The following is a 221,458-nucleotide window of genomic DNA, read 5'->3' as shown; positions in this document are numbered from 1 at the left end:
TTCCTCCTCCGAGAAAGGCTCGCCTTCCGCCGTGCCCTGGATTTCGCAAATTCCGCCCGAGCCGGTGATGACGAAGTTCGCATCCGTGTCGGCATCGGAATCTTCCGCGTAATCGAGATCGGATACGGGTGTGCCCTTGTAGATACCGCAGGAGATTGCCGCGACGTGATCCTTGATGACGGGAGCGGAAATCATCGAGCGAGCGCGCATCCATTCGATGCACTGGTGAAGCGCGATCCATGCGCCGGTGATCGAGGCCGTGCGCGTGCCGCCATCGGCCTGGAGCACGTCGCAGTCGACGCTGATCTGGCGCTCGCCCAGCGCGCGCAGATCGACGATGGCACGCAGCGAACGGCCAACGAGACGCTGGATTTCCTGTGTGCGGCCGGACTGCTTGCCTTGCGAGGCTTCGCGGCGCATGCGGTCATGCGTGGAGCGCGGCAGCATGCCGTATTCGGCCGTCACCCAGCCCTGCCCGCCGCCCTTGAGCCACGGCGGCACCCGCTCTTCAAGGCTTGCCGTGCAAAGCACATGGGTATCGCCGAAACGGACGAGGCAGGAGCCTTCCGCGTGCTTGGCGATGCCGGGTTCGAAGCTGACGGCCCGCATTTCGTGCGGCTGACGTCCGGAAGGGCGCATATTCGGGTATCCAGTGCTGTCTGGTCTTTGAATCTGGGCGATCACTTGTGCCGGGGCCTTGTTACATGGGGGCTGGCCTTCCGTAAAGGCGCGGCCTGCCCCTGCCCGCTCGCCGGCCCGCCATTGATGCCCGTGTGCGCCGCGCCTCTCCCGGTATCCGCTCGAATTTTGCCGATAAAGGTTTCCCGCCGCGAGAAAGCGATCTAGATTATTTCTCAATATCAGAGACTTACGAGGAGGCGGGTTGCGGATATGGTTGGCGTGATGGATCTCAATGAGCGCTCGCGCGAGATCCTGCGCCGCGTGGTCGAGACCTATCTCGAAACCGGCGAGCCTGTCGGTTCGCGCTTCCTGTCGCGCCAGCTCCCTCTTTCGCTTTCCGCCGCTTCGATCCGCAATGTGATGTCGGATCTGGAGTCGCTGGGTCTCATTTTCGCTCCTCATACCAGCGCAGGCCGCATGCCGACGGAAGCGGGGCTGCGCATGTTCGTGGACGGGCTTCTCGAAATCGGCGACCTGACAGACGAGGAGCGCGTTTCGATCGAGCGGCAGGTCTCGGGCTCGCACAGAAGCGTGGAGGACGTTCTGGACGAGGCATCGAAGCTTCTCTCCGGCCTCAGCCACGGCGCAGGCTTCGTCGTCGCGCCGACCTATGACGCGGCGCTGAAACATGTCGAGTTCGTGCCTATCGACGCGGATCGCGCCCTTGTCGTGATCGTGACGGAAGGCGGCGCGGTCGAAAACCGCGTCATCGAAGTGCCGAAAGGGCTGACGCCCTCCGCCCTTGCCGAAGCGACGAACTATCTCAACGCACAGTTGCGCGGACGCACGCTCGACGAAGCGAAAGCCTATCTCGCGCGTGAACTCGAAACGCAGAAGGCCGAACTCAACGAACTGACAGCGAAGGTGATCGAGGCGGGGCTTGCGACCTGGTCAGGCTCGAATGCGCCCAACGATCCGCTGGAAAAATCACTGATCGTGCGTGGCCGTTCGCGGCTTCTCGAAGACGTGCATGCGGTCGAAGACCTCGAACGCATAAGGCTTCTTTTCGACGAACTCGAAAACAAGCGCGACCTCGTGCAGTTGCTCGGCCTCGCGGAGGAAGCGGACGGGGTTCGCATCTTCATCGGCTCCGAAAACAAGCTTTTCTCTCTTTCGGGCTCGTCTCTGATCGTGAGCCCCTATATGGATACACAGCAGCGCGTGGTCGGCGTACTCGGCGTGATCGGGCCGACGCGGCTCAACTATGCCCGCGTGATCCCGATGGTCGACTACACGGCAAAGCTGCTCGGCCGCCTCATTAACTAACCGCCCTCTCCAAGCTCCCCGCGACGGGCTGCCCGGTTGACATATGACCGCCCGGCGCGCACATCGGAGCTGATGTGGGCCAGCACTACCGGATTGAGAAATGACCGACGAAAAGAACAAACCTGAAGCCGAAACATCCGCGGAACCTGCGGAAACCCTCGCGGAGGAGCTTTCCGAGGAACCCGCGGCGCAGGGCGAAGCGCAGGACCCGGCCCAGAATTCCGCCATGAGCGGGCCCGATATCGCGGCCATCCAGGCCGAGAATGCCGATCTGCGGGACCGGCTGCTGCGGGCGGCCGCCGAAATGGAAAACACGCGCAAGCGCGCCGAGCGTGAAAAGCAGGACGCCGCGCGCTACGCCAATGCCGGTTTCGCGCGCGACATGCTGGAGGTTTCCGACAATCTGCGCCGCGCGCTCGCAACGCTGAAGGCAGACGAGCGCGAAGCCGCCGATGACAGCGTCAAGGCGATGGCCGAAGGCGTCGAAATGACGGAACGGCAGCTTGCCGCCGTTCTGGAGCGCCACGGCATCAAGGAAATCACGCCCAAGCCCGGCGAGCGCTTCGACCCGAACCATCACGAGGCGATGTTCGAGGTGCCGGGCACCGAGCACCCGACGGGCAGCGTCGTCCATGTGCTGGAGGCGGGCTACAAGATCGGCGACCGGCTGCTGCGCGCAGCGCGTGTCGGCGTCGCCAAGAACGAGGATGGCGCGCAAAACGGCGGCAAGGTCGACACCACGGCCTGACCGCACGCCCGGCCCCCGGATTTTCACGCTACTATTCCCTTGCATCGCGGCTTTATCCGCCCCATCTGGCCATAACATTGTTATAGTCCGGGGCCGGAGAGGCACGGATACATATGGAAGGAGGGCGGATCATGGTTCAGCTATGGGCGGCAGCGGCGTTTTTTCTGGGCATTCATCTGATTGTGGCAGGATCGGGCCTGCGGGCGAAGATCGTCGGCGTTCTCGGTGAACGGGCCTGGCTCGCCAGTTTCTCGGTCCTTTCCATTGGCGGCATTTCCTGGCTTGCCTTCAGCTTCAATCAGGCGGTGCTGGGGCCCAACCATCTTTATTGGGCGGTGCCTGAGTGGGCCTATCACCTCGCACCGCTCGTGGTGCTTGTCGCGACGCTCTTTGCCGTGATCGGCGTCACGACACCGAACCCGACAGCGGTCGGCGCCGAGGCGCTGGCCGAGAAACCCGAAACGGTGAAGGGCATGCTCCGCATCACGCGGCATCCCTTTCTCTGGGGCGTCGCGATCTGGGCGCTCTGGCACATTCTGGTCAATGGCGACAAGGCGTCGATCATCTTCTTTGGCACTTTTGCGCTGCTGGCAATTCTCGGCACCTTCTCCATCGACGACAAGAAGCGCAAACGTCTCGGCGAGGCGTGGAACGGCTTTGCGGCGAAGACCTCCAACCTGCCTTTCGCGGCGATCTTCGCCGGGCGCAATCGGTTGAAGCTCGGCGAACTCGGCTGGTGGCGAATCCTGCTCGCGCTTGTCGTGTTCGGCGGGCTTTTCTATGCCCATCTCTGGCTTTTCGGCGTGTCGCCGGTGCCGGGCTGGCAGCCTTATTGAGCAGGTTGCGCTGGCTTCGTCACCCTTCGCAACGTCAGGTTGATCCTGCCGCCGCCGGGAACGAGCTGAGATGAGCCGGGGGTCACGCGGTCGACGCCGTGATAGCGCAGCCGCGAGGGCCCGCCGATCACCAGCACGTCGCCGCTGGCGAGTCTGAAGCTCTTCGATTTGTCGCTGCGCGCGAATCCGCCGACGCGGAAGGTGCATGTATCGCCGAGCGAGATCGACACCACGGGCGCATCGAGCGCTTCCTCATCCTCGTCGCGGTGGAGGCCCATGCGCGATCCGGGCGCGTCGTAGAGGTTGACCAGACAGCATTCGGGCGGGGCAGGGCAGGCGGCGATTTCACCCCAAATAGCGAGTAGGGCCGCCGGTATGGCCGGCCAGGGGGCGTTAACCGTTTCATTTAACGCAGAATATCCGTAGCCGCCGGGACGCGAGACCCAGCCGAGTTCACCGAAATTCGTCTGATGGATCGACCAGGGCTTCCCGGTGCGCGGCATATGCGGGCGATAGGGCGGGGCGGTCTCGAAACCTGCCAGCACCTCTGCAACGAGCGCCTTTTGCGCGGGCGCGTCCAGATAGCCCGGATAGAGCGCAATCCCCTCGAAGCCCGTATCGACCGGTCTTTTTTGCAGGCCTTTTTCGGGCTCTGTTTTTGGCATAGCCTGTGTCATATTAAATACGGGTCACACGGGTGGCGCGGGGATGGCTCCGCGCGAAAACAGGGGGTGAAACATGAAAAGAATAGTCGCGCTCGGTCTTGCGGCAATGATGCTTTCGGGCTGTGCCGCAGCGGCAATCCAGGGCGCCACGCGGGCCAGCGACAATGCCAGAATCCTTGCGAATGAAGACGCGGCGGCAGCGGGCGATGCCGAGGCGCAGATGAAGATGGGCGATGCGCATTGCTGCACCATCGCCGGAAGCGCGGGCGTCTTCAACAACCAGAAGGCCACCGAGTGGTACTGCAAGGCGGCACGGCAAAACGAGCCGCGTGCCTTTTACGAGCTCGGCCGCATCTATTCCGGCGACCTCGTGCGCGGCATCAACGGGCCCGCAAAAATCGGCGCAATGCTGACGGAACAGCGCGAAAACAAGCCTCTGGCGCTGATGTGGTTCAACCTTGCCGCGGCGGCAGGCCAGGACGACGCGGCGGATGAGGCGGAAGACCTGCGCGAAGACATGAGCGCGCCGGAAATTCTGCAATCGAGCCTCCGCCAGAAGAACTGGCAGGGACAGGCCTGCGAGTGGAACGAGGTCTATCCCGATAACCAGCTCTAGGGGGCAGCTCCAGGGGGGCAGCTCTAGGGGGGCAGCTCTAAGGGGGCAGCTCTGAAGCGGGGATATCCGCGCCGCCTTCTCACCGCAACGTCACCGTAACGTCACCGGAACGTCACAAAGCCGGATGAGAGGGTCCCGAAAGGGAACCCGGGGGCGGGGAAATCCGCCTCCGTTTCCGGTCTTTTGCCCCGCGGGACACGGTGAGTCCCAAAAGTCCCGCTCTGTGGCCATATTGCCGCATCAACGCTTGCGGGCCGTAGAACCCAAACCTATATACAGCGCAACGTTTCAACCCCTTAGCCGGGCCGAAATGCCCGGAGAGGATCCCCTTTGGGGGCCGGTTGGGCCGGACGCAGCGATGCGCCGGTTCCAGCGGGTGCCACGAGGCCCGCCCGGCCAGCCGCAAGTAAAAAAGAGGACCAGCACAACATGGCTAAAGTCATCGGTATCGACCTCGGCACGACGAATTCGTGTGTCGCGGTCATGGAAGGCAACACTTCCAAAGTCATCGAAAATTCCGAAGGCATGCGCACCACGCCCTCGATGGTGGCCTTCACACAGGACGGCGAGCGCCTTGTCGGCCAGTCCGCCAAACGCCAGGCCGTCACCAATCCCACGAATACGCTCTTCGCGATCAAGCGCCTGATCGGCCGCTCGTTCGAAGACCCGACCACCAAAAAAGACAAGGACATGGTGCCCTACAGCATCGTCCGCGCCGACAATGGCGATGCGTGGGTCGAAGCGCATGGCGAGAAATATTCGCCGTCGCAGGTTTCCGCCTTCATCCTTCAGAAGATGAAGGAAACCGCCGAAAGCTATCTTGGCGAAAAGGTCGAGAAGGCCGTCATCACGGTTCCGGCCTATTTCAACGACGCGCAGCGCCAGGCGACCAAGGACGCCGGCAAGATCGCGGGTCTTGAAGTTCTCCGCATCATCAACGAGCCGACAGCGGCAGCCCTTGCCTATGGTCTCGACAAGAAAGAAGGCGAGCTGATCGCGGTCTATGACCTTGGCGGCGGCACCTTCGACGTATCGATCCTCGAAATCGGCGACGGCGTCTTCGAAGTGAAGTCGACGAATGGCGACACGTTCCTCGGCGGCGAGGACTTCGACATGCGGCTCGTCAATTATCTCGCCGACGAATTCAAGAAAGAGAACGGCATCGACCTGCGCGGCGACAAGCTCGCGCTGCAGCGTCTGAAGGAAGCCGCTGAAAAGGCGAAGATCGAACTTTCGACCGCCAGCCAGACGGAAGTGAACCTTCCCTTCATCACGGCGGATGCATCCGGTCCGAAGCATCTCACCATGAAGATCACGCGCTCGAAGCTCGAAGCGCTGGTTGCAGATCTCATTCAGCGGACGATCGATCCCTGCAAGGCGGCACTGAAGGATGCAGGCGTGACGGCCGGCCAGATCAACGAGATCGTTCTCGTCGGCGGCCAGTCGCGCATGCCGAAAATCCGCGAAGCGGTGAAGCAGTTCTTCGGCAAAGAGCCGAACATGAGCGTGAACCCGGACGAAGTGGTTGCCATGGGCGCAGCCATTCAGGCGGGTGTGCTTCAGGGCGACGTGAAGGACGTGCTGCTGCTCGACGTGACGCCGCTCTCGCTCGGCATCGAAACGCTGGGCGGTGTGTTCACGCGCCTGATCGACCGCAACACCACGATCCCGACAAAGAAGAGCCAGACTTTCTCCACGGCGGAAGACAACCAGTCGGCCGTGACGATCCGCGTCTTCCAGGGCGAACGCGAAATGGCGGCGGACAACAAGCTGCTTGGCCAGTTCGATCTTGTCGGCATTCCGCCCGCACCGCGCGGCGTACCGCAGGTTGAAGTCGCCTTCGACATCGACGCGAACGGCATCGTCAATGTGTCCGCCAAGGACAAGGCGACGAACAAGGAACAGACCATCCGCATCGAAGCATCGGGCGGCCTGTCGGAAGCCGATATCGAACAGATGGTGAAGGACGCCGAAGCGCACGCGGAAGAAGACAAGAAGCGGCGCGAGGAAGTCGAAACGAAGAACCATGCCGAGGCGCTGGCGAACGGCACCGAAAAGACGCTTGAGGAAAATGCGGACAAGCTCGACCCGGCCGTGAAGGCGGAAGTCGAGGAAGCCCTCGAAGCACTCAAGACCGCGCTGAACGGCACCGATGCCGCCGAGATCAAGGCGAAGTCGGAAGCGCTTACCCAGACCTCGATGAAGATGGGCGAAGCGCTCTACAAGGCAGCGCAGGCCGAAGCCGAAAACGAAGCGGCTTCCGGCACGGACAGCAGCCAGTCCGGCGAGGATGTCGTCGATGCCGACTTCGAGGAAGTCGACGACGACAAGAAGGACCAGGACAAGTCCGCCTGACCGGGGGCTTTGTCATGATGTCTGTTTTTCTGCACAACCATGTGGACAGGGCGCGCGAAAGCGCGCCCTTCTCCGCGTTCAAAGTTTCAAGGTGATCCCCGATGTCGAAGCGCGATTATTATGACGTGCTCGGGGTGAGCCGGGACGCCAGCGCGGACGAGCTGAAAAAGGCTTACCGCTCGCAGGCGAAAAAGCTTCACCCCGACCAGAACCCCGGCGACAAGGATGCCGAACAGCGCTTCAAGGAGCTGAACGAAGCCTATGATGCGCTGAAGGACGAACAAGCCCGTGCCGCCTATGACCAGTTCGGCCACGCCGCCTTCGAGGGCGGCATGGGCGGACGCGGCGGCCCCGGCGGTATGGGCGGCGGCTTCGGCGGCGCGTCCATGTCGGATATTTTCGACGATCTCTTCGGCGAGTTCATGGGCGGCGGACGTGGCGGCGGACGCGGCGGACGGCGCGGCGCCGGCGGCCAGATGCGCGGCCACGATCTTCGCTACAACATGGAGATCAGCCTGGAGGAAGCCTTCGAGGGCAAGAAGGCGCAGGTTCGTGTGCCGAGCTCCGTCGCTTGCGAGAGCTGCCACGGCTCCGGCGCGGCGCCGGGCTCAAGCCCGGTCACCTGTCCGACCTGTCAGGGCGACGGCAAGGTGCGGGCCTCCCAGGGCTTCTTCACCATCGAACGAACCTGCCCGACCTGTCATGGCCGCGGCCAGACAATCGACAAGCCCTGTCCCGCCTGTCAGGGCGCGGGCCGCGTGGAAAAGGAGCGCACGCTTTCCGTCAATATTCCGGCGGGCGTCGAGGACGGCACACGCATCCGCCTTGCGGGCGAGGGCGAAGCCGGCATGCGCGGCGGGCCCGCCGGCGACCTCTACATCTTCCTTTCGGTGAAGCCGCACCGCCTCTTCGAGCGCGACGGGGCGGACCTTTTCTGCCGCGTACCGATTTCGATGGTCACGGCGTCGATGGGCGGCGAGATCGAGGTGCCCACGCTTGGCGGCAAGAAGGTGAAGGTCAAGATTCCCGAGGGCGCACAGACCGGACGGCAGTTCCGCCTGAAAGGCAAAGGCATGCCGGTGGTGAACTCGCGCGAGACGGGCGACCTCTATATCCAGATCACCATCGAGACGCCGGTGAACCTGACCAAGAAGCAGAAGGATCTTCTGCGCCAGTTCGAGGATGCATCCTCGCCGAGCAACAGCCCGGAAAGCGCCGGCTTCTTTGCCAGGGTCAAAGAATTCTGGGACGGCTTCCAGAACTGAGGCTTCGCGAGAGCCCGAACGGCGATAATCTGAAAAGGCCCCGCGGACGAATCCGCGGGGCCTTTTTCACGGGTTCCACCACATGCAAGCCTATCTCACACCCATCGCGCTTCTCGTCGCCTCCAACGTCTTCATGACGACCGCCTGGTACTGGCACCTGAAGTTCAAGGCGATGCCCCTCATGTTCGTCATTCTTGTGAGCTGGGGGCTCGCCTTTTTCGAATATTGCCTCGCGGTGCCCGCCAACCGCTTCGGCTCGGACGTCTATTCACCCGCGCAACTGAAGACGATCCAGGAAGTCATCACCCTTGTCGTCTTCGCGGGATTTTCCGCCGTCTATCTCGGCCATGCGCCGACATGGAACACCGCGATCGGCTTCGCCCTGATCGCGGCGGGCGCATGGTTCGTCTTTCGGGGCTGAAAACCTGGAAACCGCGCGGGGGGAGCCGGGCAGACAGATTTACGGGTCCGGGTGTGACTGCTATACCCGGTTCGCCGATTTCAGGGCCCCAGGCCCAAGCAGCGGGACGCCAGATGGGCCAGAACGTAAAGATCGCCATTACCGGAGCGGGCGGCCGCATGGGCCGGACACTCATTCGTCTCATTGCGGAGACGGAAGGGCTGACGCTTTCGGGCGGCATCGAGGCAGAAGGGTCGCCGCATCTGGGCGCCGATCTCGGAACATTGGCGGGGCTTGCCGAACCGCTCGGCATCGAGGCCACCGCCGACGCGCTCACCGTCATCAAGGATGCGGATGCGCTGATCGATTTTTCGGTGCCGGAAGCCACGCTCGAATTTGCCGCGCTTGCCGCACAGGCCCGCATCGTCCATGTGATCGGGACCACGGGCTTCAAGGACGAAGACCTGCCGAAGATCGAGGCGGCAGCGCGCCACGCCACCATCATCAAGGCCGGGAACATGAGTCTCGGCGTCAATCTGCTGGCCGCACTGGCGCGGCAGGCGGCGAAGGCGCTCGGACCCGACTGGGATATCGAGATCCTCGAAATGCATCACCGTCACAAGGTCGATGCACCCTCCGGCACGGCGCTGCTGCTCGGCGAAGCGGCGGCAGAGGGGCGCGGCATCGGCCTTGGCGAAAATTCGGAGCGGGGACGCGACGGCATCACCGGCGCGCGCAAGGAAGGTGCGATCGGCTTTGCCTCGCTCAGGGGCGGTTCGGTTATCGGCGAGCATGACGTCATCTTCGCGACCGAGAACGAGCGCATCGTGCTTCGTCACGTGGCGGAAGACCGCAGCATTTTTGCGCGCGGCGCGCTCAAGGCCGCGCAATGGGGACAGGGCACCGGCGGCAAGAGCAGGGGCCCCGGCCTTTTCGACATGGCCGACGTGCTCGGTATCGAATAATCTTTCTACGGATCAATGGAGCGAGAGTTGGCTAACCTGCTTGTGCTTGTCCGACACGGACAGAGCGAATGGAACGAGAAGAACCTTTTCACCGGCTGGCGCGACCCGGGCCTGACCGAACAGGGCAAGGCGGAAGCGAAGGAAGCGGGCGAGGCGATGAAGGCGGCCGGGCTCGGCTTCGATGTCGCCTATACCTCAAACCTTTCGCGCGCGCAGGAAACGAACCGGCTGATGCTTGCCGAACTCGGACAGTCCGATATCGAGATCGTGAAGAACGAAGCGCTGAACGAGCGCGACTATGGCGACCTCTCCGGGCTGAACAAGGACGATGCGCGCGAGAAATGGGGCGAGGAACAGGTTCACATCTGGCGCCGCTCCTATGACGTGCCGCCGCCTGGGGGCGAAAGCCTGAAGATGACGGCGGAGCGCGTGCTTCCCTATTTCGACAAGGAAATCCTGCCTCGCGTGCTGAAGGGTGAGCGCGTGCTCGTCGCCGCGCATGGCAACAGCCTGCGCGCACTCGTGATGCAGCTCGACAAGCTGACCCAGGAGCAGGTGATCGCGCTCAACATCGCGACCGGCGCGCCGATCGTTTACGAGCTCGACGACAAGGGCAATGTTCTCTCGAAGAAGATGCTGATCGAGCGCGAGGCGCACTAGACGTTCTTGCGCGCCAAGCGCACCGATCCTGCATCAGGCCTGTTGCGGCGCTCCCTCGCCCTCGGCGAGGGGCGCGCTGCGCAACCGGGCGAGCGCCTTGTCGAGCGCGCGGGCGAAATCGGCGCGTTCGTTCGCAGAGAGCGCGGCCGCCACCTCAAGCTCGCGGCCGTGGCTCATCAGGTGGAGATGGGTGGACTCGTCCGGCTCCTCCCGCAGCGCGACACGCACCCAATAGGGCTGGAAGCTGAAGGCGCGCGCATTGCCCTTCTGATCGACGCGGCGGACGCGCAGTTCCTCATCCGACAATTGCACTGTTTCATGGGCGCGGGCGGCGCGGTAATTCGCGCGGAAAGCCCACCAGACAAGCAAAACTTCGAGGCCGCAAAAGCCGAATACCGGCCAGGCGCCTTGCGCCATGAAAAGAATGCCGGCTGTAAAGTTCACCGTGGCGACGATACCGATGAGGATCGCGAATCCGCGCGACGACAACGAACGATGCGGCGTGATCAGCGCGTTGAAGTGCAAGGGCGGCGCCAGCGGCGCGGGATCGGGCAATGCGTTGTTCATGGAAGGCAAGACTAGGACGCGCCCTGCCGGGCGGCAATACGGCCTTGCGACGCAGGCAAGGTTATGTGCAAATCTCGACTTCATGCCGACACCCATGAAAAAAGCCGACATAGAAGAGTTCTTCCGCCGCCTTTCCTCCGCCATGCCGGAGCCGAAAACGGAACTCCAGTACCGCAACACCTATACGCTGCTTGTTGCCGTGGTGCTTTCCGCGCAGGCGACCGATATCGGCGTCAACAAGGCGACGAAAGAGCTCTTCAAGACGGTCGACAGCCCTCAGAAGATGGTGAAGCTCGGCGAGGCGGGGCTGACGCAGCACATCAAGACCATCGGGCTTTACCGCAACAAGGCGAAGAACGTGATCGCGCTTTCGCGCATGCTGATCGAGAAACATGGCGGCGAGGTGCCGTGCGACCGGGACGCCTTGCAGGAACTGCCGGGGGTGGGGCGCAAGACCGCGAATGTCGTGCTGAACGTCGCCTTCGGCGAGCCGACCATCGCGGTCGATACGCATATTTTCCGCGTGTCGAACCGGACGGGGCTTGCGCCGGGAAAAGACGTCGTCGAGGTCGAGAAGAAGCTCGAAAAGGCAGTGCCGCCGAAATACAGGCTGCATGCGCATCACTGGCTCATCCTGCATGGGCGCTATGTCTGCAAGGCGCGCAAGCCCGACTGCCCGGCCTGCCCGGTCAGCGATCTCTGCCGCTTCAAGGCGAAGACGGTGGCGGCGTGAGCGTTACGAAACCGGCGTGTTGCGCTTCGCCATGACGGCGGAGAGGCAGGCTTCCTTGCTGGCGGCCCCGCCCTCGACTTTCCGTGCATCGACATAACGCGAGCCGAGCGCACCGCCATCCGTCTCGTAGAAATAGACGAAGAGGCTGCAATCGCCGCCCGCATATTGCCAGATCTCGGCATGGGGTTCGGAGCGGCGGAAATCCGGCTCGCCGAGACGCGCGGTGATCGCGGAAGGGGCGGCGCCGACCAGCGCATCGGCTGTCAGCGGTCCCGACAGCGACGGGCTGCTGCTGCCGCGCGGCCCGGTGGAGGGAGCCGCGCAGGCGGCGAGCGCCAGCGCCATCGCGAAGACCGGCAGATACCTCATGCGCTCCTCCGCGCCACAAGGCTCTTGTAGGTGTGAACCATCAAGGCGGTGCCGAAGAGCGGCGCAAAAAGATTGAGTATGGGAACCGTGGTGAAGAGGGCGACGATGACGCCCGCAATAAACACGCGAAAGCCGTGGCGCTTCCTCATGGCCTGCGCCTCGACGGGCGGCAGATGACGGAGCGCGACCAGTTCGAAGAATTCGCGGCCGAGCAGATATCCGTTCACCACCCAGAAGAGGACGAGATTGACACCCGGCAGCAGATAGAAGGGCAGCGCCAGCAGGTTCACCACAATGAGGACCAGCGTGAAGCGGATCGCGGTGAGCATCGACTGCCAGAAGGGCTGGTCGGCGCCCGGCGGATCGGCGGGATAATCCTCCGCCTCGACACGGGCGGCGATGTTTTCAAGGAAGAGGCCGGCCACCAGCGAGACGACCGGATGGACCAGCGGGACCAGCACGATCACGGCGAGGAAGCGCGCCACGAATTCGAGGATCGCATCGACCCAGCCGCCCGCGAAATCCGGCCCGAAGGCGGGCAGGGCGGCAAGCGCCCATTGCAGACCGGCGCCGAAGATCACCAGCACGAGGATCGTGAGCCCGACGGAAATCAGCATCACGCGGCGGAAGGGCGGCGAGAAGGTTTCTCTGAAGGCGCGAATGGCGTCGGACAGCATGGGTTACTCCAGCAGCATTGGGCTGCCTAACCTAGAGCCCGCGCGCCGCGCCCGCAATGCGCCCGTCCAGCGGCCGTGCCCGCAGAAATCGCTGAATTCCGGGGATTTGCGGCGTTTTTGGACTTATGGGGCTCAATCCCTATACTCCGGCCCGCACCCCGAAATTCTCCCTAAAAATACCAGAGGATCATGACAGACCTTAAGTACGACGTGGCAGGCATCGGCAATGCGCTGGTCGATGTGATTTCAAATGCGGATGACGCTTTCCTGGCGGCGAACAGCATCGAGAAGGGCGGCATGACGCTGATCGATGCCGATCGCGCGGACGCGCTCTATGCGAAGATGGCGCCCGGCGTCGAAAGCTCGGGCGGCTCCTGCGCCAATACGATTGCAGGCCTTGCCTCGCTCGGCGGCAAGGGCGCGTTTTTCGGCAAGGTTCGCAACGACCAGCTCGGCGAAGTCTTCATCCACGACATCAAGTCGCTCGGCGTTGCCTTTCCGGCCTCGCTCGCGCAAGAGGGCGCGCCGACGGGCCGCTGCCTTGTCGTCGTGACGCCGGATGCGCAGCGCAGCATGAGCACCTTTCTGGGCGCCGCGCAGAAGCTCGGCCCCGACGACATCGACGCAGACACGATCCGCGCCGCCGCCGTCACCTATATGGAGGGCTATCTGTGGGACGAGCCGGGCGCGAAGGACGCTTTCCTCAAGGCGGCGAAAATCGCCCATGAAGCAGGCCGTCTCGTCTCGCTGACACTCTCCGACAGCTTCTGTGTCGACCGCTTCCGCGACGAGTTCCGCCGCCTCGCGAAAGACGAGGTCGATCTCCTGTTCGCGAATGAGGCGGAAATCCTCTCGCTCTACCAGACGGACGTCTTCGACGAAGCGTTGCAGCAGGTCCGCAAGGACTGCAAGTTCGCGGCGCTGACACGCTCCGAGCAGGGCTCGGTCATCGTCGCCAATGGCGAGGTCCATGTCGTCGATGCGGCGAAGGTCGACAAGGTCGTCGATACGACCGGCGCGGGCGACCTCTTCGCAGCAGGTTTCCTCTATGGCCTGACGCGCGGCAAAGACCCCGTCACCTGCGGACGGCTCGGCGCGCTTGCCGCCGCCGAAGTCATCTCGCATTACGGGCCGCGCCCGCAGGTCTCGCTCGCCGAGCTTGCGAAGAAGGAGGGGCTCGCCTGACGAGCCCTGGTTTCGCGAAAAACGAACAAGGAAAAGGGGCTCCGGTGAGCCCCTTTTTCATGCCTCAGATTTTCCTGAGATAAACATCGCGGATGCGGTGGTCGTCGCCCTTGCGCAAGATCAGGTCAGCGCGCTGACGCGTCGGCAGGATGTTCTTGTGAAGATTGGCAAGATTGATCGAGGTCCAGATTGCATCCGCCGTCTCAACCGCTTCCTCTTCCGTGAGCTTTGAATAGCGATGGAAATAGGCTGCCGGATCCTTGAAGGATGTGCGGCGCAGGCTCAGGAAACGCTCGATATACCAGCGCCGGATCGCTTCCTCGTCGGCGTCGAGATAGATCGAGAAGTCGAAGAAGTCGGAAACGAAAGGCTGCGGCTCATCGCCATCGGCAGGCTTCCAGGGCTGCAGCACATTAAGCCCCTCCACCACGAGGATGTCGGGCTGGTCGACCGTCACGGTCTCGCCCTGGAGCACGTCATAGGTGAAGTGCGAATAGACCGGCGCCTCGACGCGGGGCGAGCCCGCCTTCACATCCGAGAGAAAGCGGATCAGCCGCTTGATGTCGAAGCTCTCGGGAAAGCCCTTGCGCTGCATCAGCCCGCGCTCTTCGAGCAGCTTGTTGGGATAGAGAAACCCGTCCGTCGTGATGAGGTCGACCTTGGGATGGTTCGGCCAGCGCGCAAGAAGCGCGCGCAGAATACGCGCAGTGGTCGACTTGCCCACGGCGACCGAGCCCGCCACGCCGACGATATAGGGCACCTTGTCGGCACGGCCGAGAAAGTCCGAGGTGACGCGGTAAAGCTCCTGCATCTCGCCGATATAGAGATTGAGAAGGCGCGACAAGGGCAGGAAGATTTCCGACACCTCGTCGAGCGAAATGCGTTCGCCGAAACCCTTCAGTTCCTCAAGTTCCGTTTCGGAGAGCGGCAGCGGCGTATCCTCGCGCAGCCGCCCCCAGTCCGCCGCCGTGAAATGGCGAAAGGGAGAAAGGGACTCCCGTTCCCCGGTGTCGATCATGCCGGTCGCGCCCATATCCCTCTCCGTCAATTTTCGGTGCGCGCTGCTTTTTCGTCCAGGCCAGAGCGGCCTTCGCGGCGCTCGAGTTCGGCATAGACGTCAGCCGGATCGAGGCCGAGTGCCGCGATCAGAACGAGCCAATGATAAAGAAGGTCGGCGCTTTCGGAGAGCGCGCCTTCGCGGTCGCCCGCAACGGCGGCGATCACCGTTTCCACAGCTTCCTCGCCCAGCTTCTGGGCGCAAGCCGACACGCCCTTCGAAAAGAGCTTCGCGGTATAGGACGACGCGGCGTCCGCGCCCTTGCGGGCAGCGATCACCTCGAAAAGTCGGTCAAGCTGGCGGGCGTCGGCGGCCATATGGCGCTCCCCGGACGGTTGACGGGCGCACGTCCGAACCCGTCGAAACGGCTCCGCGCGGCGGCTTTGCGTAGCAGATTTGGACCCGGGGCGCCAGAGCGGGCAAAAAGCGCTACGCCGCGGCGTTTCGGGCAGAACAGAGGCCTAGAGGCGGGTCGACAGGCTGGTTCCCGAAAGCTCACCCTTCTTGGTTCCGTCCTGGTTCGCCTCCTTCATGTCGGCGCCGCGCAAATCCGCGCCCCGGAGGTCGGCATTGCGCAAATTTGCACGAAGCAGGATCGCGTCACCGAAATCGGAAGCGGCAAGGATCGCCTTCTCGAAGTTCACATCGGCGAGGATCGCCTCGCGAAAATTGGCGCCTGCAAGGACGGCCCCGGCGAAGTTGCGGCGGGAGAGGTCCATACGGGCGAAGTCGGCGCGTTCGCCGCGCTGCTGGCCGGTCTGAATCCATTCGAGATGGGCAGTGAGCATCTTTGCCATGCGCTCAGGGCCCGGCGCCGTGCGGGGGCGCGTCGCACGCATCATGTCGCCCCGTGCCGCGGTATCCTCGTCCAGGATGGCGCGGCGGAAATCGGCATCGGCAAGGTTCGCGCCGGTCAGCTCCACCCCCTTGAGTTCCGCACCCGCAAAGCTCGCCCCGCGCAGGTCCGCGCCCTGAAGGCTTGCGCCCGATATCGATGCGCCGTCGAAATCGGCATCGAGCAGCTTGCACTCGCTCATATTGGTGCCGTACATGCGCGCACCGCGAAAGCTGGAGTTTTCGCGGCCCACCGGCCCGCTTGCGCCGCGCCGGATCACCGCGCCGCGGCGAAGATCCGCACCTTCAAGCATCGCTTCGGTCATCTCCGCATCGGCGAAATTCGCCCCGCGCAAATCCGCGCGCGAGAAATTGGTGCGGGTCATGTTGCAGTGGTCGAAATTCGCACTGAAGAGATTGGCGCCCGAAAGGCGTGCATCTTCGAGGTTCGAATTCGAGAAATCGCAGCCGATGAAATGGCCGTGGGAAAAATTCAGATTACGGAAGTCGAGATCCGAGAGGTCGCATTCCTTCATCACGACACACCAGCCGCCGGGAATGCCCTTCAGATAGCGCATGTGCAGCTCGGCGAGACGCTTCAACGCCTCCTGGCTTATACGACGGCCAATAATGGCATTGCCATCGGATGCCTTGTTGCCGCTTGCGGGGTTGTCGCTTGTTTTGCTGGCGGCTTCGGAACTCGACATGATGAGGCAGAACCCTTTACGCGGAAACAATCCCCGCGCGGGAAGGCAGGGCATCACGAAGGAATGTTAAGGGCCGTAGTTTTCAGATTTGCTTAACGCGGGCCGGGATTCCGGTAAGAAGCGGCGGAAAACGTCTGTCTCAGGCTGCTTTTTCACGCCAGAAAGGCGTCGAGCCCGCAAAGCGCTTCCAGAGACGGATGGCGCCTTTCCACTCCTTCGCAGCCCGTTTCTCATGCCAGGCAAGGATACGCGATGCCGTCTCGCGCATCTCCTTGCCGCCGGCGAGCCGCCCGAGAATAATATGCGCCGTGGCGACATCGTTGAGACCGCCGAAAACGTCCTGCATCTGGCTCAGATATTTGAGATAGGGCTTCACCTCTTCGGGATCGTAGAGCGAGGAAAAGAAGTGGAGCGCATAGCGCAGCTTCTTCAGGCGCTTGCGAAGTTCATGGCGATCGTCGCCTTCGAGGTCTTCGATTTCGCGGCCGAGTTTCGATGCCTTGGCGAGACGCTTGTCGAGCGCGGCGCCTGCGAAGTCGCGCGCGAAGGCCGGCGCCTTGCGCTTCACATGCCAGCTTTTTTCCGCAAGGAAGAGACCGTATTCGAGAAGGAAGCGCGTGTAGCGGCGCGAACACAGAACTTCGATCACGCGCTCCCATGCTTCATCGCGCGCTTGCGCGATGCGTTTTTCCAGTGCGACGGAACGGGCGGACCCGAGTTCGACGGGATCGAGAATATCCGATGTGAAAACATCGAGGTCGCGGGCCGCGCCCAGTTCGCCTGCAAGCCACTTCGCTTCCGCCGCAAGGCGGCCGGCAAGGTCGCCGCCAATGACGGGGCGGAAAATTTCCAGAGCCGAACGCGCACGGCGAAGCGCAACACGCATCTGGTGAAGGCCTTCGGGCGTGCGCTGCACGACAGCCGCTTCCTCATTGGCCATCAGGTGCACGAGGCAATGGCGGAGCACGATTTCATAGGCATCGGCCAGTGTCGCGTGGCGGTCGATGACGACTGCCTCCGCCTTGAGCGCACCGGGAACCGTGTCATGCAGCAGGGCGAAGCCGCGTTCCGATTTGCTCTTGTGACCGATCCTGAGTTCGGCGATCTCGTTCAGGTCGAGCGCGATGCGATAGAGGCTCGCAGGTGTGCCTTCCTTGAGTTCGAGTTCGATCTCGCATACCGGTGCGTCATGCCCGCCGACCTGCAAGGCACCACGGTCGAGAGCCAGTTCGATCAGGTCGCCTTCGGGTGTTGCAATGTTCTGCACGGTGCGGCGAATGTCGCTGACAAGGCGTGGCGAGATTGCATTGCCGTTCGCGAGCGCGCGAATGCGTCCGCGCAACTCTTCCGGCAGCTTGCTGAGATCGGGCGTGGAGGCGCTGCCGGGCAACGCCGCTTCATATTCGCCGACGTCGCGCGCAACCGTGCCCGCGCCCGCCTGATCGGCTTGCGTTTTCAGCGTCTGCACGAAGCCCCGGCCCTTGCGGCGAAGCCGGAGCGCCATGCCGTTCTGTCCGAGAACGAGATCGTCGGTATCGAAATAAACGGAGTGGAGGTGCTTGCCGGCGGCGCGGCCCTGCTTCATGCGCTTGAGCGCCGGTGCGCGACGTACCCGCTCAAGCTCGGCAGGCTCACAAACGAGCTTCAGTTCGATTTCCCGGTCGGACATTTCAGGTCGGCGCCTTTGAAGACCCAGTGAAACCTCAAGCCGCACGCTCAGGCAATGCAGGGGCATTCTGCCGGGCGGCATGACGACGCGCAATTGTCACATTGGCTTTGTGGCGCCCTGCGGCGTTTACACACAGCTTGTGCAGTGCGGCAAACCCCATACAGACACAAGCTGTTGTGGTCAGAGCCGGATCGGGATACCGGCCTTGGCCATATAGTCCTTCGCCTCGCCCACCGTGTGGTCGCCGAAATGGAAGATGGAGGCGGCCAGAACGGCGCTCGCATGACCATCGCGGATGCCTTCGACCAGATGATCGAGATTGCCGACACCGCCCGATGCGATGACCGGCACGGAGACGGCGTCCGCCACGGCGCGCGTCAAGGCAAGGTCGAAACCGGATTTTGCACCGTCACGATCCATCGAGGTGAGGAGGATTTCGCCAGCGCCGAGCTCCGTCACCTTCACCGCATATTCGACCGCGTCGATGCCGGTGGGCTTTCTGCCGCCATGGGTGAAGATTTCCCATTTGCCGGGTGCGACCTGTTTCGCGTCGATGGCGACGACGATGCACTGGTTGCCGAATTTTTCCGACGCGACGCGCACGAAATCGGGATCGAAGACGGCGGCGGTGTTGATCGAGACCTTGTCCGCGCCCGCAAGGAGGAGCTGGCGCACATCGCCGACGGTGCGCACACCGCCACCAACCGTCAGCGGCATGAAGCATTGTTCGGCGGTGCGGCGCACCACATCGAAAATGATTGCGCGCTCTTCGTGGCTCGCCGTGATGTCGAGAAAGCAGAGTTCGTCCGCACCCGCTGCATCATAGGCGCGCGCGGCCTCGACCGGATCGCCCGCATCGCGCAGATCGACAAAGTTGACGCCTTTGACGACACGGCCGTCCTTCACGTCGAGGCAGGGAATGACGCGCGCCTTCAGCATCAGGCCAGACCCCGGATAAGTTTCAGCGCTTCCGCCGGATCGAGGCGGCCATCGTAAAGCGCGCGGCCCGATATCGCGCCTTCTATGCCGGAGCAGTTGGCAGCGATGAGCTTTTTCAGATCGTCGATGGAGGACAGGCCACCCGATGCGATGACGGGAATGGAGATCTGATCGGCGAGCGACACTGTGGCATCGATGTTCAATCCTTCAAGCGCGCCGTCGCGGTCGATGTCGGTGTAGATGATCGCGGCAACGCCTGCATCCTCGAAGCGGCGCGCCATTTCGAGGACGGTGAGGTCCGAGACATCGGCCCAGCCCTCGGTCGCCACGCGCCCGCCCTTTGCATCGAGGCCGACGGCGATGCGGCCGGGAAACTTCGCACAGGCCTCGATCACGAGATCGGGGTTCTTCACCGCCGCCGTGCCGATGATGACGCGGCGGATGCCTTTTTCGAGCCAGGTCTCGATGGTGGCGAGATCGCGGATGCCGCCGCCGAGCTGCGCGGGGATCGAGATTTCGGCAAGGATACTCTCGACCGCACCGGCATTCACGGGGCGGCCCTCGAAGGCGCCGTTCAGATCGACCAGATGGATATAGTCAAAGCCCGCATCCTCGAAGGCGCGGGCCTGGGCAGCCGGGTTGTCGTTGAAGACGGTCGCCTGGTCCATGAGCCCATGCACGAGGCGGACGCATTCGCCGTCCTTCAGGTCGATCGCGGGAAAGAGGATCATTGGTTTGTTTCTTGTTGGAGCATGATCTTTTCCGAAAACCGGATGCCACTTTTCGGGATCATGCTCTAGGGCTTCCACTTCAGGAAATTGCCGATAAGGGCGAGGCCGAGGGCCTGACTTTTCTCGGGGTGAAACTGTGTGCCCGCCATGTTGTCCTTCGCGACCATCGCCGTCACGGGACCGCCATAGCCGACGCGGGCGACGAGCGCATCCGGTTCGGCGACGGCAAAGGCATAGGAATGCACGAAATAGGCATGGCTCGCGGGCATGTCATCGAGGAGCGGATGAGGGTTCACGATTTCGAGTTCGTTCCAGCCCATATGCGGGATCTTGAGCGATGGGTCCGAGGGCTCGATCTTCACGACATCGCCCCTGAGCCAGCCGAAACCTTCATGGCTCCCGTGTTCGAGGCCGCGCTCTGCCATGAGCTGCATGCCGACACAAATGCCGAAGAAAGGTTTTGCGTCCTTTCGCACCGCTTCTTCCAGCGCCTCAACCATGCCGGGGATCGCGTCGAGGCCCGCGCGGCAATCGCCGAAGGCGCCAACGCCCGGCAGCACGACGCGCCCGGCTTTACGCACCGCATCCGGGTCGCTCGTTACCAGCACATCGGCGGTGAGGCCCGCATCGCGGCCTGCGCGCTCGAAAGCCTTGGCGGCGGAGCGAAGATTGCCGGAGCCGTAATCGATGATCGCAACCTGCATGGACATCAGCTTCCCTTTTTCGGACCGGCTTGGGGAAAGAGGCCAAAAATCTCGCTGGAGCCTGCGGGCGAATGTGCGGGGCGCGGCGCGGGGGCATGTGCAGGGGCGGGGCGCTGCGGCCAGACAGGCGCGGAAAGCGGCGCGACGGGCGCAACATCGAGCGCACGGTCCCACCTCTCGAAGAAGCGGCGTTCGGCTTCTTCCAGCGACGCACCCGCGGCGATACCGATTTCGCGGTAGCCCTTGCGCGCCAGCGTCCAGCGGCGGATGTCATTGCCCTCGAAGCCGAGCAGCAACTGAAGCGCGAGCGAGCAGAGCATGGCGCCTTCGAGCCCGAGATAGCGTTCGGCGAGGAATGACGTGACAGCGGTGAGGCCGATCCAGAGCCCGAGCGCGATCCAGAGCCGGCTGAAGAGAAGCCAGACCCAGGACAGCAGAAAGGCCGGAAAGGAGAAACCCTCCTTCACCAGCACAATGCCGGCGCCGTCGAGCGGCGCGCCGGGAAGCTCGTGGACTGTATAGATGCGCATGAAATTCGTTCCGCCCGAACTCAGCGGGCATACGGTTCTGCAGACGCGCTCTATCTAGGACAGATTGGCCGATAAGGCCAGTATATCGACGGGTGATTGCCTAGTTGCCGAGTACGCCCTTGGTCGAGGGGATGCGTCCCGACGCCCGCGGGTCGATCTCCACTGCGTCGCGAAGCGCCCGGGCGAGGCCCTTGAAGCAGCTCTCGACGATGTGGTGGTTGTTCTCGCCATACATGTTCTCGATGTGCAGCGTGATACCCGCATTCTGCGCGAAGGCCTGGAACCACTCCTTGAAGAGTTCGGTATCCATGTCGCCGAGCTTCGGCTTGGTGAAGTTCACCTTCCAGACGAGATAGGGGCGCTGCGAGACGTCGATCGAAACGCGGGTGCAGGTCTCGTCCATCGGGATCACCGAGGTCGCATAGCGGCGGATGCCCTTGAAATCGCCCAGCGCGCGGCGCACGGCCTCGCCGATGACGATGCCGGTGTCTTCCGTCGTGTGGTGATAATCGATGTGGAGGTCGCCCTGCGCGCGGACCTTCAGGTCCATCAGCGAATGGCGCGACAGCTGCTCCAGCATGTGGTCCAGAAAGCCGATCCCCGTGTCGACGTCATATTCGCCCTGACCGTCGAGATCGAGCGAGACGAAGACATTGGTCTCCTTGGTCTTGCGTTCGACGGTTGCTGTGCGGCTTTCGGTTTCGATCTGCATGGTTCGGTTTCCGGTTGGCGGGGCTCACGAAAAGCCCGTTCGCGGCAGCTTTTATCAGGCAGGGGCGGGACAGGCCAGCGCAAAGCCCTGCGGCACGCGCCACCTTTACTTGAAGTGACCAACAAGATTGAATCACAAACACTTACAGCCCGTTAACCAATATTCTGGAGTGCTTCTCATAAATTACTTTAAGAGCCTGCGAATCTTGTTGCGGTGCGGGAGGCAAGTTATTGATTCAAATTGAAGATGCCTGGCACGTGCTGTGGTCATGCGGTCCGGGCTCACAAGATATTGAAGACTTTGCAGACTGGCGGATGAGCAGCCCGTCCGCCATATAGAAGCTCCCGGCACAGCTCACGAAAGGCTTCCCGATGGCCTGGCAGACCCGCATGACGCCCGACCTCGCCCAGTTCATCGCCGAGCGCGATCACTTCTATATGGGGACCGCCAATGCCGAAGGCCGGCCCTATATCCAGCATCGCGGCGGGCCGAAAGGCTTCCTCAAGGTGCTGGACGAAAAGACGCTCGGCTATGCCGATTTCGCGGGCAACCAGCAATTCGTGACGCTTGGTCATCTTGCCGAGAACGACCGGGCCTTCCTTTTCCTCGTTGATTATCCGACGCGGCGGCGGGTCAAGATCAGGGGCAGGGCGCGCGCCGTTTCCGACGATCCGGCACTCACCCGCTCACTTGCCGACCCCTCTTACCGGGGCCGGGTCGAGCGGGCGATCCTCTTCGAAATCGAGGAATGGGACGTGAATTGCCCGAGCCATATCCAGCCACGCTGGGATGCGGGCCAGCTCACGCCCGCCTTCGACCGGCTGGAACAGCGCATCCGCGCCCTTGAGGCCCAGGTCCGGGAGCTTGGCGGCGATCCCGGCGCGTTCAAACTGCCGGAATAGCGCCGGAAACCCTCAAAACTCAGTACAGATTGTCCTTCGCGTCCTTCTTCAGACCCATATCGATAAGCTTTGCGGGCACGAGCAGCTTCAACTGGTCGCGAATGATCTGGCCGAAGCTCGGCATTCGATCGCGCGGCACGTGTTTCGAGGCATCCCAGAGGCCGGAGCGCTTCAGCGCCTTGGTGCAATGGAAAAAGGCTTCGCGCACCTCGACAATCATGACGGAACGGGGCTTTTTCCCGTCGACCACGAAGCGGTCCATCATTTCGGGGTCCGTCGTGACTTCGGCGACGCCGTTCACGCGCAGCATTTCCTCAAAGCCCGGCACGAAGAAGAGAAGACCGACCGAGGGCGATTCAGCGATGTTGGACAGCGTGTCGATCAGGTTATTGCCGGGCCGGTCCGGCATGGCGAGATGCGTGTCGTCGAGTACATGAACGAAGCCCTGTTCGCCGCCGCGCGGCGAGACATCGCCCAGCCCGTCCGGGCGCGATGTACCGATGCACAGAAAAGGCGAAAGGCCGATAAAGGTCTTCGCATGCGGGTCGAGTACGGAAAGCACCTTGCCCCTCGTCTGGCCAGGATCGGGATAGACGGTTCTCAGCGCTTCTTCGGTATCGAGTTTCCCGGACATTGAATCCCCCATCTGTCATTGATTGCGAAAGACTATCATTTGCAATCATTCGCCGCCAGCGGCAGACAAACCTTCAAGGCCTGCCCCGCAAGACTTGACCCTATGGCGCGAAGCGGCCACATGCTATCGGCAAGCTTCCACCCTCCTGACACAGCAAGACGGGAATGAAATGACCTCGCGCGACCCGATCAACTGGCACGGCACCACGATCCTCTCCGTTCGCAAGGGAGGAAAAGTCGTGATCGCGGGCGACGGGCAGGTCTCGATGGGCGACACGATCATGAAGGGCAATGCCCGGAAAGTGCGGCCACTCGGCAAGGGCGACGTGATCGCGGGCTTCGCGGGCGCGACGGCGGACGCGATGACGTTGTTCGAGCGCCTCGAAGCCAAGATCGAGCAATATCCCGGCCAGCTCATGCGGGCCTGCGTCGAACTTGCGAAGGACTGGCGGACCGACCGGTTTCTCCGCCGCCTCGAGGCGCTGATGATCGTCGCCGACCGCGAGGTAACACTCGTCCTTACCGGCAATGGCGACGTGCTGGAGCCCGATGGCGGCGTCACCGGCATCGGGTCGGGCGGCAATTATGCGCTGGCCGCCGCGCGGGCGCTCGCCGACATGGACCTCACCGCCGAGGAAATCGCCCGCAAGGCGATGGGCATCGCCGCCGATATCTGCGTCTATACGAACAACTCGCTCACCGTCGAGAGCCTCGACGCGTGACGGCATCCGGTCTCGTGCGGTGGAAGCCGCCTCTCTGGCTTGCCGCCGCCATCGGCCTTCTCGTGTTGCAAGGTGTGCTGCTCCATACGATGGGCCGGGTACCTATTTGCGATTGCGGCACGGTGAAGCTCTGGCACGGTGTGGTGAAGAGTTCGGAGAACTCGCAGCATCTCAGCGACTGGTACAGTTTCTCCCACATCATCCACGGTTTCATTTTCTATGGTGGCGCCTTTCTTTTGCTCCGGCGTTACCCCGTGGGCTGGTGGCTCGTCGCCGCGCTTTTCGTCGAAGGCGCATGGGAAGTGCTCGAAAACACACCGATGGTGATCGAGCGCTACCGGGCGGAGACCGTATCCCTCGACTATTACGGCGACAGCATCCTGAACTCTGTCGCCGACAGCCTGGCCATGGTGCTCGGCTTTGTTCTCGCCGCGCGGCTGCCCATATGGGTGGTGGTGACGGCGGCCCTGATCATGGAGGCGGGTGTCGGCTATCTGATCCGCGACAACCTCACCCTCAATGTCCTGATGTTGATCTACCCCGTCGAAGCCATTCGAGAATGGCAGGCGGCAGGAGGAATGTAAAAAGATGACCAGTTTTTCGCCGCGTGAGATCGTTTCCGAACTCGACCGCTACATTGTCGGGCAGCGTGACGCGAAGCGCGCCGTCGCCATCGCGCTCCGCAACCGCTGGCGGCGTCAGCAATTGCCCGAAGACCTGCGCGACGAGGTGCTGCCGAAGAACATCCTGATGATCGGGCCGACCGGCGTCGGCAAGACGGAAATCTCGCGCCGCCTCGCCAAGCTCGCTGAAGCGCCGTTCCTCAAAGTGGAAGCGACGAAGTTCACCGAAGTCGGCTATGTCGGCCGCGACGTCGAACAGATCATCCGCGACCTTGTCGAGATCTCGCTTTCGATGACGCGCGAACGCCGCCGCAAGGATGTGCGTGCCAAGGCGCATCTCGCCGCCGAGAACCGGGTGCTTGAAGCACTCGTGGGCGCCAATGCAAGCGAGGCGACACGCGAGAGCTTCCGCAAGAAGCTCCGCGACGGCGATCTCGACGACAAGGAAATCGAGGTCGAGGTGCAGGATTCCGGCGGCGGCATGCCGACGCTCGACATTCCGGGGATGCCGGGCGGGCAGGTCGGCATGATCAATCTCTCCGACATCATGGGCAAGGCGTTCGGCGGGCGCACCAAGCCGCGCCGGATGCAGGTGCGCGACAGCTACGAAACGCTGATCGCGGAAGAAAGCGACAAGCTGCTCGACCAGGAGCAGGTGACGCAGGATGCGATCCGCGCGGTCGAGCAGAACGGCATCGTCTTTCTGGACGAGGTCGACAAGATATGCGCGCGCGCGGAAAAGCAGGGAGGCGATGTCAGCCGCGAGGGTGTGCAGCGCGACCTGCTGCCGCTGATCGAGGGCACGACCGTCGCGACGAAGCATGGCGCGGTCAAGACCGACCATATTCTCTTCATCGCGTCGGGCGCCTTCCACATCGCCAAGCCCTCCGACCTCCTGCCGGAACTGCAGGGACGCCTGCCCATCCGCGTCGAGCTTCAGGCGCTCTCGAAGGACGATATGCGGCGTGTGCTTACCGAGCCGGAAGCGAGCCTCATCAAGCAATATGTGGCGCTGATGAAAACGGAAGATGTCGCGCTCGACTTCACGGATGACGGGATCGACGCCATCGCCGATATCGCGACCTCGGTCAATTCATCGGTCGAGAATATCGGCGCGCGCCGTCTCCACACCGTCATGGAACGCGTACTTGACGAGGTAAGCTTCGCCGCCTCCGACAAACCGGGCGAGACGGTGAAGATCGACGCGGCCTATGTGCGTGAGCATATCGGCGACCTGACGAAGAACGCCGATCTGACGAAGTTCATCCTCTGATGAAAAAGGCCGCCCCCTTGGGGCGGCCTTTCCGTTTCGGTCGAGGCGAACGTCAGAGTTCGCCCTTCGCCGCCGCTTCCATGTAGCTCGTGTCGAAGCGGAGCTTCACATTGCTTTCGTCGCCGACAATCGTGCCGTCCGCAAGTTCGACGCCGACATAACCCTTGTCCTTCGCGGTCGGACCGAGAAGGCCCTGGGAAAAAGCGAAGCCCGTCGTGCTGTCGATGATGCCGGGCATGGTTTCGCCCGCATAGGCCTCCGCGCCTTCAGCCGGACCGTAGAAATAGGTCGTCGCTACCTGGCGGTCGAAATCCGCAAGGTCGGTGCCCGAAAGTTCGGCCATATAGGTGCGTGCCTCGATACCCTGCTCATCATCCTTCTTCATGATGTCGAGCACTTCGTACCAGGCGCCCGCGAGCACCTTGCCCAGCTCCGGCGTTTCCGCAAGCACTTCCGTCTTCACGATCAGGATGTCCTGTATCTCGCCCGGCACCTCCGAAGACTTGAAAACGGCGGTGACGGACGGGTCGTCATAAAGCTGCACCGTGGCCGGGTTCCATGTGACGACAGCTTCCACTTCCGGTGTCTGCAGCGCCGCGACAAAATCCGCATCGGCGATATTTGCCGTCTTGATGTCGTCGAGACTCATGCCCGCCTTTTGCAATGCGAGCGCCAGCATGTAGTGCGAGACGGAATATTGAACGAGATAGACGGTCTTCCCTTTCAGGTCGGCCATCGTCTTTCCCTGACCCTTGATGAAGATCGCGTCATTGCCATCGGTGTAGTCGCCGAGAATGATCGACGTGGAGTCCACACCGCCGGCCGCAGGAAGCGTCAGCGTATCCATGACGGTGTTGGCGACCGCGTCATACTCTCCGGCCGTGTATTGGTTGATCGATTCGATATAATCGTTGATCTGTACGATCTCGACGTCGATGCCGTACTTCTCCGCCCACTTGTCCATGATCCCGGACTGCTCGGCATAGGCCCAGGGCATGTAGCCGGGATAGAGCGCCCAGGCGAGCTTGAAGGTCTTGTCCGCCGCTGCCGCGCTGCCCGCGAAGGACAGACCTGCGACAAGCGAGGCGAAAAGGGCGAGCGTCGCTCGATGGAAGATGGATGATCGCATGGATTGTCCTTTCGACTGGTTACGGCTACCCGTCCATACGCGGCGCGCGCGCCTCGCACGGGGGGATCTCATCGATCTTCCCGGTGTTTCCTCTTGCCCGCCGTTCGGGCGGGCCGCCTTCAGGCGATTTCTTTTTCGCGCCGGCCGAACGCCGTTGCATGGTCTTCGCTTTCCGGCAGCTTGAGTTCGCCGGCGGCAACGAGCTTCTTCAGATAGGCGAAGGTGCGCATGGTCTGGGTCACGAGATGGTCGCCAGCGCCATAGCCCGGATAGACCTTGCCGTCCTCGATGAACTGCGGCAGCGGTTCGACCTGCGTGTCGTAGTCAAGCGAACAGAAGAGCGGAAAGGAGAAGCGCTCGTCGGGCACATTGCGAACGCGGTGCGGCGTCGCAATGAAGCGTCCATTGGTCAGTGCTTCCAGCATGTCGCCGATATTGATGACGAAAGCACCTTCGACGGGGGGTGCGTCGATCCAGTCGCCATTCGCGTTCATGACCTGAAGGCCCGGCGCCGTCACATGGAGGATGGTGAAGCACTCGTAATCCGTATGGGCGCTTATGCCCCATTCCGCGACCGCTCGCGCGGGGTCCGAGGGGTAGTGGACAAGGCGGAGCTGCGAGGGCGGCTTCGTCAGCCATTGCTCGAAATAGTCTTCCGGCAGACCGAGCGCGAGCGCGAAGCCGCGAAAGAGCGTGTGGCCGAGCGCCATCGCCGCCTCGTAATAGGCATAGACGTCGCGCTGCATTTCGGGGAGCTCCGGCGGCCACTGGTTCGGGCCGAGCATCCGGTAGCCCTTCACATGGTCGGGGTCGTCTTCCGGCAGTTCGATCGAAAGATCGAAGGCTTCTTTCTTGTCGGTCTTGGCGGGGTCCGTTCCGTCATAGAAACCTTCCTCGCCGGTCGGCACATAGCCGCGATGGGCGCGCGACTTGCCGATATAGCGCTCCATCTTCTTTTCTTCCGGCAGGGCGAAAAACTCCGCGGCGCGGGCTTCGAGTTTCGCGATCATCTCGCGCGAAATGTTGTGGCCCTTCACATAAAGGAAGCCGACATCGCTTGCTGCATCCGCCATCTCTTTGGCGACTTCGCGCTTTGCCGCCTCGTCATTGCCGAAGAGGGGCGCGATATCCACCACGGGAATGCTCGTGAAGGCCGTGCCTTTCGTTTCGGTCTCAGTCATGTGGATACTCCGTTCGACGGGACATCGACCAGCGGCTCGCCGCGCATGTCCGTTATTTCCCAGTGCCGCGTGAAGGGCTTGCCCGTGCGGTCCATGTCATGCGTTTCGACAAGGCCGCCATTGAGCATGGGCAGGAGCGGCTTTCCCTCGCGGAAGGGCAGGGTGGATCGCTGCATGAACCAGCCCGTGCTCGTGACCGCGCCCTGCGAGATCTCGCAATCGAGAAATTCCTGCGCGCGCGCCATATCGGTGGCGCCGGCCACGCATTCGGCAAGCGAGAGGCCGGCGGGTGTGTCGCAATAGCGTTCACGCGCAAACATGAAGAGCGAGCCCATGCGCGCGATGGCGCCCTTCTGGCCGGTTTCGCGGTCTTCGAGGCGCGCCGCCCACAAAGGCGTTTCGCCGAGCGGCTCGCGGTGCCAATGCTCGATATAGGGAATGTCCTTTCCCTCCTCGACCATGACATCGCCCTCGTTCCAGAGGCGGCCGCGATCGGAATAGATCGCCTGCGGCTGGAAATCGATATCGCGGCGCCATTCGAAGAAGCCGTCTTCCTCGACCAGCTCGCCCGCAAAGCCTTCCTGGGCGGCGAGCCACATCATGGCGTCGGGGGAGAGAGCGGCCAGGGAGGTCATGCCCGAGAAGTCTGGGCGGCCTTCGGGCTGGCGCAGATCGATATAGAGGCCCGGGCCCTGCAGCCAGTTCACGAAGCTCGTCGTGTCGCGGCGGCCATCCGGCCAGGCGAGAAGCGAGCGGCGCCAGAGACCGGGCATGGTCTCGAGCGAGGGGTCGGGGAGGGTTTTTTCTGCAAGCAATGACATGACACCATGCTGGCCTCCCCCGGGGTCATGTGCCTAGACGCTATTTTTCGATGCGGGGCATAAATTCAATCTATGGTCTGTGCTGGCTCCCGCAATTTCCCCATGATTTCTGCGAGGAAGAGCTCCGTCGGGGTGTTGCGGGCAGGCTCGTCCCGCGTCACCAGATAGACCTGATAGGCGGGCAGCACCGCTTCCGGCAGGAGCGGCCAGAGCGCCCCTTCATTGTCGAGCGTTTCGGCGACGCAGGTCGGCAGGAAGCCGATGCCGACGCCAAGCTCGATCAGCCGCTTCGTCTCGTGCAGATTTTCCGCATAGCCGCCGATCCGCTTGCCGAGCCCGTAGCGCTGGCGGAAATTCGCCAGTTCCTGCGGCTCGTCGAGCCCGGTCGCGATATAGGGCTGATCGGCAAGATCGCCCGGCTGGGGCACGGTCATGCCGTAAAGCGCGTGGGCACGGTGGCAATAGAGCTGCTGCGTTTCGCGCATCAGCGGCTGGTAGCAAAGCGCGGCATCCGGGGCATTGTCGCAGGCGATGCCGACCTCCGCGTCGCCCGCTTTCAAGGCGGCGATCACCTCGCGCCAGGGCGCCACTTCTATATGAATGCCGACGCCGGGATGATGGCGGTGGAGTCCGGCAAGCGCCGCATCGAACGGGGCCGAGACGACCGACGAGATCATGCGGATATTGATGACGCCCTCGACGAGCCCGGCGGCAAGCGCCACGTCATGCGGCGCGGCGCGGACCGCACCCATCATGGTCTCGCAGAGATCGAACAGCGCACGGCCCGCGGGAAGCAGTTCGATGCCGCTCGCGCTCCGCTTCAGCAGCGTCACGCCGAGATGATCTTCCAGCCGCTTGAGGCCCGCGCTCACTGTCGGCTGCTGGCGATTGAGCCGGCGCGCCGCCGCCCCGATGCCGCCCGCGCGCACTATTTCGTGGAAAAGCTGGAAAAGGTTCCAGTCCACTTTGCGTGCGAAGCTCTGTTCGATCTTCCTCGTATCGTCCATTTGCGTTCAGGGCCTTCCGGCATCCATCTGCTTCGCCGCCAGCGCTTTCCGCAAGCGCGGATTCTTCACTATAGGCTGATCAGCGCTTCATCTTCTTCTTTCGCCTGTCGAGAAGGGCGAGCATGTCCGCGATTTCCGTCTGTCCGAGTTCGCCGATCTCCTCGGCAAGGCGGTTGGCGAGTTCCGTTGCCTGCGGGGCAAGACCGGACGTGTCGAGGACGATACGGGGATGCGACAGCCGCGCAAGCCGCTCCAGTTCCTCCGCCTCGTCCCAGATCACGTTGAAATAGCCGATGATCGCCTGTACCAGCCGCCAGCTCGGGCGGCCGCGTTTGCCATGCTCCAGCGCCGAGAGATAGGCGGGGGTCACGCGCAGCGCTGCTGCCATCTCCTTCATGGTGAGGCCGCGCGCGGCGCGCAGCTCTCTCAGTTTGCGGCCGAAGGGTGTCATCGCTTCTTGCGCAGCCAGATATAGAAGGCGCCGCCGCCGCCATGCTTCGGATGTGCGGGCTGGAAACCGGAGACATGGGTGCGAAGCTCCGCCTCGTTGAGCCAGCGGGGCACGGCGCTGCGGAGTACGCCCTGGCGCTCCGGCACCTCGTAGAATGTGCTTCCGTGCAGCGTGTGCCGCGCATAGGGCGAGGCGCCCTTGCCGGTGATGACCAGAACGCAGCGCAGCCCGCGCGCGCGCGAACGGGCGATGAAGGCATGGAGCGTCTGATGCGCGGTTTCCTGCCCGTGGCCGTGGAGGTCGAGCGTCGCCTCGATTTCCATCTGGCCGCGCGCAAGCCGCTGGCTCGTGCGGCGGTCGAGGCCGGTCAAAGGCGGCGGCTCGGAGGAGCGGCGGAGAGGCACGGAGGGCGGTGGCGGCGGCAGGGACGGCGCGCGGGCGGGCGCAAGCGATTGCGGCTGGACGGGAAGGGCAGCGCGTTCGTCCTCATGCGGGGTTTCAAGCCCTTCCGACGGGCGGCGCGACATCGGCTTTGCGTCCTTCGTCACCGCGCGCCAGAGCTTGTGCTCCTCATCCGTCAGACGGCGGTGGCGGGATTTCGGGCGCGGCATCTTCTCCTTGTCGCTCGCCATGAAAATGCCCTGTCCGGTTTTGCCGCCCGTTTATTAAGGTGCAATGTCCTTTGGCACCAGCGCAATAAGTTCGCCTTCCGCCTTCATACGGCCTGCGATCTCGCCCGCTTCCTCGCCCGAGCCGAAGAAGATATCGCCACGCTGCAGTCCCTTGATCGCCGAGCCCGTATCCTGCGCCACCATGAGGCGGCGCACTTCAACGGAATTCGCGCCATCGGCAGTCGGGTGTTCGGTCGTGAGAAAAAGCAGGACGCCGAGCGGATGCATGCTGCGGTCGATGGCGAGGCTCCGTCCCGGTGTGAGGGGTACGCCTTCCGCCCCGGGGGGCCCGCTGGAGGGGTCTACATCCCTCAGTATACGGAAGAATATGTAGGATTCATTTTCGCGCATCAGGGCGCGGCCTTCGGCGGGATGGGCGGAGAGCCAGGCGCGGATCGTCTGCATCGACACCTCTTCAAGCGGCATCTCGCCGCGCTCGACGAGGAGCTTGCCGATGGAGGTATAGGGATGCCCCGTTTTCGCGGCAAAGGAGAGGCGTACGATCTCGCCCGTTTCGAGCCTGACCCGGCCCGAGCCCTGCACATGCAGGAAGAAGGCATCAATGGGGCTTTCGAGCCAGACAAGCGCGAGCTTTTGCGTGTCGAGCGCACCATTCTCAATCTGCGCGCGCGCCGGAAAAGAGCCGCCGCCATCCACCATGCGGAAACCGGCTGGCGGCGCAAGCACCGGCGTCTGGTAGACGCCGTGCCTTGTCAGCGAGCCTTTCATTTCCGGCTCGTAATAGCCGGTGAAAAGGCCGCGCGTTGCGGGAAAACGAACGGGCACGAACCAGTGCTGGAAAAAGCCGCGCGCATTGGCCGCGCCAGCCCCGGGCCCAACCTTCGCCGCCGCCTCGCAGGCCGGTTGCCAGGCGCCTGCGCGACCATAAAGCGGATCGCCGCCCTTGGTGTCGAGCGGGGCGGAAGGCGACAACTTCAGTATACGCGCGCAAGAGCCCTTGAAGGCGGAAAGCGCGGCCGCCTGATCGTCCGTATGCCAGCCTTCGATATCGGACCAGGACATGCGGGCCGCTGCCGATGCCGCATGGGCGCTCATGCCGGACACTCCGGGCGCAATGGCAAGAAGAAGTCCTCCGAAAAGGAGAAGGGCCGCCGCACTATTACGCATCGCCGCAGCCGCCGGTCAGCCGGAAGCGCCGGTGGCGACCAGCTTCCAGTTCGGATCGCGGTTTTTCACATCGCGTTCAAAGGTCCAGAGGTCGGTCACTTCGCGCACCGTCACGGGATCGCCCTCGACAACCACGCCATCGTCGTTCTTGGTGCAGGAAGTGAGCGTGCTGCGGAAGGAGACGGTGAGACGCGCGCGCGTCCCCTCAAGGGCGGCGGCGTCGAGCACCGCCTTCTCGATGCCGATGAAGCTCTGATCCACCGTGAGGCCCTTGTTATCGCGCTCGTCCATCGCGCCTTCGAAGCTCTTGTAGACATCCGCCGAAAGAAGCGGCTTCAGCGTTTCGCGGTCGCCCTCGGCAAAGGCCGTCACGATCATCTCATAGGCAGAGCGCGCGCCGGAGAGGAAGGCATCCGCATCGAAATAGGCGTCTGTGGCGGCAATGGCGTCGAGACCATTGGCGAGCGGCGTGCCGGGCTCGGCAATGCCATGCCAGCGGTCGCGCCGGGACGTATCGGCGAAGGGATCGCCTTGTGCATCGACGGTACGCGCACCCGCCTCGCCTTCGGCGCGCGGACGCTTGGGCAGCGTCACAACCTTGTCGTTGCCGCTCGCATCGCCCGAGTAAGGGTCATAGGGCGGGCGTTCATGGCCCGTCCGCCGTCCGAGCACGCTTCTGAGTTTCAGAAAGACGCCGACGGCGATCGCGAGCAGGATGATATTGAGGAGATTCAAGCCGTCGTCCATTCGCTCGAGGAGCCCTTTCGCATCGTCAGGCCGGGCGGCTGGCCTTCCGTTACATTTGTTTTTGCGCTCAGGTCAGGTCTTTTACTTAAGCGTTTCTGCCCGTGCGTTCCAGAGCCATAACCTAGGGCATCGGGCCGCATTTTGCTACCGGAGCCATGCGAGGCGAACTCGGGAGGAACTCTCGCCGCACTTCGGTCAAACTCCGGCCGAAGCATGTGGGCAAGCGGGGTTCCACACCCTATCTTGTCTTGTGAGGGTCCGTGCCTCGGGGCGCCTCCCGGACGACCTGCCCGGGCCGAATTTTCCAAAACCGCTCCCTGAAACCACCGAAAGCCAGCCGTGCCCGCTTTTCTCTTCCTTCTCTTCATTGCCGTGCCCCTGATCGAAATCGCGATCTTCATCAAGGTCGGGGGCGCGATCGGCGTCTGGCCGACGGTAGGCATCGTGCTCGCGACCGCCTTTATCGGCGCGACGCTGCTGCGGGTGCAGGGGCTCACGACCTGGCGCCGGGCCGAAGAGGCGATGCGGCGGGGCGAGCCGCCGGTCGCGGAAATGCTCGATGGCGTCTTTCTCTTCGCCGCCGCCCTTCTCATGGTGACACCGGGCCTCTTCACCGATTGCATTGGCTTTGCGCTTCTCATTGCGCCTTTCCGGCGCGCCATCGGCCGCTACGCGGCACGGCGCATCGCGGCCAGCAGCCGCTTCACCGTCTATTCGAGCGGCATGGCTGGCGGCATGGGCGGCGGGCCGCAGCGCCCCGGTCCTCATTCGGGCCCTCATTCAGAGAGACCGGGGCCGGTCATCGAGGGCGAGGCGGAGGAAATCGGCGAGAACGAAAATGACCGGGAGGGCAGGGGCCCGCGCAGCGATTCACCCTGGAAGCAATAAGTCAGTTCCAGACACACGGGCTTTCTTGTCGCTCCGCCTTTTCCGTGCTAGCCAGCAGCCTTCGTAAAAAGCGAGAAGCGGTGAGGCAAGAATGTCGGATCAGGGCTCGACCAATACAGACAATGCGGGCAATGGCGGCGAACCGCCGATGGCGCAGCTCCGCGTATTGACGCAATACGTCAAGGATATCTCCTTCGAGAACCCGAACGCCCCGCAAATGCTCGGTCCCGTCGAGGAGCAGCCGCAGATCGGCTTGCGCGTCGATGTCGGCGTGAAGCGCATGAACGACAATGACTACGAAGTGACCCTGAAAATCGGTGCCGACGCCAAGGTGAAGGACAAGCCGATGTTCCTGGTGGAGCTGGAATATGCCGGGCTCTTCCGCCTCGCCAATATTCCCGAGCAGGATCTCGAAGCGGTGCTCGTCGTCGAGTGCCCGCGCCAGATCTTCCCCTTCGCGCGCCGCGTTCTCGCGGACGTCACACGCGACGGCGGTTATCCGCCGCTAATGATCGACCCCATCGATTTCGTGAGCCTCTATCAGCAGCGCCGCGAGCAGATGGCGCAGGAAATCGCCGAAACCAAGCAGCCGAACTGACGCGGGGGGCTTCAGCCCTTCACGGCGAGCCAGAGCGCGTCTTCGCCCAGCGTCGCGACAAAGGCGTCGTGCGCGGCGCGCTCCTCATCGCTCAGGCGCGGGGCAAGAGCCACGGGGCGGCTTTCGCGCGCAACACGTCTGGTGCCCGCGCCCGTGCCGCCCGCATCGGCCTGCAATACGAGGCCCGGCTGCCGCCCGCCCATCAACTCCAGATAGACTTCGGCCAAAAGCTCGCTGTCGAGCAATGCGCCATGCCGGGTGCGGCCCGAATTGTCGACATTGAAGCGGCGGCACAGCGCGTCGAGATTGTTCTGGGAGCCGGGAAACTTTCGCCGCGCCATATCGAGCGTGTCGATGGCGCGCGACATGGGAAGTGGCGTCCGTCCGATCTTCTTCAGCTCGGCATTGATGAAGCCCATGTCGAATGAGGCATTGTGGATCACGAGCGGATCGCCGCCGATGAATTCGAGGAACTCGTCCGCCACATCGGCGAATTTCGGCTTGCCGCGCAGGAACTCCTCGGAAAGCCCGTGGACGCGGAAAGCGCCCTCCGGCATGTCGCGCTCGGGATCGATATAGGTGTGGTAGACCTTGCCCGTCGCGACATGGTTGAAAAGTTCGAGGCAGCCGATTTCGACCAGCCGGTGTCCGTCCTGCGGACTGATGCCCGTGGTTTCGGTATCGAGCACGATCTCGCGCATATTGTTCCCGTATCGCCCTTTGGACTCCGCCGCCTTTCCGAAGTCGCTTCTGGCGAAGCAAAGACGGTCCCGAAGGCGGTATGCGGATTCTCGCCTATTCGTTCACGAAATGGAACGACCCATCTTCGCCGATGATGCCGCCCGGATTCCAGGCGACTTCCCAGATGTGATTGTCGGGATCGGCGAAATAACCCGTATAGCCGCCCCAGAAAGCTTCCTCGCCGCGCTTCATGATGCGCCCGCCCGCAGCCTCCGCCTCGGCCAGCACCTGATCGACCTCATCTTTCTCGCGCACATTATGCGCAAGCGCGACACCGGAAAAACCTTCGCCGTAAGGCGCGAGCTTGGCGTCTTCCGCGAGCGCGTCGCGGCCGAACAGGGCAAAGACGATACCGCCGCACTGAAAGAAGCAGACGGAAGGATTGCTCTGCGGCAAAGGCGTCCAGCCCAGCGTTTCGTAAAAGCCCTGCGCGCGCGCGAGATCGGCAACACCAAGCGTGATGAAGCTTATGCGTTGTTCCATGTCCCGCTTCCTTCCATGTCTCTCTTGTCCTCAGCCGGTGCGAAGCCGTTCCTTCAGCACCTTGCCCTCGCGGGTCTTGAGCGCATCGACGATGGCAGCCACCTGCGCACGCGCATGATCGAGGCCCTTGTCGCTTTCGACCACGAAGTCCGCGCGCTTGCGCTTTTCCTCGTCGGGCACCTGCTTTGCGTGGATCGCGGCGAATTTCGCCTCATCCATGTCGGGCCGCGCGAGAACGCGCGTCTTCTGCAGATCGTAGGGGGCGGAGACCACCACCACAACATCGACACGCGTTTCGCCGCCCGTCTCGTAGAGAAGCGGGATATCGAGCACGGCCATTGCGTGGCCCGCTTCCATGTTCTCGCGCAGGAATTCCATCTGCGCCTCGCCGACAAGCGGATGCACGATGGCTTCGAGCTTCTTCATTTCATCCGGCATGCCGATGACGCAGCGCGACAGCGCCTTGCGGTCGACCGCATCGTCAACAATGGCGGAAGGAAAGGCCGCGCGGATCGGCTCCACCGCCTTGCCGCCCTTTTCATAAAGCTTGTGGACGGCGGCGTCCGCGTCATAGACGGGCACGCCTTCCTCGCGAAACATTTTCGCCGTTTCCGACTTGCCCATGCCGATCGAGCCGGTGAGGCCGACAAGAAGCATATTCTTCCCCCCGTTTTCGTTATCGCGTCTGTTGCGGCTGACCGATATCGGCAAGCACGATGTTTCTGAGTTCTTCCGTCACATGCGGGCGCACACCGAACCAGGCTTCGAAGCCGGGCACCGCCTGATGCAAGAGCATGCCGAGACCGTCCACGACCTCGTGACCCGCTTCGCGCGCGCGGCGCAGCAATCCGGTTTCGAGCGGCGTATAGACGATATCCGTCACCACCGCATCGCGCGGCAATGCGGATATGTCGATATCGACATCGCTTTCGCCCTTCATGCCGAGCGTCGTCGTGTTGACGAGAAGTCCTGCACCATCGAGCGCCTTCTCCGTCTCGCTCTGCGGCAGCGCCTTCGCGCGGGTGAGGCCGAGATCGCGGATCAGCGCCTCGGCGCGTTCCACCGTGCGGTTGACGATGCGGATTTCGGGCGCGCCTTCTTCTTCGAGCGACAGCGCAATGGCGCGCGCCGCGCCGCCGGCCCCCAGCATCACCGCGGGGCCTTCCGATATCCGCCAGTCCCGCGCACCCGCCTTCAGGTTCGCCATGAAGCCATAGCCATCCGTGTTGCGGCCTTCGAGCGTCCCGTCCTCGCAGGTGACGATGGTGTTCACCGCCTTCAGGCGCGCCGCCACCGCATCGTGACGGGTGAGCGTCGCGAAAGCCGTCTCCTTGTGCGGCACGGTCACGTTCGCGCCGACGAAATCGAGCTTGTGGAGATGACGGATCGTTTCGGGCGCATCCTCCGGCTTCACAGCCAGCAATTCGTAGCGCGCATCGGGGATACGGTGCTCGGCAATCCAGTGATTGTGGATCAGCGGCGAGCGCGAATGGGCAACCGGCCAGCCTATGACGCAGACTTTTTTCATGGTGCGGGCCTCGCGGCGGAACGAGGATATTCCTTGCCCGGTCTTGTCATGACTTAATCACTCCCTGACGGCGCAGCTCGTCGAGCAGCTGCAGCATGGGCAGGCCGAGGATCGAAAAGTAATCGCCCTCGATCTTCTCGAAGAGCTGAATGCCCGGCCCTTCAAGCTGGTAACAGCCGACACTCTTCATCACGCGCTCGCCCGCCGTTTCAAGATATTCATCGAGAAAGGTCTCGCTGAAGGCTCTCATTGTAAGCGTTGCGCGCGCGGTCAGGTTCCAGACCGTCTTGCCGTCTTTCACCAGGACAAGGCCCGAATGAAGAATATGCGGGTGGCCGCGAAAGGCGAGAAGGTTCGCGCGCGCTTCCTCCATGCTTTTCGGCTTGTCGTAGCGTTTGCCCTCACAAGAGAGGATCTGGTCGGCGCCAATGACAAGTGCGCCGCGATGTTTTGCCGACACGGCAAGAGCCTTTGCTTCGGCAAGCTTCAGCGCCAATGCATCGGTTGCAGCTTCGGGACCATCTTCTCCATCCGCGAATCCGGCCTTGATCGCATCTTCATCAACGCGCGAATCCTCCGCCGTGAAAGCAAGGCCCGCATCGGCAAGGAGTTTCTGCCGGACGGCGCTGCCGGAGGCGAGGATGAGGGACTGGGACATTTACTGCTGCTCGGCTTTTCTTCGGCTTCTGCGTGTATCAGGGATCAGCTTGCGCGCTGGCGCTCATTATAGAGGTTGAGGACGGCGGCCGCCGTTTCCTCGATGGAGCGGCGCGTGACGTCGATCACCGGCCAGGCGTTCCTGGCAAAAAGCTTGCGCGCAAAGGCGATTTCATCGGCGACGACATCCGGCGCGACATAATCCGTGTCGGTATTCTCGTGCAGCGAAAGAAGCCGGTTCTTGCGGATTTGCACGAGGCGATCCGGGCTTGTGGTGAGACCGACGACCAGCGGGCGCTGGACATGCTCAAGGTCGGGGGGCAGGGGTGCGCCCGGCACGATCGGAATATTCGCCGCCTTGATGCCGCGGTTCGCGAGATAGATGCAGGTCGGTGTTTTCGAGGTGCGGCTGACACCGAGAAGAATGATGTCGGCATCGTCGAGGTCGCCCGCCGACTGCCCGTCATCATGCGCCATCGTGTAATTGAGCGCGGCGATACGGTCGAAATATTCCGCATCCATGATGTGCTGCGAGCCAGGCTTGTGCGAGGACTTCTTGCCGAGATACTGGCCGAGCGCCTTCATCGCGGGGTCGAGCACGGAGATGCAGGGCGTCTGTATTTCCGCGCAGCGTTTCTCCAGCCGCTCGCGCAGCTTGTCATTCACCATCGTGAACATGACGAGACCGGGCGCGTTCTCGATTTCGCCAAGCACGCGCTCAAGCTGTTTCGGGCCGCGCACCAGCGCATAGACATGCTCGATGGGCCGCGCGTCTTCATATTGCGCGCAGGCCGCGCGCGCGACCATGTTCAGCGTTTCGCCGGTCGCGTCGGATACGAGATGAAGATGAAAGACGCGCTTGCTGCTCATGTTTCGTGCCTGGATATGCTGCCTTCCGGGTTCGATCCATGTACCTCTCCCGGGGGGTTTGCAACCTAGACCGTTTTCCGGGCAGGTGGAAACACCGCCAGTCTCTCCATGCCGCACCAATTCTTTTGTCCGAGGCATAACAGGCATCGCACATGTTTGCTCTGTGCCTGTGGAAAGCTGTGATTAACGGGTGCAAGTGACCTTATTCGGAGAGGCCCTACCCGGTCATACCCGTGCTTCGTTTTCCCTCCCCCGTTTCATGAGTCCGTTAAGAAAGACGGGGGTTCACTTGCGCAAAACGGGTATGACCGGCGAGTCTCGCGGGGGCGCCGGGCTTATCCACACAATTAACGCAATTGGCGAGAGAGACGATCCACAGTGCAAGCCCTTGCGTAGACAGGCGCGACGCTCTGCCGGGCTGAAATTGCGCACAGGCTGTGGCATAGAAGGGGCTGAGGAAACACGGGCGGGAGAAACAGCCGCCTTTCTGTGGAGAAATCCGGGGCGGACTTTGATCCCCGGCATCCACAGGCATCTACTCCTATCAACAACCTTTAAGACTCTTTTATAGATTTGGGAAAAGAACACGTGGGCAAGAGAATGGCTCCCGGAACAGAGCTTCCGGAGAAGAAATTGCTGAGAGCGCTTGCCGGTGTCGAGACACATGGCGTGCCGCTGTGGATGATGCGGCAGGCAGGACGTTATCTGCCGGAGTATCGCGAGGTGCGCGCCAGGGCGGGCGGTTTTCTCAATCTCTGCTACACGCCCGAACTCGCCGAGGAAGTCACGTTGCAGCCGATCAGGCGCTATGGCTTCGATGCGGCGATCCTTTTTTCAGACATTCTGGTGGTGCCCGATGCGCTGGGGCAGAAGGTTGCCTTCAAGGAAGGCGAGGGACCGGTGCTGGAGCCGATCACGGATGGCGCTGGCCTCGCGACGCTCGGAAGCCCGGCGCGCGTGACGGAGCATCTGACGCCCGTCTATGAGGCGGTGGAGCGGCTGTCGCGGAGCTTGCCGAAAGAGACGACGCTGATCGGTTTTGCCGGTGCGCCCTGGACGGTCGCGACCTATATGGTCGGCGGCAAGGGATCGCCCGACCAGGCGGCGGCGAAACTCTGGGCTTACCGTGAGCCGGATGAATTCCAGAAGCTGATCGATATTCTGGTCGAGGCGACGGTCGAGCATCTCTCCGCGCAGGTTCTCGCCGGTGCCGAAGTCATCCAGATCTTCGATACATGGGCAGGCAGTCTGCCGGAGCTTTCCTTCGAGCGGTTTGCGCTGCGGCCGGTGAAGGCGATCCGCGAGCTTCTGCAGGCGCGCTTTCCCGGCCTGCCCGTCATTGCCTTTCCGCGCGGGGCGGGCGCCATGTCGGTCCGCTATTTCCGCGAGACCGACGTCACGGGTCTCAGCCTCGATACGGGTGTCTCGCCGGCATGGGCGCGCGAGCATCTGCAATCGCGCGGATGTGTTCAGGGCAATCTCGATCCGCTGCTTCTCGTCGCCGGTGGCGAAGAAATGAAAGCCCAGGCGCTCCACATCCTGGAGACGCTGGGCGAGGGGCCGTTCATTTTCAATCTCGGCCACGGCATCGTGCCGCAGACGCCGCCTGAACATGTCGGCGAACTGGTGAAGCTGGTGCAGGAGTGGCGGCCGTGAACGGTGAATTGAAGAGAAAGGTCGCGATCATTCTGTTCAATCTCGGCGGGCCGGACGGGCCCGACGCGGTACAGCCCTTTCTTTTCAATCTTTTCAACGATCCTGCCATCATCAGTGTGCCGAATCCGATGCGCTGGCTGCTCGCGAAATTCGTCTCGAAGCGCCGTGCCCCCGTGGCAAGGGAGATTTATGCCGAGCTTGGCGGGGGTTCGCCGCTCGTGCCGCTGACGGAAGCGCAGGGAACCGCTCTCGAACAGGCCTTGGCCGATGGCGAATCCGACTTTCGCTGTTTTCTCGCCATGCGCTACTGGCATCCCTTCGCCGATGAGGCGGCGGCGGCGGCAAAGGCCTGGGGCGCCACCGAACTCGTGCTGCTGCCGCTTTATCCGCAATATTCGACGACGACGACGGAGTCCTCCCTGCGGGACTGGGAGCGCGCGGCGGCCAAAGCCGGGCTTGCCGCTCCGGCAAGGTCGGTCTGCTGCTATCCGACGGAAGAGGGTTTTGCGGGGGGCTATGCCTCTCTGTTGCAGGCTGCCATCGAAAAAGCGGGAGGTCATGAGGGCTTTCGCGTCCTCTTTTCCGCGCATGGCCTGCCCAAAAAGGTGATCGAGAAGGGCGACCCCTATCAGGCGCAGGTCGAGCAGAGCTGTGCGGCCATCGTCGCAAAGCTTGGGGCCGCCGGTGAAAACCTGGACTGGGTGACCTGCTACCAGAGCCGGGTCGGTCCGCTCGAATGGATCGGGCCCTCGACCGATGACGAGATCCGCCGCGCCGGGGCGGAGGGCAAATCCCTGATCGTGCTGCCCGTCGCATTCGTGTCGGAACATTCCGAAACGCTGGTCGAGCTCGACAAGGAATACGGAGCTCTGGCGAAAGAGAGTGGGGTGCCCGTCTATATCCGGGTGCCGGCGCTCGGCACCGAGCCTCATTTCATCGAGGGGCTGGCGCGCCTTGTGCGCGGCGCGCGGGCGCAGGAAACAATCCTTTGCCCGGAAGATGCGGCGGGCCATGTCTGCACGAAAGACGCCGGGCTCAAGACAATCCGCTGATAAAAGAAGAGAAAAAGGAAAGAAGATGCTGGATTTTCTTGGCCAATACTATTTGTGGATCAAGGCTCTTCACATCATTTCGGTGATCTTCTGGATGGCCGGCATGGCCTATCTGCCGCGGCTTTTCGTCTATCACGCGGAGGCGGAGACGGGTTCGGACAAATCCGAGACCTTCAAGATCATGGAGCGGCGGCTTCTCAGGGGCATCGTCAATCCGGCCATGATCGCGACTTTCCTCTTTGGCGGTCTGATGCTTGCCATTAACCCCGGACTTTTCTCCGATCACTGGATGCAGGTGAAGCTCTTCCTGATTTTCGTCATGTCGGGGCTGCACGGGATGTTTTCGCGCTGGCGAAAGGATTTCGAGCGTGACGAGAATAGGAAGGACGCCCGTTTCTACCGGATCGTGAATGAAGGCCCGCCCGTTCTCGTCATCTTCATTGTGCTGCTCGCGGTCGCGAAACCCTTCTGAGGGCAGCACTTTCCTCACCCGGTCGTGCCTGCTCCGGGGGCTCCGGGGAGGTAGATCAGATCGAATGCCTCGCGCCTTGCCCGGGTTTCGAAGTACCAGTCCTCCGCAGCATGCCATTGCCGTTCCCAGGGGCCGATCTCGCCCTCCCGCTGGATTAGCCGCGCCATTCGGAGCGCATCGGGCGCTTCCGCGAGGATGGAGAGATCGAGGAATTTCCTCAGTTCGGGCCGGGCGGAATAGACCCCTTCCACGATGATGACGGGTTTCCCCTCTATTTCCGTCAGACGCTCCTCCTTCGATCCGTCGAAGCGCTCCCAATCGAAGGGGTGAAATCGGGCCTTCCCGGTCTGGAGCAGGCCGGTCAGCACCCCGGCGAGACTTCGCCAGTCTATGCAGGTCTCGGCCAGTACCGGCGCAGGATCGTCGCGAAGGGTGACGCCGCCTGCGAAAAAATCGTCGCCGCATACGACAAGTGTATCGAAGCGGGCGGCGAGACGCGCGGCGAGGGTCGATTTCCCGGCGCCGCTGCGTCCGTCGATCGCGAGGATGAAAGGTTCCTCCGGGTTTCTGCCGGAACAAGCCCGTTCACCTGCGATAATGGCCGCCAGTTCCTCGAATTCGCTGACAAACCTCATTTCCGGTTTCCCTGATGGCGTCCGGCCTTTTGGCAGCGGAACGCAATTGGAAGGGTGAGCCTGACCAATTTCCGTTGAAATCGGGGCCGGTCCGCTTTATATGGGTTTCTAAGCCGGGTTTCTTCCGGCGGCCTTCCTATGTTCTTTCCCGGCTGCAAGCGGTCCCTCACGATCCGAAGGGCATCTGCAGCGAGAAGTTCCCCGCGAGAGGTTCCAAAGGGCAATAGCCCGGGGCCCGGCGCGGCGACGGAAAGAGACCCGAGGCCCGTTTCCCCGATAGATCATCATCCGTTCGCAGACCTGTTTTACCCTTCCCATCCAGAAAAGATTTCCCCTCCCTCGTTCAGAAGCCCGACCTTCAAGCAAGGCGGCCAGACAAGGCAGGAAGCGGAAACCCCAGAGAAAGACCGACCAAGCCGATGACGCAGATCAAGCTGCAGGACCTCAAGGCCAAATCCCCGACCGACCTTCTGGCGCTCGCGGAGGAACTCGAGGTCGAAAACGCCTCCACGCTCAGGACGCAGGACATGATGTTCGCGATCCTGAAACAATATGCGGAGCAGGGCGTCGATATTATCGGCGAAGGCGTGGTCGAGGTGCTGCCGGACGGTTTCGGCTTCCTGCGCTCGCCGGAAGCGAACTACCTGCCGGGCCCGGACGACATCTATGTTTCTCCCTCGCAGATCCGCCGCTTTTCGCTCCGCACGGGCGATACAGTCGAAGGCGAGATCCGCAGCCCCAAGGATGGCGAGCGCTATTTTGCCCTCCTGAAAGTTTCCACGGTCAATTTCGAGAGCCCGGACAAGGCGCGCCACAAGGTTCATTTCGACAATCTGACGCCGCTCTACCCGGATTCGAAGCTCGAAATGGAAGTCGATGACCCGACGCTGAAGGATCGCTCCTCGCGCGTCATCGATATCGTCGCCCCGCTCGGCAAGGGCCAGCGCGGCCTCATCGTCGCGCCGCCGCGTACCGGTAAAACCGTTCTCCTCCAGAATATCGCCCATTCGATCACGACCAATCACCCGGAGGCCTATCTGATCGTCCTCCTGATCGACGAGCGCCCGGAAGAAGTGACCGACATGCAGCGTTCGGTGAAGGGCGAGGTCATCTCCTCCACCTTCGACGAACCCGCGCAGCGTCATGTTCAGGTCGCCGAAATGGTGATCGAGAAGGCGAAGCGCCTGGTCGAACATGGCCGCGACGTGGTCATACTGCTGGATTCGATCACCCGTCTCGGCCGCGCCTACAACACGGTCGTGCCCTCCTCGGGCAAGGTGCTCACCGGCGGTGTCGACGCGAATGCGCTACAGCGCCCCAAGCGCTTCTTCGGCGCCGCGCGCAATATCGAGGAAGGCGGCTCGCTCACCATCATCGCGACGGCCCTGATCGATACGGGCTCGCGCATGGACGAAGTCATCTTCGAAGAATTCAAGGGCACGGGTAACTCGGAAATCATTCTCGACCGCAAGATCGCCGACAAGCGCGTCTTCCCCGCGATCGACATTCTCAAGTCCGGCACCCGCAAGGAAGAGCTGCTCGTCGACAAGGGTCAGCTCTCGAAAATGTATGTGCTGCGCCGTATCCTCAACCCGATGGGCACGGTCGACGCCATCGAGTTCCTGCTCGACAAGCTCAAGCAGACGAAGAACAACGGCGAGTTCTTCGACAGCATGAACACATAATCAGGCAAATCCTGCTATTCTTCCCGCTGCACTTTTTACGTGTGGCGGGTTGAGTAACGGGGGTTGCATGACGAACGGGCAGGGGCGCGGTTCGGGAGAAACACGCCCGACCTGGGTACAGCCGCTGATGGAGTGGTCGGCGGTCGAAAATGTCCGGGCGCGGCTTGCCGGTCCGATCGGCCATGTTCCCGACGAAATCGGCGGCATCGCGCTTTCCAATGCCGGACGCCAGCTTCTCGGCTGGTGGCTTGAGGCGCGTGGAACCCGGCCCATGCCCGACGCCGGCGATGTGAGCCCGCGCGCGCTGGTCGAGCTGCTCCCCTATATCCGCTATCTGAGCTGGGAAGACGACGAGAAGCTCGTCATCCGCATTTATGGCAGCGCTCTTGTCGAGGCGAGCGGTCTGGACCTCACGGGTCACGATATATTCGGCCACAAGCACGACGATGTGGAAAACGATCGCGAGCGGGTCCGGCAGCTCCACAGGCAGCCCTGCGGCCTCGTCATGCTGCGCAACATCTATGACGGCGCGGGCAATCCTCACCCTTGCGAATTCATGACGCTGCCGGTGGCGCCGGTCGCGGGCGGCAAGGCCCGCATCATCGGCACGGTTGTTCCGATGGTGAAGATGCGTGAGTGGAATGTCGACGTCGTGTTCGACCGCATACTCGCCTTGCAGCGGGCCGTCTTTTTCGACACGGGCGCGGGCATTCCCGATCCCTCACTCGGTCTTGAAGTCTGAGCCGTTAATCTTTTTTCACGGCTTGAAGCCTAGGCTTGGAAAGGGCGAAGGCGAGGCGGGGGTAACGGCGTTGGCAGGTGAAGCGGAACGGCAGCGGCATCCCGCATGGATGCGTTCGCGCCTCGAATGGTCGAGCGTCGAGGCCGCGAAGGCGCGTCTCACCGGCGAGGCCGGAGACGTTCCCCGGTTCATAGGCGATGTCGAGGTCACCCATCTCAGCCATGAATTCTACGCCTGGTGGCTGGAAGCGCGTGGTGCGCGCGCCATGCCGGCACCCGAGGATGTGAACCCGCGCGCACTGGTCGAGCTTCTTCCCTATATGCGTTACCTGAGCTGGGAGGCGGAAGACCGGCTCGTCTTCCGCATCTATGGCAGCGCGCTCGAGGCGGCGACCGGCATCGACCTCACCGGCACCAATACCTTCGGCGACGACATGGATTATCCGGGACGCGCCGAAGACATGGCGCGCCTCAAGCTCCTGCATTCGCATCCATGCGGGCTTCTCCTCATTCGCGAACTGCGCACGCCGGAAGGACAGCCCTATCTCTGCGAACTGATGACGTTGCCCGTCGCGGCCGGGATCGATGGCAAGAACCGTGTCATCGGCACGGTGATGGCGCGCGAGCGGATGCCGGAATCCGATGTCGATTTCCGGCTCACCCCGCCGCTCACGCTGCGCCGCGCGATCTTCTTCGACATCGGCTTCGGGGTTCCAGACGTGCCGGATCTGTGCGCCTGATCCAAGGGGTCAGGGCTTCGGGGCTTCCGTCATCTTCCCGATAAAACCGGCAATCGCACCGGCAAGTCCCGGCGCCAGCTCCGCATGCGGGTCGACGTAAAGCGCCATGTTTCCCGCGCGGTCTTCCGGCGCCACCTTCAGCACATGGTTCATGTTCTCGATGGCGATCAGCGTCACACCCTCGCGCGCGGCCGCGAGCTTCTCGCCATCGGCGGGACGCTGCTGGAGATCGCGCGTTCCCTGCACCACCAGCACCGGCACATCCGTCCTGGCGAGTTCGGCGGCGGGATCGTATTTGAACCAGGAGATGAGATAGGGCTGAACGCTTGGCCGGTAGAGCATGTCGAGCTGCGGCGGCACATCCGCTACCGTTTCTCCGCGTTCGAGGCTCTGGAGAATTTCTTCCGAACGCAGCGTAATCTCGGGCGGCAGGCTCTGGCCGGCAAGCTGCTCGCGGATAAGGGCGGGGGCGGGCCGTCCGCTCGGCGTCAGAAGGACGAGCCCGGAGACTTCGTGCCGCCGCGCGGCAAGGGTCGCGAGCAGCGCGCCCTCGCTATGGCCGAGCGCGACCACGCGGCGGATGCGCGGTTCGCGTTCCAGCAGTTCGAGCCAGCGGATTGCATCCTCGACATAGGTTTCTGCGCGAAGTTCCTCTTCCGCGCGTGCCGCGCCGATGCTGCCGCCGACGCCGCGTTTGTCGATCCGCAGCGAAGCGATGCCGCGCTCGCCCAGCGCATGGGCGAGGAGCTTCAGCGAATTGTTCTGCCCGCTTGGAAAATTGCCGTCCCTGTCCGTCGGGCCGGAGCCTGCAAGGATCAGCGCCGCATCGACGGGCCCCTCACCCTGCGGCATGACGAGTGTGCCGGAAAGTCCGCCTTCGAGGCTCACCTCCCGCTCATTCCAGGATGCGGCGTTCGCCGTTACAGCGGAGGCAACGAGGAGCATGAGCGCGAGCACGAGGCGTGTCATGGTTTGAGCGTTTCCCATCCCGGATAAGGCCCGTCGAATTCAGGCGCCTCATCATGGCCAGCGAACCATGTCGCTTTCGAGGCGCAGAATTCCTGTGCGATTACACGGGCGGGCACGTCTCCTTCCAGCGCGTTGGCGCTCAGAATGATCGTATCGTCGGGCTCTTTCAGGTTCGCGCCGGTCATGGCCGTGCCGCAACGCGAGCAGAAGCTGCGGATGAGACCGGGCGAGCTTTCATAATGGGTGAGTTTACCTTCGCCCTCCCAGCTCACTTCGTTCCGCATCGCCACGAAGAAGAAACCGGCATGGCCGCCCGCCGCCTTGCGGCACATGGCGCAGTGGCATTCGACGATATCGCTGATGCGTTCCGCCGCGTAGCTGACCGCGCCGCAGAGGCAGGAACCCCTGACGGTTTTGCTCACGGTACCAGCACGCTAGCGCCGACCGTCTTGCGCGCTTCGAGATCGAGATGGGCGCGCGAGGCTTCGGCAAGCGCATAGCGCTGCTTCACCTCGATCTTGACCGCGCCGGACTTCACGACGGCGAAAAGATCATCCGCCATTTCCTGCATCGCCGCCGGTGTCTTCGCGGCGTAGTGATACATGGTCGGCCGCGTCACGAAGAGCGAACCCTTCTGCGCGAGGATGCCGAGGTTCACATCCGTGACCGGACCGGATGCATTGCCGAAGGAAACGAGAAGCCCGAGCGGCGCGAGGCTGTCGAGCGATGACATGAATGTCGCCTTGCCGACGCCGTCATAGACGACGGGAAGCTTCGCCCCGCCCGTGATTTCGTTCACCCGCGCGGCGACGTCTTCCTTTGAATAGTCGATGACGTGATCGCAGCCATGTTCGCGCGCGAGCTTCGCCTTTTCCGGCGAGCCTACCGTGCCGATCACGGTCGCGCCGAGATGCTTTGCCCATTGGCAGGCGATGAGACCGACGCCGCCAGCCGCCGCATGCCAGAGGATCGTCTGGCCCCTCTCGACCTTGAAGGTCTGGCGGAGCAGGAATTGCGCGGTGAGCCCCTTCAATATCATCGAGGCGGCAGCATCGTCGGCAATGCCGTCGGGTACTTTCACGGCGCTTGCGGCAGCGATGTTATGGGCTTGCGCATAGGCGCCGACCGGCCCTGACGCATAGGCCACGCGGTCGCCCGTCTTGAGCGTCGTCACGCCGTCTCCCACCGCTTCCACGATGCCCGATGCTTCCATGCCGATGCCGGAGGGAAGCGAAACGGGGTAGAGGCCCGAACGATGATAGGTGTCGATGAAGTTGATGCCGATGGCCTTGGCGCGCACCGTGACCTCGCCGGGACCGGGATGCGGCAGTTCCACCTCCCTGAGCGCCATTACTTCCGGCCCGCCGGTCTTGTCGATGCGGATCGCCTTGATCGTCGTCATGCGTTTCGTCCCGTTCTGTTTGTTTCAGTGTCCGGCCTGTTCAGCGCCTCGAAAGGGCGAGCCCTACGCCCGCGGTGACGAGCACACTGCCGGTTATCCTGTTACGCAGCATCTGCGCGCGTTTCCCTTTCAGATAAGGCGCGAGTTTTCCGGCCGCCAGCGCGAATGCGCCGTCGGAGAAGGTCGCGACCGTGACGAAGGTGGCGGCAAGCAGAAGAAGCTGTGGTCCTGCGGGCGCGGATGTGTCCACGAATTGCGGAAAGAAGGCGGCGTAGAAAGCGAGCGATTTCGGATTGGTCACGCCGATGATGAAGCCGCGCCGGAAAAGCGTCCGGCCGTTCGCATGATTTTTTGCGGCCTCCGGCAGATGCGGGTCTTCATAAGGTGCGCGAAAGGCCTGAATGCCGAGCCAGACGAGATAGGCGGCGCCCGCAAGCCGGATCGCCTCCGCCCAGGGCCCGAGAGCGGCGAGAAGGGGCGCGAGCCCCACCAGCACCAGACCCATGTGAACGATCAGCGCCGATGTCGTGCCCGCAAGGCCGCTCAGCGCCGCGCGCGGTCCCTGCCGGATACCGGAGGCGACGAGCCAGGTCACAACCGGACCCGGCATCACGCAGAGGATGAGCGTCGCGGCAATGAAGCCGAGATAGAGTTCGAGAGACATGATCGCCTCCTGTCGGATTTCTTCCACCCTCCCCCTGAGGGAGGGTCAAACGGTCCTCTTTGCGGCTTGTCCGCAAAGACAAACAAGTGTGGATCGTTTGGGGAGGGGTGATCCGCTGTCCGCAAATATACCGCTCCCGATTGTATCCGGATTTTCTTCCGCGACCCCTCCCCGAAATTCACGCCGCTCGCGCGCCATGAATTTCGACCCTCCCTCAAGGGGAGGGTGGGAAGGAAGGGGAGACTTATCCCAGATGACGCTGGAAGAACTTGATCGTACGGTCGTTCGCCTCGTCCGCCGTCTTCTTGTCGTAATGCGCGCCGCCCGGCCGTGCGAAGGCGTGGTCCATGTCGGGATAGCGATGAATGGTGACCTGCGCATTGTCGCGCAGACCGCTCACGATCTGCTCCTGCGCTTCCGGCGGCACGAACTCGTCCTTGCCCGCCACGTGCAGCATCAGCGGGGTCTTGATGCCCTTGGCATCGTCGAGACGGTTCTGGATGTTGACGCCGTAATAGCCGACCGAGGCATCGCTCGATGTGTGGCAGGCGGTGAGATAGGCGAGCTGTCCGCCGAGACAATAGCCGACCGCGCCGACCTTGCCGGATGTCATGGGGCGCAGCGTGTCGATGGTTGCCGCAATATCGGCGGTGCCTTTTTCGACATCGAACTTGCCGAAGAGATCGAAGGCCTGCTTCCACTCTTCTTCGGTCTTGTCGGTGATGTCGATGCCGGGCTCGATGCGCCAGAAGAGATCCGGGCAGAGCGCGACATAGCCCTGGGATGCATACCAGTCGGTCAGGTCGCGCATGACCTGATTGACGCCGAAGATTTCCTGGATGACCACGATGCCCGGCTTGGGGCCGGCGCCGGATTCCGGCTTGGAGAGGTAGCCGGAAAAAGAGCCGTCGGGGGTTTTGATGGTTATCGTCTCGCCGCTCACTTGCACATCTCCTCGTATCGTCTCTTGGGAAGGTGGGGTCCGCGGGGGACTCTACCTATCCTTAATGGGCGAAGCGAGGGGGCGGAGCGGGGGAGGCCGCAGCTTTTTGCGGCCTCCATCGGAGCGTGGCCCCGGTTATCGGGGAGGCCAATCGGAGAGGGCCGGTATCAGGCGGCGCGCTTTTGCGAACCGAAAGAGAAGAGCTTCGAGAGACGGGTTTCGCCGGTGTTCTCGCGGGTCTTGCCCCGGGTCTCTTCGGACCGGCCGCTGCGAGCTGAAAGGGCGAGGTCGAGCGCGCCCACATAACTCGTGGCATAAGTGGCAAGGATGTTCATTTTATTCACCTTCAGACACGGCCGGCGGGGAACCATTCCCATCGAACCCGGCCGCGTATCCTTTTGTAGCTTGGGTTTATGCTGGTGATATGACGGGTCGGCGCCTATATATCAAACGATCTTTTTGCACCGCAGTTGTGAGAATAACTAACATATGGCCCCCCGCCGCCTGCCATCGCTGAAAGCTTTGCGCGCCTTCGAGGCGGCGGCCCGGCATGGCAGTTTCTCTCAGGCTGCGGGCGAACTCAGCGTCACCCATGCCGCAGTCAGCCACCAGATCAGGGCGCTGGAAGAGGCGCTGGGCGCGCAACTTTTTCACAGGACGGGCCGTCACGTCGAGCTGACCGAGCGGGGGCAGAAGCTCTTTCCGGTTCTCTCTGCCGCCTTCGAGCAGATGGCGGAAGGCTGGGCGCAGGCCGGCGCGAAGGACAGTTCGGCGCTGACCGTCTCGGTCGAGCCGTCCTTTGCCGCGCGCTGGCTGGTGCTCAGGCTCGGCAAGTTCAACCGCGCTTACCCCGAGATCGAGCTTCGGCTGCTGCCCTCGTCGGAGCTTGTCGATTTCGCGCGCGAGGATGTCGATATCGGCGTGCGCTACGGGCTCGGCGGCTGGCCGGATGTCGTGTCCGAAAAGCTTTTCGAGGCGACGGTCTATCCGGTCTGTGCGCCTTCGCTTCTCGACCCGAAGCGCCCCATCCGCAAGCCCGAAGACCTCAAATCCTATCCGCTCCTCCATGAAGAGACGATGCAGCACTGGGTGAACTGGCTCGAGGAGGCGGGTGTGAAAAACCCGCGCTGGGCGCAGCGCGGCCCGCTTTTCATCGAGGCCTCGCTCGCGCTTCAGGCGGCCGCAAGCGGGCAGGGCGTCGCGCTCGCGAACGACACGCTCGCCATGGCCGATCTCGCGGAAGGGCGTCTTGTCCGCCTCTTCGATATCGAGATGCCGGATGAGGAAGGCTACTGGCTCGTCTATCCCGAAGGCGGCCTGAAGAAACCCAAGGTCGATGCCTTCCGCCGCTGGATCCGCGAGGAAGCGGGGCTCGGCCCACCCGAGGCCCCCAAGCCGCCGGAGCCGCTGGCGTCCGCAAGAAAGGCGAGCCGGTGAGGTAGTTTCTGCCGGTTGATCTCAGGCAGTTGTTCGTGGTCCATCCTCCCCTCCTTGGTGGCTTGTCCGCCAAGGCGAACAAGACCGGGGAGGGTGGGAACTCAGGCGTTCGCCCGCGCCCGCTTCAGTTCCTCGATGAGTTCATCCGCCTTCGTCACCGGCAGGGAGCAGGTCTCGCCGGCGCAGACGTAAGCGGTGGGTTTGCCGTCCTGTTTGCCCTTGCCATGCGCCGGGTGCGACGCGGGCAGCGTTGCCGCGTCCTCGATCCGCATTACCACGCGGGCGGGGCAGGAGAGCCCCAAAGCCGTGCGGGCGAGTTCCGCCGTTTCTTCAAGGCTGCCGATCAGCACGACCTGCACGGGCCGGAGCCGCGTGTCGAGGCTCGCGATATAGCTGCCCAGCGGAAAGATGTTTTCCTGAAGCTCGCCCGCAAAGGCGCGGATCAGCTCGTCGGCGCGGGTGAAGTACTCCTGCTTGCCGGTCATGAGCGCGAGCTTCGTCAGCGTGCCCGGCAGGGTGCCGTTGGCGGCCGGGGTCGCGTCGTCGGCGACTGTCCGCCTACGGACGATGAGGGCGGGCGCGTCGTCGGCGGTGAAGAAATAGCCGTCATTCGCCTGGTCGCGGTAATGCGCGTCGAGCTCGGCGACAAGGCTTTCGGCTTCGGCCGCATAACCCTCGTCGCCGGTCGCCTCCGCGAGCGCCACGGCCGCATCCGCCATATTGGCGAGGTCGTCGGCCATGGCGATGTGCTGGAGCTTGCCGTCCCGCCAGGCATGGTGGAGGCGCCTCGTACCATTCGTTTCCACGCGCATCGTCTCCATGACGAAACGGAAGGCTTGCCCCGCCATCTCCACCCACTCGCTCTCGCCGAAGGTTGCGCCCGCGCGGGCCAGCGCCGCGATCATCAGCCCGTTCCAGTCCGCCAGCACCTTGTCGTCGAAGCCGGGATGGACCCGCATGTCGCGCTCCGCGAAGAGCCGCGCGCGCAAGGGTTCGAGGGAGGCTTCCTCCTCCGCCGTCACCGGGCTGTCGGCGCGGGCGAGGCGGTTCAGGATATTCACTCCTTGGTGCGCGTCGCCGCGGGACTGCGCTCCTTGCTCCGCGTGCTCCCAATTACCGGGCCCAGTCACGCCATAGAAGCGCTTGAAGAGCGTCGCCTCGCCGGGCGTGAAGAGATTGTCGATTTCCGCTTCCGACCAGACATAGAACTTGCCTTCGACGCCCTCGCTGTCCGCATCGAGCGAGGCGGCGAAGGCTTTTTTGTTTTGCGCCTCGCGGCGGGCCAAAGTTGAATCAAGGAGGGCTCCTTGCTCGGCGCCGCCCTCGACCGTCATCTCGCGCGCGACCCATTCCACCGTCTCGCGCACGCGGCGTTCATAGAGCGGCTTGCCCGTCTCGGCCCAGACCATCGTCAGGAGGTCGATCAGAACCGCATTGTCATAGAGCATCTTTTCGAAATGCGGCGCGAGCCAGAACTCGTCCACCGAGTAGCGCGCATAGCCCCCGCCCAGATGATCGTAGATGCCGCCTTCCGACATATGGTCGAGCGCACGCGTCACCGGCGCGGCGAAATCCTCGCGGCCCGTGCGCAGATGCGCGCGCCACATCAGTGAGAGCAGGGGGGCTTGCGGGAATTTCGGCGCGCCGCGAATGCCGCCATGTTCCGGGTCCATGATCTCGACGAGTTTCTCCGCCACGACGATCGGCACCTGCGGCGTCGGCTCGCCGGGGCGCGCGGTTGCCGATTGTTTCTGCAATGCGTCCACCAGCGCCTGCCGGTTCTTGTAGACCTTGGCCGGTTCCTCGCGAAAGATGCGCGCGACCTCGTTCAGCACGTCGGTGAAGCCTGGCCGGCCGTAAGCCGCGTCCTTCGGAAAATAGGTGCCGCCCCAGAAGGGTTCGCCTTCCGGCGTCAGGAACATGGTGAGCGGCCAGCCGCCCTGCTGGCCGAGCAGATGCAGCGCCGACATGTAGATCGCGTCGATGTCGGGGCGCTCCTCGCGGTCGACCTTGATGTTCACGAAATGCTCGTTCATCACGGTGGCGACCGCTTCATCCTCGAAGCTTTCATGCGCCATGACATGACACCAGTGACACGCCGCATAACCGACCGAGAGCAGGATCGGTTTCTTTTCCTTTTTCGCGGCGGCAAGCGCCTCCGGCCCCCAGGGCCGCCAGTGCACGGGATTGTCCGCATGCTGGAGGAGATAGGGGCTCGTTTCGGCGCGCAGGAAATTGCGTGACATAAGGCCTTCCGGGGGTTTCACTCGTTTCGAACAATGTGGGGCTATGGACCCCTGCCGTCGATGGCTAACGCCATCGCAGGTGCAATGAAAGAGTTCGTTCCATGAAAGTCAAAATCGACCTCGACATGACCGCCGAAGAAGCGCGCACGCTGATGGGCCTGCCGGACCTCGAACCGATGCAGCAGCGGCTTCTCGAACAGCTCGAAAAGCAGGTCTCGAGCAACATGTCCTACATGGACCCCGAAGCGATGATCCGCGCCGTGCTGCCCGCCGGTGCGCAGGGGCTCGAAAAATTCCAGGATATGATGTGGGGCATGGCACGCTCTGCCATGGGTGGCGGCAGTGGCGCGGCGAAATCGGGCGGCGCCAAATCCGATACGAAGAAGGGCGAATGAAGCGCCTGTCGCGCCTCTGCGGATTGAGCTGATTTGAATACGATCTATGCGCTTTCGACCGCGCCCGGCAGGGCGGGGGTCGCTGTCATTCGGATTTCGGGCGAAGCTGTCCGGGCCGCCGTCGCCGCGCTGACCGGCGAGGAGCAGGTGCGCCCGCGCGAGGCATTGCTTCGCCGCTTCCGCGATCCCGAAACCAGGGCGCCGCTCGACCGTGGACTCCTTCTGTTCTTCGAGGGCCCGGCGAGCTTCACCGGCGAGGACGTCGCCGAGCTGCACATTCATGGCGGCCGCGCGGTTGTCGCCTCGGTGCTGCGCGCACTTTCCGCGCTGCCGGGCCTGCGCGCCGCGGAGCCGGGCGAGTTCACGCGCCGCGCTTTCGAGAACGGCAAGCTCGATCTCACCGCCGTCGAAGGCCTCGCCGATCTCATCGACGCCGAAACCGAAGCGCAGCGCGTTCAGGCGCTGCGGCAGATGGAAGGGGCGCTGGGCGCTCTTTACGAGGGCTGGCGCGCGCGGCTGATCAGGGCGCTGGCTTATGCCGAGGCGGAGATCGATTTTCCCGACGAGGAAGTGCCGGGCGGCCTGCTCGCCAGGCTCGGGCCGGAGATCGCCGCGCTCGCCTCCGAGATCGCTGTCCATCTCGATGACGGGCGGAAGGGTGAGCGGCTGCGCGACGGTATCGAGGTCGCGATCGTGGGCCCGCCCAATGCAGGCAAGTCGAGCCTCCTCAATCGCCTTGCCGGCCGGGAGGCCGCCATCGTTTCCGACGAGGCGGGAACGACCCGAGACGTGCTTGAGGTCCGGCTCGATCTCGGCGGCGTGCCGGTGACGCTGGCCGATACGGCGGGGCTCCGAGACGCCGCGGGCAGCATTGAGCGGGAGGGGGTGCGCCGGGCGCTTGCGCGTGCCGAGGCCGCGGACCTTCGGCTCGTGCTTGTCGCGCCCGGCGCGCAGGGGAAGATGGAGGGCGATTTCTCGCTCGCGCGGCCCGGCGATATCCGCGTCGTCAACAAGCTCGATCTCGACGTCGCCGTGCGCGATGGCGCCATCGGTATTTCGGCGCTGACGGGCGCAGGGCTGGACCGTCTCGAAGCCGCGCTCCGCGAGCGGGTGGGCCTTGCCTATGAAGCGCAGGAACACCCCCTTATCACCCGCGCCCGCCATCGCGAGGGGCTGGCGGATTGCACCGCCTCGCTTGGCCGGGCCGGGGCCGCGCTTCAGGCGGGCCGCGAGGCGGAGCTCGTCGCCGAGGATCTCCGTCTCGCCGCCCGCGCCCTTGGCCGGATCACGGGCCGGGTGGATGTCGAGGATCTGCTCGACGTGATCTTCCGCGACTTCTGTATCGGCAAGTGATGGGCGAGAGCCGGTGCTGTTTCACGTGAAACATGAAGAGGAGGGGGAATTCGATTCCGCCCCAATGGTTTGCGCGCGAATCCTCATCTCGGTGGAATCTCGATTCGACTCTGTGGATAAAGTTTTTGACGCGGCGGGTGCGAGCGACTAAAGCTCTCCCGGTGTTTTGAGCGTTGCGCCGCCGCTCGCGGACTGGCGCTCGCGTCCTCCGGCCCGTCGAATCCGTTCCTACGGGCACAGGCACTTCTTCTTCATCAGGATTGTTTCGATGACGCGCGAATTCGATGTGATCGTGATCGGTGGCGGCCATGCGGGCTGCGAGGCGGCTTCGGCTGCCGCGCGCGCCGGTGCGCGCACCGCGCTCATCACACACAAGATCGCGACCATCGGCGAGATGTCCTGCAACCCCGCCATCGGCGGTCTCGGCAAGGGCCATCTGGTTCGTGAGGTCGATGCGCTGGATGGCTTGATGGGCCGGGTTGCGGATGCCGCCGGTATCCAGTTCCGTCTGCTTAACCGGCGTAAGGGCCCGGCCGTTCGCGGCCCCCGCGCGCAGGCCGACCGCAAGCTCTACCGTGAGGCCATGCAGGCCGAGATCCTCAACCACCGCAATCTCGACGTGATCGAGGCCGGGGTCTCCGACCTGCTGGTCGAGGGCGGCGCGGTTCGCGGCGTCGTGGCCGAGGACGGGCGGCAGTGGAAATCCGCCCGCGTGGTCCTCACCACGGGCACCTTCCTGCGCGGCATGATCCATCTGGGCACGAGCCGCATCCCGGCCGGACGGGCAGGGGAAGCGCCAGCGCTCGGTCTTTCGGAGCGGCTTTACAGTCTCGGCTTCCAGCTCGGGCGCTTGAAGACGGGTACGCCCGCGCGCCTCGCCGGTGACAGCATCGACTGGTCGATCCTCGAAGTGCAGCCGGGCGACAACCCGCCCGTGCCCTTTTCCTTCCTCACACGCGAGATAACGACGCCCCAGGTGCCGTGCCATATCACGCGGACCACGGAGGAGGGCCACCGGATCATCGAGGCGAACCTCAAGCTCTCGCCGGTCTATTCGGGCCAGATCGAGGGTGTCGGGCCGCGCTACTGCCCGTCCATCGAGGACAAGGTGGTGCGCTTCCGCGAGAAGGACAGCCACCAGATTTTCCTGGAACCCGAGGGACTGGACGACGACACGATCTACCCGAACGGTATTTCGACGGCCCTGCCGGAGGATGTGCAGCTAGCCTTCCTCAAGACCATTCCGGGGCTCGCCAATGTCGTCATGCGGCGCGCGGGCTATGCCATCGAATATGACTATATCGACCCGCGCGAACTCACGCCGGCATTGGAGACGCGCAGGCTGCCGGGGCTCTATCTGGCGGGCCAGATCAACGGCACCACGGGCTATGAGGAAGCCGCCGCGCAGGGGCTCATGGCGGGGCTCAATGCGGCGCTGGCCGCCCGGGGGGACGAACCGCTGATCCTCGATCGGGCGCAGGCCTATACCGGGGTCATGATTGACGATCTCATCACGCGCGGTGTCGCCGAGCCCTATCGCATGTTCACCTCGCGGGCCGAGTACCGGCTGACGCTGAGGGCGGATAATGCCGACCAGCGGCTCACGGCGGCAGGCATCGGCGCCGGGATTGTCGGAGAGGCGAGGGCGGAGGCTTTCGCCACCAAGATGTCCGCCCTTGAAGCGGCGCGCACGCTTTGCGAGGGGCTGAAGGCGAGCCCCAGCGAGCTGAACAAGCGCGGGCTCAAGGTCAATCAGGACGGTGTCCCCCGCAGCGCGATGGACCTGCTGGCCTATCCTGACGTGGATATGGCCCGGTTGGGGCAGATCTGGCCGGAGACGGGCGATCTGGAGCCCGGTATCCGGGAGCAGGTCGAGATCGAGGCGCAATATGCGGGCTATCTGGTCCGCCAGGAAGCCGATATCAGGGCTTTTCGGAAGGATGAGGGGATGAAGCTTCCGGGGAGCCTCGATTACGGCTCGGTCGGGGGCCTGTCCTTCGAGGTCCGTCAGAAGCTCTCGGCCGCGCGCCCCTCAACGCTGGGACAGGCGGCAAGGGTGGATGGCGTGACCCCCGCAGCGTTGACGGCCTTGATGATTCACGTGAAACAAAAGCACACGGCTTGAGGTGTCATACGAAGTATGGCCCAACATATAGTGCCCGAGACCCCGCAAGTCATTGATGCGGAATCCTTTTCTGCCCTTCTTGATGTTTCACGTGAAACAATGGACCGGCTCGGGCTATACGAATCCCTTCTCCTGAAGTGGCAAAAGTCCATAAATCTGGTCTCCACGGGCACTTTGCCGGAGCTCTGGCGCCGCCATATGCTCGATTCTGCCCAGTTGGCAGGGCTTGCGCCGGAGGGAGCACTCCGATGGGCCGATCTCGGCAGCGGCGGGGGGTTTCCGGGCCTCGTCATTGCCGTTCTTCTGGCTGAAAGGCCCGGTTTCGAGATGCATCTGGTCGAAAGCGATCAGCGGAAATGCATCTTCATGCGGGAGGTGGCGCGCGCTACTGGCGCCCCTGCCACCATACATAATATGAGGATCGAGGCCTTTGTGGAGAAGGGCGCGATCTTCGATGTCGTCTCCGCCCGGGCCCTGGCGCCGCTCGACCGGCTGCTCGGCTGGGCGGCTCCTCTTTTCGGCCCGGAGACCACGGGACTGCTTTTGAAGGGGAAGGGGGTCGAGGACGAATTGACCTTGGCTCGAAAAAGCTGGATATTCAAAGCCGACCTTCACCCCTCTCAGTCGGATCCGGCGGGTTCCGTGCTGATGCTGCGAGGCCTTCATGGAACCGATCGAGAAGACGCTGGCGGCTGAGGCCCCCCGAGAAATGGATAACCTCATTCCTGCCGAGGACCGCACTACCGGTAGTGACCCGATGGTTGCTCCGTCCACGGACCGTCCGCGCATCCTCGTGGTGGCGAACCAGAAGGGTGGCGTCGGCAAGACAACCACGGCCATCAATCTCGGAACCGCGCTTGCCGCTGTTGGCGAACGTGTGCTGATCGTCGATCTCGATCCGCAAGGCAATGCAAGTACGGGCCTTGGCATCGGGCGCAACGAGCGCAAGGTTTCCGCCTATGACGTTCTGATCGGCGCTGCGCTGATCGAGGATGCGATTGTTCCGACCAAGGTGCCGGGCCTCGATATTGTTCCGTCCACGATGGATCTGCTGGGCGCCGAGCTTGAGCTTGCCAGTGTGCAGCGCCGCTCGCATCGTCTGCGCGATGCCTTGTCGCGCATGCCGCGCAACGGCCGGAAGCGCGAGACCAGCGAGAGCGAACAGAAGATGACGGAGCGCTCCTACTCCTATCTTCTGATCGACTGCCCGCCCTCGCTGAATCTTCTCACCATCAATGCAATGACCGCGGCGGATGCGATTCTCGTTCCGCTGCAATGCGAGTTCTTTGCGCTGGAAGGTTTGAGCCAGCTCCTGCGCACGGTCGAGCGCGTCAAGACCAGCCTCAATCCGCGTCTCGACATTCAGGGCATTGTCCTCACCATGTTCGATCAGCGGAACAAATTGTCCGACCAGGTGGCGTCCGATGTACGCTCCTATCTCGGTGACAAGGTCTATCGCACGGTCATTCCGCGCAATGTCCGCATTTCGGAAGCGCCGTCCTATGGCAAGCCCGCGCTCGTCTACGATCATCGCTGTGCTGGCAGCAAGGCCTATATGAAACTGGCCGCCGAGATGATCCAGCGCGAACGGCGGTTGCGCCAGACGGCGGCCTAGCGGGAGGGCTGGGGGCGAGGGCGGTTTGACCTGTCTTAACAACGCCTCCTAACAGATTGAATTTGTTCGATTATGGGTAATACAAGGTAGTGCTTTTGCAAGCCGGAGAGACGATAACCCCCGTCTTTCCGCGATTTCGGTAAATAAGGCGCGCGGCGCTACCGGCCATACTTTCATGGCGTCAGCCCGAAGCGCCGAGCTGTTATCAAGACGGGCTGCTATCAAGACGAGCTGTTATCAAGAGTAGAAATTATGAGCGCGCTGAAGAAAGACCCGTCTCGGGACATTGGAAGGGAAGCGATGGCAATGGCAGAGGAAACACCGAGCCGGCTTGGACGTGGTCTGGCGGCGCTGATCGGCGAGGACACAGCTTTTGCGCTGGGCGACAAGGAAGCGCCTGCGCCGAAGGGTGTGCGCGAAGTGCCCATCGAATTCCTGCGCGCCAATCCTTTCCAGCCGCGCCACACTTTCCGGCCGGAAGACCTCGAAGACCTCGCCAACTCGATCCGCGAGAAGGGCGTGCTGCAGCCCATCGTCGTGCGGCCCGTGAAGGGCGAGGAAAACCGCTTCGAGATCGTCGCGGGCGAGCGGCGCTGGCGCGCGTCGCAGGCGGCGCAGCTCCATCAGGTGCCGGTCATCGTCAAGGAATTGAGCGATGCCGAGTCGCTCGAAATTGCGATCATCGAAAATGTGCAGCGCGCGGATCTGAACTCGGTCGAAGAGGCTGCCGGTTATGAACGCCTCATGCAGCAGTTCGATTACACACAGGACAAGCTGTCCAAGCTCATCGGCAAGAGCCGCAGCCATGTCGCGAACACGCTGCGCCTGCTCTCGCTGCCGGACAGTGTGCGCGAGCTGATCGAGGAGGGAAAGCTCTCCGCCGGTCAGGCGCGGCCGCTGATCGGCCATGCGGACGCGGACAAGTTCGCGCGCGAGATCGTCGCCAGGGGGCTTTCGGCCCGCGAGGCGGAGGCGCTGACCCGCAAACCCGATCCGGCGGCGGCGGGTACCAAGCCGAAGGCGCTTCCCAAGGCGGAGAAGGATGCGGATACGCTGGCGCTTGAAAAGAACATCTCCGACCAGCTCGGCCTCAATGTCGCGATTTCATTTTCGGGCGACAAGGGCGGCGAGGTGAAGATCGCCTACAAGACGCTCGAACAGCTCGATGAGATCTGCCGCCGTCTTGCCGGACGCACCGCCCAGAAGATGACCTGAGCAGATGATCTGAGGGGAATTCTTTCTGGTAAGGGAGAGTTAGGCGCTTGCCATCTGGATCACCCTCCCCCCTGTGGGAGGGTCAAACCGTTGAAGACGGTTTGGGGAGGGGGTCTCCGCTATCGGAGCTAGACTCGCTTTCGATTCTTGCCGCTCACCCCTCCCCGAAAAATTCTTCGCGGGCTCGAATTTTCCGACCCTCCCACAGGGGCAGGGTGGGCCTCGAGACAGATTGAGGCCCACGGGAAGGGCGTGGAACCTTATCCCCCCTGTGGCCCCTTTGCCGTTGCAACCCTGCAAGGCCCGTGGCGCTTCGGGCACAGCGGGGATAACCCCTCCCAATGTGACGTTATGGTGACGTTCGTGTGACGGTCGGCCCTGTTTATGCCCGGTGGCGGGGATAAGTGACGGGGATAAAACGCCCGCTTCTTATCGCTTTATCGGCGCGCTGAACGCGCGCCTTTTTCACCTTAGCGGCGCGCTGAACGCGCGCCTTGGGCAATCCGAAAGAGCGTCTGGCCGCAGATCGAAACGTCGGGCTGGCCGGTCGATTTGCATTGGCCTTCGGCTTCCAGCGCCAGTGCCAGTGCCCGGTCGAGGCGCCTCCGGTTCCACATCCTCATTTGTCTTTGTACGGAGGGTTTCCGGCTGAAATGAAGCGGCGGCCGGAAGCCCCTGAGCGCGCCCTCGACATCGCTCCCGCTTTCCACGCGCGCCGCCGCCAGATGCATCTGCATGAGGTGCCGTGACAGCGCGTTGAGAATTGCGATGGCGTTGGTGTCGGCGGCCTTGGCGCGGGCAAAGGCCGTGTCGAGCGCATCGAGGTCGCCGGCCATCGCGGCATCGATCACCTCATCAAGGCTTGAGCCTGCATTGTCGCCGACGCTGGCGCGCGCATCCTCCAGCGTCACCATGCGCTGGCCGCCGCTCTCTCCCGCTATCGCTTTGGGGCCCGCATAGAGAATGAGTTTCTCAAGTTCGTTCTGCGTCACGCCGCGGTCCGAACCGAGGCTCGCCAGTAGATAGGCGAGCGCCGCAGGCTCCGCTGCGAGGCCCTCCGATGCCAGCCTCGTGCGGATCACGTTTTCAAGCTGCCCCTGATCGTCTGCATAGCAGGCAATTGCGGCTGCATTCGCCGCGCCTTCGAAAAGCGTGCGCAGCGAGGAGCGCGGTCCGAGTTCGCCTGCTTCCACAAGCACCAATGCGTCGCCCGCCGGATCGTCGAGAAAGCTCTTGAAGATTTTCGACGTGCCGTCAGCCGCGCCGCGCACACGCACGACGCGCCGCCCGCCAAGCATCGAGATTGCGGCCGCTTCATCGGCCAGCCTCGCCGGGTCGCTTTTAAGATCGCCGTCGGAAAGCTCCGCGATGCGAAAAGGGTCGGAGAGGTCGTCGACCACCGTTTTCATCATCGTTGCGATGCGCTCGCGCGCAAGGCCTGCATCGGGACCGTAGACGAGGACGGCGCGTGCCTTTGGATCGGGCTTCTGGACGAACCTGTCTGCTTCGCGCGGCGCAATCTTCAAGGTGGCGCCCCGCTAGCTTCCGCTTCCAGATGCGCGATCGAAATAGATCGAGAGCTGCAGCTTGATGTCGTTCGCAGCCGCTTTGGCAATGCGTTCGCGCGCGTCGTCTGCCGCGACGATATTCGCATATTCGGACGGGACGCGGTTATAGGAAGAGCGCGCGCGGGAGGTCGAACGCAGCAGCGTCTCCTTCGTGTCCGTATTCACGAGACGAAAGGGAACGAGAAGCGCGAGGTTCTTTCGCGTCACTTCCGCATCACGCTCGATGGCCACGTCCTCGCTGTAGAGAACCGGCGCGACCTCGACGCGGTAAAGCGCGTTCGCAGGGGGAATGCCGGTCGGCGAGAGAACATCGAGCAGGCTGTACTTGATTTCGCGGCCAAGCTCGTCTTCCGGTGCGCTGACGTCGAGCTGCATGAGATCGCTCGTCACGGTGCTGCCGTTGCGTTCGGCATAGAGCGGAGAGAATCCGCAGGCGCCGAGAGGCACGATCAACGCCAGCGCGATGAGAGGTGCGGCGAAGCGTTTCATCTCATGCCACGATATTGACGATCTTGCCCGGCACGACGATGACCTTGCGGACGGGTTTTCCATCGATCGCCTTCTCCACCTTTTCGAGCGCAAGTGCTGCCCGTTCCACCGTTTCCTTGTCAGCGTCGCGCGCGATGGTCAGCTCGTCGCGGCGCTTGCCATTCACCTGTACGGCAATGGTGATGGAGTCTTCCACGAGGAGGGCCTTGTCGGCAACCGGCCATTCAGTGGCGGTCAGCGGCTGGTCATGGCCAAGGGCCTCCCAGCACTCCTCGGCAAGATGCGGCATCATCGGCCCCACGATCTGGACGATGAGCTCCAGGGCCTCGCGCAGCGCCCATCTGGAGGCGTCATCGACGGGCGTGAAACCGGAAATGGCATTTGCCAGCTCGTAGACGCGGGCGACTGCGCGATTAAAGCGCAGGTTTTCGAAGTCCTCGGTCGCGGCGGCGAGCGCCTGATGTGCGGCGCGGCGAAGCGCCAGCGCTTCCTCGCTGAAGTCCGCGGGGAGGGCGGCCCCTTTCGGCGCGAGCTTGTCCGCCGCGCCCGTGACCATGCGCCAGAGGCGTTGTGTGAAGCGCCATGCGCCTTCTGCGCCCTGGTCGGACCACTGAACGTCGCGCTCGGGCGGGCTGTCGGACAGCATGAACCAGCGCGCGGTATCGGCGCCGTATTTTGCGATGATGTCTTCCGGGTCGACCGTGTTCTTCTTCGACTTCGACATCTTCTCGACGGAGCCGATACGGACCGGTGCGCCGGTTTCGATGTGTTTGGCGACGCGCTTGCCGTCGACCGTTTCGATCTCGACTTCAGCCGGCGGCACCCAGCGGCCTTCGGCGTCGCGATAGGTTTCGTGGTTCACCATGCCTTGCGTGAAAAGCCCGGTGAAGGGTTCATCGAGCGAAAGATGTCCGGTCTTGTGCATGGCGCGCGTGAAGAAGCGCGAATAGAGCAGATGCAGGATCGCGTGTTCGATGCCACCGATATACTGGTCGACGGGCAGCCAGTGATCGGCAACCGCCTTGTCGGTCGGCGTTGCGGCGTCGGGCGCGGTGAAGCGCGCGAAGTACCACGAGCTGTCGACAAAGGTGTCGAACGTATCCGTCTCGCGCCGTGCGGGTTTTCCGCATTTCGGACAGTCGACATGTTTCCATGTCGGATGGCGGTCGAGCGGATTGCCGGGTTCGCTGAACGTCACATCCTCGGGGAGGACGACCGGCAACTGGCCGCGGGGCACAGGCACCGTTCCGCAGGCCTCGCAATGAATGACCGGGATCGGGCAGCCCCAGTAGCGCTGGCGCGAGATGCCCCAGTCGCGAAGGCGGTAGTTCACCGTGCCTTCGCCGAGGTGCATCGCTTCGAGCTTTTCGATGGCGGCGCGTTTTGCCGCCGTTACATCGAGCCCGTCCAGGAATTCCGAATTCACGGCAACGCCGTCGCCCGTGAAGGCCTCGGTGCCCGCAATGAGGTCCGCGCGCCATGCGTCGTCTTGCGCACGGTCCTTCGGGGTCACGACGGGAATGATGGGCAGGCCGTATTTCTTCGCGAAGTCGAAGTCACGCTGGTCGTGCGCAGGGCAGGCAAAGATGGCACCCGTGCCGTAATCCATCAGGACGAAATTTGCGACATAGACAGGAAGGGTCTTTCCCTCGATGAAGGGGTGGCGAGCTTTCAGCCCTGTGTCGAAGCCCATCTTCTCCGCCGTCTCGATCGCCTCTTCGGAGGTGCCGATGCGGTCGCATTCGCGGATGAATTCCGTGAGTGCCGGATTGTCCTTCGCGAGTGCCTGTGTCAGCGGATGATGCGGCGAGAGCGCGCAGAAGCTTGCGCCGTAAAGCGTGTCGGGGCGCGTCGTGAATACTTCAAGTCGCGCTCCCTGCTCCGCACCGTCTGGAATTTCTCCTTCAAGCGGAAAGAAGACGCGCGCGCCCTCCGAGCGGCCGATCCAGTTCTTCTGCATCGTGCGGACTTTTTCCGGCCAGCGGTCGAGCGTTTCGAGCCCGTCGAGAAGTTCGTCGGCGAAGTCGGTGATCTTCAGGAACCACTGGGTGAGTTCGCGGCGCTCGACCGGCGCGCCCGAGCGCCAGCCCTTGCCGTCGATCACCTGCTCGTTCGCGAGCACGGTGTTGTCGACCGGGTCCCAGTTCACCATGCTCTTCTTGCGAGCGACGATGCCGGCTTCCAGCATGTCGAGAAAGAGCGCCTGTTCCTGGCCGTAATATTCAGGGTCGCAAGTCGCGAATTCGCGGCTCCAGTCGATGGCGAGGCCGATCGCTTTCAGCTGTGCGCGCATGGCGGCGATGTTGTCGTAGGTCCAGCCCTTGGGATGGACGTTCTTTTCCATCGCGGCGTTTTCAGCCGGCATGCCGAAGGCGTCCCAGCCCATCGGATGCAGCACGTTGTATCCGCTCGCGCGGCGGAAGCGCGCGATCACGTCGCCCATCGTGTAGTTGCGGACATGGCCCATGTGAATGCGCCCCGACGGATAGGGGAACATTTCAAGAACATAATATTTGGGCTTGTCGCCGCCGCCGCGGGTCAGGAAGTCGCCGCGCTCCTCCCAGGTCTTCTGCCATTTAGGCTCGGCGGTGCGGGCGTTGTAACGTGTGGACATGGGTATCGGAATCTTTCGGGCGCGCGGCGGGGCAGGCAGGGGCGGGTGCTCTGGCCCTCTGCCGGCGCGTGCCCCGCTGTCCGCCCGGCCCGGGCCTTAGTTCTGTTCCTGGGCCTCGATGGTGTTGATACGAAGCTGACGGGCGCGAACGAGAATGGCGTTTTCGATCTGCAGGCCGGTCGTGTTGCCTACGGCAGCGTCCACCCAGTCGCCGTCTTCGCCCTTGTTCTGGCGGAAGACAGCCACCTTCACACCGTCAGCGCGGAGCCGCTTGTCGAGGATGTAGACGGTTACCTTGAAACGTTCGCCGGCGGCCTTCGGATCCTGGTACCAGTCGGTAATGATGACCCCGCCGAAGGGGTCAGCCGAGGCAAGCGGCATGAAGGAGATCGTGTCGAGCGAGGCGCGCCACAGGAAGCTGTTCACGCCGATCCCGCTGCCACCGACATTTTCTTCGTCAGCGGCGCCGCCGAAGAGCTTCAGGCCGTCTTCGCCGAAGATCGACTCGCGCTCCTTGCCGGTCGGGTTGTTGGGGCCGCCCTGACCGGTCGGCTGGCCGGGGAAGTTCGATTCCGAGGGGCCGCAAGCAGCAAGGCCAAGAATGGAAGCGCAAAGGAGCGCCGCGACAGTCGATTTCGCGCGTGTCAGTCCGTGGTAGGTCATCAATTTACGGCAAGCCTCTCGCGTTGCGCCCCTCTGTCCGCCGTCTCTTGCGTGATCGGCCTGCGGAGAGCAAGTGAATTCGCATACCCGCCGCATGCCGCGACCGGCGCGCCTTTATAGCTAGATAAGGGCTTGTCCCGCAATCGTGCATTCCCCGGAGCCCTCCGAAAACGCTTGCAGGGGGCAAGCCCGAAACCCCCGCACCGTGCCCGCCGCTGCCTGTCGCAATGCGGTAGTGTGACCTGCAAAGCACAACCCGGAGCCGGACGAGCCTGCGTCTGGACCAAATCAGCCACAGGACGGATAACCTAATCGTATCGAAGAGTCCGCTGCATTACTGCAAAACTGCTCTGGCGAGAGGTATTCATACAGAGCAACGGCATATTGAGTTAACGCACGCGCAGGGATTTGTGCCCTTTGCGCAACATCGACTGACATTCCTTCGTCATGAGGAGAGGTTTGCTTGACCCGACGCGGTTATCAACGGATTAATCGGGTACGCGCTCGGGGGGCAGTTTCGGTCGGCCCGGCGATGCACGAGCCACGGGGGAGCTTTTCCGCTGGCTTGTACAAATGGAACAGCGTTTAGCTGATACTGCGAGGAACACATGAAAAAGACTCTCCTTGGGACGACTGCTCTCGTCTCGGCTGGCCTGGTGGCCGGTCCGGCGCTTGCGAGCGATCCGCTGACCGTCACCGTTGGCGGCACGGTCACCGCGGGCATGTACTACATCGACGCCGATGACATCGGACCGATTCAGTTCAATGAATCCGCCGTGAAGCTCGTTGCGCGCAACATCGACATCAATGCCGAAGGCACGCTCGACAACGGCATGGTTGCCGGTGTGATGGCGACGCTCTCGCTCGGCGACGACTGGAACACGCACTACGCGAACAACGACGCCGCGTTCCGTGAGCTCTTCGCCTACCTCGAAGGTGGTTTCGGCCGCTTCGAAATCGGTGGTACGGACGGCGCCGCCTTCAAGATGCACTACACGTCGCCCTGGTTCGTGCCGGGCAACGGTGTTGACAGCCCGAACATCCTCAACGTCCCGACGGTTGGCACCGCTCGCCATTCGACGTTCTCGCTGATGGCTGCCGATGCGAACAAGGTGACCTACTTCACCCCGCGTTTCGCTGGCTTCCAGCTTGGCCTGTCGTACACGCCGGACGTTTCCTACAATGGTCCGAATGCGAATGGCCTCGGTGTCGTTCCTGGCGGTACGCTCGGCCGTATCGACAACGTGGTTGAAGTTGCCCTGAACTATGCGGGTTCCTTCGGTGCGGTCGATTTCGGTGCCGATGGCTTCTATGTCACGGGTGAAGGCAACCTCGGTGCCGCCGCCAATGATCCGGAAGAAATGGGCGCTGGTGTGAACCTCGGCTTCGGTGGCTTCACGCTCGGTGGTGCCTACTACGCCTCGGAAGACCTCGCTGTGACGTCGATCCCGGTCGCGTCTGCCGTTGGCCTGGAAGAAGAAGTCTGGACCGTTGGTCTGGCCTATGCGACTGGCCCGTGGACGGTTGGCGTTGCCTATCTTGCCGACGAGCTCTCGACGCCGGGTGCCTCGATCGACACGACGACGTGGCAGACCGGTGGTGGCTACAACCTCGGTTCGGGTGTGGACATTGGTCTCGACCTTCAGATGACCAACGTCGATGCCGGCTTCATCGATTACGACGCACAGTCGGCCGGTCTCGTTCTCTCGGTTTCCTTCTGATCCTTTCGGATAGAAGTTTCGAGAAACGCGAAAGATTGGGAGCAGGCGAAAGCCTGCTCCCTTTTTTTGCGTGTGATGCTTTGATAGATAAGGTGGCCTTGCGACAAGCGCACAAGGAACTGAACAATGGGCGCCTTGATCTGGCTCGCTTCCTACCCGAAATCCGGCAACACCTGGATGCGAAGCTTTCTGCACAACCTGTTTCGGGGTGCGGAGGAGCCGGTTCATATCAACGACATTGCCGATTTCTGCCTGGGTGAATCGTCAGCGCACTGGTATGCGGCAAGAGCGGGCAAGCCAGTCGAGGAACTCAATGAGGAAGAGCTCGCGAAACTCCGGCCAATCGTGCACCGCGACTTCACGATGGTTTTCCCGGATTCGGTTTTTGTGAAGACACACAACTATCTCGGCGAATCCTGTGGTGTGCCTCTGCATACGATGGAGGTGACGGCAGGCGGTATCTACGTTTTGCGTAATCCCCTTGATGTCGTTATCTCGGTCAGCCATCACTTCAACCAGACGATAGATGAGGCGATCGAGCATCTCGCAAATGACGAGTGCACGGCAGGAGACATGCAAACGCATGTCGTTGAAATACATCGTTCCTGGTCCACTCATGTGCGAAGCTGGACGGAACATCCGAGCCCGCAACTGCTGATTGTCCGCTACGAGGATCTGCTCCACAAGCCACGAAAATATTTCAAGCAGGTCGCCAGTTTCCTCGGTCTGAAGCCGTCCCCAGCGCGGCTAGAGCGCGCTATCCGAAACTCTTCCTTTCGTGCGCTGAAAAACATGGAACAGAAAAGCGGCTTCAAGGAACGGCCGAAGGAAGCGGAATCGTTTTTCCGCGAGGGCCGCTCCGAACAGTGGCGCGAGGTGCTGACACCGGCGCAGGTTCGCCGGATCATCGCTGATCATCATGAGCAGATGGAGCGGTTCGGCTATATCCCTGACGACTACCGTGATGCCGTCCCGAAGCAAACCGAGCAATCCGGTGTGGCAGGCTAGGTTCTTGTCTCGAATCTGAGGTGGTTGTTGTGGGAGCGTTGATCTGGCTCGCGTCCTATCCGAAATCCGGAAATACATGGGTGCGGAGTTTTCTGCACAACCTGCTTCGCAACACGACGGAGCCGGCGGACATCAACGCGCTCAATCAGTTTTGTCTCGGCAGCTCATCGCGACGGTGGTTTGAACAGGTAAGCCCCGTTCCTCTGGAACAGTTGAAACCGGACGCACTGGCGAGATTGCGCCCCGCCGCGCAGGCGAGAATGAGTACGGTCTCACCGGATTCGATTTTCGTGAAAAGTCATAATTATCTCGGGCCCTGGTTCGGCGTTCCATTACACAACATGCAGGTAACCGCGGGCGCGATTTACATTCTGCGCAATCCGCTCGATGTCACCCTTTCGCTTGCCGGTCATCTCGGTATGTCGATCGACGATACGATCAAATTCATGTCGACGGATGGTGCAGGTACGAAGCTTACGGCGCGTCATATTCCCGAGGTCTACGATACATGGTCTGCGCATGTTGCGAGTTGGACGAGTGGCGCGAACCCGCAACTCTTCGTCGCTCGTTATGAGGACATGTCCGAGCGTCCGGTAGAAACCTTCGGCAAGATGGCGGGGTTTCTCGGACTGAACCCTGCAGCGGACCGTCTCGAGCGCGCGATCTCAAATGCATCCTTCGATGTGCTCAGCACACAGGAAAGAGAAAAGGGCTTCAAGGAAAAGCCGGCCCATGCGGAGGCTTTCTTTCGAAAGGGAAAGCCGGGGCAATGGCGTGAGCTGCTGAGCGACGAGCAGATTGCCAAGGTCGTGTCGGCGCACAGGGCCCAGATGGAGCGGTTCGGATATGTGCCGGACGGATTCTAGTTTCCGCTTCCAAGGATGAAGCTGATACCGGCAATACCTTTCACGCTGGTGCCACGCAGTCTGGCAACATGCGGCGGCGTGGAAATACCACCGAGCGCGTAGGCCGGTAGCCCAAGGCCATTGGCGACGCGGACGAGACGCGCAAACCTCGGTATGCCCAAAGGCTTTCCGCCGGGATGGCTTTCGGATGGCAGCACAGGCGAAATCAGCACGGCATCGACATCTGCGCGGGCCGCTGCGACGATCGCTCTTTCCGAGTGGCAGGCTGCTGTCACGATGACGGCAGGCACATCGCGCCGGAAGGTGCCGTGACGGTGACGGGCGAGGCTGTACTCCGGCAAATGGACGCCGTCGACGCCAAGGCGCCGTGCGAAATCGGGCATACCCGCAATGAGCAGGATGCCGTCCCGTGCGCGAAGTTTTGACGCGAGGGCCCGGACTGTCGGGTAGTCCGGCTTCTTGCCATATGTCCGCCAGATCAGTGCGCTTTGGCGGGGAAGTGCGAGCAGCGCGACCGCTGGATTCGGCAGACGTTTTGGGTCCGTTATCGCAACGAGAGAAATGGAAGAAGGGTGGGCGTTCAGATAGCGGGCGGCGCGCGCCATGTGGTCCGATATCGTTCCCATCTTGTCTCTGGAACCTCCTGCGACTAGCTTGCGCGAGATTATGCCAATGACCGATATCGACGCCACAGAGAATGAAACACCGGAAACGCGCCTTGCCGCCGTCCGCGAGAGGATTGCGGTTGCAGCGCGAGAGGCGGCGCGTGCACCGGCCGACGTTGTTCTCGTCGCCGTTTCAAAGACCTTCGGCGAAGAGGCGATCCGTCCGCTGCTCGATGCGGGACAGCGCATTTTTGGAGAAAATCGCGTTCAGGAGGCTTCAAGAAAATGGCCTTCGCTTCGCGAGCAATATTCCGGTGTCGAACTTCATCTGATAGGTCCGCTTCAAACCAACAAGGTCGAGGAGGCGCTCGATTTGTTCGACGTCTTCCATACGCTAGACCGGCCGAAGCTTGCGCAAGCTCTCGTCAAGGCAAGAGACAAAGGGCGGAAAATGCCCCGCTTGTTTGTGCAGGTGAATACGGGCGAAGAGACGCAGAAGGCAGGCTTAGCACCAGGCGATGTTGATGCGTTCATAACGCGCTGCCGTACGGAATGGTCACTCGAAGTGGAGGGGCTCATGTGCATACCTCCTTTGGGCGAGGAGCCTGCGCTTCACTTTGCGCTGCTTGAGAAGATGGCGCGGCGAAACGGTCTGCCGAAGCTGTCGATGGGTATGAGTGGCGATTTCGAGACTGCGGTAAAGCTTGGCGCGACGCATGTTCGTGTCGGCAGCGCACTTTTCGGCTCGCGGGTTTAATCAAGCTTCTTCGATCCGCATTCGGGTTGCCGGGCCCGACAGCGCAAGTACCTGCAGCATGGCATCGAGCCGGAGAGCGACGCAGCCTTCGGTCGCCTGCAATTGTCCATCGCCTTCCCGTACAAGATGAAAGAAGACGGCGCTGCCTGCGTAAGGGATCACCGGATCGTCATTGTAGCCAAGGACCACGACCAGATCGTAGAGATGATCTTCCCGCCACATGGTTTCAGCGCTAGCCGGATAGGGCAGGCGTACAGGCCGATTGTAGAAGACATCTTCCGGCGCGTCGCACCAGCCGTCCGAGGGTGAGATGGGGATGAGAGGCAGCTTCGTCCCGGGCACGGGGAGGCGGTCCTGCCTGTACCTCAACTCGCGCAAGGGGAAGCATCCGAGGGGTGTCGCACCGTCGCCCTCCCGCTTCTTCGGGTTCACTCCGGTGCGCCCCAGGGCGCAAGGAAAACGGAGTTCGCCGAAGCGGAGTTCTCCAAGCGGATTTCCCGGGGAACCGGTGACGACGATTTCAGGCATTGTGCCGGGTGAAGAGGTCATGACCGGTTCACAGTAAGGTGCGTGTGCGGCGCGAGCAATCAGCTGTTATCTCGCCGACTTTTCCGACTTCATTGCCTCATACTTGTCGAGGGCGTCGAGCATTGCGCTCGAAAGGTTGGGAAGGTGCGCAGGGGCTGATTTGGAACCGGCGGACCCAGCCTTGTCCTCTGCGGGATCGGCAAAGGAACCGAGGAGGGCCTGAAAGGCCTCCGGGCTCAGGCGAGGCAAAGGCTTTGTCTCGGCCGGGTTCTCCGTAGAAGCGGGAATAGCCGGCTTGAGCGTGGCTTGAGGTCCCGGAATGGTCGCGATCGACGCGGTGTTCAGCTCGTTATCGTCAGGCAAGGCTGCGGGTGAGGATGCTTGCGCAGAAGCTACCACCATCCTCTGAATTTCTTCTTCACCGCCGAAGAGGGAAGCGTAGAGTTGGTCGCCAAGTCCCTCCGCGCTGTTGCCGCTGATTGCAAGACCTGCAACGGACGCAACAAGACCCAACGGCCCTCCCCAAAGAGCACCTCCCGCGATACGTGCTTGCGGGCTGATACCGTCACCCGTCATGCTTCGATAGGCTTCCCCGACAACAGGGATATGCTGAAGCGGATTCAAGGTATCGACGATGTCTCCGAAGCTTACCTGGCCCCCTTCCGGCACGCGGCCTTCTCGGCGGGCGGTCTGCAGATCCTGGAAGGCCGCAGAAGCCATATTTTGTTTGCCGGGGCGGTGCTGAATGCCGGTATAGGCGGTGGAGAAGTCGGTCATGCCGGTCCGGGTCGCAAACATCGGGCCAGATCGAGAGCGCCCGGATTCCGGGGTTTGAGCGGATAGAAATCTCCCTTATCCGGCAAGATTTGCCGAGCCTGATTTACTGGGCGGCAATCCGGCGCCTGACCGTTGCGGGTCAGCTTTCGTTGGTTGCTGGGGAGAGCTATGGCACACTCCGCCCGAACTGTTCTTGTGGCCGTGACGGCCTTTTCGAAAGCGTGATATGGCGAAAAACTTTCCACCGAAGGGGCCGGCGAAGCCGCTCAAGCCGGGTTTCGGCATGCCGGGCTCATTCAAACCCACGGTCGGGCTTCCTGCGGGGGCGGCCGGCGGCAGGCCAACGGTTGGTGTGCCGGGGGCGGCTTCCGGCGTTGCTGGCGGATTTCGTCCTGATCATGCACAGCGCAACTCACCCAACCCCGACGATATCATACGCATTCTGCAGCTCGGCGGTGCGCATCTGGCGGCCGGCCGGCTCGATCATGCGGGATCCGCCGCAGGTGCGGTGCTCAAGGTTCAGCCTGAAAACCCTGATGCGCTTCATCTGCTGGGCCTTGTTGCACTCGGCAAGGGTAGCCCCGACAAGGCCGAACAGCTGATTGCGGCGGCTGCCGCACGGATGCCTCATCACGTGAATGTCTGGGTTAATCTCGGCAATGCGCAGCGTGATCAGGGGAAGATTGACGAGGCGCTGATTTCCTATCAGCGAGCGGAGACGATGAATCCGGATTATCCGGATGTCTTTCTGGAGCGCGGGCAGCTTTTCCAGCAGTCCGCGCAGTTTCCGGAATCGCTGCAGAACTTCCGGCGGCTGATCGAACTTGCTCCAAATGAGGCTTCCTCCTACATGCGAGCGGCCTCGGCCGCCACCGATGCAGGTCTGTTCAAGGACGCACTTGATTTCTGCCAGCAGGCCATGAACCGGGTGAAGCCCGTTCCGGCGCAAATCAAGGCCATTCTCGCAACAACCTATGAGCGCCTCGGCGACTTGCCGAAGGCGATTGAATGGTCTGAGGGAGCGCTGGCGGAAGCCCCTGGCAGCGCCAGCGCTCTGAGAACCTGGTCGAAGGCGCAACGGCGGCTCAAGAAGGGAAACAAAGAACTCCTCGACAAGCTACGCGACCGGCTTGAAGCAATTGACGCAAGCAAAATGTCCGCGCCTGAAGCGCGTCTGCTTTATTCGGAGCTCGCCCAGCTCTGCGATGAACAGAAAGACGTGCCGGCGGCCTTCTCGTATTTCACAAGGATGAATGAGCAAACGCTCGAACTTCCCGAACTGAAATTCGTGGACCGCAGAAAATTCGTCGATGAAGTCGATCATCTCATCGGTCTTCTCGATGGGGGTTTCGTTTCGGAGTGGTCGGATCTTCCGGACATTGAACGTGAACCGGGACATGCCGGCCCGCCAGTATTTCTCGTCGGCTTTCCGAGATCGGGAACGACGCTGCTTGATCAGATTCTCGACGCACACCCCGGTGTGCAGGTGTTCGAGGAGTATCCCTTCCTCGGCCGAGTGAAGAAATCGATCGAGGGCTATCCCGAAAAACTCTCTGCCATGAGCGAAGAAGAACGACAGGCTGCACGACAGGTCTACTGGTCGGAGCTTCGCAAGGAAGGTGCACAATTCGAGGACAAGATTGTCATCGACAAAATGCCGTTGAGCCTCGTGCATTCGGGGCTGATCCACCGGCTCTTCCCCGAAGCGAAGTTCATCTTCGCCATCCGGCATCCGGCCGACTGCGTACTTTCATGTTTCATGCAGGACTTCGTTCCCAATGCATCAATGCAGAATTTTTTGACGCTTGAAGGTTCTGCGACACTCTACGATCGCGTGTTCACGCTTTGGCAAAAATACCGCGAACGTCTTTCTCTCAGGATTCAGGAGGTTCGATACGAAAATCTCGTCGCGGATCTTCGAGCGGAAGTCGCACCGGTTCTCACGTTTCTGGATCTCGACTGGAACGATGCTGTGAGTGATCCGGCGGCGCATGCGCTCAGCCGCGGAACGATCCGTACACCTTCCTATTCACAAGTGACGCAACCGATCTATTCGAGCGCCACCGAAAGATGGCGCCGGTACGAAGAGCAGATGAAGCCGGTACTCTCCATCCTCAAGCCTCACGCGGAACGACTGGGCTATTCCCTGTAGAGAAAATATGAACGGGACAAAGAAAATACTCGTTGTCGATGACGACGACATATTGCGCGGATCGCTTGTTGAGCAGCTTCAGCTTTATGAGGAGTTCTCTTGTTTGCCCGTTGCGACAGGTGCGGCGGGTCTCGATCACGCGCGGGGAAACCATGTCGACCTTGTCCTGCTCGATGTCGGGCTGCCCGATATGGACGGACGGGAGGTCTGCCGTCTCATGCGCAAGGCAGGCGTCAAGGTGCCGATCATCATGCTGACGGGAGCAGACACCGATTCCGATACGATCCTCGGTCTCGATGCGGGAGCGAACGACTACGTCACAAAGCCGTTTCGGTTCGGTGTTCTGCTCGCGCGCATCCGGGCACATTTGAGGAGCCATGAGCAAAGCGAGGATGCGGTCTTCAAGATTGGACCTTATTCCTTCCGCCCGAGCGCAAAAATTCTCCTGGACGAACAGGAAAAGAAAATTCGTCTCACGGAGAAGGAAACATCAATCCTGAAATATCTCTACCGGGCCGGCTCGAAGGTCGTTGGCCGGGACACACTCCTTGCCGAAGTGTGGGGTTACAATTCCGGGGTGACAACACATACACTCGAAACGCATATCTACCGGTTGCGGCAGAAAATCGAACTGGACCCATCGAGTGCGGAAATTCTGGTGACCGAAGCGGGCGGCTACCGGCTCGTGCCATAAGACAAGTTCAGGCTTTTGCCGTCAGCGATAGCAAGATGACAGCGCCAAGTGCGAGCGGGGTACCGATAAGCGCAGCGATGAGAATAGCGCTGGGGCCCCAAACGATGACGCTGATCGCGAGCAAAAGAAGAATATTTATGAGGAAGAGAGTGGGGCCGTCGATGCGGTCCATGAGGGGTCTCCATACGAGCATGAAACTGACCTTCATCTGCCCTTTCACACCCGGCGATCCAATCAGACCAATCGCCGCAGGCTCGTCAGATATCGGTCCCGACATGCGCAGTGAGTGAATAGGTTGTCACGAATTCGGCAGGCATACGCGTCGCGCGGCCGGTTTTGACGTTGATACACACGAAGTCCGTCAGCCCCCGCAATAACGTCTCGCCAGTCTCGCCGTTGACCATCTGGAAGCGGCGGCGTAGCCGGAGCCGCCCGTCATTCGAGGTAATCCAGGTGCCTATCAAGACAGATTCGCCCTCCCGGCTTGCGGCCAGATATTCGAGTTCGTGACGGCGGACGACCATGCCGCGGTTGAGAGCGGCATAGCGACCGAAGTCGAGCCCCAATGCTTTCGAGTGTTCCCACGCCGCCTTCGCCATCCAGGTGAGATAGACGACATTATTCGTATGCTGAAAATCATCGATATGCTGGGGCTCGACCTTCGTTTCGTAAATGAAGGGTGCGGGCCAGTCCCAGGCAATTTCCACTTGTGTCTTTTCCATCGTGTTCCTTTCCGGCCCATGTTCTTAGCGTTCTCCCTGCTGCCGCGCAAACAAAGGGGCGGCGACAAGGCCGGTGTGCTCGGGTATTGTGAGACCCATGAGCCTTGAACCTGCCGTCGCCCTGCTGCAACGTGTGGACCTGTTTTCGGGTCTCGATGCCGTACGCCTCGAAGTCGTTGCCTTTACATGTGAGCGGCGTGAATATGCGCCGGGCGAAGCGCTGTTCGAGGCGGGCGAGGAGGCGGATTGTGCCTGGCTTATTCTCGAAGGGGAGGCGGTCATGCTTGCCGCGCAGGATAGGGGATCGCCCCGGGCGCTCCGGCTTGACACGGGCGATCTCATCGGCGAAACGGCCTTGTTCAACCGTGAGCGTCGGCGCACCCGTGTGCGGGCGGTGACGAAGCTCGAAACGCTCAGGATCGGCCGCGATATGTTTCAGCGGTTGCTCGGGGAATTTCCAGAGATGGCCGGTGCTGTTGCCGCGCGCGTTGCGAACAGGCTTGAGAATGCCGGGGCGGAGCTTCGGGCACTGGAATTGCGGCTCGCACGGAGCGGGGCGGCGCAGAAAAAAAGATAAAAGGGCGGAGAAAGAAATGAGTGATGCGAAGCCGGCGAACGATTGGCCGCCGAATATACAGGCGGTCTTCAAGCGCATGGCTCCCGCAAGCCGCTATCTAGGGCTTGAAATTCTGGAGGCCGATAGGGAGAAGCGAACCGTCAAGGTTGCATTCAATGCAGGGCCGGAACTCTGCAACATGTGGGGCGGCATTCAGGGCGGTATGGTCGCGGCGATGCTCGACGATGTGATGAGCCTCGCGGTCGGGCTCGATCTTGAATGGGGTCAGATTTCGCCGACGCTCGAACTCAAGGTTTCGATGCTGAATGCGGCGCGGCCTGGCCGTATCATAGGGACGGGGCGCGTCATCAAGCGCGGGAAGGCCGTCGGCTTCATTGAGGGTGAGCTGACAAGCGAAGACGGGAAACTGCTCGCAACGGGAAGCTCGACTGCGACTTTCGTCACGCTGAAGAAAAAGGCTCCGCAAGAGGATACAGCTCAGGCGTAGGCGTTGCGGTCGAAATAGTTTCGCGCTTCTTTCGTCAGGTGCGTTTCAAAGAGTGCAAAGTGATGCCGGATGCCGGCGTTCAGTGCAGCCTTGTCGAGCTTCACGATACGACGCGTTTCCCGCAGAAAGCTCGGCCAATAGCGAATCACCATCCAGATGTTGTCGGCGATCGGCGCGAGTTCATCTTCCGGCATGCCGAGATGCCCCGCCTCGATCATGTGACGGAAGAAGCGGATAACCATGCTTGTTGTCATTTCGTAGATCTGGTGGACACGATCTTCGAGTTCCGGTGAGGCGCGGCCATATTCCGCCTGGTCACGGTAAAGATACTGGTAGGTCCAGACCTCCTCGAAAACCATGCGATTGAAGAGAGCATAGTTCTCCAACACCGTTTCCGGGGTCGAGGGGATCGCCAGACGCTTGTCGATCAGCACGAAAAGGGCGAGCTGGTGAGCGCTTACGAGATCCCGTTTGGTGCGGAAGTGATACCAGAGATTACCCTCCGAGATGCCGACTTCCTCTGAGATCTTCGCAGTCGTCACCGCGTCGTAACCGTTCTCGTTGAAGAGCCGGAGACTCGTCGCAAGAATCCTGTCTTTGGTCTTTGGTGCCATGCCTTGTTTTCAGGCCTTGTTTTCAGGCCTTGTCTCTTTGATTTCAGGTCTTGCTGACGTTTCAATGCCGCGGCGCGCGTGGCTCCCTTTGTAGCCGTCACGGCGCCGCATCACAAAGGTGTCATTTGCAGCTTTTTCATGGGCCTTCAGCCGTAAAGGCAGTATAGCAGCCCCTCTTGCGCGGCTAGGGTCACTACCCTAATATGGGGTGTCTACCCTAGCAAGAACCGTCCGCCGGATGTCCCCCAATATGTCCGGACGGCGGCGAACAGGTAGGAACCCCAGGAGCGGGTGGCGGGCGGCTCTTTACCCCGAAGGCTGGCCCCCCCAGCTTTAGAGCCTCAGCGTCGCAATGACCGGCGCATGATCCGACGCCCGCTCCCACCCCCTTGCATCCTTTCGGACCTTCATCGCGATAGGTGTATCCGAAAGCGCTGGTGTGACCCAGATATGGTCGAGGCGGCGGCCGCGATCGGCGGTCTCCCAATCCTTCGCGCGGTAGCTCCACCACGAATAGAGCTTCTCGTCTTCGGGTACGAAGCGGCGCATGACATCCACCCAGTCATGCGATGCATAAAGCTCGTTCATCAGCTCAACCTCGACCGGAGTGTGGCTGACGACTTTCAGGAGCTGCTTGTGCGACCAGACGTCGTGTTCAAGCGGGGCGATGTTGAGGTCGCCCACAAGCACCATGCGGTTCTTCGATTTGGTACGCTGCTTTGCATAGAGGTCGGTCATCTCCCGCAAGAAGGCGAGCTTGTGCGCGAATTTCTCGTTGATGGCGGGATCGGGCTCATCGCCGCCGGCGGGCACATAGAAATTATGTATCCGCAAGCCACCGGGGATATCGAGGTCGGTGGCGATATGCCGACAATCGCCTTTCTCGCAGAAGTCTCGACTCTCCGTCTTTTTGAAGGGAATACGGCTGAGCGTGGCGACGCCGTGATAGCCCTTCTGCCCGTGTACGGCGATATGTTCGTAACCGGCCTTGCGGATGTCCTTCCACGGAAAGGCATCGTTGATACACTTGATTTCCTGAAGGCAAAGTACGTCAGGCTTTTCCTCTGCGAGCAAACGCTCCACCTGATTGATCCGTAGACGAACGGAATTGATGTTCCAGGTCGCAATCTTGAAATCCAACGTCTTGTCCGTTTCTTGTCTGGTGTGCCGGTTCAGAAAATATTGAAGGTCAGGCCGGCGATACCGATGGGCCAGCGCCCGCGCGTGAAAAGCGCAAACTTGCGGCGAAAGGGGTGATCGTCTTCGGTGCCGGCAATAAGGGAGAGGGCGGCGCCATGCGCAGCGTGAAGAGCTGCGCCCGCCGCTGCATTCAACAGTTCTTCGTCCTCTACTTCCCAGAAATGAGCAGCATCTTGTACGGCGGCGCGCACGCGCGCACCGAGCAGTGCCGAGACATGGGTCATGGCGATGTTAAGCGCATCTTCGCTTAGATGGTCGAGCGCCTCGGCGGCAAGCGCGGCCCGCAAGCCTTCCTCGGCTTCCCAATGCGCCGGGTCGATATCGAAAGTGATGGCCGCATCCGCCGCTTCCACCCAGTCGCGCAGGCGGGCGGGTTCGGCATCCGGAAAACCGAGGCCGTCGAGATAGGAGCGCGAGAGGGCCTTCACCTCGCGGTCCAGCGGGCGGCCGAGCCGGGTGAACCACGGCATGTTGACCGCTTCCTCGGCGAAGCTGCGAAGCCCCGCAAGGATCGGGATCTCTCCCTCCAGCGCGTCAAGCTCCGCGTCGGAGATCAGCATCTGCGGTTCGTCATTGTCGTCGAAGGGGCGGGACATGTGCTGCCAGACCAGTGGGCGGGAGCCGGGAGCTTAGTCGCTCGGCACGGGGAAGCGAAAGCCCGGCATGTGAAAAAGAGGGGCGCAAAAAAAGTTGCGCCCCGCCGGGGGGAGGGCGAGGCGCAACCGCGCGTCTTGCGCGTGGCGCCGGGAGGGGAAGGCCGGCGCCTAGAGGGGGCTCGGAGCACCGCTATGGGTGAGCGGGGGGCAGGTCACCCGGGCGGCTTATGCTCGGCCCTCATGACCAAGTAGATAGGGGTGAGATGCCGCCGCTTCAATACGGTCTGTTTACAAACATAAATTGCAAATTAACGGGGATTTTGACGTCTGAAATGGTCGCGGAATCATCGGCTTAGCGGCTGGTAGAAAGAGAAGGGCGCCCCCTGCGTCAAACCGCCGCAAGGGACGCCCGGCCAGTTCTCAGGAAACGCCGAGATCTTTCGCCGTCAGATCGATGCAGCGCCGGGCGAGGCCGAAGAGTTCGTCCATCTCGCTTTCCGTGATGGTCAGGGGCGGGCTCAGCACCATGGTGTCGCCGATCGCGCGCATCACGAGACCATTGGAGAAGCAATGGTTACGGCAGCGTGTGCCGGCATCGACGGAGCCGTCGAACTTTTCGCGTGTCGTCTTGTTCTTCACCAGTTCGATTGCGCCAAGCAGACCAACGCCGCGTGTCTCGCCGACCAGCGGATGAGCGGCAAGTTCGGCAAGCTTTTTCTGGAAGTAGTTGCCGGTGGCGCCACCTGCTTTTTCGACGAGCTGTTCCTTCTGCATCAGCTCCAGGTTGGCGAGCGCAACGGCGGCCGCGACCGGATGGCCGGAATAGGTGAAGCCGTGCGACCACTCATTGTCGGAGTTGAAAATGGCATCGCCCACGCGCTTGCCGAGGCCGACAGCCGCAATCGGCTGATAGCCGGAAGAGAGACCTTTCGCCATGTTGATCATGTCCGGTTCGATGCCGAGCGTTTGCGCACCGAACCAGCTGCCCGTCCGGCCAAACCCGCAGATCACCTCGTCGAGATGCAGCAGCACGTCATATTTGCGGCAGATACGCTGGATCTCGTCCCAGTAGCCCTTGGGAGGAATGATAAGGCCGCCTGCACCCTGGATCGGTTCGGCGACGAAGGCCGCGACATTCTCCGCGCCGAGCTCCAGGATTTTCTCTTCGAGGCTCCGGGCGGTCTTGAGGCCATATTCCTCCGGCGTCATGTCGCCGCCTTCTGCAAACCAGTCGGGACACTCGACATGGAAGAAGCCCGGTAGCGGCAGATCGGCCTGCGGATGCATATGGGTAAGGCCGGAAAGCGAGGCCGCAATCATCGTCACGCCGTGATAGGCCTTCTTGCGCGCGATGAAGAGTTTCTTGTCGGGCTTTCCCTGCAGGTTCCAGAAATAGCGGATGATCTTCACCGCGCTGTCGTTTCCTTCCGAACCGGAGTTCGCGAAGAAGAAACGGTCGATTCCGGCAGGGCAGACCTCCGCGAGCTTCTGTGAAAGCTCGGCGACGTAGGGGTTCGTCGTCTGAAAGAAGTTGTTGTAGTAGGAGAGTTCCTTCAGCGCCTTGTATCCGGCCTGCGCGAGTTCTTCGCGGCCATAGCCGACCTGCACGCACCACAGCCCGGCCATTCCGTCGATCAGCCGGTTGCCTTCCGAGTCATAAAGATAAACGCCCTCGGCGTGGGTGATGACACGCGCGCCCTTTTGCGCGAGATCCTTGTGCGTGGTGAAAGGGTGGAGATGGTGGGCGGCGTCCATCTCCTGCCAGCGCTTTGTCTGATTTGAAATTGCTGCTGTCGGCGACATTTGTCTGCTCCGGTTCCGAATGAAGATAAGGCGGAAAATGGCTTGGCCCTTGCGGCCGCGCCGGAGCGGCGACTTATGGATTATAGCCGATGCGTGCACACAGGATCAGCAGTTCCTGCTTCGTGCTTTGCCATGTGAAAAACTGGATTTGCGGGCTCATGGAAGAAAGCTAACCCAATCGGCTGGCCCGGCCAAGCAAGCGCTTTTCAACTCTTTTCGAGTGAGCGGAGGTGGGTTGCGAGGGCGGCTTGCGCGCGATTCCGGTTTTGTGTTGTCGGTCGAATGGCCGCCTGAAGGCCCAGCCCGTCCACGATGCCGATGAGCCGCGTTGCCTCGTAGTCGGCGTCGCTTTCGGGCGCGATTTCACGGATGAGCGGCACGAGCGCCTCACGCCAGCGATCGTGGCGGATATCGTTTTCGACGGCGAGAGAAGCATCGGCGGCGGCGGCACCCCAGAAGGCAATCCAGATTTTCCACTCCCGCAAGCGAACCTCGTCGAGCGGAAGTGTCTCTTCCAGCATAGTCAGGAGCCGCTCCCGAGGGGTGCCATTCGCTTCCAGGGCGGCGGTCATGCGGATGGCTGCCGCGTCATAGGCGGCCTTGAGCGCCGCCAGAACAAGCTCCTCGCGGTTCGCGAAATAATGAGTAAGGCGTCCGGTGGTGCAGCCCGCGGCAGCGGCGATCTTACGCATGGTAAGGCTTTCAAGCCCTTCATCCGCGATTACCTGCCAGCTCGCTTCCATGAGTTCCCGGCGGCGCTCATCGTGATCGACGACTTTCGGCATAAGACGCAAGCTAGCCTAAATCGACCCTTTACACAACAATCGTTATGTAATAATTATTGCACAACAATCGTTTTCTAAAGGGAGGTTCGACCATGCACGAATTTCTTGAAGGGCTGCTGCATATCCGGGATGTGGATCAGGTCTGGATCCTGCTCGGGCTGATCGGTGTTGATGTCGGTCTGACCTGGGTTCTCCGGAAGAAATATTACGAGGCCGCCGATTCCGCCTGTTCGGTGGCTATGGGCCTTGCCTATGCCGCAACCATCGCGATCTCGGCGGGCACGGTGCTTGCTGCACTTTACTGGCTTCGCCAATACGCGTTTTTCGATATCGACTGGGCGGACAGCGCCCTGCTCATTCTCGCCGCCTTCGTCATCATCGATTTCCTGTTCTACTGGTATCACCGCGCGATTCATGAAATCCGCTTTGGCTGGGCGGCGCATGTGAATCATCACTCGAGCCAGTATTTCAATGTCGGCACGGCGCTGCGTTCGTCCTTCGTGGAAGCCTGGCTTGAGCCGCTTCTTTTCATCCCGGTCATACTCATCGGCATCGACCCGGTGATGGCCATCGCGCTTCTGTCGATCAACCATCTCTATCAGTACTGGCTGCATACGCGGCATATCGGCAAGCTCGGGCCCGTTGAGTGGATCATGAACACGCCTTCGCATCACCGGGTTCACCACGGCTCGAACCTGCAATATTGCGACAAGAACTATGCCGGCACCTTCATCGTCTGGGATCGCCTCTTTGGTACCTTCGAGGAGGAGCAGGAAGAGCCCGTCTACGGCATCCGCTACCAACTCGAAACGCGCAATCCCGTGAAGGCGACATTTCACGAATGGGCTGGTATTGCGAAAGACCTGAAGAAGGCGCGAAGTCTCCGCGAGGCAATGGGCTATCTCTTCGCCGCGCCGGGCTGGGCACCGGACGGCAAGGGCGAGACAACGCGCGCCCTTCAAGCGGAGATGAAGCGCGAGCGGATGGCGGCAAAGGTGGCGAGCTGAGCGCGCCTCAGACGTTCAGCAACAGGTGCTCGCGTTCCCAGGCCGAGATCACCTGCTGATAGGCATCGTGTTCGGTGAGCTTCACGTCCATGTAGAGCGTGACAAAATCCTGTCCCAGAACTTCCTTCAGCTCGGACGCGGTGCGCAGATTGTCGAGTGCGTCGAGCAGATGCCGCGGCAAAGCGTAACGCTTGCTGTCATAGGCGTTGCCCGTCATCTCCTTGGTCGGTTTCAGATCGTTGACCATACCGATATAGCCGCAGGCAAGTGACGTCGCGATAGCGAGATAGGGGTTCGCGTCGGCGCCCGGGACGCGGTTTTCGATCCGTCTGCCCTGCCGTTTCGCTTCGGGGACGCGAAGGCCTACGGTGCGGTTCTCGTGGCCCCAATGCGTGTTGATGGGAGCGGCGTGATCGCGGACAATGCGACGGTAGGAATTGACGTTTGGTGCGATCAACGCCATCGCATCCGGCAGGAATTTCTGCAGGCCCGCGATGTAGGACAGGAAGAGCTTCGTATCCTTGCCCTGTTTGGTGGCAAACATGTTGTCGCCGCTGTTCGCGCTCACGATCGACTGGTGAATATGCATCGCGCTGCCGGGCTCGCCTTCATAGGGCTTTGCCATGAAGGTCGCGTAGATGCCGTGGCGAAGCGCGGCTTGCCGCATGGTGCGTTTGAAGAGAAAGGCCTGGTCGGCGATTTCCAGCGGGTCGCCATGGTCGAAGTTGATCTCGACCTGTGCTGCACCGGATTCATGGATCAGCGTGTCGATGTCGAGGTTCTGCGCCTCGCAGAAATCGTACATGTCCTCGAAGATCGGGTCGAACTCGTTCACCGCGTCGATGCCGTAGGACTGGCGCGCGGTTTCCTGACGCCCGTTCGCCCCGACCGGCGGTTCCAGCGGATAGTCGGGATCGATATTCTTGGCCGCGAGGTAGAATTCGATTTCGGGTGCGACGACCGGCTGCCAGCCCTTGGCTTCAAAAAGGGCGATCACGCGCTTCAGAACGTTGCGTGGCGCGATCGGCACGGGCTTCTCGTCGCGGTAGTTGGCATCGCAAATGATCTGCGCCGTCGGTTCGTCATACCAGGGCACAACGCGGACAGTTGCGGGGTCGGGATCGAGAATGATGTCGGGTTCGATGTCGCCGAGAAAATCGCTGTCGACATAGTCGCCGGTCACGGTCTGACCGAAGATCGATTCCGGCAATTTGAGAGAGCGGTCGCTGAGACCGGCAATGAATTTCCGGGTCGGAATGATCTTGCCCCGCGCAATGCCGGCCATGTCCGACACCATGCACTCGACTTCGGTAATGCGGCGGTCCTTAAGCCACTTGATCAGGTCGTCCGCGTTCTCGACCTTGTCTTCCTTCTCGTTGCCCATTGCCATGGGACACCACTCTTTCCTTGTCCGCGTTCGCGGCCGCTGCGTCGCGTACCGCGTCTCCAAAGGCCCGGAACAGCTTTTGCGATACCGGGTTTTCCCAATATTTCCATTCAGGGTGCCATTGCACACCGAGGGCGAACCCCTTCGCGCCGCGCACCTCTACGGCTTCAATCGTGCCGTCGGCGGCGCGGCCTTGAGCGATGAGTCCGTCTGCGAGGCGTGCAATGCCCTGCCCGTGCAGCGAGTTTACCTCAATCGTCCGTGTGCCAAGCAGATTTTCGAAGATGCCGTCCTCTTCCAGCATCACGGCATGGGCGGGCCCATACTGCACGTCGAGCGGATCGTCCTTGTTCTCACGATGGTCGAAGCGCGGCTCGTAACCGGGGTCGGAGGGGACTTCGTGGATATGCTGATGAAGCGTACCGCCGTAAGCGACGTTCAATTCCTGAAAGCCGCGGCAGACGGCGAAAAGCGGCACCGCCCGGTCTACACAGGCGCGAATGAGCTTGAGTGTCAGCGCATCGCGCTGGCGGTCGATCAATACGCCCTCGCGGGGCGCTGTGCCGTCATATTCGTCGGGATGCACGTTCGAATGGGAGCCCGGCAGGAAAATGCCATCGCAAAGATCGAAGAGTTCGGTGAGATGGTCTCGCGCCTCGTCGAAGGGTTCGCGCGGCACCGGCAAAAGGATGGGCTGGCACTCGGCACAGCCATCGACCGCTGCGATGTACTTCTCGCCAACCGCATGGAAAGGATGCGGTCCCAGCATTTTTACGTCGCAGGGGATGCCGACAATGGGGCGCCGGCCTGATGTTCTGGTCATGCTGGTTCACAAATACCACGCCGCCCCCGTCTCAGGTCAAGGCGGGGCGTGACGCCAGGAGAATGTTGTGTCGAGGATAATAGACGCAGCGCTCAGACGCCAGCCGAAGCAGCGACTAGCGCGGACCGCCAATTTCCGGGCGCTGATCGTCGCGCAGGACGAAAAGCGAATTGTCGGCGCGAATGCCGGTCTCGACATTGCGCAGCGCTACTGTCGTCTGCAGGCCCTGCACGTCCGTGACGACCCACTGACGGAGCTGCATCTTGGGCCGGTCGAAGATCAGGGTGATCTGCCCCGGGGCTTCGCCCGAGCGGTCTGCCAGCGTGATGAGGAGCGAGCCGGGCTGTTCCTCGACGTTGAGGATGCGGGCTTCATCCCGGAGGTTCACGTTTTCCGCGAGAATGAGGCTCAGCGGGGTCGATGCCATGGGATAGCGCTGGGCGGCAGCGGAACTGTCCTTGACGGCGACCCAGGTGCCGTCCGCCACAACGAGGAGGTTTTCCGGTGGCGAATATTCGAAGCGGAGCCTGCCGGGGCGGCGCAGGTAGAAACTGCCTTCCGCCACAGACCCATCCGGCCCCACCTGCAGGAAGTCGCCCTGCAGATTCTCCAGAGCGGTGAGATAGGCGCTCGCTTCATCGAGAGCCCGTCCGTCTTTCTCGCTGAGCGACGCCTCCGATGACGTGGCAGCCGAGGCTGCCATGCCGTCTGCCGTCTCGGCCCGCGCCGTGCCGCCGCCTGCGGTCAGGAAGGCAACAAAAAGCAGGGCCAGCCCGACAAGCGCCGCGGCAAACAGCATACGCTGCCGGTAGCGGTGGTTTTGTTCCAAGTCTCTCATGAGAGAAATCATGGCTGCCCTTTGTGGCGAAATATGGAGCCCTGAAGGGCGTTTTGGCGGCAGGCGGTTAGCGCCAGGTTAATGCCGGAAACCCGCGGCTTCAGTGGTCACCCACAAGAACTTCGCGTTTTCCTTGATGGTTCGGGGGACTTACGACGCCCTGCTCCTCCATCAGTTCAATCAATCTAGCGGCACGATTGTAGCCGATCTGAAGGCGGCGCTGGATATAGCTCGTCGAAGCGCGCTTGTCGCGCGCGACGATGGCGACCGCCTTGTCATAGAGGTCGTCGCCCGATCCTGCACCGCCGTCGAGCGCAAAAGGATCGTCGCCCTGTTCTTCCTCGGCGGTGATTGCCTCGAGATATTCGGGCACACCTTGCTTCTTCAGGAAGGTGACGACCTTCTCGACCTCTTCGTCCGAAACGAAGGGACCATGCACACGGCGGATGCGTCCGCCGCCTGCCATGTAGAGCATGTCGCCCTGACCGAGGAGCTGTTCGGCGCCCTGCTCGCCGAGAATGGTGCGGCTGTCGATCTTAGAGGTCACCTGAAAGGAGATCCGGGTCGGGAAGTTTGCCTTGATCGTGCCGGTGATGACGTCGACGCTCGGGCGCTGCGTTGCGGTGATGATATGGATGCCTGCGGCGCGCGCCATCTGCGCGAGGCGCTGCACGGCAGCTTCGATTTCCTTGCCTGCCACCATCATGAGGTCTGCCATTTCGTCGACGATGACCACGATGAAGGGCATGGGCGAGAGGTCCATCTCCTCTTCTTCGTAGATGGCCTGGCCCGTTTCCTTGTCGAACCCGGTCTGGACCGTGCGGACCAGCACTTCGCCGCGCTCGTTCGCCTCGGTGACGCGTGTATTATATCCGTCAATGTTCCGCACACCGACTTTCGACATCTTGCGGTAGCGGTCTTCCATCTCCTTCACGACCCATTTGAGCGCTACCACGGCCTTTTTCGGTTCCGTCACGACGGGAGAAAGAAGGTGGGGGATGCCGTCATAGACGCTGAGTTCCAGCATCTTCGGGTCGATCATGATGAGTTTGCACTGCTCGGGCGAGAGCCGGTAGAGGATCGACAGGATCATCGTGTTGATGCCAACAGACTTGCCCGAGCCGGTCGTGCCGGCGATCAGAAGATGCGGCATGCGCGCGAGATCGGAGAGTACCGGTTCGCCGCCGATATTCTTGCCGAGCGCAAGCGAGAGCTTTGAGCTCGAGTTTTCATATTCCTGCGTTTCGAGCAGTTCGCGCAGATAGACCATTTCGCGTCGCGCATTCGGCAGTTCGATGCCGATTGCGTTACGGCCGGGCACCACGGCGACGCGGGCCGAGACGGCGCTCATCGAGCGCGCGATATCGTCAGCGAGCGAGATCACGCGGGAGGATTTGATGCCTGGCGCGGGTTCAAGTTCGTAGAGCGTCACGACAGGGCCGGGCCGCACGGATATGATCTCGCCACGAATTCCGAAATCGTCGAGAACGGATTCGAGGAGCCGTGCATTCTGCTGCAGCGCTTCGTCGGTCAGATGTGTGGCGACGCTCGATGCCTTTGGCCTTGTGAGAAGGTTCAAGGGCGGCAATTGATAATCGCCCGCCGGTTCGAGCGGAAGTTTGGGTTGTGCCTCGCGCGCGGCACGGGTGGAGGGCTTTGTCGGCTTTCCGATGCTGCGGTTCACGCGCGGCGCGGGTTTGTCGGCCCATGCAGGTTCGACCCGTTCCTCTTTTTCGGTGCGGGTCTCGCGGCGGCGGGCGCGGCGTTCGGTTGTGCTTTCCTCTTCAGTGCGGCGCCCGAATTTGCCGCTGCGGCCCTGACGCGCGGCTTCAATCTCTTCGGCCGAGAGCGGTGCATGATCGCCGCGGCGCAGAAGGCGGTCCGTCATTTCGCTGAAACGGTCGCCGACCGTCCATATGGCCATCCGCAGACGGCTTGGCTCAACGTCGGGCCTGCGCGGGCGCGGCGCTTCTTCCTCGCTGGCGCCGCCGCGGCGGCGAGACTTCGCCCCGCCCGTATAGCGGCGTTCCTCGACCTCTTCCTCTTCGGCGCCGCGCAGATTGCGGACGCGTTCTGCGGCGGCGCGCAGGTCCGCAATCGAGGTATCGGTCGCAAAGAGGGTCAGGAAAAAAGCGAGCGGAAGAACAATGAGCGCCGTCAGCGTGTAGGCGGCGGCTTCTCCCGTGAACGGCGCGAAAACGCTCAAGCCAAGCGCGGCAAGCGCTTCGCCCAGTACGCCCCCGAGACCAAGCGCGAGGGGCCAGAAGGTGAAGCGCGGCAGCGCACCGAGGAAGGCGGCGGCGGTAAGCGTTGCCGCGAGCCAGGCGGCGACGCGGAAGACGATGTGGGAAGACAGCTTGTGCGAGAAGGCGCGCACACCCCAGACGAGGGGCGGCACGAGCAGCAGGATCGAGGCGAGGCCGAGTGTTTGCAGGAGAACGTCGGCAACATAGGCGCCGGGAAGACCCATCCAGTTTTCCGGTGCGCGCGTGGTTGCATTGTTGAGGCTCGGGTCGTCGATCGACCAGCTCACCACTGCGAGCAGCCCAAAGCCCGAGAGCAGCATCAGCACGACCCCCGCCCCTTCCACGATGCGGCGCAAAAGGAAATCGTTCACTGCCGGCGGCAGATAGCTCAGTGGGTTGACGAGCCACCGTCTCACGCGCTGATCCCTCCGATTACCCCGTGGGGTCGGCCGCTTCCGCGAAGCAGCTCCGGACTTCGTCGTTGCCGTTTTCTTCTTGCGCGCGGTCTTGGCGGACTTCGACCGGCCTTCCTTCGTGGAGGAACCGATCACAGAACCTCCGCCATGCGCGCAAGGGCTTCTTCGGTTTCGCTTTCGCCATCGACAAGCGCAACGCGAATATAAGCTTTGCCGGGATTGCCTCCCGGTCCGTAAGGTGAATCTTCGCGCGAGAGATAGGCTCCCGGCAACACTTTCACGCCGGCTTTTGCCCAAAGCTCACGCGCGGCCGTTTCGCCATCACCGACATCGAGCCAGAGAAAAAAGCCCCCCGGCGGTCTGTAGAAGCCGAAACGGTTGCCGAATACGCGCTCGGCCGCGTCGATCTTCGCGCGGTAGAGGTCGCGATTTGCGCTTGCGTGTGCGTCATCGTTCCAGCATGCGGCGGCTGCGGCCATCAGCGGCAGCGGCACCTGGGGTGCTGCGATGTTGCGAAACCCGCGAAAGCGCTGCATCAGGGCGCGCTCGCCCGCGCAAAAGCCCGAGCGCAGGCCCGGCAGGCTGGAGCGTTTGGAGAGCGAATGAAAAACAATGATGTTTGCGAAAGGGTCGCCCGTGCCGCCCTGCTCGCCTTTTCCTTCGGCTTCGAGGGCGAGGGCGGCCTCAAGCGCACCGGCAGGGGCTTCGCGGTCATAGATATCCGCGTAGCATTCGTCGATCGCGAGCGTGATGGCGTGGCGTCGTGCCAGCGCAATCAGGCGTTTGAGATAGTCCATGCCCGCCACCGCCCCTTGCGGGTTTGCAGGGCTGCAGAAATAGATCATGGCCGTGCGGGCGAGGAGTTCATCCGGCAGGGCCTCGAAATCGGGCATGAAGCCCGTTTCGCGCGTGGCCGCGATGTAGACCGGCTCGGCGCCCGCCGCGAGGGCTGCGGCCGCATAGCACTGATAGAAGGGGTTCGGCATCAGGATCGCGGGCCGTTTCCCGGCCTTTTCGGCGGGCGTGGCGATCTGGGCGATGTTGAAGAGAGCCTCGCGGGTGCCGTTCACCGGCAGGATCTGTGTTTCGGGATCAAGCGCCCGCCCATTGCCGATGGATTCATCGATGCCATAGCGGCGGCCAAGCCAGCCTGCGGCGGCATTCCGAAAGCCGGGTGTGCCGATAATCGGCGGATACTTTCCGAAAAGCGCGGAATTCCGGGAGATTTCTTCCATTACGAAGTCTGGAAAGGGGTGCTGCGGTTCGCCCAGCGACATGACGAACGGCGGCTTGCCGGGCTCAATGCCCTCGATCAGCGCGTTCAGGCGCGGAAAAGGGCTGTCCGGCAGGCTGTCGAAGCGGGAAGAAGGGCTTGCCGTCATGGGAATCGCGCAATGTCCTGTGGCGCATCGGACCCGCCATACAAGATGCGGGGCCGGGGTGAGCGGAACGGCGCGATCTTAGCTTCCGGGGGCGGGCCGGTCCAGTCACGTGAACCGCCCCACCCCGTGGAAAAAGCTGTGGAATTCCCGCACCTTATCCACAGACTCGCAAGCAGCCGTTTAACGGAAGCTTAAAAGTGGCTGCGGGGGCACCGGTTTCTTTTCAGCGCGGAGGAATGTCGGCTTCCGGGTTTGCGCCGATCCTGTGGATGGAAAGGTCGGCGCCGCGATGCTCTTCCTCCTGGCTGAGGCGAATGCCGATCGTGGCCTTGAGGATGGCGTAGAGGGCGAAGCCTGCAAGGCCCGCATAGAGCGCGCCTCCCAGCGACCCGACAAGCTGGCTGAGGAAGCTCACACCTCCCAGCCCGCCCAGTTCGGTGAGGCCGAAAATTCCCGCCGCGATGCCGCCCCAGAGGCCGCAAAGCCCGTGGAGGGGCCAGACGCCGAGAACATCGTCGATCTTGAAGCGCCGCTGACAGGCCTCGAACATGACGACGAAGAGCGCCCCGGCGATGCCGCCGACGACAAGCGATCCGAGCGGGTGCATGACGTCCGAGCCGGCGCAGACGGCGACAAGGCCGGCCAGCGCGCCGTTATGGATGAAACCCGGATCGTTTCGGCCGGCGACGAGCGACATCAGGATGCCGCCCACCATCGCGAGGAGCGAATTGAGGGCCACGAGACCCGAGACGCTTTCAAGCGATTGGGCCGACATCACGTTGAAGCCGAACCAGCCGACGCAGAGAAGCCAGGAACCGAGCGCAAGCCAGGGGATCGACGAGGGCGGGAAACCGACGAGCTTGCCATCCCTGGTATAGCGGCCGCGGCGCTGGCCGAGCATCACGACCGCGCCGAGGGCGAGCCAGCCGCCGACGGCATGGACGACGATCGAGCCGGCGAAATCGTGGAAGGGCGCGCCGAAGGCGTTCTCCAGGCTGTCCTGAAGGCCGAAGTTTCCATTCCACACGAGGCCCTCGAAGAAGGGGTAGACAAGACCGACGATGATCGCCGTCGCCATGGCCTGTGGCCAGAAGCGGGCCCGTTCGGCAATGCCGCCGGAAACGATTGCGGGGATCGCGGCCGCGAAAGTGAGGAGGAAGAAGAACTTCACGAGCGATGCACCCTGCGGCGCAAAGCTTGCGCCTGCTGCTGCCGCATCGCCGCTCAGCACCGCCGCGGAAAAGAAGAAGCCGACGCCATAGGCGACTGCATAGCCGACGAAGAAATAGGCGACGGTCGAGACGGCGAAATCCGCGAGGATCTTCACCAGCGCATTCACCTGGTTCTTGTGGCGCACCGTACCCACTTCGAGGAAGGCGAAGCCCGAATGCATCGCGAAGACGAGGATTGCGCCCATGAGAAGAAAAAACACATCGGCGCCCGCGCCCGGCACGGCGCCAGCGGATTCAATCGCGTCCATGAAGAGGTCTCCCTTTCGTTGCCACCATGTATCCGGCCAGCCATTCGTCGGCCTGTTCCGGGTACGCCTGCCGCTTTTTCGCCCTGCCGGTTTCCGGTTCCGAGTGTGCGGCCTGATTATTCAGCGATTTGCACAATCAATATGCATGCCATTCGGTGTGCACTCGCCAGGGCGCGAGGGATCAACGAATTAGCTCGATCTTGTGAAGCGGAGAAAAGAAGCACCCCGGAAATCTGCCTATCGTTTGACCCCTGTTTCGAGGCAAACGGGTTAATTATTATGCAGAGCGGAGCGGGTGGCGGGTGCAGTCGATGCGCCGGAAAACGCCACATAAAAAAGAGCCCGCGGAGGGGGTCCGCGGGCTCCAGAGTCGCCGTAAATACCCGGAAATGGTGGCAAGGGCATTACGGCCGTGGGAGAGGAACGGGACCCGAGGGGCCCCGTTCCGAGAGATGCGTATTAGCTGGCGGTAAACTCCGGATAGGCTTCGACGCCGATTTCGGCCTTGTCGAGACCCATCATCTCCTCTTCTTCCGAGCAGCGGATGCCGATCGTGAAGCGGAGGGCCAGCCAGAGCACGAGGCTCGTCACGGCGACGAAGATGCCGATGGAGATCACGCCTGTCGCCTGAACAGCGAAGGAAGTGTCGCCATTGGTCAGCGGAACCGCCATCGTGCCCCAGATGCCGCAGAAGAGGTGGACCGGGATCGCACCCACCACGTCATCGATGTGGAGCTTGTCGAGGAGCGGAACCGTAAGCACCACGATCACGCCGCCGAGGGCGCCGATGATGAGTGCCCAGCCGAGGGTCGGCGCGAGCGGTTCAGCCGTGATCGACACGAGGCCAGCCAGAGCGCCGTTCAGCGCCATGGTGATGTCGACCTTCTTGTAGAGAAGCTGCGTGAGCAGCATCGCCGCGACTACGCCGCCAGCGGCAGCCATGTTCGTGTTGATGAAGATCGTCGAGACCGCGTTCGCATCGGCAATCGTGCCGAGAGCGAGCTGGGAGGCGCCGTTGAAGCCGAACCAGCCGAGCCACAGGATGAACGTGCCGAGCGTTGCGAGCGGCATGGAAGAACCCGGCATCGGGCTGACGCCGCCACCCTTCACATACTTGCCGATACGCGGGCCGAGGATGAGCGCGCCCATCAGAGCGGCCCAGCCACCCGTCGAGTGCACGATCGTCGAACCGGCGAAGTCGGAGAAGCCCATCTCGCTGAGCCAGCCGCCGCCCCACTGCCAGGCACCCTGGATCGGGTAGATAAAGCCCGTCAGGATGACCGTGAAGAGGAGGAACGGCCAGAGCTTGATACGCTCGGCAAGGGTACCCGAAACGATCGACGCGGCTGTCGCCACGAAGACCACCTGGAAGAACCAGTCCGAGGCAGAGGCGTAGCCCGTGCCGTCAGCCGCGACGCCGCCCGAGTCATCGACACCCCACAGCGAAATGCTGCCGAAATAGCCGCCGTCCACACCGGCATACATCAGGTTGTAGCCGATCAGGTAGTACATGATGGTGGCAATGGCGAAGAGCGAGATGTTCTTCGTGCACTGCATCGCGACGTTCTTGGAGCGGACAAGGCCCGCTTCAAGCATGGCAAAGCCGGCTGCCATCCACATGACGAGGAACCCGCCAATGAGGAACAGCAGCGTATTGAAAATGTAAGCCGTCTCCGGCGCACTCAGCGTAAACGCTTCTTCGGCTTCCTGCGCAAAGGCAGGTGCCGACATGGCCAGCACGGCGAGCCCCGCCATCCCCGCCATCTTTGTGTATCGTCCAGTCTTGCTCATCGTTCCTCTCTCGTTAGAGGGTTGCCTTCCCCAAATATGAAAGTCTTTAATCCGTACAGGGATTAAAGCGCTTCCGCGTCCGTTTCGCCGGTGCGGATACGCAACACCTGCTCGACGGAAATCACAAAAATCTTGCCGTCGCCGATCTGGCCGGTCTTGGCCGCACCGCTGATGGCGGAAACGACGCTGTCGGCCTGGTCTGTCGATACGACCACTTCAATCTTGAGCTTCGGCAGGAAGTTCACCGCGTATTCCGCGCCGCGATAGATTTCGGTCTGACCCTTCTGTCGTCCGTAGCCTTTAACTTCGGTCACGGTCAGGCCCTGGACGCCGATCGCCGTGAGGGCTTCTCGGACTTCGTCCAGCTTGAATGGCTTGATGATTGCCATAACGAGCTTCATATGAGTTTCCTCTTTAATCTGCCGCCGGAATGGCCTCGTGCCGCCGACGTTTGTCCGCCTGGTCCCAACGCCGCCCCCGGGAAAGAGGCGGGCGTCCAAGCTCAGGCATCAGCTTACAATCAAGAACCGTGCCGCGCGCAGGCGGTGTCTTTGCCGCAATGAATCTCGCGGAATCCGGCGGCTTTGCGGTAGATGTTGTGGTGACGCCTGCCGCTGTGCGGAGAGCGTGCCCAGAAGGGCTGCCCCGCGCTGCACAAATTCTGTGCAACCGCTTTTCGAAAAGTCAGTCCACGGAGATATGGCTGCAGAGCAACTCATCTCACTCACACATTTCTGTTGTGCGGTTCGGGCCTGTTGTGAGGCCGGGATTGTTGTGAAGGCGGGTCAGGTGATGGCCATGCGGGTCCGCATCGCGACACCCCAGCACTGCCGCCCGCGAAGCCGAAACCGGCAAGGGAGCCTCTATCCAATGGCCGAGGGCGGCAAATACCGCACTAAAGCCTGTTTCTCCGGCACCATAAACGGAGTGCCTACAATTTAAGCACCTTGTTTATGGTGAGCGGCGCTGCATCGCGTTTTCCGAACGGGGGCTCTCCGGCGGGACAGGCCGGGAGAGGTATGGGGTGGGTTTCCCGGTCCGGGCACATCGGATACTCTTGTTAAAAAGGCGGAGTTTGACTCCGCAAAATAAGGGCGCCTCGGGCGCATTCCAGAGGGACGGGGAGGTCCATGGCGGAAATGGCAAGGAAGTGGCCTGTGGCGGTCAATGCTGCGGCGGGTCTGGTGCTGGCCGGTTTCATCGGCTGGCAGTTCATCGGCGGCGGAATGGAGGAGGCTTCGTCCTCCGCTGAAGCCCCACCCGCAGAAAGCCAGCAGGCCGATGCGGAAACGGCGGCATTGCCGGTTCCCGCGCCCGCAGGCGAAGCGGAAGGCGCGGCAGGCGTCGATAGCGAGCGTATCGCCAATGCGGATGCGGAGCCGGGCAACTGGCTTGCGCATGGGCGGACCTATAGCGAGCAGCGCTACTCGCCGCTCGACCAGATCACCCCCGGCAATATCGGTCAGCTCTCGCTTGCATGGTCGCTCGACACCGATACGACGCGCGGTCTCGAGGCCACGCCCATCGTTGTCGATGGCACGATGTATATGTCGCTCAGCTGGGGCATCACCATTGCGGTCGATGCGAAGACGGGCGAGGAGCTGTGGCGCTTCGATCCTGAAGTGCCGGGCGAATGGGGCCGCTACGGTTGCTGCGACGTCGTCAATCGCGGCGTTGCGGTCTGGAAGGGCCGCGTTTATGTCGCGAGCTTCGATGGCCGTCTCTTTGCGCTCGATTCAAATGACGGGTCGGTCGTCTGGGAGGTGAACACGATCCCCGGGCCGCCCTATACGATCACCGGCGCACCGCGCGTCTTCGGCGACAAGGTTGTCATCGGCAATGGCGGCGCGGAATATGGTGTGCGCGGATATATCACCGCCTATGATACGGAAACGGGCGAACAGGTCTGGCGCTTCTACACGGTACCGGGCGATCCCGAAAAGCCGGTCGAAAATCCCGAACTCGAAGCTGCAATGCCGACCTGGAAGGGCGGTGAGTGGTGGAAGATCGGTGGCGGCGGTACGGCGTGGGACGCGATGGTCTATGACCCCGAACTCAACACGCTTTATGTCGGCACCGGCAACGGTTCGCCCTGGACGCGCGAAATCCGCTCGCCCGGCGGTGGCGACAATCTCTATCTTTCGTCGATCCTCGCGCTTGATGCCGATACGGGCCGTATGAAGTGGTACTATCAGGTGACGCCCGGCGACAACTGGGACTATACCGCAACGCAGCCGCTCATGCTTGCCGAACTCGAATTCGACGGCGAGCCGCGCAAGGTCATCATGCAGGCGCCGAAGAACGGCTTCTTCTATGTGATCGACCGTGAAACGGGGAAGCTGCTTTCGGCGGATCCGTTCTCGACCGTGACATGGGCAAGTCATGTCGATCTCGAAACCGGCCGTCCCGTCGAAACAGGCGACGGCGAGTATGGCGACCGCACTGCCTTTGTGCTGCCTTCCGCCAACGGTGCGCATAACTGGCATCCGATGGCCTATAGCCCGCAGACAGGCCTCGTCTATCTGCCGACGCAGGATATCGCCGGCATTTATTCGCTCAGCGAACAGTGGAAGACGGAAAAGGCCTTCACGCCGAAAGAGAACTGGTGGAACACCGGCATCGACTGGACCGATTATATCGACGCGATCAACGCGTTGCCGGAACTGCCGATGGAGAAGGGCTATCTCAAGGCATGGGATCCGAAGACAGGCGAGGTGAAGTGGCAGGCTGAATATCCCGCGCCGCTCAATGGCGGCGTGCTGGCGACGGCGGGCAATCTGGTCTTCCAGGGCACGGCCGACGGCTATCTCTATGCCTACAAGGCCGATACCGGCGAACAGGTCTGGGCTCAGCATATCCAGACAGGCATCGTTGCGCCGCCCATCACCTATACGGTCGATGGCGAGCAATATGTCACGGTGCTTGCGGGCTGGGGCGGCGTGAACATCGTCTCGGGCGATGCGCGCACTTCCGCCGCGGCCAAATATGGCAATCAGGGACGTCTGCTCTCCTTCAAGATCGGAGGCGGGGGTGAGTTGCCCCAGCTTGCGATGCTTGACCAGTCGATCCCGGAATGGCCGCCGCTCACGGCATCGGAAGAAACCGTGCGTCAGGGCGAGATCGCCTATTCGACCTATTGCATGCTCTGCCACGGCGCACTGGCCGTGTCGCCGGGTGTCACGCCCGATCTTCGCCGCATGGGCGAAAGCACGCGTGAACATATTCAGGACATCGTGCGCGGCGGCATTCTTTCCGACAACGGCATGGCGAGCTTCGCCGACCATTTGTCGGAAGAAGATGTCGACGCGATCCTCTCCTATGTGCAGAAGCGCGCGCTTGAGGATCGGGCCCGGCAGCAGCCGGTCAACTGATCCGCGCCATCCAGAAGACAAGGCCCCGGAGAGAAATTTCCGGGGCCTTTTTCGTCGGTGCCGTCAGTGCAGGGCGCGCTCGACGGCAAGCCCGATGGAAAGAAGCCTTTGTTCTGTATACGGAGCAGATTGCAGCATCAATCCGATAGGCAGTCCGTTGTCATCCTGTCCGCAAGGCAGGGAGATGGCAGTGAGGCCAAGCTGGTTGCCGATGGTCGTGTTGCGCAGCGCCATGCGGTTTGCCCGGCCATAGGCGTCTCCGCCCGGTTCGAGGTCGGCGATGGGCGGCGGCGCAATGGCGACGGAGGGCATGAGGACGGCATCGACGCCGGCCGTCGCCGCCAGATAACGCGCGGTGATGTCCCTGCGGCTCAAATCGGCGCGCAGAAGGTCGCCTGCCATCAGCTTCTCGCCTGCCATCACACGTTCGAAGACGGGGCGGTAGATCAGCTTCTCATTTTCACGAAGCACTTCTCCCCATTGCGCATAGGCTTCCGCGACGAGACGGCTCGCCTTCGGATTCCAGGCAAGCGCATGTATCTCGTCGAGTTCGGGCAGGGCATGTTCGACGATCTTCACGCCCGCGCGCACAAGGCGGCGGATCGCGGTATCGAGCGCGCTCGCGATTTGCGGTTCGACCTCCGACCAGCCGACGCCTCCCGGCAGCCAGAGCGAGAGGCGGTTGAGATCCGCCGCAACGGCCGGCCTTGCCTGTCTGCCTTCGAGAAGCGCGAGAAGGGCGCTTGCGTCCTGCACGTCCTTCGCCAGCGGTCCCACCGTGTCGAAGCTGGGCGAGAGCGGCACGGTGCCGCTCAGCGGCAGCAGCCCCGCCGTCGTCTTGAGGCCGACAAGTCCGTTCCAGGCGGCGGGAATGCGTACCGAGCCGCCCGTATCCGTGCCGATGGCGCCCGCCGCCAGCCCGCTCGCAACAGAAACGCCTGCACCCGCCGAGGAGCCGCCCGGTACGCGCTCGATCTTGCCGTCATGGGGGTTTGCGGGGGTGCCGAATTTCGGATTGATGCCGAGGCCCGAAAAAGCGAGCTCGGTCATGGTCGTTTTGCCGAGGCAGACCGCGCCTCCCCTCGTTGCGCGGGCGAGGACTTCGGCGTCATGCGCGGGCACACGGGTTTTCAGCGCAAACGAGCCGCCCGCCGTCGCCTCGTTCGCCACGTCGAAAAGGTCTTTCCAGGAGAGAGGTACGCCGTCCAGCGCATGACGGCGCAATCCCCGTTCGGCCCGCCCGGCCGCCGCTTCCGCTTCCGCGCGGGCGCGTCTTTCAAGCAGGCGCACATAGATGCGCTTGTCGGGGTCGTTGAGCGCGGCGCGCTCGAGGAAATCCTCCGCCACCTCGCGCGGGTCGGCCTTGCCCTCCTCGAAGGCGCGGCCAAGCGCGAGCGCGGTCATATCGGCGAAACTCATGGCTCTCTCCCTGCCCGAAGGCGGATCTGGGTCCGGGCGGAGACTAGGACTGCGCGGCGCCTGCGTCCATCCGGCGCTTGCCTTCGCCCGCCTTACGGACGATCTTGCTGTCCATGACAGACAAGCCGGATAGCGACATTCTTATCGTCGGCGGCGGGCTCGCGGGGCTTCCCCTCGCGCTTGCCTGTGCGCAGGGCGGTCTCACCGTCACCGTGGTCGATGCGCTCGACCCGGCAACCGCGACCGATGCCAAGTTCGATGGCCGCGTATCCGCCATCGCGCTCGCCTCCTGCCGCATGTTCGACCGTCTCGGCGTCACGCAGCATCTGAAAGGCCAGATGCAGCCGATCAACGACATCATGGTGTCGGACGGCCGCGTGCGGGAAGGAGCCTCTCCCTTCTTCCTTCATTTCGACCACAAGGAAATCGGCGACGAACCGCTCGGTAACCTGATCGAGAACCGGCATATCCGCATCGCCCTGCAAAAGGCCGTGGAGGCGGAGCCGCTTGTGCGGCTTCTCGCGCCGCAAAGCGTGAAACATGTCGATTACGGTTCGCAGGTCACGGCGACCCTCGGCAATGGTGAAAAGGTGACGGCGCGGCTATGTCTGGCGGCGGACGGGCGCGGATCGCCCACGCGCGAAGCAGCGGGCATCAAGACCATCGGCTGGGATTATGGCCAGACCGGCATCGTCTGCACGGTTGAGCACGATCTTCCGCATGAGGGCGTCGCGCAGGAATATTTCCTGCCCGGCGGTCCCTTCGCCATCCTGCCGATGGTCGGTAACCGCTCGTCGCTCGTCTGGACGGAAAAGACGGCGGACGCCAAGGCAATCCTCGCGCTCGACGACGCGGCCTTCGCGGAGGAAATGCAGGCGCGCTTCGGCAATTATCTCGGAAATTGCGCGCCCACGGGGCCGCGCTGGTCCTATCCGCTGACGCTGCAACTCGCGCGCGATTATGTGCGCCCGCGCCTCGCGCTGGTCGGCGATGCGGCGCATGGCATTCACCCCATCGCGGGGCAGGGGCTCAATCTCGGGCTTCGCGATGTGGCGGCGGCGGCGGAAGTCATTGTCGATGCCGCGCGGCTCGGCCTCGATATCGGTTCGCTCGATGTGCTGGAGCGTTATCAGCGCTGGCGGCGTTTCGACAATGTGGCGCTGTCGCTGCTGATGGACGGGCTCAACCGCCTCTTCTCGAACGATATCGGGCCCGTGCGTCTTGCGCGCGATCTTGGCCTCGGCCTCGTTTCGCAGATCGGGCCTGCGCGGCGTTTCTTCATGCGCCATGCGGGCGGCGTCGTCGGCGACCTGCCGCGGCTTCTCAGGGGCGAGGCGGTCTGAGCCTCATTCCCGGCCGGCTCATTCCCTGCTCAGGCCCTCGCGCTCCAGCGCGGTGATGTAATCCGTCCAGATCTTCTCACTGTCCGTGCCCAGCCGGTGAAGCGTTTCCCAGGTATAGAGCCCTGTGTCGTGGCCATCGTCGAAGACGATGCGCAGCGCATAATTGCCGACCGGCTCGACCGTGGTGATCGCGACATTGGCCTTTCCCGGCACGGTCTTTTTCTGGCCGGTACCGTGGCCCTGCACCTCGGCCGAAGGGCTCTCGACGCGCAGTAATTCGGCAGGCAGACGGAATTTAGTGCCATCGTCGAAGTCGACTTCGAGGATGCGCTCCTTGCGCTTCAGGCGAATATCGGCGGGCCAGGGCGTGGCGGCATTCATTGCCTTTACTCGTCGTCGAGCGAGCGGGCTTCGTCCGTCAGCATGATCGGAATGCCGTCGCGGATCGGGAAGGCGAGGCGGGCCTTGTCGGATATGAGTTCCTGCCGCTCGCGGTCATAGCGCAGCGTCGTCTTGGTGGCCGGGCAGACGAGAATTTCCAGAAGCTTCGGGTCCACTTCAACTTTCGGCGCGCGCGCGCCTTCCTGCATTTCCGTCATCGTCTTCTCTCGTCTTTCCGCCGCGCTATTGCACGGTCGTGTCATTGGGGGAAAGTTCCTGAAGCGCCTTTTCGGTCAGCGCGATCAGCATCTGGTTGCGGTCTTCAAGCGTCTTTGCCTCAAGCAGCGCCTGTTTCTCGCGCGGGCCGTAAGGGCTGATGGTGCAGAGCGAGTTGACCAGCGTCTCGTTGGACGAAAGCCTTATCGCGCGCCAGTCGGCCTGTAATTCATGGGTTTCGAGATATTCCTTCAGAATTTCGAGCAGCCGTTCGCGGCTCACCTTGTCCTGGTCGTGCCCGGCGATGAGGTCGCCGGCGAATTCGTTCCAGTCGACTTCGCATTGCCGGTAGGGCGTCAGCGCGGTGAGTTCGCTCTTGATACGGAAGCGCGAAATGCCCGTCAGCGTGATGACGATGCGGCCGTCACCCGTCTCCGCGAAAGAGGTGAGGCGGCCCGCGCAACCGATGGCGCAGAGCGGGGGCTGTTTGTCCGGCATTTGCGACGCGAGGATCGCTTCCTCGCCATCGGGTTGCACCATGCCGATAATGCGATCGCCGCGTAGGGCGTCGTCTATCATTTTCAGGTAGCGCGGCTCGAATATGTTGAGCGGCAATTGCCCGCGGGGCAGCAATATCGCACCGGCGAGCGGAAAGACGGGAATGGTCCCCGGCAGATCCGCTATGTCGCGATATTGATCCGTGAGCGTCATGTCGTCCTTCGCGTCAGCTGAAGAGGATGGAGGAAAGACGGCGGCGGCCGCTCAGGGTCGCCTCGTGTTTCGGACCATAGGCCTCGAAGAATTCGACGAGCTGCTTGCGCGCCGCCTCGTCGTTCCAGTTGCGGTCGTACTCGACGATGATGAGGAGTTCGTCCACCGCGCCTTCCTTGTCGCCACGCGCGTTGAGCGCCAGCGCAAGATCGAAACGGGCCTGATGATCCTTCGGGTTCTTTTCCAGCCTTGCCTTCAGTTCTCCGGCATCGCCGAGGTCACCTGCCTTCTCGGCGAGCGAAAGGGCGGCTTCCGCGGCGGCGATTTCGGGGTCGTTGCGCGCGTCGGGACGAACGAGCGAAAGCGTCTGGCGGGCGCGCTCCAGGTCGCCGGTATCGATATAGCAGCGCGCAAGACCGCCGACCGCCGCCGGATGGCCGGGCTCTTCCTGCACGGCTTGCGCAAAGGCCTGCGCCGCGCGCGGCAGATCGCCCGCCTCATAGGCTTCCCGACCCAGGCCGATCAGCTCCTCGGCAGGCGAGGGGCCGGTATCGCCCGCAAGGCTCTCGATGAAGGCCTTGATCTGGCTCTCGGGCAGCGCACCCATGAAACCGTCGACCGGCTGGCCGTCCTTGAAGGCATAGACCGCCGGGATCGACTGAATGCGAAGCTGCTGCGCGACGGCGGGATGGTCGTCGATGTTCATCTTCACGAGTTTCACCGCGCCGCGTGCCGCCTTTACCGCGCTTTCCAGCACGGGTGTCAGCTGCTTGCAGGGGCCGCACCAGGGGGCCCAGAAATCGACGAGCACGGGAACCTCGCGCGAGGCCTCGATCACGTCACGCGTGAAGGTCTGCGTCGTCGTATCCACAATCAGGCCGTCGGCGGCCGGGGCGTCTGGTGAATTTCCGATGATCGGTTCCATGATTGTCGTCTCGGGCTTTCTTTCTGGATGGCCGGGCTTTCAGGATGGCCGGGCGGCGGAAACCGTCGCGTCCCGCTCCATAAGATGGAGCGGCTGTGTTGGGAAACAATGGTTTAGCGGCCCGGGCCTGCGCCGCGCAAGCGCCGCTATTCGCCCGCCGCCTCGACGAGATCGAGAATCAGCGGCTCATGCCCGGTTTTTCGCAGGAAATTCAGGAAATCACCGCGGGAAAGGCCGGTGGTCGCCGTGTTTTCCAGCGGGTGATAATGGAGCCGTTCATGCTCCAGCATCGGCGCATCCAGCACGGCCGTCACCCGTCCCTCATGGTCATTGAGGAGGGCGAAGGGTGTTACGGAGCCGGGCCGGACCCCCAGCACCTCCCACATGAGTTCTGCATTGCCAAAGGAGAGGCGGGCCGAGCCAATGGGTTTTGAAAGCCGGTTGAGCTTCAGCTCGCGCTCCTCCAGCGTCACCACGAGAAAAAGGCGGCCCTTCTTGTCCTTGAGGAAGAGGTTCTTGCAGAAGGCGCCTTCGCGCTCCTGTGAGGGCCAGTCCGTGCGGTGGGCCTGCGCTTCCTCGACGGTGTGGAGGGCAGGGTGGTCGCGGGTCTCATACGGAATGCGCTTTTCGTCGAGCCAGGCAAGGAATTCGGTTTTGGTGGTGAGTTTCGGTGTCTCCATGCCTCTTGATTGGCATGGGTTCCGATGGTCCGCAAGCCGGTCCGGCTAGAAGGGCGTTTCGTATCCCGCAGGCAGGAAGAGATAGTCGCATTCCCTGCCGCTCGTTGCGTCCCACACCTTTTGCGGGAAGTTCGCGACTTCCTCGAGCCCCTCGATCTTCTGGGCTGCCGACCGGAGGATGCGATGAATGCGGTAATCCTGTGCCCGAACGAGTTCGGCGATGGCCGTCACCCGCTCGCGATAGGCGGCCTCGTCCGCTTGCGGATCCCGGTGGAGCACTTCGCAGAGAACGGGCACCTGACCGGCCGCAAGCGTTTCCTTCATGCCTTCGAGCACGTGAAGCTCCGCTCCCTCGACGTCGATCTTGATGAAGGCGAGATCACCCGCACCCATGCCGAGATCCTCCAGCACGGCGTCGAAGCGGAAGCACGGCACCCAGAAGGAATTGAGCTGCTTGGCCGGCCGGAGGCTTTCCATGAAGGTACCGCCCTGGTCGGTGGGATCGGTATTTCCCACGTAAATCTTCATCAGCCCGTCCCTTCCCGACAGGCCGACGGGAACCATGGTGGCGTCTTCCAGGCGGTTACCGCTGATGATGGCGTTCATCATCTCCACGCAGGACGGGTTGGGCTCGAAGCCGATATAGCGGCTCTGCGGCCCCTTCGCTTCGTAGAAGTCGAGCAAGGTCTGGCCGATATTCGTTCCGATATCGATGAAGGCACCGCTTCTGCGGCCGAGGAAATGGCCGATGACGCTTGTTTTCCAGTTCGGCGACCAGTCCCGCAGGAGGCGCGCGCCGGCCGGGGTGCCGCCCGGAATGGAAAGCGACCTTGAGCCGGCCCGAACCCGGTAGCGGGGCGTGGCCCGGCTCCATGCTTCGGAAAGAACGCGCCGTGCGTAATAGGGAAGCTTGCTCATGCCGCCGCCTTCGGACAAGGGAAACGAATTGGTCGTCTCTCGCGGGTGGAGGTCGAAGGGTCCGATATAATCGAAGGCCGGGCAAGGCTTTTGACGCTTTCAATTCTTCGAACTCGGCTCTTGCAATGCCTCAAGCGATAGGCCATAAAACCGCCCTCACAGGCGGGTGCGGCCATCTCGGCGGCCCGGCTGACCCGGATGCGGGCGTAGCTCAGGGGTAGAGCACAACCTTGCCAAGGTTGGGGTCGTGAGTTCGAATCTCATCGCCCGCTCCATTATGTGAAGCCGCCTCTAGAGGCGGCTTTTTCTTTGTTTGCGTTCTTGCTCGCGCAAGGCGCGCGCCACGAGGTGAAGCGATGATTTCGGGTTCTGATGCCTGCCCCTGCCGTTCGGGTCTCGAATTCGCGCAATGCTGCGAGCCCTATCTCACGGGCGCGAAGCAGCCGCCTGCACCGGAAGCGCTGATGCGCTCGCGCTATTCGGCTTTTGCCACGGGCAATATCGGCTATCTGGAAGAAACGCTGCTTCCCGGCACGCGCGAGGATTTCGACCGTAAAGGCGCGGCGGAATGGGCCGCAGCGAGCGACTGGACGGGTCTTGAGGTTCGCGCCGTCGAAGGCGGCGGACCCGGCGAAGACGAAGGTGTGGTCGAATTCGTCGCGCATTTCCGTCAGCAGGATGCCGATCGCGTCCATCACGAGACGGCGAGCTTCAAGCGTCAGGACGGGCGCTGGTGGTATGTCGACGGCATCATGGGTGTGCGCCCGCGCCGCGTCGAAAAAGTCGGCCGCAATGACCCTTGCATCTGCGGATCGGGCAAGAAATACAAAAAGTGCTGCGGTATCGCCGCCTGATCTTCCTCAGAACCAGTCATAGCCGAAATCGTAGCGCATGTGCCGCGAGAGAATGCGGCGCATGATCTTCTCATCCTTCTCCGAGAGATGGACGCTTGCGCGCTCATCTTCGTCGGACACGGCCTTGGGCGCGTCCGGGTCGAGGCGCGCGCGCACGGCCTCACGGCTGGAAACGGCCTCCGCAGCGGCAATGGCGGCAGGCGTCAGCTCAATGCCGTAGTGCCGGGCGGCCTTCGCGACCCATTCGCCCGGCGCCTCGATCGCATCCTCGTAGCGGAGCAGCATGTTGCGTTCGGGGCAGGCCGTCAGCACGTCGCCCCAGTGATTGAAGAACTGGATCGACCACCAGATGTCCGCATGTTCCCGGTTCTGCCAGGGATCGCCTTCCACGTAGTCGGTCAGCGACATGCCTTCGCCCGCGGGGAGATCGTTCATCCATTTCACATAGATCGATTCGAGCGCATGGCGGATATCGCGCACGAGAACGACGCAGCGCGGAATCTCGAACAGCGCATGCATCAGCCGCCACGAAAACATCACCGAGGGAATGGTGTGCGAAACGGCGATCTTCGGCACGCCGGGAACGGGCTTCTGCTTTGCCGGGCCGATAATCGCGTCACGGCCGGGACCGCTGCTGAATTGCGGGGCCTCGACGCCATATTGCTCGGCCAGCGCATGACTGAGCATGAAGGTGAACCATTGCGTGCCGGAGTTCTTGGCGGAAATGAAGAAGCCGTCCACATGGCGGTAATGCAGCATGTGGAAATTGCCGGTATCCGCCTTGAAATTCGTCCAGGCGGCGGCCCGGTCCGCGCGCGCGAAACCGTTATAGCCGTCGCGTTTGCGGGAAACGGGACGCACTATCCGTACTTCGCGGGTTTTTCCTCCGGGCATTTCTTCTTCCGCCTCTCCGATATCGAAAATCCCCTATAGCATTTTCGGCGCGCGAGGCCATCCTGCCTGCGCAGTACCTTTCCCCTTTCCGCTAATCATGCTCCATTAGGTCAAAGCCCCGTCAGAGGGCTTCCGGCATGGGGGAGGGCAGGCGTGGCGGATGCAGTGAACGGGCCGGGTAAGGTCGGCGATGTGCTTCTTTCGGCGACGGGCGACAAGGCCGCCGATACCAAGGGCCAGATCAGCTGGGCCATCTTTGAATGGGCGCGCAACCCTTACGTCCTTCTCGTCACCATCTATATCTTCGCGCCCTACTTCTCGAATGTCGTCGTCGGCGACCCCGTTCGCGGTCAGGCGATCTGGGGCAACATCAATGGCATTGCCGGTTTCGTCATCGCCTGCCTTGCGCCCATCCTCGGCGCCATCGCGGATTCAGGCGGGCGGCGGAAACCCTGGCTTGCCGTCTTTGTCGGCGTCATGGCGCCCGCGACCTTCCTTCTGTGGTGGGCCATGCCGGGCGAGGCGGGTCTGTCCGTCACTTCGATCGCGCTTCTCATCGTCATCGTTTCCATTGCCTTCGCCTTTTCCGAAGTCTTTCACAATTCGATGCTGCCTTCGGTAGCGCCGAACGAGCGCATCGGATTCCTGTCCGGCCTCGGCCTTGCGCTCGGCAATGCGGGCGGCCTGCTCATTCTCTGCTTCATGCTCTATGCCTTCATGCTGCCGGGCCGCGTCGACTGGAGCTTCATTCCCGACAAGGCGCTGTTCGGGATCGACGCCGCCGCCCATGAAAACAGCCGGATCGCGGGGCCCATCGCGGGCATCTGGTTCTTCCTGTTCGCGCTGCCGCTGATGTTTTTCACGCCGGACAGGATACGCAAAACAGGGCCCGGCATGCTGCAATCCGTGCGCGAGGGCGGCAGGCGTGTCGTGAAGACGGTGCGTCAGCTCAAGCATTACCGGAATGTCGCGACCTATCTCATCGCGCGCATGTTCTACAATGACGGCCAGACGGCGATCCTCGTTTTCGGCGGCGTCTATGCGGCGGGCGTTTTCCGGTGGGACGCGCTGACGCTCACCATCTACGGCATCGTGCTTTCCATCTTCGCCGTTGGCGGCGGTTTCTTCGGCGGCTGGCTCGACGACAGGTTCGGTTCCAAAGTGGCGATCCTCATTTCCATCGGTGGCACGGCGTTGGGTGTTCTGCTCGCCGTTTCCATCACGCCAAACGAACTCTTCTTCTTCGTGCCGTGGGATGTGAATGCACCGCCCGTCTGGGATCTGCCCTTCTTCGCGACGGTTCCCGAACTTCTCTATGTCGGTGTCGTCATCATTGTCGCCATCTGCATCACGGCGGCCTACGCAAACAGCCGCACCATGCTCGCGCGGCTCGCGCCGGCCTCCAAGATGTCGGAATTTTTCGGCCTCTACGCTCTGTCCGGCACGGCGACGGCCTTTCTCGGGCCTGCCCTTGTCGGTATCGCCACAGCCGTATTTCACAGTCAGCGCGTCGGCTTCGCGTCCGTTTTGCTCTTGCTCGGGATCGGACTTGCGTTGATCCTGCTCGTGAAGGAAGAGCGTGCGGAGGCGGCTGAGTGAGTATTGTGATTGAAGGCGCGGTGCCGGAGTTGCAGCCGCCCCACGATACGGGCGGCAAGGAGCCCGCCTCCAACGTCGCGCAAGGTGCGTGGGTTCTCTATGAATGGGCGAACCAGACCTATTTTTCGCTCATCACCATCTTTCTCTTTCCGCCCTTCTTTACCGGCGTTCTTGCTGCGAACCCGGTGCAGGGTCAGGCTTATTGGGGCTATGTGCAGGCTGCTTCGGGCATCTCCATCGCTCTGATGAGCCCGCTTCTCGGCGCCATGGCCGATGCGTCGGGCCGGCGGAAACCCTGGATCGTCTTTTCCATGCTGTTCTGCGCGGCGGGCTGTTTCGGCCTCTGGTTCGCGGTGCCGGGCCAGCCGCTGCTTCCCGTTGCGATCGCGCTCATCGTCGCGGCCATCGGCATGGAGCTCACCATCATTTTCGCGAATGCGATGCTGCCGACCATCGCGTCCGACCGGCGCATCGGTCTGCTTTCGGGTATCGGCATCGGCGTCGGTCAGCTCGCCGCCATCGTCGCGCTCATTCTCGTCCTGCTCCTGCTGCAATTGCCGGGCGAGGTGCAGGCGCCTTTCATTCCCGACGAGCCGCTTTTCGGTCTCTCGAAAGAAACCTATGAGACCGACCGTATCGTCGGGCCGATTTCGGGTGCCTGGTTCGTCATCTTCATGCTGCCGCTTCTCTTTCTGGTCCCGGATCAGAAGACGCGCGGCCTCGGGCGGCGCGAAGCGGCGAAGGCGGGGGTGCGCCGGTTGTGGAACACGATCCGTTCCGTCCGTCATTTCCGCAATGTCGGGCTTTATCTCGTTGCGCGCATGATCTTTTACGACGGCATGACGGCGATCTTCGTCTTTGGCGGCATTCTCGCTTCGTCGATCTTCGGCTGGGGCGCGATGGAAATGGCGGTCTACGGTATCTGGGTCACGCTCTTTGCCGCCTTCGGTGCTTTCGTGGGCGGATGGGTCGATCTCAAGGTCGGTTCCAAGCAGACGCTTATCTGGTCGCTTGTGGGCGTTATCATTACCTTCATGCTGCTGCTTTCCTACGACAACGACCGCATCTTCTATGTGGTGGAAGTCGCCGTCGCGCCGGACGCAAAGGCATTCTCGACGCTGCCGCAGCAGCTCTTTCTTCTCACCGTCGGTTTTTTCGGGCTGATGGTCGGTCCGGTCATCGCGTCGAGCCGCACCATGATGGCGCGCATTTCGCCGAAGGAAATGATGACGGAGTTCTTCGGCCTCTTCGCACTTGTCGGCAAGGCGACGGCGTGGATTGCGCCGCTCCTCATCGGCATCGTCACGGAAGCCACGCAGAACCAGCGTTACGGATTGATGGTTACGGCGCCGATGATCGTTGTCGGCCTCGTGATCTTTCTTTTCGTGAAGGAAGAACGCGCGGAAAGCATCGTTCACTGACCGGCAAAAAGAAAAGGCCGCCACGGCTTTTTCCGCGACGGCCTTTCTTCAAGCAACATGCGCTCAGTGACGGAAGTGGCGCATTCCCGTCATGACCATGGCGAGGCCTTTCTCGTCCGCCGCCGCGATCACTTCATCGTCACGCACAGAGCCGCCCGGCTGGATCACCGCCGTCGCGCCCGCTTCAGCCGCCGAAAGAAGCCCGTCCGCGAAGGGGAAGAAGGCGTCGGAGGCGACCACCGATCCAATGGTGGCGGGCGTCTTTTCGCCTGCGGCTTCGGCTGCGTCCTGCGCCTTGCGCGCGGCGATGCGCGCCGAGTCCACGCGGCTCATCTGGCCCGCGCCGATGCCGACCGTCGCGCCGTTCTTCACATAAATGATGGCGTTCGACTTCACATGCTTGCAGACACGGAAGGCGAATTTCAGGTCCGCCATTTCCTGTTCGGAGGGCGCGCGCTTCGTCACGACTTTTAGGTCGAGCAAGTCGACGCGGCCATTGTCGCGCGACTGCACCAGCATGCCGCCCGCAACCGACTTGTAATAGAGGCCGGGCGAGCCCGCATCGGGAAGCCCATGCGTGATGAGAAGGCGAAGGTTCTTCTTCGCGCCGATGATGCGGCGCGCATCTTCGTCGGCGTCGGGCGCGATGATCACCTCGGTGAAGATGCGCGCGATCTCTTCGGCCGTTTCGCCGTCCAGCGGACGGTTTGCGGCGATGATGCCGCCAAAGGCCGATACGGGGTCGCAGGCAAGCGCCTTCCTGTAGGCATCCGCCAGCGTTTCACCGGTCGCGACGCCGCAGGGGTTTGCATGTTTGATGATCGCGATGGCGGGGGCGAGCGCCGGGTCGAACTCGCCGGCAAGTTCGAAGGCGGCGTCGGTATCGTTGATGTTGTTGTAGGAAAGCTCCTTGCCCTGCAACTGCTCGGCATTGGAAACGCCGGGGCGCTTCTCGCCGGTCACATAGAAGCTCGCAACCTGATGCGGGTTCTCGCCATAGCGCAGCGTCTGTTTCAGGCTGCCGCCAAAGGCGCGGTAGGCGGGCGCCGTCTCGCCGATGGCGTCTGCCATCCAGTTCGAGATCGCGGCGTCATAGGCCGCCGTGCGTGAATAGGCTTTCTGCGCGAGTTTGGTGCGCAGCGCCAGCGAGGTGCCGTTCTTCGTCTTCACTTCGTCCAGCACCGCGCCATAGTCGGAGGCATCCACGACAACCGCCACATAGGCATGGTTCTTCGCGGCCGCGCGGATCATGGCCGGGCCGCCAATATCGATGTTCTCGACGCATTCGTCATAGGCGGCGCCCTTCGCCACCGTCGCCTCGAAGGGGTAGAGATTGACGACGAGAAGGTCGATGCCGCCGATCCCGTGTTCCTTCATCGCGCCGGCATGCTCGGCGTCGTCGCGGATGGCGAGCAGCCCGCCATGAACCGCCGGGTGCAGCGTCTTCACGCGCCCGTCCATCATTTCGGGAAAGCCCGTCAGGTCCGCCACATCCTTCACCGGCAGCGCCGCATCCTTGATCGCCCTGGCCGTGCCGCCGGTCGAAACGAGCTCGACGCCAGCCTCGTGCAGGGCGCGGGCGAACTCGGCGAGGCCGGTCTTGTCGGAGACGGAAATGAGGGCGCGGCGGACGCGCTGGATGTCGGCGGCTTCGGGATGGGCTTTCAAGGATACCATTGGGACGGGGCTCCGGGCAGGAGGGGAGAGGGCTAGAGCGTTTTCAGGGAAAGTGGACTGCTTTCCCGGTTCGAAAACGCGACACAACAGGAAATCGGGGCGATAGCATGAAACGGCGAGGCGGCCAAGGCGGCATGCCGTCCTTACCTGGCGGGTAATCGAAACGAGCCGAAGGCATGGCTAGGCTCCCTGCCGTAATCCTTGCAAACCCTCAGGAATCAGCCAGATGAGCCAGCTTCCCGACATTTCCTATCTGCCCTTCGCCAATCTCCTCGGCATCGAGCTCACGGAGGCCACGCCCGACCGCGTCGTGGCGAAGCTCGAAGTCCGCAAGGAGCTCTGCACCGTCCCGGACATCCTGCATGGCGGGGCCATCATGTCCTTTGCCGATACGGTGGGCGCGGTCGCGACGGTCCTGAACCTGAAAGACGGCGCGACCACGACCACGGTCGAGAGCAAGACGAACTTCCTTGCGCCGGTTCCGCTCGGCGATGTGGCGGTCGCGACCTGCGAGCCCTTTCACAAGGGCGGGCGGCTCATGGTCTGGCAGACCAGGATCACGCGCGGCGATGGCCGTCTCTGCGCAGTGGTGACGCAAAGCCAGATGGTGCTGGAGGCGAAGAAAAAGTGAAAGAGAGGGCAGCCTGAAAGCTTTCCCGCCCGCCCGCAAGGGGAGGGTGGCAGGCGAAATCAGTCTCTTGCCGGAAGTTCCAGCTCCGGCAATTCGGGCACGTCCGCGTCCTCGCGTTTCGGATGCCCGGCATTGCGCGTCGAAAGCCGCCGCCAGGCCCAGTTGACCCGCGCCTCGCCCCGGAAGACGCGGCCTGCCACCACGATCTGTTCGGCGCGGCGCGTCGTGTCGCCCGAGCCCAGATAGACGCTTTCCTCGATGGCGATCTCGCATTCGCCGCCGCCGGAGCGCGCGCGGAATTGCCAGCCATCGCCATTCGGCAGCAGCACCAGCACATTCGTCTTGTCATGCGCGAGCGAGACGCGCGCATCCGGGTGGATGTGGAAGCGCACCGTGAATTCCGGGTCTTCCGGCACCCGGTGCCAGTAGAGAAGCTGCCAGGGCTTGTAGCGCTTCGGGTTGAGCGATGTTTCGAGACTGTCCTCGCCGCGCAGGTCTTCGCCGGCCGCCGACAGGAACAGGCGGCGGCGATGCACGAGGCCGAACAGCCCGGCATAGCCGTCATGCGCGGTTTCGAGCCAGGTGCCCGCGTCGTTCTCGTTGCGGCGGCTTTCCACCACGACCGGGCCTTCCATGACGCGAGGGCCGAGCAGGCGGCGTGAAATCCTGCCCTTGAGCATGCGTGCCGAGGAGGTGTCCGCCAGCACGAGCGTTGAATGGGCCGCCGTCGCGCGGCTCGCCGCTTCCCAGTCGGGGCCGAGCACTTTCGTCGCGCCGCAATTCACGATCATGCGTGCGCGGCCTACGCTCATCTCGAAGGAAAGGCAGCCTGCATGGGCTTCGTGGCTGAAGGCGCCGGGCGGCGGTGCGCCAGTATCGGCGACAAGGCTCGTCGGGCCTGCCACGAGGCGCTGATATCCCGAATGCGGTGCGAAGCCGAAAGGCCGGCCCTTCGCGTCATCGCGGTCGAGGGCGGCGTCGATGGCGCCTTCCGGTCCCTCGGTCGAGCCGTTGAAAAGGGCGAGTTTTCCGTCGCCGTGACGGAAGAAGCGCAGCATCGGCGTCATCCGGTCGATGGCATTGCGCACGGGCTTGGGCACTTCGATGCGGCGCGCGGAGAGCGCATCGCGCAGCGACAGAAGATCGAGCAGGATCGAAAGTTGCGCGGAAGGGTTCCGGCTCACATGGCCGCCATCGGGCAGGATCTGGCGGTCAAGTTCGCGGCAAAGGAGCTTCAGCCCCCTGGCCAGCCGCTTGTGACCTTCGGACAGGCAGAGACCGGAAAAGGCGAGGCCCATCGCCGCCGTGATGCGCGGTTCGCCTGCGGGCGCGATGGAGGCGACGCGGGCGAGGTGGCGCGCCTGCCGCGCCATGTTGCGAAGAAGCGTCGAGCGGTAGACGAGTTCGGTGCCGTCGATGATGAGCGCGCCGTTCGCGAACCAGGAGATCAGCCTGCGTCCGATCACTTGCGGCCGCCAGGCGACGGGGTGCCAGTTGCCTTCCGTCGCAATCCAGTCGGCGACGAGTTTCTGTGCGTAGCGCCGCGCCGTGTCGCCATTATTCGCTTCGTTCGCGACAGTGAAATGGCGCAGCCAGGAAAAGCCGTGCAGTTCCTCCGACCATCTTTCGCTTGGCGGATCGGCGGCGAAGGGCGAGGAGCCGCCCGGTGCGCGCACCTGACCGCCCGCGAGAAACCATCTGCCTTGAAAAAGCGCGTCTGCGGCGGAGGTGCGCCCCGGCCTCAGTTCCGGCGGATAGAGCACCATGTGGTCGGGCATAGGACCGCGTAAGCTCTGCCCATAGGCCCATGTGCCGAAACCGCGGGCGAGCGTCGCATCGCGCGCACGGATGATCGCGGCGCCTGCGAGGTCGATGGAACGGTTGCCCGCGGATGCGGGGGTGCGGCGGGCGGTCGCCCGTTTTTCGTCACCGCTTCTCGCACGCGCCTCGACCATTGGAGACGGCCCTCCGTTCACGTGCCCCTGTACTCCCGACATCGGCACCCCGGCATCGGCATCCCGCCTCGCGTCGCCGCTCAGGCGCCGCCGCGCAGTGCCGCAATGTTCTTCGCATAGGCGCCGGGCCCGCCCTTGAATGTCGCCGTGCCCGCCACCAGCACATCGGCGCCCGCCGCGATGGCGCGCGGCGCCGTTTCGAAATTGATGCCGCCATCGACCTCGAGTTCGACTTCCGGCTTTTCGGCATTGATCCGTTCACGGATGATCCCGATCCGGGCAAGCTGGCTCTCGATGAAGCTCTGCCCGCCGAAGCCGGGGTTCACCGACATGACGAGCACGAGGTCGATATCGCCGATGAGCGGCCAGAGCAGTTCGAGCGGCGTGCCCGGATTGAGCGACAGCCCCGCCTTGCAGCCCGCCGCCTTGATCGCCTGGATCGTGCGGTGGGGGTGTGGCCCCGCTTCCGGGTGGAAAGTAATGATATCCGCGCCCGCCCCGGCGAAGGCGTCGATATAGAGGTCCACCGGCGAAATCATCAGGTGGACGTCGAAGACCTTGTCCGAATGCGGCCGGATCGCCTTCACCACGTCGGGGCCGATGGTGATGTTCGGCACGAAATGCCCGTCCATCACGTCGACATGGATATAGTCGGCGCCCGCCTCCGTGATGGCGCGCACCTCGTCGCCAAGGCGCGCGAAGTCGGATGCCAGTATAGACGGGGCGATCTTGATACCGCTCATGTGATACCCGGTGCCGAAAACGAATAACGAAACGAATGACGAGAGGGGCGCCGCGCTCGCGCGCGGAAATCCGCCCTTCCTCAGTGCTTAACAGCTAGATTCACAGGGTGCAAGCAACGCCGCCGGGCCTTGCGCGCGGGCTCAGCCGAGCGTCTCGCGGAGCGCCGCAGAGACCCTTGTCAGCGGGATCAGCTCATGCCCGGGCCCGCCGAAATCCTGCGCCCAGAAGGTTGTGAGGCGGGGCGTGCGGGGCGCGTATTTCGCCGGCGAATGGCGGCCATAGAGCAGGATCAGCGGCACTTCGGAAATCGCGAGCATATGACCGAGGCCGGAATCGTTCGCGACGGCTGCATCGAGCCGCCGCCCCAGCGCCGCCACGAGAAGCGGCCCCTTGGGCGCGCCCTCCGGTGCCTCGTCCTCGGGGAAGAGTGCGCCGGGCACGCCTGCCTTGATCTCGTCCAGCATGAAGCGTTCACCCGGCCCCACGAAGAAAACCGGACGCAGGCCCATCGCGCTCGCCTCTTTCGCCAGCGCGATGAAGCGTTCGAGCGGCCAGCGCTTCGTCGGGTCGCCCGAGCCCGGCGCCAGCCCCACATAGCGCGCGCCTTCCGGCAGCAGCCTTGCCGCGAGCGCGGTATATTCATCCGGGATCGCGGTCGCCGCCGGATCGGCGACGGATCTGCCGCCCGATGCAAGGTCGAGAAGCCGCATCAGCCCGTCCACGAAATGCTTCGGCTTCTTTTTCGTCCATGCGGGGTTCACCTGTGGCGGCTTCACGCCGGAGAAGAAATAGTCGGCGGCGCTGGCGACAAAGAGCGCCGGCTTCAGCGCGCGCTTCACGGCAAGCGAGCGCCATGCGACCGTCTGCGTGTCGATAAGAATGTCGACGGGGCCGGTCTCGACGCGGCGCGGCCGGAGGAGTTCACCGAGCGAAGAGCCGATCATCGTTTCCTCGATCACGCGCGACAGATAAGGCGCGGCGAGTTCCTTCAGCACACCCGCATAGGCGGTCTTGCCCGCCGTCACCCAGATGATTTCCGCGTTCGGGAAAGTGGCGCGCAGGCTGCGGATGAAGGGCAGCTTGAAAAGCCCGTCGCCAAGCAGCTCCGCGCCGGAAAACACCGCGATCCGGCGGGGGTTCTCCGGCCTGCGCATCATGCGGGCTTGCGATAGGCGACGAGGGTCGTGCCCTTGAGGTGGGCGAGCGGAAGCTCGCGGCCCAGTTCGTTCAGCGCCTTGAAGACGCCGGGGCAGCGCGGCGAATAGTCGTGCCAGAGCACATAGCCGCCGGGCGCGACCATGCGCAGCGCCTTTGCACTGTCGCTCTTCACATAGGAATAGGAATGCGCACCATCGACGAAGATGAGGTCGATCTGCGACGCGAAGGGCGCTTCATCGAATTTCGCGCTGTCGCCGAAATGCTGCACAACCTTGCCTGCGACCGGCGTGTCCTCATAGTAGAACTTGTCGTAATGGGATTCGCCGAGCGCGATCTTGCGCCATTTATCCGCGTCGGGATCATCCGCATTATGTTCGTATGTTTCGTCGCCATCGGCGAGATAGGTCAGCGTGTCGACCTTCGCGTCCTCGGGCGCGTTGCGCGCCATCACATAGGTCGTGCGGCCCGTGGCGGTGCCGAACTCGAAAATGCGCTTTGCCTGTTTCGCCAGCGCGCCGAGCACCCATGTTTCCGTATCGTTGATGCTGGCGAGCGCGCCTGCCTGGCCGATAAAGGCGATTTCGGACTGCCGGTTGGGCCCAAGCCCTGTCGTGCGGAAAATTTCGCTCCAGACGTCGATCGCGACATGGGGCACGGGCGGCTTGCCGAAATTCGGGCGCAGCTTCATCCGCACGCGCTGGCGCAGCCCGTAGGAAAGCGCGGCGGCGAAAGCGCCCGCAAAGAAGACCACGAGGAAAACCAGCAACCAGAAGAGAAAAGGCGAAACAGACATTCTGTCCCCGGAAGTTCAGGCTGAAAATTCAGGCGCGTCCTGTCTCCCGCGCCCGTTCCGGCCAAGATAGCTGCGGGCCCGGAAAAGGCCAGAAAAAGAGACAGGCCCCGTCAGAGTTTGCGGGCCAGCACCTTGAGCCGGGTTTTCGGGCTCCAGACGAAGCGGACGATCTCGAAGCCATGCGCGGGCAGGAAGTGCTGCATGGCGGTTCTGGTAAAATAGTGAATATGCTGCGGCGGAAAGACCTCCTGCCACGTCGGAAAGTCCTTCGGTACGCGCCAGTGTCCGGCGTCCGGCGTCGTCAGGTAGAGAAGGGCCCCCGGCTTCAGCCGTGCGCGCATCGCCTCGAAATAGGCATGCGGATCCGGCAGATGTTCGATCACCTCGATCATGAAGGCGAAGTCGAAGTCCTTCCAGTCTTCAGGCAGGCTCTCCACCGCGCCGGCATGATAGTGCCCGGCGGGATATTCGTTCCGCGCAATGCCGACGCTCTCCTCGTCGATGTCGACGCCGTAAGCCTCCAGCCCGAGCCTGTGCGCGGCCTCGACGCCGGTGCCGATATTGCAGCCGAAATCGATGAAGCGCGCGCCCGGCTTCGGCTTCAGGTAGCGCTTGATCTGCTTCATCGCGCGCAGCACCTTGCGTTCGGCCTTTGCCGAATAAAGCACGTTCGAGGAATATTTCTCGTAGATCGCGGCGATTTCCTCAAGCGAGGGCAAGGGATGGACGAAGTGGAAGCCGCAGCCCATGCAGCGGAAAATCCTGTATCCGCTGGAAACGCCTGCGGGACGGAATGTGCCACCGCCGCAAATGATGCAGCGCGAAGGTTCGCTCGCGGCTTCGGCTGTCTTTGCTGTTTCTGTCTGTGTCACTGGTTCCGCCCGGCTGTTGCGGCGCAAGACTGCCGCGCGCCCCGGCATCCGTCAACAAGGGAAGGCCGCGCCGTCAGGCTTCAGCCTTTGCGTTGCAGATAGTGCGCTTCACATCTTGCGCTTCATTTGTTGCGCTTCAGGCGCGCAACGAAGAAGCCGTCCATGCCGCCCTCAATGGCGAGGTGGCAGGGCAGGCTGCGGATATCGCCATCGGTTGTGATTATCTCGGCGATGCCGCCCACTTCTCCCGGCATCACGCGCGCGCGCGTGAAATCATCCTGCGCGGCAAGGAAGGCCTCGATCCGGTTCACGCCTTCTTCCGGTTCCAGCGAACAGGTGCAATAGACAAGTGTGCCGCCCGGCGCGGTGAGCGCTGCTGCATGGGTGAGAAGGCGCTCCTGCAACCGGACCAGCTTGTCGCGGTCGGCGGGTGATTTCAGGCGTGTCACGTCCGGGTGGCGCCGCGCCGTTCCCGTTGCCGTGCAGGGTGCGTCGAGCAGCACCGCGTCCCATTGCCGTCCGGGTGCGAATGTTCCCGCGTCCGCGACGATCGTTTCGGCGCTGAGGCCGAGCCGGGTGAGGTTCTGCTTCAGTCTTTCGAGGCGGGGTTTTGAGCGGTCGAGCGCGGTAACATGAGCGCCCATTGCGGCGAGTTCAGCGGTCTTGCCGCCCGGCGCCGCGCAGAGGTCCAGCACGTCGCGCCCTTGCACATCGCCCAGCAGTTTCGCGGGAAGGGCGGCCGCGGCATCCTGTACCCACCATGCGCCTTCGGCAAAGCCGGGCAGTTCCTCGACGCGACCCGCATCCTCGATGCGCAACGTGCCCGTCGGCAGAACTTGTGCGCCGAGTTCTTCGGCCCATTTCTCGCGCGCGGAAGCGTCTTTCACGCTGATGTCGAGGGGCGGGTTTTCGTAATGCGCGCGGACGATGCGGCGTGTGGTGTCTTCGCCATAGGTCGCGACCCAGCTTTCCCACAGCCAGTCCGGCGTGTCGAGACGCTCCGTATCGAGACTATCGAGCATCGCGTCGCCTTCACGGGTCAGCCGCCGCAATACCGCATTCACCAGCGCCTTGAAATGCCGGCCCGCGTCGTCGCGTCCCGCCGCCTCCACGTTCATGCCGACAGCGGCATGGGCGGCAACGCGAAGGAAAAGGAGTTCGGCTGCGCCTCCCCGCAAGATGTTCTGCGTGACCCCTGCGCGTTTGGGCAGCTCCTTGTCGAGGCAGCCCGCGATCAGCCGGTCGATGGTGCCGAGGCGGCGCAGCGCCGTTGCCGCGATGGCGCGCGCAAAAGCGCGGTCGCGAGGTTCGGCGCGCGCAAGCCGGCCGCCGGAGGCTTCCGCCGCAAGGGCGTCGTCGAAGGCCTGCTTTTCCTTCAGCACGGCGCTCAGCAGGATGGCCGCACCTTCGCGGGCAGCGAGCCCCGGTTCTTCTGATTTGCGATTCATGCGGCGGTTTAGAGCATAGCTTTCCGGCGCAAGGAAGCGCCGTATCGTTCAAATTCTGTCTTTAACCCCTTCTTCAGCCCCAGGGGCGGCCTGCCGCCTGGCCCATCGCCTGCGCGATGCGGCGGAGCGCCGAGATGCGGTTGCCGGTCGCGGGATGGGTCGAGAAAAGACTGTCGCGGCCCTGACCGTTCAGCGGGTTGATGATGAACATATGCGCGGTGGCGGGGTTTGCTTCCGCGTCTTCGTTCGGTGCGCCGCGGCGGGCGGCGTTGTCGATTTTTTCGAGTGCGGAAGCGAGCCAGATCGGGTTGCCGCAGATTTCCGCGCCGCCCGCATCCGCGGAATATTCGCGTGTGCGGCTGATCGCCATCTGCACGAGGCCTGCCGCCAGGGGTGCGAGAATGGCAAGCGCCAGCGAGCCGATGATGCCGCCTGCGTTACGGTTGCCGCCGAAAAACAGCGCGAAATTCGCGAGCATGGAAATCGCGCCGGCAATCGTCGCCGTCACCGTCATGGTCAGCGTGTCGCGGTTCTTGATGTGGGCGAGTTCATGCGCCATCACGCCTGCAAGTTCTTCGGGGCTCAGCATGCGGATGAGCCCGCTCGTCGCCGCCACGGCCGCGTTTTCCGGGTTGCGTCCGGTCGCAAAGGCGTTCGGCTGCGGATTGTCGATGATGTAGATCTTCGGCACCGGCATGCCCGCGTTCTGCGCGAGGCGCTTCACGATGCGCACATAATTCGGCGCGCTCGCCTCGTCCACTTCGCGAGCGCTGTACATGCGCAGCACCATCTTGTCGGCATTCCAGTAGGCAAAGAGGTTCATGCCTGCGGCGACGACAAAGGCGATCATGGCGCCTCCCATGCCGCCGATCAGATAGCCAAGCCCCATGAAAAGCGCGGTCATTGCCGCGAGAAGCATGCCGGTCTTGATCGTGTTCATCGCTTTGGTCTCTACCTCTTCCGTTCTCGCCGCCTTCCGGGGTGGAAGCGCGGGGGGCGTCGCTTTATATGTATCCTGAGTATGGCCGGTTCAAGAAAGGCGGTTCTCGCGTGAACGATGAACGGAAAAACGATGAAAGCGCCGAAACCGCGCCGGAAAAGCCGCTTTCGCCTGCCGCCCGGCGCGCTCTCGCGGAAGCCGAGGAGCGCCGCCGTCTTGCCGATGCCGGGCCCGCCCGCCCGCGCGAGATCAATGGGCGTGGCGGCGCCGAGCCCACGCGCTATGGCGACTGGGAAGTGAAGGGCATCATCAGCGACTTCTGATCGTCTTCGCGAAGGGGCAGGGGCTCGAATAAAGGACGACCTTTGAAGGATCGGTTTTCGCTGCGTCTGCGCCGGGTACTCATTGTCGCCGGTGTCGTCTTCCGTTTTCTCCTCTTTTTCGGCGGCCTCGGTCTTGCCATCTGGTTTGCCGTCATCTGGTTTCCCGATGCCTATAACCCCTTTGTGCCGCCGCGCATCGAGGACAAGCCGAATATCGTCACAAGCCTGAAGCTGAAAGGCCTCGCCGGTGAATACGATATCTGCGTTTCCGTGGTGAAAGCCTCGGGCGCGAAGGCGAAGCGCGACAGCATCTCCTCGCCCTCGGAAGGCTGCGGCATGGATGAGGGATTGCTGCTCGAGCAGTCGCGCATCTCCTATGGCGGCGGCATCAAGCTCACTTGTCCCGCCACCGCCGCGCTTCTCATGTGGGAGCGTCATGTCGTGGCGAAGGCGGCGGAGGACCATCTCGGTTCAGAGGTCACGCGCGTCCGCCATTACGGCACCTATGCCTGCCGGAATGTGAACCACGAAAAGAATGCCCGCCGCAGCGGCCATGCGCGCGGCGATGCGATCGACATTGCAGGCTTCGATCTTGGCGACGGGCGGCGCATTTCCGTGCTGAAGGACTGGGGCAAGGACACGCCGGAAGCCCGCTTTCTCGCGGAGGTGCATGAGGGCGCCTGCGGGCTTTTCTCCACCGTGCTTGGGCCGGACTACAACGCCCTCCACGCCAATCATTTTCACTTCGAAATGGCGCAATGGGGCATCTGCCGGTGATGCTTTGGGCTTGCGCATATGCCGGGAGAGGAATAAAACCTTACTTATAAAGGAATAAATTCCTCCATTTCGGACCGGTCATGCGGACGGTTTGCGCCATTCTCGCGATATTTCTGTGTCTCCCCGCCCATGCGGCGGAGCGGCTTTCCGGCCCTGTCGAGGCGGAGGTCGTGCGCGTCGTCGATGGCGACACGCTGGTTGCGCGGGCGCGGATCTGGCTGGGCCAGACCGTCGAGACGCATGTCCGCCTTGCCGGGATCGATGCGCCGGAGCTCAGGGGGAAATGCCTGTCGGAAAAGGAGCGCGCGCAGGCGGCGCGGGATGCGCTGGCGCAGCTTGTCGGCGACGGGCCGGTGATGCTCGCCGATATCGAGAGCGACAAGTTCGGCGGGCGCGTTCTTGCCCGTGTGCGAACCTCGCAATCGCAGGATGTTGCCGCCGCGATGGTCGCGGGCGGCTATGCGCGGGCCTATGCAGGCGGCCGCCGCACCGGATGGTGCGGCGAGGGATGACGCATCAGAACAGCAGATAGATCAGGATAATGACGGGAATCGGAATACCGATGGCCCAGAGCAGGATGCCGCGCATTGTTGTTCTCCTTGTCCGCATACTCAAACGTCTCAAGGGATAGAACGAGCGGGAACGGGTGAGGGTTCCCGATTGAAAAAGGGCCGCCCTTGCGAGCAGCCCTTTGTTTCGGCGCGGTACAATGCGTGAAATCTATTCCGCCTTGTTCTGCCGGTTGTCGACGAGGTCCGTGACGACGCTCGGGTCGGCCAGCGTCGAGGTGTCGCCGAGGTTCGAGAAATCGTCTTCGGCAATCTTGCGCAGGATGCGCCGCATGATCTTGCCCGAGCGCGTCTTCGGCAGGCCGGGCGAAAACTGGATCAGGTCCGGCGAGGCGATGGGGCCGATTTCCTTGCGGACCCATGTCACCAGTTCCTTGCGCAATGCCTCGCTCGGTTCCTCGCCCGCATTCAGCGTCACATAGGCATAGATGCCCTGACCCTTGATGTCGTGCGGATATCCGACAACGGCGGCTTCGGCGACTTTCGGATGTGCGACCAGCGCGCTTTCCACTTCCGCCGTGCCCATGCGGTGGCCCGATACGTTCAGCACATCGTCGACGCGGCCCGTGATCCAGTAATAGCCGTCCTCGTCGCGGCGGCAGCCATCGCCCGTGAAGTAGCGGCCCGGATACTGGATGAAATAGGTTTCGACGAAGCGCTGGTGATCGCCATAGACGGTGCGCATCTGGCCCGGCCATGAATCGTCGATGCACAGATTGCCGGTCGTCGCGCCTTCCAGCACATTGCCTTCGGTGTCGACCACCACGGGCTGCACGCCGAAGAAGGGCTGCGTCGCAGAGCCGGGCTTCAGCGCCGTCGCGCCGGGCAGCGGCGAAATCAATATGCCGCCCGTCTCCGTCTGCCACCATGTATCGACGATGGGGCAGCGTCCGTCGCCCACCACGCGGTGATACCAGAGCCAGGCTTCGGGGTTGATCGGCTCGCCGACCGAACCCAGCAGCCTGAGCGATTTGCGGCTCGTCTTCTTCACCGGCTCGTCGCCCTCGCGCATCAGCGCGCGCAGCGCCGTCGGTGCGGTGTAGAAGATGTTGACGTCGTGCTTGTCGATCACCTGCCAGCAGCGCGACGCATCGGGATAATTCGGCACGCCCTCGAACATCAGCGTCGTCGCGCCATTCGCGAGCGGCCCATAGACGATGTAGGAGTGGCCCGTCACCCAGCCCACATCCGCCGTGCACCAGTAGATGTCGCCGTCCTGATAGTCGAAGACATATTTATGCGTCATCGACGCATAGACCATATAGCCGCCGGTCGTGTGGAGCACGCCCTTGGGCTTGCCGGTCGAACCCGACGTATACAGAATAAAAAGCGGGTCTTCCGCGTTCATTTCTTCCGGCGCGCAATCGGCGGAAACCTTTGCCGCTTCCTCTTCGTACCAGACGTCGCGGCCTGCTTCCATGTTCACATTGCCGCCCGTGCGCTTCACCACGATGACGCTTTTCACGTCCGGGCATTTCTTCAGCGCCTCGTCGGTATTCGCCTTGAGCGGGATCTTGCGCCCGCCGCGCACGCCTTCATCCGCCGTGATGACGCAGTTCGAGGTGCAGTCGACGATGCGGCCTGCAAGGCTGTCGGGCGAGAAGCCGCCAAAGACGATGGAGTGGATCGCGCCGATGCGCGCGCAGGCGAGCATGGCATAGGCCGCTTCCGGGATCATCGGCATGTAGATGGTGACGCGGTCGCCCTTCTTGACGCCTCGGGCTTTCAGCACATTGGCGAAGCGGCAGACTTCCCCGTGAAGCTCCTTGTAGGTGATCGACTTCTGGTCGCTCGGCTCGTCGCCTTCCCAGATGATTGCGACCTGGTCGCCGCGTTCCGCCAGATGCCGGTCCACGCAGTTCACGCTGGCGTTCAGCGTGCCGTCCTCGAACCATTTGATCGAGACGTTATGCGGGTCGAAGCTCGTGTCCTTGACCTTGGTATAGGGCTTCATCCAGTCGATCCGCAGCCCCTCGCGACGCCAGAAGTTCTCCGGGTCGCTGACGCTCGCCTCATACATGGTGCGGTATTTCTCCGCATCGATGATGGCGCGCTTCTTCCATTCTGCGGGAACGGGGATGACGTCGTCGGACATGAATATTCTCCCTGGTCGGCACTCTGTCTTGAGGGGCGGACGCGTTTATTGTCGTTTTCGGCATTATGTCGGGCGGGCCGAGGGGCGGCAAGGCCGCTATGCTGGTCCCATGTCTTGGCTCTATGTCTTGAGCGGACGCGCGCATTGTGCAGAATTCGCTCCTCTCCGGCTCCGGCCGCTTTCGCGACTTCAGGGAGTTCCATGCCCCGCCCTCTCGACGGCAAGACATTCATGCTCGGCATCGGCGCGCAAAAGGCCGGCACGTCCTGGCTTCATGATTATTTCGTAAAGCGCCGCGACGTTTTCGTGCCGCCGGTCAAGGAACTGCATCATTTCGATGCGCGCTACCGCCCGGACCTTTGCAGCGATTTCGACCGGCGCTTCCGCGAGCGCTATGAAAAATTCCGTGCCCGCGACGGCAAGAGCCGGTCGGCGCGAAAGCGCGTCGAGATACTTGAAGCCCGTGTGCGGATGATCGGGGACGAAAGCGCCTATCGCGCCTATTTCGAAAAAGCCGTGCCCGGACGGTGCCGCGTCTTCGGCGAGATCACGCCTGCCTATTCGCTTCTGCCCGAAGCGGGGTTCCGCGCCATCGCGGCGCAGTTTCCGCGCACAAAACTCATCTTCCTGATGCGCGATCCGGTCGACCGTCTCTATTCGCATCTGCGCATGGCGGAGCGGCTGGACATGCTCACCGTCCCGGCCATTGCGCAATTCGAGGCGGCGCTGAACAACCCGCAATATGTCGAGCGCAGCTCGTATCACCGCACGCTTGCGACTGTACGACGCGTCTTCGCGCCGGAAGACATTTTCACCGGCTTCTACGAAACCTTCTTCTGCGATGCGGAGCTTGCGCGCCTTTGCGATTTTCTCGGCATTCCTTTCAAGCCGGGCGACTACGGTTCTCCGGTCAATGTCTCGCCGCATGAAACGCGGCTCGATGCGGAACGGCTCGCCCTGGCACGAAAGAAGCTCGCGCCCGTCTATGATTTCTGCCGCGCGGAATTCGGCGGCCTTGTGCCCGAGAGCTGGCTCGCCTGAGTGCGGTCCGTCTTTCCTCTCGCATTCGCCGCGCGCTTCGGCGTCGCGCTCTCTTCAAGGGCGAGCCCCAGCTCCGCCCGCTTCTTCTTGCTCAGTCCCGCCGCGACGATTGCATGCGAGGCTTTCAGATATTGCTTCAGCTCCCGCTTGCCGAGGCCCTTGTCGTAGCTCTGTATCCATTTCATGCCGCGTGAGGCGAGATAGGGCGCCGGGCGGCAGCCTTCGGCGTCCCGCAGCATTTCCCAGCCGATCTCCGACACCTTGAAAGTAATGCCGGGGTGATGCCCGCGCTCCCAGCCGCCAATCGCGAAGACCTTGCCGCCGACCTTCCAGACATGCGCGCCACCCCATTGCACGACGTAGGTCGTCGCCGGCAGTGAGCCGCAAAAGGCATTGAACTCGCGATAGCTGAGCGGCATGCCGCCTCCTCCTCGCCTGTTCTATCTCTCTTCCACCCTCCCCTTGAGGGAGGGTCGAAATTCGCACAGCGAATTTCGGGGAGGGGATGCAGCGAAATATAAAAAGACAACCCGAACTTGTGGCAAGCTCCCTTACCCCTCCCCAAACGGCCCTCTTGTGTCTGTATTTGCAGACAAGCTGCAAATGGGCCGTTTGACCCTCCCACAGGGGGAGGGTGGGAAGAAGTTTCGTTACGCCTTCACAACCTTGTCACCCGTCAGCGCGGCGATCTCGTCGTCGCCGAGCCCCGCTTCACGGAGCACTTCTTCCGTCTGCTCGCCGAGACGCGGCGGGTGGCGGCGAATGCTGGACGGGCTCTCGAAAAAGCGTACCGGCGGCTTCAGCGCGAAGTAAGGCCCGGCATGCGGGTGGTCGTAGCGCGCGAAGAAGTCGACGGCCTTCAGATGCGGATCGTCCTGCAGATCGTCCAGCCGGTTCATCTTCACGGCGGGAATGGAAAGCGGTTTCAGCAGCGCCAGCCATTCATCCGTCGTCTTCGTCTCCGTCGTCTCCTCGATCATCGCATAGAGGTCGCGGATATTGACGGTGCGCGCCTTGTAGTTGTTGAAGCGCGGATCGTTGATGTAGTCGTCGAGACGGCCCGCCAGCTCGAAGAACTGTTCCCACTGCTTGTCGGAATAAGGCAGCAGGCCGATATGCCCGTCCTTCGTTCGATAGGGGCGGCGGTCGGGATTGGTGATGCGGCCATAGGTCCACTGGCCGGTCGGCGGATCGTAGACATGGTCGTAGAAATGTTCGGCGAGCACGAAGGAGGTCACGGCCTCCAGCATCGGCACCTCGACGAACTGTCCCTCGCCGGTCCGCTCCTTGTGGAAAAGCGCCGCCGTCACCGCCTGCACCATGAAAAGACCGGACACCTTGTCGGCCATGATGGTGGGGATGTAGCGCGGCTTCGGGTCGCCATCCATGCGGCCGAGAAGGTCCGCCGCGCCCGAGCCCGCCTGAATGAGATCGTCATAGGCGGGCAGGCCCGCATAGGGCCCGTCCGAGCCATAGCCCGCCGCATGGACGAAAATGATGTCGGGCTTTGCCGCCTTCACATCTTCATAGGAGAGGCCGAGCTTCTTCATCGCCGCATAGCGAATGTTCGATGTCAGCACATCGGCGGTGGCGATGATCTTCAGCAGCGCCTCGCGGCCTTCCTTGGCTCCGAGGTCGAGCAGCACCGAGCGCTTGTTGCGGTTGATGGTGAGAAAGATGGGGCCGAGGTCCGCCGCCGCGCCTTCGGGCAGGTGGCCCGGCCAGCGCATGATGTCGCCGCCCGATCCGCCACCGCCGGTGGGCGAGGGGGCCTCGATCTTGATCACGTCCGCGCCCATGTCGCCCAATATTTGCGTCGCATAGGCGCCGAAGACGACGGCGGTGAGGTCGACGATGCGCACGCCTTTCAGCGGGCCCTTGTTCTCGGTTTCGAGTTTCTTGCTCTTTTTCTCGCTCAACGCCGTTTCCCCGCTTCTACTTCTTCGCGCCCCGTTTACGGGCGCCACTCATATAATATGTCGGGCAGACCTTCCTCATTGTTCGTGCCTCTGGTGCGGCGCGTCTCGGTCAGCCCGTGGCGCTCATAGAAGCGCCGGGCGCCGAGATTGGCCTGAAACGTCCAGAGGGAAAAGCCCTGCGGCATCTCCTTCTTCGTTATTGCGAGGAGGAGAGAGCCTGCCCCTGCGTTATGCGAAGCGGGATCGACATAGAGATGATGGAGCCAGTTGCCGTCCGCTTCCCGGGCAAGCGCCGCAAAGCCGATGGTCTTGCCGTCGGTGTGCAGTGCCGTCCAGACCTCGCTGCGCTTCACCATGCGGCGGATGAAGGCCCTTGTCTCCGCATCGCCGGCAGGCCGGCGTTCAGATAAGTCATGGTCCTGCGCGCGGCGAGAAATATCTCCGCGATCTCCGGCCAGTCGTCGTCTTCAGCGCGATGGATCTGCATGGGGTGGTTGATACTGTCTGAGGCGGAAAATCAAAATAGAAGTGTCATCCCGGGATTTATTCCCGGGACCCAATCCCCTTCACCAGCAGCACCGATCCCTCCGTCGCCGCCTCGCGGTCGGCGGAGATCGCGCGATAGTCCGCACTTTCCGACCAGTCGCGGAAACTCGTCTCGTCGGGGAACTCGATCAGCACAACTTTCGTGCCTGTCCAGTTTCCTTCCACGATTTCCGGGTTCTCCTGAGCGGCGAGCAGGCGTCCCTTCCGCCCCTTCATCGTTTCGGCGAAGCGGGCCGCATAGGCCTCATATCGCGCCCGGTCATGGATGGTGAACTGCGCCAGCGCATAGACGGTCATGGGGTGCTCCTGCGGTTCTGTGCTGGAGAGATGCTGCGGGAGGCGCTGCTCCCGGTGAAGCCGTCGAATGTGCGAAGGGCTTTGCAGGGAGAAGCAATACTTTCTTCCACCCTCCCCCTGTGGGAGGGTCAAACGGTTGCAAGCCGTTTGGGGAGGGGGACTCCGTTCCCGGCATGTGGCGCGCGTTCTTTGTTTCCTACCCCTCCCCAAAATTTTCTTCGCTGCGCTCGCAAATTTTGACCCTCCCACAGGGGGAGGGTGGAAGGCCCCCGATTCCACATTCTCCCGCACCTCCTCTATGATCCCACTCATGCTGCTGCATCATTCGAGCTGGCCGGAGGTCGAGGCCTATCTCACAAAGTCGAAAGGGATCGTCATTCCCATCGGCTCGACGGAGCAGCACGGGCCGAACGGGCTCATCGGCACGGACGCGATCTGCCCGGAAGCCATCGCGCAACGTGCGGGCGAGGAAGCGGGCTTCCTTGTCGGCCCCACCTTCAATGTCGGCATCGCGCAGCATCATCTCGGCTTTCCCGGCACGATGACGCTTCGCCCCTCGACCATGATCGCCGCCATTCATGACTGGGTCGGCTCGCTCGCGCGGCACGGTTTTGAGCGCATCTATTTCTTCAACGGGCATGGCGGCAATGTCGCGACCATCGAGGCGGCGTTTTCGGAAATCTATGCCGACCGCTCGCTGGCGGGAGACGCAAGCAATCGCGGGCCCGTAAAGTGCAAGCGCGTGAACTGGTGGGATTTCAAACCCGTCATGGATTTCTGCAAGGAGCGCTACGGCTCGGCGCATGGCGCCCATGCGACGCCCTCAGAGGTTGCCGTCACCTGGTTCCTCAATCCCGGCGCCATCAAACATGTCGAGATGTCGCCGAAGGTCGCGCCCTGGGGCCGCTACACGGACGCGGAAAGCTACCGCGCCGCCTTCCCGGACGGGCGCATCGGTTCCGACCCCTCGCTCGCGGACCCGAAAGACGGCGAGAAGCTGATCGCCCTTTCCGCTCAGGGCCTGATCGAGGATTTTCGGAAATTCGAGGCTGCGTAAGGGGTTAGTCGAGGGGCTTGAAACGTTAATACGTTCGTTATAACGTTCTTTCGCCCTCTTTGACGGTCGGAGACCTTGGTCATGATTTCGCTCAAGCTTACGCAGATCGGCAATTCCGTTGGCGTCGCCCTGCCCAAGGCGGTGCTTGAGCGTTTGCATGCATCCAAGGGCGATAATCTCTTTCTCATCGAGACGCCGGATGGCTACATGCTGACGCCTTACGATCCGGCAATGGCGGAGCAGCTTGAAGCCGCCGAAGCCATCATGCGTGAAGACCGGGACGTATTGAAGGCGCTTGCGAAGTAAACGGGGCATGGCCGATCGCCCTGAACCTCTCTGGCTGCTTCGCAATGCCGTTCTCGCTTTCCATTCACGCCAACTGGCGGAGCATGGCGGCGGCGAGGGTATACGCGATGAGGGGCTTCTCGATTCCGCGCTGAGCAGGCCTCTCAATAAATTCGCCTATGAAGAGCCGGACCTCTTCGATCTCGCGGCGGCCTATGCCTACGGCATTGCGACCAATCATCCTTTTGTGGACGGAAACAAGCGTACGGCCTATGTCGCGGCCCTCACCTTTCTCCGTCTGAACGGATACAGTATCGAGGCGAGCGCAACGGAGAAATACGAAACCTTTATCCGGCTTGCCGCAGGTGAGATGGAAGAGGCTGAGCTTGCAGACTGGTTCCGCCGATGTGGGCGGGAGATTCCGCAATGATAAACAAAGTAATCAGTATAAAGAGTTTATTTGCGAAACACCCGGAGTCCAGACCCGAGGTCATGGACCACTTCCTCGCGAGTCTCCGCAGGAATGCGGACCTCTACAAGCGTCTTGCGCGATAGGTCGCACAGCCTGATGTAAAATGAAAAAGTGGCATCCCGGCGAAAGCCGGGAACCATGGGCGTGACGGCAAACTGCCTGCCCTGTTCTTGCATTTATCTCCTCGCCATGGCGGCGGAGGGGGCGGGGATTACTTTTCCGCTGCCGCTTCTTCGTTACAGCGGGGACAAGTGCGTCTCTTTCCCGCTACAGCGGGGACAAGTCGAGCGGCGAAGATTTTCCCGCCGGGGATAAACGGCATTCCGCAAACGGAAGAGACGATGAGGGAGACGAACAAGAAGACGATCCCGTCTCTCCTTTCGTCTCCTCAAAGCGCACACAATTAAATTGTGACGTTTCGATGACGTTCGCGTCTGTTTATCCCCGCAGCGGGGGATAACCGGCGATCTGCACCACGCCCTCCACAACCTCGACGGGCACGGCCTCAAGCTGCTTTCCCACGCAGGGCCCGCTCGTGCAGAGCCCGTCCTCGATGCGGAAAAGGGCCGCGTGATTGCCGCAGAGGATCTGGCTCTCGTCCTGCGTCAGAAACCTGTCCGGCCAGTTGTCGAGCCGCGTTGCGGCGTGCGGGCAGAGGTTGAGATAGGCGTATACGGCGCCATTCCTCCGTACAAGGAAAATATTGAGTGACGAGGTGCCGTTGCCAAGCGTCAGACCCTTGGCGCCCGTATCGTCGATTTCGTCCAGCGCGCAAAGTGGCGTTCCCGGCGCAGGCAGCGCTGGCTTCCTCACGGCGCTTTTTTCATGGCGCTTTCTTCAGGCCACCCATCTTGCAGACGAGTTTCCATTCGTCGTCGCGCACGGGCTGCACGGAAAGACGCGAATTGTTGGCGAGCACCATCTCGTGCAGTGCGGGTTCCTTCTTCACATCGTCAAGCGTGACGGGGTTCGGTACATCCTCGACGGCTTCGATGTCGACAAGGCCGAACTTTCCCTTCTCGTCGGTCGGGTCGGGCCGGTGTTCGCCGATCACGCGAACAATGCCGACGATCCGCTTCTCGTCCACCGAATGATAGAAGAAGCCGAGGTCGCCCTTTTTCATCGCCTTCATGTTGTTGTTCGCCTGGTAGTTGCGAACGCCGTTCCAGGGCTCGCCCTTCTTGCCTTTCTTCTTCTGGTCGTCCCATGACCAGGTGGAGGGCTCGGATTTGAAAAGCCAGTACGCCATTGCGCCTTACTCCTTCGGGCCGAGCAGCCATTTCCATGCGCGCACTTCCGTCTGCGCAAAGAGCCCGGCCTTGTTGTAGGGGTCGTTCTCCACGAGCTTCTCGGCCGTCGCGCGATCCTCGGCATCGATCACGAGCATTGAGCCGTTCATCACGCTCGCATCGTCATTGGTAAAAGGACCGCCGATCTTCACGCAACCCGCGTCGCCCCAATATTTCAGATGCGCGTCGCGATTGGCGAGGCGGAGTTCAAGCGCGTTCGGCTTGTCGGTGCAGATAAGACAGAAGAGCATGATGCGCGTTTCCGTTTTCGTTTCTGGTGTCAGCCTTCGCTGCGGAAGGGGCGGGCGAGAAGCGTGGCGATGGCGTCGTCGACCGTCGCCTTGGCCGTCACGATGGCGGCGACGGCTTCGGCAATCGGCATTTCAATACCGTATTTATTTGCGAGTGCAACGACGGCGCTTGCCGAGTGGACGCCTTCGCTCACGGAATTGCGCGCGCCCATCACGTCTTCCAGCGTCCTTCCTTCGCCCAGCGCCATGCCGAGCGACATGTTGCGCGACTTCGGCGAGTTGCAGGTGAGGATGAGGTCGCCGAGCCCCGAGAGGCCCATCAGCGTTTCCGTGCGCGCGCCCATGGCGACGCCGAGCCGTGCGAGTTCCGCAAAGCCGCGCGTCGTCAGTGCCGCGCGTGCGCTGTCGCCGAATTTCTTTCCTTCAACGATGCCGCAGGCAATCGCGAGGACGTTCTTCACCGCGCCGCCGATCTCCGCGCCGATCAGGTCGGACGAATAATAGGGACGGAATGCCGGAAGTCCGATCGCATGGACGAGTGCTTCCGCCACGTCCTCGTCCGCGCAGGCAAGCGTCACCGCGGTCGGCAGGCCTCTCGCCACTTCCGCGGCAAAGCTCGGGCCGGAAAGGACGGCGGCTTTCGCTTGCGGCGCGGCTTCGGCAAGAACTTCCGTGAGCAGATAATTCGTCGATTGCTCCACCCCCTTCGCGCAGAGCACCACGGGCTTGTCTTCCGCGATATCGGGAGCGAGCTGTTCCAGTACGCGGCGCATATGCTGCGCCGGCGTCACCATCAGGATTGCATCGGCTTGTGCAATTTCTTTCAGCTCGCCCGTCGCGCGCAGGCTCTCGTCGAGGGCGATGCCGGGCAGGAAGAGGCTGTTCTCGTGGGCGCCGTTCACGCTCTCCACGACCTCGGCCTCGCGCGCCCAAAGCGTCACCTCGCGGCCCGCCTTGGCGGCAACCTGTGCGAGCGCCGTGCCCCATGCGCCTGCGCCAACCACTGCTATCTTGTTGTATTTGCTAACCAAAATGCCTCTCCAGGGCGTCGTGCATGTTGCAGGTGCTAATGATTGAACGATTCGTTGAATATTTACCCGGCCGCTCTACAATCATCTGTATGACCGCTCAAGACGATCCGCACCAGAAAATCATCGCGGCCGCAAAAAGGCGTTTCACGCATTACGGCTATACCAAAACCACGATGGCCGAGCTTGCCGTCGATTGCGACATGTCGCCCGGCAATCTCTACCGCTATTTTGCGGGCAAGCTCGATATTGCCGAGGCGATTTGCCGTGAAGCCTCTGTGCAGACAGCGGACGATCTCCAGCGCATTCTGACATCGCCAGGGCGCAGCGCTTCCCAAAGGCTCCACGATTTCCTGTTCATGGATCTCCGGGAAACCTTCCACAAGCTTGAAAAAGACCCGAAAATCGTGGAAATGGCGCAAATCGTCACCGCCGAACGCCCAGAGTTTCACAATGAAGGGCTGGCGCGTGAACGCGAGGTTCTCTGCCGCATTGTCGAGCTCGGTAATCTTTCGGGCGAGTTCAATGTGCCGGACCCGGATTTCGCAGCAGAGATGATTCAGGCCGCGACCCTCAAATTCAGCTACCCGCAGCTCTTCACCCGTTTGCCGCTTGCGAAGCTCGAACGGGAACTCGAAGGCGTCTACCAGATTGTCGTGGCGGGATTGAAAGCGGGCTGTGCGGCCTGCGTCGACCCGGAAAAAGTCGCCGTCGAAGCTTGAACTGTTCCAGTCTTGTCCCCTAACTCATTGTTTTAGTGCGCCGCGTCATTTCTATTAACGCGGCGCATTGTTGCATTAAGGCTCTGATTTACATCAAGGATTTCGGCTGGATGGCGCCATTTGTGTTGCGTTGCAGCAACATAAATTCTGATGATTGAACATTTTTGATTTTGTTCATTGTTTTCCATTCAGAAGGCGCCTACATCCAGCCTGTCAGCGGGACCCCCGGAACGAAACCCCGCTCACAGGCATCAGGAGACGAGCCATGACCTACATGAACAAAAAGCTGACCAACCGCGTCATCACCCTCGCCATCGCCGGTTACACGCTGGCTTTCGCCGCCCAGATCGCTGCCCAGTACGCAGTCTGATCCGGACACAGGTTTTCAAAACGGGTGGCTTTGCCCCCGGATGCGAGAAGGAAGACCGACATGACGCTGAACCCGAATTTCCGCCAGATCGCGGAGCGCGTCGTCGCCAAAACCGCCGCCGCATTGCTCGTGGCCTACACGCTCGTACTGGTCGTGCAGACCTCGGGCGCTGCCCGCATCATCTGACCGTTCTTTCAAGCTTCTCGACCGGGCCTTCCTCCCTCCCCTTGTGAGGCCCGGTGATCCCCGAGCCCTCTCTCGAAGAGGGCGCTTGACCCCGCCGCTTCCCCTCGCGGCGGGGTTCTTTTTTGCAAGGCGGACCCAAAACCCGGGCTAAAAAATCAAGAAAGATGCTGTTTTGCGAAGCGCACCATATGCGCAATCGCCTCGCGGGCTTCCGGCAACATGTCGGCATTGAGCTGCCAGACATGCCAGACCTTCGGCCAGACCTCGATCGCCGTTTCGACGCCAGCAGATTTCAGCGCCGCGGCCATGCGGGTCGAGTCGTCGCGCAGCATCTCGCGCTCGCCGACCTGGAAGAGGGTTGGCGGGAAGCCGCTCACATCGCCGAAAAGGGGCGAAATGAAAGGGTCGCGCTCGTCGGCACCAGGGCAATAGACCGGCATCAGGCTGTCCATCATTTCTTCCACGAACATCGAATCCGCCTCGGCATTGCTGTGGCGGGACTCGCCCGAACCCGTCATGTCGGTTGCGGGCGAAAGGCAGATCAGCGCAGCGGGAAGCGGCAGGCCCTCTGCCTTGAGGCGCAAGGCAAGTGCCAGCGTGAGGTTGCCGCCCGCAGAATCGCCGCCCACCAGGACCGACTTTGCGGGAATGCCCTTGTCGAGCAAAGCCTTGTAGGCGGTTACGCAGTCATCGAGGCCGGCGGGATAGGGATGTTCGGGCGCAAGCCGATAATCGATGGCATAGACGGGAATGCCGATATCCTTTGCAAGCCGCCAGGTCAGCGGGCGGTGTGTGCGGGGCGAGCCAGCGACGAAGCCTCCGCCGTGAATATAGAGGAAAGCCTTGTCCTGCCGGGCTTCGGGAGCCGTGATCTTTTCGGCGGCCACCCCGCCGAACCTGAGTGCCTCCACCTCGATGCCGGCCGGAAGTTTCGACATGCGCGGCTCCATCTGCTCCATCATCGGCCGCAGGAGCTGTACGTCGGGGTTCTTGCGGAAGCGGCGCTTCACCTGCCAGCGAATCACAAGATTAAGGAGGGTTAGCTGGAAGCTCATATCGGGGAAGTCCTCTCAGGCTTTCACGCCGGCTCCCCGTGCGGGCGCGGCCTCGGGATCGAGCGGCCAGCGCGCGCGCGGACCGGTGTCGATTGGGTCCGTCAGTCCGAGCGAAAGCCTCTCCGCCCCCGCCCACGCGATCATCGCGCCGTTATCCGTGCAGAGTTTCAGCGGCGGCACAACAAATTCGTAACCGCAGGCGTGGGCAGACACCATTAAACGCTGGCGTAGCGCCATGTTCGCCGCGACCCCGCCCGCTACGACCAGGCGGCGATGGCCGGGGGGGATCACCTCGTCGGCAAGTGCCATGGCGTTTTCCACGCGCTCGGAAAGAACATCCGCGACCGCGTGCTGGAATGAGGCGGCGATATCGGACTTGTCCTGATCCGTCAGCTTGCCAAGGTTTTCCGCGGTTTGCCGGACGGCTGTCTTGAGACCGGAGAATGAAAAATCACAGCCGGGACGACCGCTCATGGGACGGGGGAGGGGGAAACGCGAGGGGTTTCCTTCTTTTGCCGCGCGCTCGACGGCGGGGCCGCCCGGATAGCCGAGCCCCAGGAGCTTTGCCACCTTGTCGAAGGCTTCGCCCACGGCATCGTCGATCGTCGTGCCAAGGCGGCGATAGCGGCCGACAGCCTCCACCACAAGGAGCTGGCTGTGGCCGCCCGAAACGAGCAAGAGGAGATAGGGGAAAGGAAGCGCGTCGGTCATCCGCGCGGTCAGGGCGTGGCCTTCGAGGTGGTTGAGCGCGACGAAGGGCAGTCCGCGCGACGCCGCAATCCCTTTCGCGGTCATGAGCCCTACGATCACGCCGCCGATCAGGCCCGGCCCTGCTGTAGCGGCAATGCCGTCGAGATCGTCCCAGTCGAGTTTCGCCTGCTTCAAGGCGCGTTGGATAAGTCCGTCCAGATGCTCGACATGGGCGCGGGCTGCAATTTCAGGCACCACACCGCCGAAAGGCGCATGCTCCTCGATCTGCGAAAAGACGACATTGGAGAGGATTTCACCCGGCACATTGGCTCCATGCCTGCGGACGATCGCAGCCGCAGTCTCGTCGCAGCTCGTCTCGATGCCAAGGATGGTGAGCGGTTCTGTCACGGGCTTGCCTGAAAAAGAGCCTGAAAAGTACCCGGGGCCCCTCTCATCACGGGGCCGAAAAGGCTATAAGAAGCCCCGGCGGGCCGGTCCCGCCCGGGAATTTCCGTTGGCATACAACTTTAGAGACCCTGCATGCAACGCCGCTACCGTATCGGCACAAGAGGTTCAAAGCTCGCCCTCGTTCAGGCGAACGAAGTCGCGCGACGGATCGCGCTTGCAAGCGACGCTCCTGTCGAGGAGGTGACGGAGATCGTCGTCATCTCGACCGAAGGTGACCGGGTGCAGGATCGGGCGCTGTCGGAAATTGGCGGCAAGGGGCTCTTCACGCAGGAAATCGAGGAGCAGCTCGCGGATGCGCGGATCGACGTCGCCGTCCATTCGATGAAGGATATGCCGACGCTGCTGCCGGACGGGCTCGTGATCGATTGCCTGCTGGAACGGGCCGATCCGCGCGATGCCTTCATTTCGCTGAAGGCGGGATCGCTCGCCGATCTGCCCGCTGGCTCTCGAGTCGGCACTTCTTCGCTCCGCCGCGCGGCCCAGGTAAAGGCGAGGCGGCCTGATCTCGACGTTGTGCCCTTTCGCGGCAATGTCGATACGCGGTTGCGGAAGCTTGGTGAAGGCGTTGCGGATGCAACCTTCCTTGCGGTTGCCGGTCTCACACGCATGGGTCTTGCGGACAAGATCACCGCATCGCTCTCGCCGGACGATATGCTGCCCGCCGTGGCGCAGGGGGCTATCGGGATCGAGCGCCGCGTTGGCGACGACGAGGCGGCGCATCTCCTCCAGAAGCTGCATCATGTGGAAACGGGTCTGCGTGTTGCGGCCGAGCGGGCCTTTCTCGCCGTTCTAGATGGTTCCTGCCGCACGCCCATTGCGGCGCTGGCGGAAATCGCGGGTAAACGCTTGCGGCTTCGCACCATGATCCTCACGCCGGATGGTCAGGAAATCCACGAAACGGAGCGCGAAGGGCTTGCCGCCGACGCCATAGCGCTGGGCGAGGATGCGGGTCAGGAACTCAAGGGTCGCGCCGGACCGAATTTCTTCGACGCGGTCTGAGTGATGCGGCTCCTCGTCACGCGGCCCGAGGAAGACAGCGCCCCGCTTGCCGATGCGCTTGTTGCGCTTGGCCATGAGGTGGTGATGGCGCCTCTTCTCACGATCCGTTTTCTCGATGATGCTTTCCTTCCAGAGGGCAGGTGGCGGGCGCTTCTCTTCACCAGCGCAAACGGAGTCCGCGCCCTGGTGCGCCGCAAGGAAGCCTTACGCCTTCTGCCGCTTCCTGTCTTTGCCGTCGGCCCTGCCAGTGCCGATGCCGCGCGCGCGGCGGGCTTTGTGACTGTCGAGGCCGCCGGTGGCGATGTGACCTCGCTTGCGGATCACGTTTCCGGCGCGCTCAAGCCCGAGGGGGGGCCTCTTCTCCATGTGGCGGGCAGTACGGTCGCCGGTGATCTTGCGGGCTCGCTCGGCGCGCAAGGCTTCGAGGTGAAGCGAGCGGTGCTCTACGAAGCGGTGCCCGCGCGCGTGCTTCCCGAAGCGGCGCGTCAAGAAATCGAGGATGGTTCGCTTGATGGTGTCCTGCTTTATTCACCGCGTACGGCCCGCGCTTTCGCTTCGCTCGTCCTTGAGGCCGGGCTTGCGACCAGGACAGAGGGTCTTGTGGCTTATTGCCTATCGCCCAACGTCGCTGAGGCCCTTCGCGATTTGCCCGGACTTACGGTGAAAATTGCGCATGAACCGGACCAGGATGCGCTGGTAGCTCTGCTGCCAGCCTGATTTTCCCGGAACTTCGCCCTGACCCATGCGCTTTGAGCCTCTATAGTGGCGGCGACAGGGATTTCCCCAGAAGGCTTCAGATGAGTGATCCAAACGGCAGCGGCAAAGACGACAAGACGGGCGCCGGCATGGGCCCAGACGAGAGTGCGAAGGAAACAACGGCGGAATATCTGAAGCCCGAGGACGGCAAGCCGCGCGGGTCGACGAAGCGCCAGAAGGAGCCGCGCACTCTCGAAGGAAAAGCCGAGCCCGTCGAGGACAAGCCCGCGGCAGCGTCTGACGATAAGTCTGCGAGCGACAAAGCAGAGGCCTCGGGCTCGCAGCGTTCGCCTTTGCCGATTGTTCTTGCGGCAGGGGTCGCGGGCCTTGGCGGTGCGGCGGTCGCGCTCGCGGCTGTCTGGTTCGTGGGTCTGCCGCAGCGCGCGGGCGATGGGGACGCATTTGCCGGTTTCGAACAGCGCATTGACGCCCTTGAGGCCGGTGCCGGTGAAAGCGCCACGCAAACCGGTGCGACATTCACCTCGCTTGGCAACCGCATCGATCAACTCGAAAAAGATCTCGCGGCTGCGTCGGAAACACCCGACAGCGCCGCCGCCCTTCGTGAACGGCTCGAAACTCTCGCCGCAGACACACAGAAAATGACCTCCGCGCTCAACGATACGCGTGGCTCCCTGCGTGAACTTGAGCAGCAGGTCGGCGGGATTTCGGAGGGCTTGCCGCCACCCGGCATCGCGGGTCAGGTCGGCAGCATCGAAACGCTGGTAAAGGCTCTCGATCTTCGTCTCGCCTCGCTCGCGCCGAACGTGCAGAAGATGGAAGAGCGCGTCGCCGCGCTTGAAGAAGAGGAGGACGATCCCGACGCTGCCGCGCGCGCGGCCCTCGGCCTTGCACTCGCGAACCTTGCGCGCGCCGCCGAAAGCGCCGGTTCGTTCGAGACGGAACTCGACACGGTGCGGACTTTCCTGCCCGGGGAGACGGCGCTTGCCGATCTCGCAGAGGCTGCATCCGGAGGGGTGCCGACGCGCGCCGCGCTCGAGGCGCGCTTCCCGGCGCTTGCCGAAAATATCTTCGATGCGGAACGCCGCGCGGATGCGGATGGATGGTGGTCGCGCTTCCTCGCCAATGCGAAGTCGCTCGTCACGATCCGCAAGACGGGGGAAATTTCAGGAGATACGACCGAAGCGAAAGTTGCGCGAATGGAAGAGCGGCTAAAGGTGCATGACCTTGGGGGGGCGGTGAAGGAAGCCGAAACGCTCGAAGGCCCGGCCGCTGAAGCGGCGGCCTCATGGCTCGCCGATGCGCGCGCGCGCCTTGAGACGGACCGGCTTGTGAGGGAGCTCAGCGCAAGCGTTGCGGCGCAACTCGCCAAGGCGAAGGGCTGACGCTGATGCTGCGCGCCCTGTACACATTCCTCATCATTGCGGTCCTCAGCGGCATCGCGATCTGGCTTGCCGACAATCCGGGCGAGCTTGTCATGCATTGGCGCGGGTATGAAATCCGCACGAGTTTCGTTGTCGGCGTTGGTGCGATGGCGCTTGCGGCCTTCCTGGTCCTCCTCGTCTACCGCATCGTGGTGAGCTTCATCGAGACGCCCGCAAGCGTTTCGAACTTTCTCGAAAAGCGCCGTCAGCAGAAGGGCTTCCTCGCTCTTTCGCGCGGGATGGTTGCGGTTGCCGCGGGCGATGCCTCCGATGCCAAGCGTTATGCGGCACAGGCGCACAAGCTTCTGGATGCGCCGCCACTGACGCTTCTTCTCGCCGCTCAGGCAGCGCAGCTCGAAGGTGACGAGGCGGGAGCGACGAGATATTTCGAAAAGATGCTGGCGGCCCCCGAGACGGAATTTCTCGGCCTTCGCGGTCTTTTCATTCAGGCGCGGCGCGCGGGTGATCGCGATGGCGCACTGGCCTATGCGCGCCGGGCTTTCGATTTGCGCCCGCAGACTTCCTGGGCAGCACAGGCCGTCTTCGAAATCGAGGCAGCGGAAGAAGACTGGGATGGTGCGCTGAAGACGCTTGACCGTGTGGTTGGGGCAAAGCTCATTCCGCGCGACGATGCGCGCCGCCGCCGCGCTGTGCTGCTTACCGCCCGTGCGATGACAGCCGCGGAAGCCGCTCGCGGTCAGGTGGGCGATGCGCGCAAGCCCGCCTTCGAGAAAGCGGCAAAGCTTGCGCTTGAAGCCGCATCGCTCGAGCCGCGCTTCGTGCCCGCCATCGCGCTTGCCGCCAAGCTTTGCGCGGAGACGGGTCACGTCCGCAAGGGCATGAAGCTCATCGAGGATGCATGGAGCGTGGTGCCGCATCCAGACCTTGCCGATGCGTGGCTCGATCTGGTTGAGGACGAAAGCGGCTATGCCCGGGCGGAACGCGCGAACGCGCTTGCCGTCCGCAACCCCGATCACCTCGAAAGCCGTATTCTCGTCGCTCGTGGCGCTATCGGTGCGCGCGACTGGAAAGCGGCGCGCGAGGCGCTTGCCCCTTACGCCGGTCCGATGGCGCAAGAGCAGCCAGGGCAGCGGGTCTGCGAACTCATGTCCGAGATCGAGGAAGGCGAATATGGCGACCGGGGCGCGGCAAGGAGCTGGCTCACGCGCGCGCTGCATGCGTCGGAAGACCCTCAATGGACGGGGACCGGCTACCGCTCTGCGCGCTGGTCCCCCATCAATCCGGTGACCGGCGAGTTCGATGCGCTTGAATGGACAGCGCCGGTCATGGCACTTGCGCAGAATGAGGCGCCTGTTCCTCTCGATGGGCCTGACGAGAAAGCTTCCGGTTCCGAAGGGCCGCTTGAGGTCACTGTTGCGCCTGCGGTGCGCGAGACGGGAGCGACCGGCGAAGCTCTTGCCTTTCAACCGCCCCTGCCCGACGATCCCGGTCCGGATGAAACCGGGGACAAGCGGGAGGGGGAGAATAAATGGTGAAACGGCTTCTGGCCGGCACGGTGACGCTTATTCTGCTGGCGTTTGCCGTGATCATGATCTCGTTCGTGCAGCTCGATGTGCCACGAGAGCAACTCATCGGGAAATATGCGACCGGGGCTTCGCAATTCGTCACGCTTCCAAGCGGGGCGGGTGTCCATGTGCGCGACGAAGGAAATCCGGAGGGGCCGGCGCTGGTCCTCGTGCACGGTTCCAATGCCTCTCTTCACACATGGGAGCCTTGGGTCGAAGAGCTGGGCGGCACCTATCGCATCATCAGTATGGATTTGCCGGGGCATGGGCTTACGGGCCGTGTTCCGGGCGATGATTACACGCGCGAGGGTATGACGGCCTTCGTTCACGAGGTGCTGGAAACGCTTCATGTCGGGCGCTTCGCGATCGCGGGTAATTCAATGGGGGGTGGCATTGCCGCGCTTTACACGCTTGAGCATCCTGAAAGCGTCTCTGCGCTCATTCTGGTCGATGCAGCCGGCATTCCGGTCAAGCGCGACGATGACGATGTGCCGCTCGCCTTCCGGGTCGCGAGTATGCCGGTCGTCAGCAATGTCATGCGATACGTGTTGCCGCGGTCGCTTGTCGAGGAGGGTGTGCGCAAGGTTTTTGTCGACCAGTCGAAGGTGACGGACGAGATGGTCGCGCGTTATTTTGATCTCACGCTGCATGAGGGCAATCGCGATGCAACGCGGATGCGGTTTGCAAGCTACGCTTCCCGCAATGAGGAAGCCTTTGCGGATCGGCTCAGCGAAATCGAGGCGCCCACTCTCGTTCTCTGGGGTGACAAGGACGGGCTCATTCCCGTCTCCGCGGCTCATGAGTTTCAGAAGCGGATTCCGCAGGCCGAACTCGTCATCTTCGAGAATGTCGGGCATGTGCCGATGGAGGAGGTGCCCGGGGCGAGCGCTGCGGCCGTGCGTAGCTTCCTTGCGAAAGTTCGGGCGAAAGTTCAGGCCGATGCCGGATCGGGTGAGGTCGCCCCTGCGGGCGATGCGGAACCGCAACCCGAAGCTGCCGAATAAGCCCAAATCATCCTCGGGGCCCTTTCTCCCTGTTGCCAAAGACGCGATGGCGGGGTATCTGAGGGCCCTCGCGGACAGGCGGTTTTTCTGCCCGTCCCGCCGCCGCTTTAGCTCAGTTGGTAGAGCACCTCATTCGTAATGAGGGGGTCGGGTGTTCGAGTCACCCAAGCGGCACCACTTTTCCCTGATTTCCTTCTGGCCAATCTTCCGGTTTCGCGGCTGTCTTCGCCCGGTTCCAGATCACGACTTGCGCCGCCGCGGCGTTCGGAAAACAGAAAGGCCGTTCCCTCGCGGGAAGGAAACGGCCTTTCGTCTATCGGAGGCTGCTCGCCATCTTGTACGCGCCGGGGAAGGCAACCCTCAGACGAGTGCTTGCGGGCAGTCTCCTCAGCCGTGTTGCGGTGCGCCGCGGTAGCGCAGGCCTGTCCGGTTCGCCTGCGGCTTGCCCTTGTGGGCTTCGGTCGAATGGTAGCGCGCGCCGCGGTAATTCAGGACGGAGTCCTTGGAAGGAGCCGTATTGTGATCGCCGTGATGAGCAACGCCCCTGTAAGTCAGATCGGTCATGGGATGCCTCCTGCGGTTTGCTTCCTCTGATGTCACTCAATATGAGTAAGATGTGTAAGTTTGTCAATACTCTCAAATAGAGTAATTACACATTCTTTGGACAGAAGCTCGAGGCGCTGCTAGGAATGACCTAATTCCCTGTGTTTTCGGCGTTTTTCCGCCTTACGGTATCGGAACGCCAGCCTGTTCTTGTTCAATGCGAGGCTGAATATGGAAAAACTTGATCAAAGAATTCAGCTTGTTGCTTCCGTCGAATTCAACAATGTGGTGGATCGCTGGCGCCGGGAGCAGGCGGATCTTCCCTCCCGCTCGGAAGCGATCCGGCGTCTTGTCCTTCACGGTCTCGAATATGAGAAGAGTTTCCCCATGCGCATGATCACCGCCATCATCCGGCCCCATAAATACGAGGAGTTGCGCGACGCACTGGTCGCGATCGGCATTGAGGGCATCACCGTTTCGCAAGTGCAGGGCTTCGGCCGGCAGCGCGGTCACGCGGAAATCTATCGCGGTGCGGAATATCAGGTGATGGAAGTTCCCAAGGTTCGGATCGATGTGGCGGTCAGTGCCGAGCTCGTCGAAAAGGCCGTGCGTGAGATCGAGCGGGCTGCCAGCACGGGCAAGACCGGCGACGGCAAGATTTTTGTGCAGCCTCTGGAGCAGGTGGTCCGCATTCGTACCGGCGAAACGAATGAAACGGCGCTCGGCTAGCCTGCCCTTGCCGGTCAAAATGGGACAGAGAGGCTTCTCTTCCGGCGCAATGCCGCAGGAAAATCGCAAGTTTCACTAACACGGCGTTTACCCCCCCGAAACAATACGGGCCCTATTCTCGTCTGATCGACAGGCAGGCGAGAACAAGCCCTTCAATGTTTCATCAGCGAAGCTCTTCGCGCGGACGCCGGAAATCGCTTCTGGCGGATTATTCGACCAATCTGGGCGAGTTGCTCTCGCGTCAGAAGTCGGAGGCTGCCTTGCGTTCTGCCAAGGCTGAATCCGACATGGCAAGCCGTACGAAGTCCGAGTTTCTCGCGAATATGAGCCATGAGCTGAGAACGCCGCTCAACGCCATTATCGGCTTTTCGGAATTCATCCAGCACATCGGGGCGAGCGGGCAACCCTCCGACAAGACAGTCGAGTATGCGTCTCATATCGCGGGCGCGGGCAGGCATCTTCTCAACATCATTTCCGATATTCTCGATATCTCCAAGATCGAGAGCGGCACATTTGCGCTTACGAAGGAGCCTTGTGACCTTCGCGAGCTTATCGATGCTTGCGTGGTGCTCGTCGAGCCCCGGGTTCGCGACAAGAAGCAGGTGTTCGAGGTCAAGGCAGATGCGATCCTCCCGCAGGTGCCAATCGATGTGCGCCGTATCAAACAAGTTCTCATCAACCTTCTTTCCAACGCGCACAAGTTCACGGCCGAAGGGGGGCGCGTGGTCCTGGTTGCGACGCGGACGCCGGATGGCGGGGCGACGATTGCCGTTGCCGATACCGGCGTCGGCATGACGCGGGAACAAATCGATTATGCGATGACGCCTTTCGGGCAAGTGCAGTCGAGCTATGCGCGAGGTCATGAGGGCACGGGACTCGGCCTTCCGATTGCTGCGGCGCTTACCAAGCTTCACGGCGGTGAGTTCCGGATTCACAGCGAGCCGGGCAAGGGAACGACCGTGTTTTTCACTTTGCCGCCCGGTCGCCCGGACGGTCAACACATGCACGACCAGGACAAGTTTCATGACCAGCATGTCTAAATTCCAGAGTGCGGGCGAAGGCACGCAGGACGTCTCGCCGGAGGCGCCGCCTCTTGTCGAGCGGCGCGGAGCGCCAGCGGCACCGCCAAAGCGTATTGCCCATATCGTCTCCGTGTCGGGCTCGCAGGCGATTGCCGTGCTGGAGCATGAGCATGGTGCGCAGAACGCAGAGCCTCGCGTCGAGATCGGACAGCTGGTGAAAGTGCCGACGCCGCTTGCCACCGTCATCGGTCTTGTATCCGCTGTCAGCGCGCCTGCGCCTACAAATGGCGGGACGACCGAAGATATCAGGCTTATCGAACTCAACCTCGCCGGTGAAGTGGTGGACGATCCGGTGGACGGGCGGCTTTCGTTTCGGCGCGGCGTTTCGCATCTTCCGACCATCAGCGATCCTGTCTTGCTTGCGGATCGCTACGACCTGACGCGTGTCTATACGCAGCCGAATGTCGCGACGATAGAAGTGGGCACGCTTTTTCAGGATGCGGCGGTGCCGGCGCGCTTTATCATCGACGATCTGCTTGCAAAGCACTTTATCGTTGTCGGCACGACAGGTTGCGGAAAATCCTGCGCCCTTACCGCCATTCTCCAGCGTGTTCTGGATGGACATAATCACGCGCATATCGTGATGCTGGATGTGCATAACGAATACCCAACCGCGTTTGGCGACCGCGCGGAACTCATCGACCCGAGCAATCTGCATCTGCCTTTCTGGCTTCTCAATTTCCAGGAACTCTCGGCGGCGCTGACGAGCGGGGATGCCTACCACGAAGCCGAGGTCGAAATTCTCAACGACGCGGTCATCGCGGCAAAGCGGCGCTATTCCGACGCCTCGGCCAACCGCCAGATTGCGCGCCGTCCGGGAGAGACCGGCGGCATGACCGTCGATGCGCCGACGCCGTTCCGTCTGTCGGATGTCCTGTCCTATATTGACGAGCAGCTTGGCAAGCTCGACCGCACACAGAAGACGCTTCCCTTTCGCCGGTTGAAGAACCGTATCGAAACGCTTGCGAGCGATCAGCGCTACAGCTTCATGTTTGGCAGTCTGCAGGTGCAGGATACGATGGCCGACATTCTTGGCCGCCTGTTCCGTGTGCCGAATGACGGACGCCCGATCACTGTCATCAATCTTTCAACGGTACCGCCGGAAATTCTGGATGTCGTGATCTCTGTGATTTCGCGGCTTGCCTTTGACCTGGCTGTCTGGAGCAAGGGCGGACTGCCCATGCTTCTCGTTTGCGAGGAGGCGCATCGCTATGCGCCCGCGACTGGGGGGGAAGGTTTTGCGCCGACGCGGCAAGCGCTTTCGCGCATTGCGAAGGAGGGGCGCAAATACGGCCTGTCGCTCGCCCTCGTCACCCAGCGGCCATCGGAGCTCGACACGACGATCCTCTCCCAGTGCAGCACGGTCGTCGCGATGCGGCTGTCGACGGAACGCGATCAGCAGGTCATGCGGGCCAACACGCATGACGGTGCGCTCGATCTTCTCGACTTCCTGCCGCTGCTCGGCGATCGCGAGGCGATCGTGCTCGGGCAGGGGGTCGGCATGCCGATGCGGATCAAGTTCGCCGACATCGCCGACAAAGGTGTGCCGAGGAACCTCAATTCGGGCTTTTCGCAATCCTGGAGCAGGCCCAATCTCGACCGGGCCGGGCTTGAGGCCATCGTGTCGCGCTGGCGCCATGCCGGGCGCGAGCGGAGCCACAGTTAGGCTTCCTGCGACAGAAGGCCTCGCGGCATTGCCTTTTCAGGCTGATGCGATGCGGTTCCCGCCGCGCTATGGTGCCCCGGTCTGCTTTCCGACCTTTGTGCGAGGCATTGTCATGATCCGTCCGTTTCGGCTTTCCGTTGCGACCCTGCTGCTGGTCGCGCCCCTTCTCGCGTCCTGCGGCGAAGCCGGGAACAGCGAGATTGCGATTGCCGATCCATGGGCCCGGGCGAGCGTCACCGAAACAGGTGCGGCCTATCTGACGGTTTCGAACGCCGGGAACAAGGATGACGTACTTCTCGAAGCGCGTTCGCCCGTCGCCGGAAAGGTCGAGATTCACGACATGACCATGGAAGGCATGGTGATGAAGATGCGCAGGCTCGACGCTCTGCCGGTTCCGGCAGGCGGAAGCGTGGCGCTGGCGCCGGGCGGCAAGCACATCATGCTGATCGGGCTTGCCGAGCCGCTTTCGGAAGGCATGTCAGTACCGCTGACGCTTGTTTTCGAGGGCGCGGGCGAAGTCGAGGTCTCCGCACCGGTCCGCCCGGCGGGGCAGGCGGTGCACTGAATATCCATGGCGACGGTTTCGATTGATTCGAAGCCGGTATTTGTGCAGCGCATATAATCAGTGTGCGACGCAATAAATTAACTTCCCCTCCCAAACGGCGGCCGGAGATCATTACGGTCGTGTCATAAATGCCATACCGCCCGCGCAATGTTGCATCCGTGTGAGGCAGCGGTAGCGCATGGCCTTGACTCAACCCCGCAATAAATGTGGGCTAGGCGGTGAGGGATGCTGACTGGCCGGGGGGAACAGTCGAGTGATTTCCGATTCAACCTCCCGATCAGGCTGCAAAGTTAGTGAAGCCATCGAGGATCGAGGAGGATCGCTCCATGAAAAGAAAAATTGCCCAAAGAGTGTTTTTGGGCGGCATGACGGGTGCGGCAATGCTGCTGACCGTCGGAACGGCCCAAGCCGTTGAATTCAAGTTCGGGGAAGCCAATCTCCAGATCGACAATCTGGTTTCGGTCGGTGCCGGATTCCGGACCTCTAAACAGGATTGCAGCCACGTTTCGAAGCCGAACGGTGGCTGCTCCGCCGGAAACGGGGCCGGCATGGGCATCAACGACGATGACGGCAACATCAATACTGACCAGTGGGATCCCTACACCACAACCGTCAAGATCACGACCGACTTCGATCTTCGATGGCAAAATTTCGGGGCATTCGTTCGTACCAAGGCGTTCTACGATTATTGGGTAAACGAAGAACTTGGTACAAGGAACAACCGCTTTGGCAGCCGTCCTCTCGTTGACGCGGCGCGTGGCGACCAGGCGCGGGATTTCGGTGGGAGAAGCTTCGATATTCTCGATGCTTTCGTGTACGGGAATTTCGACGTTTCGGGCATGCCCTTGAATGTCCGCGTCGGCAAGCAGGTTGTGAACTGGGGTGAAAGCCTCTTCATTCAGGGCGGTATCAATTCCTTTCTGCCGATCGACGTGACGGCCATCCGCACGCCCGGTTCGGAACTGAAGGAGGCGCTGATGCCTACGCCTTCCGTGTTCGCGTCCATCGGTCTGCCGGGCAGCGTAACGGTCGAGGCTTTCTGGCAGTTCGGGTGGCAGAAAACGGAACTGGACGCCTGCGGCACCTTCTTCAGCACCTCCGACGCCGCTTGCGAGGGCGGTCAATACGTCATGCTCGGCGGAGAATTTCCAGGTCCCGTCCTGATTCCCCGTCGTGCGTCCGAGGAGGGCGACGATACGGGCACCTTCGGCGTGGCGATCAAGCATTACGCCGAAAACCTCGGAGCGGGCACCGATCTCGGTCTGTATTTCACGCAGCAGAGCCTGGTCGTGCCGGTCGGCACGTTTTCGATGGGCGATTTCGGCGCCGCGACGGCAAGCATTCTCGGCGCACCGTCTGCCGACCTGGCGTCCTTTTGCAGTGCTATTGCGGGTTTGCCGGGCAGCAGTCCAGGGACAGCGACATTCCCCGGCTGCGCAACACTTCCGGTTCCGGCTCTCGGCGGGTTGACGGCTCTCACGGCTGGCGTGGCCGCCACGGCAGCAACAAAGAACTACCTGATGCAGTATCCCGAAGACGTCCAGACCTTCGGTGCCAGCTTCAATACGTCGATTCCGCTTTTCGGCGGGTCGGCCTTTTCCGGCGAAATGGCGTTTACGCCCGACATGCCGTTTTCACTCAGCGACGTGGAAATCAATTCCGCCGAACTGGATGCCATCGGTGCCTGTTCCTTTGCGGGATCGCCGCCCGGCTGTCTCAGCCAGGGAAGCCAGAACGCCGGATTCGCCTATGCGCCGGGCGACACGATCCGGGGCTATGACGAGTTCGATGTCATAACGGGTCAGCTTGCGACAATCAGCACGCTCAACCCGTCGGCGGCCCTTCCGTCCCTGATCGGTTCGGACTTGATGATCCTGATCGCAAATGTCGGCTTCCAGTATCTTCCCGATCTCTCGGACAGCACCAACAGGCTGGCCGCTCCGCGGTCGGCGAGCACGCACCCCGATCTGGCCACCGCGTTGATCCTCGGCGATGCCACTTGCGGTGCGGCCGCGGCCGACCCGCTGGTTCCGGATTGCAAACTGGCTTACGCGACATCCACTTCCTGGGGTTACCGTCTCGCGGCCACCGCGGATTACAACAATGCTTTCGGAACGGCCTGGACGCTCACGCCGGTTCTTCAGTGGGCGCATGATGTGAACGGCGTGTCGGCCGGTCCGGTCGGCCCCGGTTTCGTCGACGGCAAGAAGACCATCAGCATCGGCGTCAATGCCAATCTCCAGAACACCTGGCGTGCCAATATCCAGTACACCAACAGTTTCGGTAACGAGTACAGGAACTTTTCCAGCGACAAGGACTTCGTCACGGCGACGGTCTCCTACGCGTTCTGATCCTTCGGAACATGTGTGAAGCAAATGAGCCCGGCGGTTTCGACCGCCGGGCTTTTTCATTTCCGCGATGCGCGGGCGCCTTGAATGGAGAGGGCAAGCGAACCGGCCGGCGTTGGCATTGTATGTTGCGCTGCGTCAGGAATCGCCGCTGGCGGCCGCAATAGTCCGTAGACGGACGACAAGATCGAAATCCGGTACGGCCGCAAACTCCCGTTCATTAAAAAGATTTAATGCAAACAAGGGCTAAACTGCCCGAAAATCGGGGCGAATAGAGGCGCGAAGGACACAGAATCCGCGGCGTGCGATTTGCGAGCCTCGGCCAATTTGCTATCATCCCGTTTGAGTAAGGCGGGGAAACCGGCCTCGGTGAACAGTACATAAAGCCAAAGGGCAAAAGCTGGCGCCGAAAGCCTCATAAGAAATCCAGTGGAGGGAACGTATATGAAAAGGACAACCTTGTTGGTGTCCGCCCTTGCGACAGCCGTGTTCGCAACCGGCGCGCTCGCCAAGGTTCCGGAAGCCCAGGTGAATCGTCTGGGCCAGGACCTCACCCCGATGGGGTCGGAAAAGGCCGGCGACGGCGATATTCCTGCATGGACCGGCGGCTTGCAGACCGTGCCCAGCAATGTCAGTTACAAGCCGGGCGACAAGCTCGCAGACCCCTTCGCCAGCGATCCGGTCAAGTTCACGATCACGGGTGAAAACGCCGGTCAGTACGACGATATCCTGACGCCGGGTTACAAGGCCCTGCTCAAGGCCTATCCAACCTACAAGATGAACGTCTATGAATCGCGCCGCACCTGCGCCTTCCCGGACAAGTACTACCAGGCCAACAAGCGCAATGCGGCGGTCGGCGAACTCGTCGGCGGCGGCTCGGGCGTCAGCGAAGCCATTTTCGGTTCGCCGTTCCCGATCCCGAACAATGCGCTCGAAATGATCTGGAACCACACGCTGCGTTATCGCGCTTTCAAGGTTGTCCGTCAGTTCGCGGCGGCGCCGGTTACGCGCGGCGGCGACTACACGCTCCAGATCGTGCAGGACGAGGCTATTCTCCAGTGGTCGGACCCCTCCGCGGAACGTGCCGAGGACCTCGACAACATCTCGCTCTACTACATCGCGAACACCATCGCCCCGGCCCGTGCCGCGGGTAACGTGATCCTGGTGTACGAAGCCCTGAACGCCGAAAAGCAGCCCCGTCAGGCCTGGCAGTACAGCCCGGGTACCCGCCGCGTGCGCCGTGCGCCGAACATCGCGTATGACAATCCCGGCACGAACTCGGACGGTCTGTCCACGTCGGACAGCTTCGACGGCTATAACGGCGCTCCGGATCGCTATGACTGGACCGTGCTCGGCAAGAACAAGCGTCTGGTTGCGGCGAATGCCTATGAAGCCGAATCCACGCCTTATTCGGACTTCCTGAAGCCGCTCCATCTCAACCAGGACAAGGTGCGTTACGAAGTGCGCCGCGTCTGGGAATTCGAGGCGAAGCTGCGTCCGAGCACCCGCCATGTCTACTCGCGCCGTGTCTATCACAACGACGAGGATGCCTGGCAGATTGCGTCGGCCGAACTTTATGACGGCCGTGGCCAGCTCTGGCGCGTTCAGGAACTCCAGCAGATCCAGCGCTACAACGTGCCGCTCTGCGGTTCCGCCGGCGAAATCGTCTACGATCTGCAGGCCGGCCGTTATCTGGCGCTCGCGCTGCAGAACGAAGAACCGCCGGTGAACTACTTCGCCGACGAGCTGGACAAGAACCGCTACACGCCGAACGCGATCCGTCAGCTCGGCGTCCGCTAAAGCGGACTGGAAATGGCAAGGGCCGGGCCCCGGAAACGGGGTCCGGCCTTCTGCTGTTTATGGGGAGCAGATTAAGGGCGATCCTGCGCGCAGAGCGTCTTTAACCCTGTCCACGGGTTGTTCTGAAATCTTGCGAGAGTCCAAGACGGATCACGAAAAATGCGCTATAAAGCGGAAAACCGTTATAAGAAACAAAGAAAACAGGAGGCGCGCCGCTACACGGCATCGGGCCCCGGGGGGATCCGGCGAACGATGCATCGCGGTAGCCGGAAACGCCCGAGTGCAGGAGCCTAGGTAATGTCTTCGTCTTTTTCCCGGATCGTCTCGAACTGGGTGCCGCGTCTGCGGCTCATGTCCCTTGCAGCTGTGTGCGCAACAGCGCTCACCTTCACCGCTTTCGGCCCTCGTGCGGCCGCCGCGCAGGACGAGGCAGCCTCGTCCGAAATCGAATATGCAGTGCCGTCCGATCTTGCTTCGCAGTCTCTTCTGCTCGATGCGACCTATGCGGGCGACCGTCTCGTCGCCGTCGGCGAGTTCGGGCATGTCGTGCTGTCGGATGATCGCGGTGCGACCTGGCATCAGGCAAAGGAAGTGCCGACGCAGGCAACGCTGACCGGTGTGACCTTCGTCAACAAGGATCTCGGTTTTGCCGTCGGGCACGACGCGACGGTTCTTCGTACCACCGATGGCGGCGAAAACTGGAAGCTCGTCTACAACGACACCGAATCCGAAATGGCCTTCATGACGGTCTATTTCGAAAACGAAAAGCGCGGCTTCGCAATGGGCGCCTTCTCGTTCATGGTCGAAACGAATGATGGCGGTAAGACCTGGGAAGAGCGTTCGCTCAGCGAAGGCCTGCTCGACGACTACCATCTCAACAAGCTCTTCTCCGACAAGGATGGCGATCTCTACATCGCCGCCGAGTTCGGCGTGGTTTATCACTCAGCCGATCAGGGCCGCACCTTCAACCGCATCCAGACGCAATATGAAGGCTCCTTCTGGGGCGGCTTCGGCATGGCTGACGGCTCGGTGATGGTGTTCGGCATGCGCGGTAACGCGTTCCGCTCCTACGACAAGGGGGCGACCTGGACGAAGGTGAACACCGGCACGGACAAGTCCATTGCGGGCGGTGTGCAGCTCGGCAACGGCAAGATCGTTCTTGTCGGTCTGCAGGGTTATGTCGGCTATAGCGACAATGGCGGCAAGAGCTTTACCGAAGTGACGCGCGCTGACCGTCTTGGCTATGCGGCGGTGACGGACGGTCCTGACGGCCAGATTGCCGTCTTCGGGGAGCCGGGCGTGAAACTGATGTCCGACAATATGGAGAAGGCGCGCGAGGAAGTCGGTGCCAAGATTACGGCTCAGGTCAGCGACGACAACAGCTGATCCCATTCTCCAGCCTGACCAACAAGGAACCCCGGCCTTCGCGCCGGGGTTTTTTGCGTTCCCGGTCGGGGGACTCATCAGTGTGCTTTACCTCGGGGCGCTGTGGAGGCCACAATCTTCCCAAGAGCCTAAAACAGGGCCGCCGCATGGGAGGATAGAGGATGACGGGTACCGTCGATTTCAGCCACTACACGCGCATCAAGGCGAGCAGGCAGGGGCGCGTCCTGACACTTGCGCTCAGCAACCCGGCTCTGATGAATGCCGTTGACGGGGAAATGCATCGCGAGCTTTCGCGCATTTTTCTCGACGCTGCCGACGATGCCGGCTCCGACATCATTGTTTTGACGGGAGAGGGCGATGCCTTTTCCGCGGGCGGCGATCTCAACTGGATGAAGCGCGGTTTCGAGGCGGGCGAGAAGGGCCCGGATGCTGCCGAGGCCAAGCGCATCATCTTTTCGCTTCTCGATCTCGAAAAGCCGATCATCGCCAAGGTGCGCGGGCCTGCCGTGGGGCTGGGCGCGACAATCGCACTGATGTGCGATGTGATCTTTGCCGGCGAGAATGCGCGCTTTGCCGATCCGCATGTGCGGGCGGGCATCGTTGCCGGCGATGGCGGCGCGATCATCTGGCCGCAGCTTGTTGGCTATGCGCGTGCGAAGGAATATCTCATGACCGGCGATCCGGTGCCGGCGAGGGAGGCCGAGCGTATCGGCCTCGTCAATCATGTGGTGCCCGAGGCAGATCTCGATGAGCGCGTCGCCGCCTTTGCCGGCAAGCTCGCAGGGGGTGCCATTCAGGCAATCAAATACAGCAAGGTCTCCGTCAATATCGGGCTGAAGCAGCTAGCTCATACGATCCTCGATACGTCGATCGGCTATGAGATGCTTACCTTCACCACCGAAGACCACAAGGAGGCTGTTCGCGCCTTCCTTGACAAGCGCAAGCCTGTCTTCACGGGGCGGTGACAAAAATGGGTTCTTCGGCGCAAGACCTGCCGCTCAATTTCGACGAACCGGAGCATGTGCGCATGTTGCGGGAGGCGACGCGCCGCTTCGTCGAGAATGAAATGCCGCGTGCAAAGGCGCGCGACTGGGACAGAGGAAATATCTACCCCGCAGAGGTGATGCAAAAGCTCGGGGAAATGGGAATGATGGGGCTTACCGTCGAAGAGCGCTTCGGCGGCTCCGGCATCGATATCTACGCGACAATGGCGGTGATCGAGGAGCTTGCAAAACGCTCCGTCGCCGTGGCTTGCCCTTACATCATGGCGGTTTGCTATGCGGGCATGAACATCGGCGAGAGCGCCACCGAAGAACAGAAACAGACGCTGTTGCCGAAGGTCGCGTCAGGCAATCTTCTCTTCGCCTACGGGCTTTCGGAGCCCAATGTCGGCGGCGATCTCGCGACTGTCGAGACTACGGCGCGCCGCGAGGGCGATGAACTGGTCATCAACGGTACGAAGCGCTGGTGCACCGGCGCGCATATCGCCGATTATATTTTCTGCTTGCTGCGTTCCGGGCCCAGGGAAGAGAAGTACAACAACCTCAGCATCGTTCTTGTGCCGCCTTCATCGCCCGGTATCTCGATTACGCCGCTTGGGCATCTCGGCATTCGCGGGGTTGAGACGAAGGATGTGAGTTTCGACGATGCGCGGGTGCCGGTGTCGAACATTCTCGGCGGCGAGGCGATGTGGAACAAGGGTTGGCAACAACTCGCGGGAAGGGCGCTCGAGGTAGAGAAGCTGGAGCTTTCGGCCTGTGCCCTCGGTCTTGCGGAAGCGGCGCTTGCGGACGCCTGGCGTTATGCGGAAGAACGTACGCAGTTCGGACGCAAGATCGCCGGTCATCAGGCTATCCGTCATTCGCTTGCGGAAGAGAAAACCAGGGTCAGGGCGATGCGGCTCATGCTTTACAGCGCGGCATGGCTGGCAGACCAGGGCCGGCCATGCTCGGTCGAGACGTCAATGGCGAAGCTTTTCTGCTGCGAAGGGGCCGCGGAGGTGACGCAGGCCTGTCTGCGTGTCACGGGGGCTTACGGACTTTCCGATCAGATGGACATGGAACGCTATGTACGTGACGCGGTGAGCCTGCCAATCGTCGGCGGTTCGTCCAACATGCAGAAAAACAATATCGCGAACCGGTTGAAACTGGGCGCTTGAGGGGAGGAGGGCAGCATGACGGTGACGGGGACTGCAAGCGAGACGGCGGGCGCATGGCAGGATCTTTTTGCGGCGGCGGAGAATTTCGCGCCCGAGATTGCCGAGCGTGCGGCGGAGATCGAGGCAAACCGCTTCCTGCCTCAGGACATCGCCGATCGTTTCGCGGCGGCGGGGCTCTATCGTCTTTGCGTACCCCGGGCCTATGGCGGTTATGAGGCGCATCCGGGCGACCTTGTGCGCGTGGTGGAACGGCTTGCCCGTGCCGATGGTTCGGCGGCCTGGTGCGTCTTTATCGGTGCAACCTCCGGTCTCGTTGCGGGTTTTCTTGAACCTGCAGAAGCGAAGCGGGTCTTCGGCGATCCGCGGACCATCACGGCGGGTGTCTTCGCGCCGCGCGGCAAGGCCGTGCGCGCCAGTCAGGATGGTGTCGAGGGATACCGTGTCACGGGACGCTGGCAATGGGGCTCCGGCTCGCGCAACGCCTCGTGGATTTCGGGCGGTGCCCTTATCCTCGGTGAAGACGGGAAACCCGAAATGGCTGCGGAAGGTGTACCGCAAAACCGGATGATGATGTTCCGCGCCGAAGACGTCACGCTTCACGACACATGGGATGTTTCGGGGCTGTGCGGGACGGGGAGCACGGATTTCGAAGTGCGGGATATCTTTGTGCCGGCTGCTCGCGCGGTTAGCCTGATCAGCGACAAGCCGCTTGCGCTGCCGCTCTACTGTTTTCCAACTTTCGGCTTACTCGGAATCGGCATTGCTGCGGTTGCGCTGGGTCTTGCGCGCGGCTCTATCGATGCGCTTGTCGAGCTGGCTGACGGAAAGACTCCACAGGGTTCCTCGAAACCGCTCGCGCAGCGCGCCAAGGCACATCTCGATGTTTCCGAGGCCGATGCTTTGACGCGGTCCGCCCGCGCCTTTCTGATGGATACGATCGAGGACGCCTGGCAGGCTGCATCGGCGAATGGTGAAATCACGGTCGCGCATCGTCGCGACATCCGTCTCGCGACGACGCATGCCGTTCGCTCGTCGGCCAGGGCAGTCGATCTGATGTATACGCTGGCGGGAGGCAGTTCGGTCTATCGCAGCTCCGCGCTTCAGCGACAGTTTCGTGACGTTCACGTGACAACACAACACATGATGGTATCGGATGCGACCCTCGAACTAACGGGGCGCCTGCTGCTTGGTGTGCCGACCAATACCGCAATGCTCTGATAACCTGTTGAATACTCTCAATTTTCAAGAAGAAGGGAAGCATGGCTTACGAAAGAAAAGGCCGCGTCGAAGGCAAGATGGCGTTCATTACCGGCGGCGCGCAGGGACTTGGCAAGGCATCGGGGATAATGCTGGCGCGTGAAGGCGCAAAAGTGACGCTTGCCGATATCAACGAAAAGGGCGCTGCAGAAGTCGCCGCCGAGATCAACGCGGAATGTCCGGGGATGGCTTTTTCAGTCGGCCTCGATGTGACGCGCGAGGACCATTGGAAGGATGCGCTTGCCGAAGCGGACAAGGCGATGGGCGGCATCAACGTGCTTTTCAACAATGCCGGTATCGGTGGCGGTACGACCGTCGAGGACACGGATTTCGAGACCTTCAAGAAGGTGCAGGCGGTGGATGTCGATTCCGTTTTTCTCGGCTGCAAATATGCGATCCCCTACATGGTGCCGCATGCGCCGGGTTCGATCATCAATACCTCGTCTATTGCCGGCCTCATCGCGGGCCACAATATGGCGGCCTATAATGCCGCGAAGGCAGGCGTCTGGCTGCTGTCGAAGTCTGTGGCGCTTCATTGCGCGAAGCGGGGCTACCGCATCCGCTCGAACTCGATCCATCCGACCTTTATCGACACGCCCATTCTCGACGGTATGGCCCGGGGGATGTCGAAGGAAGAACTTGTGAAAAAACTCGCGAAGCAGGTGCCGCTTGGCGTGGTCGGCGATCCGGATGACGTTGCCTATTGCGTCCTTTATCTGGCCTCGGACGAGTCGAAATTCATCACGGGTTCCGAGATCAAGATCGATGGCGGCATCAGCGCCATGTGAGGGTGCGTGATTTGCGGCCACCTTGTCGAATTGCAACTGGCGGGTGGCCGTCGTGACAACTGCATCATCTTGCACTGCAACAAAAGAGGCGCGCTCTTATCGATGCTCCATCGTGAGCCGTCAAAAACGGGCAGCATGGCATTGGAAATCAGAAATCCCGGTTGCCACCCGACGCACTGCGCCGAGGGCGCAAGCCACACCAGCCTGAGACATTTTGAGGTGTTTTCGAGGAAAACGGGCTTCCGGAAATGGTGGAGCCGAGCGGGATCGAACCGCTGACCTCCTCATTGCGAACGAGGCGCTCTCCCAACTGAGCTACGGCCCCGGAGCCCTGCGCGTATAAGCGCTGGAGGCCGCTTCTTAGGCGGCGGCGGGCGAGGTGTCAAGAGAGCGGTGTGCCCTCCGCCGCTTCGCCTCAATCCTCTCCTTGAACCCCCGCCCCGGCCCGTTTACATCTCAGGGGGGCTGGAACCTCCCGCGCCCGGTTTCCGGCCATCTCCGGCCAATGCTTGAGCCGTCCATCCCTCAGAACCAACAACCGGCGAGCCCCCATGATTGCCCTTCTGAATCTGATCGATACGCTCATCACTCTCTATATCTGGGTGATCATCATTGGCGTTGTCCTGAGCTGGCTCATCGCCTTCAACGTCATCAATACGCATAACCGCTTCGTCTACATGGTGGTGGACACCATCAATCGGCTGACGGAACCGGTACTCCGGCCGATCCGGAATGTGCTTCCCAACCTTGGCGGCCTCGACGTTTCGCCGGTCATTCTGCTGCTGGTTCTCGTTTTTGTGCAAAACCTGATCCGCTATGACGTTCCCTTGTGGCTTGGCGCGGGCCGCTACTGACGACGATGCCCTGCAAGCGCGCCGCTGACGGCGTCACGGTGCGGCTGCGGGTCACGCCCCGGGGTGGCGCCAACCGGATCGAGGGTCGCGGGGAGGACGCCAATGGTGAGCCGCATCTGAGGCTGCGTGTCTCGACGGTCGCGGAAAAGGGCAAAGCGAACGACGCTGTCCTGAAACTCCTTGCAAAGACCTGGGGCCTGCCCCGTTCTTCCTTCTCTCTCGTTTCGGGCGATACGGGCCGAATCAAAATCGTGGCGGTCAAGGGTGACCCGGAAAACCTCATAGCTCGCATCGGTCTCTCGCTCGAAAGTCCGGCAAAGGGGGCCAGGTGATGCAGGGGTGGGCTTGTCGCGGGGTGGCGGAGCTTACTATAGTGCCGCTGCCCTTGCGTGACTGGCGAGAAGAGGTGGAGCGAACCACCGTGGAGCGCAGGGTATATGCGCCGCTCGCCTGGGCACCCCATCCAGACAACGAGGTGCCCTCATGACGTCTCCGGCCCAGGCTTCCATTATCGACGGCAAGATCATTTCAGCGGAACTCCGCGCACGTGTGGCGAAGGAGGTCGAGCGGCTCAAGCGCGACCATGGGCTGACCCCGGGTCTCGCCGTCATACTGGTTGGCAATGACCCGGCAAGCGAGGTTTATGTCCGCAACAAGGGCATCGCGACGCGCGAGGCGGGGATGAACTCCTATGAATACAAGTTGCCCGCGGATACGAGCGAAGCCGACCTGCTGGCGAAAGTCCGGGAACTCAACGCCGATCCGGCAGTGCACGGATTCCTTGTGCAGTTTCCCGTGCCGGACCATATCAGCCAGCAGTCTGTGATCGACACGATCGACCCTGCGAAAGATGCGGATGGTCTTCACCCCTTGAACGCCGGGCGTCTTGCAAGCGGGCTTTTTGCCATGGTGCCCGCAACGCCCGAAGGCTGCCTCATCATGGCAAAAAGGGCAGGTGGCGATCTCGCGGGCAAACATGCCGTCGTCATCGGCCGTTCCAATCTTGTCGGCAAGCCGATAGCCCAATTGCTGCTCAAGGAAAATTGCACCGTCACCATCGCCCATAGCCGTTCGCGCGATCTGCCTGCCATCGCGAGGGAGGCGGATATTCTCGTTGCCGCTGTGGGCCGGGCGAATATGGTGACGCGCGACTGGGTGAAGCCGGGTGCGACTGTCATCGATGTCGGAATCAATCGCGTACCCGCCCCCGAAAAGGGCGAGGGCAAGACAAGGCTCGTCGGCGATGTCGATTTCAACGACGTGGCCGGGGTGGCCGGGGCGATCACGCCCGTTCCCGGCGGGGTGGGGCTCATGACGGTTGCCTGTCTGCTGCGCAACACGGTGATTGCTGCTTGCCGCGCCAACGGCATCGAACTTCCCAAGGACTTCTGACAGCCATGGAAATGCGACAGCTCGGAAAATTATGGCCGGTCAGTGCGCTGGCGCTTGGCGGTGGCGGGCTTGGCCAGATCTGGGGTGAAACCTCACGCGAAGAAGCCATCGCCACTCTCCGTCTCGCCGTGGAGAGCGGCATCACGTTGATCGACCTTGCGCCGCTCTATGGACGTGGGGAAGCGGAAGCGGTTGCAGGTGAGGCCTTTGGCGGGAAATGGCCGGAAGGTATCCGGGTTACGACGAAATGCATGATCGGACGGCGCCACCTGCCGGGCGCAATGGAGCGGCTTGAAAAATCTCTGCTGCGCAGCCTCGCGACACTGAAGCGCGAGCAGGCCGATATTTTTTTCCTGCATTCGAACATTTGCCCGGACGATTATGAATATGAAGATCCCGCTTTCGAGGAATACGGTGTCGTACGCTGGCAGATGTTCGTCAACGAAGTCATTCCGGCCTTTGAGAGACTAAAGGCGAAGGGGCTTATCGGTGCATGGGGAATTACCGGTACGGGGTTGCCGCGCAGCATCATGGACGTTCTTCGCGGCAAGCCGAAACCGGACGTCGTGCAGGCGGTCACCAATGTTCTCGATTCGCCGGGCGGGATGCGGCGCTATCAGGAGCCGCCGGAACCGCGCAATATCATCCGAACCGCCAAGAATAACGATGTTGGTGTAATGGGAATTCGCGCCGTGCAGGCGGGTGCGCTCACCGCTGCTATCGACCGTCCGCTGGCAGCGAGCGACCCGGAAGTGCGCGACTATGAAAAGGCCGCACCTTTTCGTGCGCTTGCCCGTGCGCTTGGTGAGGATCCAGCCATTCTCGCGCATCGCTACGCCCTCGGGATGTCCGGCGTCGACACGCTGGTGCTTGGCGTGAAGAATCGCGCGGAGCTTTCTGCCATTCTGGAGGCGGAAGAGCGCGGCCCCCTGGAAGAAGAGACGAGGAGGCGCATTGATGCGCTTCGTCTCAATTTCCAGGTGCCACGCATGCCGATCGATGGGGACGGTACGCTCTAGATGGATCGATGCGCCCTAACCTCACCTGTTGTCGAGTTGCGCGCGTACGGCGTGCAGACCTTCGCGGGTAATGAGATAGGGGCTACCTTCCCTCGAAGCGATGAGCCGTCTTTTCCTCAGGCGTCTGAATGTGGAGAGAGTGCAATCCGTCAGCACCCATCCTTCGCGGGTGATGCAAGCCACATCGACAATCTTGCCTTTGCTGTCCTTTTCGACGCGGATGCGGCCGCCACGCGCGAGCGCGTGCAGCGTGCGCTGCTCGAACTTCGAGATATTCATGAATAACGTTCCGGAGATAAGCCAAAGCGAGACGGGCTTCATGCCGCGCCCAGGCAATTGCGCTGGGCGGGCAGGCTGCCGTCTTGTGGAATGGCCTGGCGGAAAGGGATATTCCCTCTCAGTGGCCGCGCTTTTCTCCGAATACAGACATCAACGCTCCATCTGGCGTGAGGCCCTATCAGTAATGGTGGGAGAGGGGGGCAGTCAATCCAGGCGGTGGGCGGTACTATTCCTTTTGCTTGTGCTGTGTCTCGTTCCACACATGGCCGTGGCGCAAGACAATCCGGGAGCGGGCATGATCGAATGGCCGCGAGCGGAAATGCGTCATGCGCTTGATGATTTCATCGAACGGCGCATGCAGGCCCTCGCGATCCCCGGGGTTGCCCTGGCCGTCATAGACGAAGGTCAGATCGTCTATGAAAAGGGATACGGTATCGCCGACGCCGATGGCGATCAGAAGGTGACGCCGAACACGCTTTTCGAGGTGGGCGGTATCGGTCTGCCAATCGAAGCTTATGCAGCCATGTTGCTTGTGCGTGAGCGCAAGATGTCGCTCGACGTGCCGCTTTCCGATTATCTCGAAACGCCATGGCTGCCGGATGAAGATGCTTCACGCAGCGTCACGCTCCGCCAGGTGCTTTCCCACCGCTCCGGCCTGTCCGACTGGGTTCGGCTGGGTGTACGGAGTGTCGATTTCAAGCCCGGCACGGATTTTCAGTATTCCGGTATGGGCTATGTCTATCTTGCGCATGTGATGTCGCAGATCGAGGGTGTGCCGTTCGATCGCCTGATGCGGCAGAAAATCTTTCAGCCATTGGGCATGTTGTCGTCGGGCTATGTGATTCCAGAAGCGCTGGTAGATGAGGTGGCGCGCGGCCATCATGCACTTTGGGTTCCGATATTCACCTTTGCAGGCCCGGCGGTCGCGATCTTTGTCGCGCTCGCCCTCGTAACCCTGATTGTGGTGCGGTTCGGCTTTCACCGCCTCAAACTCGAACCATTCGATCTTGTTCCTGCGGCTATTCTCGCTCCAGTCAGCACCAGCTTTCTGGCCTACTACCTGCTTGGCGGCTGGGCTCTTGCTTTTTGTCTCGGCTATCTCGTCGCTTGGCTTGCGGGTGTCGGGCTCGTGGTGGCGATGGTTCAGTATCTTCGCTTCATCTTCGACAGGGGCTGGTCGGAAGGCGTGCTGTCGCGCGGCGCGCGACGAGGTTCTTTTAGTCCCCTCCTCTTTGGCGCCGTGTTCCTGGCAAGCCTCCTTTTCATGACATGGCAGGTGCCGCTGCCGGCGCGCGACGGCGACGACTTCAACGCCGCCTTGTCCTTGCGTTCAAGCGCGCATGATCTTGGCCTCTTCGTCACCGGCTTTGCCGACGGAGCTCTCGTCGGAATGCCGCTACGGGCCAGCATGGTGGAGGCTCGCATGCCCGTGGGCGAGACGCAGAACGACAGGTTCGGGTGGGGGCTTGGCTTTGGTACGCGAGAGCGAGCGAGTAGTCTGACGCTCTGGCAGACAAGTGCGAATATCGGATTACGCGGGATCATGGTTATAGAGCCGTCCCGCCGGGCGGGCGTGGTTGTGCTTACCAACTCCGATAGAGGAAAGGTGCTGATGCAGGAAGTTGCCGGCCATGTACTCGGTCCGGAAGAACCTTGGCGGCTTCCCTGAACTGCTGGTCCGGCGCCTGTCTAGCTCTTTTTCGCCGCTTCGATCGCTTTCACGATGAGCTCGCGAGCCACATCTGCATCTTTCCAGCCATCGATCTTCACCCATTTCCCTTCTTCGAGATCCTTGTAGTGCTCGAAAAAATGGGTGATCCGCTGGATCAGGATGTCCGGCATGTCCGAATAGCTGTGGACGTTCTTGTAGTAGGGATTCAGCTTTTCGACGGGTACGGCGAGAATCTTTTCATCCTGCCCCGCCTCGTCGTGCATCATCAGGACACCGATGGGACGTGAACGGATGACGGCGCCGGGCACCACAGGAATGCGGCTCACCACGAGAACGTCGACCGGATCGCCATCATCGGACAAGGTGTGCGGCACGAAACCGTAATTGCAGGGATACTGCATGGCCGTGTGCATGAAGCGGTCGACAAAAAGTGTCCCCGATTCCTTGTCGAGTTCGTATTTCACCGGGTGCCCGCCGTGCGGAACCTCGACGATCACGTTGATATCTTCCGGGGGATTCTTTCCGATCGGGATGGCGTCGATACGCATTACAGTTACTTCTCAGCTCTTTTGTTGCGGGCCGCGAGCAGCCGGAGACGGAGCGCATTGAGCCGAATGAAGCCCTGTGCGTCCTTCTGGTCGTATGCGCCTGCGTCCTCTTCGAATGTGACGTGCGCTTCTGAATAGAGCGAATAAGGCGAGGAGCGGCCGACGACCGTTGCTGAGCCCTTGTAAAGCTTCACGCGTACAGTGCCCGTCACCATTTCCTGGCTTTTGTCGATCAAGGCTTGCAGCATTTCGCGCTCAGGCGACCACCAGAAGCCGTTATAGATGAGTTCGGCATAACGCGGCATGATCTCGTCCTTGAGATGGGCTGCGCCGCGGTCCAGCGTGAGCGATTCCATGCCACGATGGGCGGCGAGCAGCACCGTGCCGCCAGGGGTTTCGTAGACACCGCGCGATTTCATGCCGACATAGCGGTTTTCGACGAGGTCGAGACGGCCGATGCCGTTGTCGCCGCCGAACTTGTTCAGCTTCGTCAGTAGCGTCGCAGGCGACATTTTCTCGCCGTCTATGGAAACGGCGTCGCCCTTCTCAAAGCCAATCTCGATATAGGTTGGCTTGTCAGGCGCTGCTTCCGGCGAAACCGAGCGGCTGTAGACATATTCCGGTGCTTCCTCGGCCGGGTTTTCCAGCACTTTTCCTTCCGCCGAAATATGCAGCAGATTCGCGTCGACCGAGAAGGGGGCTTCGCCGCGCTTGTCCTTGGCGATCGGGATCTGATGCTTTTCGGCGAATTCGATGAGCTTCGTGCGGGAGGTCAGATCCCATTCGCGCCAGGGCGCGATGATCCTGATCTCCGGATCAAGCGCGCCATAGCCCAGTTCGAAGCGAACCTGGTCGTTGCCCTTGCCGGTCGAGCCGTGGCAGACCGCGTCGGCGCCCGTCTCATGGGCGATTTCAATCTGGCGCTTGGCAATGAGCGGCCGAGCAATCGAGGTGCCGAGCAGGTAGACGCCCTCATAGAGCGCGTTGGCGCGGAACATCGGAAAGACATAGTCGCGAACGAATTCTTCGCGCAGATCCTCAATATAGATTTCCTTGACGCCGAGCATCTCGGCCTTCTTGCGCGCGGGCTCCAGTTCTTCGCCCTGGCCGAGGTCGGCAGTGAAGGTCACCACCTCGCAGCCATAGGTTTCCTCCAGCCATTTCAGGATGACCGAGGTGTCGAGGCCGCCGGAATAGGCCAGCACCACCTTTTTTACGGATTTGTCGGCGCTCATCAATCGAGGCTCCAGTGTGGTGGGTTTGCTTTGGGTTACGGCTGAAGAGCCATATTTTGCGCCGCACTATAGGCGAATCGAACGCGGCGGCAAGAGGAGGGCCGAAAGGCGGGACGGGAGGGGTTTTGCCTGCCATACTCGCCGAAAAGAGGCCAAATCGGGGACGTTTTCATGGATTCTTCCGTCATTTTTCTCATCTTGCCAGGGCTTCTCCTTGCGGGCGGTTATGCGTGGTATGCGAGCCTCATCACGCGGCGCAATGAAGTCCGCGAGGCAATGGGCTCAATCGATGTCCAGCTTCGCAAGCGGTTCGATCTCCTGCCCAATATCGTGGCGCTGGCCGCCAAATTCATGACGCATGAAAAAGAGCTTCTGGAGGGGCTGACCGCGCTCCGGGCGAAGGTTGCCGCGCCCTATTCGAAGGATGACCCCAGGGCGGTCGCCGAGCACCTGGAGGCATCGAAAGGTCTTGAGCAAGGGATGGCGCGGTTTTTCGCGGTTGCCGAAAACTATCCCGAGCTTCGTTCCGCCGAGACAGTCACGCGCGCGCAGGAAACCTTCGAGGAGGTGGAAGGCAACATCGCCGCCGCGCGGCGTTTCTACAATTCTGCGGTAGCGCGGCTCAACAATGCGGTCGAAATATTCCCCGGTTCGATCATCGCGCGTATTGCAAACGTCCAACCCTTTCCCTTCTACGAAGTCGAGGATCCGGCAGTCCGTGAACCCGTCGACGTCAACAAACTGATGGCATGAAACGATGACGCCGGGCGGCGAATTCGACAGCTTCTTCGCGAGAGAGATCGCGCCATTCATCGAGGAAAAGGAAGCGGAGCGCAAAGTCGTTCTTCGTCGCACGCTTTGGCAGGCTCTTCCGGTGATCGGGGCCGGTCTTGTCTTCTTTTCCCTTTCGTCGCAGTTCATCGAAGGGGAAAACGCGCGCGGGTTTGCCATTTTTGGCAGCATCGCCGTCATGGTCTTCGGCGTGGTAATGCTCACCTCCGTCATGACCTGGGGCCGGAAATTCGCGGAAGAACTTTCAGGGAAGGTCTTCGGGCATTTCGGTTACATCTACTCGCCGGAAGCACCGGAGAACTTTCTCGCCCCCTTCAATAATTGCGGCCTTCTTCCCGGCTATGATCGGAAGTCGCTCGAGGACCACGTATTGGGGGATGTCGACGGCGTTTCTTTCGAGCTCGCTGAGGCATTTCTCGAAAAGAAGGTGCGGCGCAACAAGCGCGATGATTACGATCTCGTCTTCCGCGGTCTTGCCGCGCGCTACGCCTTTCCCAAGCGGTTTTCGGGACGCACGGTCGTTCGTGGCGACCGCGGTTCGATCTTCGGCGCACTCAGCCATGCAGGTGCCGGCGGAGAAAGAGTGCATCTCGAAGACCCACGCTTCGAAGAGAGGTTCGATGTGTTTTCGAGCGATCAGGTCGAGGCGCGCTATCTGCTGACGCCGGCCTTCATGGAACGGCTCATGCAGCTGGCGGATGCGAGCGACGGGCCGATGCGGGCCGCCTTCGATGGCGGCGATCTTTTTCTGGTCATCGACGGGCGGCGAGGCTATTTCGCCCAGCCTTCGCCCTGGCGCGATCTGCGCCAGAACGATCACATCCGGGCCTTCGTGGAAGACATCTCTTTTATTCGCGAAATTGCCGAGGTTCTGAAGCTCGACGCGGAGACGAAAGTATAAGCCGCGCAAGACCTGTTGCGAGCCCGATGCTTCCATCGGATTCCCTTATGGGTCAGGTTTGGTCACCTTTTTCTTCGGAGGCGTCCATGCAGGTCGAGTTCTGGTACGAGTTTGCGAGCACCTATTCCTATCCGGCGGCGATGCGTGTTGAGGCAGCGGGAAAGGCAGCGGGCGTTCCGCTTGTCTGGCGGCCCTTTATGCTCGGACCGATCTTTGGCGCGCAGGGCTGGAGCGACAGCCCGTTCAATATCTATCCTGCCAAAGGCAAATATATGTGGCGCGACATGGCGCGCATCTGCGAGGGACAGGGGCTGGCATTGAAAGAGCCGGTGCGATTTCCGCAGAACGGGCTCAAACCCGCGCGGATTGCACTGCTCGGCCAGGATGAAAGCTGGGGGCCGGAGTTCACGCGCCGCGTCTATCTCGCGAACTTTGCCGAACAAAAGGACATATCGGACGAGGGTGTGCTTGCGGAGATACTTTCCGAACTGGGCCTCGATGCGTCGAAGCTCATTGCCCGGTCCAACGATCAGGGTAACAAGGACAGGCTCAAGACGCAGACGGAAGAAGCGACTGCAAAGGGCATATTCGGCGCGCCGAGTTTTATTGTCGGTGACGAACTTTTCTGGGGTGGCGACCGGCTGGAAGCGGCGCTCGACTGGGCGAAGCGTTAGCTCTTGCGAAAGCGTTCGGGAAGATCGGCTTCGGGGATCAGCAGGTCGTCCGTGATGTCGAGCCAGATTTCCTCGATCAGTTCGGCCTTGCCCTCGCGTTGCGGAATGGCGCGGTCCGGGTCTTTCGAATAGTCGGCGAAGGCCTTGTCGCGCGCTTCTTTCGAGGGCCAGCGCGCATAGGCGACGAAGTCGCCATTCTCCGCGCGGTGCAGCCGCGAACCGCCGCCGCCATGATCGCGCATGATGTCGTCGGTGATTTCGTGCCAGCGCCGCGCGAAGTATTCCTCGTCTCCGGCCGCAACCTTCCAGCGATAGATGGCAGCTTTCATCGGACTATGCCTCGGCTTCGGCGCGCGTTTCCCTGAACCGCTCGCTGGCGCGCTTCTTCACCGTCTCGCTCTTCAACTGGCCGCAGGCGGCCATGATGTCGCGGCCGCGCGGTGTGCGCACGGGGCTCGCATAGCCGGCGCGGTTGACGAAGTCGGAGAACTTCTCGATCTGGGCCCAGTCGGAACATTGGTAAGGAGAACCCGGCCAGGGATTGAAGGGGATAAGATTGATCTTCGCCGGAATACCCTTCAGGAGACGCACGAGTTCCTTCGCGTCTTCAATCGAGTCGTTCACGCCTTTCAGCATCACATATTCGAAAGTGATGCGGCGCGCATTCGAGATGCCGGGATAGTTCCGGCAGGCATCGAGCAGTTCGCGGATCGGGTATTTCTTGTTGAGCGGTACCAGCTTGTTGCGCGTCTCGTCGTTTACTGCGTGAAGCGATATCGCAAGCATGCAGCCGATATCGGCACCTGCCTTTTCGATCATTGGCACGACACCGGAGGTAGAAAGCGTGATGCGTCGTTTCGACAGCGATATGCCTTCGCCATCCGACACGACTTCCAGTGCGTCGCGTACGTTATCGAAATTGTAGAGCGGTTCGCCCATGCCCATCAGCACGATGTTGGTGATGAGGCGGTCTTCGGAATTCCGTCCGCCATCCGGCCATTCGCACAGCGCGTCCCGCGCAATCAATATCTGACCGACGATCTCGCCCGCCGTGAGATTGCGCACGAGCTTCTGCGTCCCGGTGTGACAGAAAGTGCAGGTAAGTGTGCAGCCGACCTGTGAGGAAATGCAGAGCGTGCCTCGCCCTTCTTCGGGAATATAGACAGTTTCGATTTCCGGCCCGGGGACGCCCGGCACCGCAGAGGGGAGACGCAGGAGCCATTTCCGCGTGCCATCGACGGATTTCTGTTCGGTCACGATTTCGAGGCGCGAAATATCGAAGGCCCGCTCCAGGCTTTGGCGCAGATCCTTTGAAAGCGTGGTCATTCCCTCGAAATTTGTCAGGCCGCGATTATAGATGCCGTTCCAGATCTGGCCCGCGCGCATGCGCAGCTGCTTTTCGGGCAGGCCGAAGCCGGCCAGAGCATCCATGAGTTGCGGCCGGGTGAGGCCGACAAGGCTCGGGCGCAGGCCACCCTGCGGCGCGCGGGCAAGGGCTGCCTCAGGCGCGGAACGCGGCTTTTCATGCGCAATGTCGAGCGTGGTCATGGGCTGGTCGGTCATTCAAATGCATTCTGCCGCGCTTGCCCGAGGGCAAGGCGGCTGGAACGCTTTTCATATCACAGAGCGTACAATATGCGCCAATAGTGCTGAAAACCGGCTGTTTTCGGTGCTATTTCCTGCAGGTCTGGTCGATCTTGCTGAGTGCTGCCGATGAGCCCTTGAGCGAATAAGTGTCGGTCGTCAGCGTGTCGCGCTCCGATGTTCCCTTGACCTCCATGGAGCTTCCGGCTTTCAAGGCCTGCACCATCTTGCCTTCCTCGGAAGGGTTTTCGAGCCATGCCCAGAAGCGGTGTTCGCCGCCTTCCTTGACGCCCGAAAACATCTGGAACTTGTCGCTACCGATCGTCGCGAAAGGGCGGCTCGTCGATTTGAAGGGGTAGCCGACGCGCATGCTGATCTCATTGCGCGTGTTTCGGGCAGGGCGGTGCGTCACCATGAAATAGACGTCGCCGCGGTTGGCGCCGGCAGGCAGCATCTTCACAGGCGTGGTCATGGCGTAGCACATACGGTCATTACCGGAACCGTAGGTGTAGGCCGACCAGTCGTCATACTTGCCGAGGAGCTTTGGAGCGTCCTGGGCTCTCGCATCTGCTGAAAAGACTGCCAGACCGAAGGTCAGGGCAAGGGCGGCACAGGCCATGGTGAGGACTGGGAAGTAGGTCTTGCGTCGCGGCATGGTCTCCAACTCGTCTGCTCCGAATGGGCTCCCGGTCGTCCGGCCCGAGTTTCTCCGGGGAAGGTGGCCTGACCATAGCGGTCGGCGCGAGCGATTTCCAGTTGCCGCCCGGCAATGCCCCCTTCACGGCCTGCCGGATCGTCCGGCACCCGGCTGAAATTCACCGATTCATGTGGCGGAACCAAGGCAAAAATGGGCTTCATGCCCCTTCGTCTGGCGGAAATCCGTCTGCTCGTGCTAAGGGAGATGAACCGGAATTTCCAAAACCGATAAACCTGCAAGCGGAGGGAGACGACCATGAAAGCCGTGTTGTGCAAGGAATACGGACCGCCCGACAGCCTCGTGATCGAGGAAGTGCCGAGCCCCGAACCCAAGAAGGGTGAGGTTCTGCTTGAGGTGCATGCAGCGGCGGTCAACTTTCCCGATGTCCTCATCATCGAGAACAAGTACCAGTTCAAGCCGCCGCTCCCCTTCTCGCCGGGTGGCGAGGTTGCCGGTGTCATCACGAAGGTCGGCGAAGGCGTTACCAAGGTGAAGGCCGGTGATCGCGTTATCGGCTCATGCGGCTGGGGCGGCTATGCCGAAGAGATTGCGCTCGACGAGGCGCGGGTCACACCGATCCCGGACGAAATGGATTTCGTGACCGCGTCCGCTTTTCTCATGACCTATGGCACGTCGCATCATGCGCTGAAAGACAGGGCGCAGATCAAGCCGGGCGAGACGCTGCTGGTGCTTGGCGCCGCGGGCGGTGTGGGTCTTGCCGCCGTGGAGCTTGGCAAGGCGATGGGCGCGCGCGTGATCGCCGCTGCGTCATCCGAGGACAAGCTTGCCGTCTGCAAGGAGCATGGCGCGGACGAGACGCTGCTTTATCCCTCGGGTGCGCTTGACCGCGATGCACAGAAGGCGCTGACAGACAAGATCAAGGAACTGACCGGCGGGCAGGGCGCGGATGTTGTCTACGATCCGGTCGGCGGGGATTATTCGGAAGCGGCGCTGCGCGCGACCAACTGGGAAGGGCGCTTCCTCGTGGTCGGTTTTGCGGCAGGGCCGATCCCGAAAATTCCGCTGAATCTGGCGCTTCTCAAGGGATGCCAGATCGTCGGCGTGTTCTGGGGGGCGTTCACGGGGCGCGAACCGAAGCGTCATCAGGAAAACCTGAAAGAGCTGATGACCTGGTTCAAGGAAGGCAAGCTTCGCCCCCATGTTTCCAAGACCTACAAGTTCGAGGAAGCAGCGCAGGCGCTCAAAGACATGGCGGCGCGCAAGGTAAAGGGCAAGATTGTCATCGTACCGTCACGATAACGTCACAAAACGAAAAAGCGGGGACAAGTGCGCATGAGGGGTAGCGCGGGATGAGACGGTCTGTCGTCGTGTTCGGCGTCGCGTTCGGCATCGCCGTCGCCGCGCTATTCGCCTTCCTCATTTATGTACTCCTCGCATCGGGCGACCCGAAATACTGGGAAGGAGAGATCGCGGCTTTCGAGCGCCGCGATGTCTCCAACCCGCCACCCGAAAATGCGGTTCTCTTCGTCGGCGGGCGCGACCTCAGATTGTGGACGGGCCTTGCCGAGGCGATGGCGCCCGTCACCATCATCCAGCGCGGTTTCGGCGGCGCGCAGATATCCCATCTCAATCACTACCGGGCGCGGATCGTATTGCCCTACGACCCGCGCGCCATCGTCGTCATGGCGGGCGAGGCGGATCTTTCCGATGTACGCGGAAGGCGGCCTGAAGACCTGCTCGACGACTTCCGGACCTTCGTGCTTTCACTTCGCGCGGAAGGTGAGGATGCGCCGGTCTATTTCGTTTCGCTTCGCCCGGCGCCCGCACGCGAGGAGCGCTGGTACGGCCAGCAGCGTGCGAATGCGCTGATCGCGGATTACGTGCGAACCGAGAAGGATATGTATTTCATCGACGTTTCCACGGCGATGCTCGACGAGCGCGGAAATATTCGCGACGGCCTCTATCGCTGGGACGGGCTCACGCTCAACGGCAAGGGATACGAAACCGCCGGACCGATCATCCGCGAGCGGCTTGTCGAGGCCGGATATGGCGAGCTGCGTCCGGGCCGGGAATAAACAGGCATAAAACAAAACAAGCAGGGAGAGAGACGATGGAGAATTTTTCCAGGGAGACGAAGGCCGGTACGCTGGAAGGCACATACGATCCGAAGTTCAAACCCGTGGTCGATGCCTTCATCGAGAATTTCGAGACGCGCGACGAAGTCGGCGCCAATGCCTCGATCACGCTTGAGGGCAAGACCGTCGTCGATATCTGGGGTGGCAAGAAAGCGCGCGGCGGCGAGCCCTGGGTGAAGGACACCGTCTCCATCGTTTTCTCCTGCACCAAGGGCGCGACCTCGCTCTGCGCGCATATGCTGGCCGATCGCGGCAAGCTCGATCTCGATGCGAAGGTCGGGGATTACTGGCCGGAATATGCAAAGAACGGCAAGGAGGAGACGCTCGTCTCCATGATGCTGGATCATTCGGCCGGTCAGCCGCATCTGCGCACCAAGCTCAAGGACGGCGCCTATTACGACTACGACTACATGGTGAAGCTGCTGGAAGAGGAAGAACCTTTCTGGAAGCCGGGTGTGCGCAATGGCTATCACGGGGTGACGCTCGCCTGGACGGTGGGCGAACTTGTGCATCGCGCGGCGGGCAAGCGCATGGGCAAGTTCTTCGCCGATGAAGTGGCAAAGCCGCTTGGCCTCGATTTCTGGATCGGTACACCGGAAGAAATCGAGCCGCGCATCGCGGCGATGATCTTTGCCGAACCCGACCCTGCCGCCGCGGGCTCAAAGTTCACGCAGGCGCTGATGAACGATCCGACGAGCCCGGCGCATCTCTTCCTGCTCAATAGCGGCAATACGGATTTCAACTCGCGCGACTGCCACGCCGCCGAGATCGGTTCGGCGAACGGTATCACCAACGGGCGCGGCCTTGCGGGTATGTATCAGCCGCTTGCGAATGGCGGCGGCAAACTCGTGGGCAAAGACACGCTCGCGCGCATGGGCCGGGTTGCGATGGCGACGCATGAAGATGCGACGCTGCTCATTCCGACGCGCTTCGCGCTTGGCTATATGAAGTCGATGGACAATCGGGTGCTTGCGAGCGAGCCGAATTCAAGCTGCATCATGGGCGATGCGGCGTTCGGTCATGTCGGCATGGGCGGGTCGCTCGGCTTTGCCGACCCTGAATGCAAGATGAGCTTCGGCTACAACATGAACCGGATGGGCTTCGGCATTCTGCTCAACGATCGCGGGCAGGCGCTGGTCGATGCGGCCTATACATCTCTTGGCTATGGCTCGAATGCGAGCGGCGTCTGGGCGATGTGAGCATCCGGCTGAAGATCAGCCTTCGTCTTTCGCGGGAGGCAAACCAAGTGCCTCCCGTGCCGCCTTGCGGTGACGCGGTTTCATGTAGCTCGACACGAGGCCGAGAGCGGCCATCAGCACTGTCGCATCGTCGGTGAAGCCGAAGGCGGCGATGATGTCGGGAATGAAATCGACAGGCATGACGAAATAGGCGAGTGCGGCGAGAAGCGTTGCGCGTACACGGGTCGGTGTTTCAGGGTCACGCGCGCAGAACCACGCAGCGGCGGCCTCTTCGGCGAAAGGCACCTTGCCGGCCACGCGGGTCATCTTCTTCCAGAAGCCCTCGCGCACTGTCTTTTCGTTCCGCGCCATGACAGCGGGAAGCTGATTTTTGGGATCGTCGAGCCCCTTTTTGGCGCTCTCTGCGTCCATTTCTCCGCGAGAAGAGGACATATACCTCTCTCCCTCCTGCAAGCTGACCCGTTTGCCTTAACGTCTCGAAGATGGGGCGATGAAGGCTCCCATGCAAGCCGAGGGCGACGTTGCGTCAATCGAGGGGACGCGCAAATAGGCCCGGTAAAAGCGATTTTAGGCTCGATCTTTGGCCGTCGAATTTGTTAAATCGGCGCCAATCGGGCGGCCGGCGAAGGCATCCCGCATACAGGGAAACGCAGGACCGGCCCCAAAGGTCCGCGCAGAGAAGGAATGAACCCATGAAACTCGACAGCAGCATCAGCGCCATCATCACGGGCGGTGCATCGGGCCTCGGCGCCGCAACCGCGCGCCGTCTCGCCAAGGAAGGCGTCAAGATCGGCATCTTCGACCTTCAGGAAGAGAAGGGCGAGGCGCTGGCAAAGGAACTTGGCGGCGTGTTCGCGAAGGTGAACGTCACCGACGAAGCGAGCGTCGATGCGGGCTTCGAGAAGGTGCGCGCGGCCATCGGCCAGGAGCGCATCCTCGTGAACTGCGCGGGCACGGGCAACGCCGTGAAGACCGCCAGCCGCAACAAGGAGACGGGCGCGCCGGAGAGCTTCCCGCTCGACAAGTTCAACCTCATCATCCAGATCAATCTCGTCGGCACCTTCCGCTGCATCGCCAAGTCGGCGGCGGGCATGCTGACGCTCGATCCGCTGGAAGGCGGCGATCGCGGCGCGATCGTGAACACGGGCTCCGTCGCCGCGCAGGACGGCCAGATCGGCCAGGCGGCCTATTCGGCTTCGAAGGCCGGCGTTGTAGGCATGACGCTCCCCATCGCGCGCGACCTCTCGCGCGAAGGCATCCGCGTCAACACGATCCTGCCGGGCATCTTCGACACACCGCTGCTCGCGGGCGCGCCGGAAAAGGTTCGCCAGGCGCTCGGCGCGCAGGTGCCGTTCCCGTCCCGCCTCGGCAACCCGGACGAGTATGCCTCGCTCGCGGCCGAGATGATCAAGAACGGCTATTTCAACGGCGAAACGGTTCGTCTCGACGGTGCCATTCGCATGGCGCCGCGCTGACGCGCGGCTTGGGCCGCATGGCGCCGCGCTAAATCAAAGCGTACTCACGAAAAGAAAGCCCCGGCGGAAACGCCGGGGCTTTTTTCATTCCGGCAGTTCCGTCGAGCCGGTGATGAGGCGCACGCCCTGGCGGAGCGTTACATAGGCCCAGATCCAGTGCAGCATGACGATGAGGCGATTGCGGAAGCCGATCAGGAAATAGATATGCGCCGCGCCCCAGATGAGCCAGGCGATGAAGCCTTTCATCTGTACACGGCCGAAATCGACGATGGCGCTCTGGCGGCCGACGGTGGCGAGGTTGCCCTGATGACGGTAGCGGAAGGGTGTGACGGTGCGGCCCTTCAACGATGCGAGAATGGTGCGCGCCACATAGGCACCCATCTGTTTTGCGGCAGGGGCGATGCCGGGGACGAAACGCCCCTCCGCCCATGCGACCGCCGCCGTGTCGCCGACGACGAAGATGCGGGCGTCATCTGCAAGCGTGAGGCGATCATTCACGGGCACGCGGCCCGCGCGGTCGCCTTCGACACCAAGCCAGCCTGCCGCGGGCGAGGCCTTGACGCCCGCCGCCCAGACGACGGTGCGCGCACCGATATCCTCGCCGCCCATCGTTACGCCTTTGGGGCCGACATTCGTAACAGGTTCGCCGCAAAGCACTTCCACGCCCTTGCGCCGGAGCGAGGCGGCGGCGAAGGCTGAAAGATTTTCGGCGAAGGCGGGGAGGATGCGCGGACCTGCCTCGGCCAGGATCACGCGCGCGGAAGAGGGATCGATATGGTGGAAGTCGCTGACCAGCGTCTTCGTCGCAAGCTCGATGATGGCGCCGGCCATTTCGACGCCGGTCGGACCGCCGCCGATGATGACGAAAGTGAGAAGCGCGCGGCGCAAGGCCGGATCGGTTTCCGTTTCGGCCTTTTCGAAGGCGAGCAGGACGCGGCGCCTGATCTCGGTTGCGTCATCGATCTTTTTCAGGCCCGGCGCGTAAGGCTCCCATTCGTCATGACCGAAATAGGCATGGGTCGCGCCGGTCGCCACGACGAGCCAGTCGAAGGGAACTTCGCGGCCATCCGCGAGCTTCACGCGCCGGGCCGTGCGGTCGATGCTTTCGACGCTGCCGAGAAGGACGCGCGTATTTTCCTGGTCACGCAACGCGGAGCGCACCGGCACCGCGATATCGGCGGGTGAGAGCGTCGCGGTCGCGACCTGGTAAAGCAGGGGCTGGAAGAGGTGATAATTCTGCCGGTCGATCACCGTGATCTCGACCGGGGCCTTGCGGAGCATTTTCGCGGCGGTGAGGCCTGCGAAGCCTGCGCCGAGAATGACGATCCGGGGCGGGTTCGCCGTGTTTCCCATGTTCCGCGCCCTATTTCTTCGCCGCCGCCTTACCGGCCTTTCCGGCCCATTTGTCCATGAGGGTGGCGAGCTTCACGTCCTTCTCCGAAACGCCGCCCGCGTCATGCGTCGTCAGCACGACATCGACGCGGTTATAGACATTCGCCCATTCGGGATGGTGGTCGGCCTTTTCCGCGGCGAGCGCGACACGGCTCATGAAGCCGAAGGCCTCGTTGAAATCCTTGAACTTGTAGCTCTTCTCGATGGCGTCGCGGCCGCGCACCTTCGACCAGCCGTTCAGATTGGCCAGAGCCTTTTCGCGGGTTTTTCCTGTCAGCTTGCCGCTCATTTTTTGCCTCCTCGATAGGTCAGGTCCGGGGATCGTTTGCGGGCAGAGCCTCGCCCTCTTAAGCTCACCGCGCAAGAGAGGAATGAAGGATAAATGAACTGGAACGATGTGAGAGCGCCGTCGCTCGCGGATTTCGAACGCCTTGCCGACGAGGCTTTCGCGCGGCTGCCGGAGAGCTTCCGGGCGCGCTGCGAAGGGCTGGTGATCCGTGTCGAGGATTTTCCCGACGAGGAAATCGCGACCGAGATGGGACTTGAAAGCCCTTTCGACCTGCTCGGCCTTTATCAAGGTATCTCACATGTCGAACGCTCGGTGATGGAACCCGTGCACATGCCCGACATGGTTTTTCTCTATCGCCGCCCGATGCTCGACTACTGGGCGGAATTCGACGAGACGCTCGACCATCTCATCGCTCATGTGCTGGTGCATGAAGTCGGCCACCATATGGGGCTTTCCGACGAAGACATGCATGCGATCGAGGAAGCTGCGCGCGATAGCTAGTCTTCGCTTTCGTCCACCCATCCGAAATCGGGATAGCGCTTCTCCGCCACATAGGGCCCGCCGCCCGTGCTCGCCTTTGCCGAAAAGAGCGTGAAGCGCTCCACGGTGAAGGAGGGCGCGGCGAAGGGCGAATTCGCGCGGATGAAATCATAGACCGCGCCCGTCTCGACGCGGCCGAGGCGGGCGATGGTCACATGCGGGGTGAAGTTGCGTTTTTCGGGTTTGAGACCGACGCGCCGCATGGCGCTTTCATGCCGCCCCTGAAGGATGGTGAGCGGGTCCGACGGCTTCACACCGGCATAAAGCGTGTGCGGGTGCTTGCCGCCGAATTCGCCGAGGCCTTCGAGCTCGATCCCGAAGGGATGGACGGGGATATCGGAGAGGGCCTCGTCGATATCGTTCGCGACATCTTCCGGCACGTCGCCCATGAAACGCAATGTGATGTGGAAGTCGGGCCGCTCGATCCAGCGCGCGCCTTCAAGCCCGCGCTGGAGAGGGATCAGTTTCTCCGCGACTTCATCGGGAATTTCGAGGGCGGTGAAGAGGCGGATCATGGTTGTCGTTCGCGCGTTGCCACTGGTGATCTCGCTTTCGTTTCTTCTTACCTCCCCTCAAGGGGGAGGTGAAGAGAAAGGATCGTGCGCAGCGACATTTTTGCCTATCAAGGTGCGGGGTTCGGCTGCGCGAGGTGCGCGGCGTCGATTTCCTTTTCGAGCTCTTCCGTCCACGTTACCTGCGTACTTGTGACGGCGAGCTTCAACTGCTCCATCGTCGTCGCGCCGATGATGTTCGAGGTTACGAAGGGGCGCGTCGTCACGAACTGGTTTGCGAGCTGCGAGGGGTCGATCCCGTGTTTCCTTGCAATGGCGAGGTAGCTCTCGATGGCCTTGTCGGTCTGCGGGCTTTCGTAGCGCTGCAAGCGGTTGAAGAGGGCCTTGCGCGATCCTTCTGGCAGCGCGCCGTTCTGGTACTTGCCGGTGAGATAGCCCTGCGCGAGCGGCGAATAGGCGAGAAGGCCGACGCCATCGCGATGCGCGATTTCCGAACCGCCGAGTTCGAAGGTGCGGTTGATGAGGTTGTAGGCGTTCTGGATCGACTGTACGCGCGGCAGGCCTTTCGTTTTCGCGTGATGCAGGAAAGTCATGGTGCCCCAGGGCGTCTCGTTGGAGAGGCCGATATAGCGGACCTTGCCGGACTTCACGATGGCTTGCAGCGTTTCGAGGATTTCGCCGATGGGGTGGCTGTCGCCCTCGATATGCTTGTAGCCGAGGCCGCCGAAGAGATTGATGGGGCGGTCGGGCCAGTGAAGCTGGTAGAGGTCGATATAATCCGTCTGCAGACGTTTCAGGCTCTTGTCGACAGCTTCCTCGATCTGCGCCTTGCTCTGCTCGGTGGGCGAGCCGTCCTCGCGCAGCCAGTTCATCGGGCTGCGGCCCGCGACCTTCGTTGCCAGCACGATCTTGTCGCGGTTCTTGCGCGCCTTGAACCAGCTGCCGACGATCTTTTCGGTCGAGCCCTGCGTCTCAGGCTTGGGCGGTACGGCATACATTTCGGAGGTGTCGAAGAAGTTGATGCCCTGGCCGACGGCATAATCCATCTGCTCGTGGCCTTCAGCCTCGGTGTTCTGCTGGCCCCAGGTCATGGTGCCGAGACAGATCGAGCTTACCTTGACGCCGGTGCGGCCGAGTTCGCGATATTCCATGCGGTTTCCCCCCGTTTCGTGATTTGGTTATTCTTGTTGCGATGTGTGGCGCGTCAGTTGGCGGCACTTTGCTTTTCTTCGACGCGCGCGATCAATTCCTCCACCTCGGGCAGGATGCCATTCACGATGATGCGCACGCCTTGCGCTGTCGGGTGGATGCCGTCGCCGAGATTGAGAGTGCGCTCGCCTGCCACGCCTTCAAGGAAGAAGGGATAGAACACGAGGCCTTCGCGCTCGGCAAGTTCGGCAAAGATGGGATTGAATGCGGCGCCGTAGTCGCGGCCGAGATTGGGGGGCGCGAGCATGCCGGCGAGCAGGACAGGCAGGCCGCGCTCCTTCAGGCGGGAGACGATCTCGCCGAGGTTCTTGCGGGTGACGGCGGGGTCGATGGCGCGAAGTGCGTCGTTCGCGCCGAGCTCGACAATGACGGCATCGGCCTCCGGGCCGACCGCCCAGTCGAGCCGGGCAAGGCCGCCCGAGGTGGTGTCGCCCGAAACGCCCGCATTCATCACCTTCACATTATCGTGACCGGCCTCACCCAGCGCCTTTTCAAGCTGCTCCGGGAAACCTTCGCCCGGCCCCAGAAGATAGCCCGCGGTCAGGCTGTCTCCGAGAGCGACAATGGTGATGGTATCGTCATCCGCGCGGGCGGCGGGGGCCGCCGCGAGAAGCGTGGCCGCGAGCATGAGGCTCGCGAAAAGCTTGCAAAGCGGGCCTGAGAGGCCATATCGCATAATATCGTTTGCCTTCCTTCGGACCTGCTTCACCACAAAGGCTCAAAGCGTTTGCCCGACAAGATTATCAAACTCGACAGCGTAACACTCAGCCTGCCGAGCGCGGCCGGTCCGGTCAACATTCTCCGGGGGATCGACCTCTCCATCGCAAAAGGCGAGACCGCGGGCCTCGTGGGGCCTTCGGGTTCCGGCAAATCCACGCTCCTCATGGTGCTGGCCGGGCTCGAACGGCCAAGCTCGGGGCGCATCATTTGCGCGGGCGAAGACCTCACGCAGTATGGCGAAGACCGGCTCGCGCGCTTCCGCCGCGATCATATAGGCATTGTCTTCCAGTCCTTCCACCTGATCCCGACCATGACCGCGCTTGAGAATGTCGCGATCCCGCTCGAATTCGCGGGCAAAGCGGATGCCTTCGCGCGGGCGGAAGAGGAATTGAAGCTGGTCGGGCTCGGACACCGCCTGACCCATTATCCCGGACAGCTTTCGGGCGGCGAGCAGCAGCGCGTGGCGCTGGCGCGCGCGGTGGCGGGCGACCCGGAGATCCTTCTCGCCGACGAACCGACGGGCAATCTCGACCAGGCGACGGGCGCGGAAATCATCGAGCTGATGTTCGATCTCCACCGGCGCAAGGGTGCGACGCTCGTTCTCATCACGCATGATGAGGCGCTGGCGGAACGCTGCCACAGCGTCGTGCGGCTGAAAGACGGGCTGATCGAAAGCGTCGAGGCGGGAGCTGCCGCATGAACGGGGGCGAGGCCTCGCTGCCGCTCGCCTTTCGTCTCGCGCGGCGGGAGCTGCGGGGCGGGCTTTCCGGCTTTCGCGTCTTTATCGCCTGTCTCGCGCTTGGCGTGGCGGCGATTGCGGGCGTCGGCTCGGTTTCCACGGCGCTGACGCGCGGGCTCGCGGAAGGCGGGCAGGATATTCTCGGCGGCGATGTTGCGCTGCGCCTTATCCACCGTGAGGCGACGCAGGAAGAATTCTCCTACATTTCGGAAGGCCATGACGTCACCGTCTCGGCGGAGATGCGGGCCATGGCGCGCGGTGTTGAGGAAGACGAAAGCGGGGGACGCGGGCAGACGCTTGTCGAACTGAAAGCGGTGGACGATGCCTATCCGCTTTACGGCGCGATGGAGCTTGTGCCCTCGATGCCGCTTGCCGATGCGCTGGCTGTCCGGGATGGACGTCCAGGCGTGGTCGTCGAGCCCAACCTGCTGAGCCGTCTCGGTGTTGCGGTTGGAGACGATATCCGCATCGGCGACGAGACATTCGAGCTTCGTGCCACCATCGCGCATGAACCGGACCGGGTATCGGACGGCTTTGCGCTCGGGCCGCGCGCGATGATGACGCGCGACGCTCTGCCGGGAACGGGCCTCGTCCAGCCGGGCAGTCTGGTCGAATATTACTATCGCATCCGGTTTCCCGGCGATGCACGAAGCACCAGCGATGTTGCAAGCTGGACGGAAGCGCTGAACGAACGCTTTCCCGATGCGGGCTGGCGCGTGACGGACCGGAGCGACAGTGCGCCGGGTGTGCGCCGCTTCGTCGAGCGGGTGGCACTGTTTCTTTCGCTGGTCGGGCTGACGGCGCTTGTCGTCGGCGGCGTCGGTGTCGCCAATGCCGTCAAATCCTATCTCGACAGCAAGCGCGAGGTGATCGCGACATTCAAATGTCTCGGCGCGCCGGGCGCTCTCATCTTCCGCATCTATCTCATTCAGGTGCTGGCGCTGGCAGGCGTCGGCATCGCGATCGGCCTTGCGCTCGGCATGATGGCGCCTTTCCTCGTCGATGCGGTGGCGGGCGACATGATCCCCATTCCCGCCGAAATGGGTGTTTATGGCGGCCCGCTTCTTCTCGCCGCCGCTTACGGGTTTCTCACGGCGCTTGCCTTTGCGATCTGGCCGCTGGCACGCGCGCGCGAGGTTCCGGCGACGGGTCTCTTCCGCGACATCATCGCGCCGGTGCGGCGTTTCCCGCGTCCGGTTTATGTGGCGGCGACGGGCGGCGCCCTCTTCATGCTGGCGGCGCTTGCGGTCGCGCTTGCAGAGGAACGCATGTTCGCGCTCTGGTTCGTTGCTGCCGCGGTTGCGATTTTCGCCGTGCTTCGCGCTGCTGCCGAAGGGATCATGGATCTCGCCGCGCGCGCGCCGCGGTTCCGTTCGCCGGGGCTGCGGCTGGCGCTCGCGAATATTCATCGGCCCGGCGCGCCGACCTCCGCCGTCGTTCTTTCGCTCGGGCTGGGGCTGACGCTGCTCGTCACCGTCTCTCTCATCAACGGCAATCTTACCGGCGAGATAGCGAATGAACTGCCGGAGCGTGCGCCCGCCTTTTTCTTCGTCGATATTCAGCCGGACCAGACGGAAGAACTCGCAAGCCTCGTGACGGGCACACCCGGTGTCACCGCTTTCAACCGTGTGCCGATGCTGCGCGGCAAGATCGCGGCGGTGAACGCTGTGCCATCGGATCAGGTGGAGGTCACGCCGGAGGCGCAATGGGCGCTGCGCGGCGACCGGGGCATTACCTATTCGTCGACGCTTCCCGAAGGGTCGACGCTGGTGCGCGGGACATGGTGGGATGGGGATTATCAGGGACCGCCGCTCGTCTCGTTCGGTGAAGACCTCGCGCAGGGTTTCGGTATCGATGTCGGTGACACGATCACCGTGAATGTGCTCGGGCGGGAGATCACGGCGAGGGTTGCCAATACGCGCGCCATCGACTGGACGAGCCTCGGCATCAATTTCGTACTCGTGTTTTCGCCGGGCATGCTTTCATCCGCACCGCATACAGTGCTGGCGACGGTCGAGATGGACGCGACGGCGGATCAGGAGGAGGCGCTGGAGCGCGAGGTGACGTCGAAATTCCCGAATGTCACATCGGTGCGTGTTCGCGAGGCATTGCAGGCGGTGAACGGGCTTCTGGAGAATTTCGCGACGGCGGTCAGCGCGACGGGGGTGGTGACGCTTGCTGCCGGTGTGCTGGTGCTGGCGGGCGCCATGGCCGCCGGCTTTCGCTCGCGGGTGCGCGACGCCGTCATTCTCAAGGTGCTCGGCGCGACGCGGGGGCGGATTCTCGGGATTTATATTCGCGAATATGCGGTGCTCGGCTTTGCGACCGCGCTTGTCGCGGCGCTGGCAGGCACATTGGCGGCCTGGGTCGTGATTACGGTGGTCATGGACATGCCCTGGCGCTTCCTGCCGGGGACGCTTGCGGTAACGATTGCGGCGGCGACCTTCGTTACCGTGGGGCTCGGTCTTCTTGGCACCTGGAGGGCGCTTTCGGTTTCTGCTGCGGGGGTGCTTCGGGCCGACTGAACGAGGAAAATGCCGCCGGAAATTACATTTTTGCCATCCAATCGTCGCAACAAGATGATATTTGTTGGTATTTCAAGGGTTTAACTGCCGGAATGGGGAACACTCCCCCTCCGGTTTTGCTTGAATTCGCATCCCGGTCCGCCAATATATCCCGCAGCACACTCAGGAGGGTGCAGTTACATGGCGAATTACGATCAGAACAGGCTCCATCAGACCCGTGTCGGCGCGCGCGCCGACATGTCGATCGATCAAGGCCTGCGGAGCTATATGCTCAGCGTTTACAACTACATGGCCGGAGCGCTGGCGCTCACCGGCCTCGTTGCCTATTTCGCTTTTGCGTCGGCGACGGTCGAAACGGCGCAGGGCATCGGCCTGACCGGCTTTGGCGAGATGCTCTATACGAGCCCGCTGCGCTGGGTCGTAATGCTGGCGCCGCTCGCTTTCATTCTGGTGCTGAGTTTCGGCATTCAGAAGCTCAGCCTTTCCGCGACGCAGATCGTCTTCTGGGCGTTTGCGGGCGTGATGGGCCTGTCGCTCTCGTCGATCTTCCTCGTCTATACGGGCCAGAGCATCACCACGACCTTCTTCGTGACCGCGGCCGCCTTCGGCTCGCTCAGCCTCTACGGCTACACGACGAAGCGCGATCTGACCGGCATGGGCTCGTTCCTTTTCATGGGCCTGATCGGCATCATCATCGCAATGGTCGTGAACATCTTCCTGCAGAGCTCTGCGCTGCAATTCGCGATTTCGGTGCTTGGCGTGCTGATCTTCGCGGGTCTGACCGCCTATGACACCCAGCGGATCAAGGGCATGTACTACGAAGCCGACAGCGCCGTCGTTGCCGGCAAGAAGGCCGTGATGGGCGCTCTCTCGCTCTATCTCGACTTCATCAACATGTTCATGTTCCTGCTCCAGTTCATGGGCAGCCAGCGCAACTGACGCGCGGGCCAACACACTCAAACGAAAGCCCCGGCAGAGATGCCGGGGCTTTTTTCGTTAAGGGCGGGGTCAGGCGTCGATGAGCCGGAGCGAGCGCTTTTCGAAGACCTTCAAAACCTGACGAAGCTCATGCCCGCGCTTGAGGACGAGACCTGTCGCCGCGACGATGCTGTAGGCGCCCTGTTTGCGGGCAAGTTTGGGTCGCTTTTCGATCCGGTAGAGCGGCATTTCACTGGTGCGCCGGAAGACGGAGAAGATGGCGACATCCCTGAAGCCGCCCATTGCATAGTCGCGCCATTCACCCTCGGCGACCTTCTGCCCGTAGACGGAGAGAATGGCATCGAGCTCCGCGCGGTTGAAGAAGACTTCCGCCTCCCTTGGATGGAGCTGGGGCTGGGGCCGTGGCGGGGAGGCGGGAGCCGGTTTCGCCGCGCCGACAAGGCTCAGGCGGCCGGACGCCGGTTTCGCGCGGGCATTGTAATCGGCACTGTCGGACATGCGGCGCTTTCCCCTTCTTTCGGCCCTTCTTTCGGCCCTTCTTCGGGCCCTTCTTCCGGTCTTCTTCCGGTGTCTGGCCCGGTCTTTCCGTTGCGGGCAAAGACGGTCCCGTGAAGCATGACACGCGAAGGGCGCGGACGTCACCCGTTTGTTACAAAAACCGCGGAGAGCTGCGCTTTTCCCGGCCGGGTAAAAGAAAATCCGAAACCACAATATTGCCTTTTTTCAGCCCTTGCTCAGCCACACTGACCCTCCATCTTTACATCGTTGCCTCACTGGCCCGGTTCCTTGCGACGTTCCGGTTTCATCAGCCCCCCAGCCCCACCGGGATAGATTGGGGGAGCCGGGCCACCCTTTCCCCCGAGGGGAGGCAACATCGAAAAGAAACGAGCAACAGCTCTGCCGCCCGGGCCCCCCTCCCGGGCGGCTTCTTTTTTTGGCAACAGGCTTTTGCCTTTTCAGACCTGCCTTTTTCACGGGCCGCCAGATGAAGCATCTTTCACTTGATGGGGATTGCGGCCTGTCCTACACAAATCTCCGCCCTGATGCAGGCTTTCGAATGCCGGGGCAAGCGCTCGGGGGAGCGGAGGAAAGTAGCGCGGGCAAGAATGGCGCAAGACCATTTCTGTCAGGCGCGTGAGGGAGAGACGCTATCAACCGGTCCGACGATATGAGTGTGAGCGGAAAACGGCCATCAACGGGCACGGGCGGCGAGCCCATGATCGTCATCGACGGTCTTTCCAAGCATTTCGGCCCCTTTACCGCCGTCGACAAGATCAGCTTTTCCGTCGCCAAGGGCGAAGTGCTGGGCTTTCTCGGACCGAACGGCGCGGGCAAATCCACCACAATGAAAATGGTGACGGGCTTTCTCGCGCCGAGCGCGGGAACGGCACGCGTCTGCGGCCACGACATCGTGACATCGACGCTCGAAGCGCAGCGTGTCATCGGCTATCTGCCCGAGGGTGCGCCTGCCTATGGCGACATGACGGTGCGGGGGTTCCTGAAATTCATCGCACGGGTGCGCCGCCTTTCGGGCGCGCAAGCGGACAAGGCCATCGATCGCTCGGTCGAGGCAACTGAACTTGCCGGGGTTCTCGAACAGCCCATCGATACGCTTTCCAAGGGCTTCCGCCGCCGCGTCGGGCTCGCCCAGGCAATCCTGCATAATCCGCCGGTTCTCATCATGGATGAACCGACGGACGGGCTCGATCCCAACCAGAAATTCGAAGTGCGCAAGCTCATCGAGCGCATGTCGCCCGACAAGGCCATCGTGATCTCGACGCATATTCTCGAAGAAGTCGATGCGATCTGTACGCGTGCGCTCATCATCGACCGGGGACATATCGTTGCCGACGGTACGCCCGCCGAACTCATGGCGCGCTCGCGCTATCATAATGCCGTGTCGCTGACGCTGGGCGGACGCACCACCGTCGAGACGGCGGAGAAGCTGCGCGCGCTTGAGGGTATCGAGAGCATTGAGGTTTCCCCGCGCGGCGACGAGACGACGTTTACGCTTTTCCCGGTGCGGCGCGGCGAGGGCGACACTTTGCTGGTCGATGCCGTGGCGCGGCTTGCGCGCGAGGAAAACTGGCAGGTGCGCGCGCTCTATGGCGAGGCGGGCCGTCTCGACGAAGTCTTCCGGCGTCTTACCCGCCTGGACAAGAATGGAAAGGAAGCGGCATGAACGAGCTTCTCGCCGTTTTCCGCCGCGAACTTGGCGGCTATTTCTCGACTCCGCTTGCCTTCATTTTCATCGTGATCTTTCTCTTCACGATGGGCGCCTTCACCTTCTATCTCGGCGCCTTCTACGAGAGCGATCAGGCGGATCTCACGATCTTCTTCAACTTCCATCCCTGGCTCTACCTTTTCCTGATCCCCGCGATCTCGATGCGGCTCTGGGCGGAAGAACGCCGCTCCGGTTCGATCGAACTTCTGCTGTCGCTGCCCGTTCCGCTCTGGGCGGCGGTCACCGGCAAGTTCCTCGCGGCCTGGGTCTTTTCCGGCATCGCGCTTGCGCTCACCTTTCCGATGTGGCTCACCGTCAACTATCTCGGCAATCCCGATAACGGGGTGATCCTTGCCGGTTATCTCGGCAGCTTCTTCATGGCGGGCGGCTATCTTGCCATCGGCTCGTGCCTTTCTGCCGTGACGCGCAATCAGGTGATCGCTTTCGTCGTCAGCGTCGCGGTGTCGTTTCTCTTCACGGTGTCGGGCCTTCCCATCGTGATCGATTTCTTCGCGAGCTGGGCGCCGCAGCAGGTGCTGTCCACCATTGCGTCCTTCTCGTTCCTCACGCATTTCAATGCGATCACGCAGGGCGTCATCGATCTGCGCGACATCGTCTACTTCGTCACGCTGATCGGTGCATGGCTTATTGCCTGCGGAATCGTCGTCGACATGAAGAAGGCGGGGTGAGGCGCATGTTCAACCAGCAGATCAGCCGTTCGGCCTATCGCATCATCATGCTGGTGCTGCTTGCCGTGCTCTTTCTCGCGGTGAACATGTTTTCCAATGTCGCCTTCCGTTCGGCGCGGATCGACCTGACGGAGAGCAATCTCTACACAATGTCGGACGGGACGAAGGAAGTCGTCTCGCAGCTCGACGAGCCGGTCACGCTGCGCTTCTTCTATTCGGAGAAACTTGCGACCGACTATGGGCGCATTCGCAACTATGCGGGCCATGTGCGCGACCTGCTGGAGGAAATGCGGGCGGAATCGAACGGCAAGCTGCGGCTTGAAGTGATCGAGCCCGAGCCCTTCTCGGAGGAAGAAGACCTTGCCATGTCGCTCGGTCTCAAGGGCGCGCCGACGCAATCGGGCGACATCATCTATTTCGGTCTCGTCGGCACCAACTCGGTGGACGGGCTCGAAGCGATCCCCTTCTTCACCGACGAACGCGAACAATATCTTGAATATGACATCGCGCGGATGATCCAGAACCTGAGCCGCCCCGAGCGGCCGGTGCTCGGCATCGTGACGAACCTGCCGCTCGATACGGGCTCGGGCGGGCTCATGTCGGCGATGCGCGGCGACTCGCTGCCCTTCATGATCTATGACGAATTGCAGAACCGCTTCCAGATCGAGTTTCTCGAACAGCAGTTCCAGAAGGTGCCGGACAGCGTCGATGTGCTGATGGTTGCGCATCCCCGTCCGCTCGACAGGCCGACGCTTTATGCCATCGACCAGTTCGTGATGCGCGGCGGGCATGTGCTTGCCTTCGTCGACCCTCATTCGGAAGTGAGCCTGACGGCGGGCCCGAACGGCGAACCCGTGCGGGGCTATACAGAGCAATCCGATCTCGGGCCGCTGCTGGAAAGCTGGGGCGCCCGTTACGACCCCTCGCGGATCGTCGGCGACCGCAAGCTCGCGCAGCGCGTGCAGACCGGGCTCGATGCGCGGCGCCAGGAGAGCGACTATGTGCTCTGGCTTGCCGTACCGCGCGATAATGTCGATACGAACGATCTCGTGACGGCCGATGTGAGCCGTCTCAATCTTGGAACGGCGGGATATTTCACGCCGGTGGAAGGCGCGACGACGGTCTTCACGCCGCTGGTGACGACCTCGGAAGATGCGCAGACCTATGATGTCGAGGATGTGAAGAAAGGGCCGCGCCCGGACGATCTCATCCGCAATTTCGAGCCGACGGGCGAACGCTATGCCATCGCCGCGCGGCTTTCGGGGCCGGTGACGAGCGCTTTTGACGGCGCGCCCAAGGAGGAGCCGGTGGCGGAGGCGGGTGCGCCCCAGCCGCGCCGTTCGCAGGAGAAGGCAGGGCCGCATATCGCAACGTCGCAGAAGGATGCCAGCATCATCGTTTTCGCCGACAGCGACATTTTCGACGACCGTTTCTGGGTTCGCACGAACTCCTATCTCGGCGAGCGCGTGGCGCAGCCGATTGCCGATAATGCGGTCTTCATCCTGTCCGCCATCGACAATCTCATGGGCTCGAACGAGCTGATCTCGCTGCGCGCCCGCGACAAGGCGGACCGGCCCTTCACCGTGGTGGAGAACCTGCGCCGCAATGCAGAGCGCCGCTTCCTCGACGAGCAGGAAGCGCTTGAGCGCAAGATCGATAATGCGGAAAAGAAGCTGACCGAATTGCAGACCGGCGGCGCGAACGAAAATGCCGCGAGCGGGGGCCCGAGCGAACAAGAGTCGGTTGCGATCCGTCAGTTCCGTGCGGAGCTTCTCGAAAGCCGCAAGAAGCTGCGCGATGTGCAGGGCGATCTTCGCCGCGATGTCGAGCGGCTTGGCGCAAATCTCCGTTTCATCAATATAGCGCTGGTGCCGCTGCTTCTTGCCGTTCTGGCGCTGGGCGCTGCCTTCTACCGCTATCGCCGCCGCAAGGCGCGCGTCGAGAAGGGAGCGTGAAGCTCATGATGCAGGCGCTCTGGAGCAACAAGCCGCAACGAAATCTCGCGGTGCTGGCCGCCGCGACGGCGATTGCCGTCATTGCCGCGACAATTGCCGTGGTCAATGACGAGAGCGGCGTGCGCGCCAGTTTCACGCCGCATCCTCTGTTTGAGGATCTTGAAAACCGGCTCGATCAGGTCGACCGCATCGTCTACACGGTGAGCCGGGGCATGAACGGCGTCACGACGATCGAGATGAAGCGTGACGGCAAGGGCAAGTGGGTGACGCCGCTGCGTGGCGGTTATCCGGTGAGCGATGCGCTGGTGAAGAAGGCGCTGATCGGCGCGGGGCAAATGGAAGCCTATGAACCGCGCACGGCCAACCCCGAATGGCATCGCAATCTCGGCCTGCTGAAGCCGGAAGATATCGGTTCGGCGGTGCGCGTCGAATTCTTCAAGGGCGACGAGCGGCTGGCAGGTCTTCTCGCAGGCAAGGTGCCGGAGCGCGCCGTCGACGTGAAGGGCGAAGGCCTCATCTATGTGCGCCGCGATGGCGAGGATGAGAGCTTTCTTGCGCGCGGACGTCTGCCGCTTCTCAAGAGCGTGAACGAATGGCTGGACCCGGCCTTTGTCGATATTCCGGTTGAAAATCTTGCGCGTGTGACGCTCTGGGCGGGCACGGAGACGCCGGTTATTCTCTCGCGTGTGCCGGGCGAAGAAAACTTCTCCATCGAGAACCTGCCCGAGGGCCGCGCGACGCGCGGTGCGCCGGTCATGAACAAGGCGGCGACGGCGATCCTCGATTCCGGTTTCGACGATGTGGCGCCTGCCGCGACGCTCGATTTTCCCGAGGAAGCGCCGAAGGCGATCTTCGAGACGTTTGACGGGTTGCGGTTGCGCATGGACATGGCGGGGCAGGGCGGTGCGCTCTGGGCGAAGTTCGAGGCAGAGACCGATCCGGCGCTTGTTGCCGAAGGCGGCGATGTCGCGGCTGCCGGCAAGCGCGCGGAAGAACTCAACGAGCGGCTTTCTGCCTGGACCTACAAGCTGCCGCAGGATCTCGGCAACCAGCTCACCCAGACGATGGATCTGCTGACGCGCGAGGCGGGGCCGGCAGATGCGATGGCTCCCATGTCAGGACAGCCGTTTCCCTGAGCGGGCGGAGATTTCCCGGCGTTAATTGCTTCCCGTCCTGGCGGCACCGAGGATTGCGCCTCCGTCGCCTGCCTGCAAAAGCGCGACGCACCCTTCGAAACCGCGCGTCAGGAGATCGCTTTTCGGCAGCGTCATTGTCATGCGTTCTCCGGTCCACATGCCGACCGGCGTCAGCTCGCGCACGGCATGTGCATAGGCAATGGTACGGCCCCGATTTTCGCCACGGCCGATCTCGACCCGGGCTTCCTTCGCGTAGCGGATGAGCCACAGGGTTGCGGGTTTTTCAGGCGCCTCGCCCGCCTCGACATCGAGTGTGAGCGCCTCGCCCTTGTCCGTGAAGGAAATGCCGACCGGGAGCGCGCTGGCCGCTTCGATCGCCGCGCCGATTTCATCCCGCTTGCTGCCGACTCCTTCGGCAACACCGTTCACCACGATCTGCGGTGTGTAGACGCCGGAAAGGCCGAGGGTCCGGGCATAAGCGCGCTGGCGCTCTGCATGGGCGGGGCTCGCGAGCGTATCCTTCCAGCCGAGATAATCCCAATAGCCGACATTGTAGGAGAGGGCGATCACGTCGTCTTGCGCTACCAGCTCGCGCAAATAGGCATCGGCGGGCGGACAGGAGGAGCAACCCTGGCTCGTGAAAAGCTCGACCACGACGGGGCCGCTTTCCGCGCGCAGGGGAAGCGTTGCCAGCGCAAGCAGTACGGTAACGAAGGCCGCGCACCGGAATGTCAGACGCAAGAGGGACATGGGCTCTCCTTTCCTGCCGAGAATAGGAAGCGGCAGCCGCACAGACGAGTCACGTTCGCTTGATCGGGAGGCGGGCCGCGCGGGCCGCAAAGAAAAAGGGCGCCCCGAAGGACGCCCTTTTCATTTCGTCGGCTATGCCCGCCTTATGCAGCGAGGTTCCGCAGCACGTAAGGCAGGATGCCGCCATTTTCGTAGTAGTCGACTTCATCCTGCGTATCGATGCGGCAGAGAAGTTCGATCGACTGCTTCGCGCCGTCGGAATAGGTGATGACCGCGTTGACCTTGGTGCGGGGTTTCACCTCCGCGAGGCCTTCAATGGTCACCGTCTCCGAACCGTCGAGGCCCAGCGACTGCCAGCTCATGTCGTTCAGGAACTGGAGCGGCGCCACGCCCATGCCGACCAGGTTCGAGCGATGGATGCGCTCGAAGCTCTGTGCGACAACGGCCTTCACGCCAAGGAGCATGGTGCCCTTCGCCGCCCAGTCGCGGCTGGAACCCGTGCCATATTCCTTGCCCGCGAAGATCACGAGCGGTACGTCGCGGCGCTTGTATTCCATCGCAGCGTCGTAGATCGGCATTTCGGTGCCTTCCGGCTGCAGCTTCGTCATGCCGCCTTCAACACCCTTCAGCATCTGGTTCTTGATGCGGATATTGGCGAAGGTGCCGCGCATCATCACTTCGTGATTGCCGCGCCGCGCGCCGTAGGAGTTGAAGTCCTGAGCGCCAACCTGCTTGGAGTTCAGGTAGGAACCGGCCGGGCTCTGCACCTTGATGTTACCGGCAGGCGAGATGTGGTCGGTCGTGATCGAGTCCGCGAAGAGGCCGAGGATGCGCGCATCCTTGACGTCGGAGAGAGGTGCGGGCTCGGGGGTCATGCCGACGAAGTAGGGCGGGTTCTGCACATAGGTCGAATCCCCGTCCCAGTCATAGGTGAGACCGCCCGAGACGCTGATGCTCTTCCATGCGGCGTCTCCGTCGAAGACGTTTGCATAGCGTTCGCGGAACATTTCGGGCGTCACGCAGGTGCGTACCGTTTCAGCGATGTCGTGCGTCGTCGGCCAGATGTCCTTGAGATAGACCGGCTGGCCGTTGCTTCCGGTGCCCAGAGGCTCCGACGTGATGTCGATCTGCGTCGAACCCGCCAATGCGTAGGCGACGACGAGGGGCGGCGAGGCGAGATAGTTCGCCCGCACGTCCGGCGAGACGCGGCCTTCGAAGTTGCGGTTGCCCGAAAGCACGGCGGAGGCCACGAGATCGTTCTTGTTGATCGCCTGGCTGATCTCGGTGGGAAGCGGGCCGGAGTTGCCGATGCAGGTCGTGCAGCCATAGCCGACGAGATCGAAGCCGAGCGCGTCGAGGTCGTCCTGGAGGCCCGCTTTTTCGAGATAGTCGGTGACCACCTGCGAGCCGGGGGCAAGGGAGGTCTTTACCCAGGGCTTTACCTTCAGGCCGAGCTTGTGGGCATTGCGGGCGACGAGACCCGCCGCGATCAGCACACTCGGGTTCGAGGTGTTGGTGCAGGAGGTGATCGCCGCAATGACGACGTCGCCGTGACCAAGGTCGAAGTCCTTGCCTTCGACGGGCACGCGGGTAGCGGCCTGGCCGGGCTTGTTGAACTCGCCTTCCAGTGACTTCAGGAAGCTCGACTTCATGTCGGTCAGCGCAACCCGGTCCTGCGGACGCTTCGGGCCGGCGAGGCTCGGCACGACCGTGCCGAGATCGAGTTCGAGCGTGTCGGTGAAGATCGGGTCCGGCACGTTCTCTTCGAGGAACATGCCCTGTGCCTTCGCATAGGCCTCGACGAGGGCCACGCGCTCATCCGAGCGGCCGGTCGCCTTGAGGTATTTCAGGGTCTCGTTATCGACCGGGAAGAAGCCGCAGGTCGCGCCATATTCGGGCGCCATGTTGGCGATGGTCGCACGATCCTCAAGGGCGAGATTGCCGACGCCGGAACCGTAATATTCGACGAATTTGCCGACAACGCCCTTCTTGCGGAGCATCTCGGTGACGGTGAGCACCATGTCGGTGGCGGTCACGCCTTCGTTGAGCTTGCCGGTCAGCTTGAAGCCGATCACTTCGGGAATGAGCATCGAAACCGGCTGGCCGAGCATGGCCGCTTCCGCCTCGATGCCGCCCACGCCCCAGCCGAGAACGGCAAGGCCGTTCACCATTGTGGTGTGGCTGTCCGTGCCGACGCAGGTGTCGGGATAGGCGATCTCTTCCTTGCCGTCCTTCTTCGTCCAAACGGTCTGGGCGAGATATTCGAGGTTCACCTGGTGGCAGATGCCGGTTCCCGGCGGCACCACGCGGAAATTGTCGAATGCCTTCGCGCCCCAGCGCAGGAACTCGTAGCGCTCGCGGTTGCGCTGATATTCGATTTCCGTATTTTCCTTGAAGGCCGTCGGCGTGCCGAACTTGTCGACCATGACCGAGTGGTCGATCACGAGATCGACCGGGACCAGCGGATTGATCTTGGTCGGGTTCGCGCCGAGGTTCTTCACGGCGTCGCGCATGGCGGCAAGGTCCACCACGGCGGGAACGCCGGTGAAGTCCTGCATCAGAACGCGCGCCGGACGATAGGCGATTTCGCGATCCGAGGTGCGTGTGGTGAGCCAGGTCTTCACGGCCTCGATGTCGGCCTTCGTGACCGTGCGGCCATCTTCGAAGCGCAGCAGGTTTTCAAGCAGCACCTTGAGCGAGAAGGGCAGGCGCGAAACGCCCTCGAGGCCTTTCTTCTCCGCATCGGGAATGCTGAAATAGGTGTAGCTGCGATTGCCGACCTTCAGCGTCTTGCGGGCGCCGAAGCTGTTGCCGGCTTCCTTCTTTGCAGGCGCCTTCCGGGCGGCGGGCTTTTTCGGCGCCGCTTTTTTCGCGGGCGCTTTCTTCGGCGCGGCTTTCGCTGCCGTTTTGTTAACCGTCGCCTTCTTTGTCGCCGTTGCCTTCTTCGCTACCGGCTTCTTCGCAGGAGCGGTCTTCTTCGGTGCCGCTTTCTTCGTAACCGGCTTCTTCGGCGCGGCCTTGCGGGCGACGGGCTTCTTTGCAGCCACGGTTTTCTTCGCAACCGGCTTCTTCGGCGCGGCCTTTCTGGCCGGCGCCTTTCTTGCGACCGGCTTCTTCGCTACGGTTTTCTTCGCAACCGGCTTCTTTGCGGCGGGCTTTCGAGCGGCGGCAGCTTTTTTCGGCGCCGCCTTTTTCGGGGCTGCCTTTCTCACCGGCGTCTTTTTCGCCACCGTTTTCTTCGCTACGGGCTTCTTCGCCACAGCTTTTTTCGCAACGGGCTTCTTTGCAGCGGCCTTCTTTGGAGCAACCTTTTTCGGCGCAGCCTTCTTCGGAGCGGCCTTCTTGGCGACGGGCTTCTTCGCAGCAGCCTTCTTCGGTGCGGTCTTCTTCGCGACAGGCTTCTTCGCCGCCGTCTTTTTCGGCGCGACCTTCTTGACTGCCTTCTTCACCGTCTTCTTCGCTGCCGCCGTCGTCTTCTTGACTGCCTTCTTCGCGGTCTTTGCCGGAACAGCCTTCTTCACCTTCGCCGCATTTTTTGCGGCAGGTTTCTTTTTTGCCTTCGCCGATTTGGCCGTCGCCTTCTTCGCCATCTGTCTATGATCCTCGATGATGCGCGGTCCGGGCTGTAAGGGGGGAATGCGGGGACCGTGCGGGGTGCCGCCCGCGCCGTGAAAAGGCGCGAGCATCAATGCCCGATTTCGCCGCCGCTTCTCAGCCTGGAACCTATATGCTTGTCGCGCGGGACTATAATGTCTTTCGCAAGGAATGACCATGCTTCGCCCTGAAAAGCGGGCGTGATAATCAGCATCGCACACGATGCAGGGAGATGCGGATGAGGGAAGTGCTCGTCGAGAAAAACGGTCCGGTGACAAGCATCGTTCTGAATCGGCCTTACGCGAAGAATGCCGTCGACAGAGATGCGGCGGATGCACTCTGCGAGGCCTTTCTCGATTTCGAACGCGACGAGGATGCGCTTGCCGGTGTGTTTTGCGGCGCGGATGGCGCTTTCTGTGCGGGTGCGGACCTCAAGGCCGTTGCGACGGGGAAGGGAAATCGTTCCGTGCCCCCCGCAACCGGCGCCGATTTCTCGCGGCTCGCAAGTGACGGACCGATGGGCCCGTCGCGAATGATTCTCAACAAACCCGTGATCGGTGCGATTTCCGGCCATACGGTCGCGGGCGGTCTCGAACTTGCGCTCTGGTGCGACATGCGTGTGGTGGAAGAAGACGCGATCATGGGTGTTTTCTGCCGCCGCTGGGGTGTGCCGCTGATCGATGGCGGCACGGTGCGCCTGCCGCGCCTCATCGGCCATTCGCGCGCGATGGATCTCATTCTCACGGGGCGGCCCGTGGGTGCGGAGGAGGCGCTTGCCATTGGCCTTGCAAACCGCATTGCGCCGAAAGGAAAGGGCCGGGAGGAAGCCGAAAAGCTCGCGCTTGAAATCTCGCGGTTTCCGCAACTCTGTTTGCGGCATGACCGGATGTCGGCCTATGAGCAGTGGGATCTGCCTTACGATCAGGCGCTCGCGAATGAATTCGAGCATGGGCGCAAGGTTCTTGCTTCCGGCGAGACGCTGAAAGGCGCGGCGCGCTTTGCATCGGGCAAGGGCAGGGGCGGGCGTTTTGACGATATCTGAGCTTTCTCTTTGCGTGCGTGATCTCGCCTGCGAGCGCGGTGGGCGTCTCGTCTATGACGGGCTTTCCTTTTCGCTCAAGGGCGGCGAGGCGCTGGTGCTGACGGGGCCGAACGGCGCGGGCAAGTCGAGCCTCTTGCGTCAGCTTGCAGGCCTTCTCGATGTTGTGCGGGGTGAGATCGCGCTTGAGGGAGGCGACCCGGAGCGTACGCCCGGCGAGCAGGCGCATTATGTCGGCCATCTCGATGCGCTGAAGCCTTCCATGAGTGTTGCGGAGACGATTGCGTTCTGGCGGGTCTTTTTCGGCAGCATTCCGCAGGGGGCGGAAACGGCGCTCGAAGCGCTGGGGCTCCTGCATCTCGCCGATCTGCCGGTCGCCTATCTCTCAGCCGGTCAGCGCCGCCGGCTTTCGCTTGCCCGCCTCATCGCGGTGCCGCGCCCGATCTGGCTTCTCGACGAGCCGACCGTCGCGCTCGATGCCGCCAGCGTTGCCCGTCTTGTGCGGCTGATGAAAGGGCATCTCGGGCAGGGCGGCATGATCGTTGCCGCGACGCATCTCGATCTCGGCCTTGAAAACGAGAAAACGCTGCGCCTCGGCGCGGAGGTGGTGGCATGATGCGCGCCTTCCTCGCCCTTCTCGCGCGCGATCTGCGCCTTGCCGTGCGGCTGGGCGGTGGGGGCGGCATGGCCGTTTTCTTCTTTCTCATCGTGATCTCGCTGCTGCCGCTCGGGATCGGGCCGGACCGGGCGCTGCTCGCCAAGGTTGCACCGGGGATGCTCTGGGTGGCGCTGCTGCTCGCCGCGCTGCTCACGCTCGACCGGCTGTTCCAGGCGGATTACGAGGACGGCTCGCTCGACCTCCTCACCATGGGCGCGCTGCCGCTCGAACTCATCGTGGTGGCAAAGGCCCTGGGACACTGGCTGACGACCGGGCTTCCGCTCGTCGTCGCGGCGCCTCTTCTCGGTGTGCTGCTCAACCTGCCGGGCGAGGCCTATCCGCCGATGATGGCCGCGATGCTGATCGGCACGCCGGCCTTGAGCTTTCTCGGTGCGATCGGTGCAGCGCTCACCGTCGGCATCCGCCGGGGCGGGCTTCTCGCCTCGCTTCTCGTGCTGCCCTTCTATATTCCGGTGCTGATTTTCGGTGTGGGCGCGGCCGATGCGACGGCGGGCGGGTTTTCGGGCGAAGCGGGCCGGCAGAGCCTGGCTCTTCTAGGCGCCGTGGCGCTTGCGAGCCTCGTGCTGGGGCCGCTCGGCGGGGCGGCGGCATTGCGCGCCAATTTGAGGTGAGGCCCCGTATGAGCCAGATGGCATGAGCCGGATTGCATGTCGAAACCGTGGCAATATGACCCCCTCTGCGGCTTGCTCTCATTGCCGGGCCTGCGCTAAATGGCGGCCATGAACAGCCTTACCGCCCTGCAGCGGTTCCATGCCTATGCCAATCCGGCGCGCTTCATGGCGCTGTCGGCGCGGCTCGTTGCGCCGCTCTGGATTTTGAGCGTGCTCGTCATCGGCGCCGGGCTCTGGTTCGCGCTTTTCGATTCACCGCCCGATTATCAGCAGGGCGAGACGGTGCGCATCATGTATGTGCATGTGCCGTCGGCCTGGCTTGCGATGTTCGGCTATGGCGTGATGGCATTTGCGTCCGCCGTCGGGCTCGTCTTCCGGCATCCGCTTTCCGATGTCTGCGCGAAATCGGCGGCTCCCATCGGTGCCGGCTTCACCTTCCTGGCGCTCCTCACGGGCTCGCTCTGGGGACAGCCCATGTGGGGCACCTGGTGGGAATGGGACGCGCGGATGACCTCCGTCCTCATCCTGTTCTTTCTCTATCTCGGCTATATTGCGCTCTGGGCCACCATCGAGGAGCCGGTGCGCGCGGCGCGCGCTGCGGCCGTGCTTGCGCTTGTCGGCGCGATCAACATTCCGATCATCCGCTACTCGGTAGTGTGGTGGAACACGCTGCACCAGCCGGCTTCCGTCTTCCGCATGGACGGGCCGAGCATTGCGCCCGCCATGCTGCTGCCGCTCGGGCTGATGGGTGTCGGTTTCACACTTCTCTTCATCACGCTGCTGCTCGTGCGGATGCGCGCGGAAGTCATGCGCCGCCGCGTACGCAACCTGCGTCTTGCGACGGCGGGTGCAGCGGCAGAGGGCTGAGCGATGGATGAATTTTTCCATATGGGTGGCTACGCCTTCTATGTCTGGTCGGCCTATGGCGCAGCCTTCGCCGTGATCGTCGCGCTTGTCTGGCAAAGCGTGGCGGATTACCGCGCGCAAACGCGGCTTGCCGAGACGCTTGAAAAGGCGGCGGGCGGGCGTGTGCGCCGCGCGGCGCATCGTGAACATGAAACCGGAGAGGATGCTTCGTGAACTCCAGATTCCGGCTGGCGGCGCTTATTCCCGTCGCGATCTTTCTTGTTCTTGCGGGTCTTTTCTTCGCGGCGATCTATCGCGGCGATCCCTCGCGTGTGCCGTCCGCCCTGATCGGGCGCTATGTGCCGGAATTCGACCTGCCGCCGGTCGAGGGGATCGAGAGGCCGGGCGTGGCCTCCGCCGATTTCGGCAAGGGTGTGCCGGTCATCGTCAATGTCTGGGCATCCTGGTGCGTGCCCTGCCGCGATGAGATGCCGCTTCTGATCGAGCTTGGCCGCGTCTCGCGCGCGCCGCTTTTCGGCATCAACTACAAGGACGACCCTGTTGCCGCGCGCCGCTTTCTCGCCGAACTCGGCAATCCTTTCGCGCGCATCGGCAAGGACGCGAAGGGCCGCGCCGCCATCGACTGGGGCGTCTATGGCGTGCCTGAAACCTATATCGTGGATGGAAACGGCCGCATCGCGCTGAAACATGTCGGGCCGCTGACGCCCGAGGCGATTGCCGATGAAATTCTGCCCGCGCTCAAGGCGGCGCGCCTTTCATCCGGCGAATGAACGCGAGACGAAGGGACGCGGCCTCAGAGCGGTAAGCGGTATCAGCTCTTCTTGCGACGTGTAGCGGGCGCTTTTTTCGCCGCGGGCTTTTTCACCGGCTTCTTTTTTGCCGGTGCGCGCTTCACGGTTTTCTTCGGCGCGACTTCTTCCGTCTTCATGCCCTCGATTGCCGTGTTGAGCTGGGTGAGACCTTTCAGAAGGTCGCCCTGCAGCGTCTTCGGCAATACGTCGAGCAGTGCCTTTTCGGCAGCAATCGCTTTGGGCATCGCGCTTTTGAGTGCGCGGCGGCCGGCAGCGGTCAGGCGCACCGAGTTTGCGCGGGCGTCTTCAGCCGTGCGCTTGCGGGCGAGAAGGCCGTTCTTGATCATGCGGCTGATCATGTCGGCGAGCGTCGAGCGGTCGATGCCCGTGCGGTTCACGAGATCGGTCTGGCTCAGGCCTTCTTCTTCATCCACCGCGAAAAGCACGATGAACTGGCGCGGCGTGATTGCGCTCGATCCCATCTGCTGCACGAACTGGTCATAAGCGAATTGCTGTGCACGGCGCAGCAGATGACTTAGCGAATTTTCAAGATCGAAATTTCCGGTTGGCTTCCTGGCTGCCATTCGTTCGGTCCTCTGGATTAACAGACACAACAAGTGTCCGGCACTGGGGGCGGCGTCCTATGCGGACAAGTCTTCCCTGTCGGGAGAATGATCGTTACACGCACTCGCGGCGATTATATGGCCGGCTGCCGTCTGGCGCTCTATCATCATATGCACCCGCACACCCTGTTTATGCAAGGGCTGCAGGCGGAAAAGCGAAGTTAAGATTATCTATATAGGTCTGTGCGCGGACATTTCACGATTTATCGCCCCCTTTTTTGCGGGTGCGATTGCAGCTTCCACACACAGAACAAACACAGCACCACGATGTAGCTCCGTGGGCGGACCAACAGGTTGAAACAAGACGATGCCGGATGAAAAAAACGAGAACAAGCAAATGCCCGCCGGGCCGAAGCCGCAGGAAACAGGCGCGCAAGACGATGTTATGTTTTCGCGCCGCGTACCAATCGGGGACAGCCTGCCCCGAGATATATGCGATCGTTGCGGCTTTATTCACTATGTAAATCCAAAGATTGTCGTTGGTTCCGTCGTCACGCATGGTGAAAAGTTCCTTCTCTGCAAACGGTCCATCGAGCCCCGGCGCGGCTACTGGACGCTGCCTGCGGGCTTCATGGAACAGGGGGAGACGACGGCAGAAGGTGCCCGGCGCGAAGCGATGGAAGAGGCGAATGCCGATATCCGTCTTCGCGATGTACTGGCAATTTACAGCATTCCCCGTATTGCCCAGGTCCAGATCATGTATCGCGCGGAGCTTTCCACACCGGATTTTTCCGCAGGCGAAGAAAGCCTCGAAGTCGGTCTGTTCTCATGGGACGACATTCCGTGGGAGGAACTTGCCTTTCCGAGCGTCTACTGGGCGCTGACGCAATTCCGCTCGGTTATGGGCAGGGATGTGATTGCCCCTTTCACGAACCCTGAAGGTGAAAACGGCAATCTCTTCCCTCGACCGCCTTCCGCAGGCTGAGGGAAGATTGCTGGCAAAACCGGAAATTTCGCGACATTGTTTCCCGATAATAAATTTCCGGGGAGGGAAAGATGAGCAAGGCGGGGGGCGCGCAGCGCATGACGGCGGAGGAGCGGCGGGTCATCTTCGCCTCGTCGCTCGGTACGGTGTTCGAGTGGTACGATTTCTACCTCTACGGCTCGCTGGCGGCGATCATCTCCGTGCAGTTCTTTTCCGGCGTGAATCCGACCGCGGCGTTCATCTTTGCGCTGCTCGCCTTTGCCGCCGGTTTTGCCGTGCGGCCGTTCGGCGCCATCGTATTCGGGCGGCTCGGCGATCTCGTCGGACGCAAATACACCTTCCTCATCACCATTCTCATCATGGGGCTTTCGACCTTCATCGTCGGCCTGCTGCCCGGCTACGCGGCCATCGGCTTTGCCGCGCCCGCCATTCTCATTGCCCTGCGTCTTGCGCAAGGCCTCGCTCTCGGCGGTGAATATGGCGGCGCTGCAATCTATGTCGCCGAACATGCGCCGCACGGGAAACGCGGCGCCTATACGGCCTGGATACAAACGACGGCGACGCTCGGCCTCTTTCTCTCGCTCCTCGTGATCCTCGGGTGCCGGCTGTCGATGGACAAGGAGAGCTTCGAGGCGTGGGGCTGGCGCATTCCCTTCCTGCTCTCCATCGTGCTGCTCGGGATTTCCGTGTGGATCAGGTTGAAACTCAACGAGTCGCCGCTTTTCCAGAAGATGAAAGAGGAGGGCACGCTCTCCAAGGCGCCGTTGACGGAAAGTTTCGCGCGCTGGGGCAATCTCAAGATCGTCATTATCGCGCTGGTCGGCCTGACCGCGGGACAGGCGGTTGTCTGGTACACGGGCCAGTTCTACGCCCTCTTCTTCCTGACGCAGGTGCTGAAGGTGGAAAGCCAGACCGCCAATATCCTGATCGGCGGCGCGCTTCTTCTCGGTGTTCCCTTTTTCGTCATCTTCGGTGCGCTGTCGGACAGGATCGGCCGCAAGCCGATCATTCTTGCGGGCTGTCTGCTCGCCGTTGTCACCTATTTCCCGCTTTTCTCCGCGCTTACGCATTTCGCCAACCCGCGCCTCGAAGCCGCGCAGGAATATTCGCCGGTGGTGGTGATTGCGGACCCTGCGACATGCTCCTTCCAGTTCAACCCGGTGGGCACGGCGGCCTTCACCTCATCCTGCGATGTGGCGAAATCGGCGCTCGCGCAGCGCGGCATTCCCTACAGCAATGTTGCGGCGGCGCCCGGCACCGTTGCGGAGGTGCATGTGGGCGAGGTCACGCTTTCTTCCTTCGATGCGAGTGACGATGCAGATGGTGCCAAGCGGGCGCACTTCACGAGGGCGCTTGCTTATGCGGTGGAGGAGGCGGGCTATCTGCCGGCCGACCCCGACACCATCAACTATCCGATGGTCGTCGCGATCCTCTTCATTCTCGTCCTCTATGTGACGATGGTCTACGGCCCCATAGCGGCGATGCTTGTCGAACTTTTCCCGACGCGCATCCGCTACACTTCGATGTCGCTGCCCTATCATATCGGCAATGGCTGGTTCGGCGGCTTCCTGCCGACCGTCTCCTTCGCCATCGTCGCGGCGACGGGCAATCTTTATTCGGGGCTCTGGTATCCGGTGATCATTGCGGCGATGACATTCATCGTCGGTCTCATCTTCGTGCCGGAGACGAAGGACCGGGAGCTTCACCCGGAAGGAAGCTGATCTATTCGGCGCGTTCTTCCGTCCCGGCGCTTTCCTTCGGTGCGTGTTTCGTGAGCACGGGGATTTGCGCGATGCCGAAGACCATGGTCAGCGGCATGATGCCGAAGAGCTTGAAGCTTACCCAGAAGTCGGTGGAAAAATTCCGCCACACGACTTCGTTGATGACGCCGAGAAGAACGAAAAAGAGGCCCCAGCGAACGGTGAGCACCATCCAGCCCTTGTCGGTCAGGTTGAAGGCGCCGTCGAAGAGCTGCTTCATGACGGGCTTGCCCATCATGGCGGCGCCGAGAAGCGCGGCGGCGAAAAGCGCGTTCACGATGGTCGGCTTCACCTTGATGAACTGTTCGTCCTGCAGATAGATCGTCAATGTGCCGAAGACCATCACGAAGACGCCGGTGACGAGCGGCATGGTCGGCACCTTGCGGAACTTCGCATAGGAATAGCCGAGCGAAATCGCGGTCGCGACCATGAAGCCGCCGGTCGCATAGAAGATGTTCTGACCTTCAGCATTGCCGAAGATCGAGTCCGCCTTCGAATTCAGCAGGAAGAAAACGACGAGCGGCCCGAGCTCGATCGCCATCCGCACCCATTGCGAATTGGTCATGCCGCCATGTGTGGCGTCGGCCTTGCTGTCGCTCATGATCTCTCCGGTTCGGGGTTTACACAGTTACGCATGGGGAGCGAGGGTGGATCAACCTGCCTCCGTGCCGGTGCCCGTAATCGCCCGCGCATAGGCCTCCGCATCGAAGGTCTGGAGGTCGTCGATCCCCTCGCCGACGCCGATCAGATGAACCGGCAGGCCGAATTTTCTGGCGATGGCGACGAGAATACCGCCGCGCGCCGTGCCGTCGAGTTTCGTCATGACGAGGCCCGTGATGCCCGCGACCTGGCCGAAAATCTCTACCTGGTTCACGGCGTTCTGGCCCGTCGTCGCATCGAGCACGAGCAGGGTTGCATGCGGGGTTTCGGGGTCGAGCTTGCGGATCACGCGGATCACCTTTTCAAGCTCGGCCATGAGGTCGGCCTTGTTCTGGAGGCGGCCTGCCGTGTCGATCATCAGCACGTCGGCGCCTTCTTCCTTCGCGCGCGCGAGCGCTTCATAGGCGAGGCCCGCAGCATCGCCGCCGATCTTCGTCGCGCAGACGGGGGCGCCGATCCGCTCCCCCCAGACTTTCAGCTGTTCGACGGCGGCGGCGCGGAAGGTGTCGCCCGCGGCGAGCATCACGCTTTTCCCCTCGGCTTTCAGTTTTGCGCCGATCTTGCCGATGGTCGTCGTCTTGCCTGCGCCGTTCACGCCCGTCATCAGGATCACGAAGGGTTTTTTCGTCGCGTCGATTTCGAGCGGCTTCTCGACGGGCTTCAGGACTTTCGCAATCTCGAAGGCGAGAATCTCACGGATTTCCTCCGGGCTCACTTCCTTGTTGTAGCGGTCCTTGCCGACGGCCTCGGTGACGGAGGCGGCGGCGTCGAGGCCGAGATCGGCGGAGATCAGCAGCTCTTCGAGTTCCTCAAGGGTGGCGCCATCGAGCTTCTTCTTCGTGAAGATGCCGGTGATGCCCTCCGACAGGTTCTTCGTCGAGCGGGTCAACCCTTCCTTCATGCGGCGGAAGATCGACTTCTTTTCCACGGCTTCGGAATTCGGATAGTTTTGTGTCACTTGCAGCCTATAAAAATTCGTAAGCTTTCAGAATTCGATATGTAGTTTTGCCGTCGATGATACAAAACTTTCGGTGCTTGCCCGGATGCACAACTAAGCTTCGGAGTACCTTCCGCACGGCTTCTCCAACGACATGAGAATGCTGAACTACCGATACATCTGCGCCGGATTCGGCTAAGCGCAAAATTTGATCTGCTCGCTTACCACACATGTCGAGAGTCATTTCCCGAAAATTCGTTGGACCTTTCAGCAAGAAAGCCCCCGTACAGCGATTGCCATTGACGACAATTGAGCTTGAGAAGTGATCATTGGTTTCACCGCCCCAATCTTTCTTTGTCGGCTCAGCCAGCAATTCAGCGAAAGCTTCCTTCACGCGTTTTTCGGGTAGATGTTTCATTGCATTTAGCCATTCATCGGCAGAATCCACGTCAACGTCTTTTAATTTCACGAACTGCTGAATGTCTTCAGGAAGAATCTCTCCAAATTCGCGCCCGAACCACATAAGGCGAGCTCCATCTGGCCCGTTTCGTGGGTGGTCAAGCCACGGCGCTCCAATAACTAGCGGTTCGATTTCGTAGCAGTCTTCTTTGTTGTGCAGCAGACCAACAATCGCTTCGAAAGAACCTTCGGCAAGATTCATCTTCCCCGTAGAACTCACCAGATGTTCTGTGTGGTAGGCGATGAAAACTGGCTTGCTAAATTCCAAATCCGTGACGACTTTGTGTCTTACGCGCGGCTCGTCATATATGTTCGGACATGGCTCCAACTGTTCAGTGCTTCGGAACAGAAGCTTAGGCTTGTTTTCTTCCAAGGCTACGAGCAACGTCGGGGCATGAACCGCATCGCAAACGTCTAACAACATCGTTACCAACAAATGGTCATTGTTCAGACGTGTTAGGTGATCATCCCCAACCTTGGCGCGTTCAAAATAGACATCCCGTATCGCATTGGGCAGGGCAGTTAGGCAAAGTCGCCGGTTGAGGAACCCCATATCTATATGGGAGAAGGCGTCCATCGTCCTCAGTTTGACGTCAAGGCTTTCAATGCTCACGCCGCCCTCAAACCTTCAAAACTTTTTCCGTCATGCGCGGCGAGGCGAAGCGGAATTATCTCCCCCGCGCGCGCTTCCTCCTTCACGCGCACCGGCGTGAACTGATGTGTGCGGCCAAGCGTCGGCGTTTCCATGAGGACCGCGCGCGTCGCGCCGATCCCTTCGTCCAGATGCGCGCGCACATGCGCATGGCCTTTTGCGCGAAGCCGGTCGGCGCGGGCCTTCGCCACATCGCGCGCCACTTGCGGCATCTTTGCGGCGGGCGTGCCGGGGCGGGGCGAGAAGGGGAAAACATGGAGCCATGTCAGCCCGCATTCATCGACAAGCCGCATCGTGTTTTCGAACATTTCGTCGGTCTCGGTCGGGAAGCCGGTAATGAAATCCGCGCCGAAAACGATATCGGGACGAGCCTTGCGCACGTCCTCGCAGAAGCGGATGGAATCGTCGCGCAGATGCCGCCGCTTCATCCGCTTCAGGATCATGTCGTCGCCCGCCTGCAACGAAAGATGGAGATGCGGCATCAGCCGCTCTTCATCGGCGATGAGACGCATGAGGTCGTCATCGGCCTCGATGGAGTCGATCGAGGAAAGACGCAGCCGTTCGAGTTCCGGCACGAGCTTCAGGATGCGGCGAGCCAGACTGCCGAGGCCCGGGCGTCCGGGCAGATCGCCGCCGTAAGACGTCATGTCGACGCCGGTCAGCACGACCTCGCGGTAGCCGTTTTCAACGAGCGTGCGCACCTGTGCGACGACCTCGCCTGCCGGTACGCTGCGCGAGGGGCCGCGGCCATAGGGGATGATGCAGAAAGTGCAGCGATGGTCGCAGCCGTTCTGCACCTGCACGAAGGCGCGCGCACGCCCTTCGAGGCCCTGCACCAGATGGCCCGCCGTTTCCGTCACCGACATGATGTCGTTCACGCGCACCTTCTCGTTGGTGTGGAGCGCGAGGGCGGGCTGCCAGCTTTGGGCTCTCATCTTCTCGTCATTGCCGATCACGAGATCGACCTCGCCCATCCCGGCAAAGCTGTCGGGGTTCACCTGCGCCGCGCAGCCGGTGACGATGATGCGGGCTTGCGGGTTCTCGCGACGCGCCTTGCGGATCGCCTGGCGTGCCTGGCGTTCGGCTTCCGCCGTCACCGCGCAGGTGTTGAAGACGATGGCATTGTCGAGGCCGGCCTTCTCGGCATGGCCGCGCATCACTTCCGACTCATAGCTGTTGAGGCGGCAGCCGAAGGTGACGATTTCCGTTTTCCGCGTCACGCCGCCCCCGCGAGCATCTTCGCCGGGTCGAGATCGCCTTCGTAGTCGAGCGCGGCCGCGCCCGTCATGTAGATGTGGTTGTCGGCTTCCCGCCACTCGACGGTGAGGTCGCCGCCGGGCAGGCTCACCGTGATCTTGCGCTCCGTCTTGCGGCGGCGGATCGCGGCGACAGTGGAGGCGCAGGCCGCCGTGCCGCAGGCCTTTGTCAGCCCGACGCCGCGCTCCCAAGTGCGCAGCTTCAGATGCGTGGGCGAGAGAACCTGCGCCACGGAAATATTCGCGCGCTCGGGAAAGAGCGGATGATGTTCGAGCATCGGGCCGATGCGGTCGAGCTCGATCGCGTCAGCATCGTCGACGAAGAAGACCGCATGCGGATTGCCGACATTGACGACGCCCGGCGAATGCATGATCGGGTTTCCAAGCGGGCCCACCTCAAGCTCGATGCCGCGCGTATCCCGGAATTCTTCCGATAGCGGGATCTGGTCCCACTTCAGGCGCGGCTCGCCCATGTCGACTGTGATGTCCTCGCCATCGGCGCGGGTCGCGACCGTGTCGCCGCCCAGCGTCTCGATTGTGACGGCGTCCTTGCCGGTCTCGTCGAGGATCAGCCTGCCGATGCAGCGCGCGGCATTGCCGCAGGCTTCCACCGTGCCGCCATCCTGATTGCGGATGCCCATGAAGGCGTCGCCGCCGTTCCGGGGCTCCTCGATGGTGATGAGCTGGTCGCAGCCCACGCCCTTTTCCCGGTCGGCGATGGCGCGCGCCAGCGCATCGGTGAGCGCAAGCGGCTCCCGGCGCAGGTCCAGCACGACGAAGTCGTTGCCGAGGCCGTTCATCTTCAGAAAATGATGCGTCGTGCGGGTCATGATGCGGGCATATATGGCCCTTTTTGGCCGCTTGTGCCAGTAGTTGAGGAAAAGCGGAAAGACGGGGGGAAAATGAGGGGCATCATGGTTTGGGCGCTTGGTCTTGCGGCGGCGGTTCTGGTCCTTGCGGGCATTGCCGGGTTCTTGTGGGTGAACCGGCTGTTTGAGGCGCCGGAGGCCACGCGCGTCGCATCGCTTGCTGTCGAACTCGGCGCGACACGGGTCATGACCGTCTTCGCTCATCCCGACGACGAGCAGCTTGCGAACGGGCTCATCACCTCGGCCAAGGCGGGCGGCGCCTATGTCGCGCAGGTGACGGCGACGCGCGGCGAGGCGGGAACGCAGGTGCCTGTGGTCGCCCGGCAGCGCGATCTCGGCATTATCCGCCATGCGGAAGTGCTGAAAAACGGCTTCGCGCTGGGCATCGACGAACAGGAAGTCTGGGATTACCCCGATGGCGGGGTGCCGGAGGTGCCGATGGAGGAACTGGTCGGCCGCGTGGCCGAGGCCATGACGCGCTACCGGCCGGACCTCGTCGTCACTTTCTGGCCTGCCAGCGGGGCCACCGGCCACAAGGACCACATGCGGATGGGTCTCGTGGCGGAGCAGGCGATTGCCCGGCTCAGGGCCGGGGTCGGCGATTATCGCGGTCCCCGCCACATCGCCTATGCGCTGACGCCGCCGCGCGCCATGGCGCGGCTGGCCGGGGAAACGGGGCGTTTCGTGGTCGAAAACCAGCCCGCGCCCACCCATGCGGTGCCCGGCAACACGGCGTCCAAGCTCAAGGGCTGGGAAATCCACGCGTCTCAGGGCGATTATGTCCGCCGGGCCTATGGCGTCCCCGCCCGCCTCCTCTATCTCGTCTGGGACAAGGAGTTTTATGCATTGCGGAATGCCGCCGATATCGGGAAGGAAGACTGATGGAAAGCCTCATGCCGCTTGCGTATGAAGTCGCGGAATTGCTGAAGAAAAGGGGTGAAACCATCGCCCTGTCGGAAAGTTCGATGGGCGGGCTCGTGTCTGCCGCGCTGGTCGCCCAGCCCGGCGCCTCCGCCTTCTATCTGGGCTCGACCGTCATCTATACGCGGGGCGCCGCGAAGGCGCTCTACGACCTCAAGGGGCCGCCTGCGCCTGACGTCAAACCCTTGACCGAGCCCTATGCCGCCGCGATGGCGGAGGTTGTGCGTGAGAAGTTCCGGGCTACATGGGCGATCTCGGAAATGGGGGCCTCCGGGCCTTCCGGCTCGCCTTACGGGCCGGGGCCGGGCACGGCGGTGATCGGGCTCGCAGGGCCTCATCCCGCCTCGATCACCGTCAGTACCGGCTCTGCCGACAGGGCCGCCAATATGCGGGCCTTCGGGGAGGCGGCGCTCCGGCTCATCCTCGAAACATTGACAGAATAGCGGACAGACCCTAGTTTCCGCGCAAGTTTTTCGGGACATTGTTGCGCCCCGACCCGCCCGAGGCATTGAGCCCGGGTCAACTTCCGCCGGCGATATTCGCTCGCGGAAGCGTTTTTTCTTTGTGTTACAGGGATTTAGAGCAGACGTGTTCGACAATCTGACAGGCCGCCTCGGCGACGTTCTTTCCAAGCTCAAGGGCCGCGGCTCTCTGGGCGAGAAGGACGTGGACGAGGCCATGCGCGAGGTGCGCCGGGCGCTCCTCGAGGCCGATGTCGCATTGCCGGTCGCCAAATCCTTCATCGACAAGGTGCGGACACGCGCCATCGGGCATGAAGTTCTGAAGTCGGTCACGCCCGGCCAGCAGGTCATCAAGATCGTTCATGACGAACTGGTGGAAATGCTGGGCGGCGCGGAAGCCGACACCTCGATCTCCTTGCGCGCGGCAGCCCCGGTCGTCCTCATGATGGTCGGCCTGCAGGGGTCCGGTAAAACCACCTCGACCGCCAAGATCGCCAAGCGCCTCACCGCGCGCGACAAGCGCAAGGTCATGATGGCGTCCCTCGATACGCGCCGTCCCGCCGCGCAGGAGCAGCTCAAGGTTCTCGGCGAGCAGGCCGGCGTCGCGACGCTGCCCATCGTTGCCGGGCAGCAGCCCGTGGCCATTGCCAGGCGCGCCGTCGAGGCCGCGCGTCTCGGCGGCTTCGATGTGCTCATGCTCGATACGGCGGGCCGTATCCATATCGACGAAGAGCTGATGGGCGAGGTTGCGGAAGTGCGCGACGTCGCCAATCCGCATGAAACGCTTCTCGTCGCCGACAGCCTGACCGGTCAGGACGCGGTCAATGTCGCCGAACAGTTCAATGCCCGCATCGGCGTTACCGGCATCGTGCTGACGCGTGTCGACGGCGACGGACGCGGCGGCGCCGCGCTTTCCATGCGCGCCGTCACCGGCGTTCCGATCAAGTTGCTCGGCACCGGCGAAAAGATGGACGCGCTGGAGGATTTCCGCGCCGACCGCGTCGCGGGCCGCATTCTCGGCATGGGCGATGTCGTCAGCCTTGTCGAGAAGGCCGCCGAGAGCTTCGATACGGAAAAGGCCGAGAAGATGGCCGAACGGCTCCGCAAGGGCCAGTTCGACCTCGACGATCTCGCCGAACAGCTCCGCCAGATGGGCCGCATGGGTGGCATGAAGGGCCTGCTCGGCATGTTGCCCGGCGTCGGCAAGGCGCAGATGCAGGCCGCCCAGGCGCATATGAATGACGGCACCATCAAGCGCCAGATCGCCATTGTCACCTCCATGACGAAGGCCGAACGCGCGAACCCGAAGCTCCTCAATGCGAGCCGCAAGAAACGCGTTGCGAAGGGGTCGGGCACCGAGGTGCAGGAAATAAACCGCCTTCTGAAAATGCACCGTCAGATGGCGGACATGATGAAGGCGATGGGCCGCCAGAAGGGCGGCATGATGTCGAAGCTTTTCGGCGGTGGCGGCGGTGGTCAGATGCCGGACCTGCCCCCCGAACTCGCAAACGATCCGAAGGCGCTGCAGAAGGCGCTTTCGTCCGGCGGCGGTTTGGGCGGCGGCCTCCCCAAGGGCATGGGCGGGGGGCTTCCCGGGCTTCCCGGCTCCGGCATGGGTGGCATGCCGCCGGGTCTTCCGGGGCTTCCCTCGGGCAAGAAGAAAAAGTGATTAGAGAAATATCCGTTTACGGATGAACTGATTTCCGGCCCGAACGATCGGCCGGACTACTTGAAAGGTAAGACAAGATGGCTCTGAAAATCCGGCTCGCGCGTGGCGGTGCCAAGAAGCGCCCCTTCTATCGCATCGTGATCGCCGATACGCGTTCGCCCCGCGATGGGCGCTTCATCGAGAAGATCGGCACGTTCAACCCGCTGCTCCCGAAGGACAATGCGGACCGTATCGCTCTCGACGTCGAGCGTGCGAAGCACTGGCTCTCCGTTGGAGCGCTGCCGACCGACCGCGTGTCCCGCTTCCTGAGCGAAGCCGGCCTCTTCACGCGTGAAGCCCGCAACAACCCGAACAAGGCGAAGCCGAAGGCGAAGGCGCAGGAGCGTCTCGAAGCGGCGCGCATGGCGGAAGAAGAAGCCGCCGAAGCTGCGAAGGCCGCTGCCGAAGCACCCGCCGAGGAAGCGCCCGCAGAAGAAGCCCCTGCCGGGGAAGCTCCCGCGGAAGAGGCGCAGGCGTAATCACGCTTGCGCGTCGCACCGATGGGTGACGGGCGGGAAAAAAGGGTCTGTCTGGGTGTGGTCACGGGCGCACATGGTGTGCGTGGCCTCGTCCGGGTGAAGCCCTTCACGGAAACGCCGGACGGTGTCGCCGCCTACGGGCCGGTCGAGACGAAGGACGGCGCAAGGCGCTTCGCCATTGCGGCGAAGGGCATGGCGAAGGATCTCGTCATTTGCCAGCTTGAAGGCATTGCCGACCGCGATGTGGCGGCTGCGCTCAGGGGCACGGAGCTATATGTGCCGCGCGAGCGCCTGCCGGAAGCGGATGAGGACGGGGAAGGCTGGTATCACGCCGACCTCATCGGTCTTCGGGTGGTGGGCACGGATGGCAAGGTCTATGGCCTTGTCGCCGGGGTCGAGAATTTCGGGGCGGGCGACCTCCTCGAAATCGCGCCCGATGAAGGCGGCGAGACGGTGCTGATGAGCTTCACGGACGAAAACGTCCCTGAAGTCGATATCGAAGGCGGCAAGGTCGTGATCGACCCGCCTCTGGGTACCTTCGGCGACGATGCGGCGGAGGCGGATAATGAGTGAAGGCTGGTCCGCAACCGTGCTGACGCTCTTCCCGGAGATGTTTCCGGGGGCCTTGGGCGTTTCGCTCGCAGGCCGGGCGCTGGAGGCGGGGACATGGGCGCTCGACGCCGTGGATATCCGCTCCTTCGCGACCGACCGGCACCGCTCCGTGGACGATACGCCGGCAGGCGGCGGTCCGGGCATGGTGATGCGGGCGGATGTCGTGGCGGCGGCGGTCGATGAGGTCCACCCCGAGGGGGACCGGAGGCCGCTGATCTATCTGAGCCCCCGGGGGGCGCCCTTGACCCAGAAACGGGTCAGGGAGCTTGCTGCGGGGCCCGGCGTGGTCCTTCTCTGCGGCCGTTTCGAGGGGCTCGATCAGCGGGTCATCGAGGGACGGCAGATGGAGGAGATCAGCCTCGGGGATTTCGTCCTTTCGGGCGGGGAACCTGCGGCGCTCGCCCTTCTCGATGCCGTGATCCGGCTTTTGCCGGGGGTCATGGGCAGCGATGCGTCCGGCGAGGATGAGAGTTTCGAAGGCGGGCTCCTTGAGTACCCGCACTATACGCGGCCCCAGAACTTCGAGGGCCGTGAGATACCGGCGGTTCTCACCTCCGGCGATCATGCGAAGGTTAACGCGTGGCGCCGGGAGAGGGCCGAAGAGACAACACGGCAAAGGCGGCCCGATCTCTGGGAGAAATTTCTCCGGAAAAGGCCCTAAGACAGTCGCCAATGCCCATTATTTATGTTAGGGAAGCGCGCTTCCGGGCCGGGATGTCCCGACAAAGCCCAGAACGCCTTCATATCCGAGGTTGAGACCCATGAATATCATCGAGCAGCTCGATCAGGAGCAGATGGAAGCTCTTGCAAGCGGCAAGACCATTCCCGACTTCGCACCGGGCGATACGCTCCAGGTCAATGTGAAGGTTGTCGAAGGCACCCGCGAGCGCGTGCAGGCCTATGAAGGCGTTTGCATCGCCCGCTCCGGCGGCGGCATCAACGAGAACTTCACGGTTCGCAAGATTTCCTACGGCGAAGGTGTGGAGCGTGTTTTCCCGCTCTATGGCCCGCTTCTCGACAGCATCAAGGTTCTGCGCAAGGGCCGGGTGCGTCGTGCGAAGCTTTATTACCTGCGCGGTCTGCGCGGTAAGGCCGCCCGAATTACCGAGAAGCAGGACAAATCCCGCTTGAAAGAGAAGACTGGCGCAGCCTGATTTCGTCCGCATAACGCGGAGACTGTCTCGAAAAGCGGGCAGGGCGCCGAAGCGCCCGGGCCCGCTTTTTTGTTGTGCGGCGACGGAATGATTATCTGACATAAAGCAAAGAACGCGGCGGTCCGTAATCCGCCGGAAGAGAGAGAAGCAAATGGCACCTCGCACAATGCCCCGAACCATGTACGACAAGATCTGGGATGCGCATCTCGTGGAGATGGCGGAGGACGGCACCGGCCTCCTCTACATCGACCGCCATCTCGTGCATGAGGTCACAAGCCCGCAGGCTTTCGAGGGCCTGCGCATGGCGCATCGCAAGGTTCACGCGCCCCTGAAGACGCTCGCCGTCGCTGACCACAACGTGCCGACGACCGACCGTTCCAAGGGCATTGCCGACGAAGAGAGCCGCATCCAGGTCGAGACGCTTGAGCACAATGCGACGGATTTCGGCGTCGAATATCTCCAGATGTCCGATATCCGTCAGGGTATCGTTCACATCGTGGGCCCCGAGCAGGGCTTCACGCTGCCCGGCACCACCATCGTTTGCGGCGACAGCCACACCTCCACGCATGGCGCCTTCGGCGCGCTGGCGCATGGCATCGGCACGTCCGAGGTCGAGCATGTGCTCGCGACTCAGACGCTGATCCAGGCCAAGGCGAAGAACATGCGGATCAACGTGGTGGGCAAGGCGCCGGAAGGCTTCACCGCGAAGGATATCGTGCTCGCCATCATCGGCGAGATCGGCACGGCGGGCGGTACCGGCTATGTCATCGAATATGCGGGCGAGGCGATCCGCGACCTTTCCATGGAAGGCCGCATGACCGTCTGCAACATGACGATCGAAGGCGGTGCCCGCGCCGGTCTCATTGCGCCGGACGAAAAGACCTATGCCTATCTCGAAGGCCGCCCGCGCGCGCCCAAGGGCAAGGCGTGGGAGATGGCGGTCGAATACTGGAAGACGCTGCCCTCCGACCCGGATGCGGTGTTCGACAAGGAAATCACCATCGACATCGCCAACCTGCCGCCGCTCATCACCTGGGGCACGAGCCCGGAAAACGTCATCAAGATCACGGACCGCGTTCCCGATCCGAAAGACGTGCACGACGAAGCGCATGCGAAGTCGATGCAGCGCGCGCTCGACTATATGGGGCTCAAGCCCGGTACGCCGATCAATGAAGTAAAGATCGACCGCGTCTTCATCGGCTCCTGCACCAATGGCCGCATCGAGGATCTGCGCGCCGCTGCCGTCATCGCCGAAAAGGCGATCAAGGCGGGCCGCAAGGTTGCGCCGACCGTCAATGCGATGGTCGTGCCCGGCTCCGGCCTCGTGAAGGAGCAGGCGGAAAAGGAAGGTCTCGACAAGATCTTCCTCGAAGCGGGCTTCGAATGGCGCGAGCCCGGCTGCTCCATGTGCCTTGCCATGAACGCCGACAAGCTCGAACCCGGTGAACGCTGCGCTTCGACATCGAACCGCAACTTCGAAGGCCGTCAGGGCCGCGGCGGACGCACGCATCTCGTCTCGCCCGCCATGGCGGTCGCGGCGGCGATCGAAGGCCATTTCACCGATGTGCGCGAATTCGGGAACTGAGGAAACGCAGATGGAAAAGTTCAACAAGCTCACAGGCGTTGCGGCGCCGCTGCCGATCATCAATGTCGATACCGACATGATCATCCCGAAGCAGTTCCTGAAGACGATCAAGCGCACGGGTCTCGGCAAGAACCTCTTCGACGAGATGCGTTATGACGACGACAAGAACGAGATCCCCGATTTCGTGCTCAACCAGCCCGCCTACCGGAATGCGCAGATCCTCGTCACCGGCGAGAATTTCGGCTGCGGCTCGTCGCGCGAACATGCGCCCTGGGCGCTGCTCGATTTCGGCATCCGCTGCGTGATCGCGCCGAGCTTTGCCGACATCTTCTACAATAACTGCTTCCAGAACGGCATTCTGCCCATCGTTCTGCCGCAGGAAGAAGTCGACAAGCTGATGGACGATGCGGAGCGCGGCTCCAACGCCGTCGTCACCGTCGATCTCGAAGCACAGGAAATCCGCGGGCCGGATGGCGGCGTCATCACCTTCGACATCGATCCCTTCCGCAAGCATTGCCTGCTCGAAGGTCTCGACGGCGTCGGCCTCACGCTGAAGAAGGAAGCGGAAATCGCAACCTTCGAAAAGAAGCTCGAAGCCGAACAGCCCTGGCTCTGATCGCCACCGACACCTCTTAAAAGAAGAAGCGTAATGACAAGAAACATCCTCATCGTCGCCGGCGACGGCATCGGCCCGGAAGTCATGGGCGAAGTCGAGCGCGTCATCGGCTGGTTCAACGACAACCGCAAGTTCGATGCGAAAGTCGAGAACGAGCTTGTCGGCGGTTGCTGCTATGACGCGCATGGCGTCGCGGTGACGGACGAGACGGTCGAAAAGGCGAAGAAGGCGGATGCCGTTCTCCTCGGCGCGGTCGGCGGGCCGAAATGGGATGATGTGCCTTACGAGGGCCGTCCCGAAGCGGGCCTGCTTCGTCTCAGGAAGGATCTCGAACTCTTCGCGAACCTTCGCCCCGCGCTTTGCTTTGCCGCGCTCGCCGATGCCTCGTCGCTGAAGCGCGAGATCGTCGAGGGCCTCGACATCATGATCGTGCGTGAGCTCACGGGCGGCGTCTATTTCGGCGAGCCGAAGGAAATCACCGATCTCGGCAATGGCGAGCGACGCGGCGTCGATACGCAGGTCTATACGACGAGCGAGATCCGGCGCATCGCGGAGGTCGCCTTCGATCTCGCGAAGAAGCGCGACAATCGCGTCATGTCGGTCGAGAAGCGCAACGTGATGAAGTCCGGTGTGCTCTGGTACGAGGAAGTTGCAAAGCTTCACAAGGAGAAGTTCGCGGATGTGAAGCTCGACAACATGCTGGCCGATAATTGCGCTATGCAGCTTGTCCGCAATCCGAAGCAGTTCGACGTCATCGTGACGGACAACCTTTTCGGCGACGTGCTCTCCGACATCGCCTCCATGCTCACGGGCTCGCTCGGCATGCTGCCCTCCGCCTCGCTCGGCGCGAAGGATGCGTCGGGCAAGGCCTGCGCCATGTATGAGCCGGTGCATGGCTCCGCGCCCGACATTGCGGGCACGGGGGCCGCAAACCCCATCGCCTCCGTCCTCAGTTTCGCCATGGCGCTGCGCTACACCTTCGAGCTCGGCGCGGACGCCGATCTGCTCGAAAAAGCCGTCGACAGTGTGCTGGCCGATGGCTTGCGCACCGGCGACATCATGCAGCCGGGCATGAAAAAGGCCAGCACGAAAGAGATGGGCGACGCGATCCTCGCCGCCCTCACCAAACTGAACGGATAAGCCGCTCGCCTCCCCCTTGCGGGGAGGCCCAAAAATCGTCGGGAAGCGCGATTTTTGGGGTGGGGGTCCGCAGGGCTCGACAAGCCCGGTGAGATTTGCGGGTCGGTACGGCGCCGAGCCCCCACCCGGGAAATCCGCTTGATCGCGAATTTCCCGACCTCCCCGCAAGGGGGAGGTGAAGATGTGGCCAAGCTTCGTTCCATGCCAGAATGCGAGCTATGGCAGATGAGCGGGCGCGCTATTTGAGACGAAACCAGACGGAGGCGGAGCGGAAGCTCTGGCTCTATCTGAAGGGCATGAAACACGAGGGATTCCATTTCCGGCGGCAGTGTCCGGTCGGCCCCTATGTCGCCGATTTCCTCTGTTACTCGGCGCGGATCATTGTCGAGGTCGATGGAGGCCAGCACGGAATGGATGCCGGGATTGAGCATGACCGGCGCCGCGACGAATGGTTTGAGAAGAACGGCTTTCGTGTTCTCAGATACTGGAACGCCGACGTGCTTGGAAATACCAAAGGTGTGATGGAGACGATCCTGAGCATCGTGAATGAAGGCAAGAGTTCCTGACCACTATTGGCGGGACACTGGAGAGACATCATGGGCTACAAGGTTGCCATCCTCGGTGCCACGGGCAATGTGGGCCGGGAAATGCTGAATATTCTCGCGGAGCGCGAGTTCCCGGCGGATGAGGTCGTGGCGCTCGCGTCGCGCCGCAGCCAGGGCACGGAAGTGTCCTATGGCGAGCGAAACCTCAAGGTGAAGGCGCTCGAAACCTATGATTTCGAGGGCACCGACATCTGCCTCATGGCGACATCGGGCGAAATGTCCGCCGAATGGGCGCCGAAGATCGCGGCCAAGGGCTGCGTCGTTATCGACAATTCCTCGAAGTGGCGCATGGACGCCGACGTGCCGCTCGTCGTGCCGGAAGTGAACGCTTCGGCAATAGCGGGCTATACGAAGAAGAACATCATCGCCAATCCGAATTGCTCCACGGCGCAGCTCGTCGTCGCGCTGAAGCCGCTGCACGAGGCGGCCGGCATCCGCCGTGTCGTCGTCTCGACCTATCAGTCGGTCTCGGGCGCGGGCAAGGAAGCGATGGACGAACTCTTCACGCAGACGCGCGCCATTTTCGTCAATGACGATATCGAGACGCATAACTTCACCAAGCAGATCGCCTTCAACGTCATTCCCCATATCGACGTCTTCATGGAAGACGGCCAGACGAAGGAAGAATGGAAGATGACGGCGGAGACGAAGAAGATCCTCGATCCGAAGATCAAGGTCACGGCCACCTGCGTGCGTGTGCCCGTTTTTGTCGGGCATTCGGAGGCAGTCAATATCGAGTTCGAGCGGGCGATCTCGGACGAGGAGGCGCGCGACATCCTGCGCGAGGCGCCGGGCTGCCTCGTCGTCGACAAGCATGAGGATGGCGGCTATGTCACGCCCATCGAATGCGTTGGCGAATATGCGACCTATATCAGCCGAATTCGCGTCGATCCGACCATCGAGAACGGTCTGAACATCTGGGTCGTCTCGGATAACCTGCGCAAAGGCGCGGCACTCAATGCCGTCCAGATCGCGGAAATTCTCGGCGCGCGTTATCTCAAGAAGGCGGCCTGAGAACATACCGTTCTGCGCCCCTGTTGCATTCTCGCGTACAGGGGCGCGGACATTCCTCCGTCCACTGATGGTGAGGCATTAACCTTCCGATAAATCATGCACAAAATATGTGCAGGGTTTCCGGGCCTTTTTTCGCCTTCCTTTTCTGTACCCCGATAAAAAATTTACCTTTCACCTCGATACTCCCTCTGTCACGTCGGACAGCCGGGGGCGAGTTGTGGGTAGTGCTGCGCAGTCGATAGATACAATCTGGGTCTTGGTTTGCACCGTTCTGGTCTTGCTGATGCAGGCCGGATTCGTCTGCCTTGAAACAGGCCTTGTGCGGGCGAAGAATTCCATCAATGTCGCCATCAAGAATGTCCTCGACTTCTGTGTGGCGGGAATCGGCTTCTGGCTTGTGGGCTTCGGGCTCATGTTCGGCGCCAGCTATGCGGGCCTTGTCGGCAGTTCCGATTTCGCCTTCGAGGTTCCTGCGGGCGGTACGGTCAATACCGCCTGGATCATGGTCTTCTTTTTCTTCCAGCTCGCCTTCTGTTCCACCTCCACGACCATCGTGTCGGGCGCGGTTGCGGAGCGCATGAGCTTTCGCGGCTATGTCATCACCGCCGCCATTCTTTCCATGATGATCTATCCCGTCTTCGGCCACTGGGCCTGGGGCGGCATCTTCGAGGGCGAGGCGGCCGGCTGGCTCGAACGGCGCGGCTTTGTCGATTTTGCCGGTTCTACCGTGGTTCACAGTATCGGCGGCTGGATCGCGCTTGCCGCGATCCTCGTGCTCGGGCCGCGCATCGGCCGCTTCGGATATGGCGGCAAGCGGATTGAACCGCATGACATGCCGTTGGCAACGCTTGGCATGTTCCTGCTCTGGATCGGCTGGTTCGGGTTCAATGGCGGCTCCACGCTCGCGCTGAATGCGAGCGTGCCGAACATTCTCGTCCACACCATGCTGGCGGCGGCGGCGGGCGGTATCGCCGTCACGAGCGTGAGCTGGGTGCGCAAGGGGCTGCCCGATGTGCAGAGCGCGCTGAACGGTATTCTTGCGGGCCTCGTCGCCATCACCGCCAATTGCCACATCGTCACCACGAGCAATGCGGTTCTTATCGGCGCGGGCGGCGGACTTGTGTGTTATGCGGCAAGCGCGCTTCTGGTGCGGCTTGAAATCGACGATGCGGTCGATGCCGTGCCGGTTCATCTCGCCGCCGGTATCTGGGGCACGCTTGCGGTTGCGCTGCTTGGCGATGCCTCGCTCTTTCCCGCTGGGCATACGCGGGTTGAGCAGTTCGGCGTTCAGGCGCTCGGGGTTGCCGCCGCCGGCTGCTTCGCCTTCGGCGTTTCCTATGTCGTCCTTCGTATCGTTGACCGCTTCCTGCCGCTTCGTGTTTCGTCGGATGCCGAGCGTGTCGGCCTCAATATTGCCGAACATGGCGCCTCTTCCGCGCTGCTCGATGTGCTGGGCGCGATGGAGGGGCAGGCCGCGCGCGGCGATTTCTCCAGGCCGCTTCATGTCGAGCCCTTCACGGAAGCAGGCGAGATGGCGAGCCGCTACAATCTCGTTCTCGACAAGTTCAACAGCGAGGTGCGCATTCGCGAGCGCACGGCCAACGAGTTGCGCGATGCGCGCGACGTGGCCGAGCTTGCCAACGCCTCCAAATCGCAATTCCTCGCCAATATGAGCCATGAGTTGCGCACGCCGCTCAATGCGATCATCGGCTTTTCGGAAGTCATGAACGGCGAGTTGTTCGGGCCGATCGAGAACGAGCGCTACAAGGATTATGTCGGCGACATCCACAAATCCTCCAGCCATCTTCTCAGCCTCATCAACGATATTCTCGACCTCTCCAAGATCGAGGCCGACCGCTACGAGCTTTACGAAGAAGAGCTTGAGGTGTTCGACGTCGTTGCGAGCTGCGAGAAGATGATGCGTCACCGCTCCGAGGAAGCAGGCGTCAATCTCGTCGTCACGGTCGAGGAGGGCTTGCCGCTTCTCATGGCCGACAAGCGGGCGCTTCGCCAGATCGTGCTCAATCTCGTCTCGAATGCGGTCAAGTTCACGCCCAAGGGCGGCAATATCGAACTGGCTGCCTTCCTGGAACCCGATCATCGCATCGCCTTCCGGGTCGCCGATACGGGCATCGGCATGGAGAAGAAGGACATTCCAGTCGCTTTCGAGCCCTTCCGCCAGATCGGCAAGGAAAGCTCGGTCTATTCGACGGAGGGGACGGGCCTCGGCCTGCCGCTCACCCGGGCGCTTGCCCGGATGCACGGTGCGACCCTCGTCATCGAATCCGAGCCCGGCCTCGGCACCACCATCACAATCCGCATGCCGCATGAGCGCACCATGCTTGCGGAGCAGAAGATCGCCAGTTAGGCGCTTGCGCTCCGCATCGCCCGGATACTTCACAATGGTGCTTCACTTTTGACCCTTCACAGGACGCGCGCACCTTTATAGTGTCCCCTCGCAATCCCCGCGAAGGAGACAGTTTCATGGCCGATATCGCCGCCCGCCCGCGTCGCAGCGTCCTTTACATGCCGGGTTCCAATGCCCGCGCGCTCGAAAAGGCGAGGGGGCTTCCCGCCGATGCGCTGATCCTCGACATGGAAGACGCGGTTGCGCCGGATGCCAAGGACGAGGCGCGGGCCCAGGTTTGCGCCGCCGTCAAGGAAGGCGGTTATGGCAAGCGCGAGATCGCGATCCGCGTGAACGGGCTCGATACGCCCTGGGGCGCGGACGACATCAAGGCCGCCGTCGCCGCCGGGCCGGACGCGATCCTTGTGCCGAAAATCAATTCCGCCGCCGATGTGGAGCGCGCCGAGGAGGCGCTTAACGATGCGGGCGCCAAGGGCAATATCCAGCTCTGGTGCATGATCGAGACGCCGCTCGCGACGCTCAACATCCAGTCGATTGCGCAAAAAGCGAGAGAGCCGGGCTCCCGCATGTCCGTCTGGGTCATGGGAACGAACGATATCGCGAAGGAGTTGCGCGCCGCGCATACGCCGGACCGCACCCCGATGATGACCTCGCTCGGCCTCGCGCTCGTCGCCGCGCGCGCCTATGGTCTCGTCATTCTCGATGGCGTCTATAACGACATCAAGAACGAGGAAGGCTTCGCCGCCATCTGCGAGCAGGGCCGCGACATGGGCTTTGACGGCAAGACGCTGATCCACCCCTCGCAGGTCGGGCCTTGCAACACCATCTTCTCGCCGGACCCGGAAACGGTTGCCTTCGCGCGGAAAACCATCGAGGCGTTCGAGCAGCCGGAGAACAAGGGCAAGGGCGTGCTGAAAGTGGATGGCCGCATGGTCGAGATCCTGCACGCCGAAATCGCGAAGCGCACCGTCGCCATCGCGGATGCAATCGCGGAGCTTGAAAAAGCGAGCTGACGGGAGAGACCGATGAAGAGCAGCAGCCTTGGAACGGGCATCGCCTGCGGCGTGGCCATCGGCACCGGCATCGGCACCGCGATGGACGATATGGGTGTCGGCATCGCACTCGGCATCGGTATCGGCATTGCGCTGGGTATCGCCTTCGACGGCGCACGAAAAAAGAATGGAGACGGCGAATGACCGCGAATGCCAAGACAAACGAAGGCAACTATTTCGAGGACTTCAAGGTCGGGCAGGTGCTGCGCCACGCCACGCCGCGCACGGTCACGGAAGGCGATGTCGCGCTTTATCAGGCGCTGTTCGGTTCGCGCTTCGTGGTGCAGTCTTCCGCCGAGAGCGCGAGGGCGGCGGGCTACAAGGGCGCGCCCGTCGACGACATGCTCGCCTTCCATATCGTCTTCGGGAAAACCGTGCCGGATGTCTCGCTCAATGCGGTGGCCAATCTCGGTTATGCCGATTGCCGTTTTCTGAAGCCCGTCTTTCCCGGCGACACCCTCTCGACGGAATCGAAAGTGATCGGCCTCAAGGAAAACTCGAATGGCGAGACGGGTGTCGTCTATGTCCGTTCCGAGGGCCGCAATCAGGCGGGCGAGATCGTCCTCGAATATGTGCGCTGGGTGATGGTGCGCAAGCGCGACAAGGCCTCTCCCGCGCCGGAAGAAGATGTGCCGCATTTGCCCGCCGCTGTCGGCGCGGAGCATCTTTCCGCGCCCGCGGGCACCTCGTTCAGGAATTTCGACACGGTCGCCTCGGGTTCGCCCCATCTCTGGGACGATTATGAAAAGGGCGAGCGGATCGACCATGTGGACGGCATCACCATCGAGGAAGCCGAACACATGATGGCCACGCGGCTCTATCAGAATACCGCGAAGGTTCATTTCAATCAGTATACAGAAGGCAAGGGCCGCTTCGGCCGCCGCCTCATCTATGGCGGCCATGTCATCTCGCTTGCCCGGGCGCTTTCCTTCAACGGTCTCGGCAATGCCGTTTTAATAGCGGCCATCAATGGCGGCCGCCACGTCGCGCCCTGTTTCGCCGGCGATACGGTCTTTGCCTGGTCGGAAATTCTCGACAAGGCGGAGGTGAGGGGGCGCAATGATCTGGGCGCGCTCCGGGTTCGTACATTTGCGACGAAAGATAAACCTTGCGGTGAGTTTCCCGGTCCGCAGGAAAAAGGCTATGAGGATGGCGTTATCCTCGATCTCGATTATTGGGTACTCATGCCGCGGCGTTGAGCGGAGCATCGGGCGCCCGGTTTTAAGCGCCGGTTCAGCATCCGGTGAAACACTCGCGGGCAAAGGAGCAGAGCCATGCTTTCCTCTGAGACGGACGGGCGGGCAAATTCCTCGCAAGCTGCACCGATGCGCTCGCCGGAGAGCGTCGCCTTCGAGGATGCGTGGAACGCGTCGCGAGGCGGTCTCGTCGTGCCGCCGCGCAGCGCCATCGATCTTCGCCGCTTCGCGCCTTTCGCACCCTGGTTCGCCATCATCGAGCCCGACCCGAATGCGGTCGTGCTTCCCTTCCGTCTTACCGGTTCGGGGTTTCGCGATTTCTTCGGCCAGGATCTGACCGGCGTCGATTATCTGACGCTCGCCGATCCCGCGATCCGGCAGCATGCCTATGATTGCGTCATGGCCTGTCTCGATACGCCTTGCGGGCTCTGGCAGTCGACGCCCGCGACCACGGCGGAAGGCGGCTCGATCAATTACGAATACACGATCCTGCCGATTTCCAAGCAGGACAGCGCCGTCGACCATATCGGCATCTTCGTGAATTTCGAGGCGAAGCCCTTCGACGATCTGCCGGGCCTTGCCCGCATCGAGCGCTCGACCGTCTGGCAATGGCTCGATATCGGTCATGGCGTACCGCCCGCCTCGCTCACCGATGGCGCCCCGCTCGGCTGAGCCTCACAGGTCTCCCGGATAGATATAGGCAAGCGTCGCGAGGCAGATGGCGACGAGCTTTTCCGCGCCCTTCCCGTCCTCGCAGAAGACGCGAGTCTCCACCACGCATTGCCGCCGCCCCGCCTTCACCACCTCGCCGCGCGCCAGCGCGCGTATGCCGAGCGCGGGCCGCACGAGGTTCAGCTTGTATTCCGAGGTGACGAGGCTCACCGCGCCTGCCGGCAGCATGGTCGAGGCGGCGCAGCCGCTGGCATTGTCGGCGAGATAGCCGATCACGCCGCCATGAATATAGCCGTTGTTCTGGGTGAGGTCGGGCCGGTTCTCCACCGTCAGTTCCGCCCGTCCGGGTTCCACCTTGCCCACCTTCGCCCCCACCAGCATGGAGAAGGGCTGCTCCGTCAGCACCCGCGTCACCCGGTCGAGCGGCGACTCACCGTCCGGCAGGAGACCGGGAATCGTTCCTGCACTCATATCTGCACTCATGGCGTCATCCTCGCTGGCGAAGTCATGACGCATCCTGCGCGCACTTTGTTGCGAAGGCTTCGCAGTTTCATGCAAAGCATGTTGCGGCGACGCCTTTGCCCCAGCGTTTTCGGGCTCTTTTCGCTTTCGTGTTTCTTGCAAAGGCTTTTGCGCGGGTCCCGTTTGCGTTCCTTTTCCATGACAGCGTCAGGGTATTTGCCATGAACGCCGCCGCGCGATAAACAACGGGACAACACATGCGGGTCCGTCCGGGCCCGCCGTTCTTCTTGTTGCCCGAACGGGGTTCTTCGGATGGCTGAACAGCGACAAGCCGTAGAGAGGCCGCTCTCTCCGCATCTCCAGATCTATCGCGTCACGATCACCATGGCGATGTCGATCCTGCATCGCATCGTTGGCGTCGCGCTTTACGGCGGCACGGCGCTTGTCGCCTGGTGGCTGATCGCCACGGCCTCGGGGCCGGATGCCTATGCCGTCTTCCAGTCGGCCGCCGGCTCATGGCTCGGCCAGCTCGTGCTGATCGGTTTCACCTGGGCGCTGCTGCATCATCTCTTTGGCGGCATCCGCTATCTCCTGTGGGACGAGATCGTTGCGACCTCGCCGAAGGCCGCCGACGTGATCTCCTGGATTGCGATCGTTGCCGCGCTGGCGGGCACTGTTCTCGTCTGGGCCGTCATCTTCTCCATGCGGGGGGTAATCTGATGTCCGCAGCGAAAAAGGATATGCGCACGCCGCTTGGCCGCGTTCTCGCGCAGGGTTCGGCGAAGTCCGGCACCGGCGATCATATCCGCCAGCGCATCACGGCGGTGGCGATGGTGCCGCTCGCGCTCTTCTTCACCGGCTTCCTCGTCGCGCTGACCGGCGCCGACTACGAAACCGCGCGGAGCTGGCTCGGCAATCCGTTCGTTTCCATTGCCGCCCTTCTCCTCGTCATTGCGGCGATCATGCATATGCGTATCGGTATGCAGATCGTCATCGAAGACTATGTGACGGGCGCCTTGCTGCGCAGCATCGCCCTTATCGCCAATTTCTTCTTCGCCTATGCCGTCGGTCTCGCCTGCGTCTACGCAGTCGTGAAGATCGGCTTCGGCGCCTGATCCCGTTCCTTTAAAAACGTCGAGACCACGTCATGACGGCTGCTTACGAGTTCCACGATCACACATTCGACGTCGTTGTCGTCGGTGCCGGCGGTGCCGGCCTTCGCGCCACGCTTGGCTGCGTCGAGAAGGGGCTTCGCACCGCGAACATCACCAAGGTGTTCCCGACCCGCAGCCACACCGTTGCGGCGCAGGGCGGTGTTGCCGCCTCGCTCGGCAATATGGGCCCGGATGACTGGCGCTGGCACATGTATGACACGGTGAAGGGGTCGGACTGGCTCGGCGACCAGGACGCCATCGAATATCTTTGCCGCCAGGCGCCGGAAGCCGTCTACGAACTCGAACATTTCGGTGTGCCCTTCTCGCGCACCGAAGACGGCCGGATCTATCAGCGGCCCTTCGGCGGCATGACCACGAATTTCGGCGAAGGCATCGCGCAGCGCACCTGCGCCGCCGCCGACCGTACCGGCCATGCGATGCTGCACACGCTTTACGGCCAGTCGGTCCGTCACAATGCCGAGTTCTACATCGAATATTTCGCCATCGACCTGATCATGGATGCCGATGGTGCCTGCCGTGGCGTCGTCGCGCTCGACATGGCGACCGGCGAAGTCCACCGCTTCCGCGCCTCGCTCGTCATTCTCGCGACGGGCGGCTATGGCCGCGCCTATTTCTCCGCCACCTCGGCGCACACCTGCACGGGCGACGGCAATGCGATGGTGCTGCGCGCCGGCCTGCCGCTTCAGGACATGGAGTTCGTCCAGTTCCACCCGACCGGCATTTACGGTGCGGGCTGCCTCATCACGGAAGGCTCGCGCGGCGAAGGCGGCTATCTCACCAATTCCGAGGGTGAGCGCTTCATGGAGCGTTATGCGCCCTCGGCGAAAGACCTCGCCTCGCGCGATGTCGTCTCGCGCTCGATGACGGTCGAAATCCGCGAGGGCCGCGGCGTCGGTCCGAACAAGGACCACATCTTCCTTCATCTCGACCATCTGGACCCTGCGATCCTTGCCGAGCGCCTTCCGGGCATTTCGGAGAGCGCGCGCATCTTCGCGGGCGTCGACGTCACGAAGGAGCCGATCCCGGTGCTCCCCACCGTCCATTACAACATGGGCGGCATCCCGACGAACTTCCACGGCGAAGTGCTGACGCTCAAAGACGGCAACCCGGATACGGTCGTGCCGGGCCTGATGGCGGTTGGCGAAGCGGCCTGCGTCTCGGTTCACGGCGCGAACCGTCTCGGCTCCAACTCGCTGATCGACCTCGTGGTCTTCGGCCGCGCGGCGGGGCTTCGCGCCGCCGAGCTCGTCGAGCCGGGCCAGCGCCAGCCGGAACTTCAGAGCGGTTCGGGCGAGATGGCGATTGCGCGCCTCGACAAATATCGCAACGCCAAGGGCTCGACGCCCACCGCCGAACTTCGCTTGCAGATGCAGCGCGCCATGCAGGAAGACGTCGCTGTGTTCCGTACCGGCGAGACGTTGCAGTCGGGCGTGAAGCGCGTGGCGGAGGTTCATGCGGCCATGCCGGACCTCAAGGTTTCCGACCGCTCGCTGATCTGGAATTCGGATCTCATCGAGACGCTCGAATTCGACAATCTCATCGTGCAGGCGACCGCCACCGTGAATGGCGCGGTCAACCGTCAGGAAAGCCGCGGCGCCCATGCCCGCGAGGACTTCCCCGATCGCGACGATGCGAACTGGATGAAACACACGCTGTGCTGGGTGGACGATTCGAGCGGCAAGCCGACCATCGACTACCGTCCGGTTCACGCCTACACGCTTTCAAACGACATCGACTACATCAAGCCAAAGGCGCGCGTGTACTAATTCGCGCATGAGGGTCTAGATCATGGTTCAGTTCACACTGCCGAAAAATTCCAAGATCACCGAGGGCGAGACCTTCAAGGCCGCGCCGGACGCGAAAAACGTGAAGCGTTTCCGCGTCTATCGCTGGTCGCCGGACGACACATCGAACCCGCGCATCGACACCTACGAGATCGATCTCGACAAGTGCGGGCCGATGGTTCTGGACGCGCTCATCAAGATCAAGAACGAGGTCGACCAGACGCTGACCTTCCGCCGCTCTTGCCGTGAAGGCATTTGCGGTTCCTGCGCCATGAATATCGACGGCGCGAACACGCTGGCCTGCACCAAGGGCATCGACGAGGTGAAGGGCGACATCAAGATCTACCCGCTGCCGCACATGCCGGTGATCAAGGATCTCGTGCCCGACCTCACCAATTTCTATGCGCAGCACGCCTTCATCGAGCCCTGGCTGCAGACGAAGTCGCCGACGCCGGAGAAGGAATGGCGCCAGAGCCATGACGACCGCGAGAAGCTCGACGGACTTTACGAGTGCATTCTCTGCGCCTGCTGCTCGACGTCCTGCCCGTCCTACTGGTGGAACGGCGACCGCTATCTCGGCCCCGCCGCGCTGCTCCAGGCCTATCGCTGGCTCATCGACAGCCGCGACGAGGCGACGGGCGAACGTCTCGACGACCTCGAAGACCCGTTCCGCCTCTATCGCTGCCACACCATCATGAATTGCGCGAAGGCCTGCCCGAAGGGTTTGAATCCGGCCAAGGCCATCGCGGAAATCAAGAAGATGATGGTGGAGCGTCAGGCCTGAGGTCTCCGTGGCGCGGCTCGTTCCGCTCTGCGCCAGCTATTCAATGGCAGAGGTCGCCTGCCTGCGCTCCATGCTCGCCGCCTACGGCATACCGACAATGGTCAGCGGCTATTGGCATGTTCGCAATGACTGGTTTCTCGTCTTTGCGTTCGGGGGTGTGCATCTCCACGTCTTCGATCACCATGCTGCGGCTGCCCAGGCCCTGATCGTTCCCGTCGAAGACTATGTCGACGACCTCGAATCCGAACCGCGAGCCCTGCTGCGCTCGCCGTTTCGCGTTCTCGCCGCGTTGGTCATCTACTTTTATACCGGCGCGCCGATGCCGCTCTGGGTCACCAAGCGTCGATTCCTGTCGGAGCAGGGCTAGGCTGCCTCCGGGCGGCTTTCGTCTTTCTCCGCGCCTCCCCACCCAGAGGTGTCATCCCGGCGAAGGCCGGGACCCATTGGTTCCCTCAGCAAGAGCGGTTTGACCGTGGCGTTCGCGGCGGGCGCGGTCACGCAACATCGTGATCTTCGGCAAGCTGATTTGCGAGTGGGTCCCCTGAGTTCACAAACGAAGTGCAACACCAGCTTGGGCTTAAGGTGTTGCGATGGGGCACAAATACAAGCAGTTCACTCTGGAAGACCGGTGCGAGATTGCCCGCCTACGTGGCGAAGGGCGCTCGATC

Annotated in this window: 227 protein-coding genes, 3 tRNA genes, 2 pseudogenes and 1 riboswitch (1 of these 233 cut by a window edge); of the genes and pseudogenes, 122 read left to right on the top strand and 110 right to left on the bottom strand. The window is 62.2% G+C overall.

Features of this window, described 5'->3' with window-relative positions:
* Positions 1-639, bottom strand: partial view of a ribonuclease PH gene (rph, locus tag ABJO61_RS12355; RefSeq protein ID WP_348325128.1) — the 5' portion only. The gene continues 78 nt to the left of window position 1, outside the view; only the first 639 of its 717 coding nucleotides appear in the window; its start codon is at positions 637-639; its stop codon lies beyond the left edge, outside the window.
* 252 nt (positions 640-891) lie between these two features.
* On the opposite strand from rph, the gene hrcA reads away from it, so the two are divergent.
* The 3 genes from hrcA (at position 892) to ABJO61_RS12340 (ending at position 3,531) form a co-directional block, all read left to right on the top strand.
* A complete protein-coding gene (hrcA, locus tag ABJO61_RS12350; protein WP_348325130.1) occupies positions 892-1,947 on the top strand; it encodes a heat-inducible transcriptional repressor HrcA in 1,056 nt (351 codons plus the stop codon).
* 100 nt (positions 1,948-2,047) lie between these two features.
* Positions 2,048-2,695 carry a nucleotide exchange factor GrpE gene (grpE, locus tag ABJO61_RS12345; protein WP_348325132.1) on the top strand — a complete coding sequence of 216 codons (648 nt, stop codon included), beginning with the start codon at positions 2,048-2,050 and terminating at the stop codon, positions 2,693-2,695.
* A 131-nt stretch (positions 2,696-2,826) separates the two neighbouring features.
* Entirely contained in the window at positions 2,827-3,531 is a 705-nt protein-coding gene (locus ABJO61_RS12340; RefSeq protein WP_348325134.1) for an NnrU family protein, read from the top strand.
* Here ABJO61_RS12340 and ABJO61_RS12335 read toward each other — a convergent pair.
* Positions 3,525-4,196, bottom strand: a complete 672-nt coding sequence (locus tag ABJO61_RS12335) for an alpha-ketoglutarate-dependent dioxygenase AlkB (RefSeq protein WP_348325136.1) — start codon at positions 4,194-4,196, stop codon at positions 3,525-3,527. The genes ABJO61_RS12340 and ABJO61_RS12335 overlap by 7 nt on opposite strands.
* A 73-nt stretch (positions 4,197-4,269) precedes the next feature.
* Between ABJO61_RS12335 and ABJO61_RS12330 the strand changes: the two genes are divergently transcribed.
* The 6 genes from ABJO61_RS12330 to ABJO61_RS12305 all read left to right on the top strand — a co-directional run bounded on the left by ABJO61_RS12330 (position 4,270) and on the right by ABJO61_RS12305 (position 10,457).
* Positions 4,270-4,812: a hypothetical protein gene (locus ABJO61_RS12330; protein ID WP_348325138.1), complete on the top strand. Its 543-nt coding sequence runs from the start codon at positions 4,270-4,272 to the stop codon at positions 4,810-4,812.
* 330 nt (positions 4,813-5,142) lie between these two features.
* Positions 5,143-7,167, top strand: a complete 2,025-nt coding sequence (dnaK, locus tag ABJO61_RS12325; protein ID WP_348325140.1) for a molecular chaperone DnaK — start codon at positions 5,143-5,145, stop codon at positions 7,165-7,167.
* 101 nt (positions 7,168-7,268) lie between these two features.
* Positions 7,269-8,432, top strand: a complete 1,164-nt coding sequence (gene dnaJ, locus ABJO61_RS12320; protein WP_348325142.1) for a molecular chaperone DnaJ — start codon at positions 7,269-7,271, stop codon at positions 8,430-8,432.
* An 82-nt stretch (positions 8,433-8,514) separates the two neighbouring features.
* Positions 8,515-8,853 carry a DMT family protein gene (locus tag ABJO61_RS12315; protein WP_348325144.1) on the top strand — a complete coding sequence of 113 codons (339 nt, stop codon included), beginning with the start codon at positions 8,515-8,517 and terminating at the stop codon, positions 8,851-8,853.
* 113 nt (positions 8,854-8,966) lie between these two features.
* Entirely contained in the window at positions 8,967-9,797 is an 831-nt protein-coding gene (dapB, locus tag ABJO61_RS12310) for a 4-hydroxy-tetrahydrodipicolinate reductase (protein ID WP_348325146.1), read from the top strand.
* A gap of 27 nt (positions 9,798-9,824) precedes the next feature.
* Positions 9,825-10,457: a 2,3-bisphosphoglycerate-dependent phosphoglycerate mutase gene (locus ABJO61_RS12305; RefSeq protein ID WP_348325148.1), complete on the top strand. Its 633-nt coding sequence runs from the start codon at positions 9,825-9,827 to the stop codon at positions 10,455-10,457.
* A 33-nt stretch (positions 10,458-10,490) separates the two neighbouring features.
* Here the strand turns inward: ABJO61_RS12305 and ABJO61_RS12300 are convergent, their stop codons facing one another.
* Entirely contained in the window at positions 10,491-11,024 is a 534-nt protein-coding gene (locus ABJO61_RS12300; RefSeq protein WP_348330559.1) for a DUF2244 domain-containing protein, read from the bottom strand.
* Positions 11,025-11,106: 82 nt separating this feature from the next.
* Here ABJO61_RS12300 and nth point away from each other — a divergent pair, with 82 nt between their 5' ends.
* Positions 11,107-11,757, top strand: coding sequence for an endonuclease III (gene nth / locus ABJO61_RS12295; protein ID WP_348325323.1), 651 nt, complete (start codon positions 11,107-11,109; stop codon positions 11,755-11,757).
* A 3-nt stretch (positions 11,758-11,760) separates the two neighbouring features.
* On the opposite strand, the gene ABJO61_RS12290 is transcribed toward nth, so the two are convergent.
* Together ABJO61_RS12290 and ABJO61_RS12285 are read right to left on the bottom strand one after the other, a co-directional pair.
* On the bottom strand, positions 11,761-12,126 hold the full coding sequence (locus tag ABJO61_RS12290; protein WP_348325152.1) for a hypothetical protein: 366 nt from the start codon (positions 12,124-12,126) through the stop codon (positions 11,761-11,763).
* Complete coding sequence (locus ABJO61_RS12285; protein WP_348325154.1) at positions 12,123-12,803, bottom strand: sulfate transporter family protein; 681 nt, start codon at positions 12,801-12,803, stop codon at positions 12,123-12,125. The genes ABJO61_RS12290 and ABJO61_RS12285 overlap by 4 nt, the downstream gene beginning before the upstream one ends.
* A 189-nt stretch (positions 12,804-12,992) precedes the next feature.
* Between ABJO61_RS12285 and ABJO61_RS12280 the strand changes: the two genes are divergently transcribed.
* Positions 12,993-13,988 carry an adenosine kinase gene (locus tag ABJO61_RS12280; protein WP_348325156.1) on the top strand — a complete coding sequence of 332 codons (996 nt, stop codon included), beginning with the start codon at positions 12,993-12,995 and terminating at the stop codon, positions 13,986-13,988.
* 64 nt (positions 13,989-14,052) lie between these two features.
* On the opposite strand, the gene coaA is transcribed toward ABJO61_RS12280, so the two are convergent.
* The 9 genes from coaA to hisB all read right to left on the bottom strand — a co-directional run bounded on the left by coaA (position 14,053) and on the right by hisB (position 21,871).
* Positions 14,053-15,021, bottom strand: a complete 969-nt coding sequence (gene coaA / locus ABJO61_RS12275) for a type I pantothenate kinase (protein ID WP_348325158.1) — start codon at positions 15,019-15,021, stop codon at positions 14,053-14,055.
* Between the two features lie 11 nt (positions 15,022-15,032).
* Positions 15,033-15,362, bottom strand: coding sequence for a phosphoribosyl-ATP diphosphatase (locus ABJO61_RS12270; RefSeq protein WP_348325160.1), 330 nt, complete (start codon positions 15,360-15,362; stop codon positions 15,033-15,035).
* Positions 15,363-15,506: 144 nt separating this feature from the next.
* Positions 15,507-16,586 carry a pentapeptide repeat-containing protein gene (locus ABJO61_RS12265; RefSeq protein ID WP_348325162.1) on the bottom strand — a complete coding sequence of 360 codons (1,080 nt, stop codon included), beginning with the start codon at positions 16,584-16,586 and terminating at the stop codon, positions 15,507-15,509.
* A gap of 139 nt (positions 16,587-16,725) precedes the next feature.
* Positions 16,726-18,255, bottom strand: coding sequence for a CYTH and CHAD domain-containing protein (locus ABJO61_RS12260; protein WP_348325164.1), 1,530 nt, complete (start codon positions 18,253-18,255; stop codon positions 16,726-16,728).
* A 180-nt stretch (positions 18,256-18,435) separates the two neighbouring features.
* Positions 18,436-19,197: an imidazole glycerol phosphate synthase subunit HisF gene (gene hisF / locus ABJO61_RS12255; RefSeq protein WP_348325325.1), complete on the bottom strand. Its 762-nt coding sequence runs from the start codon at positions 19,195-19,197 to the stop codon at positions 18,436-18,438.
* Positions 19,194-19,925, bottom strand: a complete 732-nt coding sequence (gene hisA, locus ABJO61_RS12250; protein WP_348325166.1) for a 1-(5-phosphoribosyl)-5-[(5-phosphoribosylamino)methylideneamino]imidazole-4-carboxamide isomerase — start codon at positions 19,923-19,925, stop codon at positions 19,194-19,196. The genes hisF and hisA overlap by 4 nt, the downstream gene beginning before the upstream one ends.
* Positions 19,926-19,990: 65 nt before the next feature.
* Positions 19,991-20,635 (bottom strand): imidazole glycerol phosphate synthase subunit HisH, encoded by a 645-nt coding sequence (gene hisH / locus ABJO61_RS12245; RefSeq protein WP_348325168.1) that lies wholly within the window; start codon positions 20,633-20,635, stop codon positions 19,991-19,993.
* Entirely contained in the window at positions 20,635-21,159 is a 525-nt protein-coding gene (locus ABJO61_RS12240; RefSeq protein WP_348325170.1) for a DUF2628 domain-containing protein, read from the bottom strand. The genes hisH and ABJO61_RS12240 overlap by 1 nt, the downstream gene beginning before the upstream one ends.
* Positions 21,160-21,259: 100 nt before the next feature.
* On the bottom strand, positions 21,260-21,871 hold the full coding sequence (hisB, locus tag ABJO61_RS12235) for an imidazoleglycerol-phosphate dehydratase HisB (protein ID WP_348325172.1): 612 nt from the start codon (positions 21,869-21,871) through the stop codon (positions 21,260-21,262).
* 371 nt (positions 21,872-22,242) lie between these two features.
* On the opposite strand from hisB, the gene ABJO61_RS12230 reads away from it, so the two are divergent.
* Complete coding sequence (locus tag ABJO61_RS12230) at positions 22,243-22,773, top strand: pyridoxamine 5'-phosphate oxidase family protein (protein WP_348325174.1); 531 nt, start codon at positions 22,243-22,245, stop codon at positions 22,771-22,773.
* A gap of 19 nt (positions 22,774-22,792) precedes the next feature.
* Here the strand turns inward: ABJO61_RS12230 and ABJO61_RS12225 are convergent, their stop codons facing one another.
* Complete coding sequence (locus ABJO61_RS12225; protein WP_348325176.1) at positions 22,793-23,407, bottom strand: pyridoxamine 5'-phosphate oxidase family protein; 615 nt, start codon at positions 23,405-23,407, stop codon at positions 22,793-22,795.
* 169 nt (positions 23,408-23,576) lie between these two features.
* Between ABJO61_RS12225 and hslV the strand changes: the two genes are divergently transcribed.
* The 3 genes from hslV to hslU are packed head-to-tail and all read left to right on the top strand — an operon-like array spanning position 23,577 to position 26,024.
* Positions 23,577-24,128 carry an ATP-dependent protease subunit HslV gene (gene hslV, locus ABJO61_RS12220; RefSeq protein WP_348325178.1) on the top strand — a complete coding sequence of 184 codons (552 nt, stop codon included), beginning with the start codon at positions 23,577-23,579 and terminating at the stop codon, positions 24,126-24,128.
* Complete coding sequence (locus ABJO61_RS12215; RefSeq protein ID WP_348325180.1) at positions 24,125-24,712, top strand: DUF2585 domain-containing protein; 588 nt, start codon at positions 24,125-24,127, stop codon at positions 24,710-24,712. The genes hslV and ABJO61_RS12215 overlap by 4 nt, the downstream gene beginning before the upstream one ends.
* Positions 24,713-24,716: 4 nt before the next feature.
* Entirely contained in the window at positions 24,717-26,024 is a 1,308-nt protein-coding gene (hslU, locus tag ABJO61_RS12210) for an ATP-dependent protease ATPase subunit HslU (protein WP_348325182.1), read from the top strand.
* Between the two features lie 52 nt (positions 26,025-26,076).
* Here the strand turns inward: hslU and ABJO61_RS12205 are convergent, their stop codons facing one another.
* The 8 genes from ABJO61_RS12205 to ABJO61_RS12170 form a co-directional block, all read right to left on the bottom strand.
* Positions 26,077-27,153, bottom strand: coding sequence for a putative urea ABC transporter substrate-binding protein (locus ABJO61_RS12205; RefSeq protein WP_348325184.1), 1,077 nt, complete (start codon positions 27,151-27,153; stop codon positions 26,077-26,079).
* 119 nt (positions 27,154-27,272) lie between these two features.
* Positions 27,273-28,334, bottom strand: coding sequence for a 2-oxoglutarate and iron-dependent oxygenase domain-containing protein (locus tag ABJO61_RS12200; RefSeq protein WP_348325186.1), 1,062 nt, complete (start codon positions 28,332-28,334; stop codon positions 27,273-27,275).
* Positions 28,331-29,155, bottom strand: coding sequence for a hypothetical protein (locus ABJO61_RS12195; RefSeq protein WP_348325188.1), 825 nt, complete (start codon positions 29,153-29,155; stop codon positions 28,331-28,333). Before ABJO61_RS12195 ends, ABJO61_RS12200 begins: the two co-directional genes overlap by 4 nt.
* A 65-nt stretch (positions 29,156-29,220) precedes the next feature.
* The gene (locus tag ABJO61_RS12190) at positions 29,221-30,162 is read right to left on the bottom strand and encodes a LysR family transcriptional regulator (RefSeq protein WP_348325190.1); all 942 of its coding nucleotides are present in this window, start codon (positions 30,160-30,162) and stop codon (positions 29,221-29,223) included.
* A gap of 79 nt (positions 30,163-30,241) precedes the next feature.
* The gene (locus tag ABJO61_RS12185; RefSeq protein ID WP_348325192.1) at positions 30,242-30,613 is read right to left on the bottom strand and encodes a helix-turn-helix domain-containing protein; all 372 of its coding nucleotides are present in this window, start codon (positions 30,611-30,613) and stop codon (positions 30,242-30,244) included.
* Positions 30,610-31,245, bottom strand: coding sequence for a Smr/MutS family protein (locus ABJO61_RS12180; protein WP_348325194.1), 636 nt, complete (start codon positions 31,243-31,245; stop codon positions 30,610-30,612). The genes ABJO61_RS12185 and ABJO61_RS12180 overlap by 4 nt, the downstream gene beginning before the upstream one ends.
* 33 nt (positions 31,246-31,278) lie before the next feature.
* Positions 31,279-32,340: an MltA domain-containing protein gene (locus ABJO61_RS12175; protein WP_348325196.1), complete on the bottom strand. Its 1,062-nt coding sequence runs from the start codon at positions 32,338-32,340 to the stop codon at positions 31,279-31,281.
* An 87-nt stretch (positions 32,341-32,427) separates the two neighbouring features.
* Complete coding sequence (locus ABJO61_RS12170; protein WP_348325198.1) at positions 32,428-33,159, bottom strand: Tim44/TimA family putative adaptor protein; 732 nt, start codon at positions 33,157-33,159, stop codon at positions 32,428-32,430.
* 339 nt (positions 33,160-33,498) lie between these two features.
* Between ABJO61_RS12170 and ABJO61_RS12165 the strand changes: the two genes are divergently transcribed.
* Both ABJO61_RS12165 and secB read left to right on the top strand, forming a co-directional pair.
* The gene (locus tag ABJO61_RS12165) at positions 33,499-34,047 is read left to right on the top strand and encodes an FxsA family protein (protein ID WP_348325200.1); all 549 of its coding nucleotides are present in this window, start codon (positions 33,499-33,501) and stop codon (positions 34,045-34,047) included.
* Between the two features lie 91 nt (positions 34,048-34,138).
* The gene (secB, locus tag ABJO61_RS12160; RefSeq protein ID WP_348325202.1) at positions 34,139-34,645 is read left to right on the top strand and encodes a protein-export chaperone SecB; all 507 of its coding nucleotides are present in this window, start codon (positions 34,139-34,141) and stop codon (positions 34,643-34,645) included.
* Positions 34,646-34,656: 11 nt separating this feature from the next.
* Here the strand turns inward: secB and dnaQ are convergent, their stop codons facing one another.
* From dnaQ to ABJO61_RS12130, 6 genes are all read right to left on the bottom strand, one after another.
* Positions 34,657-35,346 carry a DNA polymerase III subunit epsilon gene (dnaQ, locus tag ABJO61_RS12155; RefSeq protein ID WP_348325203.1) on the bottom strand — a complete coding sequence of 230 codons (690 nt, stop codon included), beginning with the start codon at positions 35,344-35,346 and terminating at the stop codon, positions 34,657-34,659.
* Between the two features lie 94 nt (positions 35,347-35,440).
* The gene (locus ABJO61_RS12150; RefSeq protein WP_348325205.1) at positions 35,441-35,869 is read right to left on the bottom strand and encodes a VOC family protein; all 429 of its coding nucleotides are present in this window, start codon (positions 35,867-35,869) and stop codon (positions 35,441-35,443) included.
* Positions 35,870-35,899: 30 nt separating this feature from the next.
* Positions 35,900-36,526 (bottom strand): dephospho-CoA kinase, encoded by a 627-nt coding sequence (gene coaE / locus ABJO61_RS12145; RefSeq protein WP_348325207.1) that lies wholly within the window; start codon positions 36,524-36,526, stop codon positions 35,900-35,902.
* A gap of 19 nt (positions 36,527-36,545) precedes the next feature.
* Positions 36,546-37,397, bottom strand: a complete 852-nt coding sequence (locus ABJO61_RS12140; RefSeq protein WP_348325209.1) for a shikimate dehydrogenase — start codon at positions 37,395-37,397, stop codon at positions 36,546-36,548.
* Between the two features lie 46 nt (positions 37,398-37,443).
* The gene (locus tag ABJO61_RS12135; protein ID WP_348325211.1) at positions 37,444-38,055 is read right to left on the bottom strand and encodes a Maf family protein; all 612 of its coding nucleotides are present in this window, start codon (positions 38,053-38,055) and stop codon (positions 37,444-37,446) included.
* 44 nt (positions 38,056-38,099) lie between these two features.
* The gene (locus ABJO61_RS12130; protein WP_348325213.1) at positions 38,100-38,924 is read right to left on the bottom strand and encodes a pyruvate, water dikinase regulatory protein; all 825 of its coding nucleotides are present in this window, start codon (positions 38,922-38,924) and stop codon (positions 38,100-38,102) included.
* A gap of 600 nt (positions 38,925-39,524) precedes the next feature.
* Between ABJO61_RS12130 and hemE the strand changes: the two genes are divergently transcribed.
* Genes hemE through hemJ form a run of 3 tightly spaced genes read left to right on the top strand, consistent with a single transcriptional unit; the run spans position 39,525 to position 42,104 of the window.
* Entirely contained in the window at positions 39,525-40,580 is a 1,056-nt protein-coding gene (gene hemE / locus ABJO61_RS12125; protein ID WP_348325215.1) for a uroporphyrinogen decarboxylase, read from the top strand.
* Positions 40,577-41,632: a ferrochelatase gene (hemH, locus tag ABJO61_RS12120; protein ID WP_348325217.1), complete on the top strand. Its 1,056-nt coding sequence runs from the start codon at positions 40,577-40,579 to the stop codon at positions 41,630-41,632. The genes hemE and hemH overlap by 4 nt, the downstream gene beginning before the upstream one ends.
* A gap of 25 nt (positions 41,633-41,657) precedes the next feature.
* Entirely contained in the window at positions 41,658-42,104 is a 447-nt protein-coding gene (hemJ, locus tag ABJO61_RS12115; protein ID WP_348325219.1) for a protoporphyrinogen oxidase HemJ, read from the top strand.
* A 14-nt stretch (positions 42,105-42,118) separates the two neighbouring features.
* Here the strand turns inward: hemJ and ABJO61_RS12110 are convergent, their stop codons facing one another.
* Positions 42,119-42,739, bottom strand: a complete 621-nt coding sequence (locus ABJO61_RS12110; protein ID WP_348325221.1) for a hypothetical protein — start codon at positions 42,737-42,739, stop codon at positions 42,119-42,121.
* Positions 42,740-43,158: 419 nt separating this feature from the next.
* Here ABJO61_RS12110 and rho point away from each other — a divergent pair, with 419 nt between their 5' ends.
* The 3 genes from rho (at position 43,159) to ABJO61_RS12095 (ending at position 45,905) form a co-directional block, all read left to right on the top strand.
* Complete coding sequence (gene rho, locus ABJO61_RS12105; protein ID WP_348325223.1) at positions 43,159-44,424, top strand: transcription termination factor Rho; 1,266 nt, start codon at positions 43,159-43,161, stop codon at positions 44,422-44,424.
* Between the two features lie 67 nt (positions 44,425-44,491).
* Entirely contained in the window at positions 44,492-45,166 is a 675-nt protein-coding gene (locus ABJO61_RS12100) for a PAS domain-containing protein (RefSeq protein WP_348325225.1), read from the top strand.
* 70 nt (positions 45,167-45,236) lie between these two features.
* Positions 45,237-45,905 carry a PAS domain-containing protein gene (locus tag ABJO61_RS12095; RefSeq protein ID WP_348325227.1) on the top strand — a complete coding sequence of 223 codons (669 nt, stop codon included), beginning with the start codon at positions 45,237-45,239 and terminating at the stop codon, positions 45,903-45,905.
* Between the two features lie 9 nt (positions 45,906-45,914).
* Here ABJO61_RS12095 and ABJO61_RS12090 read toward each other — a convergent pair whose 3' ends face one another.
* From ABJO61_RS12090 to ABJO61_RS12065, 6 genes are all read right to left on the bottom strand, one after another.
* Positions 45,915-46,874, bottom strand: coding sequence for an alpha/beta fold hydrolase (locus ABJO61_RS12090; protein WP_348325229.1), 960 nt, complete (start codon positions 46,872-46,874; stop codon positions 45,915-45,917).
* Positions 46,871-47,296, bottom strand: a complete 426-nt coding sequence (locus ABJO61_RS12085) for a GFA family protein (protein ID WP_348325231.1) — start codon at positions 47,294-47,296, stop codon at positions 46,871-46,873. The genes ABJO61_RS12090 and ABJO61_RS12085 overlap by 4 nt, the downstream gene beginning before the upstream one ends.
* Positions 47,293-48,276, bottom strand: coding sequence for a quinone oxidoreductase (locus ABJO61_RS12080; RefSeq protein WP_348325233.1), 984 nt, complete (start codon positions 48,274-48,276; stop codon positions 47,293-47,295). The genes ABJO61_RS12085 and ABJO61_RS12080 overlap by 4 nt, the downstream gene beginning before the upstream one ends.
* Before the next feature lie 40 nt (positions 48,277-48,316).
* Complete coding sequence (locus ABJO61_RS12075; RefSeq protein WP_348325235.1) at positions 48,317-48,940, bottom strand: LysE family translocator; 624 nt, start codon at positions 48,938-48,940, stop codon at positions 48,317-48,319.
* Positions 48,941-49,184: 244 nt separating this feature from the next.
* The gene (locus ABJO61_RS12070) at positions 49,185-49,883 is read right to left on the bottom strand and encodes a dienelactone hydrolase family protein (RefSeq protein WP_348325237.1); all 699 of its coding nucleotides are present in this window, start codon (positions 49,881-49,883) and stop codon (positions 49,185-49,187) included.
* A 167-nt stretch (positions 49,884-50,050) separates the two neighbouring features.
* The gene (locus tag ABJO61_RS12065) at positions 50,051-50,218 is read right to left on the bottom strand and encodes a hypothetical protein (protein WP_348325239.1); all 168 of its coding nucleotides are present in this window, start codon (positions 50,216-50,218) and stop codon (positions 50,051-50,053) included.
* Positions 50,219-50,372: 154 nt separating this feature from the next.
* Between ABJO61_RS12065 and gcvA the strand changes: the two genes are divergently transcribed.
* Entirely contained in the window at positions 50,373-51,320 is a 948-nt protein-coding gene (gcvA, locus tag ABJO61_RS12060) for a transcriptional regulator GcvA (protein ID WP_348325241.1), read from the top strand.
* A 101-nt stretch (positions 51,321-51,421) separates the two neighbouring features.
* Here gcvA and ABJO61_RS12055 read toward each other — a convergent pair whose 3' ends face one another.
* Positions 51,422-53,566: a thioredoxin domain-containing protein gene (locus tag ABJO61_RS12055; RefSeq protein ID WP_348325243.1), complete on the bottom strand. Its 2,145-nt coding sequence runs from the start codon at positions 53,564-53,566 to the stop codon at positions 51,422-51,424.
* A gap of 101 nt (positions 53,567-53,667) precedes the next feature.
* Between ABJO61_RS12055 and ABJO61_RS12050 the strand changes: the two genes are divergently transcribed.
* The 6 genes from ABJO61_RS12050 (at position 53,668) to ABJO61_RS12025 (ending at position 60,269) form a co-directional block, all read left to right on the top strand.
* Positions 53,668-53,961, top strand: coding sequence for a DUF6489 family protein (locus tag ABJO61_RS12050; protein WP_348325245.1), 294 nt, complete (start codon positions 53,668-53,670; stop codon positions 53,959-53,961).
* 33 nt (positions 53,962-53,994) lie between these two features.
* Positions 53,995-55,314: a tRNA uridine-5-carboxymethylaminomethyl(34) synthesis GTPase MnmE gene (mnmE, locus tag ABJO61_RS12045; RefSeq protein ID WP_348325247.1), complete on the top strand. Its 1,320-nt coding sequence runs from the start codon at positions 53,995-53,997 to the stop codon at positions 55,312-55,314.
* A 268-nt stretch (positions 55,315-55,582) separates the two neighbouring features.
* Positions 55,583-57,439, top strand: a complete 1,857-nt coding sequence (gene mnmG / locus ABJO61_RS12040; RefSeq protein WP_348325249.1) for a tRNA uridine-5-carboxymethylaminomethyl(34) synthesis enzyme MnmG — start codon at positions 55,583-55,585, stop codon at positions 57,437-57,439.
* A gap of 99 nt (positions 57,440-57,538) precedes the next feature.
* On the top strand, positions 57,539-58,135 hold the full coding sequence (rsmG, locus tag ABJO61_RS12035) for a 16S rRNA (guanine(527)-N(7))-methyltransferase RsmG (protein WP_348325327.1): 597 nt from the start codon (positions 57,539-57,541) through the stop codon (positions 58,133-58,135).
* A 61-nt stretch (positions 58,136-58,196) separates the two neighbouring features.
* Positions 58,197-59,054 carry an AAA family ATPase gene (locus ABJO61_RS12030; protein ID WP_348325329.1) on the top strand — a complete coding sequence of 286 codons (858 nt, stop codon included), beginning with the start codon at positions 58,197-58,199 and terminating at the stop codon, positions 59,052-59,054.
* 300 nt (positions 59,055-59,354) lie between these two features.
* On the top strand, positions 59,355-60,269 hold the full coding sequence (locus tag ABJO61_RS12025) for a ParB/RepB/Spo0J family partition protein (RefSeq protein WP_348325251.1): 915 nt from the start codon (positions 59,355-59,357) through the stop codon (positions 60,267-60,269).
* 470 nt (positions 60,270-60,739) lie between these two features.
* Here ABJO61_RS12025 and holA read toward each other — a convergent pair whose 3' ends face one another.
* From holA to ABJO61_RS12005, 4 genes are all read right to left on the bottom strand, one after another.
* On the bottom strand, positions 60,740-61,795 hold the full coding sequence (gene holA / locus ABJO61_RS12020) for a DNA polymerase III subunit delta (RefSeq protein ID WP_348325253.1): 1,056 nt from the start codon (positions 61,793-61,795) through the stop codon (positions 60,740-60,742).
* A 12-nt stretch (positions 61,796-61,807) separates the two neighbouring features.
* Positions 61,808-62,326: a hypothetical protein gene (locus ABJO61_RS12015; protein WP_348325255.1), complete on the bottom strand. Its 519-nt coding sequence runs from the start codon at positions 62,324-62,326 to the stop codon at positions 61,808-61,810.
* 1 nt (position 62,327) lies between these two features.
* Positions 62,328-64,940: a leucine--tRNA ligase gene (gene leuS / locus ABJO61_RS12010; RefSeq protein WP_348325257.1), complete on the bottom strand. Its 2,613-nt coding sequence runs from the start codon at positions 64,938-64,940 to the stop codon at positions 62,328-62,330.
* A gap of 96 nt (positions 64,941-65,036) precedes the next feature.
* Positions 65,037-65,603: a DUF3576 domain-containing protein gene (locus tag ABJO61_RS12005; protein ID WP_348325259.1), complete on the bottom strand. Its 567-nt coding sequence runs from the start codon at positions 65,601-65,603 to the stop codon at positions 65,037-65,039.
* A 608-nt stretch (positions 65,604-66,211) separates the two neighbouring features.
* Between ABJO61_RS12005 and ABJO61_RS12000 the strand changes: the two genes are divergently transcribed.
* From ABJO61_RS12000 to ABJO61_RS11990, 3 genes are all read left to right on the top strand, one after another.
* Complete coding sequence (locus ABJO61_RS12000) at positions 66,212-67,324, top strand: porin (RefSeq protein WP_348325261.1); 1,113 nt, start codon at positions 66,212-66,214, stop codon at positions 67,322-67,324.
* Positions 67,325-67,450: 126 nt separating this feature from the next.
* Positions 67,451-68,332: a sulfotransferase domain-containing protein gene (locus ABJO61_RS11995; RefSeq protein ID WP_348325263.1), complete on the top strand. Its 882-nt coding sequence runs from the start codon at positions 67,451-67,453 to the stop codon at positions 68,330-68,332.
* Between the two features lie 20 nt (positions 68,333-68,352).
* Complete coding sequence (locus tag ABJO61_RS11990) at positions 68,353-69,198, top strand: sulfotransferase domain-containing protein (RefSeq protein ID WP_348330552.1); 846 nt, start codon at positions 68,353-68,355, stop codon at positions 69,196-69,198.
* Here the strand turns inward: ABJO61_RS11990 and ABJO61_RS11985 are convergent.
* Positions 69,195-69,824: a thiamine phosphate synthase gene (locus tag ABJO61_RS11985; protein WP_348325267.1), complete on the bottom strand. Its 630-nt coding sequence runs from the start codon at positions 69,822-69,824 to the stop codon at positions 69,195-69,197. The genes ABJO61_RS11990 and ABJO61_RS11985 overlap by 4 nt on opposite strands.
* A gap of 46 nt (positions 69,825-69,870) precedes the next feature.
* Between ABJO61_RS11985 and ABJO61_RS11980 the strand changes: the two genes are divergently transcribed.
* Positions 69,871-70,560 (top strand): YggS family pyridoxal phosphate-dependent enzyme, encoded by a 690-nt coding sequence (locus tag ABJO61_RS11980; protein ID WP_348325269.1) that lies wholly within the window; start codon positions 69,871-69,873, stop codon positions 70,558-70,560.
* Here the strand turns inward: ABJO61_RS11980 and ABJO61_RS11975 are convergent, their stop codons facing one another.
* Entirely contained in the window at positions 70,561-71,109 is a 549-nt protein-coding gene (locus ABJO61_RS11975; RefSeq protein WP_348325271.1) for a L,D-transpeptidase family protein, read from the bottom strand.
* Positions 71,110-71,154: 45 nt separating this feature from the next.
* Positions 71,155-71,865 carry a hypothetical protein gene (locus ABJO61_RS11970; protein ID WP_348325273.1) on the bottom strand — a complete coding sequence of 237 codons (711 nt, stop codon included), beginning with the start codon at positions 71,863-71,865 and terminating at the stop codon, positions 71,155-71,157.
* Positions 71,866-72,091: 226 nt separating this feature from the next.
* On the opposite strand from ABJO61_RS11970, the gene ABJO61_RS11965 reads away from it, so the two are divergent.
* Together ABJO61_RS11965 and ABJO61_RS11960 are read left to right on the top strand one after the other, a co-directional pair.
* Positions 72,092-74,017, top strand: coding sequence for a sulfotransferase (locus ABJO61_RS11965; RefSeq protein ID WP_348325275.1), 1,926 nt, complete (start codon positions 72,092-72,094; stop codon positions 74,015-74,017).
* Positions 74,018-74,024: 7 nt separating this feature from the next.
* Entirely contained in the window at positions 74,025-74,711 is a 687-nt protein-coding gene (locus ABJO61_RS11960) for a response regulator transcription factor (protein ID WP_348325277.1), read from the top strand.
* A gap of 7 nt (positions 74,712-74,718) precedes the next feature.
* Here ABJO61_RS11960 and ABJO61_RS11955 read toward each other — a convergent pair whose 3' ends face one another.
* Together ABJO61_RS11955 and ABJO61_RS11950 are read right to left on the bottom strand one after the other, a co-directional pair.
* On the bottom strand, positions 74,719-74,883 hold the full coding sequence (locus tag ABJO61_RS11955; RefSeq protein ID WP_348325279.1) for a hypothetical protein: 165 nt from the start codon (positions 74,881-74,883) through the stop codon (positions 74,719-74,721).
* 85 nt (positions 74,884-74,968) lie between these two features.
* Positions 74,969-75,433: a thioesterase family protein gene (locus tag ABJO61_RS11950; RefSeq protein WP_348325281.1), complete on the bottom strand. Its 465-nt coding sequence runs from the start codon at positions 75,431-75,433 to the stop codon at positions 74,969-74,971.
* Between the two features lie 97 nt (positions 75,434-75,530).
* On the opposite strand from ABJO61_RS11950, the gene ABJO61_RS11945 reads away from it, so the two are divergent.
* Both ABJO61_RS11945 and ABJO61_RS11940 read left to right on the top strand, forming a co-directional pair.
* Positions 75,531-76,010 (top strand): Crp/Fnr family transcriptional regulator, encoded by a 480-nt coding sequence (locus tag ABJO61_RS11945; protein WP_348325283.1) that lies wholly within the window; start codon positions 75,531-75,533, stop codon positions 76,008-76,010.
* 16 nt (positions 76,011-76,026) lie between these two features.
* Positions 76,027-76,497, top strand: coding sequence for a PaaI family thioesterase (locus ABJO61_RS11940; RefSeq protein WP_348325285.1), 471 nt, complete (start codon positions 76,027-76,029; stop codon positions 76,495-76,497).
* Here the strand turns inward: ABJO61_RS11940 and ABJO61_RS11935 are convergent.
* The 5 genes from ABJO61_RS11935 to ABJO61_RS11915 form a co-directional block, all read right to left on the bottom strand.
* Positions 76,488-77,111 (bottom strand): TetR/AcrR family transcriptional regulator, encoded by a 624-nt coding sequence (locus tag ABJO61_RS11935; protein WP_348325287.1) that lies wholly within the window; start codon positions 77,109-77,111, stop codon positions 76,488-76,490. The genes ABJO61_RS11940 and ABJO61_RS11935 overlap by 10 nt on opposite strands.
* Positions 77,112-77,444: 333 nt before the next feature.
* Positions 77,445-78,251, bottom strand: a complete 807-nt coding sequence (xth, locus tag ABJO61_RS11930) for an exodeoxyribonuclease III (RefSeq protein WP_348325289.1) — start codon at positions 78,249-78,251, stop codon at positions 77,445-77,447.
* A gap of 32 nt (positions 78,252-78,283) precedes the next feature.
* Positions 78,284-78,907 carry a hypothetical protein gene (locus ABJO61_RS11925; RefSeq protein WP_348325291.1) on the bottom strand — a complete coding sequence of 208 codons (624 nt, stop codon included), beginning with the start codon at positions 78,905-78,907 and terminating at the stop codon, positions 78,284-78,286.
* A gap of 420 nt (positions 78,908-79,327) precedes the next feature.
* Positions 79,328-80,710, bottom strand: a complete 1,383-nt coding sequence (locus ABJO61_RS11920) for an aspartate aminotransferase family protein (protein WP_348325293.1) — start codon at positions 80,708-80,710, stop codon at positions 79,328-79,330.
* Positions 80,711-80,916: 206 nt separating this feature from the next.
* Positions 80,917-81,495, bottom strand: coding sequence for a TetR/AcrR family transcriptional regulator (locus tag ABJO61_RS11915; RefSeq protein ID WP_348325295.1), 579 nt, complete (start codon positions 81,493-81,495; stop codon positions 80,917-80,919).
* A 92-nt stretch (positions 81,496-81,587) separates the two neighbouring features.
* Here ABJO61_RS11915 and ABJO61_RS11910 point away from each other — a divergent pair, with 92 nt between their 5' ends.
* On the top strand, positions 81,588-82,502 hold the full coding sequence (locus ABJO61_RS11910; protein ID WP_348325297.1) for a sterol desaturase family protein: 915 nt from the start codon (positions 81,588-81,590) through the stop codon (positions 82,500-82,502).
* Positions 82,503-82,509: 7 nt separating this feature from the next.
* Here ABJO61_RS11910 and ABJO61_RS11905 read toward each other — a convergent pair whose 3' ends face one another.
* The 8 genes from ABJO61_RS11905 to ABJO61_RS11870 form a co-directional block, all read right to left on the bottom strand.
* On the bottom strand, positions 82,510-83,892 hold the full coding sequence (locus tag ABJO61_RS11905; RefSeq protein ID WP_348325299.1) for a glutamine synthetase family protein: 1,383 nt from the start codon (positions 83,890-83,892) through the stop codon (positions 82,510-82,512).
* Positions 83,828-84,712, bottom strand: a complete 885-nt coding sequence (locus tag ABJO61_RS11900; RefSeq protein WP_348325301.1) for a gamma-glutamyl-gamma-aminobutyrate hydrolase family protein — start codon at positions 84,710-84,712, stop codon at positions 83,828-83,830. Before ABJO61_RS11900 ends, ABJO61_RS11905 begins: the two co-directional genes overlap by 65 nt.
* Before the next feature lie 115 nt (positions 84,713-84,827).
* The gene (locus ABJO61_RS11895; protein ID WP_348325303.1) at positions 84,828-85,550 is read right to left on the bottom strand and encodes an outer membrane lipoprotein carrier protein LolA; all 723 of its coding nucleotides are present in this window, start codon (positions 85,548-85,550) and stop codon (positions 84,828-84,830) included.
* 100 nt (positions 85,551-85,650) lie between these two features.
* Positions 85,651-88,212, bottom strand: coding sequence for a DNA translocase FtsK (locus tag ABJO61_RS11890; RefSeq protein WP_348325305.1), 2,562 nt, complete (start codon positions 88,210-88,212; stop codon positions 85,651-85,653).
* 131 nt (positions 88,213-88,343) lie between these two features.
* A complete protein-coding gene (locus ABJO61_RS11885; RefSeq protein WP_348325307.1) occupies positions 88,344-89,594 on the bottom strand; it encodes an aminotransferase class I/II-fold pyridoxal phosphate-dependent enzyme in 1,251 nt (416 codons plus the stop codon).
* Positions 89,595-89,817: 223 nt separating this feature from the next.
* On the bottom strand, positions 89,818-91,074 hold the full coding sequence (locus tag ABJO61_RS11880) for an ammonium transporter (protein WP_348325309.1): 1,257 nt from the start codon (positions 91,072-91,074) through the stop codon (positions 89,818-89,820).
* Positions 91,075-91,533: 459 nt separating this feature from the next.
* A complete protein-coding gene (locus ABJO61_RS11875) occupies positions 91,534-92,865 on the bottom strand; it encodes an ammonium transporter (protein WP_348325311.1) in 1,332 nt (443 codons plus the stop codon).
* A 62-nt stretch (positions 92,866-92,927) separates the two neighbouring features.
* Positions 92,928-93,266, bottom strand: coding sequence for a P-II family nitrogen regulator (locus tag ABJO61_RS11870; RefSeq protein ID WP_293216145.1), 339 nt, complete (start codon positions 93,264-93,266; stop codon positions 92,928-92,930).
* A 729-nt stretch (positions 93,267-93,995) separates the two neighbouring features.
* On the opposite strand from ABJO61_RS11870, the gene ABJO61_RS11865 reads away from it, so the two are divergent.
* Entirely contained in the window at positions 93,996-96,236 is a 2,241-nt protein-coding gene (locus ABJO61_RS11865) for a PQQ-dependent dehydrogenase, methanol/ethanol family (RefSeq protein ID WP_348330549.1), read from the top strand.
* 63 nt (positions 96,237-96,299) lie between these two features.
* On the opposite strand, the gene ABJO61_RS11860 is transcribed toward ABJO61_RS11865, so the two are convergent.
* Complete coding sequence (locus ABJO61_RS11860; RefSeq protein ID WP_348323332.1) at positions 96,300-97,655, bottom strand: amidase family protein; 1,356 nt, start codon at positions 97,653-97,655, stop codon at positions 96,300-96,302.
* A gap of 113 nt (positions 97,656-97,768) precedes the next feature.
* Between ABJO61_RS11860 and ABJO61_RS11855 the strand changes: the two genes are divergently transcribed.
* Positions 97,769-98,998, top strand: a complete 1,230-nt coding sequence (locus ABJO61_RS11855) for an FAD-dependent monooxygenase (RefSeq protein WP_348323331.1) — start codon at positions 97,769-97,771, stop codon at positions 98,996-98,998.
* A gap of 18 nt (positions 98,999-99,016) precedes the next feature.
* Here the strand turns inward: ABJO61_RS11855 and ABJO61_RS11850 are convergent, their stop codons facing one another.
* The 6 genes from ABJO61_RS11850 to ABJO61_RS11825 all read right to left on the bottom strand — a co-directional run bounded on the left by ABJO61_RS11850 (position 99,017) and on the right by ABJO61_RS11825 (position 102,829).
* Positions 99,017-99,379 carry a DUF971 domain-containing protein gene (locus ABJO61_RS11850; RefSeq protein ID WP_348323330.1) on the bottom strand — a complete coding sequence of 121 codons (363 nt, stop codon included), beginning with the start codon at positions 99,377-99,379 and terminating at the stop codon, positions 99,017-99,019.
* Between the two features lie 5 nt (positions 99,380-99,384).
* Positions 99,385-99,597 carry a Trm112 family protein gene (locus tag ABJO61_RS11845; protein WP_348323329.1) on the bottom strand — a complete coding sequence of 71 codons (213 nt, stop codon included), beginning with the start codon at positions 99,595-99,597 and terminating at the stop codon, positions 99,385-99,387.
* 25 nt (positions 99,598-99,622) lie between these two features.
* Positions 99,623-100,306, bottom strand: a complete 684-nt coding sequence (locus tag ABJO61_RS11840) for an LON peptidase substrate-binding domain-containing protein (RefSeq protein ID WP_348323328.1) — start codon at positions 100,304-100,306, stop codon at positions 99,623-99,625.
* 13 nt (positions 100,307-100,319) lie between these two features.
* Positions 100,320-101,231 (bottom strand): thioredoxin, encoded by a 912-nt coding sequence (gene trxA, locus ABJO61_RS11835; RefSeq protein WP_348323327.1) that lies wholly within the window; start codon positions 101,229-101,231, stop codon positions 100,320-100,322.
* 146 nt (positions 101,232-101,377) lie between these two features.
* A complete protein-coding gene (locus ABJO61_RS11830; protein ID WP_348323326.1) occupies positions 101,378-101,911 on the bottom strand; it encodes a prolyl-tRNA synthetase associated domain-containing protein in 534 nt (177 codons plus the stop codon).
* Between the two features lie 45 nt (positions 101,912-101,956).
* On the bottom strand, positions 101,957-102,829 hold the full coding sequence (locus ABJO61_RS11825; protein ID WP_348323325.1) for an FkbM family methyltransferase: 873 nt from the start codon (positions 102,827-102,829) through the stop codon (positions 101,957-101,959).
* A gap of 200 nt (positions 102,830-103,029) precedes the next feature.
* Between ABJO61_RS11825 and ABJO61_RS11820 the strand changes: the two genes are divergently transcribed.
* Both ABJO61_RS11820 and ABJO61_RS11815 read left to right on the top strand, forming a co-directional pair.
* Positions 103,030-103,104 (top strand) — tRNA-Gly (locus ABJO61_RS11820).
* An 81-nt stretch (positions 103,105-103,185) separates the two neighbouring features.
* Positions 103,186-103,683 carry a YchJ family protein gene (locus ABJO61_RS11815; RefSeq protein ID WP_348323324.1) on the top strand — a complete coding sequence of 166 codons (498 nt, stop codon included), beginning with the start codon at positions 103,186-103,188 and terminating at the stop codon, positions 103,681-103,683.
* A gap of 6 nt (positions 103,684-103,689) precedes the next feature.
* Here ABJO61_RS11815 and ABJO61_RS11810 read toward each other — a convergent pair whose 3' ends face one another.
* Positions 103,690-104,577, bottom strand: coding sequence for a hypothetical protein (locus ABJO61_RS11810; RefSeq protein WP_348323323.1), 888 nt, complete (start codon positions 104,575-104,577; stop codon positions 103,690-103,692).
* Positions 104,578-104,730: 153 nt separating this feature from the next.
* On the opposite strand from ABJO61_RS11810, the gene ABJO61_RS11805 reads away from it, so the two are divergent.
* The gene (locus ABJO61_RS11805; RefSeq protein WP_348323322.1) at positions 104,731-106,176 is read left to right on the top strand and encodes an MFS transporter; all 1,446 of its coding nucleotides are present in this window, start codon (positions 104,731-104,733) and stop codon (positions 106,174-106,176) included.
* On the top strand, positions 106,173-107,597 hold the full coding sequence (locus ABJO61_RS11800; RefSeq protein ID WP_348323321.1) for an MFS transporter: 1,425 nt from the start codon (positions 106,173-106,175) through the stop codon (positions 107,595-107,597). Before ABJO61_RS11805 ends, ABJO61_RS11800 begins: the two co-directional genes overlap by 4 nt.
* A 63-nt stretch (positions 107,598-107,660) precedes the next feature.
* Here ABJO61_RS11800 and purH read toward each other — a convergent pair whose 3' ends face one another.
* A complete protein-coding gene (gene purH, locus ABJO61_RS11795; RefSeq protein WP_348323320.1) occupies positions 107,661-109,274 on the bottom strand; it encodes a bifunctional phosphoribosylaminoimidazolecarboxamide formyltransferase/IMP cyclohydrolase in 1,614 nt (537 codons plus the stop codon).
* Positions 109,275-109,500: 226 nt separating this feature from the next.
* Here purH and ABJO61_RS11790 point away from each other — a divergent pair, with 226 nt between their 5' ends.
* Positions 109,501-109,905: a PaaI family thioesterase gene (locus ABJO61_RS11790; RefSeq protein ID WP_348323319.1), complete on the top strand. Its 405-nt coding sequence runs from the start codon at positions 109,501-109,503 to the stop codon at positions 109,903-109,905.
* Positions 109,906-109,964: 59 nt separating this feature from the next.
* On the opposite strand, the gene ABJO61_RS11785 is transcribed toward ABJO61_RS11790, so the two are convergent.
* The 7 genes from ABJO61_RS11785 to htpX form a co-directional block, all read right to left on the bottom strand.
* Positions 109,965-111,860 (bottom strand): heparinase II/III family protein, encoded by a 1,896-nt coding sequence (locus tag ABJO61_RS11785; protein WP_348323318.1) that lies wholly within the window; start codon positions 111,858-111,860, stop codon positions 109,965-109,967.
* 80 nt (positions 111,861-111,940) lie between these two features.
* Complete coding sequence (gene rpe, locus ABJO61_RS11780; RefSeq protein ID WP_348323317.1) at positions 111,941-112,603, bottom strand: ribulose-phosphate 3-epimerase; 663 nt, start codon at positions 112,601-112,603, stop codon at positions 111,941-111,943.
* A gap of 141 nt (positions 112,604-112,744) precedes the next feature.
* Positions 112,745-113,761: a glycosyltransferase family 9 protein gene (locus ABJO61_RS11775; RefSeq protein WP_348323316.1), complete on the bottom strand. Its 1,017-nt coding sequence runs from the start codon at positions 113,759-113,761 to the stop codon at positions 112,745-112,747.
* Positions 113,758-114,555 (bottom strand): class I SAM-dependent methyltransferase, encoded by a 798-nt coding sequence (locus ABJO61_RS11770; protein WP_348323315.1) that lies wholly within the window; start codon positions 114,553-114,555, stop codon positions 113,758-113,760. Before ABJO61_RS11770 ends, ABJO61_RS11775 begins: the two co-directional genes overlap by 4 nt.
* 110 nt (positions 114,556-114,665) lie before the next feature.
* Entirely contained in the window at positions 114,666-115,427 is a 762-nt protein-coding gene (locus ABJO61_RS11765) for a class I SAM-dependent methyltransferase (RefSeq protein WP_348323314.1), read from the bottom strand.
* A gap of 122 nt (positions 115,428-115,549) precedes the next feature.
* Entirely contained in the window at positions 115,550-116,875 is a 1,326-nt protein-coding gene (locus ABJO61_RS11760; RefSeq protein ID WP_348323313.1) for a transcription antitermination factor NusB, read from the bottom strand.
* 73 nt (positions 116,876-116,948) lie between these two features.
* Positions 116,949-117,815: a zinc metalloprotease HtpX gene (htpX, locus tag ABJO61_RS11755; RefSeq protein WP_348323312.1), complete on the bottom strand. Its 867-nt coding sequence runs from the start codon at positions 117,813-117,815 to the stop codon at positions 116,949-116,951.
* 110 nt (positions 117,816-117,925) lie between these two features.
* Between htpX and ABJO61_RS11750 the strand changes: the two genes are divergently transcribed.
* From ABJO61_RS11750 to ABJO61_RS11740, 3 genes are all read left to right on the top strand, one after another.
* On the top strand, positions 117,926-118,138 hold the full coding sequence (locus tag ABJO61_RS11750; RefSeq protein ID WP_348323311.1) for a DUF1674 domain-containing protein: 213 nt from the start codon (positions 117,926-117,928) through the stop codon (positions 118,136-118,138).
* 42 nt (positions 118,139-118,180) lie between these two features.
* A complete protein-coding gene (locus ABJO61_RS11745; protein WP_348323309.1) occupies positions 118,181-118,915 on the top strand; it encodes an extensin family protein in 735 nt (244 codons plus the stop codon).
* Positions 118,916-118,995: 80 nt separating this feature from the next.
* Positions 118,996-119,427, top strand: coding sequence for a thermonuclease family protein (locus ABJO61_RS11740; protein ID WP_348323308.1), 432 nt, complete (start codon positions 118,996-118,998; stop codon positions 119,425-119,427).
* Positions 119,428-119,635: 208 nt separating this feature from the next.
* Here ABJO61_RS11740 and acs read toward each other — a convergent pair whose 3' ends face one another.
* On the bottom strand, positions 119,636-121,579 hold the full coding sequence (gene acs / locus ABJO61_RS11735) for an acetate--CoA ligase (RefSeq protein ID WP_348323307.1): 1,944 nt from the start codon (positions 121,577-121,579) through the stop codon (positions 119,636-119,638).
* A 201-nt stretch (positions 121,580-121,780) separates the two neighbouring features.
* On the opposite strand from acs, the gene ABJO61_RS11730 reads away from it, so the two are divergent.
* Entirely contained in the window at positions 121,781-122,620 is an 840-nt protein-coding gene (locus ABJO61_RS11730; protein WP_348323306.1) for a sulfotransferase, read from the top strand.
* Between the two features lie 62 nt (positions 122,621-122,682).
* On the opposite strand, the pseudogene ABJO61_RS11725 reads toward ABJO61_RS11730, so the two are convergent.
* The 4 genes and pseudogenes from ABJO61_RS11725 to ABJO61_RS11710 form a co-directional block, all read right to left on the bottom strand.
* Positions 122,683-123,039 (bottom strand): annotated as a pseudogene (locus ABJO61_RS11725) (MmcQ/YjbR family DNA-binding protein); the annotation flags it as partial.
* Between the two features lie 231 nt (positions 123,040-123,270).
* On the bottom strand, positions 123,271-124,539 hold the full coding sequence (locus tag ABJO61_RS11720) for a CaiB/BaiF CoA-transferase family protein (protein WP_348323305.1): 1,269 nt from the start codon (positions 124,537-124,539) through the stop codon (positions 123,271-123,273).
* A 35-nt stretch (positions 124,540-124,574) separates the two neighbouring features.
* A complete protein-coding gene (locus ABJO61_RS11715; RefSeq protein WP_348323341.1) occupies positions 124,575-124,976 on the bottom strand; it encodes a GNAT family N-acetyltransferase in 402 nt (133 codons plus the stop codon).
* Between the two features lie 106 nt (positions 124,977-125,082).
* On the bottom strand, positions 125,083-125,382 hold the full coding sequence (locus ABJO61_RS11710; RefSeq protein ID WP_348323304.1) for a DUF1330 domain-containing protein: 300 nt from the start codon (positions 125,380-125,382) through the stop codon (positions 125,083-125,085).
* A gap of 310 nt (positions 125,383-125,692) precedes the next feature.
* Here ABJO61_RS11710 and ABJO61_RS11705 point away from each other — a divergent pair, with 310 nt between their 5' ends.
* From ABJO61_RS11705 to ABJO61_RS11695, 3 genes are all read left to right on the top strand, one after another.
* Entirely contained in the window at positions 125,693-126,439 is a 747-nt protein-coding gene (locus tag ABJO61_RS11705) for a creatininase family protein (RefSeq protein ID WP_348323303.1), read from the top strand.
* A gap of 81 nt (positions 126,440-126,520) precedes the next feature.
* Complete coding sequence (locus ABJO61_RS11700) at positions 126,521-126,745, top strand: AbrB/MazE/SpoVT family DNA-binding domain-containing protein (RefSeq protein WP_348323302.1); 225 nt, start codon at positions 126,521-126,523, stop codon at positions 126,743-126,745.
* Positions 126,746-126,752: 7 nt separating this feature from the next.
* A complete protein-coding gene (locus tag ABJO61_RS11695) occupies positions 126,753-127,154 on the top strand; it encodes a type II toxin-antitoxin system death-on-curing family toxin (protein ID WP_348323301.1) in 402 nt (133 codons plus the stop codon).
* Between the two features lie 480 nt (positions 127,155-127,634).
* Here ABJO61_RS11695 and ABJO61_RS11690 read toward each other — a convergent pair whose 3' ends face one another.
* From ABJO61_RS11690 to ABJO61_RS11675, 4 genes are read right to left on the bottom strand one after another with little or no spacing between them, the layout of a single operon-like run.
* Complete coding sequence (locus ABJO61_RS11690) at positions 127,635-128,009, bottom strand: Rieske 2Fe-2S domain-containing protein (protein ID WP_348323300.1); 375 nt, start codon at positions 128,007-128,009, stop codon at positions 127,635-127,637.
* A gap of 10 nt (positions 128,010-128,019) precedes the next feature.
* Entirely contained in the window at positions 128,020-128,445 is a 426-nt protein-coding gene (locus ABJO61_RS11685) for an EVE domain-containing protein (protein WP_348323299.1), read from the bottom strand.
* Positions 128,446-128,451: 6 nt separating this feature from the next.
* Positions 128,452-128,736 (bottom strand): YciI family protein, encoded by a 285-nt coding sequence (locus ABJO61_RS11680; protein ID WP_348323298.1) that lies wholly within the window; start codon positions 128,734-128,736, stop codon positions 128,452-128,454.
* Between the two features lie 29 nt (positions 128,737-128,765).
* Positions 128,766-129,767 (bottom strand): NAD(P)H-dependent glycerol-3-phosphate dehydrogenase, encoded by a 1,002-nt coding sequence (locus tag ABJO61_RS11675; RefSeq protein WP_348323297.1) that lies wholly within the window; start codon positions 129,765-129,767, stop codon positions 128,766-128,768.
* Positions 129,768-129,856: 89 nt separating this feature from the next.
* Between ABJO61_RS11675 and ABJO61_RS11670 the strand changes: the two genes are divergently transcribed.
* Positions 129,857-130,486: a TetR/AcrR family transcriptional regulator gene (locus ABJO61_RS11670; RefSeq protein WP_348323296.1), complete on the top strand. Its 630-nt coding sequence runs from the start codon at positions 129,857-129,859 to the stop codon at positions 130,484-130,486.
* A 430-nt stretch (positions 130,487-130,916) separates the two neighbouring features.
* On the top strand, positions 130,917-131,042 hold the full coding sequence (locus ABJO61_RS11665) for a hypothetical protein (RefSeq protein WP_348323295.1): 126 nt from the start codon (positions 130,917-130,919) through the stop codon (positions 131,040-131,042).
* 155 nt (positions 131,043-131,197) lie between these two features.
* Here ABJO61_RS11665 and ABJO61_RS11660 read toward each other — a convergent pair whose 3' ends face one another.
* Both ABJO61_RS11660 and tsaD read right to left on the bottom strand, forming a co-directional pair.
* The gene (locus tag ABJO61_RS11660) at positions 131,198-132,097 is read right to left on the bottom strand and encodes an alpha/beta hydrolase (RefSeq protein ID WP_348323294.1); all 900 of its coding nucleotides are present in this window, start codon (positions 132,095-132,097) and stop codon (positions 131,198-131,200) included.
* A 15-nt stretch (positions 132,098-132,112) separates the two neighbouring features.
* Entirely contained in the window at positions 132,113-133,195 is a 1,083-nt protein-coding gene (gene tsaD, locus ABJO61_RS11655; protein WP_348323293.1) for a tRNA (adenosine(37)-N6)-threonylcarbamoyltransferase complex transferase subunit TsaD, read from the bottom strand.
* A gap of 132 nt (positions 133,196-133,327) precedes the next feature.
* Between tsaD and hemC the strand changes: the two genes are divergently transcribed.
* The 6 genes from hemC to ABJO61_RS11625 all read left to right on the top strand — a co-directional run bounded on the left by hemC (position 133,328) and on the right by ABJO61_RS11625 (position 139,099).
* The gene (hemC, locus tag ABJO61_RS11650) at positions 133,328-134,254 is read left to right on the top strand and encodes a hydroxymethylbilane synthase (RefSeq protein ID WP_348323292.1); all 927 of its coding nucleotides are present in this window, start codon (positions 133,328-133,330) and stop codon (positions 134,252-134,254) included.
* 3 nt (positions 134,255-134,257) lie between these two features.
* Positions 134,258-134,971, top strand: a complete 714-nt coding sequence (locus tag ABJO61_RS11645) for a uroporphyrinogen-III synthase (protein WP_348323340.1) — start codon at positions 134,258-134,260, stop codon at positions 134,969-134,971.
* An 80-nt stretch (positions 134,972-135,051) separates the two neighbouring features.
* Complete coding sequence (locus tag ABJO61_RS11640; RefSeq protein WP_348323291.1) at positions 135,052-136,353, top strand: mitofilin family membrane protein; 1,302 nt, start codon at positions 135,052-135,054, stop codon at positions 136,351-136,353.
* A 5-nt stretch (positions 136,354-136,358) separates the two neighbouring features.
* Positions 136,359-137,888 carry a heme biosynthesis HemY N-terminal domain-containing protein gene (locus tag ABJO61_RS11635; RefSeq protein ID WP_348323290.1) on the top strand — a complete coding sequence of 510 codons (1,530 nt, stop codon included), beginning with the start codon at positions 136,359-136,361 and terminating at the stop codon, positions 137,886-137,888.
* Positions 137,882-138,922, top strand: a complete 1,041-nt coding sequence (locus ABJO61_RS11630) for an alpha/beta hydrolase (protein ID WP_348323289.1) — start codon at positions 137,882-137,884, stop codon at positions 138,920-138,922. The genes ABJO61_RS11635 and ABJO61_RS11630 overlap by 7 nt, the downstream gene beginning before the upstream one ends.
* A 101-nt stretch (positions 138,923-139,023) precedes the next feature.
* Positions 139,024-139,099, top strand: a tRNA-Thr gene (locus ABJO61_RS11625).
* A gap of 210 nt (positions 139,100-139,309) precedes the next feature.
* On the opposite strand, the gene ABJO61_RS11620 is transcribed toward ABJO61_RS11625, so the two are convergent.
* Positions 139,310-139,486 (bottom strand): DUF4278 domain-containing protein, encoded by a 177-nt coding sequence (locus tag ABJO61_RS11620; protein ID WP_348323288.1) that lies wholly within the window; start codon positions 139,484-139,486, stop codon positions 139,310-139,312.
* Positions 139,487-139,852: 366 nt separating this feature from the next.
* Between ABJO61_RS11620 and ABJO61_RS11615 the strand changes: the two genes are divergently transcribed.
* The 11 genes from ABJO61_RS11615 (at position 139,853) to ABJO61_RS11565 (ending at position 153,244) form a co-directional block, all read left to right on the top strand.
* Entirely contained in the window at positions 139,853-140,194 is a 342-nt protein-coding gene (locus ABJO61_RS11615; RefSeq protein ID WP_348323339.1) for a P-II family nitrogen regulator, read from the top strand.
* A 155-nt stretch (positions 140,195-140,349) separates the two neighbouring features.
* Positions 140,350-141,234 (top strand): HAMP domain-containing sensor histidine kinase, encoded by an 885-nt coding sequence (locus ABJO61_RS11610; protein ID WP_348323287.1) that lies wholly within the window; start codon positions 140,350-140,352, stop codon positions 141,232-141,234.
* Positions 141,218-142,942 carry a DUF87 domain-containing protein gene (locus tag ABJO61_RS11605; RefSeq protein WP_348323286.1) on the top strand — a complete coding sequence of 575 codons (1,725 nt, stop codon included), beginning with the start codon at positions 141,218-141,220 and terminating at the stop codon, positions 142,940-142,942. Before ABJO61_RS11610 ends, ABJO61_RS11605 begins: the two co-directional genes overlap by 17 nt.
* 112 nt (positions 142,943-143,054) lie before the next feature.
* Positions 143,055-143,507 (top strand): copper chaperone PCu(A)C, encoded by a 453-nt coding sequence (locus ABJO61_RS11600; protein ID WP_348323285.1) that lies wholly within the window; start codon positions 143,055-143,057, stop codon positions 143,505-143,507.
* A 326-nt stretch (positions 143,508-143,833) separates the two neighbouring features.
* Positions 143,834-145,858 (top strand): DUF1302 domain-containing protein, encoded by a 2,025-nt coding sequence (locus ABJO61_RS11595; protein WP_348323284.1) that lies wholly within the window; start codon positions 143,834-143,836, stop codon positions 145,856-145,858.
* Between the two features lie 441 nt (positions 145,859-146,299).
* Positions 146,300-147,655: a DUF1329 domain-containing protein gene (locus ABJO61_RS11590; protein ID WP_348323283.1), complete on the top strand. Its 1,356-nt coding sequence runs from the start codon at positions 146,300-146,302 to the stop codon at positions 147,653-147,655.
* A 297-nt stretch (positions 147,656-147,952) separates the two neighbouring features.
* Positions 147,953-149,041, top strand: coding sequence for a YCF48-related protein (locus ABJO61_RS11585; protein ID WP_348323282.1), 1,089 nt, complete (start codon positions 147,953-147,955; stop codon positions 149,039-149,041).
* Between the two features lie 161 nt (positions 149,042-149,202).
* Complete coding sequence (locus tag ABJO61_RS11580; RefSeq protein WP_348323281.1) at positions 149,203-150,006, top strand: enoyl-CoA hydratase-related protein; 804 nt, start codon at positions 149,203-149,205, stop codon at positions 150,004-150,006.
* Between the two features lie 5 nt (positions 150,007-150,011).
* Positions 150,012-151,199 (top strand): acyl-CoA dehydrogenase family protein, encoded by a 1,188-nt coding sequence (locus ABJO61_RS11575; protein WP_348323280.1) that lies wholly within the window; start codon positions 150,012-150,014, stop codon positions 151,197-151,199.
* Positions 151,200-151,214: 15 nt separating this feature from the next.
* Positions 151,215-152,417, top strand: a complete 1,203-nt coding sequence (locus ABJO61_RS11570) for an acyl-CoA dehydrogenase family protein (RefSeq protein WP_348323279.1) — start codon at positions 151,215-151,217, stop codon at positions 152,415-152,417.
* Positions 152,418-152,458: 41 nt separating this feature from the next.
* Positions 152,459-153,244, top strand: coding sequence for an SDR family oxidoreductase (locus ABJO61_RS11565; protein WP_348323278.1), 786 nt, complete (start codon positions 152,459-152,461; stop codon positions 153,242-153,244).
* Positions 153,245-153,493: 249 nt separating this feature from the next.
* Here ABJO61_RS11565 and ABJO61_RS11560 read toward each other — a convergent pair.
* Positions 153,494-153,569 (bottom strand) — tRNA-Ala (locus ABJO61_RS11560).
* Positions 153,570-153,795: 226 nt separating this feature from the next.
* Between ABJO61_RS11560 and ABJO61_RS11555 the strand changes: the two genes are divergently transcribed.
* The 4 genes from ABJO61_RS11555 to ABJO61_RS11540 all read left to right on the top strand — a co-directional run bounded on the left by ABJO61_RS11555 (position 153,796) and on the right by ABJO61_RS11540 (position 156,509).
* A complete protein-coding gene (locus ABJO61_RS11555) occupies positions 153,796-154,098 on the top strand; it encodes a YggT family protein (protein ID WP_348323277.1) in 303 nt (100 codons plus the stop codon).
* A complete protein-coding gene (locus ABJO61_RS11550) occupies positions 154,074-154,430 on the top strand; it encodes a DUF167 family protein (protein WP_348323276.1) in 357 nt (118 codons plus the stop codon). The genes ABJO61_RS11555 and ABJO61_RS11550 overlap by 25 nt, the downstream gene beginning before the upstream one ends.
* A gap of 47 nt (positions 154,431-154,477) precedes the next feature.
* Positions 154,478-154,561: riboswitch (ZMP/ZTP riboswitch) on the top strand.
* A 20-nt stretch (positions 154,562-154,581) separates the two neighbouring features.
* Entirely contained in the window at positions 154,582-155,490 is a 909-nt protein-coding gene (gene folD, locus ABJO61_RS11545) for a bifunctional methylenetetrahydrofolate dehydrogenase/methenyltetrahydrofolate cyclohydrolase FolD (protein ID WP_348323275.1), read from the top strand.
* A gap of 5 nt (positions 155,491-155,495) precedes the next feature.
* Positions 155,496-156,509: an aldo/keto reductase gene (locus tag ABJO61_RS11540; protein ID WP_348323274.1), complete on the top strand. Its 1,014-nt coding sequence runs from the start codon at positions 155,496-155,498 to the stop codon at positions 156,507-156,509.
* 21 nt (positions 156,510-156,530) lie between these two features.
* Here the strand turns inward: ABJO61_RS11540 and ABJO61_RS11535 are convergent, their stop codons facing one another.
* Positions 156,531-156,788, bottom strand: coding sequence for a YjhX family toxin (locus ABJO61_RS11535; protein WP_348323273.1), 258 nt, complete (start codon positions 156,786-156,788; stop codon positions 156,531-156,533).
* Between the two features lie 295 nt (positions 156,789-157,083).
* Here ABJO61_RS11535 and ABJO61_RS11530 point away from each other — a divergent pair, with 295 nt between their 5' ends.
* Complete coding sequence (locus ABJO61_RS11530; RefSeq protein WP_348323272.1) at positions 157,084-158,457, top strand: serine hydrolase domain-containing protein; 1,374 nt, start codon at positions 157,084-157,086, stop codon at positions 158,455-158,457.
* Positions 158,458-158,477: 20 nt separating this feature from the next.
* Here ABJO61_RS11530 and ppa read toward each other — a convergent pair whose 3' ends face one another.
* Positions 158,478-159,008, bottom strand: a complete 531-nt coding sequence (gene ppa, locus ABJO61_RS11525) for an inorganic diphosphatase (protein WP_348323271.1) — start codon at positions 159,006-159,008, stop codon at positions 158,478-158,480.
* Positions 159,009-159,013: 5 nt separating this feature from the next.
* Positions 159,014-160,243 (bottom strand): argininosuccinate synthase, encoded by a 1,230-nt coding sequence (locus ABJO61_RS11520; RefSeq protein ID WP_348323270.1) that lies wholly within the window; start codon positions 160,241-160,243, stop codon positions 159,014-159,016.
* A 171-nt stretch (positions 160,244-160,414) separates the two neighbouring features.
* Here ABJO61_RS11520 and ABJO61_RS11515 point away from each other — a divergent pair, with 171 nt between their 5' ends.
* From ABJO61_RS11515 to ABJO61_RS11505, 3 genes are all read left to right on the top strand, one after another.
* Positions 160,415-160,996, top strand: coding sequence for a LemA family protein (locus tag ABJO61_RS11515; RefSeq protein WP_348323269.1), 582 nt, complete (start codon positions 160,415-160,417; stop codon positions 160,994-160,996).
* A gap of 4 nt (positions 160,997-161,000) precedes the next feature.
* Positions 161,001-161,936, top strand: a complete 936-nt coding sequence (locus ABJO61_RS11510; RefSeq protein WP_348323268.1) for a DUF3137 domain-containing protein — start codon at positions 161,001-161,003, stop codon at positions 161,934-161,936.
* 86 nt (positions 161,937-162,022) lie between these two features.
* Positions 162,023-162,610 (top strand): 2-hydroxychromene-2-carboxylate isomerase, encoded by a 588-nt coding sequence (locus tag ABJO61_RS11505; RefSeq protein WP_348323267.1) that lies wholly within the window; start codon positions 162,023-162,025, stop codon positions 162,608-162,610.
* Here the strand turns inward: ABJO61_RS11505 and ABJO61_RS11500 are convergent.
* From ABJO61_RS11500 to ABJO61_RS11490, 3 genes are all read right to left on the bottom strand, one after another.
* On the bottom strand, positions 162,607-162,939 hold the full coding sequence (locus tag ABJO61_RS11500; protein WP_348323266.1) for a hypothetical protein: 333 nt from the start codon (positions 162,937-162,939) through the stop codon (positions 162,607-162,609). The genes ABJO61_RS11505 and ABJO61_RS11500 overlap by 4 nt on opposite strands.
* Before the next feature lie 4 nt (positions 162,940-162,943).
* Positions 162,944-164,158 (bottom strand): 23S rRNA (adenine(2503)-C(2))-methyltransferase RlmN, encoded by a 1,215-nt coding sequence (gene rlmN / locus ABJO61_RS11495; protein ID WP_348323338.1) that lies wholly within the window; start codon positions 164,156-164,158, stop codon positions 162,944-162,946.
* A 124-nt stretch (positions 164,159-164,282) separates the two neighbouring features.
* The gene (locus ABJO61_RS11490; RefSeq protein WP_348323265.1) at positions 164,283-164,849 is read right to left on the bottom strand and encodes a hypothetical protein; all 567 of its coding nucleotides are present in this window, start codon (positions 164,847-164,849) and stop codon (positions 164,283-164,285) included.
* 297 nt (positions 164,850-165,146) lie between these two features.
* On the opposite strand from ABJO61_RS11490, the gene ABJO61_RS11485 reads away from it, so the two are divergent.
* Genes ABJO61_RS11485 through ABJO61_RS11475 form a run of 3 tightly spaced genes read left to right on the top strand, consistent with a single transcriptional unit; the run spans position 165,147 to position 168,186 of the window.
* Positions 165,147-166,151, top strand: coding sequence for an NADPH:quinone oxidoreductase family protein (locus ABJO61_RS11485; protein ID WP_348323264.1), 1,005 nt, complete (start codon positions 165,147-165,149; stop codon positions 166,149-166,151).
* A gap of 50 nt (positions 166,152-166,201) precedes the next feature.
* A complete protein-coding gene (locus ABJO61_RS11480; RefSeq protein WP_348323263.1) occupies positions 166,202-166,927 on the top strand; it encodes a GDSL-type esterase/lipase family protein in 726 nt (241 codons plus the stop codon).
* Between the two features lie 35 nt (positions 166,928-166,962).
* Entirely contained in the window at positions 166,963-168,186 is a 1,224-nt protein-coding gene (locus tag ABJO61_RS11475; RefSeq protein ID WP_348323262.1) for a serine hydrolase domain-containing protein, read from the top strand.
* 15 nt (positions 168,187-168,201) lie between these two features.
* On the opposite strand, the gene ABJO61_RS11470 is transcribed toward ABJO61_RS11475, so the two are convergent.
* The gene (locus tag ABJO61_RS11470; RefSeq protein WP_348323261.1) at positions 168,202-168,618 is read right to left on the bottom strand and encodes a YkvA family protein; all 417 of its coding nucleotides are present in this window, start codon (positions 168,616-168,618) and stop codon (positions 168,202-168,204) included.
* 260 nt (positions 168,619-168,878) lie between these two features.
* On the opposite strand from ABJO61_RS11470, the gene ABJO61_RS11465 reads away from it, so the two are divergent.
* Positions 168,879-169,661: an SDR family NAD(P)-dependent oxidoreductase gene (locus ABJO61_RS11465; RefSeq protein WP_348323260.1), complete on the top strand. Its 783-nt coding sequence runs from the start codon at positions 168,879-168,881 to the stop codon at positions 169,659-169,661.
* Between the two features lie 84 nt (positions 169,662-169,745).
* Here the strand turns inward: ABJO61_RS11465 and ABJO61_RS11460 are convergent, their stop codons facing one another.
* Positions 169,746-171,014, bottom strand: coding sequence for an NAD(P)/FAD-dependent oxidoreductase (locus tag ABJO61_RS11460; protein WP_348323259.1), 1,269 nt, complete (start codon positions 171,012-171,014; stop codon positions 169,746-169,748).
* 10 nt (positions 171,015-171,024) lie between these two features.
* Positions 171,025-171,375: a 4a-hydroxytetrahydrobiopterin dehydratase gene (locus ABJO61_RS11455; RefSeq protein WP_348323337.1), complete on the bottom strand. Its 351-nt coding sequence runs from the start codon at positions 171,373-171,375 to the stop codon at positions 171,025-171,027.
* A gap of 60 nt (positions 171,376-171,435) precedes the next feature.
* Here ABJO61_RS11455 and ABJO61_RS11450 point away from each other — a divergent pair, with 60 nt between their 5' ends.
* Positions 171,436-171,843 (top strand): metallopeptidase family protein, encoded by a 408-nt coding sequence (locus tag ABJO61_RS11450; protein WP_348323258.1) that lies wholly within the window; start codon positions 171,436-171,438, stop codon positions 171,841-171,843.
* Here ABJO61_RS11450 and thpR read toward each other — a convergent pair.
* The 3 genes from thpR to ABJO61_RS11435 form a co-directional block, all read right to left on the bottom strand.
* Positions 171,840-172,397: an RNA 2',3'-cyclic phosphodiesterase gene (thpR, locus tag ABJO61_RS11445; RefSeq protein ID WP_348323257.1), complete on the bottom strand. Its 558-nt coding sequence runs from the start codon at positions 172,395-172,397 to the stop codon at positions 171,840-171,842. The two genes, ABJO61_RS11450 and thpR, sit on opposite strands and share 4 nt — an antisense overlap.
* Before the next feature lie 107 nt (positions 172,398-172,504).
* Positions 172,505-173,545 carry an aldo/keto reductase gene (locus ABJO61_RS11440; RefSeq protein WP_348323256.1) on the bottom strand — a complete coding sequence of 347 codons (1,041 nt, stop codon included), beginning with the start codon at positions 173,543-173,545 and terminating at the stop codon, positions 172,505-172,507.
* A gap of 53 nt (positions 173,546-173,598) precedes the next feature.
* Entirely contained in the window at positions 173,599-174,279 is a 681-nt protein-coding gene (locus tag ABJO61_RS11435; protein ID WP_348323255.1) for an arylesterase, read from the bottom strand.
* Positions 174,280-174,330: 51 nt separating this feature from the next.
* Between ABJO61_RS11435 and ABJO61_RS11430 the strand changes: the two genes are divergently transcribed.
* The 3 genes from ABJO61_RS11430 (at position 174,331) to ABJO61_RS11420 (ending at position 178,526) form a co-directional block, all read left to right on the top strand.
* The gene (locus tag ABJO61_RS11430) at positions 174,331-175,023 is read left to right on the top strand and encodes an ABC transporter ATP-binding protein (protein WP_348323254.1); all 693 of its coding nucleotides are present in this window, start codon (positions 174,331-174,333) and stop codon (positions 175,021-175,023) included.
* The gene (locus ABJO61_RS11425) at positions 175,020-177,587 is read left to right on the top strand and encodes an ABC transporter permease (protein WP_348323253.1); all 2,568 of its coding nucleotides are present in this window, start codon (positions 175,020-175,022) and stop codon (positions 177,585-177,587) included. The genes ABJO61_RS11430 and ABJO61_RS11425 overlap by 4 nt, the downstream gene beginning before the upstream one ends.
* A 180-nt stretch (positions 177,588-177,767) precedes the next feature.
* Positions 177,768-178,526, top strand: coding sequence for a Bax inhibitor-1/YccA family protein (locus tag ABJO61_RS11420; RefSeq protein WP_348323252.1), 759 nt, complete (start codon positions 177,768-177,770; stop codon positions 178,524-178,526).
* A 69-nt stretch (positions 178,527-178,595) separates the two neighbouring features.
* Here ABJO61_RS11420 and ABJO61_RS11415 read toward each other — a convergent pair whose 3' ends face one another.
* Entirely contained in the window at positions 178,596-179,024 is a 429-nt protein-coding gene (locus ABJO61_RS11415; RefSeq protein WP_348323251.1) for a DUF2794 domain-containing protein, read from the bottom strand.
* Positions 179,025-179,700: 676 nt separating this feature from the next.
* Between ABJO61_RS11415 and ABJO61_RS11410 the strand changes: the two genes are divergently transcribed.
* The 4 genes from ABJO61_RS11410 to ABJO61_RS11395 are packed head-to-tail and all read left to right on the top strand — an operon-like array spanning position 179,701 to position 184,530.
* Positions 179,701-180,708, top strand: a complete 1,008-nt coding sequence (locus tag ABJO61_RS11410) for an ATP-binding cassette domain-containing protein (RefSeq protein WP_348323250.1) — start codon at positions 179,701-179,703, stop codon at positions 180,706-180,708.
* Positions 180,705-181,439, top strand: a complete 735-nt coding sequence (locus ABJO61_RS11405) for an ABC transporter permease subunit (RefSeq protein ID WP_348323249.1) — start codon at positions 180,705-180,707, stop codon at positions 181,437-181,439. Before ABJO61_RS11410 ends, ABJO61_RS11405 begins: the two co-directional genes overlap by 4 nt.
* A 5-nt stretch (positions 181,440-181,444) precedes the next feature.
* The gene (locus ABJO61_RS11400) at positions 181,445-183,394 is read left to right on the top strand and encodes a Gldg family protein (RefSeq protein ID WP_348323248.1); all 1,950 of its coding nucleotides are present in this window, start codon (positions 181,445-181,447) and stop codon (positions 183,392-183,394) included.
* Positions 183,395-183,399: 5 nt separating this feature from the next.
* Positions 183,400-184,530 carry a DUF4340 domain-containing protein gene (locus ABJO61_RS11395; protein WP_348323336.1) on the top strand — a complete coding sequence of 377 codons (1,131 nt, stop codon included), beginning with the start codon at positions 183,400-183,402 and terminating at the stop codon, positions 184,528-184,530.
* 21 nt (positions 184,531-184,551) lie between these two features.
* On the opposite strand, the gene ABJO61_RS11390 is transcribed toward ABJO61_RS11395, so the two are convergent.
* Both ABJO61_RS11390 and acnA read right to left on the bottom strand, forming a co-directional pair.
* Positions 184,552-185,280, bottom strand: coding sequence for a DUF1223 domain-containing protein (locus ABJO61_RS11390; RefSeq protein WP_348323247.1), 729 nt, complete (start codon positions 185,278-185,280; stop codon positions 184,552-184,554).
* Positions 185,281-185,423: 143 nt separating this feature from the next.
* Positions 185,424-188,870 (bottom strand): aconitate hydratase AcnA, encoded by a 3,447-nt coding sequence (acnA, locus tag ABJO61_RS11385; protein WP_348323246.1) that lies wholly within the window; start codon positions 188,868-188,870, stop codon positions 185,424-185,426.
* A 242-nt stretch (positions 188,871-189,112) separates the two neighbouring features.
* Between acnA and ABJO61_RS11380 the strand changes: the two genes are divergently transcribed.
* From ABJO61_RS11380 to ABJO61_RS11355, 6 genes are all read left to right on the top strand, one after another.
* Positions 189,113-189,916 carry a crotonase/enoyl-CoA hydratase family protein gene (locus ABJO61_RS11380; protein WP_348323245.1) on the top strand — a complete coding sequence of 268 codons (804 nt, stop codon included), beginning with the start codon at positions 189,113-189,115 and terminating at the stop codon, positions 189,914-189,916.
* Entirely contained in the window at positions 189,909-190,529 is a 621-nt protein-coding gene (ccmA, locus tag ABJO61_RS11375) for a heme ABC exporter ATP-binding protein CcmA (protein ID WP_348323335.1), read from the top strand. The genes ABJO61_RS11380 and ccmA overlap by 8 nt, the downstream gene beginning before the upstream one ends.
* A complete protein-coding gene (ccmB, locus tag ABJO61_RS11370; RefSeq protein WP_348323244.1) occupies positions 190,526-191,203 on the top strand; it encodes a heme exporter protein CcmB in 678 nt (225 codons plus the stop codon). Before ccmA ends, ccmB begins: the two co-directional genes overlap by 4 nt.
* 99 nt (positions 191,204-191,302) lie before the next feature.
* Entirely contained in the window at positions 191,303-192,070 is a 768-nt protein-coding gene (locus ABJO61_RS11365; RefSeq protein WP_348323243.1) for a heme ABC transporter permease, read from the top strand.
* Positions 192,071-192,073: 3 nt separating this feature from the next.
* Positions 192,074-192,283: a heme exporter protein CcmD gene (ccmD, locus tag ABJO61_RS11360; RefSeq protein WP_348323242.1), complete on the top strand. Its 210-nt coding sequence runs from the start codon at positions 192,074-192,076 to the stop codon at positions 192,281-192,283.
* The gene (locus ABJO61_RS11355; RefSeq protein ID WP_348323241.1) at positions 192,280-192,840 is read left to right on the top strand and encodes a DsbE family thiol:disulfide interchange protein; all 561 of its coding nucleotides are present in this window, start codon (positions 192,280-192,282) and stop codon (positions 192,838-192,840) included. The genes ccmD and ABJO61_RS11355 overlap by 4 nt, the downstream gene beginning before the upstream one ends.
* Positions 192,841-192,881: 41 nt before the next feature.
* Here ABJO61_RS11355 and ABJO61_RS11350 read toward each other — a convergent pair whose 3' ends face one another.
* A complete protein-coding gene (locus ABJO61_RS11350) occupies positions 192,882-193,445 on the bottom strand; it encodes a MarR family winged helix-turn-helix transcriptional regulator (RefSeq protein WP_348323240.1) in 564 nt (187 codons plus the stop codon).
* Positions 193,446-193,791: 346 nt separating this feature from the next.
* Here ABJO61_RS11350 and ABJO61_RS11345 point away from each other — a divergent pair, with 346 nt between their 5' ends.
* Both ABJO61_RS11345 and ABJO61_RS11340 read left to right on the top strand, forming a co-directional pair.
* Positions 193,792-194,409: an NUDIX hydrolase gene (locus ABJO61_RS11345; protein WP_348323239.1), complete on the top strand. Its 618-nt coding sequence runs from the start codon at positions 193,792-193,794 to the stop codon at positions 194,407-194,409.
* Positions 194,410-194,480: 71 nt separating this feature from the next.
* Entirely contained in the window at positions 194,481-196,130 is a 1,650-nt protein-coding gene (locus ABJO61_RS11340) for an MFS transporter (protein ID WP_348323238.1), read from the top strand.
* A gap of 1 nt (position 196,131) precedes the next feature.
* Here the strand turns inward: ABJO61_RS11340 and ABJO61_RS11335 are convergent, their stop codons facing one another.
* From ABJO61_RS11335 to dapF, 5 genes and pseudogenes are all read right to left on the bottom strand, one after another.
* Positions 196,132-196,770, bottom strand: coding sequence for a septation protein A (locus ABJO61_RS11335; RefSeq protein WP_348323237.1), 639 nt, complete (start codon positions 196,768-196,770; stop codon positions 196,132-196,134).
* Positions 196,771-196,821: 51 nt separating this feature from the next.
* Positions 196,822-197,754: pseudogene (gene ftsY, locus ABJO61_RS11330) on the bottom strand (signal recognition particle-docking protein FtsY); the annotation flags it as partial.
* Positions 197,755-197,794: 40 nt separating this feature from the next.
* Positions 197,795-198,838: a hypothetical protein gene (locus ABJO61_RS11325; RefSeq protein ID WP_348323236.1), complete on the bottom strand. Its 1,044-nt coding sequence runs from the start codon at positions 198,836-198,838 to the stop codon at positions 197,795-197,797.
* On the bottom strand, positions 198,835-200,034 hold the full coding sequence (mtaB, locus tag ABJO61_RS11320; protein WP_348323334.1) for a tRNA (N(6)-L-threonylcarbamoyladenosine(37)-C(2))-methylthiotransferase MtaB: 1,200 nt from the start codon (positions 200,032-200,034) through the stop codon (positions 198,835-198,837). Before mtaB ends, ABJO61_RS11325 begins: the two co-directional genes overlap by 4 nt.
* A 59-nt stretch (positions 200,035-200,093) precedes the next feature.
* Positions 200,094-200,963: a diaminopimelate epimerase gene (gene dapF / locus ABJO61_RS11315; RefSeq protein ID WP_348323235.1), complete on the bottom strand. Its 870-nt coding sequence runs from the start codon at positions 200,961-200,963 to the stop codon at positions 200,094-200,096.
* An 84-nt stretch (positions 200,964-201,047) separates the two neighbouring features.
* Between dapF and ABJO61_RS11310 the strand changes: the two genes are divergently transcribed.
* The 17 genes from ABJO61_RS11310 to ABJO61_RS11230 all read left to right on the top strand — a co-directional run bounded on the left by ABJO61_RS11310 (position 201,048) and on the right by ABJO61_RS11230 (position 216,585).
* Positions 201,048-201,884: a PIG-L family deacetylase gene (locus ABJO61_RS11310; protein ID WP_348323234.1), complete on the top strand. Its 837-nt coding sequence runs from the start codon at positions 201,048-201,050 to the stop codon at positions 201,882-201,884.
* Positions 201,884-202,366, top strand: coding sequence for a CinA family protein (locus ABJO61_RS11305; RefSeq protein WP_348323233.1), 483 nt, complete (start codon positions 201,884-201,886; stop codon positions 202,364-202,366). The genes ABJO61_RS11310 and ABJO61_RS11305 overlap by 1 nt, the downstream gene beginning before the upstream one ends.
* Before the next feature lie 145 nt (positions 202,367-202,511).
* Positions 202,512-204,053, top strand: coding sequence for a signal recognition particle protein (gene ffh, locus ABJO61_RS11300; RefSeq protein ID WP_348323232.1), 1,542 nt, complete (start codon positions 202,512-202,514; stop codon positions 204,051-204,053).
* A 77-nt stretch (positions 204,054-204,130) separates the two neighbouring features.
* On the top strand, positions 204,131-204,571 hold the full coding sequence (gene rpsP, locus ABJO61_RS11295; RefSeq protein WP_348323231.1) for a 30S ribosomal protein S16: 441 nt from the start codon (positions 204,131-204,133) through the stop codon (positions 204,569-204,571).
* Positions 204,572-204,577: 6 nt separating this feature from the next.
* Entirely contained in the window at positions 204,578-205,144 is a 567-nt protein-coding gene (rimM, locus tag ABJO61_RS11290) for a ribosome maturation factor RimM (RefSeq protein ID WP_348323230.1), read from the top strand.
* Complete coding sequence (gene trmD, locus ABJO61_RS11285; protein WP_348323229.1) at positions 205,137-205,844, top strand: tRNA (guanosine(37)-N1)-methyltransferase TrmD; 708 nt, start codon at positions 205,137-205,139, stop codon at positions 205,842-205,844. Before rimM ends, trmD begins: the two co-directional genes overlap by 8 nt.
* Before the next feature lie 100 nt (positions 205,845-205,944).
* A complete protein-coding gene (gene rplS / locus ABJO61_RS11280; protein ID WP_348323228.1) occupies positions 205,945-206,337 on the top strand; it encodes a 50S ribosomal protein L19 in 393 nt (130 codons plus the stop codon).
* 151 nt (positions 206,338-206,488) lie between these two features.
* On the top strand, positions 206,489-207,922 hold the full coding sequence (leuC, locus tag ABJO61_RS11275) for a 3-isopropylmalate dehydratase large subunit (protein WP_348323227.1): 1,434 nt from the start codon (positions 206,489-206,491) through the stop codon (positions 207,920-207,922).
* A gap of 10 nt (positions 207,923-207,932) precedes the next feature.
* Complete coding sequence (gene leuD / locus ABJO61_RS11270) at positions 207,933-208,538, top strand: 3-isopropylmalate dehydratase small subunit (protein ID WP_348323226.1); 606 nt, start codon at positions 207,933-207,935, stop codon at positions 208,536-208,538.
* 33 nt (positions 208,539-208,571) lie between these two features.
* A complete protein-coding gene (gene leuB, locus ABJO61_RS11265; protein ID WP_348323225.1) occupies positions 208,572-209,678 on the top strand; it encodes a 3-isopropylmalate dehydrogenase in 1,107 nt (368 codons plus the stop codon).
* Positions 209,679-209,896: 218 nt separating this feature from the next.
* Positions 209,897-210,244: a DUF559 domain-containing protein gene (locus ABJO61_RS11260; protein WP_348323224.1), complete on the top strand. Its 348-nt coding sequence runs from the start codon at positions 209,897-209,899 to the stop codon at positions 210,242-210,244.
* A gap of 30 nt (positions 210,245-210,274) precedes the next feature.
* Complete coding sequence (locus ABJO61_RS11255) at positions 210,275-211,297, top strand: aspartate-semialdehyde dehydrogenase (protein WP_348323223.1); 1,023 nt, start codon at positions 210,275-210,277, stop codon at positions 211,295-211,297.
* A 217-nt stretch (positions 211,298-211,514) separates the two neighbouring features.
* Entirely contained in the window at positions 211,515-213,665 is a 2,151-nt protein-coding gene (amt, locus tag ABJO61_RS11250; RefSeq protein ID WP_348323222.1) for an ammonium transporter, read from the top strand.
* Between the two features lie 116 nt (positions 213,666-213,781).
* The gene (locus ABJO61_RS11245; protein WP_348323221.1) at positions 213,782-214,678 is read left to right on the top strand and encodes a CoA ester lyase; all 897 of its coding nucleotides are present in this window, start codon (positions 213,782-213,784) and stop codon (positions 214,676-214,678) included.
* 12 nt (positions 214,679-214,690) lie between these two features.
* Positions 214,691-214,861 (top strand): hypothetical protein, encoded by a 171-nt coding sequence (locus ABJO61_RS11240; RefSeq protein WP_348323220.1) that lies wholly within the window; start codon positions 214,691-214,693, stop codon positions 214,859-214,861.
* Positions 214,858-215,916, top strand: a complete 1,059-nt coding sequence (locus ABJO61_RS11235) for a MaoC family dehydratase (protein WP_348323219.1) — start codon at positions 214,858-214,860, stop codon at positions 215,914-215,916. Before ABJO61_RS11240 ends, ABJO61_RS11235 begins: the two co-directional genes overlap by 4 nt.
* Before the next feature lie 75 nt (positions 215,917-215,991).
* Positions 215,992-216,585, top strand: coding sequence for a PAS domain-containing protein (locus ABJO61_RS11230; RefSeq protein WP_348323218.1), 594 nt, complete (start codon positions 215,992-215,994; stop codon positions 216,583-216,585).
* A 3-nt stretch (positions 216,586-216,588) separates the two neighbouring features.
* On the opposite strand, the gene ABJO61_RS11225 is transcribed toward ABJO61_RS11230, so the two are convergent.
* A complete protein-coding gene (locus tag ABJO61_RS11225; protein ID WP_348323217.1) occupies positions 216,589-217,068 on the bottom strand; it encodes a PaaI family thioesterase in 480 nt (159 codons plus the stop codon).
* A 291-nt stretch (positions 217,069-217,359) separates the two neighbouring features.
* On the opposite strand from ABJO61_RS11225, the gene sdhC reads away from it, so the two are divergent.
* The 5 genes from sdhC to ABJO61_RS11200 are packed head-to-tail and all read left to right on the top strand — an operon-like array spanning position 217,360 to position 221,157.
* Positions 217,360-217,767: a succinate dehydrogenase, cytochrome b556 subunit gene (gene sdhC / locus ABJO61_RS11220; protein ID WP_348323216.1), complete on the top strand. Its 408-nt coding sequence runs from the start codon at positions 217,360-217,362 to the stop codon at positions 217,765-217,767.
* Complete coding sequence (sdhD, locus tag ABJO61_RS11215; RefSeq protein ID WP_348323215.1) at positions 217,767-218,162, top strand: succinate dehydrogenase, hydrophobic membrane anchor protein; 396 nt, start codon at positions 217,767-217,769, stop codon at positions 218,160-218,162. The genes sdhC and sdhD overlap by 1 nt, the downstream gene beginning before the upstream one ends.
* Before the next feature lie 32 nt (positions 218,163-218,194).
* Positions 218,195-219,988, top strand: a complete 1,794-nt coding sequence (gene sdhA, locus ABJO61_RS11210) for a succinate dehydrogenase flavoprotein subunit (RefSeq protein WP_348323214.1) — start codon at positions 218,195-218,197, stop codon at positions 219,986-219,988.
* 22 nt (positions 219,989-220,010) lie between these two features.
* On the top strand, positions 220,011-220,790 hold the full coding sequence (locus tag ABJO61_RS11205; protein ID WP_348323213.1) for a succinate dehydrogenase iron-sulfur subunit: 780 nt from the start codon (positions 220,011-220,013) through the stop codon (positions 220,788-220,790).
* A 7-nt stretch (positions 220,791-220,797) separates the two neighbouring features.
* Positions 220,798-221,157 carry a hypothetical protein gene (locus tag ABJO61_RS11200; protein WP_348323212.1) on the top strand — a complete coding sequence of 120 codons (360 nt, stop codon included), beginning with the start codon at positions 220,798-220,800 and terminating at the stop codon, positions 221,155-221,157.
* The last annotated feature ends 301 nt before the right edge of the window (positions 221,158-221,458 follow it).

Origin of the sequence: Parvibaculum sp. (assembly GCF_039973015.1) — a bacterium.
In the GTDB taxonomy this organism is placed as follows: domain Bacteria; phylum Pseudomonadota; class Alphaproteobacteria; order Parvibaculales; family Parvibaculaceae; genus Parvibaculum.
The sequence above is the reverse complement of the archived record's forward strand: the minus strand, read 5'-3'. Positions and strand labels throughout refer to the sequence as shown.

Coding starts and splice junctions, on each gene's coding strand:
- ABJO61_RS11310 (WP_348323234.1), top strand. CDS start 201,048: ATGGTTTGGGCGCTTGGTCTTGCGGCGGCGGTTCTGGTCCTTGCGGGC.
- ABJO61_RS11595 (WP_348323284.1), top strand. CDS start 143,834: ATGAAAAGAAAAATTGCCCAAAGAGTGTTTTTGGGCGGCATGACGGGT.
- ABJO61_RS11230 (WP_348323218.1), top strand. CDS start 215,992: ATGCTTTCCTCTGAGACGGACGGGCGGGCAAATTCCTCGCAAGCTGCA.
- ABJO61_RS11705 (WP_348323303.1), top strand. CDS start 125,693: ATGCTGCTGCATCATTCGAGCTGGCCGGAGGTCGAGGCCTATCTCACA.
- ABJO61_RS11585 (WP_348323282.1), top strand. CDS start 147,953: ATGTCTTCGTCTTTTTCCCGGATCGTCTCGAACTGGGTGCCGCGTCTG.
- ABJO61_RS12090 (WP_348325229.1), bottom strand. CDS start 46,874: ATGACACGCCTCGTGCTCGCGCTCATGCTCCTCGTTGCCTCCGCTGTA.
- ABJO61_RS11730 (WP_348323306.1), top strand. CDS start 121,781: ATGCCCCGCCCTCTCGACGGCAAGACATTCATGCTCGGCATCGGCGCG.
- dapF (WP_348323235.1), bottom strand. CDS start 200,963: ATGACCCGCACGACGCATCATTTTCTGAAGATGAACGGCCTCGGCAAC.
- rpsP (WP_348323231.1), top strand. CDS start 204,131: ATGGCTCTGAAAATCCGGCTCGCGCGTGGCGGTGCCAAGAAGCGCCCC.
- ABJO61_RS11390 (WP_348323247.1), bottom strand. CDS start 185,280: ATGTCCCTCTTGCGTCTGACATTCCGGTGCGCGGCCTTCGTTACCGTA.
- mtaB (WP_348323334.1), bottom strand. CDS start 200,034: ATGCGCGGCCATGCCGAGAAGGCCGGCCTCGACAATGCCATCGTCTTC.
- hisA (WP_348325166.1), bottom strand. CDS start 19,925: ATGATCCTCTTTCCCGCGATCGACCTGAAGGACGGCGAATGCGTCCGC.
- hisH (WP_348325168.1), bottom strand. CDS start 20,635: ATGTCCATGCAGGTTGCGATCATCGATTACGGCTCCGGCAATCTTCGC.
- ABJO61_RS12030 (WP_348325329.1), top strand. CDS start 58,197: ATGGTTGCTCCGTCCACGGACCGTCCGCGCATCCTCGTGGTGGCGAAC.
- ABJO61_RS11500 (WP_348323266.1), bottom strand. CDS start 162,939: ATGAAAGCTGCCATCTATCGCTGGAAGGTTGCGGCCGGAGACGAGGAA.
- ABJO61_RS11925 (WP_348325291.1), bottom strand. CDS start 78,907: ATGTCCCGCCCCTTCGACGACAATGACGAACCGCAGATGCTGATCTCC.
- ABJO61_RS11920 (WP_348325293.1), bottom strand. CDS start 80,710: ATGTCGCCGACAGCAGCAATTTCAAATCAGACAAAGCGCTGGCAGGAG.
- ABJO61_RS12130 (WP_348325213.1), bottom strand. CDS start 38,924: ATGAGCAGCAAGCGCGTCTTTCATCTTCATCTCGTATCCGACGCGACC.
- ABJO61_RS11935 (WP_348325287.1), bottom strand. CDS start 77,111: ATGGCACCAAAGACCAAAGACAGGATTCTTGCGACGAGTCTCCGGCTC.
- ABJO61_RS11910 (WP_348325297.1), top strand. CDS start 81,588: ATGCACGAATTTCTTGAAGGGCTGCTGCATATCCGGGATGTGGATCAG.
- ABJO61_RS11490 (WP_348323265.1), bottom strand. CDS start 164,849: ATGCCGCGACGCAAGACCTACTTCCCAGTCCTCACCATGGCCTGTGCC.
- ABJO61_RS11840 (WP_348323328.1), bottom strand. CDS start 100,306: ATGACGCTCACGGATCAATATCGCGACATAGCGGATCTGCCGGGGACC.
- ABJO61_RS12280 (WP_348325156.1), top strand. CDS start 12,993: ATGACAGACCTTAAGTACGACGTGGCAGGCATCGGCAATGCGCTGGTC.
- ABJO61_RS12055 (WP_348325243.1), bottom strand. CDS start 53,566: ATGTCACGCAATTTCCTGCGCGCCGAAACGAGCCCCTATCTCCTCCAG.
- ABJO61_RS11940 (WP_348325285.1), top strand. CDS start 76,027: ATGAGTGATGCGAAGCCGGCGAACGATTGGCCGCCGAATATACAGGCG.
- ABJO61_RS11685 (WP_348323299.1), bottom strand. CDS start 128,445: ATGGCGTACTGGCTTTTCAAATCCGAGCCCTCCACCTGGTCATGGGAC.
- ABJO61_RS11670 (WP_348323296.1), top strand. CDS start 129,857: ATGACCGCTCAAGACGATCCGCACCAGAAAATCATCGCGGCCGCAAAA.
- coaE (WP_348325207.1), bottom strand. CDS start 36,526: ATGCTTCTTGTCGGCCTCACCGGCTCGATCGGCATGGGCAAGTCGGAA.
- ABJO61_RS12100 (WP_348325225.1), top strand. CDS start 44,492: ATGACGAACGGGCAGGGGCGCGGTTCGGGAGAAACACGCCCGACCTGG.
- ABJO61_RS11305 (WP_348323233.1), top strand. CDS start 201,884: ATGGAAAGCCTCATGCCGCTTGCGTATGAAGTCGCGGAATTGCTGAAG.
- ABJO61_RS12110 (WP_348325221.1), bottom strand. CDS start 42,739: ATGAGGTTTGTCAGCGAATTCGAGGAACTGGCGGCCATTATCGCAGGT.
- htpX (WP_348323312.1), bottom strand. CDS start 117,815: ATGAACACGATCAAGACCGGCATGCTTCTCGCGGCAATGACCGCGCTT.
- ABJO61_RS11740 (WP_348323308.1), top strand. CDS start 118,996: ATGCGGACGGTTTGCGCCATTCTCGCGATATTTCTGTGTCTCCCCGCC.
- ABJO61_RS11865 (WP_348330549.1), top strand. CDS start 93,996: ATGGCGGAAATGGCAAGGAAGTGGCCTGTGGCGGTCAATGCTGCGGCG.
- ABJO61_RS11630 (WP_348323289.1), top strand. CDS start 137,882: ATGGTGAAACGGCTTCTGGCCGGCACGGTGACGCTTATTCTGCTGGCG.
- ABJO61_RS11440 (WP_348323256.1), bottom strand. CDS start 173,545: ATGGAATATCGCGAACTCGGCCGCACCGGCGTCAAGGTAAGCTCGATC.
- hemC (WP_348323292.1), top strand. CDS start 133,328: ATGCAACGCCGCTACCGTATCGGCACAAGAGGTTCAAAGCTCGCCCTC.
- ABJO61_RS11875 (WP_348325311.1), bottom strand. CDS start 92,865: ATGAGCAAGACTGGACGATACACAAAGATGGCGGGGATGGCGGGGCTC.
- ABJO61_RS12190 (WP_348325190.1), bottom strand. CDS start 30,162: ATGGACGATACGAGGAAGATCGAACAGAGCTTCGCACGCAAAGTGGAC.
- ABJO61_RS11395 (WP_348323336.1), top strand. CDS start 183,400: ATGATGCAGGCGCTCTGGAGCAACAAGCCGCAACGAAATCTCGCGGTG.
- rplS (WP_348323228.1), top strand. CDS start 205,945: ATGAATATCATCGAGCAGCTCGATCAGGAGCAGATGGAAGCTCTTGCA.
- ABJO61_RS11340 (WP_348323238.1), top strand. CDS start 194,481: ATGAGCAAGGCGGGGGGCGCGCAGCGCATGACGGCGGAGGAGCGGCGG.
- hslV (WP_348325178.1), top strand. CDS start 23,577: ATGACCTCGCGCGACCCGATCAACTGGCACGGCACCACGATCCTCTCC.
- ABJO61_RS11635 (WP_348323290.1), top strand. CDS start 136,359: ATGCTGCGCGCCCTGTACACATTCCTCATCATTGCGGTCCTCAGCGGC.
- ABJO61_RS12135 (WP_348325211.1), bottom strand. CDS start 38,055: ATGTCCCAGTCCCTCATCCTCGCCTCCGGCAGCGCCGTCCGGCAGAAA.
- ABJO61_RS11405 (WP_348323249.1), top strand. CDS start 180,705: ATGAACGAGCTTCTCGCCGTTTTCCGCCGCGAACTTGGCGGCTATTTC.
- ABJO61_RS12025 (WP_348325251.1), top strand. CDS start 59,355: ATGGCAATGGCAGAGGAAACACCGAGCCGGCTTGGACGTGGTCTGGCG.
- ABJO61_RS11620 (WP_348323288.1), bottom strand. CDS start 139,486: ATGACCGATCTGACTTACAGGGGCGTTGCTCATCACGGCGATCACAAT.
- ABJO61_RS12150 (WP_348325205.1), bottom strand. CDS start 35,869: ATGGAACAACGCATAAGCTTCATCACGCTTGGTGTTGCCGATCTCGCG.
- ABJO61_RS11590 (WP_348323283.1), top strand. CDS start 146,300: ATGAAAAGGACAACCTTGTTGGTGTCCGCCCTTGCGACAGCCGTGTTC.
- acnA (WP_348323246.1), bottom strand. CDS start 188,870: ATGGCGAAGAAGGCGACGGCCAAATCGGCGAAGGCAAAAAAGAAACCT.
- ABJO61_RS12005 (WP_348325259.1), bottom strand. CDS start 65,603: ATGACCTACCACGGACTGACACGCGCGAAATCGACTGTCGCGGCGCTC.
- dapB (WP_348325146.1), top strand. CDS start 8,967: ATGGGCCAGAACGTAAAGATCGCCATTACCGGAGCGGGCGGCCGCATG.
- ABJO61_RS11695 (WP_348323301.1), top strand. CDS start 126,753: ATGGCCGATCGCCCTGAACCTCTCTGGCTGCTTCGCAATGCCGTTCTC.
- ABJO61_RS11225 (WP_348323217.1), bottom strand. CDS start 217,068: ATGAGTGCAGATATGAGTGCAGGAACGATTCCCGGTCTCCTGCCGGAC.
- sdhA (WP_348323214.1), top strand. CDS start 218,195: ATGACGGCTGCTTACGAGTTCCACGATCACACATTCGACGTCGTTGTC.
- ABJO61_RS12015 (WP_348325255.1), bottom strand. CDS start 62,326: ATGAAACGCTTCGCCGCACCTCTCATCGCGCTGGCGTTGATCGTGCCT.
- ABJO61_RS11530 (WP_348323272.1), top strand. CDS start 157,084: ATGATCGAATGGCCGCGAGCGGAAATGCGTCATGCGCTTGATGATTTC.
- ABJO61_RS11870 (WP_293216145.1), bottom strand. CDS start 93,266: ATGAAGCTCGTTATGGCAATCATCAAGCCATTCAAGCTGGACGAAGTC.
- ABJO61_RS11515 (WP_348323269.1), top strand. CDS start 160,415: ATGGATTCTTCCGTCATTTTTCTCATCTTGCCAGGGCTTCTCCTTGCG.
- ABJO61_RS11970 (WP_348325273.1), bottom strand. CDS start 71,865: ATGACCGACTTCTCCACCGCCTATACCGGCATTCAGCACCGCCCCGGC.
- ABJO61_RS11435 (WP_348323255.1), bottom strand. CDS start 174,279: ATGCGATATGGCCTCTCAGGCCCGCTTTGCAAGCTTTTCGCGAGCCTC.
- sdhD (WP_348323215.1), top strand. CDS start 217,767: ATGTCCGCAGCGAAAAAGGATATGCGCACGCCGCTTGGCCGCGTTCTC.
- ABJO61_RS11475 (WP_348323262.1), top strand. CDS start 166,963: ATGGAGAATTTTTCCAGGGAGACGAAGGCCGGTACGCTGGAAGGCACA.
- ABJO61_RS11465 (WP_348323260.1), top strand. CDS start 168,879: ATGAAACTCGACAGCAGCATCAGCGCCATCATCACGGGCGGTGCATCG.
- ABJO61_RS12265 (WP_348325162.1), bottom strand. CDS start 16,586: ATGTCGAGTTCCGAAGCCGCCAGCAAAACAAGCGACAACCCCGCAAGC.
- ABJO61_RS11645 (WP_348323340.1), top strand. CDS start 134,258: ATGCGGCTCCTCGTCACGCGGCCCGAGGAAGACAGCGCCCCGCTTGCC.
- rsmG (WP_348325327.1), top strand. CDS start 57,539: ATGGACCGGCTCGGGCTATACGAATCCCTTCTCCTGAAGTGGCAAAAG.
- ABJO61_RS11240 (WP_348323220.1), top strand. CDS start 214,691: ATGAAGAGCAGCAGCCTTGGAACGGGCATCGCCTGCGGCGTGGCCATC.
- leuS (WP_348325257.1), bottom strand. CDS start 64,940: ATGTCCACACGTTACAACGCCCGCACCGCCGAGCCTAAATGGCAGAAG.
- ABJO61_RS11570 (WP_348323279.1), top strand. CDS start 151,215: ATGACGGTGACGGGGACTGCAAGCGAGACGGCGGGCGCATGGCAGGAT.
- ABJO61_RS11540 (WP_348323274.1), top strand. CDS start 155,496: ATGGAAATGCGACAGCTCGGAAAATTATGGCCGGTCAGTGCGCTGGCG.
- ppa (WP_348323271.1), bottom strand. CDS start 159,008: ATGCGTATCGACGCCATCCCGATCGGAAAGAATCCCCCGGAAGATATC.
- ABJO61_RS11400 (WP_348323248.1), top strand. CDS start 181,445: ATGTTCAACCAGCAGATCAGCCGTTCGGCCTATCGCATCATCATGCTG.
- ABJO61_RS11860 (WP_348323332.1), bottom strand. CDS start 97,655: ATGAGTTTCGCCGATATGACCGCGCTCGCGCTTGGCCGCGCCTTCGAG.
- ABJO61_RS11485 (WP_348323264.1), top strand. CDS start 165,147: ATGAAAGCCGTGTTGTGCAAGGAATACGGACCGCCCGACAGCCTCGTG.
- acs (WP_348323307.1), bottom strand. CDS start 121,579: ATGTCCGACGACGTCATCCCCGTTCCCGCAGAATGGAAGAAGCGCGCC.
- ABJO61_RS11425 (WP_348323253.1), top strand. CDS start 175,020: ATGAACGGGGGCGAGGCCTCGCTGCCGCTCGCCTTTCGTCTCGCGCGG.
- ABJO61_RS11350 (WP_348323240.1), bottom strand. CDS start 193,445: ATGGCAGCCAGGAAGCCAACCGGAAATTTCGATCTTGAAAATTCGCTA.
- ABJO61_RS12065 (WP_348325239.1), bottom strand. CDS start 50,218: ATGAACATCCTTGCCACTTATGCCACGAGTTATGTGGGCGCGCTCGAC.
- ABJO61_RS11615 (WP_348323339.1), top strand. CDS start 139,853: ATGCGCATGATCACCGCCATCATCCGGCCCCATAAATACGAGGAGTTG.
- ABJO61_RS11770 (WP_348323315.1), bottom strand. CDS start 114,555: ATGTCTGTTTCGCCTTTTCTCTTCTGGTTGCTGGTTTTCCTCGTGGTC.
- ABJO61_RS12080 (WP_348325233.1), bottom strand. CDS start 48,276: ATGACGACGATCAAGGCGATCCGCATCGACAAGACCGGCGGGCCGGAA.
- ABJO61_RS12140 (WP_348325209.1), bottom strand. CDS start 37,397: ATGAAAAAAGTCTGCGTCATAGGCTGGCCGGTTGCCCATTCGCGCTCG.
- leuD (WP_348323226.1), top strand. CDS start 207,933: ATGGAAAAGTTCAACAAGCTCACAGGCGTTGCGGCGCCGCTGCCGATC.
- ABJO61_RS11450 (WP_348323258.1), top strand. CDS start 171,436: ATGAACTGGAACGATGTGAGAGCGCCGTCGCTCGCGGATTTCGAACGC.
- leuC (WP_348323227.1), top strand. CDS start 206,489: ATGGCACCTCGCACAATGCCCCGAACCATGTACGACAAGATCTGGGAT.
- ABJO61_RS11640 (WP_348323291.1), top strand. CDS start 135,052: ATGAGTGATCCAAACGGCAGCGGCAAAGACGACAAGACGGGCGCCGGC.
- ABJO61_RS11900 (WP_348325301.1), bottom strand. CDS start 84,712: ATGACCAGAACATCAGGCCGGCGCCCCATTGTCGGCATCCCCTGCGAC.
- ABJO61_RS11995 (WP_348325263.1), top strand. CDS start 67,451: ATGGGCGCCTTGATCTGGCTCGCTTCCTACCCGAAATCCGGCAACACC.
- ABJO61_RS11980 (WP_348325269.1), top strand. CDS start 69,871: ATGACCGATATCGACGCCACAGAGAATGAAACACCGGAAACGCGCCTT.
- ABJO61_RS12175 (WP_348325196.1), bottom strand. CDS start 32,340: ATGAGCGCCCATGCGGCATCGGCAGCGGCCCGCATGTCCTGGTCCGAT.
- ABJO61_RS12050 (WP_348325245.1), top strand. CDS start 53,668: ATGAAAGTCAAAATCGACCTCGACATGACCGCCGAAGAAGCGCGCACG.
- dnaQ (WP_348325203.1), bottom strand. CDS start 35,346: ATGCGCGAGATCGTGCTCGATACCGAAACCACGGGCATCAGTCCGCAG.
- ABJO61_RS11460 (WP_348323259.1), bottom strand. CDS start 171,014: ATGGGAAACACGGCGAACCCGCCCCGGATCGTCATTCTCGGCGCAGGC.
- ABJO61_RS11660 (WP_348323294.1), bottom strand. CDS start 132,097: ATGAGCTTCCAGCTAACCCTCCTTAATCTTGTGATTCGCTGGCAGGTG.
- ABJO61_RS11665 (WP_348323295.1), top strand. CDS start 130,917: ATGACGCTGAACCCGAATTTCCGCCAGATCGCGGAGCGCGTCGTCGCC.
- ccmD (WP_348323242.1), top strand. CDS start 192,074: ATGGATGAATTTTTCCATATGGGTGGCTACGCCTTCTATGTCTGGTCG.
- ABJO61_RS11605 (WP_348323286.1), top strand. CDS start 141,218: ATGACCAGCATGTCTAAATTCCAGAGTGCGGGCGAAGGCACGCAGGAC.
- ABJO61_RS11510 (WP_348323268.1), top strand. CDS start 161,001: ATGACGCCGGGCGGCGAATTCGACAGCTTCTTCGCGAGAGAGATCGCG.
- ABJO61_RS11825 (WP_348323325.1), bottom strand. CDS start 102,829: ATGAGCAAGCTTCCCTATTACGCACGGCGCGTTCTTTCCGAAGCATGG.
- ABJO61_RS11955 (WP_348325279.1), bottom strand. CDS start 74,883: ATGGACCGCATCGACGGCCCCACTCTCTTCCTCATAAATATTCTTCTT.
- ABJO61_RS11845 (WP_348323329.1), bottom strand. CDS start 99,597: ATGACGGAAATGCAGGAAGGCGCGCGCGCGCCGAAAGTTGAAGTGGAC.
- ABJO61_RS11760 (WP_348323313.1), bottom strand. CDS start 116,875: ATGAATCGCAAATCAGAAGAACCGGGGCTCGCTGCCCGCGAAGGTGCG.
- ABJO61_RS12330 (WP_348325138.1), top strand. CDS start 4,270: ATGAAAAGAATAGTCGCGCTCGGTCTTGCGGCAATGATGCTTTCGGGC.
- ABJO61_RS11830 (WP_348323326.1), bottom strand. CDS start 101,911: ATGGAGACACCGAAACTCACCACCAAAACCGAATTCCTTGCCTGGCTC.
- ABJO61_RS11235 (WP_348323219.1), top strand. CDS start 214,858: ATGACCGCGAATGCCAAGACAAACGAAGGCAACTATTTCGAGGACTTC.
- ABJO61_RS11855 (WP_348323331.1), top strand. CDS start 97,769: ATGACAGACAAGCCGGATAGCGACATTCTTATCGTCGGCGGCGGGCTC.
- ABJO61_RS12340 (WP_348325134.1), top strand. CDS start 2,827: ATGGTTCAGCTATGGGCGGCAGCGGCGTTTTTTCTGGGCATTCATCTG.
- ABJO61_RS12285 (WP_348325154.1), bottom strand. CDS start 12,803: ATGCTGTCCGACGCCATTCGCGCCTTCAGAGAAACCTTCTCGCCGCCC.
- ABJO61_RS11575 (WP_348323280.1), top strand. CDS start 150,012: ATGGGTTCTTCGGCGCAAGACCTGCCGCTCAATTTCGACGAACCGGAG.
- ABJO61_RS12230 (WP_348325174.1), top strand. CDS start 22,243: ATGGCCTGGCAGACCCGCATGACGCCCGACCTCGCCCAGTTCATCGCC.
- purH (WP_348323320.1), bottom strand. CDS start 109,274: ATGGTATCCTTGAAAGCCCATCCCGAAGCCGCCGACATCCAGCGCGTC.
- ABJO61_RS12315 (WP_348325144.1), top strand. CDS start 8,515: ATGCAAGCCTATCTCACACCCATCGCGCTTCTCGTCGCCTCCAACGTC.
- ABJO61_RS11555 (WP_348323277.1), top strand. CDS start 153,796: ATGATTGCCCTTCTGAATCTGATCGATACGCTCATCACTCTCTATATC.
- ABJO61_RS11520 (WP_348323270.1), bottom strand. CDS start 160,243: ATGAGCGCCGACAAATCCGTAAAAAAGGTGGTGCTGGCCTATTCCGGC.
- ABJO61_RS11965 (WP_348325275.1), top strand. CDS start 72,092: ATGGCGAAAAACTTTCCACCGAAGGGGCCGGCGAAGCCGCTCAAGCCG.
- ABJO61_RS12195 (WP_348325188.1), bottom strand. CDS start 29,155: ATGTCATTGCTTGCAGAAAAAACCCTCCCCGACCCCTCGCTCGAGACC.
- ABJO61_RS11365 (WP_348323243.1), top strand. CDS start 191,303: ATGGCGGCCATGAACAGCCTTACCGCCCTGCAGCGGTTCCATGCCTAT.
- leuB (WP_348323225.1), top strand. CDS start 208,572: ATGACAAGAAACATCCTCATCGTCGCCGGCGACGGCATCGGCCCGGAA.
- ABJO61_RS11600 (WP_348323285.1), top strand. CDS start 143,055: ATGATCCGTCCGTTTCGGCTTTCCGTTGCGACCCTGCTGCTGGTCGCG.
- ABJO61_RS11580 (WP_348323281.1), top strand. CDS start 149,203: ATGACGGGTACCGTCGATTTCAGCCACTACACGCGCATCAAGGCGAGC.
- ABJO61_RS11420 (WP_348323252.1), top strand. CDS start 177,768: ATGGCGAATTACGATCAGAACAGGCTCCATCAGACCCGTGTCGGCGCG.
- ABJO61_RS12225 (WP_348325176.1), bottom strand. CDS start 23,407: ATGTCCGGGAAACTCGATACCGAAGAAGCGCTGAGAACCGTCTATCCC.
- ABJO61_RS12180 (WP_348325194.1), bottom strand. CDS start 31,245: ATGGCGAGCGACAAGGAGAAGATGCCGCGCCCGAAATCCCGCCACCGC.
- ABJO61_RS11880 (WP_348325309.1), bottom strand. CDS start 91,074: ATGGACGCGATTGAATCCGCTGGCGCCGTGCCGGGCGCGGGCGCCGAT.
- ABJO61_RS11915 (WP_348325295.1), bottom strand. CDS start 81,495: ATGCCGAAAGTCGTCGATCACGATGAGCGCCGCCGGGAACTCATGGAA.
- ABJO61_RS11790 (WP_348323319.1), top strand. CDS start 109,501: ATGAGCCAGCTTCCCGACATTTCCTATCTGCCCTTCGCCAATCTCCTC.
- ABJO61_RS11700 (WP_348323302.1), top strand. CDS start 126,521: ATGATTTCGCTCAAGCTTACGCAGATCGGCAATTCCGTTGGCGTCGCC.
- ABJO61_RS12270 (WP_348325160.1), bottom strand. CDS start 15,362: ATGGCCGCCGACGCCCGCCAGCTTGACCGACTTTTCGAGGTGATCGCT.
- thpR (WP_348323257.1), bottom strand. CDS start 172,397: ATGATCCGCCTCTTCACCGCCCTCGAAATTCCCGATGAAGTCGCGGAG.
- ccmB (WP_348323244.1), top strand. CDS start 190,526: ATGATGCGCGCCTTCCTCGCCCTTCTCGCGCGCGATCTGCGCCTTGCC.
- ABJO61_RS12260 (WP_348325164.1), bottom strand. CDS start 18,255: ATGTCCGACCGGGAAATCGAACTGAAGCTCGTTTGTGAGCCTGCCGAG.
- ABJO61_RS12290 (WP_348325152.1), bottom strand. CDS start 12,126: ATGAGGTATCTGCCGGTCTTCGCGATGGCGCTGGCGCTCGCCGCCTGC.
- ABJO61_RS11565 (WP_348323278.1), top strand. CDS start 152,459: ATGGCTTACGAAAGAAAAGGCCGCGTCGAAGGCAAGATGGCGTTCATT.
- ABJO61_RS11480 (WP_348323263.1), top strand. CDS start 166,202: ATGAGACGGTCTGTCGTCGTGTTCGGCGTCGCGTTCGGCATCGCCGTC.
- sdhC (WP_348323216.1), top strand. CDS start 217,360: ATGGCTGAACAGCGACAAGCCGTAGAGAGGCCGCTCTCTCCGCATCTC.
- secB (WP_348325202.1), top strand. CDS start 34,139: ATGTCGGATCAGGGCTCGACCAATACAGACAATGCGGGCAATGGCGGC.
- dnaJ (WP_348325142.1), top strand. CDS start 7,269: ATGTCGAAGCGCGATTATTATGACGTGCTCGGGGTGAGCCGGGACGCC.
- ABJO61_RS11245 (WP_348323221.1), top strand. CDS start 213,782: ATGGCCGATATCGCCGCCCGCCCGCGTCGCAGCGTCCTTTACATGCCG.
- ABJO61_RS12240 (WP_348325170.1), bottom strand. CDS start 21,159: ATGCGCATCTATACAGTCCACGAGCTTCCCGGCGCGCCGCTCGACGGC.
- ABJO61_RS11505 (WP_348323267.1), top strand. CDS start 162,023: ATGCAGGTCGAGTTCTGGTACGAGTTTGCGAGCACCTATTCCTATCCG.
- ABJO61_RS12075 (WP_348325235.1), bottom strand. CDS start 48,940: ATGTCTCTCGAACTCTATCTCGGCTTCATTGCCGCGACGCTCATCCTC.
- hrcA (WP_348325130.1), top strand. CDS start 892: ATGGTTGGCGTGATGGATCTCAATGAGCGCTCGCGCGAGATCCTGCGC.
- ABJO61_RS11850 (WP_348323330.1), bottom strand. CDS start 99,379: ATGAATGCCGCCACGCCCTGGCCCGCCGATATTCGCCTGAAGCGCAAG.
- ABJO61_RS11895 (WP_348325303.1), bottom strand. CDS start 85,550: ATGAGAGACTTGGAACAAAACCACCGCTACCGGCAGCGTATGCTGTTT.
- coaA (WP_348325158.1), bottom strand. CDS start 15,021: ATGGGCGCGACCGGCATGATCGACACCGGGGAACGGGAGTCCCTTTCT.
- hslU (WP_348325182.1), top strand. CDS start 24,717: ATGACCAGTTTTTCGCCGCGTGAGATCGTTTCCGAACTCGACCGCTAC.
- ABJO61_RS11335 (WP_348323237.1), bottom strand. CDS start 196,770: ATGAGCGACAGCAAGGCCGACGCCACACATGGCGGCATGACCAATTCG.
- ABJO61_RS12200 (WP_348325186.1), bottom strand. CDS start 28,334: ATGACTGAGACCGAAACGAAAGGCACGGCCTTCACGAGCATTCCCGTG.
- ABJO61_RS11905 (WP_348325299.1), bottom strand. CDS start 83,892: ATGGCAATGGGCAACGAGAAGGAAGACAAGGTCGAGAACGCGGACGAC.
- ABJO61_RS11470 (WP_348323261.1), bottom strand. CDS start 168,618: ATGTCCTCTTCTCGCGGAGAAATGGACGCAGAGAGCGCCAAAAAGGGG.
- ABJO61_RS11380 (WP_348323245.1), top strand. CDS start 189,113: ATGAGGGAAGTGCTCGTCGAGAAAAACGGTCCGGTGACAAGCATCGTT.
- ABJO61_RS11945 (WP_348325283.1), top strand. CDS start 75,531: ATGAGCCTTGAACCTGCCGTCGCCCTGCTGCAACGTGTGGACCTGTTT.
- hisB (WP_348325172.1), bottom strand. CDS start 21,871: ATGCAGATCGAAACCGAAAGCCGCACAGCAACCGTCGAACGCAAGACC.
- hemE (WP_348325215.1), top strand. CDS start 39,525: ATGGCTCCCGGAACAGAGCTTCCGGAGAAGAAATTGCTGAGAGCGCTT.
- ABJO61_RS11960 (WP_348325277.1), top strand. CDS start 74,025: ATGAACGGGACAAAGAAAATACTCGTTGTCGATGACGACGACATATTG.
- trmD (WP_348323229.1), top strand. CDS start 205,137: ATGAGTGAAGGCTGGTCCGCAACCGTGCTGACGCTCTTCCCGGAGATG.
- ABJO61_RS11785 (WP_348323318.1), bottom strand. CDS start 111,860: ATGGTCGAGGCGCGTGCGAGAAGCGGTGACGAAAAACGGGCGACCGCC.
- ABJO61_RS12335 (WP_348325136.1), bottom strand. CDS start 4,196: ATGCCAAAAACAGAGCCCGAAAAAGGCCTGCAAAAAAGACCGGTCGAT.
- ABJO61_RS12205 (WP_348325184.1), bottom strand. CDS start 27,153: ATGCGATCATCCATCTTCCATCGAGCGACGCTCGCCCTTTTCGCCTCG.
- ABJO61_RS11810 (WP_348323323.1), bottom strand. CDS start 104,577: ATGCCCGGAGGAAAAACCCGCGAAGTACGGATAGTGCGTCCCGTTTCC.
- ABJO61_RS12000 (WP_348325261.1), top strand. CDS start 66,212: ATGAAAAAGACTCTCCTTGGGACGACTGCTCTCGTCTCGGCTGGCCTG.
- ABJO61_RS11610 (WP_348323287.1), top strand. CDS start 140,350: ATGTTTCATCAGCGAAGCTCTTCGCGCGGACGCCGGAAATCGCTTCTG.
- ABJO61_RS12185 (WP_348325192.1), bottom strand. CDS start 30,613: ATGACACCCTTCGGCCGCAAACTGAGAGAGCTGCGCGCCGCGCGCGGC.
- ABJO61_RS12170 (WP_348325198.1), bottom strand. CDS start 33,159: ATGGACGACGGCTTGAATCTCCTCAATATCATCCTGCTCGCGATCGCC.
- ABJO61_RS11975 (WP_348325271.1), bottom strand. CDS start 71,109: ATGACCTCTTCACCCGGCACAATGCCTGAAATCGTCGTCACCGGTTCC.
- rpe (WP_348323317.1), bottom strand. CDS start 112,603: ATGAGCGGTATCAAGATCGCCCCGTCTATACTGGCATCCGACTTCGCG.
- ABJO61_RS11680 (WP_348323298.1), bottom strand. CDS start 128,736: ATGCTCTTCTGTCTTATCTGCACCGACAAGCCGAACGCGCTTGAACTC.
- nth (WP_348325323.1), top strand. CDS start 11,107: ATGCCGACACCCATGAAAAAAGCCGACATAGAAGAGTTCTTCCGCCGC.
- ABJO61_RS11775 (WP_348323316.1), bottom strand. CDS start 113,761: ATGATGCGCAGGCCGGAGAACCCCCGCCGGATCGCGGTGTTTTCCGGC.
- ABJO61_RS11885 (WP_348325307.1), bottom strand. CDS start 89,594: ATGACGGCAAGCCCTTCTTCCCGCTTCGACAGCCTGCCGGACAGCCCT.
- rlmN (WP_348323338.1), bottom strand. CDS start 164,158: ATGACCACGCTCGACATTGCGCATGAAAAGCCGCGTTCCGCGCCTGAG.
- ABJO61_RS11710 (WP_348323304.1), bottom strand. CDS start 125,382: ATGACCGTCTATGCGCTGGCGCAGTTCACCATCCATGACCGGGCGCGA.
- ABJO61_RS11535 (WP_348323273.1), bottom strand. CDS start 156,788: ATGAATATCTCGAAGTTCGAGCAGCGCACGCTGCACGCGCTCGCGCGT.
- gcvA (WP_348325241.1), top strand. CDS start 50,373: ATGGCCCCCCGCCGCCTGCCATCGCTGAAAGCTTTGCGCGCCTTCGAG.
- ABJO61_RS11815 (WP_348323324.1), top strand. CDS start 103,186: ATGATTTCGGGTTCTGATGCCTGCCCCTGCCGTTCGGGTCTCGAATTC.
- grpE (WP_348325132.1), top strand. CDS start 2,048: ATGACCGACGAAAAGAACAAACCTGAAGCCGAAACATCCGCGGAACCT.
- ABJO61_RS11260 (WP_348323224.1), top strand. CDS start 209,897: ATGGCAGATGAGCGGGCGCGCTATTTGAGACGAAACCAGACGGAGGCG.
- ABJO61_RS12300 (WP_348330559.1), bottom strand. CDS start 11,024: ATGAACAACGCATTGCCCGATCCCGCGCCGCTGGCGCCGCCCTTGCAC.
- ABJO61_RS11950 (WP_348325281.1), bottom strand. CDS start 75,433: ATGGAAAAGACACAAGTGGAAATTGCCTGGGACTGGCCCGCACCCTTC.
- ABJO61_RS11345 (WP_348323239.1), top strand. CDS start 193,792: ATGCCGGATGAAAAAAACGAGAACAAGCAAATGCCCGCCGGGCCGAAG.
- ABJO61_RS11205 (WP_348323213.1), top strand. CDS start 220,011: ATGGTTCAGTTCACACTGCCGAAAAATTCCAAGATCACCGAGGGCGAG.
- hemJ (WP_348325219.1), top strand. CDS start 41,658: ATGCTGGATTTTCTTGGCCAATACTATTTGTGGATCAAGGCTCTTCAC.
- trxA (WP_348323327.1), bottom strand. CDS start 101,231: ATGGAACCGATCATCGGAAATTCACCAGACGCCCCGGCCGCCGACGGC.
- ABJO61_RS11255 (WP_348323223.1), top strand. CDS start 210,275: ATGGGCTACAAGGTTGCCATCCTCGGTGCCACGGGCAATGTGGGCCGG.
- ABJO61_RS11985 (WP_348325267.1), bottom strand. CDS start 69,824: ATGGGAACGATATCGGACCACATGGCGCGCGCCGCCCGCTATCTGAAC.
- mnmG (WP_348325249.1), top strand. CDS start 55,583: ATGACGCGCGAATTCGATGTGATCGTGATCGGTGGCGGCCATGCGGGC.
- folD (WP_348323275.1), top strand. CDS start 154,582: ATGACGTCTCCGGCCCAGGCTTCCATTATCGACGGCAAGATCATTTCA.
- rho (WP_348325223.1), top strand. CDS start 43,159: ATGACGCAGATCAAGCTGCAGGACCTCAAGGCCAAATCCCCGACCGAC.
- ABJO61_RS11415 (WP_348323251.1), bottom strand. CDS start 179,024: ATGTCCGACAGTGCCGATTACAATGCCCGCGCGAAACCGGCGTCCGGC.